This window comes from Bacillus sp. M13(2017), assembly GCF_002218325.1.
Taxonomy (GTDB): Bacteria; Bacillota; Bacilli; order Bacillales; family Bacillaceae_G; genus Bacillus_A; species Bacillus_A thuringiensis_K.
The window spans coordinates 1-230,686 of sequence record NZ_KZ268505.1; the positions used below are offsets into that span (position 1 = coordinate 1).

The window sequence follows — 230,686 nt, forward strand, 5'->3', positions numbered from 1 at the left end:
GCACTGTTAATAGATTTACCGCTAGATAAACGATTCATCGCAGTATTCATTTTGTCTTGGTTTTGTCGCATGTACTCTTGCGTACGCATGCTGTTAATGTTTGTATTAATTCTCATGTTAAGAAACCCCCATTTTTTTATATTGATTTTTCTGTTAATTGTTAAACGTAAATATGCAAAAAAATCAATTTCGAGATTAATTGTAATCCTTGGTATATATCGTGTCAACGAATAATTGTAATTAATGAATATAAAAAAATGATAATTTCCTATTTGTTCATTTTTTTATTACAATATTATCAAAAGGATTATTGCAAACTTTAAAAAAAAACTCTAATATTAGATTATCTTTGTTTACCGAAAAGGTGATATTATGATAGTTGGAAATATAGTAAAAGAAGTGCTTGCATATAAGAAAGGACAAATTCAGCAAAAGCTAAGTAGTCCACAAGCATTTGTTAGTAGTCGTTTTCAAGAAAAGTTGCAGAGTGAACCTGTGAAGGAGACGAAGGCTACTACGCAACCGGCAAAAGTAGAAGATATGAGTCAGCCGGTACAATCTACGAAAATAGAAACGGTTGTTAATAAGCCGGAACAATCTATTAATAAAGTAGATGAAGCGAGTAAGCCCGAAGAAAAGGGTGAAACGAAGAAAGCAGATGAAGTGCAAGTTGCGCAAAAAGAGTTTGAACGACGTTTCCCAGAAACGAAAAATGAGGCTGCTGATACGTGGGGATTAACGAAGAAGTATAATATTCAAAAAATACGTTCTTCCAATGAAGGGAAGTATGAGGATATTATTGATCGAGTAAGTCGTACATATGGAATTCCAAAAACGTTAATTCAAAAAATGATTGAAGTAGAGTCTAATTTTAATCCGAAAACGGTGTCACATGCCGGTGCGATGGGACTTATGCAACTTATGCCAGCGAATGTGAAGGAGATGGGTGTGAAGAATCCCTTTTCACCAGTTGAAAGTATTGAAGGTGGCGTGAAAGAGTTAAGCGGTTATTTAAAGAAAAATAACGGCGACTTAGTATTGGCGCTTGCTTCTTATAATGCTGGCCCTGGGAATGTGAGAAAGTACGGAGGCGTACCGCCATTTAAAGAAACGCAAGGATATATTAAAAAAATATTAAATATCGACGTTTCAAAATAGGGAGTTTCATATATAGAGAGAACATGAAATTTTCGTGAACATGATATGGGAGTTGGCTAGATTTGAAATTACAAGATGATATTCCGTTAACAATTTATTTTGAAATCGGAAATACGAAAAAGAAAATTGAAGATTTGCTTCATATTACGAAAGGTACATTGTATCGTCTTGAAAATTCAACGAAAAATACGGTGCGTCTTATGCTTGAGAATGAAGAGATTGGAACCGGAAAGATTTTGACGAAGAATGGGAAGATGTACGTTGAAATCGTTGAATTGAAAAGGTAGGGAAGGGGATTGTCATGAGTGGCGAAAAATTAAGCCAAGAGCAAATTGATGCCCTGCTGAAGGCGGTAAATGAAGGCGAGGAAATGCCAGCTTTCGCACAAGAAGCAGGAAAGCAAGAGAAATTTCAAGAGTATGATTTTAATAGACCAGAGAAGTTCGGTGTTGAGCATTTACGTAGTTTGCAAGCGATTGCTTCTACGTTTGGAAAACAGACGTCACAGACGTTATCAGCGCGTATGCGTATTCCAATTGAACTAGAGCCTTCAACAGTTGAGCAAGTTCCATTTACGAGTGAGTATGTGGAGAAAATGCCGAAAGATTATTATTTATATTGCGTAATTGATCTCGGTTTACCAGAGCTTGGAGAAATTGTTATTGAGATTGATTTAGCATTTGTTATTTATATTCATGAATGTTGGCTTGGCGGAGATAGTAAGCGTAACTTTACGATGCGCAGACCGTTAACAGCGTTTGAGTTTTTAACGCTTGATAATATATTCTTGCTTCTTTGTAAAAATTTAGAGCAATCATTTGAAAGTGTTGTTGCGATTGAACCGAAATTTGTAACGACGGAAACAGATCCGAATGCACTAAAGATTACGACAGCGAGCGATATCATTTCATTACTTAACGTAAATATGAAAACAGATTTTTGGAATACGACGGTGCGTATCGGAATTCCATTCTTATCTGTTGAAGAAATTATGGATAAGTTAACGTCTGAAAATATTGTCGAACATTCTTCAGATAAACGTAAAAAGTATACGTCTGAAGTGGAAGTGAAAGTAAATCAAGTGTACAAACCTGTTCACGTTGCAATTGGTGAGCAGAAAATGACAATGAGTGAAATTGAACAAATTGAAGAAGGCGATATTATTCCGCTTCATACGAAAGTTTCGGATGAATTACTTGGTTATGTAGATGGAAAGCATAAATTTAATTGTTTTATTGGAAAAGATGGAACGCGTAAGGCGCTCCTATTTAAAAGTTTTGTAGAGTAGGAGGATCCATATGAAGCATGAAGTATCTCCTGTGTCATTAATGGGATTAGAAGATTTTGCAGGAAAGCGAAATGAAGCAGGTAAAGCACATATTGATACTGTCTCAGATATTTCGATTGAACTTGGTGTAAAGCTTGGAAAGTCATCTATTACACTTGGTGATGTAAAGCAGTTAAAAGTGGGCGATGTTCTGGAAGTAGAGAAAAACTTAGGACATAAAGTAGATGTGTATTTAAGTAATATGAAAGTCGGCATCGGTGAAGCAATCGTAATGGACGAGAAATTCGGTATTATCATTTCTGAAATTGAAGCTGATAAGAAACAAGCGGCGCTTATGAAAGCGCAAAGTCAAATGCAAGATAAAGAGTAGAGGAGGAGTCATATGTCGTATATGACGACCTTATTTCAAGTCGTTTTACTGTTTGGTGCGCTCGGCTACGGTGCATATTATATGACGAAAAAGACGCGCAAACAGCAGTTTTTTAAGCAGGGTGAAAATGGCCATATACAAGTAAAAGACGGCGTTTATTTAAATCATCAAACGAGTGCCTTTTTATTTGAAGTGGACGGAAAGCAAGTGTTCACTGTTATTAGTAATAACGGTGTGCAGTCTGTGCAATTAACCGGAACAGGAAATCAGTTTCAACAAGCACTAGAAGACGCGGTGAAGAGTGAAACGAAAAAAGTAGAGGATCCATCATGAGAATAAAGAAACAGTTATCATTATTAGCCGTTATTTTCGTATTTTCTATCGTTTTTTCAATTATTTTTGTAAATCCAGCGTATGCAGCCCCGAACGGTTTTATTAATTTCGAAAATGGAAAAGAGTTTACGAGTAATTCAAGTGTACAACTATTTGCGCTCGTTACCCTTTTATCATTATCTTCTTCTATCGTTCTATTATTTACACATTTTACTTATTTTATGATCGTTCTAGGGATTACACGTCAAGGACTTGGGGTAATGAATTTACCACCAAACCAAGTGCTTGTTGGACTTGCATTATTTTTATCACTCTTTACGATGCAGCCTGTACTTGGGCAACTGAAGAGTGATGTGTGGGATCCGATGACGAAAGAGAAAATAACAGTAAGTCAAGCTGCGGAAACGACAGCTCCTATTATGAAAGAATATATGTCAAAGCATACGTATAAGCATGATTTAAAAATGATGCTGAAAGTACGCGGAGAAGAGTTGCCGAAAGATTTGAAAGATCTTTCACTATTTACGCTCGTACCATCCTTTACGTTAACGCAAATTCAAAAAGGTTTACTAACAGGGATGTTCATTTATTTAGCGTTTGTATTTATAGATTTGATTATTAGTACACTTTTAATGTACCTCGGGATGATGATGGTACCGCCGATGATTTTAAGTTTACCGTTTAAAATACTCGTTTTCGTATATTTAGGTGGATATACAAAAATCGTCGACATTATGTTTAAAACGGTCGCCTGAAGCGTTTGATGCTATGTGATAGGAGTCATATAAATGAATACGTCACCAATTATAGATATTTTTCAAACCTTTTTTTATAAAGGGGTTATGATTTTAATGCCGGTTGCCGGCGTAAGTATGATTGTCGTTATTATCATCGCTGTTATTATGGCGATGATGCAAATTCAAGAGCAAACGCTGACGTTTTTACCGAAAATGGCGAGTATTGTCCTCGTTATTATCATTTTAGGTCCGTGGATGTTCCAAGAGTTAACGACACTTATTTTAGATTTATTTGATAAAATCCCATCGCTATTGCGTTCGTACTAAGATAGGTGAACTGAAATGAATATGGAATTATGGGCGGCAACGTTTTTTGCGTTTTGCCGCATTACTTCATTTTTATATTTTTTACCGTTTTTCTCAGGACGATCTATTCCAGCTATGGCGAAGGTTACATTTGGGCTCGGTCTGTCGATTACAGTTGCCGATCAAGTTGATGTTTCTCATATAAAGACGGTTTGGGATGTAGCTGCTTATGCAGCGACGCAAATTGTCATTGGATTATCTCTTTCAAAAATTGTAGAAATGCTGTGGAACATTCCGAAAATGGCTGGACATATTTTAGACTTTGATATCGGTTTATCACAGGCGAGTTTGTTTGATGTGAATGCAGGATCACAGTCTACTTTACTTTCAACACTTTTTGATATGTTCTTCCTCATTATTTTTATTTCACTTGGCGGCATTAATTATTTCGTTGCCACGATTTTAAAGTCGTTTCAATATACAGAGGCGATTTCAAAATTGCTGACGACTAGTTTTTTAGATAGTCTACTCGCAACGCTATTATTTGCGATCACATCAGCGGTTGAAATTGCTCTTCCGCTTATGGGAAGTTTATTCATCATTAACTTTGTTCTAATTTTAATTGCAAAAAACGCTCCGCAATTAAACGTTTTTATGAATGCATACGTAATTAAAATTACGTGCGGTATTTTGTTTATTGCGATGAGTGTACCGATGCTCGGTTATGTGTTTAAAAATATGACGGATGTATTACTTGAAGAGTATACGAAACTATTTAACTTTTTCTTAACGAAGTAGGGGGACGCGCATGGCAAAGGATAATAAAACAGAAAAGGCCACCCCGCAGAAGCGTAAAAAATCGCGTGAAGAAGGGAATATTGCCCGGAGTAAAGATTTAAATAATTTATTTTCCATTCTCGTATTAGCAGTTGTCGTTTATTTCTTCGGAGATTGGCTAGGGTATGAGATTGCGAATTCCGTAGCGGTGCTGTTTGATCAAATTGGAAAAAATACAGATTCAACCGAGTATTTTTATTTAATGGGGATTTTATTACTGAAAGTATCGGCTCCGATATTAATACTCGTATACGCTTTTCATTTATTCAATTATATGATTCAAGTCGGGTTCCTATTTTCTTCTAAAGTCATTAAACCGAAAGCATCACGTATTAATCCGAAAAACTATTTCACGAGACTGTTTAGTCGTAAAAGTTTAGTAGATATTTTGAAATCACTGTTTTATATGGGATTAATCGGTTACGTCGCTTACGTTCTTTTTAAAAAGAATTTAGAGAAAATCGTGAGCATGATTGGATTTAACTGGACTGCGTCACTTACTGAAATTATTAGGCAAATTAAATTTATTTTCTTAGCAATTTTAATTATTTTAATCGTTCTTTCTATTATTGATTTCATTTATCAAAAATGGGAGTACGAGCAAGATATTAAGATGAAAAAAGAAGAAGTGAAACAAGAGCATAAAGATAATGAAGGGGACCCGCAAGTAAAAGGGAAACGAAAAAACTTTATGCATGCAATCTTGCAAGGAACAATTGCGAAGAAGATGGATGGCGCAACGTTTATTGTAAACAACCCGACTCATATTTCGGTCGTACTTCGTTACAATAAAAACGTTGATGCAGCACCAATTGTCGTTGCAAAAGGGGAAGATGAGCTCGCGTTATATATACGAACGCTTGCCCGTGAACAAGAAATACCAATGGTGGAAAACCGTCCGCTTGCTCGTTCTTTATATTATCAAGTCGAGGAAGATGAGACGATTCCAGAAGATTTATACGTAGCTGTAATTGAAGTTATGCGCTATTTAATTCAGACGAACGAACTTGAAGTATAATAGCGCGTTTGGAGGAGATCTCTTTGTTTAAGATAGAGTCTGCAAGAACCTATTTTTCTATCTTTTTAGCAGCGTCATTCGTAGTGGCGCTCTTAATTCCACTTCCACCATTTATACTTGATATTATTATCGTTTTTCTACTAAGTATGTCAGTGCTTATTTATATGCGAGCGACAAGTATTAACGAGTGGGATGAATTAAAGTCATTTCCAACGATGCTGTTATTAATCGGGATTTTCCGCGTATCGATTAACGTTTCGACGACGCGAGCGATTTTGACAGATGGAAATGCAGGTCATGTTATTGAAGAGTTCGGCCAGTTCGTAATTGGCGGAAACTTATTAATTGGTATCGTTATTTTTACAGTATTAATCATATTCCAGTTTATTGTTGCAAACGGTGCGTCTCGTACAGCTGAAGTAGCAGCTCGTTTTACACTTGATTCTTTACCAGGGAAACAAATGTCTATCGATGCTGATTTAAACCAGCGTATTATTTCAGAAAAAGATGCACAAGCAAAACGAAAAAAATTAAATATGGAAACAGAGTTTTATGGGGCGATGGATGGTGCCGGAAAGTTCATTAAAGGGGACGTTATTTTCGGGATTGTCATTTTATTCGTAAACATTATTTTTGGCTTAATTGTCGGCATGATGCAGCAAGGCATGAGCTTTGCAGATGCGGCTCTTCATTATACACAGTTAACTGTCGGTGACGGAATCGTAAACCAAATTGGATCGCTTATGCTTGCGATTTCAACAGGTATTATCGTAACGCGTGTATTTGACGGCTCACCTGATACAGTAACAGAAGGTATCTTTAAAGAGTTATTAGCGCATGAAGTCGTTGTATATGCACTTGGTGGTTTATTTATCGCAATGGGTATTTTTACTCCGCTACCGTTTCTACCATTCGCACTCGTTGGTGGAACGATTATCTTCTTAGGCATTCGTAATAAAAATCGAATAAAGAAAGAAAAAGAAGACGAGCTTCAAAAAGAATTAGAAATGATTCAAGGCGAAGATGAGCAACTGCAACAAGTGGAAGATTCATTTGGAGTATTTACGGATAAATATCCAATTATAGTAGAACTCGGTTTAGATTTAGCAGCACTTGTAAAGCAAAAAATTAACGGGGAAACAGCGCGTGATAAAGTTGTTCTTATGAGGAAGTCGATTATTACTGACCTTGGTATTAATGTTCCTGGAATCAACTTTAAAGATAATACGAGCTTTAGACCACGCGGACGTTACATTATTCGAATTAAAGGTGCGAAGGCGGCTGAAGGTGTTTTAAAATCAGGTTATTTATTAGCATTGAAAACACCAAACGTAATGGCTGATTTAGATGCAGAGCCAGCGAAAGATCCAATTTTCGGTGAAGATGGATATTGGATTTTAGAGCATATGGTGCAAGATGCACAAATGAAAGGCTATCAAGTGTTAGAGCCACTTAGCATATTAATTACACATTTAGATGTTGTCGTTAGACGTAATCTTCATGAATTAATTCAGCGCCAACATGTAAAAGACTTAATTAACTCGCTTGAAAATGATAATGGCGTTCTATTAGAAGAGATTAAGAAGAAAGAAATTGATTTATCACTCGTTCAAAATGTTATTAAACAACTTCTAAAAGAAGGTATTTCTATTCGTGATTTACCAACAATTATTGAAGGTATTATTGACGGCAAAGAAATTTATCAAAACCACGTTGACGGTGTGACATCATTTGTTCGTGAATGTATTTCAAAAGTTATTTGTGAAAATGCGAAAAATCCGGACGGAAAAATATATGCAGCGCTCTTCTCTGATTCAATTGAGTTAGATGCGGATGTTGTGAATAATTCATATCAAGGTTACTTATTAAACTGGGATTTAGATTTAGAAACACGTGTCGTTGAGCAAGTGCAGCGCGTCTTTAAGCAAGCACGTTTAATGGGAAGAGAACCAGTGTTATTAACACGTAGAAAAGATTTTAGATTTGCGATTGTAAGACTGCTAGAACGTTATCAAGTGGAAGCACAAGTACTTTGTATTAGCGAATTAGCACCAGAAATTGTTGTGGATCAAATTGCCTATATTGAATAGTAGGGGGTGAAGTAATGGAAAGTACAGAAAAGAAAGAAGCGTTAATGCGAATAAAAGCAGCTTCGAAAAATGAATTGTATCGAAAGTTATTTGACCAATATGGTACAGATTATTATTACGTTGTCGATGAAAGTGTAAAACGAAATATACCGTTTTTTTGGAAAAAGGATTATGAAATGTTAGTTGCATTTCCAGAAGAAAAACAGGAAGAAGTGAATGAAGGTACAGCTCAATTTCATGAACAATTAATGGATGTTGTGAATGATCCTTCAGAACAAATTGTGAAGGCGAATGGAATTCAATCAGTACTGCACAATTTAGAAAACGTAACGACTTCTATGTCATACGCGGCGATGCAAACAGGAAATAGTGAAGAATGGGCAAGAAAAAAAGAGAAACTATTAAAGCTGTTTGAAAAAGGAATCGTCGTTGTGAAACCGATGAAGGAAACGGAAGAAACGGAAGAAACGAAAAAGAAAAAAGTTGTGAAACAAGTCGTTCCGGTAAAGAAAGAAGAAGTAGTTCCAAAGAAAGAAAATCAAGAATCTGTACCGTTTATTATTCAAAAAGTAATTCGGATGCTAGAACAAAACGATGTGGAACAATATTTCATTCATGCATATGCTGAAAAGTTAAAAATAAAGTTTGAAAATGCAACGATGATTACGGAAGAAGAAGTTATCAGGTACATATTGGAAGATATGAAATCTCATTTTAATACGGAAAACGTCTTTGAAAAAGAAGTACAAACAATTGCATTAATAGGTCCAACTGGCGTTGGTAAAACGACGACACTTGCGAAAATGGCATGGCAATTTCACGGTAAGAAAAAAACAGTTGGTTTTATAACGACCGATCATTCGCGCATAGGGACAGTGCAGCAATTGCAAGATAACGTAAAGACAATTGGATCTGAAGTAATTGCTGTGCGTGATGAAGCTGCAATGACAAGAGCGCTTACGTATTTTAAAGAAGAAGCACGCGTCGATTATATTTTAATTGATACAGCCGGAAAAAATTATCGTACGTCAGAAACAGTGGAAGAAATGATTGAAACGATGGGACAAGTAGAACCAGATTATATTTGTTTAACGTTATCAGCTTCAATGAAAAGTAAAGATATGATTGAAATTATTACAAACTTTAAAGATATTCATATAGATGGTATTGTGTTTACGAAATTTGATGAAACAGCAAGTAGTGGCGAATTGTTGAAAATTCCAGCAGTATCATCAGCTCCTATTGTATTAATGACAGATGGCCAAGACATAAAGAAAAATATACATATCGCTACAGCTGAACATTTAGCAAAACAAATGTTACAAACATCGTAGAAAAGAGGTGAAGAATAAGGCGCTTGCCTTATTCAAACGAATATGAACGGTCTTTATATAGGTTCTATGGGCATGATGAATTACATGCAGCGCATTAATGTTCATTCGAATAACGTTGCAAATGCTCAAACGACAGGATTTAAAGCAGAAAATATGACGTCTAAAGTATTTGATGTACAAGACACATATCGCCGCGGAGATGGGGCAGTAACAAATATCGGTTCGGTCGATTATGCTGTAGTACCAGCTGCAACGCATGTGAATTTAGTACAAGGAAATATACAAATGACAAATAGCGCTACAGATTTCTTTTTAGATGACGGCGCGGCCGGCACAACATCATTTTTCGTTACTTCTAAAAATGATGAAACGTTTTTAACGAGAGATGGTAGTTTCACATTAAATAGTGATCGTTATTTACAAACGTCATCTGGTGCTTTCGTAATGGGAGAGAATAATGAGCGTATTCGTATTCCAGAAGGAGCAAAGGTTGCTGTACAAGCAGACGGTACATTATATGATGAAGTAACACAAAATAATATTGCTCGTTTGCAAACAAAAACAGTAGATGCAGAAACGAATGCACGTCTCGTACAACGTGAAAATAAAAGCTTTACACTAGCAGAAGGAAACATTGCTAATTTACCGAACGGAACAGGAATAGTAAAAAATCATATGCTAGAAAATTCAAATGTAGATATGACGAAAGAGATGGCCGATCTTATGACAGATCAAAAGATGATTCAAGCATCACAGCGTGTTATGACGTCATTTGATAAAATTTATGAAAAAGAAGCGAATGAAATATTGAGATAGTGGACTCCTAATAAAGGAGTCTTTTATTAATTTTAAATTTCAGAATTATCAATTGACTTTATGGAGCTTCTTTTTTATATTAGTAGGTATAACTATAACTACTAAAGAGGTGAGAGTATGGCAACGGCATTATATTTAGAAGATGCATACAAAACGAGTTGCGAAACAGAAGTGATAAGAGTGGAAGGGAATAAAGTATTTGTAAAAGAAACAATTTTTTATCCAACTGGTGGAGGACAGGAATGTGATACGGGTGTCATTGTACAAGATGGGTCTGTATTTGAAGTTGAAAAAGTAAAGAAGGAGCAAGGAGAAATAGTTCACTATATAAAAGACGAAGCACAAGTAAAGTTAGGTCCAGTTAAATTAGAGATAAATTGGGAAAGACGTCATAATTTAATGCGTCATCACTCTTTACTGCATCTTATCGGAGCTGTTGTTTATGAAAAGTATGGAGCTCTATGCACTGGAAATCAAATTTATCCTGATAAAGCACGTATCGATTTTAATGAGTTACAAGAGTTATCGAGCGTGGAAGTAGAAGAAATTGTTGAGGAAGTGAATAAACTTATTAAGCAAAATAAAGAAATTTCCACTCGTTATATGAGCCGCGAAGAAGCAGAAAATGCTGTAGGAATGATTAAAACAGCAATAAATCTCCTGCCAACTACTATCCAAGAAATCCGCATTGTTACAATTGAAAATTTAGACGAACAAGCTTGTGGAGGCACACATGTGAAAAATACGAGTGAAATAGGAACACTTGTTATTGATAAAGTAAAAAGTAAAGGAAAGCAAAATCGTCGTTTTGAAGTAAGGGCGATTTAGATTGTGAGGGGTTACCGATGGATGAAATTATAAAGGAATTACAAAAGTTAGGATTTTCCCAGTATGAATGTAAAGCGTATATTGGATTGTTAAAACATTCCCCAGTAACAGGCTATGAAGTGAGTAAACAAACAGGAGTACCTCGTTCTATGATTTACGAGGTACTCGGTAAGTTAATGGATAAAGGAGCGGTGCATATTGTACCTTCTGAACCAGTGAAATATGTACCAGTACCAGCTACCGAATTAATGAATCGAATGCGAAAAGACTTTGAAAAGTCCTTTGAATTTTTAGATGAGAAATTAAATGGTTTAGAACAAGAAAGACAGATTGATGTAATTTCGCATATTCGCTCAAATGATCGTGTTTTAAAAGAGATATGCAATATAATTAATAGGGCAAAGAAAGAGTTATGGATTTCTGTATGGAAAGATCAAGTGCATGAAATTGAGCCATACATTCATCAAAAGGAAGAGGAAGGCGTACATATATTTTCAATCTTATTTGGAGCTCCAGAAACAAAAATAGGAGCGACATTTCACCATAATTATATGACGCCCCACGTTGTTGAAAAGAGAATGGGTGGTCATTTAACTGTTATTGCTCGTGATGGAGAGGAAGTATTAATTGCGAACTTCTCAAATGATAGCACTTCATGGGCCGTTACAACGTATGACCCAGCGCTAGTTCTCGTTGCTACAGAGTATGTGCGGCACGATATTATGGTTGAAGAAATTACGAAGGAATTTGGAGCTGATAAGTTAGATACGTTATGGCGTGAAAATATAGATTTAGTTCATGTCGTAACAGGAAAACGAACTTTAGAAGGAATGGAGGATGATAAGGATGAGTAAAGCTCAGGCACATGTAGCTTTGCAGAGCGATGATACATTTCAGCAAGGAGTAAAAGATTGTTTACCAACTGTATTTGGTTACTTGAGCATCGGTATAGCAGCTGGTGTAATTGCAAAAACAGCAGGTTTTTCTATCATTGAAATTGCATTTATGTCCACTTTAATTTATGCAGGTTCTGCACAATTTATATTAGCTGGTATGTATGCAGCCGGTGCTCCTGCTTCCGCAATTATTTTTACTGTATTTTTTGTTAATTTACGCCATTTATTAATGAGTGCTGCCCTCGCACCGTACTTTACGAAACTACCTCTATTAAAAAACGTCATTATCGGTTCTCAAATTACAGATGAAACTTTCGGCGTTGCAGTGCAGCATGCAGCGCAAAAAGGATATTTAGGTGAAAGATGGATGATTGGGCTTAACGTAACAGCGTATTTAAATTGGATTCTTGCTACCATTATTGGCGGGCTATTTGGTGAGTGGATACCAGATCCACATACATACGGGATGGATTATGCATTACCAGCGATGTTTATCGGATTATTTGTACTTCAGCTCATAAGTAGTAAACCAAAGCTAGCAATTCATTTAAGTGTTGCAATTGTAGCGATTATTATCGCATACGTTTCACACCTATTTATGCCAGATAGTATAGCAGTTATTATCGCAACATTACTAGCTGCGACGATTGGAGTGGTGATTGAAAAATGGAAATGAGATTAGATGTATTATTACTTTTACTAGCAGCAGGAGCTGTTACACTCGTGCCACGTATTTTACCTCTACTCGTATTCAGCAAACTACAAATTCCTGATTGGGGTTTAAAATGGTTAAATTACATACCAATTGCAATATTAGCAGCGCTTTTAGCACAAGTTTTATTTATGCATGAGACGATGCAGTGGGATTATCTTATCGCAGCAATTCCAACATTTCTTGTAGCGATATATACTCGTAGTTTATTAGGTACAGTATTAACGGGAGTGGTTGTGATTATTTTGTTACGTTTCTTTTTCTAAAAAGGATTACGCTCATATAATAGCGAAAAGTGTAATAACATGAAAAATATAGGGGTGGTGTTATGATACTTTTAACGATAGGAGCAATTTTGTTAACGTTATTTATTTTCTTTATTATCAGTTTCATTACGTTTATGATGTTTGTTGATAAGGCGACACCTCAAATATATTATACACCTTGTGAATCAGTGACAGTGAAAGCTAAAGGTAAACATAGAAGGAAGAAAAGTTGAATGTTGGCTTTTCTTCCTTCTTCTATTACATCCCGGAAAGAACTAACAACAATAATCCAAATAAAAAACTAGTCAAGGAAAGAAAACAGATACATATTGAGAATACACGATTATTTCCCCATTCGCGCCAGAAAGTTATAAAACCTAAAATACAAAGGAAAAACCAAATGGGTAAGAATATGAACTCACTAATTTTCTCGGGAAGTAACGAATAAAAAGTTGTTACATATAAGATCCAATTAGTAAAAAATAAAAGGCAAACGATAATAGATTGTAAGTAGGGACGTTTGGAAAACTCCCCCTTTTTTACGGTTACGAAAATAATAGTTAGCACTGAGAAAAAGGCAATGAATATGAAAATAAGTAAGAGTAATGTAAGTGTCATTTACATCTCCTTTATAAGAGTGTTTTTTACAAGAAATGAATCTATTACATTATATGCTTGTTTTGTAGAGTGCCCGTTATATTTTTCAGTGTACGGATTTAGAAATCCATGTTCACCGTGTAGTTGTTTTATTTCTAATAAAGGATTCTTTTGTTGCTGCAATGTGTGAATTAAAGAGGATACTGAAAAACTAGATTCTTTTTCAGGGAATATAAGTAATGTAGAGCATGTAGGCTTTATGTGAACATAGTCGCGTATACGAGAACCGTAACATCCGATAATAAAATCTATTTTCGGATTGTTACTACATAGCCATGAGATGGTAGCTCCAACACTAAAGCCGATAAGTCCAATATGTGTATAACTACTAGAAAGATGAGAAATGAATTCTTCAATTTGCTTTTTTCCATCATCAAATCCAATATGATTTACAAAATGTTCATATGCTTTTTCTTCATCACTGTAATGAAATGCATGTTGTAAGTGTAGAAGATTAGGACAGAATACATCTATATGAGATGAAGTAAAGTGCTGGATAACGTGATGCATATGGTCGTTCACACCATATATTTCATGAACAATAACGAGAGCTAATTTTTCCTTCATAGTTATAAAGTACCTCTATGAAACTTAAATTCTTTCTCAACAAGACAAATACGCAGGTGAAAGTTTTCATACCATTGCTCACGACCTCTTTTTTTCGCTTCTTTATGTAAGGTGTTCTTCTTCCAATTTTCAATCGCATCAAGTGATTCCCAATAAGAAATTGTTATTCCGAGTCCAGAATTACCTCGTGCACTTTCTACACCTAAAAATCCAGGTTGTTGCTTTGCAAGTTTCTCCATTTCTTCGGCAACGGTATTATAGTCAGTTGTATTATTTGATAAATTAGAAGTGAATATAACTGCATAATAAGGCTGGTTTTTTTCTAAATTAGATGCCATTATTTTTCCTCCTTAATGTATAGTACGAATAATTAATCCATAGTTTGTATTTTAGCAGGTCACAAAAAGAAAAGAAGTAGAAAATTCTTATTTTTTTAGCTCATGTAAAATAAAGAGTTGAAGAAATTTATAATAAGTAATCTGAAAGAAGAAAAATGCCACTTCAAAAGAGAAGTGGCATTTCTTATATTTCCTCTAAGCTATTAACTGGAACAGTTAATTCGCGTCCTGGGTTTTTTACTTCATATATGCGGGCGGTTTCATTGCTTTCATCGACGTGTTGAATCATAACAGGCATGCCTTGAAAATTGACATTGGCTTGTTCTGCTGACATAGAAAGCTCTATTGCACGTTGTATATTCATTTATATTCCTCCCATCATTATTATCTTTGCTAAAAAAGAGGAATAATATACCATTTAGAGACATTTTTAAAGTTTTTGTATTATTTGTAATGTTTCTTTAATAAATGAAGTGAAGATGGAATCAGGATAACCATCTATCGTTTGAACTGCTTCTTTTGCTTCTTTCAGAGCAGCTGGTTTATCTTGAAGTTCTATATGACACAGGGCACGATATGATCCAGTTGTTAATAACCATGACTGATCAAGTGGATGACTCATATAATCTGGAATATTAGCACGTTTTAATGTTTCCAAAGCTTCCTCGTAACGTTTTAAACCATACAGAGATTTTCCTTTTTCAAGATAATACAATCCATCGTCTTGAAAAATCGGTACATCTTTTAGTTTTTCTCGGAATTGTTCTAAATGTTCTAATGCAATTGTATATTCATTTGTAACGGTATTGTAGTAATAAGCTTTTAATATATCTATATTTGCAGCGGATAAAGTATCTTCTGTAAAAATGGCAAATTGCTCAGATTTTTTTATGTAATATAAATATCGTTCTTTATCAGCTGTAATGACTTTTTGGTAAGATAAAATCCGGTAAAATTCATCTGTTTTATAATACACTTGATGCTTTTTTGAAAATGCAAGTGCATCTAAAATGACTTTTTCACATTTTTCATAATTGCCGTATGCGAGTAAAATAATGGCTTCTTTTAAGTATAGTTGTATATGTGTAATCAGATCCATTTCTAAATTCTTTGCTTTATATTCATCACGAATTGTAGCAATCATCTGTAAACATTCTTTATATTTTTTACGTTTGAAGAGCATATAGTAAAACAGTAGTTTCGTTTCAGTGCTTTCTCGATATAAAGTATATTTTTCAAATATAGAAACAGCAGTTTCAACGTAATATTCAATATGATAATCGTTCATAATAACTGCTCCTGTTAGGAACTGTTTATATAAGCGAGCTGTATTTAAAGTAGAAGGTAGCTCTGTTTGAACGATAGGTAGTAAAGTCTTGTATACTTCATCGCATTTATTTGCTTTTATTAATGGCTCCATTTTTTGAATGAGTTCTACAATTTCTCCTTCATCTTCTTCTAATAAAAAGCTCATTTCACATTCAAGTTTTTCAGCAATATATTGTAATGTTTTCATAGAAGGTGTAGCTTTTCCATTTTCAATTTGACTAAGCATACTTTTTGTCAGTTCCGAACCTGCCAGTGCTGTTTGCGTAAGCTTTTTTTCTTTTCGTAATGCTTTAATTTTTTCACCGAGAGTCGCCATATTATTGCTCCTTTATATTTAAGAAGTTTAATTGTATTTAACTTTTTGTTGTGAAAATTGGAAAGTTGATTATATAATAAGTTTAACACAATTTAACTTTTAAGGGGAGAGAGTCAAAAATGGGAGATATAAGTATAGGACAACATGATTCAAGAATGAAGATTGCAACTAGAAATATCATTTTAATGATGATTGGAAAAATGACGTCTTTATTAGGCTCAGGTATTTATACGTTCGCAATGGGGTTATATGTATTAAAGACTACTGGTTCAGGGATGGGGTTTGCAATTACGCTCGTTTGCGGATCAATTCCAAGGATGATCTGTGGCCCAATTGCTGGTGCTGTAGCAGACCGTGTGAATCGAAAATGGCTTGTCATTGGTACTGATTTATTAAGTAGTTTAACGATGCTTAGTATGTTTATTCTTGCTACTATATTTGGACCATCACTTCTTTTTATTTATATTTCAGCAGCATTATTATCAATTTGTGCAAGTTTTTATTCCGTTGCATTAACTTCGTCTATTCCGAGTTTAGTAGATGAAGGACGTATTCAAAAAGCGAGTGCTTTAAATCAAACGGCGGCTTCTTTATCAAATATTTTAGGGCCGATTATTGGCGGAGTTGTATATGGTTTCTTTTCAATTCAGTCGTTCTTTTTGTTAAATAGTATTACGTTCTTTTTAGCGGTTATTTTGCAATTATTTATCGCATTTGATTTATATAAAAAAGAAGTGGCTGAGAGTACAGAGCATTTCTTGACGAGTATAAAAGAAGGTTTTTTATATGTAAAAAGACAACGTGAAATATATGGTTTAATGAAAATAGCATTGTGGGTAAACTTTTTTGCGTGTGGTCTAACAGTTGCACTTCCATACATTATCGTCCATACATTGCATTTATCTTCAAAGCAACTCGGTACTGTAGAGGGAATGTTAGCAGTTGGGATGTTAATTGGTGCAATTGCGTTATCAGTACGTAAAGAAGTGAATAATCCGTTTCGTTCTATTTATACTGGACTGTTTTTGTTTGCAGGTTTAAGTTTATGTACAGTCTTTCCGTTGTTAGTTATCATTCCAAAAGTAGCAAGTTTTATTTACTATATTGCTTTTATGATGTTAACTGGTATAGCAATTATGATTGTAAACATTCCAATGCAAGTACATATGCAAAAAACGACAGATCCGAGCTACCTAGGGCGTGTGTTTGGCCTACTTGAAACAATTGCGACTGCAATCGCACCACTTGGTATGATTGTATATGGACTACTATTAGATATGTTGCCAACTAGCATTGTTATGATGACAATAGGCGGAGGTTTATTGTTAGTTGTATTAGTTGGAGTAAAGCAACATATGGCGAAAAAACAAGTAGATGTGTCCGCTTAAAAATAAGAAAATAATAAAAATTTGACTTATCATTATAAAAATGACTAAATTAGTATTTTAGTTTTTGAAACTCTTTTTCATGTATGTTAAAGTAAAGTGAGCTTGCAAAGAAAAGGAGACAACAGCATGAAAAAATTAAGTTTTGTTATGCTTTTTCTGTTAGTCGTGATGGCTGGATGTAGCAATTATGACACATATATTGAAACAGGTATGCAATCATTGAAAGATGAAAAATATAGTGATGCAGCAATGTGGTTTGAAAAAGCAGAAAAAGAGAAGTCCGGGAATGAAGCGAAATCATATAAAGAAATGGCCGAGAAAATGGATCACGGAGCAACAGCATTAAAAGACGGTAAGTATTTAGAAGCGAAAGACATTGCAAATGAAGTGTTACAAATGAAAAAAGACGATGCACTTGAAAAAGCTGTAACATCAAATGCAGAGAATATGCTTCAAAAAGCAAAAGATGTGGAAGAGAAAGTAAATGAAAGAGTGGCAAAGCGTAGAAAGGTAGAAGAAGAAGGAATCGATAAAATTATTAAAGCTGTCGATAGTATAGATGAAGTGAAAGAAAAAGAGAAGAAAGTATCAGAAGCATTAGATAAGGCTGAAGAGGCGCAAGCAAAAATTGAGGCAAAGAAAAATAAATAGATTTATAGTTTAAAAGGCTGTCGTGCATAACGACAGCCTTTTAATTTTTTGTTGCAAATGAAGTGATGCTCTGTAGTAAAAAAGAAATGATTTTAGAATTCCATCTGTCCTCATGATGAATCGTATAAATATTACGCTGAAATTCAAATTCAGGGATTGGTATATAGCATAGCTCATTTCGTTGTATTTCTTGTTCGATAGCCAGTTTAGAAATCAAGGCAATTCCATTACCATATTTTAAAATTTGTTTCATCGTTTCTAATGAGTCTAATTCAATTTCTGATTGGAATGTAATGTTGTGCGCTAACGTCCATTGTGTAAGTAAGTCTCTCGTTGTAGATGGATTACGATGCAATAGTATGCGTTCCTTTTTGATATTTTGTAACGATACATTGTCTTTCTTTGAAAAATGATGTTCTTTGGAAAAAGCAAGAACAAGTGTATCGGGCATTATATTCGTTTGTTTTAAAAGTGGTTCATCAAATGGAGCAGCGGAAATTATCCCAAGATCGATTTCGTGATTTTGTAGCATCATTCGAATTTCAGGGGCTGTTTTAACTAGTAGTGTTATTTTTATATTGGGAAATTCACATTGAAATTGATGAACGACTTCTGGCAAAAGATAAGTCGCTGGTACATAACTAGCGCCGATTGTTATAGCACCTTTATGAAAATCTTTAAACTCTTGCGTGACACGTCTAGCTTCTTTCATAAGTGCATCTATTTTACAAGCATAATGGTGCAAAGCCTCACCAGCCTCTGTTAAGAAATACCTTCCAGAACGTAATTCGAATAAAGACACACCGAGTTCTTCTTCTAAGCTTTTTATATGAAATGTAATAGTTGGTTGTTTAACGCCAAGTTTTTCTGCAACGATTGTAAGCTTTTTGTATTTCTTAATAAGTACTACAATTTCTAATTTTAAGAGATTCATTATGAATTGCCGCCTTTTTATTTTAACTATAGAAAAAATCTATAGAAATAAATAGTTTATTAGAAGTTTTTTAATTTAATCTTTACAGTACATTAACATTCAGTATAAATCTTCCATATAGAATGAAAGCAGGTTAAGAATGAGGGGAGAGAGGTGAAACGATGGATATTATAATTAGTGGATTAGAAAAAACATTTGGAAAAACACAAGCGTTAAAGCCATTGCAGATTGTAATGAAACAAGGGGAATTCACTACACTTTTAGGACCTTCAGGATGTGGGAAAACGACTTTACTTAGAATGATAGCAGGACTTGAAGACCCAGATAAGGGAGAAATATATTTTGGAGAGCAGTGCATGTATTCTGCTACAAAAAAGATAAAGACATCTCCTCATGAACGGAATATCGGTATGGTATTTCAAGATTTTGCTTTATGGCCGCACATGACTGTTTTTGAAAATGTTGCATTTGGTTTAAGGGCTACAAAACAAACGAATCATTTACGAGAAAAAGTAGAGGATGCGATAAAGCGAGTTCGCCTGCAAGGTATGGAGAAAAGGTATCCACATGAACTTTCTGGTGGACAGCAACAACGTGTCGCATTCGCTAGAGCAATTGTAACAAAACCTCATTTTATTTTGTTTGATGAACCGCTAAGTGCACTCGATGCAATTTTGCGAGAAGAAATGAGAATAGAGCTTATGGATATCGTTCATTCCATTGGTTTAACTGCACTGTATGTCACTCACGATCAAACAGAAGCAATGTCAATGTCAGACCAAATTATTGTCATGAAACAAGGAGAAGTATTACAAAAAGGAACACCGGAAGATATTTATGTGAAACCGTCTCATGAATTTGTTGCCAAATTTGTTGGTAAGGCGAATTGGCTTGTAGAGGGTGAAAAAATGATTCGTCCAGAGCATGTGAGTTGGACAAAAAATGATGTGTGCGAAATGTATACAGGTGAAATTCAGCACGTTATATATGTAGGAGAACGTTATGAAGTGAAAGTAAATATGGGGACTTTAGGCATCTGGACAGCCTATCACAATAGTAAGCTAAGCATCGGGAAACCAGTATCTTTATATGTGCCAAAAAAATGTATTCATCATATAGGGGGAGAATCGTATGAAGAAATTCAGTTCGCTTAAGTCTTTATTTGTATGTACTTTACTATTTTCTACTGTAGTAACAGGTTGTAGTTCAAAGACAGGTAATGCAGATGCAAAAAGTGAAAATACGAATGAAAAGAAAATTGTTGTATATAGTGCAGGGCCAAAAGGATTAGCAGAAAAAATTCAAAAAGACTTTGAAAAGAAAACTGGTATAAAGGTGGAAATGTTTCAAGGGACAACTGGTAAAATTTTAGCGAGAATGGAAGCTGAAAAGAAAAATCCAGTCGTTGACGTTGTCGTACTCGCTTCCTTACCAGCGATGGAAGGATTAAAGAAAGAAGGTCAAACGTTAGCTTATAAAGAGGCGAAACAAGCTGATAAGCTGCGTTCTGAATGGTCAGATGATAAAGGACATTATTTCGGGTATAGTGCTTCAGCATTAGGGATTGTGTACAATACAAAAAATGTGAAGACGGCGCCTGAAGATTGGAGCGATATAACGAAAGGAGAATGGAAAGGGAAAGTGAATCTTCCAGATCCAGCACTTTCAGGTTCAGCTTTAGACTTTGTAACAGGATACGTGAAAAAGAATGGACAAGATGGATGGAATTTATTTGAGCAGCTTAAGAAAAATGAAGTTACAGTAGCAGGAGCAAACCAGGAAGCGTTAGACCCAGTTGTAACAGGTGCGAAAGATATGGTCATTGCGGGTGTTGATTATATGACGTATAGCGCAAAAGCAAAGGGTGAACCTGTTGATATCGTATATCCAAAAAGCGGAACAGTTATTAGCCCACGTGCAGCGGGGATTATGAAGGATAGTAAAAATGTTGAAGGTGCAAAAGAGTTTATTGATTATTTGTTATCCGATGATGTACAAAAACAAGTTTCTAAAGCGTATTTATTGCCGGGTAGAACAGATATAAAAGCTGAAAATAGACCAAATGTAGAAGAGATTCCAGTATTAAATATTGATTGGAAAACAGTTGAGAAAGAGCAAGATGAAATAGGAAAACAATTTAAGAAAGTATTTCAATAAGATGGTGATTCCATGGTAAATCGATTCGTATCAGTAAGACAATTTGGAATGACGGTAGCGTTATTACTTGTGGCGATGTTAATCGTCATTCCACTTTTTCTTATTTTATTTTCTAGTGTATATGAAAATAGCAGTTGGAATTTTTTAAAGCCTTTTGAAGTGATGCAGAGTGGTGGATTAGCTGGAATTTTTCTAAATTCGATGCTTCTAGGTGTACTCGTTGTAATAGGAGCTACAATATTTGCATTTCCATTGGCATTTATTATGAGCAAAACAGATGTAGGAAAGTATAGTAAGTTAGATATTGTTTTTATGATTCCATTTATGACACCGCCGTATATTGGATCGATGGGCTGGATTTTGTTCATGCAACCTAACGGCTATTTTGAACAATTTTTCCCGATGCTAAAGACAGTTTCATCATCGTTTTTTAGTTTAGGAGGTATGGTATTAATTATGAGTCTGCATTTATTCCCATTCCTTTATTTCATGCTGAAAAACACGTTACTTCAGATTGGGAGTAGTAAAGAAGATGCTGCAGCAGTTCATGGCGGAAGTTTTTTCTATCGCTTAAGAAAAATAATATTGCCGTTATTAGTATCAAGTTATGTAATGGGTGCTTTACTCATTTTCGTAAAGACGATTGCTGAATTTGGAACACCGGCTACATTCGGACGTAGAATAGGATTCCACGTGTTAACATCAGAAATCCATAAATTTATTTCGAGTTGGCCTATTGATTTTAGTAGTGCAACAGCATTATCTTCTTTATTACTTAGTGCTTGTATGCTCATTTGGTATATGCAAAATGTATTGAATCGAAAGTATTCATATGCAATGGTTAGTGGAAAAGGTGTGAAATCTAAAAGATATACTTTGTCTATATTTACGCGCGTTGTAGCATGGATGTATGTAGTTGGTTTATTAATCGTATCAATTGGAATTCCATACTTTTCTATACTTATTGCATCTTTGTCAAAATTAAGAGGCGACGGTTTACATGTAAATAACTTTACAACAAGCCATTATGAGGCATTGTTTACAATGGGATCTCCGGGATTAGAGGCTTTATGGAATAGTTTTCTTTTTTCACTAGTAACAGCGATTATTGCGGTAATGATTGGAGTCTTTTTGGCACTTATGATTCGAAAGGGGAAAAAAAACTCTGAAAAATGGCTTGATATGTGCGGTATGTTACCGAATATGGTACCAGGAATCGTTATGGTTGTAGGTCTTATTCTATTTTGGAATTCACCATATATGCCTATGTCAATTTACAATACACCAATCATGGTTATCGTAACGTATGTTGTTCTGTTTTTACCTTACACGGTGCAATATGTAAAATCATCACTCGGACAAATTGATGATTCTCTCATGCAGGCAGGAAGTGTTTTTTCTGGAAATTATATTTATATTTTTAGAAAAATAATATTGCCTCTTATTATCCCAGGCATTCTTGCTGGATGGGCGATGACATTTACAATTTCGATAAGAGAGTTAGTAGCATCGCTTCTCGTATTACCTCCATCAGTAGAAACGTCAGCAACGTTTATTTTTGCTCAATTTGAACAGGGTGAAGTATCTATAGGCATGGCGATGGCCGTTGTTTCTGTTGGACTTACAACAATGTGCTTATTACTGCTGCAACATATGGAGCAAAAGCGAAAAGGGGTAGCATGATGAGGGTAGAAGTATGGGGAGGAGCAGGAGAGTACGGTCGCTCTTGCTATTTTGTAAAAAATAAAGAGACGAAAATAGTATTTGATTGTGGTATTAATCGATCTTATGAGAATGGTTATCCAAAAATAGAGAGAGAAGCTGTTCCATTTTTAGATGCGGTATTTTTATCACATATTCATGAAGATCATACGATGGGTTTACCTTTATTAGCGAAGTATGGCTATAAGAAAAAAATTTGGACGACTCGTTATACGAAGGAGCAACTGCCGTTATATTATGAAAAATGGAGAAACTATAATGTGATGCAAGGATGGAATTTACCTTATAGCGACCAACATATAAAAGATTTAAATTATGTATGTATTGATGAGATTAGCAATCCAAATGAATGGTTACAAATTACTCCTACATTGCGGTTTCAGTGGGGGTATAGTGGGCATGTATTAGGAGCTGTTTGGTTTTTAGTTGATATGTGTAATACATACGTATTTTATTCAGGCGATTATTCAGCAGAGTCTAATATACTACGAGCTAATTTACCTGAGAAATTGGGCCACAATATAAAAGTTGCAATTGTAGATGCCGCTTATCACACAGATGATGTTTCGCAAAATGAAAGATTAGACGACCTATGTGCAGAAATTGAACGAGTTATGCAAAATGAAGGAATAGCATTATTACCGCTGCCACAACTTGGTAGGGCGCAAGATATAGTATTGTATTTATATGAACGATATAAAGAATTTCCGCTTATAGTAGATAAAGAAATTTTGGCTGGATTTGAAGAGATGTTCATATATAAAGGTTGGATAAAAAATAATGAAGAACTTAAATGGATTATGGAGAGTTTAAAAAGAAACATAATAGTTATGGATAATGACATTAGTATGCAAAATAGTTACGGAATAGTTGTAATGAGTGATGCGAATATGCAAACGAAACGAGCACAGTTATACTATGAACAACTTCGGAATGAAAAACGGAATGCCGTTATTTTTACTGGGCATATTGCGAAAGGGAGTTTTGCAGAAAAAGTTATGAAAGAACATGTAAGGAGTACATGTAGGGTGAAGCGAGTTCCGTATAAAGTTCACCAAAGTATAAGAGACGTTAAAGAGATGTTAAATACATTATTACCAGAACATACGGTGTTAGTGCACGCTTTGAAAGAGGATACGGATCGATTACAACAGAAGCTAAGTACAGCAGGATATGAAAATGTATATTCACTTGCAATGGAACGTATAGAAGTCATTTGAAATGTAAAGGGGATAGGTATATGAAAAAAGTATTTGTATTCGTCAGCATTTTCTTTTGTTGTTTCCTTTATAACGTTAAGGAAGGGTTTGCAGCTAGTCCAATGAAACCTAGTTTTGAAGTAAAGTTATTATTGAAGCCAGAACAAGTATTAGGTGATAACAAAGAGATGAAGCAAGAGGTGCTAGAACATTTCCAGGCTGGTACAAAATATGAAAGAATACAAGTGCAATTTTTAGATACTGCGAATAAAAGTTTAAGCGAGGAAGGTTGGTTTGCTAGAATTCGAAAGAAAGAATTTAGTAAAGATTTTGAATTAACATATAAAAAAAGATATCCTATTCCAAATGGTGTAATTCAAGATGCACTAGAAGTAGCTAAAAAAGAAGGATTCGATAGTAATATGGATAGTTATGAGGCGGAAATAGATTGGGGATTTGAGAAGAAAACATTAAGCATTTCAAATAAGAAAAGTTACAGCGCTAAAGGATATGGGATACTTGATTTACCAAATGAACAAGCTGCTCAAAACATGTTAATAGAAAAATTACCAGGGAAAATGAACAAATGGTTGTATACAAATTGGGGAGAGGAAATGTTAAAGAATTCCCGTATTTACGGTCCTGTATTAATGAAACGATATACAGGAGAGTTTGAAAACATAAAAGCAAATATTGAAATTTGGCCATTAAGTAATACCGGAAAATTAGAAGATGACTTCGTAATAGAAGTGTCATTTAAAACAAATGAAGAAAGTATTGCGACAAAGCAAAGGGAATTATTAATGGCGAGTTTAGAGAAAAAAGGCTGGTTGTTACCGAAAGATAGTTTGAAGACAGAGCTTATTTTTCAGTAAATGAGAAAAAAGGAATCCATATTTCGTGGATTCCTTTTTCTAATATATGAGTATTAAGCTAAGTCAGCTGACACGAACATATCACTATTTTGAAGGTTTTTAGAGCGTAAACTATAAGCAACTACCTTCTTTTTATATTGTTTTACAACATCAACATGCTCTTCATGACTATAAATATAAAATGTGAAATCTTTTTTACCACGTTTTGCATTGATAATTAAAGGAGTACCCTCATTGTGTGGCGGTGCATAATAGCGATCTAAAAATAAACCTTCGTTAAAATCATGAATAATTTTTGATTTCTTTTCGCCTACTAAGTTATTTCCGTTCATTGTAACAGTCACATTCTCTTCTTCCAGTTGTGGATGTGTTTCAAAGCGACTAATAATGGATTCAATAACAGAGTTAGGAAGGCTAGAAACGATAATTTTAAATGCTCCAAATACAACTAACATTACAATAAACCAAGTCGTCATAGTATATCATCCCCTTTATTCTATTTAATAATATAACTCATATGGTAATAGTACATATGGTGAAGTTTTGTATAATTTGTGAAAAATATGCCATTTTTACGAACGAAATATTAGAAAAATCAATTTTGTTACAAAAAGTTGAAATTGAAGTATTTTAAAAGAAAAAGGTTTATAATAAAAATATAACTAATAACCACATTACTAATTATAAGGAAGTGTAACTATGAGTACTGTAGCAATCGTATATGGTATTATTCTTTCCACAATTATTGTTTTGTTTTTCGTTGGGGTTTCACGTTATATTCATAAATGGAAAGAAGGCGTTGCGAAATTAAATCACATTGAAGAAGAACTTAGTGATTTAATGTTACATCATGGTAAGTAAACATTTATTTTTTAACTAAACAATGTGAAGAATATCACAAAACGTGCTTTCCTAATGAAGGCATGTTTTTTTGTTATGTGAAAGTTAGACATATTCATGAGATTTTCCATACAATACAGTGTGAAATAAAATAATGATTCTTTGTGTGTAGGAAGAGTCAATCTGTTTTGTATAATTTTGTAATTTCATTCGGTATAATTATGATATAGAAGGAAATTTGTTAGAGGAGGTATATTGTGAACATATTAAAGATTATAGGAATTGTTGCAGGAGTCATTATAGTAGCCGTTATAGCTTTCTTTGTTATTATGAAGTACTACTTGTCAAAAGAAGATCCGAATTACGTATTAAAGTACATAAAAGAACATAAAAGTGATAAAACATGTTCATTACTGATTAGAAAAAATGGGGAAATACTAACATCTATAAATGAAAATGTAAAATTGCCTTTAGCGAGTACAGCAAAAATCGTAATAGCAGTTGAATTTGCTAAACAAGTATCAGAAGGGAAAATAAGTAAAGATGAACAAATTTCATTGCAGGAGCTAGAAAAATATTATGTTAAAAACACTGATGGTGGAGCACATCCTGACTGGTTAGAAGATGCCAAAGTGAGAGAATTAGTGAAAAACGGAAAAATTTCTTTAGAAGAAGTCGCTAAAGGGATGATTTATTATAGTTCTAATGCAAATACAACATATTTATTAGATAAGCTTGGATTAGAAAGAGTAAATGAAAGTATAAAAGAGTTAGAGCTTACTAGTCATGACAAGTTCTCTTCGTATACTGCTTCACTATATATGAGAGGGTATGTAGAAAATGAGCTTCATGAGCCAGAAAATCAATCATTAGAAATGATACGTAACATGTCAAAGGATGAGTATAATAAACATGTGTTACAAATTCATGAATGGATGAAAGATGAAGAAGCATGGAAGAAACGGGATATCCCATTAAAGGTAGATATGGAATTTCAGCGAATTTGGTCAGATCGATTAGTGGGTGCAAACGCTAAAGATTATATGAGTATAATGGAAAAGATAAATAGTAGAAATTATTTTCCAAAATCAATGCAAGAAGAGATCGAGAACATTTTCAAAGGAACAGTTAAAAATAGTAAGTTCGAATATGCTGGTCAAAAAGGTGGTTCTACCGCATTCGTATTGACAAAAAGCTTGTATACTACAGATAAGAAAGGGAATAAAGTAGAAATTGTCATTATGTTTAACGATATAGAAGATCAAGTTTCATATCAAAAACTGAGAAATAATATAGATTATTTTATTCAAGATGCTATAACAGATGAAGAGTTTAGAAATAAATTATAATGAAATAATTTTATTATGTAAACAAAGGGGCACTTATGAAAAGTGCTCTTTTGTAATACAGGATTTTCCAATCTTATTATTGAATATAGATGGAAAATAAGAAAGGAGGTTAAAAAATGACAACAATATATTTCGTTCGCCATGCCCATTCTACATATACAAAAGAAGAACGGGAACGACCTTTATCTGAAAAAGGGCACTGTGATGCAGAAAATGTAACGCATTTATTAAAAGATAAACATATTGATGTTGTTATTTCTAGTCCTTACAAAAGAGCAATCCAAACTGTACAAGGAATTGCGAATACATATAAATTATCAATACAAACTGAAGAAGATTTGCGTGAAAGATTATTGAGCACAGAGCCAGTATCAAATTTTAATGATGCTATGCAGAATGTGTGGAAAGATTGGAGTTTTGCATACGAAGGCGGAGAATCGAATACTGTAGCACAAAAGCGCGCTGTAATATGTATACAAAATATATTAAGAAAATATGAAGGTAAGAATATTGTAATAGGCACGCATGGAAATATTATGGTATTACTAATGAATTATTTTAATTCGAAATATGATTTGGAGTTTTGGAAAACACTTCATATGCCTGATGTGTATAAATTAAATCTTGATAAAAATCGTTTCATTTCTGCTGAAAGAATAGAGAAAACAGGTCATCGGTTAAATATTTTGTAAAAGTTTATCAAAAAAAGAGGAAAGAGAGAAGTTATTGTAGAAGTATGACTTTGTAACATAAAAAATATATGTTAAAGGAGGCTGTTTACATGTTTGAGAAAGAGAAAGAAGGGCTTATTGAAGTTCACAACGTATATGAAATTGCACCAGCAGATGGAACAATTATTGGTATGGCAACAGAAGAAGAAATGGAAATTGCTGCTGAACTAGAGCTGCAGTACTATGCCCATTCTCGTTTGCTAGAAGCAAATATTCAGTTAGACGGTTCCTCCTATAAAGAGTTACTTCAGGAGTTCCAGGAGTACGAAAGAAAATCAATGAGCTTTTGGCGAGCAATACATAAGCGTTTAGCTGTGCCATGGGCATGGGTATTACGTATTGATGTTGCGAATGGCCCTATTTATGTAAGTAATGGGAATGCGTATTACGAAGAAATCGATGATGAAGAAGATTATGAATAGATAAGTAAGGAAGCAACTTTAGTTGCTTCCTTTTTTTATTTATAGAGATTGAACAGCCTCAATAATAATATCAGGCCGATCAATTTCGATTCCGTGACCAGCATGTTCGGCAAGTATATATTGGCTATGTATGGAGAGTTGTAATTGTTCATGGATCAGTTCTTGCCACATTGATTCAAGTTGTGTCGCTTCCTCTTTTGGCATGCCACCCTCAGTCAACTGAGTAATAGAATAATGAGGATCTCTACCGATAACGATTAATGGTATTTCTAATGTTTTATATAGCTCTTTTAGTGAGAGAGCACAGTTTTTCCACTCTGATAATTCAGAAGCTGTCGCTTTATATAATGGAGGCGAGGTAGAGAATTCAATTTGCTGTTTTGATTGATCGGTGAGAATAGGTTTTAGTTCATTATAAAGTGTGTCTACATCCATTTTGAAATATATATTATATTTTTGAAACCAAACATCATCAGAATCAATTTGATCAGAAATTGGTAAATGAAGTTCATCTAAACAGTGTAAGTTCATCGAAGTAGAATCAACTAAAATAAGTGCTTGCAGCTTATCTTCATGTAACATCGCAAAATGTTGTGCACATAAGCCTCCATAGGAATGACCGATTAGAATAAATGGCTCTTGAATAGCTAGTTTGTTTAGTAACATATGTAGCTCTTTTGTAACTTGCCTTATTGTACGTGGCTGATTTCCTAGCTCACTTTTCCCGTAACCTGGGCGATGGTATGAAACGACTGTAAAGTGCTGTGAAAGCTTTTTTATAATAGGAAGCCAATCATAAAATGAGCAAGTCATTCCGGTTTGAATGACTACAGTTTGTTTACCACCTCCTTTTATATGTACTTCTATATTTTGCCCCATTATTTCTACAAATTTATGAATGTTAATTCCTCCTAAGCTTGAAATAATTTTTGACAAGCAAAAACGATACACCAAACACCTATACCGAGTAGGACAGATGTACTAAGTGTAAATGAATTTTTCAAACCAATATAGACAATAAATAATAGTAGTGCTGATGCGGGGAATCCATATAATACCCCTAAAGCAAATTCACTCAATTCTTGTTTATTCCCGCCTTCAAATGAAATCCAAAATAGACTAAGTAAACTCACGAGAGGAAGGGCAGCAATAAAGCCACCTATCGTACTATAATGTTTGGCGACTTCAGTAATAACGCCGATAATAAGTGCCGAAACGATTACTTTAACGAGGAAATGCATATTTTGCCTCCTTCGCTAATAAGGAAAATGCTTTTTCAATTAATTGTTGTTCTTCTTTTGATAACTGTGATTCTAATATTTTTATCTTTTCTTTATCTAGTAAAGTATGTTTTTCTAATACTTCAATTCCTTCGATTGTTAATGTAAGGTTTACCACTCTTTCATCTTTTTTATTTCTCTCTTTAACGATGAAACCCTTTTGAATAAGGCGCTTTATATGTTCAGATGCTGTGTTATGAGAAAGACTAAGCTCAGTAGCGACTTTTCCAATTGTTATATCTTTCTCACGAGAAACGATTTGTAAAATACGAATTGCTTGGTGGGAAAGGTTGTCCTCGTATTCGTATCGTAAGTGATAATAAATGCTCTCCCAATGTTGATTAATGTTGTTCATAATAATAAATCCCCTTTTTATATCGTATAGTAAGATATATTCGTCATTTTAGAAATAAAATCCTTTTATTTGGATAAAAAATGTTGAAAAAGTTTATTTTTATTGAAATATAAGGTAATCTATGTGTAAAGGTATACATTTAGCAAGAGAGAGGATGATAGCTGTGAATACATTCAAATGGATGAGTCATGAACAGATGTATGTAGATGAAATACATGTTGAAAAATGTGGTCCTCTTTCAGTCGGCGTATATGGGGGAAATCAAGAAAGTGATGCATATGAACGAGGAGATGCGGTGCTTGCTTGGTGGGATCCTGAATTACAATTTGAATTTGTTATGATTTTTGATACACACCACAAAACAAAAAATATTGATTATATAATAGAAGCGATTTCAGAAAGAAAAGAGAAATTAAAAGAGTTATTTTCCTATCCAATACATTTAGCTTTTCATCATACACATATGTACTTATTAGCGTTATTTACAGATGAGTTATTTATTAAAAAGTGTGATCAAGATGATGAGGAACTCGCTTGCTTAATTTGTTTACGAAAAGGCGAATTTTTATATTGGTTATCAGTTGGTGATTGTTTTGCGTATTTATTCCATTCTGAGAAAACAAAAAATGGAAAAGGACGATTAAATAAACGGAAAAATTACGAATATATTGGCAGGAAAAATATTTTTGCAGCAAATACACCTTGCTTTACGTCAGGTGTAAGAGGATTAGAAAAAGGAATGAATCACATTGTAATGGCAACAGATGGCATTTTAGAGTGTGACAAACGAAAGTTTGATGATGATCAATCTTTAGTAGAAGTATTACATGACGGGAATAGCTTACAGATTGAGCCAGTATTAACAAATGTACTGCAGTGGAAAGGTAGAGATTGTGCCACGATTATTGGATGGTCTATTGATACTGATAATAAACAATGTGCTAATTAATATAAAAGGAGTTCAAGGCTTTTATCCTTGAACTCCTTTTTGTTAAGCAATATGGATATGATATGTTTTTAACCATTCATTTACTTGTAGCATATACTCCATGGCACTTCTTGCTTCAAAATTGTTAATCTCTTTATTACTTTGATCAGCAATTGAAAGTAAGATGGAATGGTTAATAAGTGAGAAAATAGGATTGTTTTTATTGTTACACATATCAAGTGTTAAATTACGGATTGTTTGTAAGTAGTGTGGATCTTGTGAAGTTGGATAAGCGCTTTTTCTTCTATTGCGTACATCGTCAGGTAAAGATGGTTGTAGTGCTCTACGTAAAATGCCTTTTTCGATATTATCAATACTTTTTATGTTGAAAGGAACATTCCATAAATATTCAACTAATCGATAATCGCAAAACGGTACACGAACTTCAAATCCTACAGCCATACTCATACGATCTTTACGGTCAAGTAAGAAAGGAAGGAATCTTGTTAAAAATAAATAAAACATTTGACGTTGTTTCGCGGATTTTTTACTTTCGCCTTCAAGAGTAGGTACTTCAAGTATAGCTTCTTGGAATCGTGTATCAATATAGTCTTCTAGATTACATTGGTTACTTACTTCATTTAGTAGAAGAGGAGATGTATTTTTCCAATTTGTTAGCCAAGGAAACTTATCTACATATAGTAGTTCTTCTTGATGAAACCAAGGATATCCACCGAATACTTCATCAGCCGATTCGCCGGATAAAGCTACGGTCGCATCTTTTTTCATTTCGCAAAATAGTAAATATAGTGAAGTTTCCATTTCACCAGCACTCGGTAAATCTTTTGCATGAAGGGGAACGAATAAGTGATTTGCTAATTCTTCAGCATTCACAATGATATCATGATGCGCTGTCCCGACATGTTCAGAAACGCGTTTTACCCAAGGAGCGTCTAAACCAGTGCGAGCAAATGTCAGTTCGAAATCTTTTGCGCTATTTACAAAGTCAACAGAATACGTATGAAGTGTTTTATTTTCAGCAGCAAATTCTTTACCCGCAAGTGCAGTAATACCGCTAGAGTCTAATCCGCCTGATAACATACAAACGAGAGGAACATCGGCAATTAATTGTCTTTTTACTGTATCTTGTAAAATAGATAAAATATGCGAAGATGTATCTTCTATAGAGTCTGTATGGAACTTACTTTCTAAATTCCAATACTTCGTAACTACTTTTTTATGACGTGTAAATGTTATAGAATGTCCAGCACGTACTTCTTGAATATGTTTAAAGACGCCACATCCTGGAGTGCGAAATAAGCCTAATCCAAATATTTCATTTATTCCACCCGCATCAAGTTCAGCAGGGACAGATGGATGAGCTAATAATGCTTTAATTTCAGAGCCAAAAATAATACTGCCATTTCTTTCTGTAAAAAAGAGTGGTTTTACACCTAAATGATCTCGTGCTAAAAACAATTGTTGCTTCTGATCATCCCATAAGGCAAAAGCGAAAATTCCGTTTAAATGTCGTACGCAGTCTTCTTTCCATTCTAAATAAGCATGTAGTAATACTTCTGTATCTGAATGGGTTTCAAATGCATGCCCACATTTTTGAAGCTGCTCTCTAAGTTCACAGAAATTATAAATTTCTCCATTATAAGTAAGAGCATACGTATAATCACCAGCACGAAATGTCTTCGGCTGTGTCCCGCCTTCTGGATCAATTACAATTAAACGCCGGTGTGCAAAGGCCGCATGAGGTGAAAACCAAAATCCTTCAGCATCCGGACCACGATGCTCAATACTATTTGCCATCTTTTTTAAAATAACATGTTGATTTGAAAGGTCTTCTTTCCAATCTACCCAACCTGTAATTCCACACATACACATCTCATCTCCTAATTTTTAAAATAGATTAATGAAATAAAATGTACACTAAATTAAAGAGTGACTATATAAATAGTGTACTACATGAATTAAATTACAGACTTGAGAAAGTTTTCTTTGAATGCATAGTTATGTGAGAAAATGGCTAAGGGAAAGTATTCCATTACATACAAAAAATAAAAAAGATGAGAGAAAAAATTTTCTCAGACGTTATATAGGGTGTAAAAGCTTTTACAAAACAATAAGGGGAATCGCTACATGAAATCAAATGAGAAAAATTTTATAAAAAGATTACAGCGGCAAAAAGAAGACGCGTTAGAATTCGTTGTCGATACATACTTACCACTCATAAAGGGGATCACGCATAAAGTTCTACTTCCCATTCAAAATGATGGACTCATAGAGGAATGTATAAACGATATATTTCTTTCCATTTGGAATAACGCAAATAAATTCCATGGAGAGCCGAGTGATTTTAAAAAGTGGATTGCAGCGATTGCGAAGTTTAAAGCAATTGATTATTACCGGAAATCGACTAAAACAGTAGAAATCATTTCAGATGAGTTTCATATCAATACAGAAAAATCAGCAGAAGACGAATTAATCGTTATGGAAGATAGGGAAGAATTATTGAAGCTCATTAATCAATTAGAACCGCTAGATCAAAAGGTGTTCATTATGAAATATTTACTTGGTATGAAGACAGAGGAAATAGGTGACAAGTTAGGATTAACTCGGGCAGCAATTGATAATCGAGTGTACCGGGGGAAAAAGAAACTACAACAAAATGCTACGAAAATTAGTTTTGGAGGTAGTGCAATATGAAAGACATTTATGAACTATTAAATGATATTGATATAGATGAAAAAGAACTAGAAGAAATTGAGGCTTCTGAAATTGAAAAGGAAAAAGTAAAACGAAATGTAAAACAATCGATACGTACGAAGAAAAAGATGAAAAGTTGGAAGAAGGGTGTCGCTGCTGCATCTATTTTAGTAGGATTATCGGTTGCAACTCTTGGTATCGGTTTTCCTACATATGCCGGGGGATTGCCAATTGTAGGTGACATATTCCGATTTTTAGATAATGGTAGAACGGGGTTATATGAAAATTATAAGGAATTTTCGACTGAGTTGAATATGACAAAAGAGAATAATGGGGTTAAGGTTACAATTAATGATGCTGTATTCGATGGTAGAACAATTACAATTACATATTCTATTGAGAGCGAAAAAGATTTAGGAGAGAAACCGTTCCCATTTGGAAGTCCGCAAGTTATGGGCTTTAATGGCGGAGGAGGTAGTTCGAACGTTACAAAAGTTGGAGAGGGAAAATATGTAGGTATGACTACGATGAGTGGTCATGGTAGTGAAAGGTTAGATGTTGCAAATGTTTGGTGGGATATAGAGGCAATTGAGTTGGATTATGAAGGTAATGTAATAAAGGGAAACTGGAATTTCGCGCTTAGTTTAAAAGCAATGGATAGTAAGGAAGTAAAAGTTAATGGGGTTTCTGAAAATGAATTAATAAAAGTAAATATAGACAAAATGGAAGTAACTCCGATGTCATTTATCGTTTTTTTCAATCAGGAAGAATCTAAGGTATTAAGAAGTATATGGGATAGTGCGGATGTTGAGTTAGAAATAAAAGATGATTTAGGAAATCATTATGCTGGTGAAGGAAATGGCGGAAGTAGTACAGTAGCAGAGCCACATAAAAGTAGTTGGAGTGCCACCTTCCAAAAACTAAACGAAAATGCAACAAAGCTTATCGTTACACCTCGCGTGCACTTGCGAGTACATACACCTGAAAATCATGGTGGAGTAGAGTATGTGAATGGGAAAGAGAAGAAAATAGAAGTGCCGAAAAAAGAAGCGAAGAGCAAAGATATTGTGTTAGATGATATTGTCATTGATTTAAAGAAATAAAAGAGAGACTGCCTAAAATCATTTAGGCAGTCTTTTTTCGTTAAGAACTAGTGACGAATAGTGCATGCGGATGCTGCGTTTTATACTCATCTTTCCACGGAATATTTAGTTGTTCCCACGATTCGCCGCTATCATTGGATTGAAAGACGCCATTGTTATTTAACGTGTAGAACGTATGTGGTTCGGCTTCGTTTGTCGCAAACATCGAAATGACTGTACCGATTGCAGATGGTAGTCCTTGTTGTACTTGCTGGAAAGGAGTATCTTTCGTTTTTCGATAAATATAAGACTCATAAGGGATACGATGATGAGCGAGATCAGCACTTGGCGCGGCAGAAACGAGAATCGTATCACAATCAGCTGGATCAATTGCCATGCTGTATAAATAATGATGTTCAAGTCCTGCACTACATGAGATCCAGCTGTTTCCATTGTTATAACTCTCAAGATAAGCACGATCAGGTCCGCCCATAAATCCGTCACCACATGATGCATAGAGGCGATTTGGTGCTTCAGGGTGCATAAGTAATTGATGAGCATCGATAGGAGCACCGAATTTTTTATCAATCCATGTATGCCCTTTATCGTTACTTTGAATAACAGCACCAGCTTCGATTGAAACGTGTATTGTATTAGGGTTGTTTGGGTCAACTGTAATCCAGCGTACGTGATGGGTAAAAGGTCTAGGCGGAAATGCCCACGTATAAGAAGATAATAATGATTTCATATTTTTAAGTTCAGTCCACGTTTCACCACCATTTTCAGAGCGAAATAAAGCGCTTGGTTCTGTGCCGACATAAACGACACCATATCCGTTAACTTGTTCATTTGAGCTTATTGTTATGGAAGTGATAGAGGAGTGCAAAATACCATCTTCTTTAGGGAAATCAAAGTAACGATAAGAATCTCCAATTGGTCGCCATGAATCCCCACTATCGTCACTTAACCATAGACCTCGTCCAAATGTTCCGCAATATACACGGTTTGGGTGGAACGGATCAACAGCGATACAGGTAGGTTGCATATTTTTTAAGTGATAAGTCGTTTCATAGTTATCATTGTGTTCTTTCACTACAACAAGTTCACGTTCCATACAGAGAAATAAACGTTTCATTTAAGTAACCTCCTTAAAAATTCTTTCATTAGTAAACAATATGAAAATAAAAAAGAAGTAGTCTTGTTTTATTTGAGAAAAAGGGATTGTTTAAAAAATAGCGAAGTGTGTATACAGAGGAAGCGGGCGTTTACAATCAGTCAATTCGGGATAAAGATGGGGAGTTTGTTTCATACTAACATACAGATATTGTACTTAAAGGAGTATAAGTATGGGACATTCGCATGATCATGGTCATTCAAAAAATAAAAAGGCGTTACTAATTGCCTTCCTACTAACAACAAGTTTTATGATTGCAGAAGTTGTTGGTGGATTTGTAACAAATAGCTTAGCACTACTATCTGACGCGGGGCATATGCTAAGTGATGCAGTATCTTTAGCTTTAAGTTTACTTGCGTTTAAAATCGGAGAAAAAACAGCAACAACTGCGAAAACATACGGGTATAAGCGAGTCGAAATGTTAGCAGCATTATGTAACGGTGTCGTTCTTATTGTCATTTCGGTATACATTTTTATTGAAGCAATCCGTCGTTTTAAAGAACCAGTTGAGATTGCTAGTAATGGGATGCTCATTATTGCAGTCCTTGGTCTGCTTATTAATATTTTATCAGCCGGGATATTAATGAGAGGCGGAGATGTGAAAGGTAATTTGAATTTAAGAAGTGCTTTCCTGCACGTACTAGGCGATCTATTGGGTTCCGTCGGAGCGATCATTGCTGCGTTACTTATTAAATTTTTCGGATGGACTGCTGCAGATGCGATTGCTAGTATTCTTGTGTCTATTTTAGTCATTATTAGTGGATGGCGTGTAACACGTGATACGGTTCATATATTAATGGAAGGTGCACCACAGCACATAAATGTTGAAGAGGTAAAAAGTATGTTATTAAGTATTCCGATTGTAAAAGAAGTTCATGATTTGCACATATGGTCTGTCACATCGGATTTTCAAGTATTAACTTGCCACTTGATTATTAAAGGTAATGAAACGCAAAGTGTATTAAAAGAGGCTACGGATGTATTAAAGGAGAAGTTTCATGTAGAACATGTCACCATTCAAGTAGAAATAGATGGTGAATTTCATCACGATGAGACAACTTGCAAAGTATGAAAGAAAAAGTGTCATAACATTTTTCGCACGGCATACATATATATAATGTGGCCACAAATACTTTGCAAGGTAAATATTTCATGAAATTACTTTACTTATAAAGAGTCATCTTTTATAATCAAAAGTGGTAATTGATAAAGATTATCATTTTCAATGATCGTAGAAAGGAGTTTTTTAAAAGATGAGTAGTCAACTCCGTTTTGCTGTTGAAAATCGTAAGAGGCATTTAATTGATGAGTTAATTGGAGCAGGTGTGTTTAAGATTCGCGACCGACAATTATACGAGCTGTCTTTAGAGGAATTGGAAAAAGAGTACGAAGATATGGAAGATTATGCAAATATTCAGGCATAGCTATATAGATTAGTAAAAGGAGAGCTGGTTACGATTTTGTGTAACCAGCTCTCTTTTTATTTCGTAGAAATTATTTTTTGTATTTCTTTCATGGGACGGAGCCAGTTTTGAGTCATTATTTGTTCCATTTGTTTTTCGTCCTGCTTCTGCAATGCTTGAATGATAGAGTGATGTTCTTCAATAGATTGACTTGCTGGAACAAAGTTTTGGAAAAACAAATATTCAAGACGTAAAACGTGAAGTTGCATATTTTCTAGAAAGGGTTCAATATATTGGTTTTTAGCAATAGAAGAAATTGTATTGTGGAATTGTATATCTAATTCTAAAGCTTGTTTTGCGTTTTTTTTCTCTATAGAGTGCTGGAAATGATTATTTATTTCAGAAAGTAGTTGAATATCAGCGTCTGTAATGTTTTGAAGAGCTTGCTTTCCTATAATAGAGTGAAGACCAGCCATCGTTTCATAAATGATAGATACGTCGTCTAACTTAATAGGAGCAATTTTCGTTTTTTGCCCTGGTACCATTTCCACTAATCCAGAAAGCTCTAATATTTGAAGTGCTTCTCTTACAGGTGTTCTGCTTACTCCTAGTGCCCCAGCTAATTCCCCATCATTAATTTTTTCATTGGGCTTCAGTACACCTTCAATAATCCAATCTTGTAGTTGATTTAAAACGAGTGATTTTGCTGAAATTCTTCCTGGTTTTTTATAATTTTGAGGGACAGGCATAGTGAATTCAATCCTTTCATTGTATATTTTCCTTTTTTATATGAACAAGCTTTAATTTTTGTTTCCCTTCATCCGGCTTTTGGCTTAAGATGAGCACCATTACAATGACACAAAAAGCGCCTAATAACTGAAAAGATTGAAATGGCACTTGCAATATAAGTACAGAAGAAATAATAGCTGCGAGTGGTTCTGTGCAACCAAATAATGTTGTTTCTTTCGGAGTCAGGTATCGTATGCTGTCTAAGTATAAATAAAAGGCAATAAGTGTCCCGAAAATGACGACAAATGTGATGAGCGGTAGGGTACTTAGTTTTACATATTTCATAGTTGATAATAAAATGAATTCGTTTGTAGAAATAAAGTGTACAATCGTTACACCAATACCCCCAATAATCATGCCCCATCCAACGATAACGGAGGAAGACCATTTTTCTAACAATTCCTTTGAATATAAACTATAAAAAGCGAGAGATAATCCAGATAAAATCCCCCAAATAATAGCTGGTGTAGAAACAGCCAAGTTATGAACAGACCCGTTTGTTAGTAAGAGAAAAGTACCTACTAATGAAAGGGTAATTGAAATGAAATCAATTTTTGATGGACGAACGTTCCATTTGAAAAGTAAGTATACAGTGATGAATATAGGAGCTAAATATTGTAATAATGTTGCCACGGCAGCATTTCCTTCTTTAATTGAAGCGAAATACGTATACTGTACAGCAAGCATACCGAATAGACCAAACAAAATCATTTTAATAGCATCAGATTTTTGTTTCCAAATGCCAAATATCTCTTTTTTTCTCGTTCCGAATGAGGAAATAATGAGTAAAATAATTCCAGATATAAGTAAACGGATCGTAACTAACCATTCGGTTGAAACATTGTCATATTGAAAAAGTTGTTGTGCAGCTGTTCCAGACAAGCCCCATAAACAAGCACCGATTACAACCATAATGATTCCTTTTAAACGATTCGAATCCATAATGTATAGAGTCCTCCTTTCAAGAAATATATCGTATACAATATGCAATATATCATGAAAAGAATTAAAAATAAACTGAAATTTCTTACTTAATGTAAAGATGTTATTCAAATTAAAGATGTTTGTTAGATCAGAGAACGATAAAATAGAAAGGCTTCCGTTTACAGAAGCCTTTCTATTTTGAATTATGAAGTGTAAGTAAAAGCTGGAATAGGATCAATAAATGTATTCCAGTTTTGTCTCATTTCTTTTTCTGTTAATAGACAATCATCTAATGATTGTTCAATTAACGAACGGTTCATATCAATTCCAATAAATACGAGTTCGGTTATTCGATCTCCATATTGTTTATCCCAGTTTTTCAATACTTCTGGTTCTTCTGCAATCATTTGATTTCTTTCAGTTTCAGGTAATGCGGCTATCCATTCACCGGCTCCTTGAATTGTAATAGAGGAGCCTGCTTGAGATAGAAGCCCTATTATATTATTACGAGATGCCAGCCAGAAGAATCCTTTCGCTCTTACAACATCTAAAGGCCATTTTTCTAGCCAATTCATAAGGCGCTTGGGATGGAAAGGATATTTGCGACGGTAAACAAAGGAATTGATACCGTATTCTTCCGTTTCCGGTGTATGATGGTCACTATTTAATTCTTGTATCCAGCCGGCCGATTGACTGGCTTCTTCATAATTAAATAGATTTGTGTTTAAAATTTCTTGTAATGGTACTTTGCTAAACGAAGATTCAAGAACTTTTGCATTAGGATTTAATTTTTTTAGTAAATGATGAAGCTCTATCACATCTTCTTTTTCTAGCAAATCTATCTTATTAAGAATAATTACGTTTGCAAACTCAATTTGATCTATTAATAAATCAATAACTTCCCGGGTATCATTCTCATCGATTGCTTGTTTTCGGTCTAATAAACTTTCTCCATCTGCAAAATCATCCCAAAATCTATTTGCATCTACAACTGTAACCATCGTATCGAGGCGACAATTTTTCGTTAAATCAATGTTAAGAACTTCGTCTGTATAAGTAAACGTTTGAGCAACTGGAATAGGCTCACTTATACCAGAAGATTCAATAATAATATAGTCAATATCATCATTTTCCACAAGACGATTCACTTCTATCATTAAATCTTCTCGTAGTGTACAACAAATACAGCCATTTTGAATTTCTACTAGTTTTTCCTCTGTACGTGAAAAACCACCCTTTTTTATAAGAGATGCATCAATGTTTACTTCGCTCATATCATTAACGATAACAGCTACTTTTAAGTTATTTTTATTAGTTAAAATGTGATGTAGTAAGGTAGTTTTTCCAGATCCTAAAAAACCACTTAATACAGTGATAGGTACTTTTTTCATGAAATGATCTCTCCTTTAAATCGTAATGATTACGTTTTATATTAAACGATGGGAAAAGAAAAATCAATAATAAATCATAATGATTACGATTTAAGAATAGAAATAGACTATAAAATTCGTGCTGTAGTATGAAGGATTTGGACAAGCACATGTTTACATATAAATAAAATGGAGGCGAGAAGCTTGGTCTTTAATAGAGTTTCAAAAGAATTAGTAGGCATAGCTCTTATCGCTATGTTTCTCTTTTTATTATTTTTTGTAGATTTTACAAGTCTAGTAAATTTGCACAAAAATATACCGCAGGAATGGCTGAATGTGAATACGGTATTTTTAAGTATCATTTTTGAAGCAATACCTTTTATTTTATTAGGGGTAATTGTTTCTTCATTTATTCAAGTGTTTGTGACGGAAGATATGATTCAAAAAGTAATGCCGAAATCTCCAATTGTTGCAATGATTCCAGCAGTATTTGTGGGAGTTCTTTTTCCAATGTGTGAATGTGTCATTATACCAATTGTAAGAAGGCTCATTCAAAAGGGGTTACCACTTCATGTAGGCATTGTTATTTTACTGAGTGCACCCATTATGAATCCAGTTGTTCTTTTATCTACTGTATATGCGTTTCAAAAAAATGATTACGTTGTATATGCACGCTTTGGGATAACAATTCTAGTTGCTCTATTCATAGGTCTAATTGTGTATTATTGCTATCGCGAAAGAAATGTTTTAAAAGACGTAGAGGTTTCAGTTCAAACAAGCAAAAAAAAGAGTTGGAAAGATGTTATGAATCACACTGTAGATGAGTTTTTTGATACTGGTAAGTATTTATTGATAGGTACTTTTTTAGCAAGTGTATTTCAAACGTTTTTTGATCGGAATGTACTGGATGTAGTAGCACATAACGAAGTAATTGCTCCCGTTATTATGATGGGGTTTGGTTATGTTTTATCAATTTGCTCTGCAGCCGATGCTTTTATAGCGGCATCTTTTGGACATGTCTTCTCAGTAAAGGCACTTCTCGCCTTTCTTGTGTTTGGGCCTATGCTTGATATGAAAAATACGTTAATGCTATTTGCATATTTTCAAAAGAAATTTGTATTCTTTTTGATGGGAATTGTCATTGTATCTGTGTATACCATCCTGCAAATCATAATGTTATAGGAGGTGAGAAAGAATGGAGAAAGAGGAGCAGAAGGCATATCATCGCTATATTCGTGGAATTATTTTAATTGGTTTAGCAATGCTCTTATTTAAACTACTTGTAACAGGGAATATTTATAATTTTATCGCTCCAAAAATGATTAAATTTACGTATATAGCTTTTGTAGTGATTTTACTTCTTGGTTCTTTACAAGTTTGGAGAGAAAAAGAGGGTGATTGTAATTGTTGTAAGCACCATACAGCATTAAAATCAGGGATAAAAAGTTTCTTTGTATATGTTTTATTTGTTGTTCCGATAGTTAGTGCTTTTCTCTTTGGAAGTGTAACAATTGATGGAAGTTTAGCAGGAAAAAGGGGTATGAATCAAAGTGTACAGGCGAGAAGTATGGAAGGTAACGAAAAAGAGGGGAAACAGGATGATTTTGATGGGCAAGAGGTATTCGATGATCCAGATGAAACATCAAATTTATCAACGACTTATGAAACGGAAGAGCAAGTAGTAAAAAGTATGTTAGGACAACGAAAAATACAAGTAGAGGATAAGGATTATGTTCAAACAATGAGTATAATTGGTCAAAATGTAAAAGGATTTAAAGGGAAAGAAATTACATTCTCAGGGTTTATGTATAATGATAAGGATGTGACGGGTAATAAAGCGGTAGTGGCTCGATATGGCATAACTTGTTGTATTGCGGATGCATCAGTCTGGGGGATGATTGTTACGGGGAAAAATGTTGAAAATATTCCAGAAGAAACATGGGTGAAAATAACAGGATTATTAGATGAAACGACATATAAAGGAACAGTCTTTTCACTTGTAAAAATAAACAAAATCGAGAAAATTAATAAGCCAACTGACCCATATGTATATGATGTTTTACCTCAATAGAAAAGAATAAATTCTTCATATTTTCATGAAATAGAATCATAATCATGGCGATAAAAAAATAAAGATAAGAGTAATTTGGTTTGTTAAAAATATGTGCAGAAGGAGTTATGCGATGAACTGGGTTACTCATAAACCATCATTTGAATTTGAAACATTTAGTCCTATTATTCGGTCACAATCTGCGTGGAGTGGACATTTAGATTTTGCATATGACTTAGTACGATTTGAAAAACCAGAAACTTTAGTCGAGCTAGGTACACATTTAGGAGCTTCCTTTTTTAGTTTTTGTCAGGGAGTAAAAGATGGAGGGTTATCGACTAAATGCTTTGCAGTAGATACTTGGGCTGGAGATGGGCACACAGGTCCATATGGAGAAGGGGTTTTTCAAATAGTAGAAAAAGTAGTGAGCGATAACTACCTTAATATAGGAAATTTAATTCGATCTACTTTTGATGATGCTGTAGAACGGTTTCAAGATGAAACGATAAATCTTTTGCATATTGATGGATATCATACGTATGAAGCTGTTTCTCACGATTATAACACCTGGCTGCCTAAAGTCGCGAAAAATGGTATTGTATTATTTCATGATATTGAAGTTAGAAGTGGTGATTTCGGCGTATATAAGTTTTGGGATGAGGTAAAAGCGAAGTACCCTCATTTTCAATTTGCGCATTCATATGGACTGGGAGTGTTATTTCCGAAGGGTTGTAGTGATAAGTTTGAGGAAATACTTAAAAATAAAGAAGAAATACAAAATATGTATAAATAAAGGTAGGGCATGCATCATTTTTATGATGTGTGTCCTATTTTTGCGTGGGAAATAATGGTGTGAATTAAAAAGTGAAGATAGTTGTAAAAAGTTTTGTTGCAGCAAATATTAAAAAAGTTAGTATGGGATTTTTCTTTGTAAATAAAGTGAAGCTTTAATACGTTCATGTCAGTCCGGGATGTTACAGTAGTTAATTTCTTACCTAAGTGCTTTGCGCTTACTGAATTTTAAGGCGGAGGTCTTATTGGCCGAAAATATCGGGATAAATAAAAATACAACATTTTTTATATTTTTCATTGCGAAAAACGTAATCTACTTTTACAATAGAAAGGGTTGTGAATATATTATACTGGAAAAATAAATCGAAATAATATGAAAATTTTGTTTTGTCTTCGCTAATTGTATATTACATACATGTAAGACGACATACGTCATGTTATCGACTTGTAAGGAGAGAAAAAAATGAAAAGTGTAAGATTACCATCGATGCTAGAAATCATAGTTCTTTTATTACTATTTCTTGCTGTTGTCTTTTCCTTCCAAACGATTTTTGATCTCCCAATTCAATTAGCGCTATTTATTTCATGGTTTTTAGTAATTGCGCTTGGATTAAGATTAGGATTTCGTTATCAAGAATTGCAAGATGCAATTACGAAAGGGATTTCTAACGGATTAGAAGCAATACTGATTTTAGTTGCAGTAGGTGCTTTAATTGGAACGTGGATTGCTGGTGGGGTAGTACCAACATTAATTTATTATGGATTAGAATTTATTCACCCTAGCATATTCCTATTAGCAACATTAATTATTTGTTCTATAACTTCTATCGCGACAGGAACGTCTTGGGGAACAGTAGGAACAGCAGGTATTGCTATGATGGCGATTGGTGAAGGACTTGGTTTACCACTTCCGCTTGTTGCTGGTGCAGTTCTTTCAGGAGCTTATTTCGGCGACAAATTATCACCACTTTCTGATAGCACAGTTCTTGCAGCTTCTATGGCGAAAGTAGATGTTATTGCTCACGTTCGAGCTATGCTCGTATTAGATGTTCCGGCTTATATTATTACTAGTATTATGTTTACTGTAGCTGGTTGGATGTATGGCGGAGATAATGTTGATTTGAATCGAGTAGAATTTTTAAAAGAAGCTTTATTAAAGCAATTTGATATTAAAATATGGATGCTTGTTCCGGCGATCATTGTTATCGTTCTATTAGCGATGAAGAAACCGTCTATGCCAACAATTGCAATGGGAGCTTTAATTGGTGCAATTTGGGCAACTCTTTTCCAAGGGATGAACTTTGGAGAAGCGATTGGAACAGCTTATAACGGATTCTCAATTCAATCTGGTGTTGAGTTTGTTGACAAGTTATTAAACCGTGGTGGAATTAACGGTATGCTTGGCTCAGTAGCTGTTATTATTTTCGGTTTAGGATTTGGTGGATTACTTGAAAAACTAGGTGTTTTAAAAGTAATCGTATCAAAATTTGAGAAGAAATTAAATTCTGCAGGTAATGTAACGTTGTCTACATTAATCGTGGCATTCTTAGCTAATATATTTGGTTGTGCGATGTATGTATCACTAATTTTAACACCAAAAATTATGGAAGATAGCTATGATAAATTAAAAATAGACCGTCGTGTATTAGCACGTAACTCAGAAGTAGGTGGAACGTTAACTTCAGGTATGGTTCCATGGTCTGATAATGGTATTTTTATGGCTGGTATTTTAGGTGTAGCAACGTTCTCATACGTTCCGTTTATGTGGTTAAGCTTCGTATCGTTAATTTTAGCAGTTATTTATGGATATACAGGCAAATTCATCTGGTATGTAGATGATGCAGATAAAGGAAAGCAAGCATCATAAAATAAAAATCACCTTCTACAATATGTAGAAGGTGATTTTTTTATTTTGTAATAGCATCTGCTGAAGTTATTTCATTCTCATATTTAGCAATTTTTTGTTGTATCTTTTTTAAGTTTTTTTCAGTGTCTTGGATAAGCTGTAAGACATTGGTCTCCTGTTGTTTCATTAATTCCAACCGTTGAAAGATGGTAGATTCTCCTTCTATAGACCAGTCGATAAATTGTTTTATTTTTTGAATAGGCATACCAGTGTTTTTTAAACACAAAATCATTTCTAAATATTTGAGTGCTTCTTCATCAAAAACTCGATCTCCTTTTTCATTTCTTTGCAGAAAAGGGAACAGTCCTTGTTTATCGTAATAACGTATTTGAGAAATAGTTAAGTGTTGCATTTTGGCGACTTGCCCAATTGTATAATACATATCATTCATCCTTTTGTTACCAAGGTATAATGCCATTTTTATTTAGTATTTTACCATTATAGTTTGTTTCACTTAATGCATATTTAATAATAATTTTAGCACTTTCAGTGGTTGTATGGCCACCGGGGGAATTTCCATTAAGATCTGTAGTTGTAAAACCAGGAGTTACCCCAAATACTTCTGGACCGTTAGTAGCAAATTCTTTACTAAAAGCTAATGTTAAAGCATTAATAGCTGTTTTGGAAGAATTATATCCTAGTGTATTGATTGGATGTGTTTCACCATTAGCAAACATTGTTAGTGAGGCCATGTCAGTAGTTATATTTATTATTTTACTGTTTTTTGAATTCTTTAATAATGGTAAAAAGGCTTGTATCATTTGGAAAGTTCCAAAAAAATTAACTTCAAATCCTTGGCGTAAAGTTTTAATATTTAATTCACTAGGTAGTGTATTGAAGTCTATCGCTATGCCTGCGTTATTAATTAATAAATGTAAGTGGTCAGTCGTTTCGTAAATTTTCTTTGTTGCTTCTTGAATGGATTGTGAATTTGAAATATCTACTTGAATATAGGAAACGTTTGAAACATTTAAAGATTCTACGGCTTGTTGTCCAAGTTGTTCATTACGAGCACCTAAAAATACGTGATAATCTTTTTCTGTTAATTGACGAACAAGTTCATATCCAATTCCTTTATTCGCACCTGTTATAAAAGCATATTTTTTCATATTGAATTCCTCCAGTAGTGTTATAGTAGGTTACAATGGAAAGGATACAGCCTAAACTTAAGTTTAGGTCAAGAGGAATTTTTTAAAATACATATAGAATATCTATATATAAGAGTGAGAATTCTTATCATTTAAGAGAAAGTCTGTTATTATAAGAGATGTAGATATTATATTTTCAAGGGGATGAAAACATGGAGTACAGAATTGAAAGAGATACATTAGGAGAAATAAAAGTTCCAGCTGATAAATTATGGGCAGCACAAACACAACGTAGTAAAGAAAACTTTCCAATTGGAACAGAGCAAATGCCGCTTGAAATTGTAAAAGCATTTGCAATTTTAAAGAAGAGTGCAGCGCTTAGCAATCAAAAATTAGGAAAGCTATCACAAGAAAAAGCAGAAGCAATTGTAGAAGCTGCTGATGAAGTGATTGCAGGGAAATGGAATGAACATTTTCCGCTTGTCGTATGGCAAACAGGTAGTGGTACACAGTCAAACATGAATGTGAATGAAGTAATTGCAAATCGTGGGAATCAAATTTTGAAAGAGAAGGGATCTGACGTACATATTCATCCAAATGATGATGTGAACATGTCACAAAGTTCAAATGATACATTTCCAACGGCACTTCATGTAGCTTGTGTAATCGCAGTAGAAAATCACGTATTACCAGCAATTACGAAATTAAAAGAAACTTTAGCAGAAAAAGTAACTGCATTTGAACATATTATAAAAATTGGTCGTACACATTTACAAGATGCAACACCGTTAACTTTAGGACAAGAAATTAGCGGATGGCACCGTATGCTTGAAAAAACAGAGCGTATGATTGCAGAGAGCAATACATATATGAAAGAGTTAGCAATTGGTGGAACTGCGGTTGGAACAGGTATTAATGCTCATCCTAAATTTGGTGAGATGGTATCAGAGGAAATTAGTCAATTTACAGGTAAACAATTTGTTTCTGCACCAAATAAGTTCCATGCATTAACGAGCCATGATGAAGTTGTATATACTCACGGTGCATTAAAAGCATTAGCTGCGGATCTAATGAAGATCGCTAACGATGTACGTTGGCTTGCAAGTGGTCCACGTAGTGGTCTTGGAGAAATTATTATTCCAGCAAATGAACCGGGAAGCTCTATTATGCCAGGTAAAGTAAATCCAACGCAAAGTGAAGCATTAACGATGGTTGTAGCACAAGTGATGGGGAATGATGCAACGATCGGATTTGCTGCGAGCCAAGGTAACTTTGAGTTAAACGTATTTAAACCTGTTATTGCTTATAACTTCTTACAATCAGCCCACTTATTAGCGGATGCAATTGTTTCGTTTAATGACAATTGTGCAGTTGGTATTGAAGCAGATAAAGAAGTAATTAATGAAAATGTGAATCGTTCACTAATGCTTGTAACAGCGCTAAACCCACATATCGGATATGAAAATGCAGCGAAAATTGCGAAGCATGCTCATAAAGAGGGATTAACTTTAAAAGAAGCTGCATTACAATCTGGACTACTAACAGAAGAGAAATTTGATGAAATTGTAGATCCGAAGAAAATGATTGCTCCAAAAGAGTAATAGAAAAAGCCAAGGTTCTTAGTATAGAATCTTGGCTTTTTTGATGTTCATTTTTATGTTTCATCTACTTGCAATACTGCAAGTTTCAAAATATATTATTTGTTAGCAGGCGTATTCATTACTCTCATCTGTGGGCAGTTCTCTTTTAAGAGTGAAATGAATTTTTCTTCTTCTTGTGGTACGAAAGTGGTCACTGAGTCAAATAAATTATAATTAATTTCTAATTGTTGCCTAGTCCATTTTTTTGAACGAAGTTTTTTGCCAGAGTACTTAATATGGCGAATGTCTTTGAATGAGATTTCAGTACGAAGTATGAAACCGTGTTTTACAACAAGAGATGATTCCGTTACGTTGTAGTGAGAGAAATAGAATGAAGAAAGATTCACGATATTTAATAGCATCATGAGAGTGAAAAAAATAGAATTTTCATTTTGGAAGAATAACGAAACGAAAAAAATAATTATAAATAATGTAATGAAAATGACGTGGAATGGATTTTTTTTCGCTTTAAATTTCAAGTCAGTCACCTCGGTATACTTGTTCTTTAACTAAATTAAATCATAATATTGTGATAAAACGTATGAATATGCAGAATTGCATATTCATACGTTTTATTATTCATGTAAAATTTCTTGATGGGATAAATTCAAAAGAAGTTTTGTAATAGTGGAGTGGCATGAAGTGACTTACAAGAATAGAAAGATAGCGTTAGTCATAATTAGTTGTATGATGATTATGAGTAGTTGTGCTAATAAATTTGTTGAAGATAGAAATCGAAAGCATGCATTTGTACGAGCAAGTAAAGTTTTAGTAGAGACTGTAAATAGAATATATAAAAAGTAAAGGATGTTTTCTTATACGAAAACATCCTTTTTGTCGTTAAAATTGAATACTGAAGTTTTGTAATGAGTGAATACAGGTTCCATATTCACTAATCGCATATGTATTCTGTGCAATTTGCTTAACGGTAAACCAAGGGTCTTGAAGAATATTCATATTCTATTTCATATCTTATAAAATGAAATTGTATAAACATATTCGCTTTTCTTTGTATTAAAGAAGTTCGGTAGATGTTTTTATAAAAGTTTATAAAATGGGTAAACGAAAGATTGAAATGTTTGTTTGTGTTGTGATAAGATGGTAAAGTGACAATAAACGTTATGGTAATTTGTTTGGTTTTAAAATAAACATTTTGAAGGAGTGTTTAGTGTGAGTGATATTTCAGAGAAGTTTTGGGATGCGTCAATAGAAGAATTAAAGAAAGGGTATGTGTTTGATGAAGCAAAAGAGGAGTACATTTGCTTAGCTTGTGGTGAAACATTTATTAAAGGTGTTATTTATCAAGATAATCAAGTTTGGTATGAAGCAGAAAAGTTCGTCCAATTGCATATTCAAAATGAGCATACATCTATGTTTGATTATTTATTAAATATGGATAAGAAATTTACTGGTTTAACGGATTTACAAAAGAGAATGGTTCAGTTTTTCCATATGGGACTGAATGATAAACAAATTGTAAAAGAGTTGGATGGCGGAAGTACATCAACAATTCGTAATCATCGATTTACACTGCGAGAGAAAATGAAGCAAGCAAAAGTATTTTTAGCACTAATGGAATTATCAGAAGAAAAATCAAAAGTACAAACGAAATTTGTGCCAATTCATAGAACAGCAACGATGGTGGATGATCGATACAATATTACGGAAGAAGAAAATGACGAAGTATTAAAAGCTCATTTTACAGAAGGGTTAGATGGACCTCTCTCTAAATTTCCGAAGAAACAAAAGCGTAAATTAATTATCTTACGTCATTTAGTAAAGAAGTTTGATAGTAATAAAAAGTATACTGAAAAAGAAGTAAATACAGTGATAGAAAATGTATACCCTGATTTCGTAACTTTAAGAAGATATTTAATCGAATATGGATTTTTAGATCGAACAGCCGATGGAAGTCAATATTGGGTGAAGTTATAATCATGCGGAAGGAAAATGAATAGAAGCACAGTATTATAACAACTATACAAAGAGATAGATATTGAAAACAGATTTTTAATAAAAGGAGAAATGAAATTTGAAACCACCTGCAGATAACAATAAAGAAGGTGCGGAGTCACAAAAGTTGGAAAGTGAGAGTAAACCGATTTGGAAATCGATGTCTCTGTTTTTAGTACCGTTATTATTAAGTAATGTACTACAATCAGTTGGACAATTATTTGGTATGGTAGTAGTAGGAAGATGGCTTGGAGTTAATGATTTAGCGGCTATATCAGCATTCTTCCCATTATTTTTCTTGCTCGTTTCATTTGTAATTGGTATCGGTTCAGGAAGCTCTATTTTAATTGGTCAGGCGTTTGGTGCTAAAAACGAAGATCGTTTAAAAGCTATCGTTGGTACGACGCTGACATTTACCTTTATTATTGGAGTTGTGTTGGCAATAATAGGCAGTATTTTTGCGATGGATATTATGCGTCTAATGGGAACGCCAGAAAATATTATTGAAATAAGTGTACATTATGCACGAATTTTATTTATATCGATGCCAGTATTATTTTTATATTTTGCATATACAACATTTATGAGAGGTACAGGAGATTCTAAAACGCCATTTTACTTTTTAATTGTAAGTACAGCGCTAAATATGATCTTATTACCGATTCTTATTTTTGGGTGGTTAGGAGCTCCGAAATTAGATGTGTATGGAGCGGCCTATGCTTCTGTTATATCTACAGTTATTACGTTTATTGTCATGCTTGTGTATTTAAAGAAGAAAAATCACCCACTACAACTAGATGGCACAGTAAGAAAGTATCTTCGAATGGACTGGGAGTTATTAAAGTTATTGCTAAGGCTCGGTATTCCAGCGAGTATTAATATGATATTAGTTTCATTATCTGAAATTGCCGTAATCGCGTTTGTAAATCGTTACGGTTCGGATGCAACAGCTGCTTACGGCGTTGTGAATCAAGTTGCAAGTTATGTGCAAATGCCAGCAGTTAGCCTTGGTATTACAGTTTCTATTTTTGCGGCGCAATCGATTGGGGGGAATCAATTTGATCGATTGCAGAAAGTTGTGAAGGCCGGAATTATTATGAACTACGTCATCGGTGGTGTGTTAATATCTCTTATTTACTTATTCTCAAGAGACATTTTATCACTATTTTTAACGAGTCAAACTACAATTGAAATTGCTCATAGCTTAGTTATGATTACGTTATGGAGTTATTTAATTTTCGGTCATGCACAAATTATTAGTGCGACAATGCGAGCGAGCGGTACAGTACTTTGGCCAACTGTTATTGGAGTTGTTTCAATTTGGCTTGTAGAAGTCCCCGTAGCATATTATCTTTCTTACCATACAAGTCTTGGAATAGAAGGCATCTGGATCGGGTATCCAGCAGCATTTATTGTCAGCTTAATATTGCAGTATGCATATTATAAGCTTTCATGGCAAAAGAAACGAATTACACGATTAGTTAGTTAAATAGAAAAATGTCCCTAAGTTATTAGACTTAGGGACATTTTTTCGTAAGTGCAGGTTTACAAATAGCTTTTTAAAGTGATATCAAAATGTTGTCTAATGAGTGTTTTATCACTCATATAAAACTCCCACGCTTTTTCTGGTTCACCGATAATCTCAAAGGATTCCTCTGTAATATATAAAGCACAATTATCCTCCAGTGCAATTCCTTCTATATTCCCTTGATGATTTTGTAAAAAGGAATGGAAGGCGTTCATTCTGTTTAATTGATTATAATGTGGACAAAATCTTTTATTAACAATACCCCATCCGTTACTCTCTATATAACCAAAACCTTCATAATCTGATCGGATACTAGACGTGAACCAACACATAGCACCAGCACTATAACCAGCAATAAGTGTTCCTTGCTGCAGAGCCAATAATAATTTTTCATCAAGTCTATATTCTTTCCATTGTGTAAGCATGTGAATATAGTTTCCACCACCTAAATAAATTAAATCGGCTGAATGAATCATCTCGTCTATTTCATACTTAGAAGGTGAATCTGTTGTAATGCGTAAAATTTGTACTTCACAATGTAATTGTTTTTCAAACGTGTCTAAAAATAATTTTATATAGCTTTCATCATCATGACTAGCCGTTGGAATAAACAATATTTTTGGGTACTGTTTATTTGTTAATTCTATAAGGCGTTCATTAATAGGCAAGTGATTTGAATCTTGTAAATCACCGCCACCAATGACAGCTAATTTCATAGTAAAGCACCACCTAATCATTTTTGTTATATAAAAATTCGATAGAAGAGAGTTACATTCCTTCCGTAATGTAATCAATAATTAGAAAATATAGCTTAAGTATATCGGAATAGTAAAGAAACTACTGACTATATATACCAATGCATTAGAAACCATTCATTGATATATAATATTTCATACTAATGTTTCAAAATATGGAAAAAATATGTTTAAATAGATATAATGACGCATTCATTCATATTGAATTTATACTTATATTTTAAAAGGGTATCGGAAATAATAGCGATTTTCTAAAACAGTTTTTACTTTTAATAGGAAGTTTTATTACAATATGGTAAAATTATTTCAATATATTTATTTAATATGAAATACAAAGAAGGAGCGTGAAAAAAAGTGGATTTTCGATTTGAATTTACAACGAAGCTGAAAGAATACTTAGACGATGAGAAGGATGAAAAAATAATAAAAGATGGACATAGAGATGTAATTTTTCACTATTTATATGCGTTAGAGACTGAAATTGGCGTTGTTAAAAATCCTAATTTTACTTTTTTTGCATCAGGAAGACGTTCACATATAGTGTTAGAAAACGTTGAATTTAAAACAGAAGTAAATGTAAAAAGTAATATAATTGAAATTACAAAAATAGTGGATAATGTAGTTATTCCGTTAGATACTATCGTAGCGAAAGATCGGGAATTATTTGCCCTTGGGCGTAATGAGAAGTTTAGTGTACAAATATTAGAGCAGTATCTCTTTGATACATTTGGAGATAAGTTAGGCTTATAATGAATAGAATGAGGTACGTATTTATAGGTAGTGAATTTTAGTTTATATTACTTGCGTTTGACCTCTCATTTAATTTGTACTACAATTCGTAGTGTGAAAGGAGTCATACGATGTTTACGCAAAACTATAGGTTAAATGAGCAAGGATTAAATCATTTCTTTGGACCGCTTGAAGCGAAGATTATGGAGATTATTTGGTCTACTGAAGGTATTACTATTAAAGAAGTCCAGCGGAAGTTAAGTGAAGAATCGCCTGTGAATTTTAATACTGTTATGACAGTTATGAACAGGTTAGTAGAGAAATTACACTTAGAAAAACAGACTGTGAAAAGAAGTGGCATATATCGTGCTATACAAACGAAAGAAGAATTCTTATCTAATCAAACGAAGAAAATGACACAGGAATTAGTGGGGGAATTTGGAGATTTAGTTGTAACACATATGATAGATGAGTTAGAGCAGGCTGATCCGAATTTAATAAAAAAATTAGAAGACAAATTGAATCAGTTAAAAAAAGAGGATCGATGAAATGAAATGGCAAATGCGTAAAATCGTATTGTTAGCGCTCATTGTTAGTACCCTCTTTTTCAGCTTGTTATTGTATTATGTTACATATCCATTTCTCTTTCAAAATAGGGCATTATTCCTTTCAAAGTTTTGCTTGTTTCAGTTAGAAAAACATATAAAAGAACTATCAATGGTTCGTATTATAATAGCGGCGTTATTATTAATTACTGTATTAATTGTGTGTAAAAGAATTTGGCGGCAATTTTTCTATAGTAAAAAAGTACAAAAAGTACTTATCCCATTTATTAGAAAAGGGAAACAAATATATATATTGCCGACTGCGGAAGTTGCAGCGTTTACAATTGGATTATTCCGTCCGAAAGTTGTCATGTCAGAAGGTTTGCTTCAGACGTTTTCAGATGAAGAGATTGATGCGATTATTTTCCATGAAGAATATCATCAAAATAATTGGGATCCGCTAAAATTATTTTGTTTTACGTTATTAGCAGAAGGAATGATGTACATCCCGATATTAAAAGAATTGTTACAACGATATCATACGTATCAAGAGTTAGCAGCAGATAAATATGCGATGCAAAAAATGGAATCTTCATTTGAGTTAGGTAGCGCGTTATTAAAATTAATTAAAATAAAGACAATGGAAAATCGATGTGTTACAGCTTCATTTGCAAAAACAGCAATAAATTTACGAATCGAGCAAGTGTTAAATGAAAAGGTTATTAAGCTTACTATTCCGTTACATACGAATTCGGTATATGTAACAGTAGGTTTATTCTGTATGTCGGTTGTACTTATTGTCGGAGAGTGCATATAGCCTCTTTTTTTAAGGATAAACACTACTCTATGTAGTGTGGATAGAGTAGTGTTGTCATTTATATCATTATACTTTTTATCGCTATATATATCTTGTTTATCATATATTACAGGTATTTTATTGTATACAAATCAAATGACGAAAATTACAGCATTCTTTATTCGTCTATTCGGTGGATTTACAGGTTTTTAAAAATGAGGAGGAAGAAAAGTGAAGAAACTAATTGCTATTATACTAGTAGGTGCTCTCGTTTGGGCGGGGGTTAACTTTTATAATTCAAAGAAAGAAGAAAAGGAAAGAAAAGCAAAGCAAGCAGAGTTACAAGAGAAAGAAGTATTACCACAAGTAGGTTTTAAAGCACCTGGCATCACATTAAAAGGATTAGACGGAAAGTTGCAGTCGTTAAATGATGCCAAGGGAAAACCATATATTATTAATTTTTGGGCATCATGGTGTGGGCCGTGTGAAATGGAGGCACCTGACTTAGTTCATATGTATGATAAATATAAAAAGGATGTTGAAATTTTTGCGGTGAATGCAACTGTTAGTGACCCAGTACAAGAAGCAAGCGCATTTGCTAATCGCTATGGATTTGAGTTTCCGGTTCTACTAGATATGGACGGAGTAGCTGGACTAGATTATAAAGTATTCTCTTTACCGACGACATTTTTTGTTAATAAAGATGGAATTATAGTAGATCATGTACGAGGTGTATTACCACCAGATCAATTAGAAAAGAAATTTAAGAAATTGATTGAGAGTTAAAAGGGGATTTCGTGATGATGGAGTGGATCGTGAGATTACAACCCGTATCTCTTATAATTGGAAGTCTATTTGGATTTATGTTGATGAAACGAAAGATGAGGCATCAAAATGTATCATATGAAAAAATGATGGATGCCGTAACAAATGCGTTTCTTATCATCGTATTTGTATGGAAGTTTGCACCAGCAATTTTAAATCCTGTATGGGCTTTTGAGGCGCCAGTGCAAGCACTATTAGCTGTTGGAAGTATGCAACATATTGTAGTAGGATGCGTAATTGCTAGTGTATACATTGTTTGGAAAAGTAAAAAGGAACAATTTTTGCTTCGTATTTTACTTGATGTACTCCCTTTTGGATTGTGTGTGAGCACTATCTTTTATTTTCTATTACATCATGAAGTAGGTGCACCAACGACACTACCATGGGGAATGAAAATATATGAATCTAAACTATTATATCACCCTATTTTCGTATACGAGATCATCCTTGCTCTTTGTATAATGGGCTTGTTATGGATGAAAAATGAAAGGATCGGAAATGGAAAGAATATAAGTATTTTTCTAATTGTTGAGGGGTTTGCTCAAATCATTATTTCGCTTGTTAGTGAACAAAATTCGGTTCAGTTTGGTCTATCAGCACAGCAAATAATGAGCTTTTGTATTATTAGTTTAGGGATTTTGTTAGTGCCGAAAAAATAAAAGATAGCCATGTACAGAGAGTATCTGTGTATGGCTATCTTTTATAAGCGTATTTCTTCATCATATGCTAAATCATTATATTGTAGAAATCTAAAAACCCCTTTATTAGGGGTTTTTAGGTTTCTATAGGTCTGCATGTGTTTCTTGTTTATCTGTATCCCATTTTGGAAGTTGTTTTGCTTGTTGATTTTCAGTGAAATTATTAAAGCCAAAAGCAAGTATGCATGTAAAGGTTAAAATAGCTAAACTAATCTTTTTCATTATCTTAGTGCCTCCTTAGTTAATAATTTTTGTTTTGCTTCGTAAGTTTTGAAAAAATATTTTTGAGATTTCTCTATTTTATTCACTTTATGAAATTCTACTGCTAATAATTCGTAATATTCTTGTGCATAATCGTATAATTCTTTACTGTTAAAATATGTAGTGCCTGCAATGATTGCGTTTTCTAAGTCGTCTAGAATACCAGTGTGTTGTGTTTTTAAGATAGTGAAATGGTGTTTATATTCTTGATTATTTAATTCATTACAAATTTCTAAGCCTTTTTGAACCCAATCGTTTGCAAGTTCTTTTTCATTTAAACTAAAATGTTCTTTGGCTTGTAGAAAATTGGCTTTTAGGTGTTTAGGTAATTTGTTTGTAACTATTGTAAGATGTCTAATAGCAAGGGTTGATAGATTTTGAGAAGAGTAGAGCCAACCTAAGTTATTTCGAACTTTTAAGATTAGTGTATCGTCTTTCAGCTTTTGTAAAATATTGATTGCTGAATTATAGTTCTCTTCGGCTTGTTCGAATTGTTTTAAATAAACAGAACATGAGCCTAAAATGTTTTCGCATAGAGCTATTTTAATTTCATAACGTGGATATTTTGAGAAAATCTCTTTCGCTTGATTTGCATAATTGATTGCTGTAAGTGGTTTGTTTGTATGGTGATTAAATATAGCAAATTTATATTTATATTCAGCTTCTTCTAGTTCGCCTGGTACATGTTTTAAAAGGGATTCAGCTTTTTCGTATTCTTTTTTTGCTTCATCATAATTTCCAATAATGGTAGCATGTTCAGCTTTAAAAAAGTGATAATAATAAGTAATAAAGTCTTCAGTTATTAGATTGTCAAAACGAACAATTTGACTAAAAGTATCATACTTAATATTTGTCCAATCGGTTAGGACCTTATATTTAAAGTTTAGTAGGGAGTAGTAAAGCGATAGATTTTAATCAGCTTCAATTTTATTAATCTGTTTCTCTATTTTTTCTTTTAATTGTTTCGCTTCAATTAATTGCTCCGCTACCATTACTTGATATAAAATGTTTAATTCGTTGACAATCTGTTCATGCCCTTTTAATAACACACTCATTATATATTCCCCCATCCGATAAAAGTATCCTAATTTAATTATTTCTATAATAGCAAAATAGAAGAAGTATAAGAGTAATTTTACCGTATTTTTCAAGAAAATTCCGAAAAATCAATTAATTTTTACGTATTTCTTATTTTTATGTGAATATTACAAGTGCCTCTGATAGTGGTGGGATGAATCTGATTCATGATACGTTAGCGTCAATGGGAGGGATAGTTTCACTTGTAAATATGTTTTTAGGAGGCTTGTTCAGATTGGGTCCAACTGTTAAGTTTTTAACAAAAATTTCACTTTCTTATTTAATAAAAACAGGATAATCCGCATTTTATAAGAATCATCCTGTTTTTATTTATACATTAAAAAATCGGCGGAGTAACAGAAAACAAAACAATGGCATTTTTTTTAAAATGATTCACCCATTTATGTTTTAAATAAGCAGGTATCTTTACACTGTCGCCAGTTTCTAATACGTATTCTTCCTCATTTAAATATAATGTGATTTTCCCATCTAAGACAAATGCCAATTCTTCCCCTTTATGTTCTAGCACATTTTCTGATGAAGCTGTATTAGGCGGGATAGTCATAATTGCTGTTGCTAAATTTCCAGTGAAATCAGGTGAAAGCATTTCATATGATAAATTATCGATAATCATTTTCTTTCGTTTATGGGAACGTACAATTAAATCGTCTGTATTTGTATCTTCAAGTAAAAAGCTAAATGTTGGCACATCAAGAGCTTTAGCAAGCACTTTTAATGTTTGAATAGAAGGGTTAGCGGACCCGTGCTCAATTTGACTTAACATAGATGGTGTAATATCAGCCATCTTTGCTAGTTCTTTACTAGTTAAACCTTTTTCTTTTCTTTGTTTTTCAATTTTTTTACCGATATCTATATTTTCCATAATGAAAATCTCCTTAATGATTATTAAATTATATTTAAAAAAATTAAATTAAAATTAACTTAATTGAATGATTTGTGTTAAACTATATTAAAATTAATTTAATTATAATTTATTAAATCGTAAGCTACAAGGTGATGAGGAGGAAGAGAAATGAAGGAAATAGAGAAATTAAAAGAGGAATATCCACTATTAAAGAAATTAATCGCAACAGAAGAAGTATTTTGGATAAATCCAAACATAGAAAAGTATGAAACAGCAATAAAAGGTACACCATTGAATGAAGAGAATGTAAAAGATGCGGAAGAGAGATTAAAGCGTTTTGCGCCATATATTGCGAAAGTTTTTCCTGAAACGAAAGGGACGAACGGCATAATCGAATCACCTTTAGTGAAAATACCTTCTATGAAAAAAGCTTTAGAGACAAATTACAAGCAACCTATTTTAGGAGAATTATTATTAAAATGTGATAGTCATCTCCCGATATCAGGATCAATTAAAGCTAGAGGTGGCATTTATGAAGTGTTGAAACATGCTGAGCAACTAGCATTGCAGCACGGAATGTTAACAGAAGAAGATGATTATTCCATTTTAGATAGTGATACATGTAGAGAGTTTTTCTCGAGGTATTCAATTGCGGTAGGTTCTACAGGGAATTTAGGACTTAGCATAGGAATTATGAGTGCGAATCTAGGTTTTAATGTAACCGTTCATATGTCAGCAGACGCAAAAGAATGGAAGAAAAGTTTATTAAGAAGTAAAGGTGTAAACGTTATTGAATATGAAGATGATTATAGCAAAGCAGTAGAAGAAGGAAGACGACAGGCGGATGCGGATCCTAGCTGTTATTTTGTAGACGATGAAAACTCACATGATCTATTTTTAGGATACTCAGTAGCAGCATCACGATTACAAAAGCAATTAGAAGAGTTAGAGGTTGTAGTAGATGAAGATCACCCTTTATTTGTTTACCTTCCGTGCGGAGTAGGAGGAGGACCTGGTGGAGTAGCATTCGGTTTAAAGTTATTGTATAAAGACAACGTTCATTGTTTCTTTGCAGAGCCAACACACTCACCATGTATGTTACTCGGCTTAATGACAGGCCTTCATGACAAAATTGCCGTTCAAGATATCGGAATTGATAATGTAACAGATGCGGATGGACTTGCGGTAGGAAGGCCATCTGGATTTGTCGGTAAAACGATGGAACCATTTTTGAGTGGGAATTACACAGTAAGTGATGAAGAGTTATATAGATTGTTAAAAGAACTAGCTGATACGGAGAATATTGGTTTAGAGCCTTCTGCACTAGCAGGTATGATAGGGCCAGTGAAAGTATGTAAAGAAGATGAGTATTTACAAAAGCAACAGTTAACAGAGAAGGTGAAAAAAGGTACTCATATTGTGTGGGGAACGGGTGGAAGTATGGTTCCAAAAGATGTAATGAATGAATATTATAGGAAAGGTTTGGAGTTAACGGTATAAGAAAAATGAGGCTAATTGTAGCCTCATTTTTTCATGTACATAAAAATCTTTGTTATTTTCACAATAGTTCTTTATAGTATATATAAAGGATAACTAATATTGAATAAATACAACAAAAAAGCTTTATTTTACATAATAAGAGGATGTGTATACGATGTCATTACAGACTAAATATATAGCGGGTATTTCGCTTGGGGTTATGGGTGTCGGCTTTGCGGCTTCTATCCCTTTTCAAGGAACGGTAGCAGGAGAGATTATACAAGGGGGATTTGAAGCTGGATTGGTTGGTGGACTTGCAGATTGGTTTGCGGTTACTGCTTTATTCCGTCATCCGATGGGAATACCAATCCCGCATACAGCTTTGTTACCTAAAAATCGTAAACGGGTAACGAAAGGGCTCATTCATACGTTAGAAAATGAATGGCTGACGAAAGAAAGTATTACGAATAAAGTAAAAGAGATGCAATTAGCACAGATGGTACTGCAAATTGCTGAGAGAGAAATGCAGTCTGATGCTGTGAAAAAGGGGATTGTAACGATTGCAGAGAAAGCAATTGTTACAATAGATACAGAAAAGTTAGCTGTTATTATTGAAAAAGAATTAAAAACATATTTGCATACAATTAATACAAGTAACATTTTACAAGTGCTTGTTGATCAATTAGTTGTGCAAGAATATGATGAAAAGACACTTGATTACATATTAGTGAAGGTAAAAGATTGGACAGCGCAAGATGAAGCTCGTTACCAGCTCGGTAGCTTAGGTATGAAGGCGATGGAAAATATAAAAGTAGATGGATTCTTGCAGTTTACTTTGAAATCATTTATGAATATTGTAGATGAAGATAAAATTGGCGGCATTTTGCAGAAGTTTATCATTAGTAATATTAACAGCTTACAAGAGGCTGATAATACCACAAGACAACTTATATTAGCGAAGATTCGTCAAGAAATTATCAATGTAAAAGAAAATGAAGCCTTACTAAAGGAATTAGAAAATTGGAAAGAAAAGTGGATTGCGAATTGGGATGCTACTGACAAAATAAAAGAGATGCTAGAGCAAGTACAACAAAGAGCAGTTGCTTTTGTAAATAATGAAGAATTTGCTGATAAATATGTTATTCCATTTTTACAAAAACAAATGAATAAAATAAAAGAAGATGAACAGATAGTTCAAAAAATAGAAGATTGGTTACAAAAACAAGTTGTGAGTCTTGTTGAGAAGAACCATTCGAAAATTGGTAAGCTTGTACAAGAAAACCTTGATAAGTTAGATGATAAAACGTTAATCGAAATGATTGAAAATAACGTCGGTAAAGATTTACAGTGGATCCGAGTAAACGGGGCTGTTTGCGGATTTATGATTGGATTAGTGTTAGAAGGAATTAAAGCGATTATATGAGAAAAACCTTCCGCAATTGCGGAAGGTTTTTTATTTTTCGATAACGCTCATATTCAAATTATAAGTTTTCTCAATATTTAACTTGTACGTCCCATTTCCAGTTTTAATCGAATTTTTATACCAATGTTCTTGCTCGTTTAATTCTGGATGTTCTTCTGAAGAATTATTTTCTTTTTTCGTTAAATCTTCTACTTGCTCCCAAGGTGTATTTCCAATAGCTTCTTTTTGGTTTGTTACTGCTGTTAGAGAGATGTCACTTTCTTTTATTAAATGAACAGATACACCTGAGCTTTCTTGTACAAACCAATTGTTTTGTAGTTGACCTGGATAAAGAGAAAGTTCTCGATTAGAAGCACGAATTTCTACATGTTTCGTTTGTGGTAGTACAAGCGTCGGCTTTACGCGTGGTTCATGACCAAATATTCTTTGATGAAACGGTAACGACTTTAATGTTATATACATTGTTTCTCCGGTCGTTTGAACTGAAAGAAAATCTTCTTGTTTTAAATTGGGTTTTTCATTTCCTTTTGTCGTCATTTCGTATGTTCCAAGAAGGTTAACTTCATTTGAGTTCCTTCCATCTATCGTTAGAGGATGGTTGTCTGTACCTGCATCTACTACAATTTTATTGATAGATTCAGGAATGCTAAGTTTACTTTCTGGAATCGTGTTTGTTTGTCTAGTTGTATGAATGGCGTAGCGAACTTCATCTAGTAATCCAGTTGATAATAAACAGTAAAAAGCAATTCCGACGCTTCCTAAAACACCGATAAAGAAAATACTAAAAATATCATATTTAATAAATGATTGTTCCTTCTTAGAAAATAGAAGGTATAGTAAAACTTCAGCTCCAAGTATGATAAGTAAAACTGGCCACCATGCAGTTAGTGTATCTAATACTTGAATTCCTTTTACGACTGAAAATAGTAAAAAGCATCCTAACGATATAATAGAAAGCCCCATTGAGAATGTTCCAACACGCCAAGTCCTCATTCGCTTGTCCCACCTTTGTTTTCTTTATTTCCAAGTAACAATTTAAAGCCGCCGCCAATTAAAAGGAGCGCAACGATAGATGTTTGGAAATAGCGATAATATAGTTCACTAAGATGAATATTAAATATAGTTACAAAATAATCATTCAAAATAGGAAGGACTGTTTGATCTAATAAATAATAAACACCGAGTGTAATTAATCCGATACCAATCCATCTTTGATGATTTATAAAATAATCGATAATGGGTTCGTCTTGTACTCGTTCTTTTCCGTATTTTGCTGTTTGCTGTAAAGCATCAAAAAAGCTATAGAACCAAATGATTGGCACTAAAAATAAAAACGCAGAAAGTCTTAATAAGTCGAGTAAATAAATAGATAGTAAGAAGGCTGCCATAAGCTGAAGACCACGGCGTTGTAAGCCTAAATACATATGACCTGCACCAGGGAACATAGCTAAAATAGAAGCAAATGTTTTACTTTTCTTTCCCTGCTCTCGATGTTCTTCAAAATCTTCGAAAATAGTACGATCATCTAATTGCTCGCCACGTTCTTTTTTCTGGAGTTGCTGAACAACGTCAAAGAAATTGTAAATCCATAAAACAGGTAATGTAATAAGGAAGATAAGAAAACTTTCTTGCGATGTTAAAAGTGCAACGAAAATGATCATACTTCCGATTCCTGTGCAAGCTACTAAAAATGTAAGTCCGCGTTGCATAAGTCCTAATTGAAAATGGCCAAGTCCAGGGATGATGGATAAGAGAATGATATAAAATCGTTCGCTCTCTTTAGAGGATTCTATGAATTCTCCGGCAGCTTGTTTTTTCGATTGATTAATAATAGTGATAACTAAATCTAATAAATTGATTGCCCATAACACGACTAGTAAAAATAGAGAAAGAAAAGCAATATCACGGGCTCCTAATGCTATTGTACAAAATGCTGCAAAGATAAATAGAAATACAGCCCCTCCGCTATATAAAATAAACCGTCCAAATTTCTTTAAATATAAATGTCCAAGCCCAGGAATTAGCCCTAATACAAGTGCTAAAAAGGGATTTTTATTCATGCTTTGAACCTCCGTCCTTTTTCGATGTGTCTACCGATTTGTTTACAATTTGTTGTGAAATAGAAGACTCGTTATGTTTTGAAGATTTCTCTAAATTTGATGTCGCTGTAAAAATATACTGAAATAAACCACTTACCATAAAAATAATTGTAGCCGCAGTCGCAATTATGTAATGAATGATCGTGCGCTTTAGTGAGGTTGTTTTTATATTTTCATTAGACTGTAGTGTTTCAAAATTAATTTGCGTCATAACTTCGTTCGTAAATGAATCATCATTTATCATTGGAAGGTTTTCATGTTGTTCATCAATACTTTCCATATAAAGTGCTAAACAATGATCACATTTATAAAGATGTTCTTCCATAGATTCACGTTCATTGCTTTCTATAAAATCTAATGTATAATTGCGCCAATCTTCTTTTGAATAATGCATCATAGAAACTCTTCCTCCTTCCAATGTTTTTTAATCCATTTTCGTGCTCGATACAGTTTCATTTCGACTGTTTTTACTTCGATGTTTTCCTGTAAAGCAATTTCTTGATAGCTCTTTTCTTCTAAGTAATGTGCGAGAACGACGTCACGGTAATTTTCGGGAAGTTCTCGCAGTTTTTGAGCAATGAGTAATTTCTGCTCTTTCGTCAATAATAAAGCCTCAATATTATGAGAGGACTGTATATTTTCCTCAGCTTCTTTACATAAGGAGAGTTCTTCACTTTCTCTAGCTTTCTTTCTCTTATAATCAATAGCGTGATTGGTAGCAATACGTGCCATCCACGTTTTTAATCCACGAAATTGATAATTTGGGAGAGAGGTGTGAATTTTTACGAATACTTCTTGTGTAACATCTTTCGCATCTTCTTCATGTCTTAAAATAGAAAAGATAACTTGAAAAATATAATGACGATATGTTTGTACAAGGATACGAAAAGCATGCTCGCTTCCTTGCTGTGCTTTTTCAATTAATTGTTTTTCCTCAATCGGTCTCTCCCTCCTTTTTGACGCATTCTATTATATAGACGTAAAGAATGATAAGTCACCCTACACATTTTGTAAAAAAAGAATAATATATTTTTTGCGGGAGAGCTAGATGAAAAAAGGTGTGAAAAAATGGTAAAGAGAAGTATATAATGAGCAAGTAGGAAATGTTATACGGAGAAAGGATGTGAATGTTAGTAGGGAAAGATTCATACTAACAAACATGAAAATTAAAATATTAATAGCAGATGATAACTCTTTTATTAGAGAGGGCATGAAAATTATTTTAAATACATACGAAGAGTTTGAAGTAGTAGATACTGTAAATGATGGGGAAGAAGCTGTAGCGTATTGTAAAAAGCATGAAGTTGATATTGCTCTTTTAGATGTTCGTATGCCAAATATGAACGGTGTAGAGGCGACGAAGTTCATTTGTGAAGAGACGAAAACAAAACCGCTTATTTTAACGACGTTTGATGATGATGAGTATATTTTGGATGCAGTAAAAAACGGAGCGAAAGGTTATTTATTAAAAAATAACGATCCGGAGCGTATTCGTGATGCGATAAAAGGAGTATATAACGGTCAAACTGTTATGCAAGATGTTGTCCTCGATAAAATTAAGTCTAATTTAATGGAAAGTAAAGAGGAAGAATGTAAAATTGATAAGAGCCTTTTCACAGAAAGGGAGCTTAGTATTATCGCATTAATTGCAAAAGGTTTCTCAAATAAAGAAATTTCGAAACAGCTTTTTATATCTGAGGGAACAATTGCAAATTATATTACGTCAGTTTTAGGGAAAACTGGACTTGAACATCGCACACAAATTGCGATTTATTACTTAACAGGGAAAGTAGATTAATGATATGGAATTTTGGTTAACTGTAAGTAAATTAATTGTCTTTATATATATTGTGTTCAGTTACATACATTCAAATGTTACGAACTTACCATGGGTTATATTTGCTTTGCTTTTATATCTTTCTGTAAACGTGCTAATCTCTATATTAAAAAAAGATACGTACAAAAAAATATTGATTTGTATTTCAATTAGTGTAGTTATGTTATTAACATGGAGGGTTCATCCGTTTTTTATTTTGTTTTTACCTTTGAATTTATACGAAATTACATTCCATTACATAGACAAGAATTGGTCACACTTTGTTATTATGATGCTTCCAATTACAATTACAGATGAAAGCATTCGAATGACTTATGGATTAATTGTTGCATTTTCTTTTCTCGTTTTAACTATGGCAGATCGATATATATCACGTGTAGTAAAGCTTGAATCGCAAAATGATAAGATGCGAAAAGATATGCAACGACTTACGAAAAGCTTACATGAAAATAAAGAGTACATAAGACAATCAGAATACACATTTAAGTTAGAAGAGAGAAATCGATTATCACAAGAAATTCATGATAAAATTGGTCACTCGATGACAGGCGCATTGATTCAAATGGAAGCAGCAAAGAGATTAATGGGGATAGATAAAGAAAAATCTGCGGAGTTATTACAAAATGCAATTCACATTTCAAAAGATGGAATTGAAAGTATTCGCATTACATTAAAAAATATGAAGCCACCAACTGAGCAAATTGGCATTCACCGTATGAAATTATTCATAGAGGAGTTTGCTAGTAAGCATGATGTAAACATTCCTTTCGTATATAAGGGAAACTTAGATATGATTTCTCCCATTCAGTGGAAAATTATTGGTGAAAATGTTACAGAGGCATTAACAAATGCGATGAAATATGCTGATGCGACAGTTATTTCTATAGATATTCATGTACTTAACAAGATGGTTAAGGTGCAAGTGAAGGATAACGGAAAAGGCGCAGCCCTTGTTAAGAAAGGTCTCGGTATTATGGGGATGGAGGAGCGAACAGCGTCTGTAAACGGAAAAATTATTGTAGATGGAACAAGTGGTTTTTTAGTGACGATGTTGTTGCCGATATAAGAGAATGGGACGAAGATGAACCATCTCATATGAAAAAAGTGAATAATCTCATGTGAAAAGAATGAACTTCTGCACTGAGCAGGTTCATTCTTTTTGTTTATACTAATAGCAGAGAAACCGAAATAGGGGTGAAATGATGAATACATTAGAAATTAAAAATTTAACGAAAAAATTTGGTGATTTTATCGCAGTTGATAATATGTCTTTATCTATTAAAGAAGGAGAAATATTTGGCTTTTTAGGATCAAATGGTGCTGGTAAGAGTACAACGATAAATATGATTGCTGGTTTGTTAAGAAGTAATGAAGGCGAAATTAGCATACTAGGAAAAAATATAAAGAAACATAATCGATTTGCAAAAATGAATATCGGAATCGTTCCGCAAGATATTGCGATTTATGAAGAGTTAACTGCCTATGAAAATGTGAAATTCTTTGCTGGATTGTATGGGTTAAGAGGGGTTGAACTAAAAGCAAGAGTAGAGGAAGCACTTCAATTTGTGGGGCTTAGCGATAAACATAAGAGTTACCCGAAAAACTTTTCTGGTGGGATGAAACGAAGACTGAATATAGCTTGTGCAATTGCTCATAGACCGAAGTTAATTATTATGGATGAACCGACAGTTGGAATTGATCCGCAGTCAAGAAACTATATCCTTCAGTCTGTTCGGAAATTAAATGAAATGGGAAGCACGATTATTTACACGAGCCACTACATGGAAGAAGTGGAAGAGATTTGTACAAAAATCGCAATTGTCGACCACGGTAAAGTGATTGCAGAAGGTACGAAAGAACAGTTAAAAGCGATTATTACAGATACGAAAGATATTTGGATTGAAGTGAAGTCAGTAGAAAATTTAGATGTAGAAAAGTTAAAAGAGATAAACGGTGTGAAAGCTGTTCAAATTGAAGAGAACGTAATCAAGGTAAACTCGGATGCAGGATTAAATAATTTAAATAAAATTATTCAGCATTTCATTAATCACGATATTGAAATTCGTTCGTTAGAAGAGCAGGCACCGAATTTAGAAACTGTATTTCTTACGTTGACTGGAAGAAACTTACGAGATAAATAAAAAGTAAATGAAGAAAAGGTAAAGGGAGGTTCATCAATTGAACATCTTCAATATTGCAGTTATGCATATTAAAAGAGATTTCAGAGACGTAAGAACTTTAGTTTTTATGTTAGCATTTCCGGTTGTACTTATGCTTGTGTTAGGAACAGCGTTAACGAATGCATTTGATAGCGATAGTCAAGCGATTAAAGATATACAAGTGCTCTACAAAGATGAAGCGAGTAGCACATTTTCTCAATCGTTCGAAGCATTTACGAAAGAAGTCGATAAATCGGGTATTCATTTTAAAAAAGCTTCCGAAGGTATAGATGGGAAAGAAGAAGTGAAGCAAAATAAATATGCTGTTTATGTAGAGTTAAATAAAGATGGTGCAAAATTGTACGGAAGTGACAAAAGTAGTATTGAGGGGAGTATTGTGGAAGGAATGCTTACAACATTTGTTGATAAGTACAATGTAGCGGCCGAAGTTGCAAAAGTAGATCCTACTAAGGTGAGCACAGTTATTTCAAACGGAAATCATAATGATTATATAAAAGAAACATCCTTACAAGCTACGAAAAAACCAGGTTCCATGGATTACTATGCGATTGTAATGACAACGATGATTGCATTATATGCTGCAATGGGAGCGAGTTCTTTAATCCGAGGAGAACGCATACGTAAAACAGGAGATCGTCTCATTGCTGCACCTATAAGTAAAGCTGAAATATTTATTGGAAAAGTACTTGGTAGCCTAGTAGCGAACGCCCTTTGCGTATTACTTGTCATGTTATTTAGTAAATTTGTATTTCAAGCGAATTGGGGCGACCACCTTGGAATCATATTTATTATTTTATTAACACAAGTCTTTCTAGCAATTAGCTTCGGTTTAGGGATCGGGTATATTACGAAAACAGCTGAATCATCGAGAGCAATTATTCTTGTTGTTATACAGTTAGCTTCTATTTTTGGTGGTGCATACTTCGTAGTAGAAGAAAATTTAGTTACGAACTTATCACCATTAACGTGGGCAAACACAGCTGTCATGAAAATTATTTATGCAAACGATGTAGGAGCGACACTGCCAGTAATATGTTTAAATCTTGGGATTTCAGCACTCTTTTTATTAATTGCAATTATTGCATTACGTAGACGGGAGGGGCTATAGTATGAAAGATATTTTATGGCTCATACAAAAAACGCTATCTGTCCTTTTGAAAAATAAAAAAGGGTTATTCATTATTATTAGTTTGCCGATAATCGGAACACTCATCTCTTTTTCGATATACGGAAATGCGGGGCAAGGCACGTTAAATATCGGGATTGTAAATAAGGAAAATGAGCTGATAGTAAATGATACGATAAAGTTCTTAGAAGGATTAAATCATGTGAAAGTGAGTAAGGTTAAGGAGTCAGAAGTAGAAGATAAACTCACTTCCAAAAAACTTGATGGAGTTATTACATTACATTCTGGTTTTTCAAAAAGTGTTCGAGAAGGGAAACCTAATCATATCGAGATTGCATCGATTAAAGGTGATCAAGTAACAGTATTTATAAAATCATATTTATATAACTATATTGATAATGTAGCAGCTATTAGTAAAGTAGCAGGAACAGATCAAAGTACATTTGATACTATGTACGCAGGGTATCAAAAAAGTGCATTTAAGATGAAAACTGAAACGCTAGAAGATACTTCGAAAAATAAAGATATGACAAACCAAACGATGGGTTACCTTATTATGTTTATGCTGTTTTCAGCAGCGAACTTATCAGGTTCTATTTTAAAAGAAAAAGAAAATAGAACGTACTTTAGACTCTTATCAACACCGATAGATGGGAAGAGATTTATATTATCTAATGTCGGAGTAAATATGATGATGCTAACAGTACAAATTCTAATTACAACCCTATTCCTAACGAATGTTTTTCATACGAATATCAATATGCCTTTCATAGTGATGATTGGCGTACTCATGCTATTTGCTTTAATAGCGATTGGAATATCATTAGTTCTTGTTGCTTTTTCGAAAAACTCAGCATCGGCAAATACGATGCAAAATCTGGTCATTGTACCAACTTGTTTACTTGCCGGATGTTATTTTCCATATGACATTATGCCAAAAGCGGTACAAAAAGTAGCTGATTTCCTTCCGCAGCGTTGGTTGCTAGACACGATAGCAAAACTACAGCAAGGAATCCCATTTTCAGAGTTGTATGTAAACATTTTAATCTTATTCGCCTTTGCGGTAGCATTCTTCTTAATTGCTATTTATAAGTTTGGAAGAAATAATGATGCGAGAAACTTTGTTTAATATGAAAAGGGTGTGACGTTAAGTCACATCCTTTTTTGTATGAAGCATGAAATCTGAATTTGAATGCCAAAATAGAAGGGTGGAAAGAAAAATGAGCGGAAGGAAATCAAAATGATTAAAAAAATATTACGAGTTACTTCTATTGTTATTGCTATTTTCGCTTTTATTTTAATTTGTATGCATATTGATGTTACTTTAGGTAGGAAAATGGAAACTGGGAAAAACATGCCAACAGAGTATGCACCTCATTATAGTGATTTTCAATTATATGTAGAAGGAAAGTCATTTTATAAACAGTTATTTACTGATATAAAAGAAGCGAAACAATCTATTTACACTTATTTTTTTATTTTATCGGATGATAAAAGCAGTCATACTTTTTTAAACTTATTAAAAGAAAAGGCAAGAGAAGGAGTAAACGTATATTTATCTGTCGATTTACTTAACGATTTATCATTTGAAAGAAAGATGAAAAAAGAATTACAGAAAAATGGTGTGCATTTTACATATAGTAGAAAACAGGAATTACCATTCGGGTTTTATTCCCTTCATCATCGTAATCATCGCCGAATTACAACAATTGATGGAGAGATTGGTTATACAGGTGGTTTTAATATAGGAGATGAGTACTTAGGGAAAGATAAACACTTTGGGTACTGGAGAGATTATCATGTACGGGTAAAAGGAGAAGGTGCAAAAGATTTAGAGGAACAATTTGCTTTAGATTGGAAACGAGATACGAAAGAAGATATAAAGAGAAGTACGAATAAAGCTAGTAAAGGGAATACATTACATACTATGGTTAGTTATAATGGGCATCACGTCGCTGAAAAATATTTAGATCTTATAAAACAAGCTCAGCACTCCATTGTAATTGCAACGCCGTATTTTATAGCGAAAAATGAAGAATCAATGAATGCTTTAATCGCAGCACAAAAGCGTGGTGTTACAGTAAAAATACTTTGGTCATATAAACCAGATCTACCTCTTATAAAAGAAGCGGCGTATCCATACATACGTCAAGCTGTTAATAATGGGATTACTGTATATGGTTATAAAAAAGGAATGTTCCATGGCAAATTAATGCTTATTGATAATGAATTAACCGTTATTGGCACAACAAACTTTACTTCGCGTAGCTTTAATATAAATGATGAAATGAATTTTTATATTCATGGTGGTCCTATTGTAGCGCAAGTTAATACAGTGTTAACAGAGGATTTTCGTGATTCGAAAGTAATGACGAAAGAGTTTTTTGAGAAGTTATCTTTTTGGGAGCGTTGTAAGGAGAAATTTGCGGGTTTGGTGGATTTTTATTTATAAAGTTTAAAGAAAAGGGGGTCTTTTATAGACACCCCTTTTTTATGAGAACTAATTACTTTTCATGCACAAGCAATGAAGCATCATCATTAATCAACGTCCCTACATGCTCCCCTAAACAAATTCGTTTCATCACTCCAGGCTCATCAAAGTTAAAGACATGTGCTGGTAAATTGTAGTCCCGGGCAAGCAGTAATGCTGCTTGATCCATGACTTGTATATTTTGTCTAACAACATCATTATAGTTTAGTTTGCTGTACATTTTTGCTGATTTATTATGCTTTGGATCACTTGTAAAGACGCCATCGACACCTTGTTTTGCGACTAATATGGCATCGCTATTCATTTCAATAGCTCTTTGTACGCTTGGATAATCTGTCGTCACGAACGGTTGCCCATTTCCGCCTCCAAAGATAACGATATAGCCGTTATCTAAATGGTGGACTGCACGCAAGCGAATGTATGGTTCAGCTACTGCATTGAATGGAATGGACGTCATAACGCGTACTTCTCTATTTGTTTTACTTGTTAAAACACCGCGAAGCATTAAGCTGTTAATGATTGTACCTAGTGTACCGATATTATCAGCTTCTACGCGATCAATTCCCCACTCTTCAGCTAGATGCCCCCTAAAAATGTTACCGCCACCGATGACGATGGATACTTCGATATCCAAATCAACAATGGATAAAATTTCGTTTGCGATATGTTCTAATCGTTTGGAGTTAAAGCTATTTCCAGTTTGATCGGCAAGTGCACCGCCGCTTAATTTAATTAAGACACGTTTATATGACCTCATAACAATTCCCCCTATATAGATCGCAATAAAAAAGGAACAAAGGCGAATGCCTTTGTTCCTTTTTAAGAAAATGAAAAAGAAAAGAAGAAGATAGGACGAATTTTTTCACGTAACTTTTCATACCATCCACTCCTTTTCATTTTAATTTGTTTTAAGTATATATCTTTTTGATTATACGAAACAATCTGATTACTTATCAAGTTTATTTTATCGTTTTTTAACAAAATGGTGTCAATGAAAAAAAGAAGAAAAATATTTGAATTTTTTGTGACGAACTTGTAGGTTTTTGTATGATTTTGTAGGTTCGCTTATAAGATGTATGAGTAGCTTTTATAAATTCAAATTGAAAGCGTTCGCATGAAGGGGATGAACATAAATGAAAAAATTCGGATTGGCAACACAAATTTTTGTCGCGCTTGTTTTAGGGATTGTAGTAGGGGCAGTCTTTTATGGCAATAAAACGGCGATTTCTTATATCACACCAATTGGGGATATATTTATTCACTTAATTAAGATGATTGTAGTACCAATTGTTATTTCAGCATTAATTGTTGCAGTAGCTGGTGTAGGAGATATGAAGAAGCTTGGGAAACTGGGTGGTAAGACAATTCTTTATTTTGAAATTATTACAACGATTGCTATTTTAATGGGATTACTTGCAGCGAATATATTCCAACCAGGTACTGGTGTTGATATGAGTAATTTACAGCAAAGTGATATTTCTTCTTATAAACAAACAGCAGATGCAACAGAGAAGAAAGGTTTTGCTGAGACAATTGTTCACATTGTACCGAAAAACGTATTTGAATCGATTGCACAAGGTGACCTATTACCGATTATATTCTTCTCAGTATTATTCGGTTTAGGAGTTGCGGCAATTGGGGAAAAAGGAAAGCCTGTCTTTAACTTCTTTGAAGGTGTACTCGAAGCGATGTTTTGGGTTACAAATCAAGTCATGAAATTTGCACCATTTGGTGTATTCGCCTTAATTGCGGTTACGGTTGCAAAATTTGGTGTAGCAACACTACTTCCTTTAGGAAAACTAGTGCTAGCTGTATACGTAACTGTTATACTATTCGTTGTGATTGTATTAGGTATTAATGCACGAATGGTTGGCGTAAACATTTTTACATTAATGAAAATTTTAAAAGAAGAACTAATTCTTTCATTTACGACAGCAAGTTCAGAAGCTGTTTTACCTAATATAATGAGAAAAATGGAAGAGTTCGGTTGTCCAAAGGCAGTTGCCTCTTTCGTAATTCCGACAGGTTATACATTTAACTTGACTGGATCGGCTATTTATCAAGCGTTAGCGGCATTGTTTGTTGCACAAATGTACGGTGTACACATGTCACTAACGGAGCAAATAACGTTATTATTCGTTCTCATGTTAACATCCAAAGGTATGGCGGGAGTTCCAGGTGCATCGTTCGTTGTTGTATTAGCAACGTTAGGTTCAATGGGGTTACCACTAGAAGGTATCGCGTTAATTGCGGGAATTGACCGCATTTTAGATATGATTCGCTCATCTGTCAATGTATTAGGAAATGCATTAGCGGCCATTGTTATGTCAAAGTGGGAAGGCGAATTCGATAATGAGAAAGCAAAACAATATGTAGAAACAGTCAAAGAAACAAAAGCAGCATAAGAAATCGTTAAGGAGTGAATAATCATGGCAACATTAACTGAAGTTAAAAATGGTGTTCGAATTGAAAAAGATTTTTTAGGTGAGAAAGAAGTACCAAACTATGCATACTACGGCGTACAAACAATGCGTGCAGTTGAAAACTTCCCAATTACAGGATACAAAATCCATGAAGGTTTAATTAGAGCGTTCGCAATTGTAAAAAAAGCAGCAGCGCTTGCTAATACAGATGTAGGAAGATTGGAATTGAACAAGGGTGGCGTGATCGCAGAAGCTGCTCAAGAAATTCTTGATGGAAAATGGCATGATCATTTCATCGTCGATCCAATTCAAGGCGGAGCAGGTACTTCAATGAATATGAACGCAAATGAAGTCATTGCCAATCGTGCTCTTGAATTATTAGGAATGGAAAAGGGAGACTATCATTATATTAGTCCAAATAGCCATGTAAATATGGCCCAATCAACAAATGATGCATTCCCAACGGCGATTCATATCGCAACGTTAAATGCATTAGAAGGCTTATTACAAACGATGGGTTATATGCATGATGTATTTGAATTAAAAGCAGAACAGTTTGATCATGTTATTAAAATGGGGCGTACACATTTACAAGATGCGGTGCCAATTCGTCTTGGACAAGAGTTTAAAGCATACTCTCGCGTACTTGAGCGTGATATGAAACGAATTCAACAATCGCGTCAACATTTATATGAAGTAAATATGGGGGCAACTGCAGTTGGTACAGGCTTAAATGCAGATCCAGAATATATTGAAGCAGTTGTAAAACATTTAGCTGCAATTAGTGAACTGCCACTTGTTGGTGCAGAAGACTTAGTAGATGCAACGCAAAATACGGATGCATACACAGAAGTATCAGCAGCACTGAAAGTATGTATGATGAATATGTCTAAAATTGCGAACGACCTTCGCTTAATGGCATCAGGTCCACGTGTTGGTTTAGCTGAAATTATGTTACCAGCTCGTCAACCAGGTTCTTCTATTATGCCAGGGAAAGTAAACCCTGTTATGCCAGAAGTTATTAACCAAATTGCGTTCCAAGTAATTGGTAATGACCATACAATTTGCCTTGCTTCAGAAGCAGGACAATTAGAATTAAACGTTATGGAACCAGTACTTGTTTTCAACTTACTTCAATCGATTAGCATTATGAATAACGGTTTCCGTGCCTTTACAGATAATTGCTTAAAAGGAATTGAAGCGAATGAAGATCGCTTAAAAGAGTATGTTGAGAAAAGTGTAGGAATTATTACAGCCGTGAACCCTCATATCGGTTATGAAGCAGCAGCTCGCGTTGCGAAAGAAGCAATTGCAACAGGCCAATCCGTTCGAGAACTTTGTGTGAAAAATGGTGTATTGTCACAAGAAGACTTAGAGTTAATTCTAGATCCATTCGAAATGACACACCCAGGGATTGCAGGAGCAACTCTTTTAAAGAAAAATTAAAAGAAGAGGGGGACAATCCCCTCTTTTTTGTTTACAATATAGAAATGCTATATATGAATAGAGGTAGGGATGTTATGAGCAAGTTTACAGTAGCTTCTAATGGTGCATTAGAAACAACATTAAGAGGAGCAGAAGTATTATCAACACCACTTTTAAATAAAGGGGTAGCTTTCACGCAAGAAGAGAGAGAAGAATTAGGTTTAAAAGGGTTATTACCGCCAGCGGTTTTAACGTTAGAAGAACAGGCACGCCGAGCATACGAACAATTTAGTTCTCAGCCGGATGATTTATTAAAGAATGTATACTTAACTGCGTTACATGATCGAAATGAAGTATTATTTTATCGTATATTAACAGATCATTTACGAGAAATGTTACCGATTGTATATACACCAACTGTCGGTGTAGCAATTCAAAGATATAGTCATGAATATCGTAAACCACGTGGTGTTTATTTATCAATTAACGATCCATCAGGTATCGAAGAAGCATTTACGAATATCGGTGCAACAGCTGAGAACATTGATTTAGTCGTTGTAACAGATGGAGAAGGTATATTAGGAATTGGTGACTGGGGCGTTGGTGGTATTAACATCGCAATCGGAAAATTAGCTGTTTACACTGCTGCAGTTGGAATCGATCCTAGTCGTGTATTACCGGTAATTTTAGATGTAGGTACAAACCGTGAGGAGCTATTAAACAATCCATTTTATATTGGAAATCGTCACCCTCGTATAACAGGTGAAGCTTACGATGAATTTATTGATACGTTTGTACAAGCGGTAAACAAACAATTCCCGAAAGCACTTTTACATTGGGAAGACTTTAGCTCTCGTAACGCACGAAAAATTTTAGATAAATATCGTCATGATGTTTGTACGTTTAATGATGATATTCAAGGTACAGGTGCAGTTTCACTTGCGGCAGTATTATCGGCAGTAAAAGCTTCTGGTGTACCGCTAAGTGAACACCGTGTTGTTGTATTTGGTGCTGGTACGGCTGGAATCGGTATCGCAGATCAAGTTAGAGATGCGATGGTCCGCGTAGGCGTATCTGAAGAAGAATCATATAAGCGTTTCTGGTGTATTGATCGTAACGGGTTAGTTACAAATAATATGGAAGATCTTCTTGATTTCCAAATTCCGTACGCAAGAAAAGAAGCAGAAGTAAGTGAGTGGAAGCAAAATGATGTGATCGGACTTGCTGAAGTTGTGAAATATGTAAAACCGACAATTTTAATTGGTACATCTACTGTTGCAGGTGCATTTAAAGAAGAGATTATTAAAGAAATGGCTTCTCACGTAGAAAGACCAATCATTTTACCAATGTCGAATCCGACGCCACTTGCTGAAGCAAAACCAGCAGATTTAATCGAGTGGACAGAAGGAAGAGCGTTAGTTGCAACAGGAAGTCCATTTGAACCAGTTACATATAACGGTGTAACGTATGTGATTGGACAATCAAATAATGCACTTATTTTCCCAGGGCTTGGTCTTGGAACAATTGTAGTACGAGCAAGCGTCATGACGGATGGAATGTTCGCAGCAGCTGCTGAAGCAGTTGCAAGTATGGTAGATACAAGTCAGCCAGGAGCACCTATTTTACCAGAGGTCGAAGAATTACGTAATATCTCAGAAATGGTTGCAATTGAAGTAGCTAAAGTTGCAGTTGCAGAAGGTGTTGCAAGAGTGAACTTAAGTGATAACGATATTAAGATGGCAGTGAAAGAAGCAATGTGGAAGCCAGAGTATCGCCAAATAAAAGCGGTAGAAAAGGTTAGAATATAGAAAAAAAGCCCGTTTATAACAATAAGCGGGCTTTCGCTTTTACTACTGAAAAAAAGTATAGGAAGTGTCACCTTTGAATTGGAATCAATTATGGAAGAAAGATATGTCCCTTTTAATTATATTAATGGTCGTTGTTCCGATTGCTGGGGAGCTGAACTTTCATCCCTTTAATGATACGTTTCGAGTTAGCTTCGGTACACCGCTATTCTTCTTTTTATTATTATTTTTAAGAAGAGTACCAGCAGGAGTTGCAGGTATTCTTGTTGGTATATCTGTAGTCTTATTCCGAGTATGCCTTGACTGGATTATGCAAGGTTCATTTCATATGACAGAATCATTTTATTTGCGTTATCCTGTGTTCTTCTATTATTTTATTTATGGCAGTCTTTTTTCGCTTTGCAGGGTAAATAAGTTCCATCAGAAACCAATCATTATTGGATGCCTTGGAATTTCAATTGAAATTGTTGCAAGTATGTCAGAACTTGCGTTTTATCACATGTTAGTACTAGGTACAACAATAACGATTTCTGAAGTAAATAAACTCATCATTATTGCTATTTTTCGTAGTTTCTTTGCACTTGGTTTTTTAAATATGATGAATTTATATGAAACGAAATTAAAAGAATCGCAAGTTCGAAAAGAAAATGAAAATATGTTAATGCATCTTTCTAATTTATATGTAGAATCTGTTCATTTGAAAAAGACGTTACAAAATGCGGAGTTAATTACACAAGAAGCATATCAACTATATCGAAATTTACAAGTAAGCGCTGATTCAAGTAGTAAAACAGCATTGAAAATAGCAGGGGAAGTGCATGAAATAAAAAAGGATAATCAAAGGATATTTGCAGGGTTATCTAAACTGTTATTAGATAAAAATGTGGCTGAATATGTAGAAGGACATGAGTTAGCAGAAATGATTGTTAGAATAAACGAGAAGTATGCCGAAATGCTAGAAAAGGATATACGTTTTTCTAAACATATAGAAGGTGAGCATGCTGCATACCACGTGTATACAGTTCTATCAATCTTTAATAACTTAGTTTCGAATGCAGTTGAAGCAATTGAAGATAAAGGTGTCGTTATTATTAAGCTATATAAAAGAGAGCAACATATATTTTTTGAAGTAATTGACGATGGACCTGGTATTGAACAAAAGTATAAGAAATTAGTATTTAAGCCAGGATTTACTTCCAAGTATGATCAAACGGGAACACCGTCAACTGGTATTGGGCTTTCTTACATAAATGAAATGGTAACAGAGCTAGGCGGAGAAGTGAGATTAGAAGACCGAGAAAATAAAAGAGGATGTAAGTTTATCGTTTGTTTACCAGAGGATAGTTTAAAGCGGGAAGGGGAATAGATTTGTTTTATTATATCGTAGACGATGATGAAGTTTTCCGTTCGATGCTTTCGCAAATTATTGAAGATGGAGACCTTGGAGAAGTAATTGGTGAGGCGGATGACGGAGCTTTTATTGAAGCGGATCAACTAAATTTTAAAAAAGTAGATATTTTATTTATTGATTTGTTGATGCCGATGAGGGACGGAATTGAAACAGTTCGTCACATTGCGTCAACTTTCACTGGGAAAATCATTATGATTTCTCAAGTGGAATCGAAGCAGCTTATAGGTGAGGCATATACACTTGGTGTAGAATATTATATTACAAAACCATTAAACAAAATCGAAGTTGTATCTGTTGTACGCAAAGTGATGGAGCGTATTAGATTGGAGCGTTCTATACATGATATTCAAAAATCATTAAATAACGTGTTTCAGTGGGAAAAACCGCAATTGCGTACTGAACCAGTGCAAGAAGGAAAAAAGATAGGAGATTTAGGGCGCTTTTTACTATCAGAACTCGGTATTGCGGGAGAGAATGGAAGTAAAGATTTACTTAGTATGCTGGAATATTTATATGGTCAAGAAAAGGCACAGACATTTGAGTTTGGCTTTCCTGCGTTAAAAGAAATTTTTCATCATATTACGATAAGGAAGCTAGGGGATTTAGCTTTAGATGCGGATATTGATAAAGAGAAAAAAGCGTCTGAACAAAGAGTACGTCGAGCTATTTATCAGTCGTTAAATCATTTGGCTTCTTTAGGATTAACAGACTTTTCAAATCCAAAATTTGAAAGCTATGCTCCAAAATTTTTCGATTTCACCGTAGTTAGAAAACGTATGACAGAAATGACGAAAGATGAACTCGCATCTTCTGGTCATACGCGAATTAATACGAAGAAGTTTATTCAAGTGTTGTATTTTGAGGCGAAGAGGTTGATGGAGATAGAGTGAAGAAGATGCTTATAAATAAGCATCTTTTTTGTTAAATCAACATTTTATATTTTCTCGTGGAGCATGTAAAATGTTAAGTAAGAGAAAATGGTTTTATATTAAGGAAGTGTCAAAGCGATGAGTTTCACATTGAATAAATCGATTATTAAAGAAGTGTGCGGAGAGACCTCATATAAAAGAGGTGAAGCCTATTATAAATCAAATAAAGTGATAATAAATCATTATGATGAAAATAAAGAAATTTGCGAGGCGACAGTAAAAGGGAACGAGGATTTCCATGTTACAGTAGAAAAAGCTAAAAAGGGTGATGTTGTTGCAAAATGTAGTTGTCCTTCATTAGCGTCTTTTCAAACGTACTGTCAACATGTTGCAGCAGTATTAATACAAATAAACTATAATCAACAAACAGGTGGAATGAGTTCCACTAGTAACAGAAATGATCAATTGACAAGTGGTATGTTTCAGCTGTTTGCAGACAAACCACTGAGGCCAAAAAGTAAACAACACCGTTTTGATACACGTGAAATATTAGATATTGAGTTTAGATGTACACCAGTAGCTACGAGAAGTGGAGGGGCTCTTCTTGGAATTCAATTGAAACTTGCCAAAGTGTATTTCATAAATCATATTAGAGAATTTCTTTCTAAGGTGGAGAAAAGAGAGTCTTTTCATTGTTCAAATGAATTTACATATACACCAGATGTACATAGTTTTAAACAAGAAACGGATGCGATTATTCAGCAGCTCATTAAAATGTATCATAACGAAAAAATGTATGAAGATACGCTAGAAGTACATGCGAAACAAGATGAAAGTATGATATTTATACCACCAGCTTCATGGAAAGATATGCTCTCTTCACTTTCTAAAGTTGAATATGTACAGCTGAAACAAAATGAACAACTGTTTCAGGGATTACAAGTTTCAAAAGGATTGTTGCCGTTACACTTTGAATTTACGAAGGGAAATAATGGTGGATTTACACTTCATATAGATGGTCTAAATCGTGTACAAGTTATGGATATGTATAACAATGCACTTTACGATGGGAAATTATATCACTTACATATTGAAGATTGTATGCGACTTATTGAATTACAAAAGATGATGAGTCGTTCAAATAGTAATCAGTTTTATATTCCAGAAAGTAAGATGGAACATTTCGTCTCGAAAGTTGTACCAGGATTAATGAAGCTCGGAACTGTACACATTGATGAAGTAATATCGGATCGTGTTGAAACCCCTTCGCTAAAAGCGAAAATGTATTTAGACCGCGTGAAAAATCGCTTATTAGCAGGTCTTGAATTTCACTATGGGAACGTCATGATTAATCCGCTAGAAGAGGATGGACAGCCGTCTGTTTTTAATCGTGATGAGAAAAAGGAAAAAGAGATTTTAGACATTATGAGTGAAAGTGCTTTTGCAAAAACAGAAGGCGGTTACTTTATGCATAATGAAGAAGCTGAGTATAACTTTTTATATCACGTCGTGCCAACATTAAAAGGTTTAGTTGATATTTATGCGACGACAGCAATCAAATTGCGAATTAGTAAAGGGGATGCAGTTCCTCTTATTACAGTGAGAAGAAAAGAAAGAATTGATTGGTTGTCATTTCGTTTTGATATAAAAGGAATACCAGAAGCAGAAATTAAAGGTGTATTAGCGGCCCTTGAAGAGAAACGTAAATATTATCGATTGGCGAACGGTTCGTTTTTATCCCTAGAGAGTAAAGAGTTTAATGAAATTAATCAGTTTATAAAAGAATCAGGTATTCGGAAAGAATTTTTACATGGAGAAGAGGTAAATGTTCCACTTATTCGGAGTGTAAAATGGATGAATGGACTTCATGAAGGCAATGTTTTAAGTTTAGATGATTCTGTTCAAGAGTTAGTAGAAAACATTCAAAACCCGAAAAAATTAAAATTTGCTGTGCCAAATACTTTAAATGCAGAAATGAGAAAGTATCAAGTATATGGGTTCGAATGGATGAAAACACTTGCTCATTACCGTTTTGGAGGTATTTTAGCAGATGATATGGGACTTGGAAAAACGTTGCAAAGCATTGCTTTTATAGATTCTGTTTTGCCTGAGATTCGAGAAAAGAAACTGCCTATATTAGTCGTTTCACCATCATCTCTTGTTTATAATTGGTTTAGTGAATTGAAAAAATTCGCCCCGCATATTAGAGCAGTTATTGCAGATGGAATTCAAGCAGAGCGCCGGAAAATTTTGAAAGATATAACGGAATTTGATGTCGTAATTACGTCATATCCATTATTGAGAAGAGATATAAGATTGTATGCAAGACCATTTCATACACTATTCCTTGATGAAGCGCAGGCGTTTAAAAACCCTACAACGCAAACGGCAAGAGCTGTGAAAATAATTCAAGCTGAATACCGTTTTGGGCTAACGGGTACACCTGTAGAAAATTCATTAGAAGAGCTATGGTCTATCTTCCATGTCGTCTTCCCGGAATTATTACCAGGAAGAAAAGAGTTCGGTGATTTAAGGCGTGAAGATATAGCGAAGCGAGTGAAACCATTCGTATTAAGACGATTAAAAGGGGACGTATTAAATGAGTTGCCAGAGAAAATAGAGCACTTACAATCATCGGAGTTATTACCCGATCAAAAGAGTCTTTATGCTGCTTATTTAGCGAAGTTAAGGGAAGAAACGTTAAAGCATTTAGACAAAGATACGTTACGTAAAAATAAAATTAGAATTTTAGCTGGTTTAACGAGATTGCGACAAATTTGTTGTCATCCTGCTTTATTTGTTGATGATTACAAAGGAAGTTCAGCTAAATTTGAACAACTGTTAGAGATTTTAGAGGAATGTAGAAGCACAGGAAAGAGAATATTAATTTTTTCTCAATTTACGAAGATGCTTTCCATTATTGGTCGTGAGTTAAATCGCCAAGCAATTCCATACTTTTATTTAGACGGGAGTACACCAGCGCAGGAACGTGTAGAGCTATGCGATCGGTTTAACGAAGGAGAAGGGGATCTATTTCTCATTTCTTTAAAAGCTGGTGGTACCGGACTTAATTTAACTGGTGCAGATACAGTAATATTATACGATTTATGGTGGAATCCAGCTGTTGAACAACAAGCGGCCGATAGAGCGTATCGAATGGGACAAAAAAATACAGTGCAAGTTATAAAGCTAGTAGCCCACGGAACAATTGAGGAGAAAATGCATGAACTGCAAGAAAGTAAGAAAAATTTAATCGCTGAAGTGATTGAGCCGGGAGAAGAGAAATTGTCCTCAATCACAGAGGAAGAAATTCGAGATATTTTAATGATTTAATATAAAAAAGCTATGCCTTCAAATTTATGAGGGCATAGCTTTTTTGTTGTAATAATTATATTTTGTTTTGTATAAAGCAAATAAATCAAATGTTATTTAAATTACTTCTTTGTACCTTTACTTTTGTATGGTTTGGCAGCTGCCTTTTTCTTTGCACTTGATTGCCAACGGTTCCATCCTTTACTTCCTGTACCTTGTCCTACACCTTTTTTCGGTTTTGCTTTCGTTTTACTCATATGATCACTCCGTTATATAAAAATCTTATTTGATAATAGTCAATGATTTAGAAAATACTCTTTATAAATGACTATGATTACTTTAAGTAAAAATAAACTGCTTGAATGCTATAGTATATCATGAAATTGCAAGTAAACTGAAAGGAATTATAAAGAAAATGAAAATAATAAGAAATACTGTGGATTCTATATTCCGAACGATCACATTAATTGTTGTGTATACGTTAGTTTCGATCAGTGAAACATTTTTTGGATTGACGAGGCAGAAAAAGTAAAGATGTTAAATTAACAACAATCAATAAAGCCGTAAAATAAAGAATTGAAAAATATTTTAAAACTTTTTGTTGACTTTCTTTATTTTTTGTATAGAATAATCATTAATAAAATGTTTCAGAGATGTGACAACAAAACGACTATGAAAGGACGAGTAGTAGTAGGACGTAGTTTAAGCGAGTCAGGGGTGGTGTGAGCCTGATACGAAGCCTATTATGAAGAACCTCCTGGAGTTGCTAACCAAAATCCTTTATAGGAAAGTAGACTTAGCCGGGAACTTCGCCGTTACAAGAAGAACAGTATCGAGATATTTCATCTCCGTATTGTATAAGTGAGCAACCTCTGTTGCTAATTTGGGTGGTACCGCGGAACCAAAGCCTTTCGTCCCAGTTTTTTGGGAAAGAAGGGCTTTTTTTGTTGGCTTCTTTTCACAACATCCAAACATTTTAGGAGGAAACCACCATGTATCAATCATTAATGACAGTAAGAGAGACTCAAATCGCAATTAAGGAAGTTAAAACATTTTTCGAGGACCAATTAGCAAAACGTCTTGAACTATTCCGCGTATCTGCACCATTATTCGTAACGAAAAAATCAGGATTAAACGATCACCTAAACGGTGTAGAACGTCCAATTGAATTTGATATGTTACATTCAGGAGAAGAATTAGAAATTGTTCATTCACTAGCGAAATGGAAACGATTTGCATTACATGAATACGGATATGAAGCTGGTGAAGGTTTATATACAAACATGAACGCGATTCGTCGTGATGAAGAACTTGATGCAACGCATTCCATTTACGTTGACCAATGGGATTGGGAAAAAATCGTTCAAAAAGAATGGCGTACTGTCGATTACTTACAAAAAACAGTACAAACAATTTATGGAATATTCAAAGATTTAGAAGATCACTTATTTGAAAAATATCCGTTCCTTGGAAAGTATTTACCGGAAGAAATTGTTTTCGTTACTTCTCAAGAATTAGAAGATAAATATCCAGAATTAACACCGAAAGATCGTGAACATGCAATTGCAAAAGAACATGGTGCAGTTTTCATTATCGGAATTGGTGATGCACTTCGTTCAGGTGAAAAGCACGATGGACGCGCAGCTGATTATGACGATTGGAAATTAAACGGTGACATTTTATTCTGGCACCCAGTACTACAATCTTCATTTGAATTATCATCAATGGGAATTCGTGTTGATAGTAAATCACTTGATGAGCAGTTAACGAAAACTGGTGAAGACTTCAAACGTGAGTATGATTTCCATAAAGGTATACTAGAAGACGTACTACCATTAACAATCGGCGGTGGTATTGGACAATCAAGAATGTGCATGTACTTCTTACGTAAAGCACATATCGGTGAAGTTCAATCTTCTGTATGGCCTGACGATTTACGTGCAGCTTGTAAAAAAGAAAACATTCATCTGTTTTAATAGAAGTGAGGGAATAGCTTAAATATAGAGCTATTCCCTCTTTTTTATAAAACGTCACTTGCTTATTTATTACCGAGTTCTTCCGCTAAACCGATTAAAATTCCTTCGACTCCACGAATGTAGCAGAGACGATACGAGTTCTCGTATTGAACTACTTCGCCAACGAGCTCTGCACCATGCTTAGTGAGTCTGGATACCATTTCGTCAATGTCTTCAACGGTGAACATGACGCGTAGATAACCGAGGGCGTTTACAGGAGTATTTCGGTGATCTGATATAGTAGGTGGGGTGAGAAATCGCGAAAGTTCAATTCGGCTGTGGCCATCTGGAGTGACCATCATAGCAATCTCTACGCACTGAGAGCCGAGTCCAGTTACGCGACCAGCCCATTCACCTTCGACAGTGGCTCGCCCTTCGAGGTTCAAGCCAATCTCCTCGAAGAAAGAGATTGCGTTATCAAGGGATTCTACAACGATGCTGACATTGTCCATTCGTAGTAATTTGTTTTTTGCCATAGTCTTATCTCCTTATGTATAAAAGTTTATTATTTAATCATCCTCATAATTATACTACTAAGTAGTTACAAATTCCTTTCAGTCAAAAACACCTTGTCATAGTATATGAAAAGGTGACAAGGTGTTTTTTTATATGTCATATAGCATCTTGTTAACGAACAGCATTTTATTTAATAGGAAGGAAGTAGATTAATATGATTTTTTTATAAGCGTTACTGAAAATATCAAATTAGCTCATTTGCACTAAAGGCTCAATTTTCGCCATAAATGATTGATGCAACGCCTCAACACCTGTTACTAAATGAAGGCGGTCAATAACGACAGACACTTTAATTTCTGATGTACTTACCATTTTAATATGAATATTTTCTTCTTTTAAAGTAGTGAACATATTTGCAGCGACACCAGGGTTAGATACCATGCCAGATCCTACGATTGATACTTTTGCTAAGTGATTTTCATGTTCTACAGATTCGTAGTGAAGAGTTTCTTGATTTTGTTCCAAAACTTTTAAAGTTTCTCTTAAATCATTCGAGTGAATGGAGAAGGAGAGATGTACAGTTCCTTCATTTGTAATACTTTGAATGATGATATCTACATTAATGTGTGCTGCTGCTAATGTAGAGAAAACTGTTGAAAGCGAGCCTTGTTCTAGTCCTTTAATTGTGACACGTGTAATGTTATCCTCAAATGCAATACCTTTAACGATTGATTGTTGTTCCATGTTACATTCTCCTTTTACAATTGTTCCGTTTTCTTGTTCCATACTTGAGCGAACTTCTAAAACTACGTTATGATTTTTAGCAAACTCAACAGCGCGCGGGTGTAATACGCCAGCACCGAGATTAGCAAGCTCTAACATTTCGTCATAAGAAATTTCATCTAATTTGTAAGCATCTTTTACAACTCGTGGGTCCGTCGTATATACGCCTGTCACATCCGTATAAATATCACATTTTTTTGCTTTAAGTGCAGCGGCTAGTGCGACAGCAGTCGTATCAGAACCACCACGGCCAAGCGTTGTAATTTCATTTGCTACACTTATACCTTGGAAACCAGCTACGATAACAATCGTGCCTTCAGCAAGATAAGATTGAATACGATCTGTATGAATGTCAGTAATCCGTGCACTACTATGTACAGATTCTGTCGTAATACCAGCTTGCCATCCTGTTAATGAAATTGCATGATAGCCTTTTGCTTGCAGTGCCATTGTTAATAATGAAATAGTTACTTGTTCTCCTGTAGATAGAAGCATATCCATTTCACGTTTACTTGGATTTTCTGTAATAGCGTTAGCGAGTGCGACAAGTTGATCCGTACTTTTTCCCATTGCTGAAACGACAGAGACAACGCTATGACCTCGTTCATATTCTTCAATAATTAAATTTGCTACATGTTGAATGCGTTCGACGCTTCCGACAGAAGTGCCACCAAATTTTTGAACAATTGTTTCCATTACAAATTCCTTCTTTCGTCTATTTTTAAGAATAGATTAGGAAATATATAAATCCCAATACTCCTGTAGTTACCAGAAAGACAAACAAAAAACACCATCTCAAATAAGTGAGGATGGTGCTGTTACAGGAAAAGGGAAACAGAAAACGGAGCTAATAAAAAAACCGCCAAAAAAGGAATATCATAAAAAAATGATATCTCTTTTTTGTAGATAGCTCTTCATACGTACACGTCTGTACATATGACAGTTCTGTTTCTATTCGAAAACAGCCCCAATTGATAAATGCAGAGAAATTTATCAATTTCGGCAATACTTCCTTTCATCTAAGTTCATAGACATCTCTGTGTCTCCATTAGAATACTCATAAGTATCGCAACCTCTATCTCACGTTTTAGGCGAGAGTGTTTGATTTATGAAGTTATTGGTAACATTTGTTTTATAATAATTTAAATTTTTCGGGGAATCAAGTGTTTTACATATATTTTAAAAATTCTTTCTTTTTACAGAAAAGTTTGTGAAAAATGTAGCAAAATAAATTCATTGCATGTACATTAAACTTATAGTGCATAGGAGGTGGGAGAATGAAAAGGAAACAGCCTATTTATGTTGCGACAAAAATGAACACGACGATGGAAAAATTATGGAGATATACGCAAGAACCAGATATACATACAGAGTGGGATGCTCGCTTTACTGAAATTTCGTATTTAGAGAAAAAAGAAGGAGAACCACAGAAGTTTTTGTATAAAACAAAGATTGGATTTGGGCTTGAAATAGCTGGAGAAGGGGAATCAATAGGTGAAATAAGAAAAGAAACTGGTGAAAGAATTTCCTCTTTAAAATTTTGGACGGATAATACATTATCTCTTATTCAAATAGGACGTGGTTATTGGAAGTATACGCCGAATAAAGAATACATCCATTTTGAGACACAATATGATTATGATACAAGATTTGGTCGTATAGGAAATGTAATAGATTCCTATATTTTTCGTCCGTTATTAGGTTGGGCGACCGCTTGGAGTTTTGATGCCTTAAAATTATGGTTAGAAAAGGGGCTTCATCCTAGGTTACTAATTAGAAGAACAATGACGTATTGGCTCGTATGCTTTTTATTTGCTTTTGTATGGATATATCAAGGGATAGTGCCGAAACTACTGTTTACTCATTCAGAAGAAGTAAAGATGCTTTCTGTATTAATTGGTTCAAATGAAAGTAGTGTATATATACTTAAAATAATTGGGGTGTTAGAAATAATTTTCGGTGTCGTATGGCTGTTGCCACTAACAAAACGAAAATTATTTATACTGCATATTATTGTATTACTAGTTTTAACGTTAGCGGCAGGATTTACGAATATCGCAAGCTTTACAGGGCCGTTTAATCCGATTACATTAAATGTTCTTCTAATGGGGTTATCAATTGTCGGTTATATAAATAGTTTCGATTTACCAAGCGCGAAAAATTGCAAGAGGGCGAGAAAGGGATAAGTGTATGGCTAATATGTATGAACGATTATTAGGGGATACCTATAAAAATCTTCATCCTGAATTGCAGAAGCGTTATGCCATTACAGAAGAGAATAGTTTTACAGGGGAAGGAAAGATGGATGAAATTTACGGTGGCTCTTTTTTCGTGAAATTTATATTGAAAATTGCATCGAAGTTTCGAATGTTTTTCTCGGAACGAGGAGAGGAAATTCCATTTACGATACAAAACATAGCTGAGCGAGATGAATATGGACAAGAATTAGTAAGGTGGAACCGTACTTTTTATTTTCATAATAAGAAAAGATATTTTAACGCAGTTATGCAATTGGATGAAAACGAAAATGAAATTGTAGATTATTTTGGCGAACCACATTTACTCGTTTCTACACTACATTTTCATATCGATGAGTTAGGGGCAATGCATATTGCTTCAAAGAAACAATGGTTTTATATGTTTGGAAGAAAAATTCCGTTGCCAAAATTCTTGTATGGTGAAGCAAAAATTGTTGAAAGTTATGATGCAACACTACAGTGTTTTCGAATTCATGTACAAGTACGAAACCCGTTAATTGGCTCGCTTTTTTCATATAAGGGAACATTTGTGGAAAGGAAATAAACGATATGAAAAATATAATATTTGGGCTTGCTTGTTATGTTGTTTTTCTATTATGTGAGCGGTCGAATATAAATCCTGTTGAAGCAATTATATTATTATCTGTTTTATTATTTATACCAATGTCACTTTGTATTATTGATAAAAGAAAAAGAGATGGATCGTATTTATTATTTTATAAATTCGTATCGTTTTTATATCCAATTGCAGCAATTTGTGCAATGCTAGCTTTCGTCACAAATCACTATGTATTTGCGCTAGTTTGGTTTGTATATACAGGAATTGTTGCGTTATTTGGTGTAAGTAGATTGCTAGAAAGAGGATGGAAGCCGTTAGAAGAGACCGCCATAGATAGTGCGTTTATTTATTTGTTTTTAGGTGGTTTTTGGTTTTTTGCTTCAGTAGCAAAACTTTCAATTATGCAGTTTAGCTCTGACATTGTTTTACTCACAGCTGCACATTTTCATTATTCGGCGTTTCTATTGCCATTATCAGCTGGTTTAATAGGGAGAAAAAGAGAAAAGAGAAGTAAAGTATATGATGTTATTATGTTTATCATCATGATTTCACCTATGACAGTCGCAATAGGAATTACATACTCGAGAATATTTGAATTTTTTGCAGTGTTTCTATATTTATGTGCGATTTATGGGTATGGATTTTACGTTTGGAGAGCAAAATTTAATGCTATCAGTGCAAAGATTTTTCTAATCGTTTCGTCTAGTACACTCATGGTTACAATTATGTTCTCACTTATATACTCATACGGGAATTTGAAGCATGTAATGACGATTACAATTGCTCAAATGGTTTGGATTCATGGTGTTGTCAATGGAATTGGAGTAGCGTTACCGGCATTTGTCGGCTGGATGATCGAAAAGAGTGTTCCGAATTATAAATACTATGGGAAACCAATGAGTAAATTAAGAGGAAGTGTGGCAATTGGTGAGGCTTTTTTATATAGCGGCAATTTAGTAGGCAGTAAGGAATACAACGGTTTAGTTGATCAAATAACTGATTTTCATAGTGAGTCATTTGACGTGACGAAGGTACCTTTAAGTATTATTCGTTTTTATGAAAATACAACAGAGTATGAGTTGCAATCAAATATTAAATGGGCTCGTTGGTTCCGCCCATTTGCATTTTGTTATGAGAAAATGAGTAAGCGTGTGGGACAAATACATTTAGGAATGGGCGGCAATTGGGAAACGATGCATGGCTCTATCATTAATGTAATAGATGAGAAAGATGGAAGAGAGAATGTAAGGGCTTGGCTAAGGAAAAATGAAGCAGGTGAATCTATTTTTGTAGCTCTTTATTCAAAGCATACAAATAAGAATGAGACATATATGAATATCGCCTTACCTTTACCTTATTCGAATATGACTGGTATTTTGAAAATATATAATGATAGTCATGATTTAATCATTACTAGTAAGTTAAGAGAAAATGGTCAGGGAGATGAGGGGATTTATTTACATACTCGGTTCTTAACAATACGTTTACCATTAGCAGAGACTTTTATTATAAAAGAGCGCACGGATCACATACTAGAAGCTAATCATAGAATGTGGATATTTGGAGTTAAGTTTTTAGAAATTGATTATAAGATTAAGAAAGTAGAGGAGAAGTAAGAAAAGCTTGGAGAGATTTCAAGCTTTTTTACGTATGTGTAATTGTTATAGCAATTTGTTTATCTAGCTCATTATCCCAAACACGTTGAATTTCAAAAGTGCCTGTTTCAAAAAATAATGGGAATCTCTCTTTAAACCAATCTTGCATAGGAAGATGTAGTGCTGTATCGATTGGTATCCATAATAATTCGCCCTCAGAAGGGTTTAAAAGAAGTTCACCTTCAAATGAGTCTGTCCAGTAGTTAAATACCATGTACCGAACATTACTTTTCGGATTTACATATTCATCTAATCCTTTAAAAGTTAAATTCGAAACAAGTAATCCAGTTTCCTCTTTTACTTCTCTTATAGCGGCTTGAACGATACTTTCGGGGAAATCTACTTTGCCGCCAGGAGCGATATAGCCAGGGAAACTTCGATGGCTGGGGCGTTTTATGAGTAAAACTTCATTGTTGCGCTGGATCATACACATTGTATAGATGCGGTGCTCGATGTTATGTGAATTTGAAGGCATTGTAATGTATTCTCCTTTATTTTTCTTGATAATTTTACCATAACATAATAGTTTCTTATATAATTAAAATAGAATATTGTTAATTTTCGGCATTTTATTATGAAGTCTATAATCATTTGAAAAGAGGAGAGAAAGATGCAAGGGGAATTACAAAGAGAAAAAGATTTAGGGTATGTTGGTAAATTATTATCGCCAGTTAAAGAGTCACCACATTTTAAATTTTTATGGATTGGACAATTACTCTCGGCCTTAGGTAGTTCGATAACTATGGTCATACTTCCAGTTGTTGTGTATTCATTAACTGGCTCAACAGTTGTGATGGGGATGACAATGGCAATGTACATGCTACCTAATATTCTCGCTTTACCGTTTGCAGGTTTAATTGTAGACCGAATTGATCGGGTTAAATTAATGTTATTTACGGATATACTCCGCTGTATATTAATGCTATTACTTGCATCGCTTATATTTATGGATTTATTAACAATTACAGTTTTATATATTCTCGTTGCCTTATACGGACTTATGGAAGGGATATTCCAACCAGCATATTCTGCTGTAAGGGCGAAAGTATTCGTTCCTGAAATTCGTAATGCAGCTAACGCACTCACTCAAATGAGTAATCAAGGTATACGATTAATTGGGCCAGCACTTGGTGGGTTAATCGTATCGGTTGCGTCTGCAGGGATAGGTTTCGGCCTAGATGCAGTAACGTACTTATTATCATTTTTATGTTTATTATTTTTAAAAGAAATTAAGTTTAAAAAAGTAAAACCCATTGAAAAGAGTAAGCTTAATTACAAACAAGAGTTTATGGAAGGTGTTTTAGTTTTAAAAAGTCATCCGTGGCTGTGGATTACAATTTTAGTTTTTTCTTTTATAAATATTTGTTATGCCGTCATTATCGTCGTATTAATTCCGTGGTTATTTAATGTTCATCATCATTTTGAAGCTTACGTGTATGGACTTGGCATGGCCTTTTCTGGTGGTGGAGCTGTAATTGCCGCATTAATATTTGGTGGGAAAGAGCGGTGGCATAAGAGAGGATTACTGGCTTATGGAGGTGTTTTAATTAGTGGCATTGCTTTATTAATTATGCCATTCATTTCTTGGGCACCCGCCTTAATATTCTTAATGGTAATTGAAGGATTTGGCATGATGATATTTGGACTCATTTGGGAAACTAGTTTACAGGAACTTGTACCAGAAGAAGCATTCGGAAGAGTGGCAAGCCTTGATATGTTGGGTTCTTTTGCTTTATTGCCATTAGGGTATGTAGTTGTAGGCTGGTTAGCTACTGTCATAGGTGGCGAGATAACTATTATAACACTAGCTAGTTTAGTAATTTTAACAATTGGAATCGCATTGTCTGTACCGAGTATTCGTCGATTTAATTGATTATATGGGAAAAGGGGGTGATATGCATGACTATAGAAAACTTGAAAGATATAGTAACGAGGCAATTAGAGAGTAAATACATTTTGGAAGAAAAGGTCTTTGAAGCGAACAATTTTACAGTCTATATCGCTACCCATATAGAAAATAATCTAGCATATAATCAATTAGTATTAATAAAACATCTTTGTAATGAAAAAACGTCCGTACATATTTGGCACAAGAAAATTAGTATGGAAGCAACAGAATTGGAAATTACAAAAGAAGTGACGGAAGCGATACAAGAGGGTTTCAAAAGAGAAGAATAAGCCCTAAAGAAATTAGGACTTATTCTTCATTAAATACAAATGTTTGTTTCATTTTTTTACCTTCATTTACCGGATGGCCGTTATAAGAGAAATTCTTTTCTTCCCAAGTAATCACAACTTTAAAATTATGACTATTAAAGTCTAATGGGAATACCATGTAGTCAAAGCTTGTATGACTTTTAGAAATATTTTCATTAGGTGTAGTAGGTTTAAAGGTAGCTTTAGAGGTAGGATTGTTATCAAGTATTTCCACAGATACGTTTGATACATCATGACCGATGTTTTTTACGAGTAAACTATACGTATCAAATACACCTTGTTTTGGCTGGATTGCTTGCTTGTTTGAGTTATGAGATTTATCAATTTCGACATACCATTGTTTAGACTTTGACGCAATCGGTAGTGACTGAAATGTGTAAGCACTAGCTTGTATTGGTAGTGCTAAGCATAAAAGTGTAAAGAGAGTTAATATTTTTCGTTTCATTTTTTTAGAGCTCCCATTCTTTAATAGATTTACTTGTTATTATCTTCTCTTTACGAGTAAATATACCATATAATGTAAGGTAGCTATTGTGAGTAGTGAATCAATATTTTATTCACTACTCTTATAGCTGGCATAATTACGTATGTAGTAAGAAAGAATAAATTTGTTTTTTTATATTTAGATTGCTGCCCTTTTTAAAAGAGCTATTTTTACGTTTTAAAAAAAATATACTAAGAGTTCCGTATAAATTATTTATTTTAATGTAGTTAAATGTGCTTGTAGATGTGAAATTAGAGAAGGAAGCTGTGTAGAGATGTTTCTACACAGCTTTTTAGGATATGAAAAAATTACCAAAAATATGTTAAAATAACATTATCATACAACAAGGGGGATTCGTTTTATGGAAAATGGACATCTTGCTAAAGTAGATTTAACGAAAAAAATTGAATCAAAATCTAAGTACAACAAGAAACTCGAAAAATATCAAAGGCGCTTATTAGCATTACAGCAAATTTTGAAAGAAGAAAAAATCGCGGTTATGCTTGTTATGGAAGGATGGGATGCGGCTGGTAAAGGTGGGGTAATTAAGCGGGTGACGGAACATCTTGACCCGCGTGGGTTCCAAGTAAATCCAATTGGAGCGCCTGCACCTCATGAAAAACGTTACCATTATTTGCAACGTTTCTGGCGCAAAATTCCACAGTACGGGCAAATTACCATTTTTGATCGCTCATGGTACGGTCGAGTGTTAGTTGAGCGTGTTGAAGGTTTTGCTACAAAGGAAGAGTGGATGAGAGCATACGATGAGATTAATGGTTTTGAAAAACTACTAACAGATGACCATTACATAATAGGGAAGTTCTTCTACCATATAAGTAAAGAGGAACAGTTAAAGAGATTTAAAGATAGAGAGAAAAATCCTTTGAAAAGATGGAAAATTACAGACGAAGATTGGCGTAATCGTGAAAAATGGGATGAGTATGTTGAAGCGATGGAAGACATGTTTGAAAAAACAAGTAAGCAAAATGCGAAGTGGCATATTATTGAAAGTAACGATAAATTGTATGCCCGTGTGAAAACGTTAAAAATCATTATTTCATTCATAGAGGATTATTTCTTAGAACATGGTATAGAATTGCCTTCTTATTATTATGAAATGAAAGAGGATATTGAAGTTTTGCAAGATGTAGGTGTGAAAGAGTAAATAAGAAAATGGCCCTGTGAATTGGTAAAACCAAATTATGGGGCTTTTTTATTTAGAAACATTTTACAAATAACAAAATAAGGTATATAATCGATAATCATATTAATATTGTTAATATGATTATCGATTATATACTATGTGGGGGTTTTACTTTGAAGGGAAGAGATGTTGTTTTAGGTTTATTAATGGAAAAGGAATTGTCTGGTTACGATATTAAAATTGTGTTTGAAGACGTATTTACTCATTTTTTTGATGGAAGTTTTGGAATGATTTATCCAACGTTACGACAATTGGAGAATGAGGGGAAAATAAAAAAAGAAGTTGTCATGCAAGAGGGAAAACCGAATAAGAAAATGTACTTTATTACAGATGAGGGGCGTGAAGAATTTTATCAATACATGCAGACGCCTGTAGAGAAGGATGTTTTACGTTCGGATTTTTTAATGAGAATGTATTTTGGTAACTATAGTGATGATGTAACAATAAAAAAATGGATTAAAGATGAAATTGAAAGAAAAGAAGCGTACATTGCAGATCTTCGATTGAAATATGAAAAGTGGAGAGTAGGTATTACTTTCGTCGAAGAAATTTCACTAGATGTAGGTATTGCATCGTATAGTGCACAAGTGGAGACTTTGAAGAAAAAATTAGAAGAGTTAGAGGCGAAAGAAAACAATAAAACAGAAGAATGAAAAACGCGTTCACAATAAATAAAGGGGTATATAAAGATGGAGCAAACAAAGGGTATTAAGATTGTCTTTTTAATGTGTCTAGGTATCTTTCTTTGTATGATTGATACGACAATTATGAATATAGCTTTACCGGCAATACAATCGAGTGTAAATACTTCATTAGAAAAGATGTCTTGGGTATTAAATGTTTATACAATGACGATTGCAGTACTCGCCATTCCGTTAGGGCGGATAGCTGATATCTTTGGAAAAGCAAAGATGTATATTCTTGGTTTGGTGATTTTTGGTGGTGGATCGGTACTTTGCGCTTTTGCTAATACAGGTGATTTTCTTATTTTTTCTCGTTTTATACAAAGTATTGGGGCAGCGATTTTATTTCCAACAAGTATGGTAATTGGTGTATCAGCTATGCCATTAGCTAAGAGGCATGTTGCGCTTGCGATTTTAGGAGTAACACAAGGATTGTCAGCTGCTATGGGACCAGTGATAGGTGGAATTATTACGCAAAATTTAGGATGGAGATGGGTGTTCTTCGTTAATGTTCCGGTTTGTATAATAGGAATCGTGTTATGTTGCATCATGCTACAAATAAAAAATGAAGAACGTATTATCTCAAAAATAGATTGGATAGGACTACTATTAAGTAGCACAGCAATTTTTTCATTTACTCTCATATTAGTAAAAGGTAATACATGGGGATGGCAAAGTAATATTGCTTTGTCTTGTTATGCAATTAGCACTATTTCTCTTATTCTATTTGTTTTAGTAGAACGAAAGATTCATAACCCAATGGTGAATTTAAAGTTATTTCAAGATCGAATGTTTGTCGGAGCGTCTATCGTTGTTATATTAAGTAATTTATTTTTAATTGGAGTTACTGTATTGCTTCCAACGTTCTTGACGAAACTACAAGGTCGGACGGAAATTGAAGCGGCTTTTTTAGTGACACCTATTTCAGCAATGATATTTTTAATTTCACCAGTTGCAGCAACTTTAATTAAAAAACTCGGAAAAGTAACTATTATTTTGTCAGGATTTCTTGTTATGGGGCTTTCCTACTATTGGTTGCAAATGATTGATGTTCATTCAACAAATATAGAAATTATTATTCCGTGTATGATATTAGGTGTTGGATATGGTTTAGTAGTGGGGCTAATTACAGTTTTAAGTGCTTCTTCATTTGAAGGAGAACTGTTAACTGCTTCTCAAAGTGTTGTATCAATGTTACGACAAGTTGGAATTGTATTGGCGGTTGCAATATTTGTCTCTAACTTAACTCATAATTTAACTGTAAATAAAGAAAAAGTATATCGTTATGCAGAAGAAAAGGTGCGGAATATTCATGTGAATAGTACTGAGCAAACTGAAATTTTACAAATAACTAAAGAAAAAATAGAGAATCAAAGTTTAGAATCGAATATAAATAAGAAACAAAATGCAATGACAATGGGATTAAGTAAAGAGAAGAAGGAAGAATTGATTCGCGACAAGACGGATGAAATATTAAGAAAAGTTCCAGTAGAATATAGGGATGTAAAAAGAGAAGAAGTTATGAGGCAAGTGACAAAAGAAGTTGAAAAACAAGAGGAAAGTATAAAGAAAGAGGTACTCACATTCTCGAATGATGTGAATCATTATGCCAAGAATCAGATGGCTATGAGTTTTACAGATTTATATAAAGCAAGTGTGCCAATTATATTAATTTGTGCTTTCGTAAGTTTGTTGTTTTGGGAAGGAAGAGCTTTGAGTAAAAAGAGAAGGGGAAGGATAGTAGAAGAAGTGTAAAGGGAAACAGGCTGCTATTAGCCTGTTTTTTCATTGTTTTCTCCTTGCGTATTGTGAATAGTAGTATTTTTAATATAGCATGGGATAAGTCGAGTATGATTAGAAAGTTTTTTAGAATGAAAGGTATGAATGGAAAATGCCATTGAATATGTAACATTATACATAGTACATTAACAAGAGGGATTAATTTTAAAAGGAGGATGGGGAATTGCTAGATAAGGCAGGGGCTTTAATAGATAATCATGTGTACACAGAAGAGGAGCAACAAAAACTATACAAACGAACGTTAATAATCGTCAGCATTTCACAAATGTTTGGCGGTGCAGGACTAGCTGCTGGTATTACAGTGGGAGCACTTCTTGCGCAGCAAATGCTTGGAACAGATGCATTTGCAGGATTACCGACTGCTATGTTTACATTAGGATCGGCATTAGCAGCTTTCATAGTAGGGAAGCTTTCGCAACGATATGGACGCCGGATAGGTCTTGCAACAGGGTTTATAGTAGGCGGATTTGGAGCAATTGGTGTTGTAATGGCAGCTTTAACGAATAGCATTATTCTTTTACTTATTTCTTTACTCATATATGGTGCCGGTACAGCCACGAATCTACAAGCTCGTTATGCAGGTACAGATTTAGCAGATAAGAAGCAGAGAGCAACGGCTGTTAGTATTACGATGGTAATGACGACTTTCGGTGCAGTTGCAGGACCAAATTTAGTAGGAGTAATGGGTAGTTTTGCTCATTCAATTGGAGTTCCTAAACTTGCAGGTCCGTTCATACTATCGGCAGCAGCATTTATACTGGCGGGGCTAGTTCTTTTTGTTATGCTTCGTCCAGATCCTTTAATTATTGCTAACATAATAGAAAGATATAAACAGGAACATACATATAAAGGGCAACCAATAACAGAAGAAGCGAAAGAAAATAAACGAGGTATTACAGTTGGAGCAATCGTAATGATACTTACGCAAATCGTGATGGTTGCGATTATGACGATGACGCCAGTTCATATGGGACACCACGGTCACGGTTTAAGTGCAGTAGGACTTGTGATAGGTTTTCATGTAGGTGCAATGTATCTTCCATCTCTCGTTACAGGAATGTTAATTGATAAAATTGGCCGAACTACAATGAGCATAGCTGGTGGAGTGATTTTACTTGCAGCGGGTGTCATAGCTGCGATAGCGCCAAGTGATTCTTTATTATTATTAATCGTTGCTCTTTCTTTACTTGGGCTAGGATGGAACCTCGGATTGATTAGTGGTACAGCACAAATTGTTGATTCCACAACACCGTATACACGTGCTAAAACACAAGGGAAAATAGATGTTTTTATTGCGCTAGCTGGAGCTTCTGGTGGAGCGATGTCAGGTATGGTAGTAGCGAATTCAAGTTATGCGGCATTGTCATTGGCTGGAGGCGTGTTAGCGTTGTTACTTATTCCTGTTGTGATATGGTCTCGAAAAGGGGTAAGAAATTAAATGAAGAAGAGGTTCTAGTTACTGACTAGAGCCTCTTTTTATACACTTAAATTAAATTCCATTCTAAAATAAGTCCTAAATGCGTAAGTCCGCCACCGAATCCGTATAGTAAAAGTGTGTCTCCATTATTTAACTTTCCTTCTTTTATAGCTAAATCTAGAGCGAGTGGAATGGTGACTGAAGAGGTATTCCCCATATATTCCACGCTCGTTAATGTTTTTTGTATTGGAATTTGAGATTTTTCGCAAATAGATTCGATCATTCGTAAGTTAGCGCTGTGGGGTATGAACCAGTCTATATCATCTACTTGCATATTTGCGGTATGTATTAAATCTTTTATGCCTTTTGGCACTGTACGTGTTGCCCATTTATATACTTCTCTTCCATTTTGAACGATTTTTTCATTTGTTTGCAGTGGTGTGCCATTCATAGTAGTAGATAAGTTTGTTCTATATAGATGAATGCCGCCATCACCGTTTGTTCCCATGTGAGCAGCGATAAAGCTTGGGGTGTCTTCATCTCTTTCTAATAAAATAGCTCCAGCACCATCACCGAATAAAATACAGGTCGTTCTATCGCTATAATCAGTAACTTTAGATAATGTTTCTGTCGCTACGACAAGTACTTTTTCATGTGATCCAGAAGTGATTAAGCTATTACCGACGTGTAGTCCATATGTAAAACCAGCACAAGTTGCATTTAAATCAAAAGCTAGTGTATGAGGTATGTTGAAGTATTGTTGTATTTGGCAAGCAACACTAGGGAAAACGTAATCAGCAGTAGTAGTAGCGACAATGATACAGTCGACATCTTCTAAGTTTTTCTTATATGTTGTACATAAATTTTTAATTGCTTTAATGGCTAAGTTTGAGGAGTATTCTTCTTCGCTAGCGATTCTTCTTTCCCTCATTCCTGTTCTTTGTAAAATCCATTCATCATTCGTATGGACCATCTTTTCTAAATCGTTATTAGACAATATTTGATCTGGAACATAAGTACCAATTGCAGTAATACGAGATTTAGAATGCATAGAAACATCTCCTAACTTTTATTTTTATAACCTGATACTAATATCAGGTTATAAAAATGTCAATAAAGATTTTTGTTGTATTAAAACGATAATACTTAACTTACTATGAAGGAATTTGGCGAGTGCTGTAAAAATAATATACGAGAAGTTTCTAAAATTGATAATTGCTTTTGTTATTTTTGTTGTGAAAAAACTCGCAAAAAATGACGATTAAAGTAAAAATATAACGATTTTCTTTAGTGTGATATAGGTTGTTAAACCTTGTGAAAGCGAATTACTTATGCTACACTTTATGTAACTTAAAATGAACGGAGGGGCTTCCTTTGATCTTAATCAGATTACGTCTCAATACTTTGTGCCAATAATTGAATAGCGCTCAAAGGCTCTGTCTGTGTACAGAGTGAACGGGATTGGTCTGCCTATTTTAAAGGAACCCTTTATTAAGCTTATATGTGAAAAAGAGGGAGGGACGAATACGCCCTCTTTTTGTTTTGCCTTTATAAATAGAATGGGATTGTATAGGTGAACACTTATTGTGGATACGTATACAATCTTGGGACTTTTTGACTATAAAATAGGATGAAAGCATAGCTTTCTTCTATTTCTTTGGTGAACCCTTATCCGTTTACGAAAACACAGGCAGCGACCTGTGTTTTTTATTTTACGTAATCGAAATGGAGGAATAAATATATGGAAGAAGTATTACAAAGAGCAGTTTTAGTTGGAGTAAATGTAGGTAATGAAGATGATTTTGCATATTCGATGGAAGAGTTAACAAATCTTGCGGAAGCTTGTGATGTAGAGGTAATTGGGCAAGTAACGCAAAATTTACAACGAGTAAATCCATCGCATTATATCGGAAAAGGAAAGATTGAAGAAGTTGCAGCGTATGTACAAGAAATAGATGCGAATATGGTTATCTTTAATGATGAATTATCTCCTTCACAAATTCGAAATTTAGAAGAGGATTTAGATTGTAAGGTAATTGATCGTACCATTTTAATTTTAGATATTTTTGCGCAACGTGCGAAAACGAAAGAAGCACAGCTACAAGTAGAAGTAGCCCATCTTCAGTATATGATGCCTCGTTTAATCGGTCTTCGTGAATCGTTAGGAAGACAGAGCGGCGGCGTTGGTACGAAAAATAAAGGTGTCGGTGAAAAGAAGTTAGAGTTAGACCGTCGTAAAATTGAAGAACAAATTTCAGTTTTAAATAAAGATTTAGAAGCGCTCGTTGCCCAGCGTCAAACGCAGCGAAAGCAGCGTAAGAAAAATGAAATACCTGTTGTAGCATTAGTAGGTTATACGAATGCAGGAAAGTCAACGACGATGAATGCAATGCTTGAAATTTATAATGGTACAGAAGAAAAGCAAGTATTTGAAAAAGATATGTTATTCGCGACGTTAGAAACATCTGTACGAAATATTGATTTACCAGATAATAAATCATTCTTATTAACAGATACAGTTGGATTTGTAAGTAAATTACCACATCATCTTGTGAAAGCGTTCCGTTCAACGTTAGAAGAAGTAGCGGAAGCAGATTTACTTATTCACGTCGTAGATTACGCAAATCCAAATTATGAACAATTAATTGATATTACAAATGAAACGTTAAAGAAAATTGGAGTAGAAAATATTCCAACGATCTATGCTTATAATAAATCAGATATGGTAGATGTTGAAATTCCGAAAGTGCAAGAAGATCGTGTTTATTTATCAGCGAAGAAACAAGTTGGAATTGAAGAACTTGTAGAAATGATTCGCTCACACATCTATAAAGAATATACGAAGTGTGAAATGTTAATTCCATATGATCAAGGACAGGTAGTTTCGTATTTCAATAATCATGCGCACGTTTTATCAACGAGTTATGAAAATGAAGGTACGAAACTAGAAGTGGAATGTAAGACGAGCGATTACGAGAAGTATAAGCGTTTTGCAATTTAATGTAAGAGGCAACCCAGTTTGTGATTGGGTTGCCTTTTTCTATAATGTTTTACGGCTGAAAGTTACAAGGATGCAAGTCAATGATGGGAGTTAAGTTATATTTCTGGAAAAAGAAATGAAAGCAGTATAGAATAGAAATGTTTCAAAAGTCAGAATTTATTACACCTACTGTAATAAATATATTTTTTGTACAGAAAGGAGCGATTCACATATGCAGGCAGTTTCGCAAAAAAACACAGTAGAAACACCGACAATATATCGAATATTATTTGCGATTAGCTTTGGACATTTTTTAAATGATTCGATGCAAGCAGTTGTACCGGCGTTGTTTCCTATTTTGGAAAAAACGATGAATTTATCCTATATGCAAGTAGGGTGGATTGCGTTTGCGTTAAATATGACGTCATCGATTATGCAACCGGTGTTTGGTATGTATTCAGATAAGAAGCCGTCACCATTTTTATTACCACTCGGCATGTTTTCAAGTATGCTTGGAATGATTGGACTCGCGTTTGCACCAAACTTTATTATTGTTATTATTTCTGTTTTATTTATTGGTTTAGGTTCCGCAGTCTTTCATCCAGAAGGCGCTCGTGTTGCGTATATGGCGGCAGGTGCAAAACGAGGGTTAGCGCAAGCGATTTATCAAGTTGGGGGAAACACGGGGAATTCTTTAGCTCCTATCTTTACAGCGCTAATTTTCGTTCCACTCGGTCAAATTGGTTCATTAGGTTTTACAGCATTTGCAGCAGTAGGAATTGCATTATTAATTTTCGTATCGAATTGGTACAAAAATGAATTAGCAACCGGCGCTGTAAGAAGGAAGAAGAGAGCTGCGCTTGAGGCGGAAAATGCAATTGTAAGTACACATATTAAATTCGTAATTATACTTCTTGTTTTTCTTACTTTTGTGCGCTCTTGGTACGGTGCAGGTATCGGGAATTTCTATCAATTTTACTTAATTGAGCATTATGGTTTATCTATAAAAAATGCCCAGTATTTCGTATTCGCATTTATGATTGCTGGTGTGTTAGGCACTTTCTTCGGAGGACCGTTAGCAGATCGATTTGGTAAGAAAAACATCATCGTATTTTCAATGTTAGGTTCAGCGCCACTTGCACTGTTATTACCACATGTCTCACTTGTGTGGGTCGTACCTTTATTTTTATGTATCGGTTTTATTAGTTCAAGTAGTTTTAGTGTAATTGTTGTATACGCGCAAGAGCTTGTTCCGGGAAAAGTGGGGATGGTATCAGGTCTAATTGTAGGTCTTGCGTTCGGCCTTGGTGCTCTAGGTGCTGTAGTACTAGGAAAGTTAGCTGATATATATAGCCTTCAGTTCATTATGATATTATGTAGTTGTTTACCGTTAATTGGACTTACTTCATGGTTATTACCAAGTGATAAGAAAACGATAGAATAGGGGATGCACTATGAAATTATGTGAAAACGTAACAGAATTAATAGGAGATACACCTGTCGTCCGATTATCTAAATTTATTCCGGAAGACGCAGCGGACGTGTATGTGAAACTAGAAATGTTTAATCCATCACGTAGTGTGAAAGACCGTGCTGCTTATAATTTACTTCACGTTGCAGAAGAAAATGGTCTCATTAAACCAGGGGATACAATTATTGAACCGACAAGTGGGAATACAGGAATTGGTTTAGCGATGAACGCAGCAGCTAAAGGGTATAAAGCGATTTTAATTATGCCAGACAATATGTCAAAAGAGCGTATTAATTTATTGAAAGCATACGGGGCAGAAGTAGTTTTAACACCAGCAGAACAAAGAATGCCAGGAGCAATTGCGAAGGCGTTAGAACTGCAAAAACAAATACCGAATAGTTTTATCCCGCAACAATTTGAAAATCCAGCTAATCCGAATATTCACCGTTATACGACTGCACTTGAAATTTACGAACAAATGGATGGAGAGCTTGATGCTTTTGTTGCAACGGCAGGAACAGGTGGAACGATTACAGGGACTGGTGAAACGTTAAAAGAGAAATTACCAAACTTATATATTGCAGTAGTGGAACCGAAAGGATCTCCCGTTTTATCAGGTGGTGTACCAGGTCCTCATAAACTAGTAGGAACAAGCCCAGGATTTATTCCGAAAAACTTAAATACAGAAGTGTATAACGAAATTATTCAAATTGCAGACGAAGAGGCTTTAACGACAATGAGAAATTTAGCTAGACAAGAAGGATTATTAGTTGGGCCATCTTCTGGAGCATCTGTTTACGCTGCGATTATGATAGCGAAACGTCTAGGCGTTGGTAAAAAAGTTTTATGTATTGCGCCTGATACAGGTGAACGTTATTTGAGCATGGGGTTATTTGAATAAAAAAGGATAGAAACACCTTAATAGTGAATAGCTGCTATTAAGGTGTTTGGTTTATGGAATGAAGAGGGGGAGAAGAACAATGAAACTATTAAAACCAATCCATGAATATAGTGAGCATATTACGGCGTATAGACAGGCATTTTTACAATCAGGGGAACAACCACATGGAAGTAGTTCTTTACAAAACTTTGATTCTCTTGATGAATGGTTTGAAAAAGTGAGTAAACAAGAACTAGGAGAAAATATACTAGCTAATCGAGTGCCATCTAGCCAGTTTTTAAGTTTTGAAAAAAGGGAACTTATAGGTTTTGTGAATATTAGACATAGATTAAATCCAGAATTATTACGGGAAAGCGGTCATATTGGATATAGTGTCCATCCAAATAAACGTCGCCACGGTTACGCTACGAAACAACTAAAGCTTGCATTAGCTGAAGCACAAAAATTAGGATTACAGAAAGTGTTAATAACTTGCGATAAATCCAATATCGGTTCTGCTAAAACGATTCAAAAGGTTGGCGGTGTGTTAGAAAATGAAGTAGTTTCTTCTCGTACTGGTGAAGTTATTCAGCGCTATTGGATAGAAATATGATGTAGTAGGAATTTGAAAAGGTAATGCAAGCTGTAAAATCGAAATAGATAAATGAAATATAAGGGATTACTGCAATTTTAGGGGGAAATGAAATGGGATTAAAAGAGAAAGCGATAGAGATGTCAGAGATTTATAGGAAAAATCCGAAAGTGGAAGCTATTATTTTAGCGGGTTCAGTAGCTAGAAAACTTGAAGATGAACATTCAGATATAGAATTACATATTTTATGGTCAACACCGCCGGAAGATGAGGATCGTAGGGCCCCTATTTATCATATTGATGGGAAAATATTATCGTATCATCCGTATGAGGAAGAAGAATGGTCGGAAACGTATTTAACGAAAGAGGGAATTAAATTAGAGATTAGTAACTTTTTAACAGAGACAGTAGAGAAAGTGATTTCGGATGTGGTGGATCAATATGATATAAGTTATGAAAAACAATGTATTGTATCATCTGTTCATGATGGTGTTAGTTTGTATGGAGAAGGGAAAGTGAATGAATTAAAAGATAGAGTAGCGGCATATCCAGATGAACTAGCAAAACGGATGATTTCAGAAAATCTATGGTTAAGTAATCGTTGGCACAATCGAAAGGCGCTTTTAAAACGGAAAGATTGGCTTATGCTTTATGATGTTATTTGTGAAGTACAAAGGAATGTATTTGGTGTTTTATTTGGTTTGAATAAAATGTACGTGCATCATCCAGCGTTTAAATGGATGCCTAATAATGTGGAACGAATGACTATTAAACCTGAAAAATTATATAAACGTATGGCAGATACATTAATAGGGAGTCCAGAAAATAGTGTGCAGGAGTTAGAGTTGCTAATAGAAGAAGTATTGCAACAAGTTCATACATACGCGCCAGGAGTAAATGTGGATGAGCAAGAAAAATCTATTTTTTATTTTGTGAAATAGAAAATAGTAATAAGGGGGAAGTTATGGGGTTTTTTAATAGGTTTTTTAAAAAAGTTGAAAAAGTAAATGAGCAAGAGGCCACTCTTCATGAATTAAGTGAAGAATTGTATGTTGAATCACCGGTAGAGGAAGCGACTAGTTACTGGGTATCAATGGCACAAAATATAATTATTAATGCTGTAAAAGCAGCTGACAATGATGTGGAACGTGCCTTCGTATTATTGAATTTGAAGAAAGGTGAGGCTTCATTTGATATTTTTTATCAAATAAACGGACAATTGTATTTCTGGGATCAGCTAGAAAATGAGACGATAAAAAATAGAATTCAGAACGAGTTGTTACCGCAAGCTCCAGAAGTTTCAAATGCAGTAAATGAGCAATTTCGTGAAGCTGATCACCCTATAATTTCGTTCGCACAATTGCAGTTTGAATGGGAAACGAAAGCCTGGTTCTCACATATAATTTGGGAAGATAACCTTGCTGCTCAATTGCCAAAAACTCAAATTTTAAATGAATGGTTTCGTGTAATTAAAGAAGAAACGAAAAATAGACCACTGGATAGTGATGCGGAATTTTCTTGGTATCCATCAAACTCTTAAAAACTAATACAGATAGAGATAGGTTATGTTTCTAGATGATTTTTCTTCTGGAATAAGTATCAATAATACGTAATTCTTTTTCTATTGCCTGTTAGAATTCGTTATGTACTAATCTACTTGTTTTCTAAACTAAAACTTATATTTCGAATTTTTAAATAGATTGTAATACATAAAAATTCAAAATATAAGTTGACACTATTTTTAATGTGTGATAAAAATGATAGTAATCAATTCGGAAAATAATATTTGGGCAATGAAAGGGTATAGTAGTGAATATCTCCCTATTTCAGAGAGCTGATGGTTGGTGTGAATCAGTATATAGATTATTCATGAAGTTCGTCCTGGAGCATCTTTCATAAATCTCGCATTATGAGGAAATGAAAGACGGTAGTTTATACCGTTATCAAATAAAGTGGTGAAGATTTTTTCACAACTAGGGTGGTACCGCGATATTTATCGTCCCTACGTATTTACGTAGGGACGTTTTTTATTTAGGTCCTAACTTTGGTGTGGCTTCATAACTAGGGTGGTACCGCGATATTTTATCGTCCCTACGTTTTTGCGTAGGGGCGTTTTTATTTAGGTGGTTTCTTAGTGTTCTTCACAACTAGGGTGGTACCGCGATATTTTTGTCGTCCCTACGTATTTACGTAGGGGCGTTTTTTTATTATTAGGGAGGAAGTGAACGTATTAGAAAAGAGTATTGATAGAACAATATAAATACCGAATTGTAACAAAAAAGAAGAGATAGAGAGGAGATTAATAAATGAATTCACAGCAATGGACATCGAAATTAGGTTTCGTATTAGCTGCAGCAGGTTCGGCAATTGGTCTTGGGGCGATTTGGAAATTCCCATATATGGCCGGCATTGGAGGAGGCGGAGCATTCTTCCTAATTTTCATCGGTTTCACATTATTAATTGGTTTACCGCTATTATTAGCTGAATTTGTTATTGGAAGAAGTACACAAAAAGAGGCTGTTGATGCATATAGAGAGATTGCTCCTAAAACGTTATGGCCTTGGTTAGGTAAATTAGGAATTGTAACATGTTTCATATTACTTTCTTTCTACAGTGTTGTAGGAGGCTGGATTTTATTATATTTATGGAATGCAATTACAGGTAGACTATGGGAAGGAAATGGAGCATACGAAGCTACGTTTGGTGAAATCATTTCCAATCCATATTTAGCAGTTGGATCACAGCTATTATTCATCCTTATTACTATTTTTATCGTAAGTAAAGGTGTACAAAATGGTGTTGAAAAAGTAAATAAATATTTCATGCCAGCACTATTTGTTTTATTCTTTGTATTAATAGTTCGTGCACTTACGTTAGATGGTGCCGGAGAAGGCGTTCGTTTCTTCTTACAACCTGATTTCTCACATGTAACATCAGAAGTTATTTTATACGCAATGGGGCAATCGTTCTTCTCGTTATCTGTCGGGGTAGCCGTTATGGTAACGTATAGCTCGTATTTACCGAAAGAAGAAAGCTTACCACGTTCAGCATTTTCTATCGTAGCATTAACTCTTGTTATTACATTACTTGCAGGACTTGCAATTTTCCCAGTTGTGTTCGCATTCGGAATGGAACCATCTCAAGGACCGGGACTATTATTTATCGTATTGCCAGCTATTTTCAGTAAAATGGCATTTGGAAAATTATTCTTCATCGTTTTCTTATTACTATTCTTCTTCGCTACGATTACATCAGCAATTTCGATGTTAGAAATTAGTGTTGCGTCGTTAACATCAAAAGGTAAAGGGAAACGTGAAAAAATGGCCTTAATCGTAGGGTTATTAATCTTCGTTGTTGGGGTACCATCAGCATTATCATTCGGTATATTAAGTGATCTGAAGATTTTCGGAAAGACAGTCTTTGATTTAGCGGACTATGCAGTAAGTAACGTATTAATGCCACTAGGTGTATTATTAGTTTCTATCTTTGTTCCTTTGAAAATGAAGAAAGATGTATTAATGAAAGAGCTAGGTGTAAGTAAAAATAAAGGTTATAAACTATTCGTATTATGGTTATTCTTACTTCGGTATATCGCACCAATTGCGATTATTATCGTATTCTTAAATGTACTTGGCATTATATAAAAAGAAAGGTAGCGTATCATACAAAGATACGCTACCTTTTTATTTTGCTCTTTTTTGCAATTCATTTACTGTTACGAACTGATAGCCCTTCTTAGATAAAGAATCTAAAATACCTTCAATCGTTTGTAAATTTTCATTAGACTCATCATACATAGAATGCAATAAAATGATAGAACCTGGTTTTACATTTTTATTAACATATTCAATTTTATCAGCCGTAGATTTATAAAAAGTATCGGGCTCAAGATCCCATATAATCGTTTCGATATTATTTTTATTTAAATAATAGGGTAGTCCAATTAATTTTTTCCCGTTAGGAGGCCTAAAATCAATTTCGTCTGTAAATCCTGTTTGGCGGATTAATGAATTCGTTTTTTCTATTTCACCTTTAATGAAAGAAGGTGTTTTGAAAACCATTCTATTATGAGAATATGTATGGTTTCCAAGTTGGTGCCCAGATTGCGCGATAGCTTCTCCTAACGATAAATTTTTCTCTAATTCATTTCCAATTAAAAAGAAAGTAGCTTTAGCGTTGTATTTATCTAGTAGCGGTAATATTTGTTTTACATTGTTAGTAGGGCCATCATCAAAAGTTAAAGCAATCACTTTTTCATTTGTTTCTACGCGTTGTGTTAAATCTCCAAATAATTGAAAGCTTCTTGCGTTCATCAATTTGTATGTTCCAAATAATGCCGTGATAATAAAGAATAGTGTAACGGTTGTAATGATAATTTTTTTCCTCATAATGTAACCTCACAATGATTTTTGATTCAATTAAAAAGTATTATATCAAATTAAGTAATTTCACGCTTTAAAAAGGATGTGGATGCAAGGGGAAGGGATTTATCATATAATAAAATGCAAAAGGTATATTAGGAGGTGTTTAAATGGCGATTACAATTCAATTGCCAGACACTGCAACGTCTCATGCAAAGCCAAGTATGGAAATGGCGATACTTTGCGTGAGGTAGACAAGTAATATACAATCGCCTAAATGAGCTCGTATCATTTTTTATATTTGGCTTTGCACCTTATTGAAATGAACCATAAAAAATAAGGGGCGAGCAGAAATGAAATACGTTAAAGCCGCGACGGTTTTACCAGAAAGTTTAATTACTGAAATTCAAAAGTATATACAAGGTGAAACAATTTATATTCCGAAACAAGAAACGAAACATTATAAATGGGGTACACGATCTGGCGGAAGAAAACAACTAGATGAAAGAAATAAAGCGATTAAAGAAGCGTTTAAAAGTGGGATTGCTATTCATCAACTTGCAGAAGAATATTTTCTTTCTGGGGAAACGATTAAAAAGATTGTATATTCTAAATGAGCATAAAAGAGTCTAGTTCAAATATTATTTTGAACTAGACTCTTTTTGCTTTGTATGTATTGGATATATAGGGTGTGAATGGGCATGATAATAGAAAAAATGAATCGCAATAGTATTGTATAGAAATGTGAATAGGAATAAAAACTTTATATTTCATATTACAGAAAGGTGAACATATATGAATCATCTTGGACAAATAACGATAGAACTTTTTGTTGGTTTTTTTGTTTTATTAATTGCTACTAAAATATTAGGGAAAACACAAATATCACAGCTAACCCCTTTTGATTTTATTTCTGCGATTGTAATCGGAGAACTAGTTGGAAACACTGTATATGATCCTGAGGTGAGAGTATGGTCTATTTTATACGCTGTTTTTGTATGGGTAATATTAATTTACGCAATAGAAGCAATAACACAAAAATTTAGAAGGACAAGAAAGTTCTTTGAAGGATACCCTTCTATTATCATTCGTAATGGGCATATTGATAGAGAACAATTAAAATCAAATCATTTGGATATTAACCAATTACAACAAATGTTAAGACAACAAAAAGATATATTTTCAATCCGAGAAGTTGAATATATGATATTGGAACCTAATGGAAACATAAGCGTTCTGAAAAAAAGTAAATACGAATCTCCTACTATAAATGATTTAAGTTTAAAACATAAGCCTGTATACTTACCAATTTCATTAATTAGTGATGGGAAAGTAGTTAAGGATAATTTGAGGGAAGCAGGATTTGATGAAGGGTGGCTTTATAAACAAATAAAGCAAAAAGGAATTACTAAATTTGAAGACGTATTATATGCGGAATGGAAAGCAGATGATGGCTTCTTTTGTCAGGAAATGCAGCGGTAGAGAATAAGTGATATATGTAATGTTTGTTTCTAAGTTATCTTTTACATATCAAAAAACGTAATCATTGTATACAATAAAACTAGATCAACAATTTGTATGGAGTGATAAAGATGGAAGCGTTTATTAGAAGTGATCAATATAATTTTATAAAATCACAAGCTTATATTTTAGCAAACGGGCATGCAACCGCAAATGATAGAGGTGTAATTCAAGCGTTAAAATCGCTTGCGATTGAAAAGATAATACATGTATTTGAGAATTTAACGGATGAACAGAAAGAGTTAATTGATACGGTATTAACAGTTCAAAATAGAGAAGATGCAGAATCATTTTTAATGAAAATAAATCCGTATGTAATTCCGTTTCAAGAAGTTACAGCACAAACATTAAAAAAATTGTTTCCTAAAGCGAAAAAGTTAAAACTTCCTGATATGGAAGAAATAGATATGAAAGAAATATCTTATTTAAGCTGGATTGATAAGGGATCAAGCAGGAAATTTATTATAGCGAAAAATGATAAAAATAAATTTGTTGGTCTGCAAGGAACGTTCCAAAGTTTAAATAAAAAAAGCATTTGTTCGTTATGTCATGGACATGAAGAAGTTGGGATGTTTTTAGTTGAAATTAAAGGCGATGTACCAGGAACTTTCGTAAAAAAAGGAAACTATATTTGCAAAGATGGTGTAGCTTGTAATCAGAACATGAAATCACTTGATAAATTACAGGATTTTATTGAGCGATTAAAGAAATAAAATGGAAGACCTCTAGTACTTAAACTGGAGGTTTTTATTTTTTGAAGAAGTAGATTAAAAATTTAACTGTACTATGATTATTAGAGGATAATTAGTTCAATAGATAAACGGAAATCAAAAACGAAACCTTATAACCGTATCTCCCAATCAGTTTTAGAACGATTATTTGAAAAACTGAATCACTTACGTCACAACTTCAATGAAACAAAAACCTATATGTTATTATTTTCCGTAACACTAATGTCATATTATAAGATAAGATTTTCGAACATTTAATAGGGAGGCGTTTCTATTGAAAATCAGTGAGCTGTCTAAAAAGACAGGTGCAAGTATCCGATCCATAAGGCATTATGAGGAAAAAAATCTAATTACCGCTGTACGCCTTGAAAATGGTTATCGCGAGTTCGATAAATCCGCCATCAAACGTATTCGAATTATTCAACTTTATTTAGGTTTGGGGCTGACAACGGGACAAATTGAGGAAATATTGAAATGCGAGGATAATGGTCCGGAAGACTATGAATTTTGTGAAGAAATGCTGGAAACTTATCAAGTGAAGCTGGATCAAATTAACAGACAAATCAGTGTATTGGACGTTGTAAAGCATCGGTTGGAAAAACAAATCATGCAAATGACGGATAAAAGAAGAATGAGAAATGGAAATTCTCTTAGTTGAAACAACGAAATAATTGAAGATCCCAGTCCGCGATTATGGCGGAATCCGGGATCTTTACAGAAGACTATGATGTTATGCAGACGGTTTCTTTAGCAGTTCGGTCAAGCGAGAGAATCCGTCGGTTCCGTAGCCCTCGTTGATGGCCTGCTGGGTTACGGCCATTGCAGCACTCAGAACGCTGACGTCGAGGCCGTGGTGCTGAGCAGCATGGATGATGTGCTCCATTCCTGCCGAGGCCGAGATGATATTGGACTTGTCACCAGGGTAGTGACCCGAGTCTACTTCATTTGCTAAATAAGCCATGATGTCGGGCAAGATGCCTATGATACCCTGGGCATAAACAGCGAACTCCTTTGCCGGAATATTCTCGGCAGTGGCAAGGGCGAGAGCGTGAACGTAACCGCTCATGGATGTCCAAAAGAGATCGAGCAGGGCCACATCATATGCCGCTGCCCGGCCAGGGTCCGCCCCAAGATAAGAAGTAGTGCCACCCAAGCTTGCCAAGGTCGGTTGGTGGGCCTTAAAGATGGATTCTGGTCCACTATACAGGACGGAAGCCGCAGGCGTCCCGATGGTTGGAGTAGGGGTCATAATCGCCCCATCGAGGTAATCGACTCCGTGTTGGGCAGCCCATGTGGCCATTTCACGGGCACGTTTGGGCGAGTCGGCAGTGAGGTTCACCAGTGTCCGTCCCTTCAGGGCATCTCCCGCAGGGGCAAGGACTTCACGGACGATATTGTAGTCCAGAACACAAATGATCACCAGGGGACTTGCAGAGACCGCGGCGATAACTGAATTCGAAAGAATCGCCCCCTGAGAAACAAGATAATCGGCTTTTTCGGCAGTTCGGTTCCATAATGTCGTAGGGTGGCCGTTCATCAGGAATGTACCAGCCAGCGCCTGGCCCATCGGACCCAAGCCAATAACTGTAACAGGTGAACGGTTCGGGTTCTCCATCATAGATACATCTGTATCTGATACTTGACTGATATTTTGTTCTTTCTCACTTTGGTCATTTTTCTTCAATGAAAATGCCTCCTTTCAGATGTTCAAACTTAATTCTAAAGTATGACACCAGTGTCACAGTCAACAAAAATATTTTGGTTATAATATTTCAACAAACCAGTTATAAGTAATCTATTATTCCATTAAAGGGCGAGATTGCGGAAAAAGTAGTGAAAAGTGATACATATTATCGATGACTAATATGTATCACTCTTTATTATTTATGACTTTTTACGATTTAGGTCTTGATAATGAAATAAAGTTTGATAAAAGATATACTTTGAAATAGTTGTTTATTTTGAAGGAGGTAAATATGAATTACATTTCACCGGAAGAAGAAATGTTAAAAGCGAAACGGTGGTCTAAAGATACGATAGCAGCGGGTCGTGGTCATACCGTTGCTCTTAAATTAGATTGGTAGTGGGTAAATAATAAACTTGGTCAATGTGATGTAAGCAGCTGGAAAGATATTATGGCAATAGCAGCTGGTACGAATCATACAATCGGACTTAAATCAGACGGTACCGTGGTGGCAGTCGGGTGGAATGAGTATGGTCAATGTAATGTAAGCGATTGGCGTAATATTGTAGCGATAGCGGCTGGTTGTGCGCATACGGTCGGTCTAAAATTAGATGGCACCGTGGTAGCAGTAGGTGATAATACATACGGTCAATGCGATGTAGGTAGTTGGCGCAACATCCGATTGCCTGGCAAATAGTTAATGTACAACAAATCATTAGTAATATTATTCTATTTTAGGAGTAATTATGGAATAGAACATGTACATAAGAATCCCTTTTCAAAAGGGGGGGTATTCTTTTCTGTAAAATGAAGGTCTAAATGGGATTTTCAAATAAATTTTATTTCAAAGCTACAGCAAAAGAGATAAATAAGACATAGGAGAGCTGAAGAAATACTTAAAAAGTTTTTGCTTTCTTTACCGGATGTTTTACTTGTATGCATTGTTATCTACATAACATACACAACTACTCTTAGTTTTGTACAGATGTTAATAATTTCAATTGCAATCGGAATCATTTGTGGTCTTGTTATAAGGATTGGTAAGGATGTATTTATGTATATAAGGTGGACAATGAAACAGAGGAAATCTTGAATACGTTGTATTGCTATTAGGAGGAGATGAAATGACTAAGAAAAAGAGTAGAGTGAAAAATGAAGTAGCGCTTTGGGCATTAACAGCGGTTGTTCTCATCATTGTATGGTACTTTTATCAAAAATAAAAACGCATCGTACTAAAAAAGCACGATGCGTTTTTATTATTTTTTTTGCCAATTTTCTTTTATAAAGTCTTCACGGCCAGATTCTTTTTGCTCAGTAGCATATTTCTCTGGGTTCTTTTTATAGAAATGTTGATGGTATTCTTCAGCCTCATAAAAAGGTGCAGACGGGCGAATTGCAGTTACGATTGGATCTTTAAACATACCGCTTTCTGCAAGAGATTGTTTTGATTTTTCAGCAAGCTCTTTTTGTGTTTCAGTATGATAAAAAATAGCAGTGCGATAAGATGGACCACGGTCAAAGAATTGTCCGCCATCATCAGTTGGATCGATTTGTGGCCAATATAAGTCTAGTAATTTCTGATAAGGAAAAATAGAAGGATCGAATGTAATTTGAACAACTTCTAAATGTCCAGATGTTCCAGCTTTTACTTGTTCATATGTTGGATTTTCTACATGACCTCCTGCATAGCCAGAAAGTACTTTATGAATACCAGGAAGTTCATCAAATGGTTTTACCATGCACCAAAAGCAACCGCCTGCGAAGGTTGCGAGTTCGTATGTTTTTTCGGACATTGCTGTAATCCTCCTAAATGTATATGTTTTATATAGTATTATATAAATTGTTTTATTGCGCAATAAAAAAGATTTGAAAATATATGTTTTTTATAAACAAGATCCTCCGCTCACATCAATTAATTGTCCAGTAACCCAGCGGCTGTCTGGAGAAGCAAGAAATGCAGCAGTATCGGCAATGTCTTCTACTTCACCTAAGCGATTGAAAGCGGAAATAGTAGTAGCGTACTGCTTCATCATTGGGTCGCTCAAGAGTTCTGCATTCATATCTGTTTTAATAAATCCTGGAAGTATTGCATTCACCGTTATTCCTCGTGCTCCAAGCTGTTTTGCTAGTGTAAAAGTCAGTGTATTAATAGCGCCTTTCGTCATACTATATGCAACAAAATCAGGTAAAGAAATGCGGGTGGCAGCGGATGAAATATTAATAATTCGGCTATTGTCACGTAAACGTGGTAGTGCTAGTTGAATGATAAAGAATGGAGCTTTTGCATTTACTGAAACCATTCTATCAAAAAATTGTTCAGTCGTTTCTTCAATAAAAGCACCAGGACCAATGCCAGCATTGTTTATTAAAATATCAAATTGTGTTTCACCAGTGCACTTTTGTAATTCAGTATCTAAAGCGTTATAAAGGTTTTCTACACCGTGTAAGGATTCTAGATTTGCGCCGATAGAAAAAGCTTGGCCACCATCTGATCGAATTTCATGAACAGTTTCTTCAGCGTCATCTTTTCGATTACCGTAATGAACAGCAACCAATGCACCGTCATTTGCTAAACGTTTAGCGATCGCTCGTCCAATTCCTCGGCTTGCTCCTGTAACTAACGCTACTTTCCCTTTTAACATAGTTTCCTCATCTCCTCATAAACTTTATAAGTTTTTCTTTATGTAGTAATGCAAACATACTTAAGTAATATATGAGTGTATGTAAGTAATGCATTCCAATTTTGATTTGAGAAAAAATAAATAGAATGAATTTTGATTTTTTCGAAAAAACATGTTGACAACGAAAAGAACAACGTCCTATAATACGTGTAACAAATAAAAGTTAATTAAGAATTTTCTAACTTTATATGTTGTATATGCAAAGAAGAGGAAAGTAGATGATTATGATCGTTTCAGAGAGCTACTCCAAGGCTGTGAGGGTAGTAACAATCGAATCATTGAAGATCACCTCGGAGCATCGCTTGCGAAAGGGAAACTGAGTAGAGGGCGGCGGCATCGTCTCCGGTAAAAGGACGGAGGTCTGATTGGACCTACAAAGCTTATATTTCGTGAGAAGTATAAGGAAGCTGAGTGGTAACGCGAAACTCTCGCCTCAGCAATCAAAGCTACTAAATTGTAGTAGTTGATTGCTGAGGCGAGAGTTTTTATTTTTTAAAATAGAAGAAGAGAATGCGTAGAAGAGGAGAGTAAATGATAAAGATTGTTTCAGAGAGCTGCCCCGAGGCTGTGAGGGTGGTAACGATTCACCCATTGAAAATCACCTTGGAGCACTACTTTTGAAAACTAGTAAAAAGTAGCGGGGTTGTTCCCGATAGAAAAACAAAAGTCTAATTGGACTTGCAGAGCTTATATTTCGTGAGAAGTATAAGGAAGCTGAGTGGTACCACGATTCCCTCGTCTCAGCAATGGATCGCTACAAGTATGTATGTAATCGATTGTTGAGACGAGTATATTTTTAAGGTTTATATACTGAATATTCTGTTAAAAATACTCATCTCAGCAATCGATGTAGAAATAGGTTGCAAAAATAGAGAAAAAAGAGGAGCGATGTGAGATGGGAAACCAGTACATTTACATGAATGGGGAATTTGTAGAAAAAGAAAAGGCAGTTGTTTCAGTTTATGATCACGGTTTTTTATACGGAGACGGTGTATTTGAAGGGATTCGTAGTTACGGAGGAAATGTATTTTGTTTAAAAGAACATGTGAAACGATTATATGAATCAGCGAAATCTATTTTACTAACAATTCCAATGACGGTAGAAGAAATGGAAGAAGCGGTTTTACATACACTCCAAAAAAATGAATATGCTGATGCTTACATTCGCTTAATTGTCTCAAGAGGAAAAGGTGACTTAGGGCTCGATCCGAGAAGTTGTGTGAAGCCGAGCGTAATTATTATTGCAGAACAATTAAATTTATTCCCACAAGAATTTTATGATAATGGGTTAAGTGTTGTATCTGTTGCATCAAGACGTAATACGCCAGACGCGTTAGATCCACGTATTAAGTCAATGAATTATTTAAATAACGTACTTGTAAAAATTGAAGCGGCACAAGCAGGAGTGTTAGAGGCTCTTATGTTAAATCAACAAGGATATGTTTGTGAAGGTTCTGGCGATAATGTTTTCGTTGTGAAAGATGGAAAAGTATTAACCCCGCCATCCTATTTAGGAGCATTAGAAGGTATTACGAGAAATAGTGTTATCGAGCTATGTGAACGACTGAGTATTCCGTGTGAGGAAAGACCATTCACTCGCCATGATGTATATGTAGCGGATGAAGTATTTTTAACAGGAACAGCAGCGGAGTTAATTCCAGTTGTAAAAGTTGATTCGAGAGAAATTGGAGATGGGAAACCAGGAAATGTAACGAAACAATTGACTGAAGAATTTAAAAAATTAACGAGAGAAAGAGGAGTACGTGTTCCCGGGCTGACGGAAAGCTTAGCATAAATAAGGAGAGGAGTTAATTGAAATGAAGCAGCAGTATACAGCGTATGAGAAGTTACAGTATGAAGAAATGACAGGCGCTGGGCACGTGATTCAATGTTTAAAGAAATTAGGTGTAACGACCATTTTCGGCTATCCAGGCGGAGCGATTTTACCAGTATACGATGCGTTATACGAAAGTGGTTTGAAACATGTTTTAACTCGTCATGAACAAGCTGCCATTCATGCGGCTGAAGGATATGCGAGAGCTTCTGGAAAAGTCGGGGTAGTCTTTGCTACCTCTGGTCCAGGGGCGACAAATTTAGTTACGGGCTTAGCAGACGCTTATATGGATTCGATTCCTTTAGTTGTCATTACCGGCCAAGTTGCAACGCCTTTAATTGGTAAAGATGGATTTCAAGAAGCGGATGTTGTCGGAATTACAGTACCTGTTACGAAGCATAATTACCAAGTTCGTGATGTAAATCATGTATCACAAGTTATGCAAGAAGCTTTTTACATCGCCAAAAGCGGACGACCGGGACCAGTATTAATCGATATTCCAAAAGATGTTCAAAATGCAAAAGTCACCAGTTTCTTTAATGAAGAAGTTGATATTCCGGGGTACAAACCAGAACTTGTACCAGACAGCATGAAACTTAGAGAGGTGGCTAAAGCAATTTCAAAATCAAAGCGTCCACTTCTTTATATTGGAGGAGGTGTCATTCATTCAGGTGGATCCGATGAACTCTTCGGATTCGCAAGGGAGAACCGTATTCCAGTCGTTTCAACTTTAATGGGACTTGGTGCATATCCACCGGGGGATCCATTGTTTCTAGGGATGCTTGGTATGCATGGGACATACGCTGCTAATATGGCGGTAACAGAATGTGATTTACTACTTGCATTAGGTGTTCGCTTCGATGATCGTGTAACAGGAAAATTAGAACTTTTTTCTCCACACTCGAAAAAAGTACATATTGATATTGATCCTTCTGAGTTTCATAAAAATGTAACTGTAGAGCATCCGATTGTTGGTGATGTAAAAAAAGCGTTACACATGTTGTTACATATGTCTATTTATACACAAACAGACGAATGGCTTCAGAAAGTAAAGACATGGAAAGAAGAATATCCACTTTCTTATAAGCAAAAAGAATCTGAGTTAAAACCACAGCATGTGATCAACTTAGTAAGTGAATTAACGAATGGTGAAGCGATTGTCACAACAGAAGTAGGACAGCATCAAATGTGGGCTGCTCACTTCTATAAAGCAAGAAAACCTCGGACGTTCCTTACTTCTGGAGGATTAGGTACGATGGGGTTTGGGTTTCCAGCAGCAATTGGTGCTCAGCTAGCTAAAAAAGAAGAACTTGTCATTTGTATTGCAGGTGACGCTTCTTTTCAAATGAACATTCAAGAACTACAAACAATTGCTGAAAATAACATCCCTGTAAAAGTATTTATTATAAATAACAAATTTTTAGGGATGGTAAGGCAATGGCAAGAAATGTTTTATGAAAATCGTTTATCAGAATCAAAAATTGGATCGCCAGATTTTGTGAAAGTAGCAGAAGCTTATGGAGTGAAGGGATTAAGAGCAACAAATTCAACCGAGGCGAAACAAGTGATGTTAGAAGCTTTTGCTTATGAAGGTCCTGTCGTAGTTGATTTTTGTGTAGAAGAAGGTGAAAACGTATTTCCGATGGTTCCGCCAAACAAAGGGAATAACGAAATGATTATGAAGAGGTGGGAAGAATGAGTCATACTTTTTCACTCGTTATTCATAACGAGCCAAGTGTCTTATTACGTATAAGTGGGGTTTTTGCTCGGCGTGGTTATTATATTTCTTCTTTACACTTAAATGAAAGAGATACTAGTGGTGTTTCTGAAATGAAACTCACAGCAGTTTGTACTGAAAATGAAGCGACATTACTTGTTAGTCAGTTGAAAAAATTAATTGATGTTCTGCAAGTAAATAAATTATAAGGAGTGTATGGAATATGAAAACGTATTATGAGAAAGATGCAAATGTAGAGTTATTACAAGGGAAAACTGTTGCAGTAGTTGGCTATGGATCACAAGGTCATGCGCAAGCACAAAATTTACGTGATTCTGGTGTAGAAGTTGTAGTTGGTGTTCGTCCTGGTAAGTCGTATGAAGTAGCGAAAGCGGATGGGTTTGAAGTAATGTCTGTTTCAGAAGCGGTTCGAACCGCACAAGTTGTACAAATGTTATTGCCAGATGAACAGCAAGCTCATGTGTATAAAGCAGAGGTAGAAGAGAATCTTCGTGAAGGACAAATGTTACTTTTCTCACATGGATTTAACATTCACTTCGGACAAATTAATCCGCCAAGTTATGTAGATGTAGCGATGGTTGCGCCAAAAAGTCCAGGTCATCTCGTTCGCCGTGTATTTCAAGAAGGAAATGGTGTTCCGGCATTAGTCGCAGTACATCAGGATGCAACGGGAACAGCATTACATGTAGCACTTGCGTATGCAAAAGGTGTAGGGTGTACACGTGCGGGTGTAATTGAAACGACATTCCAAGAAGAAACTGAAACGGATTTATTCGGTGAGCAAGCTGTACTTTGCGGCGGGGTAACTGCACTTGTGAAGGCCGGGTTCGAAACGTTAACGGAAGGTGGATATCGTCCTGAAATTGCATACTTTGAATGTTTGCATGAATTAAAGCTAATTGTTGACTTAATGTACGAAGGTGGATTAACGACTATGCGCCATTCTATTTCAGATACGGCAGAGTTTGGAGATTATGTAACAGGATCGAGAATTGTTACAGATGAAACGAAGAAAGAAATGAAGCGTGTTTTGACAGAAATTCAGCAAGGTGAATTTGCGAAGAAATGGATTTTAGAAAATCAAGCAGGGCGTCCGACGTATAACGCAATGAAAAAAGCAGAACAAAATCATCAATTAGAAAAAGTGGGAGCAGAGCTTCGTGAAATGATGAGCTGGATTCATGCACCGAAAGAATTAGTAAGGAAATAGAGTAAGAGAGTATAAATGAAAAATATGTAAGAGGGGATTTGACAAGATGAGAAGTGACATGATTAAAAAAGGTTTTGATAAAGCGCCGCACCGTAGTTTATTAAAAGCAACTGGTTTGAAAGATGAAGATTTTGATAAACCTTTCATAGCGATTTGTAATTCTTTTATTGAAATTATTCCAGGGCATAAGCACTTGAACGAGTTTGGGAAACTTGTAAAAGAGGCAGTTCGCGCGGCAGGTATGGTACCATTCGAATTCAATACAATTGGAGTTGACGATGGTATTGCGATGGGACATATCGGTATGCGTTATTCTCTTCCGAGTCGTGAAATTATTGCAGATTCAGTAGAAACGGTTGTAAATGCACACTGGTTTGACGGCATGATTTGTATCCCAAACTGTGACAAAATTACACCTGGTATGATGATGGCTGCACTACGTATTAACATTCCGACTGTGTTTGTTTCAGGCGGCCCGATGGCAGCAGGAAAAACATCTAAAGGAGAAGTTGTTGATTTAAGTTCCGTTTTTGAAGGAGTAGGAGCTTATCAATCTGGGAAAATTTCAGAAGAAGAATTAAAAGATATTGAAGATCATGGCTGTCCATCTTGTGGCTCTTGTTCGGGTATGTTTACCGCGAACTCTATGAATTGTTTATGTGAAGTGTTAGGTTTAGCTCTTCCTGGTAACGGGAGTATTTTAGCAATTGATCCAAGACGTGAAGAGTTAATTAAACAAGCAGCAGAGAAATTGAAAATTTTAATTGAAAGAGATATTAAGCCGCGTGATATTGTAACAGAAGAAGCGATTGACGATGCTTTTGCACTTGATATGGCGATGGGTGGATCAACGAATACAGTATTACATACGCTAGCACTCGCACAAGAGGCAGGACTAGATTATGATATGAATCGTATTGATGCAGTTTCAAGACGTGTACCTCATTTATGTAAAGTAAGTCCAGCCTCAAATTGGCATATGGAAGATATTGATCGTGCGGGCGGGATTAGTGCAATTTTGAAAGAGATGAGCCGGAAAGAAGGAGTACTTCATCTTGATCGAATAACTGCTACTGGGCAAACATTAAGAGAAAATATTGCTGAGGCAGAGATTAAAGATAAGGAAGTTATTCACTCTCTTGAAAACCCTCATAGTGAGGAAGGAGGATTGCGTATATTAAAAGGAAACCTTGCGAAAGATGGAGCTGTTATTAAAAGCGGTGCAACAGAGGTAAAGCGTTTTGAAGGACCTTGCGTTATTTTTAATTCACAAGATGAGGCACTTGCTGGCATTATGCTTGGGAAAGTGAAAAAAGGAGATGTAGTTGTCATTCGTTATGAAGGACCAAGAGGTGGCCCTGGTATGCCAGAAATGTTAGCACCAACGTCAGCGATTGCTGGTATGGGATTAGGTGCAGATGTTGCGCTATTAACGGATGGTCGTTTCTCGGGTGCTTCACGTGGTATTTCAGTAGGGCATATTTCACCAGAAGCAGCTGCGGGCGGAACGATTGCGCTTCTTGAACAAGGGGATATCGTTTGTATCGATGTTGAGGAAAGATTGTTAGAAGTAAGAGTGAGTGATGAAGAATTAAATAAGCGTAAAAAAGAGTGGGAAAGACCAGAACCGAAAGTGAAAACTGGCTGGCTTGGACGTTATGCACAAATGGTAACATCGGCGAATACAGGTGCAGTTCTAAAAATCCCGGATTTTGATTGAGCCAATTTAAAAAAGATAAGGATGATATAATAATGGTGCAGAAGGTAAAGGAGAGAGTGAAAATTGAAGAGATCTTAATGGCACATAATTGCATGAAAGATATCATTATTAAAACACCGTTACAACGTGATACAGTTTTATCTGAGAAATATGATTGTGACGTTTATGTAAAACGAGAAGACTTACAATTGATTCGCTCTTTCAAAATTCGTGGTGCGTACAATTTAATTCAAAGTTTATCGGAAGAACAATTACAAAACGGCGTTGTTTGTGCAAGTGCTGGTAATCATGCACAAGGAGTTGCTTATACGTGCAATTTATTGAAGATTCCGTCAAAGATATTTATGCCGACAACGACACCTAAACAAAAAGTATCGCAAGTACAGTTTTTTGGTGGCGATTTTGCGGAAATTGTATTAGTTGGTGATACATTTGATAGTTCGTTCCAAGAAGCACAGCGCTATTGTGAAGAAAATAGGATGACGTTCGTTCATCCATTTGATGATCCGTATGTAGTTGCTGGTCAAGGAACAGTGGCAGTTGAAATTATGCATGATATGGAGAAACCAGTGGATTATATCTTTACAGCAATTGGTGGTGGTGGATTAGCATCAGGTGTTGGTACATATGTAAAAGGTGTTAGTCCTGCTACAAAAGTCATTGGTGTAGAGCCGATGGGAGCTGCCTCTATGAAAGAGGCCTTTCTTCAAAATGAAAATGTTGCATTAGAGAAAATAGATAGTTTTGTTGATGGGGCAGCTGTTAAAAAGGTCGGAAAGTTAACATTTGAAACTTGTAAAGATGTAATTGATGACATTGTTTTAGTACCAGAGGGAAAAGTTTGTACGACGATTTTAGAACTGTATAAGAAAAATGCAATTGTAGCTGAACCGGCTGGTGCCCTATCTATTGCAGCGCTTGATTTATATAGAGATGAAATAAAAGGTAAAACAGTTGTATGTACGCTAAGTGGTGGAAATAACGATATTGATAGAATGCAAGAAATAAAAGAACGTTCGCTCATTTACGAAGGATTAAAACATTACTTCATCATTGAATTCCCGCAGCGTTCAGGTGCGCTAAGAGAATTTCTTGATAAAGGATTAGGACCAGAAGATGATATTACGCGCTTTGAATACATTAAGAAACATAATAAAGAAAATGGTCCAGCGTTAGTCGGCGTAGAGTTGAAACATAAAGAGGATTATGAGCAATTAATTACTCGTTTTAAAGAAAATAACATTCAATTTATGGAGCTTAATAAAAACCCTGTTTTGTTTGATTTACTTATTTAATAGAAGGAAAGAGTTAGCATCCAAATAAAAAAAGTATAGATACAAGCAAGGGAAATGCTGCTTGTTCTATCTTTTTTATAGTTAAACTAATTATTTTCCATATTCAAGAAGGATAAAGCTAGTTAACCAAAAGAGTATCGCAATACGAATGATTACATACATAGTAAATTCAAAGGTAGTAAGTTTTCGCTCGCGTTTTATTTTTTTTAAAAGTCTAACAGAGAAAAATGAACATAAAAGTAGAACGGCTATAGATATTTTATAAATGTTTTCTAACAAACTTACATTTTCTAATAAGTTTTTCAGCATGTTCATCACCTATTCTGTAAAGTATGTTACAGAAAAATAGATCTTGCGTTGTCTAGTTTCGTTTGTTTTTTATGTTCCCTGTATCATCAATTTCTACATCAGTTGAAATCGTTTGTAAATATTGTAGAGCTTTTTTCTTTTCTTCCTTATTTACAGGGGAGATTTGGTTGTTGCGAATGATGTAAGGATTGAATGACATTTGAACATCCTTTCCTTTAAAAGTTAAAGTTAATACGCCAGTTTCGGCGCTTTTCCCGCTCACGTAACTTGGGAATAAAAAGTTACCTAATGAGTAAGCGATAGGAACTTTGTTATAATACTCAAACCCTTGTAACCAATGTGGGTGACTCCCGACAATCGCATCGGCTCCTGCGTCAACCATTTTAGGTACATATTGTTTTTGGTATTCTACCGGACGGTTTGATTTTTCAACGCCCCAATGCATATAGACGATTAAATAGTCTGCATCTTGTTTTTGTTCTTTAATTGTTTTTGTTACAAGATTTAAATCATAGCCATTCGCAACGCCAGGTTTATTCTCACCAGCTACCCAATTAGAATCAGGCATAAATCGAACGAAGGAAAGAAATTTAAACTTTTTCCCTTTTACGGTCATTTCTCGTGCTGTATATGCATCTTTCGCATTTTTTCCGGCTCCAATGTAAGGGAGCTTTAATTTTTCTACGTGAGAAATCGTATCTAATAATCCATCTTGCCCATAATCAAGTGTATGGTTATTCCCAATATTTACGATGTCATATCCAGTGTTTTTTATCGCTTGAAGCGTGGATGGATCACTTTTAATCCAAAACAGTTGTCCAGGAGCTTTCTTTTCTCTCATTGTAAATGCTGACTCTAGATTAACGAAAGAAATATCAGCTTTTGTTATTTCTTCTTTTACATGCTGGAATGGATAATCAGCCCCGTTTTTTTCGATTACAGGACGTAATTGCCAATCGAACATTGTATCACCAGAGAAGGTGAGTGTGATTTCAGGATTTTCTATTTTCTTTTCGCTTTTTGAAGCGGTTTTACTAGATTTGTTTTGTAAATCGGGTTTGTCTTTTGCTTTTGAAATAAAAGAGTAATTGATTAATAAAACAATCGGTGTAATGAAAAAGGCTATTAACAAAAATCGTTTTAGTAAAGTTTTCATATATCCCTTCCCTTTTAATATTATCCCGCAATTAAATTAAAACTGAATCTATATAAAGGTAATTAAAGTTACAAAAAAAATAGCGGGTTATGTAGTGGAAAACATTTGTTAATATTCTCAATATTAAGTTAACATATAGGTAACCTGTAAATCAATGTATAAACCAAAATATAGAAATAAAGAATTCGAAGGGTGAAGAATGAGAAATGGTTATATTAGGAGCAGTTGTAAATGGAATTTGTATTATATTTGGTACTTTACTTGGTAAATTATTTAGTAGGATCCCAGAAAGTATGAAAGGGACGATAATGCACGCAATTGGTTTAGCGGTTACTGTGCTTGGGCTTCAAATGGCATTAAAAAGTGAAAACTTTCTTGTTGTCATACTGAGTTTAGTGATTGGTACGGTAATTGGAGAATGGTTACAATTAGAAGAAAAGTTAAAACATTTAGGGTATTGGCTAGAAAATAAAGTTGGATTGAAGGGAAAAGGCAGCATATCAGAAGGTTTTGTAACAGCTACTTTAATTTTTGCAATTGGTGCGATGGGGATACTTGGTGCACTTGACAGTGGGATTCGCGGAAATCATGATATTTTATTTACAAAGGCGATTATCGATGGATTTATTTCTATTATATTAACGACAACTCTAGGCATTGGCGTAGTATTTTCGGCGACTCCAGTTGTTTTATATGAAGGTGGTATTGCAGTTTTTGCAACACAAATTAATAGTTTTGTCCCGGAAGAATTAATGAACCAATTTATAGTGGAGATGACGGCTACGGGCGGCATTATGATATCTGCTATCGGATTAAATTTACTCGGATTTATTAAAATTAAAGTGGCAAATTTACTTCCAGGTATATTGGTAGTGGGTGTAATTGTTTCAATTATTTATGGTTACAGTTTAATAGTAAAGTAGTAGGGGATGGAAATACATATGGAGGAATTTCAATTTACAAAACGTGTGCATAAAATATTGGAGATTGCAGCAGAAGAGAGTGAGTATAACATAATTCACCCGGTCCACCTGTTTATAGGTATGTGTAAAGAAGGTACAGGAGTTTGCGCTGAGTTATATATGTATTTGTTTCATAAAGTTGGTCGAGATTTTTCAGAAAAACTTTCGTTACGAAAACGATTCGATTTACATAATCAAGAGTATAAAAAAATAGGGCAATATAAGCTATCTTATAAGGCGATAGAAATTTTACAAATAGCGAAGAAACGTATGGAACGCTTTCAGCAAGTAGTAATCAATGAAGGACATATTATGTATGCATTATTTCGTGTAGATACAGATATTGGCGAATTTATACATACACAAATGCAAGAAGATATATTACGTATTACAGCTGCACCAAGAGACTTAGCGGTTGATTTAAATAGTTTTAAACCTACTTATAACACATTATTTTGTCATGTAAGAAGAGCTAGACCTTCTGATTTTGATAAGTTATCACGATTTGTGGCGGATGAATTTGGTGAACGGTGGTTACAGTCGGTTGATTACGGATTTCGGACATATAATGAAAAGTTACCTATCTATATTGCACAGCAGGGGGAAGTGATAATTGGTTTCGCCTGTTACGATGTAGTGAGAGGAAAGAAAGGATTATTTGGTCCAATGGGCGTAGCGAAACAAAATCGTGTGACAGGTGTAGGAAAAGAATTATTGCATCATTGTTTATATAATATGAAACAAAATGGATATGAATATGCGATTATTGGACAAGCGGGTCCCATTGAGTTTTACGAGAGAAATTGTAATGCTAGTTTAATACCGATAGATAATAAGTAACCAACTTCATCTAGGGAAGTTGGTTTTATTATGAAAATGATGTAGAGATGTAGTGATTTTTACTAGAAAATAGCGGGTTTTGTAGTAAATCTTACGAGTAAAGCAGATTACTAAACTTTTTACAAGAAAGGGTGTAGAATGGGTATCTAAAGAAAGAAGGTGTGAAAATGGCCAGCTGGAAACGAAATTTAATGATTTGTTGGCTAGGTTGTTTTACCACTGCAGCCGGTATGAGTTTAGTAATTCCTTTCTTATCTTTTTATATTGAGGAATTAGGAGTAACTGGCACTTCAAGTATTGCACAGTGGTCGGGACTTGCATTTGGTGTAACATTTTTAATGGGTGCGATCGTATCGCCAATATGGGGAAAGCTTGGTGATATACATGGACGGAAATTGATGCTTATTCGTGCTAGCCTCGGTATGGCGGTTATTATGACGCTTATGGGGTTTGTAACGGATGTGTATCAACTAGTCGCACTACGATTTTTAATGGGAGCAGTATCTGGTTTCCTTTCAACAGCGATGACATTTATTGCAGCAGAAACTCCGAAAGAACATTCAGGTTGGGCGATTTCCACAATTTCAACTGGTGGTGTGAGCGGTTCGTTACTTGGCCCGTTACTTGGAGGTTATTTGTCTGAATTAATTGGAATGCGTCATGTCTTTCTTGTTACAGGAGCTTTTTTATTCCTTTCCTTTCTCATCGTTTTTTTCTTCCTGCATGAAGAAAATCACTCTGCTCAAGCAAAAAAAACACAGCCGAAAAAAGTATGGACGATGGTCCCAGCGAAGCATTTAATTATTAGTTTGTTTGTTACAACATTTATTATTCAACTTGCTAATATGTCAGTTCAACCAATTGTTACATTGTACGTGAAAAATTTAGTAGGTCCTCATACTGCACATATTGAGACAATTGCGGGAGCAGTTATGTCAGCAACAGGATTAGCAGTTATTTTAGCAGCACCAAGACTAGGAAGATTATCAGATCATATCGGTCCTCAAAAAACGTTAGTTGTAGCGTTGTTTGCTGCAGGAATTATTTTTATCCCGCAAGCATTTGTAACCTCAGCTTGGCAACTATTAATTCTTCGATTTTTATTAGGTATCGCACAAGCAGGATTATTACCTTCCGTACAAACTCTACTAAAACAACATACACCAACCCATGTTACGGGACGAATATTTGGATATAATCAATCATTTCAGTTTTTAGGAAATATGATTGGTCCAGTGCTCGGGGGACAAATTGCAGCGCATGCAGGTTTCCAATATGTTTTCCTCTCTACATCATCACTATTATTTATTGCATGTATCTGGGTTTATTTTCATAATAAGAACGAAGAGGTATCAGAGAAACGACATTTGGAAGTTAGTTAACTAAGTGAATGAAAAAAGGATGAAGCAATGATTGCTTCATCCTTTTCTTTAAAATTTAAGACATAGATAGCTTAATGTACTAAGCTCATAACTACGGTGAATGACTTCACCGCTGTTCTCGCCACTTCCCATTGCAATAAACAAAGGAACAAAATGCTCTGCTCTTGGTACTGCTAATTGTGCATGAGGAGCATTTTTCTCCCAATTAAACAATGCATCTTTATCGTTATTCTGCATATGTTTAATAATCCAATCATCAAATTCAATTGCCCATTTTTCAGGTGTAGTTTGATTCCATTTCAGTGCTCGTAAATTATGAACGGTAACGCCACTACCGATTACTAAAATATCTTCTTGTCCAAGTCCTTTAAATGCTTCTCCAATTTCAAATTGTTCTTTTGCAGAAAGGAATGGATTTACTGATATTTGCACGACAGGAATATTTGCTTCTGGATACATGCGGTGCAGAAGTGTCCATGAACCATGATCTAAACCTCTCGTCATATTATGATGGACTGGAATACCTTTGTTCTTAAATTTTGTTTCTAACATAGATGCAATGCTAGAAGAGCCTTTCGCACGATATTTGATTTCGTATAACTCAGGGGGAAAACCTCCAAAATCATAAATTGTTTCATACTCGTTATCTGATGAGGAAATCGTTAATACTTCACTTTCCCAGTGAGCAGTGAAAATAACAATTGCTTTCGGTTTATATGTTTCTCCAAGTGTTTTTAAAAATCGTGTATAGTCTGTATCTTGAATAGCGAGCATAGGCGAACCATGTGCTAAAAATAGTGATGGCATCATAATAGAAACCTCCCAAAAATATAATAATTACTTTATGTAAGTAACTATATAATTTTATGGATGGTTCGTCAACATATTAATTTAAGAGCTAATTAGAAAAGTGAGTCATTTGTCATAATGAAGGCAATTGCATATAATACATAGTAAGAATAATGAATGGATATTCATTTTTAAAGATACATAATAGAGTTGGGAGCTGACGAAATGAACGTACAGGAAAGTTTCGTTACGGCATTGGATGGATCGGAAATTTATTTGCGTAAGTGGTTACCAGAAGGTGAACCGAAAGGGATTATTCAAATTGCACATGGTATGACAGAACATGCAGGTGTTTATACAGACTTTATTGATGCTTTATTAGAAGCAGGCTATGGTGTTTATGCACATGATCATAAAGGTCATGGGAAAACGGTGAAGAGAGAAGAAGATTATGGTCATTTTGAACCAAATATAGGGTGGAATCAAGTTGTATCGGATGTTATCTTTGTTTCAGAAAGGATAAAAGAAGAGCAGTCAAGTCCTTTGTTTTTACTAGGACATAGTATGGGTTCTTTTTTATCAAGACGTGCTGTACAACTTAGGGGTGAACTATACGATGGATTTTTGATTTCAGGAACAGGTGGAAATCCAGGGCTTTTAGGAGTTATTGGTCATAAAGTAGCAACAATCGAAATGAAATTGCGTGGGGCAAAAACGAAAAGTCCAATGTTAAACTTTTTATCTTTCGGAAACTTCAATTCGAACTTTAAGCCAAATCGTACAAAATTCGATTGGTTATCTTCAGATAATAATCAAGTTGATAAATATATTGCGGATCCGTTATGTGGTTTCATTTGTACGACGAGTTTTTACCGAGAATTATTTTCTGGTGTATTAGAAGTAAATAAACTAGAAGAATACAAGAAGACGCCAAAGAATCTTCCAATACATATATTCTCTGGTGATCGTGATCCTGTTGGCGATATGGGGAAAGGTGTAAAAGAAGTATATGAAAACTATAAAAAATGTGGTGTGAAAGACGTGACACTACGTTTATATGAAAATGGTAGACATGAAATGTTTCATGAAGTAAATAAGGATGAAGTATTTAAAGATTTAATTTCGTGGTTAAATGCGCATAATAAATGAGAAAGATAAGCCCAAACTGTTTACAGCTTGGGCTTATCTATTTTACAGAAATACGGGCAATAAATTCTTAAATTCACTTTACTTAATAAAAAATAAATCTTATTCTATAGTCGTTAAAAAATAAAGAAATATTGTATGAGAGGAAACCTCAATTTTCTGAAGTGAGGTTTTTTGTAGTAACGAAGTAATAGTGAATAAAACTAATTTTAAAAATAACTTAAAATCAAACTATTTATAAAGAAACAGATGCCTGTTCATAATAGTAGTATAATAGTGAATGAGGTGTTAATAGAATGGAAGATAGAACATTAGGTTTACTACTAGATGTTGTTGGGGAATTATTTTCAGATGAAATTTCAATTGCTGTTTCGAATACGAAAGAATATATTTACTATCGGCCAAGTAAACGAATTGATTTAAAGATTAGTGTCGGGGATCCCATAAAGGAAGGAACGATTGCTTATAAAGCGATGGTGATGAATCAAAAAACCTCTGAGTTTATGAATCGGGATGTTTTTGGTATTCCTTATCATGGAATGGCTGTACCATTTTCCAACAATGGAAAGCTTGAAGGGTGCGTAACGGCAATTTATCCAGCTTTAACGGATGGAAAGTCAGTCGTTACTTTAAAAACAACAGACGGCTGGATTCCGGTTCCTTTTTCAAAGGTTATGTATTTAGAGGCTAAAGATAAAAAGACGTATGTGAATTCAGAAGAGTTATCAGGAACACATAAATACTCTCTGCAAGAATTCGAATACTTGCTTCCTAAAGATTCATTTATTAGATGTCACCGCTCATTTATTGTAAATGTTAATCATATTAAAGCGATTTATCCTGATACCCATTCTACTTTTGTACTTTCGATGGATAATGGTGAGAGAGTACCAGTTAGTCAATCATACGCTAGTTATTTCCGTAAGCTTCTAGGATTCTAAATTTTTCTGCTTTAGAACCTAGATTTGCTGTTCTGTCTGAATTTTCGGCATTGTATACTAAAATCCCTATTTTGATAGTGTTAATGTGTAAAATAATTATGAATATTCAATGAGAGAGGGATTACATATGGAGAATAATTTAGATAGAATCAGAGATCAACGTCTAAAAGAACGGGTAGTTACACCTGAAGAAGCAGCTTCTTGGATTCAAAGTGGAATGACTTTAGGCTTAAGTGGGTTTACACGTGCAGGTGATGTAAAAGCAGTCCCATTTGCGCTTGTAAACCGAGTTAAGAATGATGAATCTTTTAAAGTAAATGTTTATACTGGGGCTTCTTTAGGCTCGGATGTAGACAAATTATTTGCTGAGGCAGGAATTTTAGGGAAAAGATTACCTTTCCAAGCTGACGCGACGATGCGAAAAGGAATTAATAACGGAGACTTTTTATTTGTGGATCAACACTTGTCTCATACAGCAGAGTTACTCCGCGCTGACGTTCTGGATATAGATTTCGCTATTTTGGAAGCGGTTGCGATTACAGAGGACGGAATGATTATTCCAACCACTTCAATTGGAAATTCCTTAGCGTTTTCCTTAAATGCTAAGTTTATTATTATTGAAATGAATATGGCTCAATCCGCGCAATTAGAGGGGCTACATGATCTATATGAACCAGGTAAACAAGGGGAGAGGCTTCCAATTCCGCTTGTGAAAACAGATGACCGAATTGGAACAATCGGTATTCCAATTGATCCTGAAAAAGTAAAGGGGATTGTGTTTACGAATCAATTGGATTCGCCATCGACAATTGTTCCTCCGGATGAAGAAACGGTTATTATGGCACAGCATTTAATAGAATTCCTTCGAGAAGAAGTCAAAGTAGGCCGATTAACAAATCGTTTAGCGCCGTTACAATCAGGAATTGGTTCAGTTGCTAACGCCGTATTGCACGGAGTGTTAGATTCAGAATTTGAAGATTTAGAAGTATATTCCGAGGTTTTACAAGATGCAGTTTTTGATCTTATGGATGCTGGAAAAGTCAATTTTGCTTCTTGTTGTTCTATCACGCTTTCTGAAGAGAAAATGCAACAAGTATTTTCTAACTTTGAAAAATATCGTGACAAATTAATGATGCGTCCACAAGAGATTTCCAATCATCCTGAAATCATTCGTCGCCTTGGATTAATCTCAATTAATACGGCTTTAGAATTAGATATATACGGAAATGTTAACTCTACTCACGTTTTAGGTACAAAAATGATGAATGGTATTGGTGGTTCTGGTGATTTTGCGAGAAATGCACGCCTAGCTATCTTTGTTACGAAATCGATTGCAAAAGGTGGTAACATTTCAAGTATCGTTCCTTTCGTTTCGCATGTAGACCATACTGAACATGATGTAGATGTTATTGTCACTGAACAGGGGTATGCCGACTTAAGGGGACTTGCGCCAAGAGAAAGAGTGGAACTTATTATTGAGAATTGCGCACATCCAATGTATCGTGATCAACTACGTGCTTATTACGAAGAAGCAAAAACAAGAGGTGGACAAACTCCTCATATTTTAGAAAAAGCTTTTTCTTGGCATACGAATTATGCTAAAAATGGAACAATGCTTGAAGCGGTAGTAGAAACTGCATAGAAATATAAGAATGATTCTTAGAATAATATGCTATAAAGATTGAAAGAAAAGAACGCCAATTTTCAGGAATGGCGTTTTTTTCTTTTAAAAAATTATTATCTATTATGAAGAATTATAAAAGTAATCTCTTATTTACGGAAATAAGAGGTTTTTTAAATTAATTTTCGAATCATTTTATAGTGTATATATCGAAGGTGAGGAGAAAGAATCATGAAGATAAGAAAAGCGTTATTAAGTGAAGCAAATGAATTAAGTGAATTCGCACTACAATCAAAAGAAACGTGGGATTATAGTGAAGAATTCATACTTGCTTGTAAGGAAGATTTAACAATTACAGAAGAATACATAAAAAATAATTTTGTATATGTTTTAGAAAACGATAATGCGAAGATTGGTTTTTTCTCATTTTTACGTAATGATAAAGCTCTCGATTTCTTGTACATTCATCCTGATTACAAAGGAAAAGGTTACGGGAAAATACTTTGGGAGTATGTAATAGAAAAAGCCAATGAACTAGGATTAAAAAGTTTTACGATTGATAGTGATCCGAATGCAAAAGGATATTACTTGAAAATGGGAGCACAGTTAATAGGAGAGACGCCATCAACTGTCTTTAAGGATCGTTTACTACCTCTTTTGAAATATGATGTGTAAAACTATTAATAGTAGGGGAAGATTAGAATGGATGATGTAAAGGAAAAAAGAATATATGAAGCACTAATAAAATCGTGGTCGATTGAAACAAGTTCAAAGTGGACAATTGAAAATCCAGCAAAGGGACAGTGTGGTGTAACGGCTCTAGTCGTTCAAGATATATACGGAGGGAAAATTAAAAAGACAAAAATAGGGGGTGTGTGGCATTTTTATAACTTTATAGATGGGCAGAGGTTTGATTTTACAGAGTCTCAATTCAATGAAAACCTGAATTACTTGGGTGTGGAATCAAATCGGGAAGAAGCATTTGCAGATACAAATGAAAAGCAATATAGCATTTTGAAGGGAAAAATAACGAAAGAATTAAAATTATCTTTTGACTCTTAATCTTTAATAAGTTACTATAATGGTGGTAACTTATTAAAGGGAACTTCATAGAGTTGAAAGGGGAAATACTTTTGAAAACAACTTATGTAAACGCTACAATTGTAACGATGAATGAACAAAACGAAGTGATAGAAAATGGATATATCATTGTAGAAAATGATCAAATTATAGATGTAAAGAGCGGAGAATTCGTTAATGATTTTGAAGTAGATGAAGTAATTGACATGAAAGGAAAGTGGGTTTTACCAGGGCTTGTAAATACACATACACACGTTGTAATGAGTCTCTTAAGAGGTATTGGAGATGATATGTTATTACAGCCATGGCTTGAGACGAGAATTTGGCCACTGGAAAGTCAATTTACTCCCCAAATTGCGGTCGCTAGTACGGAATTAGGATTACTTGAGATGGTGAAAAGTGGTACAACATCATTCTCTGACATGTTTAATCCAATTGGAGTAGATCAAGACGCAATTATGGAAACGGTATCAAGGAGCGGGATGCGAGCTGCTGTTTCAAGGACTTTATTTAGCTTCGGAACGAAAGACGATGAAAAGAAAGCGATTGAAGAAGCTGAGAAATATGTGAAGCGTTACTATAACGAAAGTGGCATGTTAACTACGATGGTTGCACCACATAGTCCATATACATGTAGTACAGAATTGTTAGAAGAGTGCGCACGGATTGCAGTAGAGAATCAAACGATGGTTCATATCCACCTTTCTGAAACAGAGCGTGAAGTACGTGATATTGAAGCGCAATATGGAAAACGTCCAGTAGAATATGCAGCAAGTTGTGGATTGTTTAAACGCCCAACAGTTATTGCACACGGTGTAGTATTAAATGAAAATGAACGTGCTTTTTTAGCAGAACATGACGTTCGAGTAGCTCATAACCCGAATAGTAATTTAAAACTAGGTTCTGGTATAGCAAATGTAAAAGCGATGCTAGAAGCAGGAATGAAAGTAGGAATTGCAACAGATAGTGTGGCATCTAACAACAATTTAGATATGTTTGAAGAAATGCGTATAGCAACATTATTACAAAAAGGTATTCATCAAGATGCAACAGCGTTACCAGTTGAAACGGCTCTTACACTTGCGACTAAAGGAGCTGCTGAAGTAATCGGCATGAAACAAACAGGATCACTTGAGGTTGGAAAGTGTGCCGATTTTATTACGATTGACCCATCTAATAAGCCGCATTTACAACCAGCAGATGAAGTGTTATCGCATCTTGTATATGCTGCCAGTGGAAAAGATATTAGCGATGTCATTATTAATGGAAACCGTGTCGTTTGGAATGGCGAATGTAAAACGTTAGATGAAGAGCGTATTATATTTGAAGCAAGTCGTTATAAACGAGGTTTGCAAAGATAGATAATTATGTGGCAGTTGAAAAAAGCTATCCTTTAAAAGGATAGCTTTTTTCTTGAACGAATAAATATTCAAAAGAATGTCGCATCTTTCTGGTAGTATTTCTGCTATAATATATTACGCTTTATAATATTTTATATTTAAGGAGAACAACTCATGAAGCGAAAAAAGAGCCATTTAATGGTAATGGCACTTGTTACATCTTTATTGTTAACAGCTTGTAATAATAAAGGGAATAAAAGTGATACAGAGGTTAAAAAACAAGTGTTAAATGTAACAGTATCAGAAGAAATTCCTTCTCTGGACACTGCTAAAACAATGGATGGTACATCATCACACGTTATGCAGAATATATTTGAAGGGTTATATGTATTAAATGATCAAGATCAGCCTATTCCAGCAGTCGCAAGATCGTTTAAAAGAAGTGAAGATGGTAAGAAATATACATTTGACTTGCGTAAAGATGCAAAATGGTCAAATGGGGATAATGTAACAGCAAATGATTTTATATTTGCATGGAAACGTGCAATTAATCCTGAAACAGCATCTCAATATGCATACATGCTCTTTTATGTGAAAAATGCGAAAGAGATTAATAAGGGAACAATTCCTCTTGATGCACTTGGGGTTAAAGCAATAAATAATTATACGTTAGAAGTTGAACTCGAACAGCCGGTTCCATATTTTTTACAGCTGTTAGCACTACCTATATACTTACCACAGCATGAATCATTTTTGAAAGAACAAGGAAACAATTATGCATTGGAACCTAGTAATCTCATATATAACGGTCCATTTGTATTAGAAAAATGGAAGCATGAACAAGAGTTTCAATTAAAGAAGAATGCTACATATTGGGATCAAAAGAAAGTGAAATTAGACGAAATAAACTTTCATATCGTAAAGGATACAATGACAGCTGTAAATTTATATGAAGCCGGAGATTTGGATCGAGTACCTATTAATTCGCAAATTGTAGACAAGTATAGAGGGAATAAGGAATTACATATGTCGAGTGATCCTGGAATTGCCATGCTTCGTTTTAATGAAAAAAATACCGCGTTAGCAAATAAAAAGGTGCGTCAATCTATTTCATTAGCGTTAAATAAAGATGATTTCGTTGCTCACTTTATTAATAACGGAGCAAAACCTGCAAGTGGACTTGTACCAGTTGGTCATGTAAATGAAGTGACTGGTAAAGATTTTAGAAAAGAAAACGGAGATCTTTCTTCATATGATTTGCAAAATGCGCAAAAGATTTGGAAAGAAGCGAAAAAAGAGCTTGAAGTAGAGCAAGTAAACCTCGAGTTTTTAACGTTTGAACAAGATAATGCAAAACGGATGGCAGAATATATAAAAGGTGATTTAGAAAAGAATTTGCAAGGAATCGCGATACAAATTAAACAACAGCCATTTAAGCAAAAATTACAGTTAGAACAAGCAGGTGATTACGATATAACTATGGCAAACTGGGGACCTGACTATAAAGACCCAATTAGTTATTTAGAGTTATTTACGACAGGGAATCCGAATAATAAAATGAATTATTCTAATGTTCATTACGATGAATTAATAAAGAAAGCGAAAACGGATTTTGTACTAGATACGGAAAACCGATGGGAAGCGTTGCGAGAAGCCGAGCAGGTATTATTAGAAGATGCTGCGGTAGCGCCGCTTTATCATATTGGCTCAGCATATGTACAAAAGGATTATGTAAAAGGAATTGAAAAGCATCAATTTGGTGGTATTTATACTTATAAGAATGCTTATATTGCTAATGAATAAATATAAAAAACCTTACTTTTTAAAAGTAAGGTTTTTTACACATGAATTCTATTAAACCGATTTTAATAAAGCGTAAAAATTCGTATCATATGGGACATCATCTTGATACATATAATTTTTTAGAACGCCTTCTTTTTCAAAGCCTAATTTTAATAGTACTTTATTGGAAGCTTCATTTTCAAGAAATACAATTGCTCCAATCCGCTTTAAATGAATCGTATGGAAACCGTATGATATAACCTCAGAAACAGCTTCAGTCGCATATCCTTTTCCCCAGTGTTCAGGCAAAAAGGCATAACTTATATTGGCTCGTTTATGCTCAGAAGACCAATCATGAAAACCAATGGTACCGATGAGTTCTTTCGTGTCTTTTAATTCGATTCCCCATTTTATACCGCTTCTTGCATTGTAACTCAGCTTAAAGTTATGAATAATTTGTCTCACTTGATCAAGATCCTGTAATGGTTTTTGGCCATAATAACGCAGTACGTCAGTATTAGAAAAGCATTGTAGTATACTCGGTGCATCTTCTTCTTTAAGTTCTCGTAAAATGAGTCGGTCGGTTTTCAATATAGGAAACATGCTTTCACTCCATTTCTTCTGAAACTAGAATGTGTTTTTATTATATAATCTAGTCTGAAAATAAAGATTATTCAAGTGAGAAGTACGGTTTTAATTTATGATAAAATTGATTGTGGAATATATTTCAAAAAGAGGTTTGTATATGGAGAAAAATCCAATTTTAATTGTAGATGATGATCAAGATATTGTTCGATTTGTGAACGTAAATTTAATGCAAGAAGGTTTTAAAGTTTTTAGTGCTCATAATGGAGAAGAGGCTTTAGAAATAATAAATAATAACAGAATTCAACTTGCTATTTTGGATATTATGATGCCACAAATGGATGGAATAGAATTGTGTAGAAGGATTAGAGAGAAACATAGTTTACCAATTATGTTTTTAAGCGCAAAATCATCGGACGTAGATAAGGTAATAGGATTTAGTACTGGAGCAGATGATTATATTGTGAAGCCGTTCAGTACAATTGAATTTATAGCGAGAGTGAAAGCTCAATTAAGAAGGTATACATATTTCAATCAAAATGCTGCCCAAGAAATAGAAAAGAAAATAAACATTAGAGGTTTAGAAATAGATGAAGTGTCTAGAACTGTAATGTTATATGGAGAAACAATCAATCTTACGAGAACTGAATATGATATTTTGTACTTAATGACCGCTGTAAAGAATCGTGTATTTACTATTGAAGAAATATATGAGAGCGTTTGGAAAGAAAGGGCCTATGAAAGTAATAATACAGTAATGGTTCATATTGCAAGATTAAGAAATAAAATTGAAGAGAATCCAAAAGAACCGAAGTTTATACAAAATGTTTGGGGAGTCGGATATAAAATTGAAGATTAGATCTTTACAGGGTATTAGGGCGAAATTTTTTTTAGCTTTCATATGTAGCATCTTGTTAGCGACTGTAAGTATAATAGTGCTTCAAATTTTAGTTGGAAATATATATAGTCATGTTAATGCGTTAGAAGAAAAATATTCATTTTTATACTTTATAGTTTTTTTGATTTTTACTACGACATACTTTGCATGTATGACAAAAACAATGATGAAAAGATTGTCTGAAATTAATAAGAACGTGAAGGAAATAAGTAATGGTAATTTTGAAGTACATATACCTATTTCAAAAAATGACGAGATTGGTGAATTAGCGACGAATGTAAATAGAATGGTCAAAAGTTTAAAAGAGTCTATCGAGAATGAAAAAAAATCACAGGAAATGAAAAATGAAATGATTAGTAATATTTCTCATGATTTACGAACGCCAGTAACATCTTTAATCGGTTATGCGGACCTGTTAGGAAATAAACTCCATTCGAATGGAGAAGAATGTGAACAGTATGTAAGTATATTAAAGCGAAAAAGTTATGAATTAAAACATCAAGTAGATGATTTATTAGAATACTGTCAAATAAATTATAGAGAGATTGAATTACATAAAGATGAAGTAGATATGAAAGCATTAATTGAACAAATCATGATTGGCTTTGTACCACAATTAGATGATGCTAATATGAGCTTTTATATTAAAAGTGATGAAGTGCTGTATGTAGAAGTTGATGTGGCACTTATAGTGAGACTATTTGAAAATATAATAGGTAATAGTATTATGTATGGAAAAGATGGAAAGGAAATTGCAATTGGAATTTCCAATAAAACAATGAATGTTGAAGTAGAAATTAAAAATTTTGGACAATGTATTCCGGAAGAGGACCTTCCTTACGTTTTTGAGAAATTTTATCGTAGTGAAAAATCACGTAGTTCTTATACTGGTGGGAAAGGAATGGGGCTTGCAATTTCAAAAAGTATAGCCGAGCTCCATCAAGGGGATCTAACTGTACGTAGTAACGATAAAGAAACAGTTTTCACTGTGAAATTACCGCAGTATAAAAAAGTAAGAAAGTCGTAAGTATTTCTTTTATATGTCGTAATTTTTACTTTGTATCATTGAAAAAAAGGATATGAGAGTAGGGATGCGACATGTGGAAGAAATTTTTATTAGTGATTATAGTTTCTTTTTTAATTATAAGTTGGATCTTAGTTTATGTAGCTAAAGGCGTTATATCAGTCATTTTTTGGTGGAGTATACAAGCCTTTAGCATAGTATCACTCTTTATTTTAATAGGATCAGTTTTACTATTTGTGTGGAAAGGGATTTTCAGAAAGCGAATAGATAGAGCGCTACTCTTCATCGTTCTTTTCTCTATAATTGGAGCTTGGCCTTTAGGGTGGTTTGCTAACATAGGAGGACTTGCTTATCCAGCAGATGTACATTCTATGAATCCTAAAGCAGTAGTTCGCTTTCCTTTGAATGAACGAGCATTAGTGGGATGGGGTGGTGATCGATTAGAAACGAACTATCATGTTATAAAACCAAATGAACGCTGGGCATATGATGTTCTTATTCCACCTGCTGAAGTGAAAAGTAGTAAGTTAGAGGATTATGGAATATATGGAGCGGAAGTAATGGCACCAGCTTCTGGAACAGTTGTATCTATCAATAATGATGAAAAAGATGTAGTTCCAGGAGAGGATGATTTTCAGTCAATGGCGGGTAATCATATTTATTTACGACTAGATGAATCAGGGACATTTATGGTTCTGGCCCATTTAAAGAAAGGATCAATTAAAGTGAGGGAAGGACAACATGTAAATGAAGGAGAGGTTCTTGCTCAAGTCGGTAACTCAGGAAGTTCAAGTGAGCCGCATTTACATATTCATCATCAAAGGCAAGATCCGTCCAAGGTAAGTATGTTTTTTGCGGAAGGATTGCCACTTTACTTTCGAACTGAAAATGGTATCATGATGCCGGAAAGAGGGACATACATAAGTGGTAACTAGAAGAAAATCATTTCATCCAAAAAGGGTATTCCAAATTAAAATTGGAATACCCTTTTTCATTACCCTACAAAAGTTTGATACAGTAAGAAAATATTTAAAATGATAACAAGTATAGCAATTATCCATGCGATAAATGTTGTTATGCGGTGGTTAACGAGTGCACCCATTATCTTTTTATTACTTGTAAACATAATAAGTGGTACTAATGCAAATGCAATACCGAATGATAAGACGACTTGGCTCATAACGAGAGCGTAAGTTGGATTTACACCTAAAGCGATAATAACTAATGGTGGAATCATTGTAATAAATCGGCGTAAATATAACGGAATATGCATTCGAATGAAACCTTGCATAATAATATCACCCGACATTGTACCGACAGAAGAGCTAGATAGTCCTGCTGATAAAAGTCCAATCCCAAATAATGCAGCCGATACAGGACCTACTAAATTGGTAAATTGAGTGTAAGCAACATCTAAATCTTCAACGTGCAAGCCGTTTTTAAAGAATAGAGCAGCTGCTACAATTAACATACTTGCATTAATTGCTCCAGCAATAACCATTGCAATAATAATATCGATAAACTCGAAGCGGAAAATCTTTTTCTTTTGTTCATCATTTGTTCCGACTACGCGCCGCTGCGTTAAGGCGGAATGTAAATAGATTGCATGCGGCATAACTGTCGCACCTAAAATCCCTGCTGCAAGTAATATACTATCTACACCTTGGAATCTTGGAATAAATAGTCCTGAAAGAAGGGGACTTAATTCTGGTTTTGCATAAAAAACTTGAATTCCAAAAGCGATTACTACAATGAAAATCATTCCTGTAATAATAGCTTCTAGTGGACGAAATCCTCTACGTTGAAACTCAAGAATAATAAATGATCCGGCTGCAGTAATTAAAGCGGCAGGTAGCATCGGGATTCCAAATAGTAAGTAAAGCCCCAAAGCAGCTCCAATAAATTCCGCTAAATCTGTAGCCATAATAACTAGTTCACCTTGTATCCATAAACCGATAGACACAGGCTTTGGAAAGTTTTCACGAGCTATTTCGGGTAAATTGTTTCCTGTAGCAATTCCTAATTTAGCTGATAAAGTTTGGATTAATACAGCCATTAAGTTAGAAGCGAGTATAACCCATAATAGTAAATATCCATATTGTGAACCAGCTGCGATATTTGTAGCAAAGTTGCCAGGGTCAATATAAGCAACGGATGCGATAAAAGCGGGTCCTAAAAATGGTAACAGTCTTTTCCAACCTTTTGTTTCTCCACTTAAAGCTAAGTGAGCTGATTGTACAGTTGTACTTTCAGAAGGGAGATGTTCATCTTTTGTTATATCTTTATTCATAGTAGTTTTCCCCTTTAAAATGTTAACTTGATGAAATTATTGTATGTATTCTTACTCATTATTTCAATACATTTAAATATGTTATGTGATAATTTCATTTGAACACGAAAGTTTCCTTAATGCAAATTATATGCCTTTATGCAATGGATGGTGTGATAATGTAAAATAAATTGGGAGTTTATGGTGTGATGACGTAGGGAAACATAATAAATTAAAGGGTCAATTTTGAAATTTATGTGAACATAAAGCCGATAATCCAGCATATTAATTGATGGAATTGCATTTGTATGATATATAATATATTGGGATTACAACATAACCATAGTGTTTTGATGTGTAATCTTGTTTTTTATTTTTGTTAACTGATAGAAAATAGTATAAAGAAAAGAAAATGGGATTCATTTTCTTATTATATATGTTTTGATATGAACGTTAACTTATACATGATTTTAAAAATTAGATAGGTGGTAGAAATACATTGGCAACTACAAAACCATACAGAGTATTACTATATTACATGTACACAACAATTGAAAACCCAGAAGAATTCGCGGCAGAGCATTTAGCATTTTGTAATTCACTTGAATTAAAAGGAAGAATTCTTGTAGCAAAAGAAGGTATTAACGGAACTTGTTCTGGAACTGTAGAACAAACAGAGAAATACATGGAAGCAATGAACAATGATCCACGTTTTGACGGTATCGTATTTAAAATAGATGAAGCTGATGGTCATGCATTCAAGAAAATGCACGTGCGTCCTCGTCCAGAGTTAGTTACACTTCGTCTAGAAGATGACATTAACCCACACGAAATAACTGGGAAGTATTTAGAGCCAAAAGATTTTTATGAAGCAATGAAACAAGAAGATACAGTTATCATTGATGCACGAAATGATTATGAGTTTGATTTAGGCCACTTCAAAGGTGCGATTAAACCTGATATCGAATCATTCCGTGAATTACCAGATTGGATTCGTGAAAATAAAGAAGTACTTGAAGGTAAAAAGATTTTAACTTATTGTACAGGCGGAATTCGTTGTGAGAAGTTTTCTGGCTGGTTAGTTCGTGAAGGCTATGAAGATGTAAGTCAGCTTCACGGCGGAATTGTAACGTACGGAAAAGATCCAGAGGTACAAGGTGAGCTTTGGGATGGACAATGTTACGTGTTCGATGAGCGTATCGCTGTACCTGTAAACCAAAAAGAACATGTTATCGTTGGTAAAGACCACTTTACAGGTGAACCTTGTGAGCGCTATGTAAACTGTTCAAATCCAGAATGTAATAAGAAAATTTTATGTTCTGAAGAAAACGAAGCGAAATATTTACGTGCATGTTCTCATGAATGTCGTGTAAGTCCACGTAACCGCTACGTAATACAACATGAATTAACGGAAGAGCAAGTAGCTGCTGCATTAGAGCAAATCGAAGCAGGGAAGTAAGAGGAAAAAGGCTAATCTAAATTTTATTTTGGATTAGCCTTTTTCATATTCGATTCTTTTTTGTCGTTTTTTGTCGGTAAGTCGATATGTTTAAATAATCGCTGATATATTTTGATTTGCGTCGATATAATTTGAAAATCGCTGATATATTTCGAGTTGCGCCGATATAATTTGAAAATCGCTGATAAAAATTTCACTTACTGAATTGTACTACGTATTTGTAGTTTAAAAATAATCTTCTTTACTTCTTATCGTCTTTCTCTCTCACAGCAGAAAGTACAGTTTGTTTTACCCAAGCTTTTCTTCGTTTATGTTGTAGACCCCATTGGTATAAACTTTGGGATCCTAAAATAAGTGAAATGACAATACCGCTAATCGCAATTAATAGAGCGAAAAATTCAAGAGGTGACGATATTTTGTTTGAATCGGTGTTTCTTAAAAGGTCAATCATAGTAAACCCTAACATTTGGCCCACTACAGAGTAGAGCGTTAAAATTAATAATAAAAGGCTATCTTTTTTAGAGGCGACGTTTTCTTGATATTTAAACAAACTATCAAGATTTTGTTTCGCGTTCGAGTATAGAACCTCAATATTAAAAAGTTTTCTTAAGCGGAAGAAAATATCTTCACTCTGTGATTGGGATACTAATTCTAAAGAAAAATAATTAGCAGTGAACGAATTGATCGAATAAATTAATTTCTCTATTTCATTAGTATCTTGTTCAATATTTAGCTCAGCATAGGCGTTTGCCATTTTTAATAAAACAATTTTATGGAATAGATTTAATAATAAAGCGTAATAAAATTCCCCATACATTTGACTAGCAAGTTTAGCAATTTCGCGTTCTCCTTCATTTGTTACACATGTAAAAATGTGTTCTTCCATTATGAAATAACGATTTGGAGCCCACCTCTGGTAAGCGTGTTTTTTTAAATAGTCATGAATGTAAGGAAGGTTATTTGCACTCACATATGGCTTACCATCACTTGTTAATCCGGAAAGACTAGAAGTACGATAAACATCCACTTCATTAAGTTCCATACCTTCTTTTAGTGACAATAAAGTTTGAACGTACATTCTTTGGTCTTCAAAGAATGGGAAGGTTTGAAAGTATGAACTTCTTAATCTCTTCTTTTCAAAGAAATCAGTTACGCCATGAAATAAATAACCAAAAATGAATTTTTCAACTTGGGAATACTTTTTTCCGTTACATTCAATACAAATAGTCTCATTTGTATCATTTTTAGTTTCAAGTACACGGAAGCGGGCAGCGAATTCGATTGCTTCAGATAAAGTCATGTTTGGAGCAGTGTTTACTTCTGTTCGAATTGTTAAGAAGCCAAGTTCATAAGGACAAAGTGTTACATCAATAGAGTGTATATTAAATTGGATTGAAGTAAGGTTTGTTGTTAAATGTCCAGTTAAGTTAAGGTCCTTTGAATAACGTTGCAAGCCCTTTTGATGCTCTGAGTGAGGAAAGAGAATTTTATTGGTAAATGAAAGATAGTATGCTTCCATATTTTGATGTGAAACTTTAAACTCCCCATAATATGTATTTTCATCATCGAGATGATCGAGCCGAAAAGGACGAAAATCGTTTTTTTGTAAGAAAGGGAACATCTCTTGTTCATATCCAGCTTTAAACGAAAACGGGAATATAAATTGAAATATAGCTGTTGCTACATCTTTTTCCTCAATTGCTTGTATTGCCTCCATCTACATTGTTTCCTTTCCATATATGCTATAGAAACAACATGCCCAAATTTATTTGAAAATAACCACTGTTTTACACTCGATTGAGAGTGAAAATTCTGCTTATTTAGCAGAGGACATGTATAATGTTATGTATACTAAAAGTTATAAAATTGTATTTTGAAGAGGGGGATGCTGTATGCGGATTTTAGTATTAGGCGCTGGTGGAGTCGGAGGATTTTTTGGTGGCAGATTAGTCGAAAAGGGAGAAGATGTTACATTTCTTGTTCGTAATAAACGAAAAAAACAATTAGAGGAAAGAGGACTTGTAATCCGAAGTGTTAACGGGGATTTTTCCTTTCAACCGAAATTAATAACGAAGGAAGAGAGAACTTCTCCATTTGATGTCATTTTATTTTCAACAAAAGCGTATCACTTAAACGAGGCAATTCAAGATTTGAAGCCGTTTGTTGGCGAAGGTACTGTAATCATTCCATTGTTAAATGGTATCGCTCATTTATCACTATTACAAAAAGAATTCGGCGAAGAAAAAGTAATTGGCGGTTTATGCTTTATCGAGACGACGTTAAACGATCAAGGAGAAATTGTACAAACTAGCGCTGCCAACAGACTTGTGTTTGGAGAAATTAAGTCTCAAAATTCAGAGAGAGTAAAGCATATTTCTAAAGCATTTGCAGGTACGAAATCTAGTTTTGTTTTAAGTGAAAATATTACGCAAGATATGTGGCATAAATATTTATTTATTACTGTAATGTCCGGTGTGACAACGTTAATGCGTGCACCAATTGGACCAATTCGTGAAAGTGAAGGCGGCCGTGATTTTATCCGTAATGTGTTTGAGGAATCTGTACAAATCATGAGAGTATTAGGAGCTCCAATAAAGGTTAATATTGCCCAGGAACATATGAAAACGATTGATAAAATTTCGTATGATATGAAGTCATCGATGCAACGTGATATGGAGAAGGGTTCGTTTATTGAAGGGAAGCACTTGCAAGGATATTTACTGGATGTAGCAGAGCAATTTTCTATAACGGCACCATTATTAAGCACTATATATCAAAATTTAAAGGTGTATGAAGAGATGACCTTTAACAGATCTGTAATAGAATTAGATGTATGAAAAAATAAAAAAGATAGCAATATATAAGTGTATTGCTATCTTTTTTATTTTTTTTATGACAAATTATTTATTTCTTTTCGTTCTATCTGTCAAATTTATTTCCTGTTCACGTTTACCATATAACTGATTAATTTCATTTGCTACTGCATCTAAATATGAATCGGAAAAAATAGGCTTCTTTTCTTTAGACATATGGGTCTCCTTTGCGAATTTTTTAGTATTCATTATGTATATTTCTCAGTGGATTATGCACAATCATTTTAATTTTTTTCTTATTAAAAATTTTTGTTTACTTTTTGAAAATAAAGGAGTATTATAATCCACAGTTTCAATTTTCTAAATCGCTGAAACCGCATGGTACGGGGGACCCGTTTTTACGGATTAGTACATAATCCGATGGGGTGAATCCTTGAAAAAGGTAGGGCTACTCATAGGCCCGAATCCGACAGCTAACCTCGTAAGCGTTATATTGAGAAGGAAGGTGGAGCTTGTGCGACAAAAAAAATAATGTCTACAAGTCTATTTCGCTATGGCTTGTAGACATTTTTTGTTTTCTGAAGAAATAGTTTACTGGCTGTAACAAGCAGAAAAGTTCGTACAAAATTATTGGAGAGTGGACAGCATTGGTTTCATCTATTAAAAGATTTTTAATTGGAAGACCGTTAAAATCAACAGAGCTTGGAGAACAAAAGCTTAATAAAACGAAAGCTTTAGCTATTTTATCTTCTGACGCATTGTCATCAGTTGCTTACGGTCCAGAGCAAATTTTAATTGCTTTAGCAGGTGTTGGAGCGATCGCTTATTGGTATTCCATTCCGATCGCTGTTGGGGTATTAGTACTATTGACAGCCCTTATTTTATCATATCGTCAAATTATTTTTGCTTATCCGCATGGCGGGGGAGCGTATGTTGTATCAAAAGAAAATTTAGGAATGAATCCAGGCTTAATTGCTGGAGGATCTTTATTAGTTGACTATATTTTAACTGTTGCGGTAAGTGTGTCCGCTGGTACAGATGCAATTACGTCTGCGTTTCCTAGCTTACATGCACACAATGTAATTATTGCGGTTATATTTGTTATATTAATTACAATATTAAACTTAAGAGGAGTAACGGAATCAGCTTCCGTTTTAGCATATCCTGTTTATTTATTCGTTTTAGCACTATTTATATTAATTGGTGTAGGCATATATAATATTTTAACTGGTCATGTTTCACCCACTTTACATGCGCCGATTGGTACACCAGTTGCAGGAATTAGTTTGTTTTTATTACTAAGAGCATTTGCATCAGGTAGTTCGGCTTTAACAGGTGTTGAAGCAATTTCAAATGCAATTCCGAACTTTAAAGATCCTGCGCCAAACAATGCTGCAAAAACATTGCTTGCAATGGGTGCATTACTTGCTGTGTTATTTTCAGGAATTGTATTTTTAGCTTATTATTACGGAGTGACTCCGAGTAAAGAAGTAACAGTTGTTTCTCAAATTGCTGAACAAACATTTGGACGTAATTTCATGTACTATTTCATACAAGGTACAACAGCTTTAATATTAATTCTTGCTGCTAATACAGGTTATTCTGCATTTCCTTTATTAGCGGTTAACCTTGCAAAAGATAAATTCATACCGAGAATGTTTACGATTAGAGGAGACCGCCTAGGTTACTCAAACGGTATTATTATACTTGGAGTTGCTTCGATTATTTTAATTGTAGCTTTCCAAGGACAAACAGAACATTTAATTCCACTATATGCAGTAGGTGTATTTATTCCATTTACACTTTCTCAAACAGGGATGGTATTAAAATGGCTTCGCGAAAAGCCTGAAGGATGGGCTTTAAGATTAACGGTTAATTTAATTGGTGCAGTTATTAGTTTTATCGTAATGAGCATGTTCTTTTTAACTAAATTTGCACAAGTTTGGTCGATTCTTATTTTCTTACCAGTTATTATCTTCTTATTCCATCGAATTAAGAAGCATTATGATGCAGTGGGTGATCAATTAAGTTTAAAAACTTGCGAGCCTCTTATTCCAATTGAGGGGAATGTAATTGTCGTTCCTGTAGCAGGTATGACGCATGTAGTAGAAAATTCATTGAACTATGCGAAATCGCTTTCGGCAGATCAAGTTATCGCAGTATATGTTGCTTTTGACAGAGAAGAGGAAAAGAAATTTGAGGAGAAATGGAAGAAGTGGCAACCTGAAGTAAGGCTTGTTACATTACATTCTCATTATAGAAGTATTATTCAGCCGCTAACGAAGTTTATCGATACAGTGCAATATAAGGCAAGTGAATCGAATTACCGTGTTACGGTCGTTATACCACAGTTCATTCCGAAAAAAGGTTGGCATAACATTCTTCATAATCAATCCAGTTTACTTATACGTGCGTATTTACTTTATAAAAGAAATGTTGTTATTACGACAGTTCCATATCATTTGAAAAAATAAGAAAATTTTTTAAGGATAGCTTCGCGAAAATGAAGCTATCCTTTTTGTGTATATGCTATGCATAATTGCATATGGGGTTAAAAATTATACTAATATAACTTCATTGGTTATTTGAAAGTAGTGTTTTCTGTTGTGATATATAGATATTTCAATCGATAAAGTGAATCGGATTATATTTTGAAATAAGGACATGAAAGCTTGAAAATAAAGGGAATGAAAATACTTCTTTACGATATATAAACAGCTGTGTTTAAATGACCTTACAGTACAAAACTTATATGAAAACAAAATAAAATTTCATATTTACGTATGTTGTTTAGTTTAAAATGAATAATATTTTTATGTAATATATTCACTGTGTGAATGTGGGAATTTCGATGAAATAGAAAATTTATACAATATTATTCATACTAAACACATATGAAAAATAATAAAATGTTTTGTGACGATAAGTAAGTACTGTAGCAATACGAGAGAGGTGGTTCATACATAGATCACGTTGAGAACGTTCTCTATTTTAACCATCTCAAATTATGGGCAAGAAAATAGAATAATAAAATGCGATAGTAATAGTTGCTAATACATAGGAGGAGTTAAAGTGAAAAAGACTTTAATTACAGGGTTATTGGTTACAGCAGTATCTACGAGTTGCTTCATTCCTGTAAGCGCTTACGCTAAGGAGGGGCAAACGGAAGTGAAAACAGTATATGCGCAAAATGTAATTGCTCCAAATACATTATCCAATTCAATTAGAATGTTAGGATCACAATCACCGCTTATTCAAGCATACGGATTAATTATTTTGCAACAGCCAGACATTAAGGTAAATGCGATGAGTAGCTTAACGAATCATCAAAAGTTTGCAAAGGCGAATGTACGAGAGTGGATTGATGAATATAATCCGAAGCTAATTGACTTAAATCAAGAGATGATGAGATACAGCACTAGATTCAATAGTTATTATAGTAAGCTCTATGAACTAGCAGGAAATGTAAATGAAGATCAGCAAGCAAAAACAGATTTTATGAGTGCATATGGAAAATTACAATTGCAAGTACAGAGCATCCAAGAGAGTATGGAGCAAGATTTATTAGAGTTAAATCGATTTAAAACAGTATTAGACAAAGATAGTAACAACTTATCAATTAAAGCCGATGAAGCAATAAAAACACTGCAAGGATCAAGTGGAGATATTGTGAAATTAAGAGAAGATATTAAAAGAATTCAAGGGGAAATTCAAGCTGAACTAACTACTATTTTGAATAGACCTCAAGAAATCATTAAAGGTTCTATTAATATCGGTAAACAAGTATTTACAATCACAAATCAAACTGCACAAACGAAAACAATCGATTTTGTTTCTATCGGTACTTTAAGTAATGAAATTGTAAATGCTGCAGATAGTCAAACGAGGGAAGCAGCTCTTCGCATTCAACAAAAGCAAAAAGAGTTATTGCCACTTATTCAAAAGTTATCACAAACTGAAGCAGAAGCGACTCAAATTACATTCGTTGAAGATCAAGTAAATAGCTTTACAGAATTAATTGATCGTCAAATTACAACTTTAGAAACGTTATTAACGGATTGGAAAGTTTTAAATAATAATATGATCCAAATTCAAACAAATGTTGAAGAAGGCACGTATACAGACAGTAGTTTACTTCAAAAACATTTCAATCAAATTAAAAAAGTAAGTGATGAAATGAATAAGCAAACAAATCAATTTGAAGATTACGTTACAAACGTTGAAGTACATTAAACAGAAAAATAATTAGCGATATAGGGAGAGAAGAAAAATGACAAAAAAACCTTATAAAGTAATGGCTCTATCAGCACTGATGGCAGTATTTGCAGCAGGAAATATTATGCCGGCTCATACGTATGCAGCTGAAAGTACAGTGAAACAAGCTCCAGTTCATGCGGTAGCAAAAGCTTATAATGACTATGAAGAATATTCATTAGGACCAGAAGGCTTGAAAGATGCAATGGAAAGAACAGGTTCAAATGCTTTAGTAATGGATCTGTATGCTTTAACAATTATTAAACAAGGTAATGTTAACTTTGGAAATGTATCGACTGTTGATGCAGCTTTAAAAGGAAAAGTGATTCAGCACCAACATACAGCTAGAGGAAATGCGAAGCAATGGTTAGATGTATTAAAGCCACAGCTTATTTCAACGAATCAAAACATCATTAACTACAATACGAAATTTCAAAACTATTATGATACTTTAGTTGCTGCGGTAGATGCAAAAGATAAAGCGACTCTTACGAAAGGCCTAACTAGATTATCAAGTAGTATTAATGAAAATAAAGCGCAAGTGGATCAGTTAGTAGAAGACTTGAAAAAATTCCGAAATAAAATGACGTCGGATACGCAAAACTTCAAGGGTGATGCAAATCAAATTACATCTATATTAGCTAGTCAAGATGCAGGAATTCCGCTTCTGCAAAATCAAATTACAACGTACAATGAAGCAATTAGTAAATATAATGCAATTATTATCGGTTCATCTGTTGCGACAGCTCTAGGACCAATTGCAATTATTGGTGGTGCAGTAGTTATTGCTACGGGCGCAGGAACACCGCTAGGAGTCGCATTAATTGCAGGTGGTGCAGCAGCTGTAGGCGGTGGTACAGCTGGTATCGTATTAGCGAAGAAAGAACTTGACAATGCACAAGCTGAAATTCAAAAAATAACTGGACAAATTACAACTGCTCAATTAGAAGTAGCTGGGTTAACGAACATTAAAACACAAACTGAGTATTTAACAAATACGATTGATACTGCAATTACAGCGTTGCAAAACATTTCAAACCAATGGTATACAATGGGATCAAAATACAATTCTTTACTTCAAAATGTGGATTCAATTAGTCCAAACGATCTTGTTTTCATTAAAGAAGATTTAAACATTGCGAAAGATAGCTGGAAAAACATTAAAGACTATGCAGAAAAGATTTATGCTGAAGATATTAAAGTAGTAGACACGAAAAAAGCATAATTGAATACGAATCGTTAGAGCGTTAAGTGTTGATGAATAATTTGAAGCTCCTGTTCAGTTGTGAGCAGGAGCTTTTGATATCCTTATAAAGGGAATAGGTGAAAAATATGCAGAAACGATTTTATAAAAAATGTCTTTTAGCGGTAATGATTGCTGGGGTGGCAACGAGTAACGCATTTCCTTTACATCCTTTTGCAGCAGAACAAAATGTAACGGTGCTACAAGAAAATGTGAAAAACTATTCTCTTGGACCAGCAGGATTCCAAGATGTAATGGCACAAACGACATCAAGCATATTTGCAATGGATTCATATGCAAAATTAATTCAAAATCAACAAGAGACGGATTTAAGTAAAATAAGTTCGATTAATAGTGAATTTAAAGGGAATATGATTCAGCATCAAAGAGATGCAAAAATTAATGCAGCATATTGGTTAAATAATATGAAGCCTCAAATTATGAAAACAGATCAAAATATTATAAATTACAATAATACTTTTCAATCGTATTATAATGACATGTTAATAGCGATTGATCAAAAGGATAGCGGAAAATTAAAAGCGGATTTAGAAAAGTTGTATGCGGATATTGTAAAGAATCAAAATGAGGTAGATGGATTATTAGGAAATTTGAAAGCTTTTCGCGATAGAATGGCGAAAGATACAAATAGTTTCAAAGAGGATACAAATCAGTTAACAGCGATATTGGCAAGTACGAATGCTGGTATTCCAGCTCTAGAGCAACAAATAAATACATATAACGATTCGATTAAAAAGAGTAATGATATGGTCATTGCTGGTGGCGTACTTTGCGTAGCTCTAATAACATGTCTTGCTGGCGGGCCGATGATTGCGGTTGCGAAAAAAGATATCGCAAATGCAGAAAGAGAAATCGCCAATTTAAAAGATAGAATTTCAGGAGCACAAGCAGAAGTCGTAATTTTGACTGATGTAAAAAATAAAACAACAAACATGACAGAAACAATTGATGCAGCAATTACAGCACTACAAAACATATCAAATCAATGGTATACAGTAGGTGCAAAGTATAATAATTTATTACAAAACGTAAAAGGAATTAGTCCGGAAGAGTTTACGTTTATAAAAGAAGATTTACATACAGCGAAAGATAGCTGGAAAGATGTAAAGGATTATACAGAAAAATTACATGAAGGTGTGGCAAAGTAAACAGTGGACTAGTTCTGCTGTTTATTTTTTATTCCGTTTTTTTTTTGTGAGAGTTGAACTTGTAATTATATATAAGTTTGTCATGTGTTTTATCAATGTGGCTATTGGGTAATATTTAATCAAATTGATACGAATAACCTAAATAAATTTCTGATCAAGTCTTTTATATGTAATGTTTTAATGAAAAAAGCTATACTGTAAGCAAAACTAAAAATTGGAGAGGAAATACTACAACATGGAAAATTATCTATTATTTATCCTTACAGCAATGCTAATCATAATGATGCCTGGTCCTGGTTTTGCACTAGTTACAAAAAATACTATCTCGCATGGTAAAAATGGCGGGATAAAGACTGTTTTAGGAACGATATCTGGAATGATGATTCATACAATAATGGCTACGTTAGGACTTTCTGCTATCTTAATGAAATTTGCTATGTTATTTACATTTATAAAATATGCTGGGGCTGTTTATTTAATTTATTTAGCTGTAAAGTCAATTAAAAGTGCCTTACATAAAAAAGAAGATATGTCAGGTTCAGCAGAAATGGACTCTAAGGATATTGGGGCAATTAAAAGCTTTAGACAAGGATTTACTACGGCAATTTTAAATCCAAAAACCGCTGTATTTTTCCTTAGTTTTTTACCCCAATTTATTGTGAGTAATCAAAATCATTTCCTCCAATTTCTTTTATTAGGAGTCACATTTACGACTTTGACAGCAATATGGTATTTACTTTACATCTCACTCATACGTCAATTAAGAACTTTTTTAAGAAAAGAAAGAGTGAACCGTACAATAGAGGGTATTACAGGCGCCATATTATTAGTATTTGGAGTTAGATTGTTTTTCCAAAAATAAATATGTAGATAAAACGAGAAATAAAAAAGTTGATTATTTCTCGTTTTATTCTTTAAAATCTGCAACAGAACCAGGATCTCCCATCAAAGTATAAATTCCAAGGGAGGAACCGTTTTTTATTTACTTATATACGTACAGCTGTACCACTGACAGCAACCATTAACATTCCATCACGAACAACTTCGTAATCTACGTCAATACCAACGATAGCGTTCGCACCTTTTTCTTTTGCAAGTTCTTTCATTTCGCCCATTGCAATATCACGAGCGTCTTTTAGTTTACTTTCATAAGCACCAACACGGCCACCGACAACATCACGAACGGAAGCGAATACATCGCGGACAATATTTGCACCCATAATAGCTTCACCATTTACAATATCAATATACTCAATAATCTCTTTACCTTGAATTCCAGAAGTTGTTGTTACAATCATGACTGACACTCTCCTAATATCTTATAATTTTTGATTAGCTTTCTTATATCATAGAAAAAGTATTTTTGGCACCAGAAACAAGTCTAGTTTCTTACAGAATGAAACCAAGGCAATTGTTTAACATATGTATCGCTATAACATATGCAATGGATCTTTTAGAAATAAGATAAGCCGCAGTAAGTATCAACGATCCAGGTAAATAAATAGCAATATCCGAAAGTTGGTTCGTATGAAGAAGTGTAAAAATCATAATCGAAATGATAGATGCAATAGCGGTACCAATATGGTAAGAAAAACGATTTATTAATATGTGGCGAAACACAATTTCTTCAAGTATTGGACCCAGAATACCAAATACAAGCAATGTAAATACAAGAGGTACCTCTGCACCCGTTTCAAGGAGCTGCTCTTGGTTCTCTGGTTGACCAGTTGCTAGAAAATACATAACACACTGTTCCACAATTAACGTAAATAAAACTACCATAGGAATACTTACTATTTTCAAAATTGTCTTCTCTTTAAAATAAGTAAAACTTTCAATAATTTCTTTCCTAAAGCAAATGATTCCTACAATAGCAGGTACAGTAAAACCGATGGCACTAAGAACAAATTCTGATTCAACTAAATTGACATTAGCTAAAAGTGATATGCCAAATAGTATGTACAAGCCAATTTGAAATGGTACAAACAGTGTAAAGATTATTGGCATAATGATTTCTTTTTTATTCATTTTTATAAAGTTCACTGTATTGCCCCCATAATTAAATTACCTATAATTTTTGATTTTTCTTTCTGCATAACGATCTCCTTCTAAATATATTTATACAAGATTCTAAACCGGACGGTTCGGTCCGAATCGAAATCTAATGATACTACAAGTTTCTAGTTTTTTAAACCCTTTTTATAAAGTATTAACAAAATCAAAATGGAAAAAAGCAAATATATTTATATTTCAGTTGCTTTGTTACAATTTAATTCCAGTAATCATTAATGGTTAATCTTTTATAGAATGAAGTGAAAGTGGGAGTAGTTCAAACACTTTAGCTAAACATATTGATAAAAATTATATATAATAATCATATGTCTATACATTAAAATTAACTATATATTTTTACACCTACTACGAAGTTAGGTGAAATTAGTTGTATAACATGACTGAATTAAATAATTGGTCATGTTAATTTTGACAGAAAATTCATTTGAATGATATAGATAATACAATTTGATTAATCTCTTTTCAAACTGTATTGTTTGAGGTTCACATAATATAGGGGTTGATAAGATATTTTCGCTCCAAACTTCTTTATACTTACAAAAAAATTCAAGAAAATAGATGGTAAATATCACCTGGAATATTAAGCTCGTTTTTATTAGGAGGATTACAAAGCATGACTAAAGTTGATAAGGTTAAAGAAAAAATTATTGAAACATCTTTATATTTATTTAATACTAATGGGATAACTCGCACATCCATCCAGGATATAATGACAGCTACTGAACTACCTAAAGGATCTATTTATCGTAGATTCAAAAGTAAAGAAGAAATTGTCCTTGCTGCCTACGACAAAAGTGGTGAGATTATGTGGAGTCATTTTCATAAAGCAATGGAAAATAAAAAGACAGCAATCGATAAAATCCTTGCAATTTTCCTTGTATATCAAGATGCAGCTAATAATCCTCCTATTGCTGGAGGCTGTCCATTACTTAATAGCGCAATTGAAAGTACTGGAGTATTTCCAGAATTACAAAAAGCAGCAGCAAAAGGTTATGATGATACAGTAATGTTAATGGCTTCTCTCATAAAAGAAGGAATAGAGAAACAAGAACTTAAAGAAGATATAGAGGTTATATCACTCGCTTCCTTTCTTGCATCTTCAATGGAGGGGGCTATTATGGCAAGTCGAGTATCTAACGATAATATACACCATCATTATTTTATTGAACAAATAAAACATCATCTTTTCTCCTATTCTAAATAAGTGAGAACTTGCAGTGTTTCCATCCAATTTTTATAAAATTAAATTGAATAAATACCCCTTATAAATAGTATCTTCTGATTATAAGGGGTATTTGAATAGACTTTAACAAAGGGAGCTTTTTACACGTTGTTTGGATTATTTCACTAATACGAACTTTAGTTGAAGAGCACGCCATAATGAAAAAGCTGTTTTAATATACTAATTATGTATCATATGTTAAAAAACTTATGTTATTTTGTTTTTCTAAGTTTATAGCTAAGAAGAATATAAGAATTAGAGGAGGGGGAAAATTGAAATTTTTTACGATATTTGCATCAAGGAATGATACAAGTGATATAGAAGGTTTCATTACTCAAGTTTTTCAAAATGGGTTTAAGGTTGAACGCAATAAAAATGAATATACCATTCAATCGAAAAGACTATTTGGCAAAAATAAAATTATTATTCGGGTGGATTCTGAAGAATCATCTCCTGATTATTTTTTCAATAATATTCCTGGAATGATGCACATGTACGATCAAATCGAATTTCAAGAAGAACATCTTAAGAAGATGGTTTTGGCACAGATTTCTGTAATTAATACCATAATCGCTATAGAGACGAAGAAGGATTATAGTGATGAATACGTGGAGCTGTTTCTTAAATTACTTAATGGGGTAAACGGTATTGGTTTTATCCCTGATCGAACTCTCATCGGGAAGGATGGAAAAGTAATTGTATTTCCGGATGGATCCTCTGGTCCTTCAGAATTTACTCCTCAAGTATGTACGAACAAAATAAGGGGACAGAATAGTACTTCTACCGATGGGGAGAAAAGAAAACAGAAATCGATAAGCTATCTGCAAGATAAAGGGATTCCATATATAGAAGGATTGCCTCAATTGCCTCCTTTGACAAGTATTCAGTTAAGAAGCCGAGAAGAGATTACGAAGAGAGCAGTAGCTTTGTTGATTGTCATACAATATGCTTGTGATGTTGCCCAAGAAGGAGATTTGAAAACTTCCAAAGAGTTCGTCATGGAGCTGCTAAATCAATTTGATGTGGTTGAATCATTAACGATGCAGGAAAGGAATTTTCTGAATTCAGAGGAACCTGACGAGAAAGAAGCGATACAGATTGCATGGCAGTATGAAGCTCAATGGGTTTTGCTTTGGTCAATAGGCCTCGTGAATACACTGAAATTCCCAAAAGAAATCTGTGACTGTCATTATGCAATTAAACTTGTTTCTGATTGTAGTTCTTTTAATGAATTTTATCAAAAAACAAAATTGCGAAATGTAGAAGAAATTTTGGACGAGGCCGACCTTATTTATCGGCTTCATTGGGCTTGTGTACATGATAGAATTAATGCGAGAGAAGCAACTGCAGGTATGCATGAAAGTATTGTTATTGAAAGACGAAGAGGCTTGTTTTGGCTAATCAATTATAAAAATGAAGATTGGGATTATATCTCCATGGATACATAATCTATATTCTTTGTTCTGTAGAGCATTTGTATTCTAGATAATCGAATTATTACTTCATCAGTTCAATCCATTATAGAAAAAAGGCCGAAAATGCCATAGATAGGAGAAAAAATAGTCTTTGATATCCTAAGCCTCATATACAACTTGAACGGCCTTGTTATTGTTACTGCAGAAAAAATGTGAATTAAATGTTAATCGATTTACATGTTTCAAGCGTATCTATATTGAGTTTGTAAATCTACACAATAAGTTTTCATTATATATATTAAGTGGAATAGAAGTTCAGTTAGATAAAATTCGGTAGTCGAATTTTTTTGCATAAAGCTGTATAATGCTTGTAACGAAAGGGAAATACAGGAAGGGATTTGTAATGAGTTACTATGGAAAAAGATAAACAACAATTAAGCGTTGAAGTTGCAAGATTATATTATCAATCAGATTATAGTCAGCAAGAAATTGCTAACAAATTAAATATTTCAAGACCGACGATTTCTAGATTGTTAAAGTACGCGAAAGAAAAAGGGTTTGTTCAAATTAGCATCGCTGATCCATTTGCGGATTTAGATAACGTTGGGAATTTACTGAAAGAAAAGTACAACTTGTTAGAGGCACATGTTGTATTTTCTCCAGTGCCGGAATATGCAACGATTACAGAGTATATTAGTAAATATGCTGCTGAGTATATGGAAAAGACGGTTAAAAACGGTGATATTGTTGGTGTGAGCTGGGGAATGACTATGTATGAAATCGCTAGAAAAATCGTACCGCAACATGTAAAAGGGGTAGAGGTTGTCCAGCTAAAAGGTGGTATTAGTCATTCAAGTGTAAATACATATGCGAATGAAACAATAGCTTTATTTGCAGATGCTTTTCAAACGACGCCAAGAAATCTACCTCTTCCAGTTATATTTGATAATGCAGTGACAAAAGAATTAGTAGAGCAGGATCGACATATTCATCACATTATCGAAATGGGGAAGCAAGCGAATATTGCAATTTTTACTGTAGGAACAGTGCGAGACGAAGCGCTATTATTCCGATTAGGTTATTTCGATAAGGAGGAAACAAGTTTACTCAAAAAACAATCGGTCGGTGACATTTGTTCACGTTTCTTTGATGGAGACGGAAATATTAGTAGCGAAGAAATCAATAAGCGTACCATTGGAATTGAGTTAGAGGAACTGAAATTAAAGAAACGCTCTATTTTAGTTGCAGGTGGTAATAGAAAAATAAAAGCAATTGATGGTGCGTTACGTGGCGGGTATGCAAATGTATTAATTATCGATCAGCATACAGCAAAAGAATTGTTACATTATCAAAAAGATTAGAAATAAAAGGCGTTCTCAAAATGTTAATTTTGAGAACGCCTTTTATTTTGTTATGTATGAATGATAGGTGTTCTTTTGAACACAAATTGCCTCTTTAAAAATAATTATGGATATAGAGATACATACTACCATTGTTAATATAAAAGTTTTGATTTTAAATGAGAATTGTTTCTTAGTTAGAATGAGCTTTACTTACTACAAGAAAATTCCTTTTAAAAAAGAATGAACAAAATTTCAAAAGTATATTTACATTTGTTCAACTAAGAGTTAGAATGAAGTTGTTAAAAGATATGAGGAGTGAAGATAATGAACATTGCAAAGTTAATTGACCATACAATTTTAAAAGCTAATACTACTAAAGAAGATGTTATGAAAGTAATCGAAGAAGCAAAGGAATATAAATTCGCTTCTGTTTGTATTAACCCAACATGGGTAAAATTAGCGGCTGATGAACTAGCTGGACATGATGTAGACGTTTGTACTGTAATCGGTTTCCCATTAGGAGCAAGCACGACTGAAACAAAAGCATTTGAAACAAAAGATGCTATCGCAAAAGGTGCAACTGAAGTTGATATGGTAATCAACGTAGGTGCTTTAAAAGATGGCGACAACGAACTTGTTGAAAAAGATATTTATGAAGTAGTACAAGCAGCAAAAGGAAAAGCTCTTGTAAAAGTAATCATTGAAACTTGCCTATTAACAGATGAAGAAAAAGTACGCGCTTGTGAATTATCAGTAAAAGCTGGTGCTGATTTCGTAAAAACTTCAACTGGATTCTCAACTGGTGGAGCAACTGCTGAAGATATCGCATTAATGCGTAAAACAGTAGGACCAAACGTTGGTGTAAAAGCATCTGGCGGTGTTCGTACACGTGAAGATGCAGACAAAATGGTAGCTGCTGGAGCTTCTCGCGTTGGAGCAAGTGCTAGTGTTGCAATCGTATTAAATGATGCAAAAGGTGCTACAGATAACTACTAATTGATAAAAGGTTAAAGCAATAGATATACGTTTAGAGTATATCTATTGCTTTAATAATTGAAAAAAATGTAAGCGGATACGAATGGGAGGAAACGGCTTATGAAATACTTAATCGGTGTTTTTGGCCTCGTATTGATTTTAGGTATCGCTTGGCTTGCTAGTAATGATAGAAAGAAAGTCAAATATCGCCCAATCATAACGATGGTTATATTACAATTCATTTTGGGGTTTTTATTATTAAATACAAGTGTAGGGAATATATTAATTAGCGGAATAGCAGATGGTTTTGGAGAGCTATTAAAATATGCTGCTGACGGTGTGAATTTCGTATTTGGTGGATTAGTAAATCAAAAAGAGTTTTCGTTCTTTTTAAGTGTATTAATGCCAATCGTATTTATATCAGCCTTAATAGGTATTTTGCAACATATTAAAGTATTACCTATTATTGTGAAATCTATCGGTCTAGCATTAAGTAAAGTAAATGGAATGGGGAAACTAGAATCATATAACGCTGTTGCATCTGCGATTTTAGGACAATCTGAAGTATTTATTTCAGTTAAGAAACAACTAGGGTTATTGCCAGAGAAAAGAATGTATACATTATGTGCATCAGCAATGTCTACAGTTTCTATGTCTATCGTTGGATCATATATGGTGTTATTAAAACCACAATATGTTGTAACCGCTTTAGTGCTTAACTTATTCGGTGGCTTCATCATTGCTTCTATCATTAACCCATATGAAGTTACTGAGGAAGAAGATATGTTAGAAGTACAAGAAGAAGAGAAGAAGACCTTCTTTGAAGTATTAGGGGAATACATTATTGATGGATTTAAAGTTGCGATTACAGTAGCAGCTATGTTAATTGGTTTCGTAGCTCTTATCGCATTCATTAATGCAGTATTTAAAGGTATAATCGGTATTTCATTCCAAGAAATTCTTGGTTATGTATTTGCACCATTTGCATTTATTATGGGTGTTCCATGGCATGAAGCAGTTAATGCCGGAAATATTATGGCAACAAAATTAGTATCAAATGAATTTGTTGCTATGACAGATTTAGCACAAGGAAACTTTAATTTCTCAGATAGAACGACAGCGATTATCTCTGTATTCTTAGTTTCATTTGCAAACTTCTCTTCAATTGGGATTATTGCAGGAGCAGTTAAGAGCTTAAATGAAAAGCAAGGGAATGTAGTCGCAAGATTTGGTTTGAAATTACTATTCGGTGCAACGTTAGTAAGTTTCTTATCAGCAACAATCGTTGGCTTATTATTTTAATAGATTTATATAATATAAAAAGGAATGGTGATTGTAATGAGAATGGTAGATATTATTGCAAAAAAGCGTGACGGCAAAGAATTAACGACTGAAGAAATCAAATTCTTTATTAATGGATATACAGACGGAAGTATTCCTGATTATCAAGTGAGTGCGCTTGCAATGGCAATCTTCTTTAAAGATATGACAGATCGCGAACGTGCAGATTTAACGATGGCGATGGTTGAGTCTGGAGAAACGATCGACTTATCAGCAATTGAAGGAATTAAAGTAGACAAACATTCAACTGGCGGTGTTGGTGATACAACAACTTTAGTATTAGGACCATTAGTTGCTGCTTTAGATGTACCAGTAGCAAAAATGTCTGGTCGTGGTTTAGGACATACTGGTGGAACAATTGATAAATTAGAAGCAGTAGAAGGATTCCACGTTGAAATTACGAAAGAACAATTCATCGATATTGTAAATCGTGACAAAGTAGCTGTTATTGGACAAACAGGAAACTTAACACCTGCAGATAAAAAGATTTATGCATTACGTGACGTAACAGGAACTGTTAACTCAATTCCTTTAATCGCAAGTTCAATTATGAGTAAAAAAATTGCAGCTGGTGCTGATGCAATCGTACTTGATGTAAAAACAGGTGCTGGTGCATTTATGAAAACAGAAGAAGATGCAAAAGAATTAGCACATGCAATGGTACGTATCGGAAATAATGTAGAACGTCAAACAATGGCAGTTATTTCAGATATGTCACAACCTCTTGGATTTGCGATTGGTAATGCTCTAGAAGTGAAAGAAGCGATTGATACGTTAAAAGGTGAAGGTCCAGAAGATTTAACAGAATTAGTACTTGTATTAGGAAGTCAAATGGTCGTACTTGCGAAAAAAGCAAATACGTTAGAAGAAGCTCGTGAAATGCTAATTGAAGTGATGAAAAACGGAAAAGCAACTGCGAAATTTAAAGAGTTCTTAAGCAATCAAGGCGGAGATAGCTCAATTGTAGACAATCCAGAAAAAATGCCACAAGCTAAGTATGTAATTGATGTACCTGCAAAAACTTCAGGTGTTATTTCTAACATTGTTGCAGATGAGATTGGTATTGCAGCTATGTTACTTGGTGCAGGTCGTGCAACGAAGGAAGATGAAATCGATTTAGCAGTAGGATTAATGTTACGTAAAAAAGTTGGCGATGCAGTAAAAGAAGGCGAGCCATTTGTAACAATCTACGCAAATCGTGAAAATGTAGAAGATGTAAAAGCAAAAATTTATGAGAACATCTCTATCGCTGAAACAGCAGTGGCTCCTAAATTAGTGCATACAGTTATTACTGACTAATCATCATTTCATTTACTTTGAGGGGGAAATAATATGGATAAGAAAAAATATATTGAAGAAGCAAACAAGATGTTATCGAAAGCGTATATTCCGTATTCTAAATTTCCTGTTGGCGCAGCGTTAGTTACGAAAGAAGGGAAAATCTATACTGGTTGTAATATAGAAAATGCTTCTTACGGTTTATGTAACTGTGCAGAAAGAACAGCAATATTTAAAGCAGTATCAGAAGGTGAGCGCGATTTTAGTTACTTAGTTATTACAGGAGAAACTGATGGCCCGATTTCACCATGTGGTGCGTGTAGACAAGTAATTGCTGAATTCTGTGATCCGAAAATGCCTGTATTATTAACGAATGTAAAAGGTGATGAAAAAGAAGTGACTGTTGAGCAATTACTTCCAGGTGCTTTCACAATAGAAAATCTAAAATAAGTTGAAAAGTGAACTGCACCTCCAGTTGTTAGACACGCATAACAATTGGAGGTGCAGTTTTTTACTTTATATTGAGGTGAATTATTTACTGATATTTCGTCCCCTTTTTCATCAATTTATTATTTTACCACATGTGAAATTTAAAAAATTAAATATTAATGTAGTGTAAGTACAATATAAATTCCCAATTAATATTAAAAGATGATAGGCTATTTTTATAATTGAATTACCTTTCGTACTCTAAAAAACACCCTACCAACAAAGGTTCTCTATCAATATAAAAATCTATACTAATATGGTATAATTTTCATGCTCTATTAAGTATAGAAGGGGTTTATACGATGGGACAATTTCAAAGTAATTTTCAAAGCGCTACACAAATCGCAACGCAAATGAGGGCAGCTTCAGATACAATCCAAAGCGCAACAAATCGTTCTATAAAAAAGGCGACACGTACTACGCTTTCAGTTAATTCAAAAGCACAAGAAGCGAACCAACAAGTTTTAGATTTGACGAAACAATTATCCACCGCCTTTCAACACGCGGTCGATAATATTCATTCGGTAGCCAAAGAGTTTGAGAGAATGGATCACGAGCTTCACAATACTTTCCGCTAATATGACCACCTTCGTAAAGATAAAACTTTAGGAGGAAAAAAATGGATCGAGATATCAAAAACCAAATTAAACAGTTAAATCAAAAATTACGAAGTGTATTTGAAGAACAGGACCGAAATCAATCCGCGCTTCGAACTCAGGAACAAGCGGAAGCTGATTTTCACGAATTGAAAAATCGAAGCAACCGCTTATTTAACCGTATTTTAGAAACTTGGCACAACGATAAAGAGTTATCTCATTTCTTTATAAATATCCGTCAAGAAGCACAACACATTGAGCGAAAACTTACATTTGAATTAGAAAATCAAAAAGAAACATTACTTAAAGAAAGACGAGACCTTAGTGATTCAGAAAACGACCTATCCTACCAGCAACAACAATTAGCAAGGGAGGTCAATGCATGAGTTTAAATATGTATTTGGGAGAAGTACAAAGCCAAACTCAAAGCATGAATGCTGTATGTACAGCTACCATTCAAGGTATGGAACAAGCCATTCAATCGATTGATGCTTTTACAAGTGATACCGTTCTACAAGGGCAAACTTACGATAGTGCAAAAGCATTTTTCGCAGAAACCTTTCGCCCTTTAGCACAAGGAATCATATACTTATGTGAAGAATTAATCCGTCAGAACGATGCATTTCCAAGTCAATTTCAATCACAAGTAGCTCAGGCAGATGTAATTGAACAAGAAATATTAGAACAAATTCGAGAGATTGACCGAATGAAAGCAAGTATGGAAGCCATCACTCAAACTATGCCAATACCAGGTATAGACGCTATGGCAAATCTTTTTACTGTCATGAGGAAAAAACTTCAAGAAAAGTTAGACCATCTACATGAATTTAATCAAACGTCTAGCAATAACTATGCTACAGCAATTCAATTAGCTAATAGTATTGCTACAGGTCTTGCAGAAGTACAAAGTGGAAAAGGTTTTAGTCCTGCAAGTGGTACATTTAGTACACAAGGATTGAATATGGAGTGGACGACTTCTATCCAGGCGATTACAGAAGATAGGAATCGTCAGGCTGATAATTCAATTGAAGAAGGTGCAATGTGCGGTAAAATTTCGCCTAAATCTGACTTCGAGAAGGCTTGGGAAAGAGAGAAAAAGGATCTAAGTGATGCATGGACTGGTATTTCTACAGGTTTTGTAGATGGTGCTGTAGATGCATGGGAAGGATTCGTAGCTTTAGGCGATAAAGAAACGTGGTTAAACATGCGAGATGCAATTATTAATTATAAAGAAACACTTCCTGCTGCATGGAATACTTTATCAGATTCATTCATTAATGATTTCTGGAACGGAGATATGGAAAGTAGAGAGCACTATGCTGCCTATGGTGTAGCATCATTATTAACAGGTTTTATTGGTGATAAAGGTCTTAGTAAAGCAGGACAAGCAGGGAAGTTAGCAATCGCTGGCAACCTAGCAAAAGGAAAGTCGTTTATGACTAATTCTGCTGCATATAGAAATGTATTAACTGATTTTAAGTTGAACACTGGAAACCGTTTGGCTTATGCTGATGTTGGAGGAAGTTCTATAAAATATGAACTTGGTGGGGCATACCAAGAAGCGAAAGACTTATTAAATCAATTTGCGGTTTCAAAAGAGGAATATAAAGATTTAAGGAAGAGAACACCCAATAATAGGATAAGAAAAAGCGTAAATACAGATGTACCCAAAATTGATCCTGTATATGGTTATGAAGTGGAAAAACTTGAAGCTGACCACATTGTTTCAATGAAAGAAATAACGGACATGGAAGGTTTTGACCTATTACCGAGAGAACAACAAATAGAAGTGCTTAATATGGATGTAAACTTTGTTGGACTTGGAAAACCAACAAATGCTTCTAAGAATGCAAAAGATTGGAGTACATGGCCGGGGCACCCTAAATACGGTAAGGTTCCGGAAATTATAAGACTAGAAATGTTAGAACGTGAAGCAGCGGCTAGAGAAGCTTTGAAAAAATCAATAAAAGAGAGGTTACAATCCATTGAAAACAATAGTTAAAAATATAGGTGGTAAAAAGATAATAGCTACAGCAGAAGAACATTTAGGCCCCCAGATAGAAAAGTTATTGTATTTGCTAACTAAAGTAGAAGATAACAAATTAGTTGATAGATTTTCTATGCAAGTTGGTTGGTCTATTTTTGTTCTATCCAAACGTGAAGATGGGTATCATATTATTGCCCCAGATTATACAAAAAATCCATTTAAGGATACTACAGATGATCTAACAATTGCTTTATGGGTGCAATTAGAACAAGTACATTGTTTACGCCAGTTAAATATTGACGGTGAAACAATAAAGTTTAGCGATAAAATAGTGACTTCAAAAAATGTGTTACAACTAGATGAGGTTTATTTACAAAGAGCTAGGGATTGTGACAAAGGTGATTCTGGTTGGTATATCGGTCCTGTCGATGAAACAGAAGAAACTGACGGTGAATTAGAAGCATATTACGCATATCAGCTACTAAAAATTAGACCTTCAATTATTCAAGTTTTAGCCTTACCTTATGAATATCTGGTAGTTTTTGAGAAAGATAAAATCAAAGCCATTTTAGATGATAATGATGTCGATGTTTGGAATGGAGTTACAAACTAAGATTAGTTAAGTTCTAAAATAATTGAGAGGGCTTAACCGCATGAACTCAAAAATCCCGGAAATTCTAGGAATATTAGACGGTTATGAGAAAAGGGTAATTTTAGTAATTATAGAAACTGAAGCAATGGTTTAAATTAAGCTAGAAACTTACAGGATGGAAAATAATCAATAATGAATAAATTATAAAAGAGCATCCCACCATTAAAAACTGAACTGCACCCCAATTGTTAGACACAGTCTAACAATTGGGGTGCAGTTCAGTTTTTCTATGGTTAAATTCACAACTGATGAAAAAATATACATCGTTCAACGTTATTTGAACGGAAATGAAAGTTACCGAGAAATTAGTAAAGCTATTGGTATAAGAGACACCGTAATTTTGAAATGGGTAAACCAATATAAACAAAATGGCTTTTTATTTGAAAATAGGATGTAATATTTTATTCATATTCCGTTCATAAACTTTCCGTAAAATGATTGTAGCGAATATGGAAAGTTTACAATAGGAGGAATAAAATGAAGAATTTATATAATGCATCATTCATTTACTTAATTATCGGTTTACTATCAGGAGTATTTGCAAGAGAGTATTCGAAAGCACAAGGAATTAAAGGATCCACAATGTTGCAATTAGTACATACACATGTACTAGTGCTTGGTTTCTTATTTTTTTTAATTGCTTTCGCTTTATGTAAAGTGTTTCATGTACAAGAAACAAAGAGCTTTCGTGCATGGTTTATTGTTTATAATGTAGGATTAATTTTTAATATTGCAACAATTCTATTTAGAGGTCTATTACAAGTAAACGGAACTGACTTTAACGGTTTAAGCCATATGGCTGGGGTAGGTCACGTTATTATAAGTGTAGGGCTCATTTGGTTTATGATTTTGCTAAAAAAGTCATTTAAATAGATAGGAGTGGAAAGTATGATAGCACTTTTATCAAGTGTCGTAGCAGTTTGTATGGCTGTTGGGGTAATGTTTCTACGTTTTAAAGCAGCGAAAAAGCCGGTAACGAAAAAGAAAATTATATTGCCACCAATTTTTATGAGTACAGGAGCGATGATGTACTTTTTACCAGAGTTTCGATTAACATCGTTAGAAATAGTCGAGGCAATTAGTATAGGGCTTATTTTCTCTATTTTTCTTATTAAAACAACTGAGTTCGAAATAAAAGGCGAACATATATTTATGAAACCTTCAAAAGCATTCATATTCATTTTAGTAGGCTTATTAGCTGTACGCGTGGCATTAAAGTCATATTTAAGCCAATCAATTGATTTGGCAGAGTTAAGCGGAATGTTTTTCTTACTTGCATTTGCGATGATTGTGTCGTGGAGAATTGCGATGTATCGCTCGTTTACTAAATTAGAAAAGACAATAAACAGAGCTGGAATTTCTATATAGCAAATCCAGCTCTGTTTATGTTTTATTGAAATTCTTTAGCGCGGAACTCATTTGCTTAATTTGAAACGTATTTGAGCATCTTGTAATGCGGCTGGTGTAACGTTAAGACCATTCGGATCAACAATTTTTGTATTTAATAAAATAGAATCTAGGCTTCCACGAAATGTTTGTGTATAGTTTTGACGCAACATTTGTTGTTCTTGTTTTTCATCAACTGTTAATCCAGATGCTTTTTCTTTTTTTGATAATTCGTTAATACGGAATAAAATGTTTTTCATTTGTTTCACCTCTAGTTAGATTTAAAAATATTAGTTACTTACTAATGCATAGTTATTATAACGTGTAATTTTAATTATGTCAACACCATCTAAAAACGTTAAAAATTGACGAAAAATTATAACAATAATAGAATGAATTGTATTGATGATTAGTTTCACAAGCATACATAGAACACTAGGAGGATTATTATGAAATCAACATTTTTTGCTCAAAATAGAGAACGATTAGCAAACACATTACCAGAGGGATCTATTACGATTTTATTTGCGGGACAAGCACCGCATATGTCAGCTGATGCACATTATAAATTTGTACCGAATCGTAATTTTTACTACTTAACGGGAATCGATGAACCAAATGTTATTTTTATGCTGAAAAAGGTTGGAAGTAGTGTTGAAGAAACACTTTTCATTGAAAAGTCAGATCCAGTAATGGAAAAATGGGTCGGTAAAACAGTTTCTAACGAAGAAGCAGAGAAAATTTCAGGTATAAAGAAAGTTGTATATTTAGATAGCTTTGAAAAGACAATGTCAAATATACTTTTTACAGAAAATGCGAAGCATCTATATTTAGATATAGAACGTCGTGAGTGGAATGGTACGGAGACAAAAACATTAGCATTTGCTAAACATGTAAGAGAAAAATATCCACACGTAACAATTAGTAATGTATATCCGAACATTTGTGAATTACGAGTATTTAAAACAGAGGAAGAAATTGAAATTATTAAAGAAGCGATTGCTATAACGAAAGACGGTATTTACAACGTACTTAAGCATGCAAAAGCAGACATGATGGAGTATGAATTAGAAGCTCAATTTGATTTTACACTGAAATCATCTGGCATTAAGCATCATGCGTTCAATACAATTTTGGCAAGCGGTAAAAATGCTACAGTTCTTCATTATGAAGATAATGATGCACAAATTCAAAATGGTGACTTAGTATTACTAGATTTAGGTGCTCAAAAAGACTACTATAACGCTGATATTAGTTATACATTCCCGGCAAATGGAATATTCTCTAGTCGTCAAAAACAAATTTATAATATTGTATTAAAAGCATTAAAAGAAACAACAGAGATTATTAAGCCGGGATTAAAGTTCGCTGCATTAAATGAGCATACAAAAAAGGTACTGGCAGAAGAGTGTAAAGCAATTGGTTTAATTCAAGAAGATGAAGAGTTATCAAAATACTATTATCATGGTGTCAGCCATTTCCTTGGTTTAGATACACATGATGTAGGAACATATAAAGATAGAATGTTAGAAGAAGGTATGGTTATAACAATTGAACCTGGTCTTTATATTGAAGAAGAATCAATTGGAATTCGTATTGAAGATGACATTCTTGTAACGAAAGACGGGTATGAAAACTTGTCAAAAGATATCATTAGAGAAGTTGAAGAAATTGAAGAATTTATGAGTGTAAATAATGAACATGTAAAAGGAAACCAAGCTGTAGTTAAATAATAAAAAAGTCATCACTAATTTATTTGAACTTTATCTCGAATCGTGGACAATTAAAAAATCCATGATTCGGGATAGGGTTCTTTTCTTCGAAATACTAATCTTTAATTATTAATCCTAATAAAGTAGCAAACTGAACAGCTTGATATGTTGATACTTTACATCCTCTTAAATCGTTCACTGAAACTGTAAGTGTATCAAAGGTAGAAGAACTAATATCTATCCCCTTCAGTGATGTCTGATCAAAATTAGCTTCATCAAGACTACATAATTGGAATTCAACTTTTTTAAGTTTACAGTCAAAAAAATCTGCATTATTTAATGAAGTTTCATTAAATATAATTTTTTCTAGTTTAGAATTTCCAAATGCCGCTAAATTCAAAATTGAATTCTCAAATTTAACATTTCCTAAGCTAGATTCTGCAAAATTAACCCCGATTAATTTACTGTTTTTAAATTCGACTCTATGAACAGAAGAATTGCTTAAATTAACATTTGATAAATCGCAGTTTTCAAAACAAACATCTGTAATATCAATATTGCTAAAGTCTGTATTAGTGAATTTACAATTCTTTATCACTGCATCATACAATCGCACTCTATCTACAGATTCATTTTCGAAAGTGGAGTCTATAATTTCACACACTTCCAATGTTGGATCTTCTTCATAAAAAATATCTTGAAAATTCTTTGAAGATAACTCTGGTGAAATTTTTGGTCTATCAATTTTCATCGTATATCAATCCTCTTCTATTTGATATATTTGTGTAATTTGAGTCCATTGTCTGTGAGGAACATTAGTTCTTATTATACAAAAATGTAAGTTCTTTTGTGAAGAGCATTTTAGCTACATTTTTCTTATTTAATAATAGCAGTGTTATTGTTTCTTAAGAAATAACGTCAAAACAAATACGAGAACGGCTAATATAGTCGCTACAAGGAAAGTATTTTGTCTTTCTAAAATATTCGCTTCCTGTAAAGTCTCCGCTTTTAGTAATTTTCCAATTAAGTTACGTAAAATCTAATTACATCTCCTTATTTTCTTGAAAATCAACTTCTATAATGATTTTGAAAAATAAGAAGGAGGGATTTTCCATGAAGCGATTTGTATTAACAGCTGTTACGGTCTCTGTAATATTTTTAATTGCTGCATGTTCTTTGGCCACAAATACAACAAATGATCATAAAAATATGAAAGATAAAAAAACACTACAGACTGGAACAGCTACAAAACCATTGAAAGTTGAAAAAGGACCACAAGTTACTTTAATAGCGAAAGAAGAAAAGCAAAAGTTAAGTAACGGTGTTATTGTTCCAGTCTGGACATTTAATGGCTCATCTCCTGGTCCAGAAATTCGGGTGAAAAAAGGTGAAAAGGTGAAAGTGACATTAAAAAATGAATTATCTGCACCAGTATCTATTCATTGGCATGGATATCCTGTCCCAAATAACATGGATGGAATTCCAGGCGTGACACAAGATGCAGTTGAACCAGGAAAAAGTTTCACTTACGAATTTGAAGCGAACGTACCAGGAACGTACTGGTATCACTCGCATCAAGATTCTGTAAATCAATTAGATAGAGGTTTGTATGGAGCGCTCATTGTAGAAGATACAAAGGAAAAATATGATAAAGATTACACATTAATGTTGGATGAATGGGTTACAGATAAAGAAGAAATTAAAAAGCAGTTAAAAGAAATGACAAAAGGGCAAATAGGTAATAAATCTAAAGGTGATGAAAATACGAAAAAGAATGATGATAAGAACGGCATGGATCATTCTGGTATGGACATGGGCAGTGATCAAAAAGACTCTGGCAATATGGCAGGAATGGACCATGGAAATATGAAGATGGAAGGTCATGATATGAGTATGTATGATTTATTCACAATCAATGGAAAAAGCGGTGATTTAGTAGTGCCATTGAAAGTGAATAAGGGAGATAAAGTTCGTCTTCGACTTGTTAATGCTGGTTATCTATCACATGATATACATGTTCACGGTCATGATATAAAAGTAATTGCGACAGATGGTCAACCAATAAACGATCCAAAAGTTATGAAGGATAAAGTAATTTCAATCGCACCGGGTGAACGTTATGATATTGAATTTACTGCTAATAAAACTGGGAAATGGTATGTTGAAGACCATTCGAAAAATAAAGGTGCAAAAGGAATGAAAGCTGTTATTGAATATGATGGCAGTAAAGAGATGAAAGATAAAGCAGACGAAAAAGAAAAATTACCGAAAGTAGATATAATGAAATATGGTACTAAAAAATTAGGAAGTTTCACGTTAAATCAAGAGTATACTGCCACATATAATATGGACTTAAATACGCAAATGAATGAAAATGAAATGGTATATACAATTAACGGAAAGGTATTTCCGGATATTGACCCAATTCAAGTGAAAAAGGGTGATTTAGTAAAAGTGAAGTTGGTAAATCGTTCTAAAATGGATGATCACCCAATGCATTTACACGGGCACTTCTTCCAGGTGTTGAGTAAAGATGGAAAACCGATAAAAGGTTCTCCAATTGTAAAAGATACATTGAACTTAAAACCAGGTGAAGAATATGAAGTAGCCTTTGTAGCAGACAATCCGGGTGAGTGGATGTTCCACTGTCACGACCTACATCATGCTTCAGCAGGGATGGTAACGGAAGTGAACTATACAGATTATAAATCTGACTATGCTCCAAACCAAAACATTCCTAATAAGCCAGAATAATAGGAAGCAGTTATCCTATGGATAGCTGCTTATTTATTTTTGTTGCAAGTACTAATGTATATGTTGATTATGCCCAGGTGAAGGTGAGGGAGTATGATCTGGAAATGTCACGAATACGGCAACGATAATTATTACACTAATTGAAAGGAATAACAAAAAACGCCGTTGGATAAAAGTAGACAAGTTCTCTGATAACAATTGAATTATACATGACATAGTAATCGTTATAGTAAGTAAGAGACTAATGAACAGTATACTATGAGCTTGTTGAGCATTTAACATTTCTGTAATCATTGCTCCCATCATACTTGCCATTAATCCAGAGAACATTCCTTCTAAAGCAGTATATAGGTGAAAACGTAGACCCACTAAAAAACCGATAAAACCACTAATTAAAATAGCAAGTAAAGTAGAATATAGTAATTCCCCCTTAAAGAGAATGCCTAAATAAAAACCAATACTTAAACCGATACTCATACTAAAAGACATAATAAATACCATATACTCCATTAGGGTACCCTTACGTTTAGAAATATTGGATGCAATAAGAATTGAGATACAGCAAAGTGTTAGGGCAGTTAACGTATAAGCAAACATTATGATACCTCCTTGTCCTATCGTTCATTTCATCATATGTGTACTTATGATAATTTATATCTGCATATTATCTGCACAATTTCATAGATGTAGGCAAAGGAACGCTTGATTTTTTAGGGCGTCTTTTTTAATTGTAAGAATGTGAAAGAAATTGTTATATTATGAGTTTCTATTGTGAAGCCATAAAGAATAAGCGTATAATATTATAGGTCTCCCATTTGCGAGACAAACAAACCGCGAATGATAAATAAGATTGTTGTTTTATCATCGCTTCTAAACATATAGACAATGAAAGTAACACTGGAATACAGATAGGGAGTTATAAAATGAAATTAATTATTGCCGAGAAACCAGATCAAGGTTTGGCTCTTGTTTCACAATTTAAATATCGCCGGAAAGATGGGTATTTAGAAGTAGAAGCGAATGAGTTATTTCCAAATGGAGCGTACTGTACATGGGCAATTGGTCATTTGACGCAGTTATGTAATCCAGAGCATTATCACGCAGAGTGGAAAAAATGGTCACTTAATACATTACCGATGATTCCAGAGCGTTTTCAATTTGAAGTAACAAAGTCAAAGTATAAGCAATTTAACGTTGTGAAACAGCTGTTACATAATCCACAGGTAACAGAAATTATTCACGCAGGCGATGCTGGGCGTGAAGGGGAACTAATCGTACGAAATATTATTAATCTTTGTAACGTGCAAAAGCCGATGAAGCGTCTATGGATTTCGTCTTTAACGAAGCAAGCTATTTATCAAGGGTTTAAAAATTTACTTGACGAATCAGATACAATTAATACGTATTACGAAGCATACACAAGATCTTGTGCTGACTGGGTTGTTGGTATGAATGCATCACGTGTGTTTAGTATTTTGCTAAAGAAAAAAGGAATGAATGATGTATTTTCTGCTGGTCGTGTCCAAACACCAACGTTAGCATTGATTGTAAAGCGTGAGAAAGAAATTGAAAACTTTAAGTCAGAGCCTTTCTGGGAAGTGTTTGCAACCTTTAATATAGAAGGAAAGAAATATGACGGGAAATGGGAGAAGGATAATGAATCCCGCTTAAAAGACCCTGATATGGCGAATAAAATTGCGGCATTTTGCCAAGGGAAACCGGCTGTTGTGAAGGAAATGAAAACGGAGCGTAAAGAGTTTCAGCCGCCGCTTTTATTCAACTTATCATCACTGCAAGCAACGGCAAATAAAGCCTTTAAGTTTTCACCGAAAAAGACGCTTGATATAACGCAAGCACTCTATCAAAAAGGGATTGTTTCTTATCCACGTTCAGATTCTAACTATGTTACTCAAGGAGAAGCAGCGACTTTCCCTGATATTTTACAGAAGTTAAGTCAGTTTGATGAATATAAAGGTTTATTACCGGCTCCGGTTGAATCCATTATGAACAATAAGCGTTATGTAAATGAAAAGAAAGTAACAGATCACTACGCGATTATTCCGACAGAGCAAGTTACAAACCCAAGCAGACTATCAGGTGATGAAAAGAAAATATACGATATGATCGTAAGAAGGCTTATTGCAGCTCATTATGAAGTTGCAATCTTTGACTATACTACAATCATTACGCTTGTAGATGAACGCGCTGAATTCATTTCAAAAGGAAAACAGCAAATTCAAGAAGGTTGGCGTAAAGTTATTTTCCAAGACGATAAAGATGACGAAACCATTCTTCCAATTGTAGCTGAAGGTGAAGAAGGAAAAGTTGTAAAGGTGAAAGTGAAAGAAGGAAAAACACAGCCACCGAAGCGTTATACAGAAGGACAACTTATTACGTTAATGAAAACAGCCGGTAAGTATTTAGAGAATGAAGAGCTAGAGAAGGTATTGAAGAAAACAGAAGGTTTAGGTACGGAAGCGACCCGCGCGGGTATTATTACGATGCTGAAAGACCGTAAATATATAGATGTAAAGAAAAACCAAGTGTATGCGACTGATAAAGGAAAAGTATTAATTACCGCAATTGGTGACAAAATACTAGCTTCACCGGAAATGACTGCGAAATGGGAACAACGTCTTGCGGAAATTGGTGAAGGTACAGCTTCACCAGCTACATTTATGGAACAGACGAAAAAGCTATCAGCTAAAATTATTGAAGACGCAGTGGAAATGTCTGAGAAGTGGGATTTCACGGGACTACATGTTGAATCGATTGAACGAAAAGGATCGAAATTTACAACGGGTAAAAAGGTTGGTAGCTGTAAAAAATGTGATGGCGATGTAATTGATAAGTCAACGTTTTACGGTTGTTCTAACTATAATACAACGCAATGTGATTTCACCATTTCAAAGAAGATATTAAGTAAAACAATTTCGCAAAAGAATATGACAAAGCTCTTAAAAGGTGAAAAGACTGATTTAATTAAAGGCTTTAAAAAGGGCGAGAAAACGTTTGATGCGAAATTAGAGTGGAAAGATAATAAGATTAATTTTGTATTTGAGAATTAATTTGTTAAAAGAGCATGACATAAAACTGTCATGCTCTTTTGTTTTTTCTTTTATATAAAATTTAACGATAAAAAAAATCCTTTAAATAATAATTTTTTATTGTAAAACGATAAATTTTGTATTAAAATCAAAATCATAATAAATGAGCGAGGTGCTTTTGTTAAAAGGTAACAACCTTATTTTTAAAATTAGAGGAGGTATAACTATGAACATTAACAATTTGATTGTTAAACATATGGATAATCCCCATGAGTTGGAGAAGATGTATAGAAAAGATCCGAAAGCTTTTAAAAAAGCATTCTCACAAGCATGGGACCAAAACCCTGATTCTCAAATTCTAGGTGCTTGGTATGAAAGGTTGCATTTCAAGGAGAAGGTAAATAAAGAAAAAACATCTTTGTTTCAAAAAGGTTTCTTATTCATGGGCCTTTTAGCTATTCTGGCCGGCATAAGCACTAGAATCATTTTCCACTTTGTTGAGCAGGAAGCAATTGCTCCAATTAATTTGGCTTTTGGTGTAATTCCCTTTATTGCTGCTTATTTTGTTTACAATAATAAGCCGAAAAAAAGTATTATTTATTCCCTTATAGCGTTATTCCTAGTTTCCGGGGTGTATCTTAATACGTTGCCAATAAATTATAAAGACAGTACCATACTTGCGTATTTACATCTTCCTATATTTTTATGGGTCTTAGTAGGGCTTGCGTTTACAGGAAATGAATATTCAAAAGGCGGTACAAGATTAGCCTATATTAAATTTAATTTAGAATATTGTCTTCTCTACGGGAGCATGGCAGTGAGCGGAATGATACTAGCGATATTCACCATGCGTTTATTTAGCTTTGTTGACTTAGATATAGGAGAATTCTATTTTAGTAATGTTGTTTTATTTGGAGCAGCGGCTCTCGCTATTGTGGCTGCATACTTAGTATCAATGAATCTTAAGCTTGCTAAAAATATTACACCATACATATCTAAAATTTTTAGTCCTCTCGTCCTGATCACGTTGCTTATCTATCTTATAACGGTAATTTGGGTCGGGAAAAATCCGTTCTTGGATCGCAATTTCCTAATGGCTTTCAACGGAATACTCCTTGGTGTATTGGCTGTTACCATATTTTCTATCGTTGAAAGTGACTCGGACGAGAAAAAGAACATTTCAGATTATATAAATTTTTCCTTAATTGTTCTGGCACTTATTATTGACACTGTTGCATTGTCAGCCATCGTATTTAGACTTTCATCTTACGGGATTACACCTAATAGACTAGCTGTTTTAGGTGTAAACATATTGATCTGGGCAAATCTAATTTGGATTATGTTTTCCTATATGCGTTTCTTGCAAAACAAATCAGGACCGACAGCTATCCAAGATGCCATTACGAAGTATTTGCCAATCTACGGACTTTGGGCAGCTTTCGTTATATTTACGTTTCCTATCATTTTTAATTAGAAAGGATCTGTTAATGTAACGAAAAGTTAATTCTCTATAACATATAAAATTTTTAGAGCCGATTGATTTATTATAATTGGTATTATTATGTTTGTAGTTTCGGTAATTTCATTTGTATTGATAAATAAGAAATAAGTGTTGTATGTAATCTCTCCATAATAAAAAACGTCTCAAATGGGACGTTTTTTATTATGCGTATTGCCGTTTTCTCTTAATAAGCAACAAAACTTGTGACACACAAGCTAGTACCGGTAACTCAATCAACGGTCCAATAACGAGTGCAAGTGCGATAAGAGGCTCGTCTGGAAAAGCTGTCACAGCGATAGCGAGTGCAACAGGTGAGTTTCTTGCTAACGTTGTTAAGCTTAGACTTACTGTATCTTTGTAAGATAAATGCATCATGCGTCCGATAAATTGTCCTAGTAAAAAATTAATGATGAAGAACAATAGAACAGGAACGAGTAATAATAAAACGACATTCATATTTTTCAGTAAATATTTACCTTGTGATGCAAACATCGCTACTATTGCTAAACTTAAAAATACAATTTGAGCAGAGCTGAAAAACGGAATGAGTTTATTCTCGAGAGTTTCAGCTTTTTTCATTTTATTCATAATGAATTTTGTAGCGTGTGCAAGTATAAATGGTAAGACGATTACGATAACAATACTTTCTACTAAAACAGAAACCGCTACAGTTTTCATGACACCAGCAAATAAAAATAAATAAATTGGAAGGAGTAGTACTTGCAAAATTAAATTTACAGGTAAAATTGCAGTAGAAAGTGCTACATTTCCTTTCGCTATTTCAGTAAAGATTAAGTACCAATCTGTGCATGGAGTAACCATTAACATTATAAATCCAACCCAAAGTGCTGGATGATCTGAAAGAAATAGTGCTCCTAATCCCCAAGCGAGTAAAGGGGTCCATAAGAAGTTAATAGTAAGACTTGTTCCAGCAAATTTTAAATTGCGAAATCCGTTTTTTATTTCTTTTAATGGGATGCTGAGGAATAATCCATATAGCATGAAGAATAAGAAGGGAACAATAAACTTGTCTGAATACGTATGTATCATATTAAATTGTCCGAGTACGATGCCGCATGTAACAGCAAAAAGAATAATAAAAGTTTGAATCTTTTCTATAGTGCTCATGAATAAATCCTTTCTATCTATGAATTTTCCTCTCTAAGTTTATTATACAAGTAATAAAGATGTATTTGGTGTTCAATTGTATTTCACTTAATGTTTTTAAGTTGAGATTTTATTTTTTTATTAAAAGTTGCTTGACTAAAGTTAGTAACTATATTAAAATTACTTACATAAGGTAATTAAATAACAAAAAGTACAATAGTGTAACTTAAGGTATCTATTGGAACTTTTTCTTAGAATAAGAATTTTTATGATGATGAATAATGAATATGAAAAGAAAGATTAGGTGAAGAAAATGGGACTATTTAGCTCATTATTTGGTAAAAAAGAAGAAAATACGACTGTAGAGGGGAATAAAAAAATGTCGAAAGTATTATTTGTAAAAGCAAACGATCGTCCAGCGGAGCAAGCAGTTAGTTCAAAAATGTATGAAACATTTGTAAGTACTTATAAAGAAGCAAATCCAAATACAGAAATTACGGAATTAGATTTATTTGCATTAGATCTTCCTTATTACGGAAATATTGCGATTTCAGGTGGATATAAACGTAGCCAAGGTATGGAGTTAACAGCTGAAGAGGAGAAGGCAGTTGCTACAGTAGATCAATATTTAAATCAGTTTTTAGAAGCTGATAAGGTTGTATTTGCATTCCCATTATGGAACTTTACAGTACCAGCACCATTAATCACATATATTTCATACTTATCTCAAGCTGGAAAAACGTTTAAATATACAGCAAATGGCCCAGAAGGTTTAGTTGGTGGTAAGAAAGTAGTTGTGTTAGGTGCTCGTGGTTCAGATTACTCTTCAGAACAAATGGCTCCTATGGAAATGGCAGTTAATTACGTAACAACTGTACTTGGATTCTGGGGAATTACAAATCCAGAGACAGTTGTAATTGAAGGACACAATCAATATCCAGATCGTTCACAACAAATTGTTGAAGAGGGTCTAGAAAACGTTAAAAAAGTAGCAGCAAAATTTTAATTTATGATAGTAAATGGAAAAACCAACATGGATGACTATGTTGGTTTTTTAGTCTATTTTTCATGTTAAAAAATGTATATTTATAAAATAAAAGAAAAGTTCGAAAATAGTATTGCAAAATATTATATAGCAAACTATAATGAGTTCAAGAATAGTTGATACTTAAATTAAATATTCAGAAAATTCAATTAGTTAAAATTGGAAAATGAGATAAGGAAACTTGAATGGGGGTTATATTATGGCGAATAAAGTACCGTTTTCGTTCATAGTAGTTATTGGTTTAATGTTATTTGCACTATTTTTTGGAGCGGGAAATTTAATTTTCCCAGCGATGCTTGGTCAATCAGCAGGAGAGAATGTATGGATTGCTAACGCTGGATTTTTAGTAACTGGTGTTGGACTACCATTACTAGGTGTACTAGCATTTGGTTTTTCAGGTAAAGATGATTTGCAGTCATTAGCAAGTCGCGCTCACCCAGTGTTCGGGATTGTGTTTACAACAGTTTTATACTTAGCGATCGGTCCGTTATTTGCAATACCGAGAACAGGAAATGTATCTTATGAAATTGGTCTTAAGCCGTTTATGCCAGAGGGAGTAGGTTCTACACCTTTAATTCTTTTCACAATTATATTCTTTAGCATCACTTGTTTTTTTTCGCTAAATCCCGCGAAAATTGTCGATATTGTTGGAAAAATTTTAACGCCAATTAAGTTGACTTTCATCGGTATTTTAGTAATCGTTGCTTTTATACATCCGATTGGAGATATGCAAGCACCAGCGGAAGCTTATACATCACATGCATTCTTTAAAGGATTCCAAGAAGGATACTTAACGATGGATACGCTCGCATCATTCGTATTCGGGATTATCATTATCAATGCTATTAAAGAAAAAGGTGCGAAAACGAAAACACAAATTATGGTCGTTTGTGCAAAAGCGACAATAATTGCAGCATCTATTTTAGCAATTATTTATACAGCTCTTTCTTATATGGGTGCTTCAAGTGTTGCGAAGCTTGGACATTTAGAGAACGGCGGAGAAGTATTAGCGAAAGTTTCTAACTACTATTTCGGATCATATGGCGGAGTATTATTAGGATTAATGATTACAGTAGCTTGTTTAACAACTAGTGTGGGACTTGTATCAGCATGTTCTTCATTCTTCCATAAGTTATTCCCAAATGTTCCTTACAAAGCAATTGCAATTACGCTATGTGTATTTAGTGCAATTGTTGCAAACGTAGGATTAACACAATTGATCGCAGTTTCTGTTCCAGTATTAACAGCAATTTATCCACTAGCAATCGTATTGATTTTCTTAACATTCTTCCATTCATTATTTAAAGGAAGAGCTGAAGTTTATCAAGTAAGCTTAATCGTAACATTTATCATCAGCTTATTTGATGGATTAAGTGCAGCTGGAGTTAACATTGAAGTAGTAAGCCAAGTGTTCACTAAATTCCTTCCGATGCAGGAAGTAGGATTAGGCTGGATCTTCCCAGCGATTATCGGTGGATTTATCGGATATGGCATTAGCATTTTAAAAGTGAAAAATCAAGTTCAACCAGCAACTAGAGCGGATAAGAAAATAGGTTAAATAAAAAAAGTTATAGACTTGTTTCTATAGCTTTTTTTGTTACTATTAATAATGAGAAAAAATAAAGTAGTAGGGGAAATAAAATGAAAAAAACAATTGATCATATCGGAATCGCAGTTCGTGATATAGATAGTACGATACGTTTTTATGAACAGGTTCTATCAGGAGAATTAATAGATCGTTACGTAAGTGAAGCTCCTGGTGTGGAAAGCGAAGTAGCCATTCTTGAAGTGGATGGAGATAGAATTGAATTACTTGCACCGACGAATAATACGACATCTCCAATTGCCCGTTTTATTAAACAAAAAGGTAAAGGTGTTCATCACGTTGCGTATCGTGTCGATGATTTAGATGTGGCTCTAGAAGAGTTAAAAGAACAAGGTATTCGGACATTAGAGCATACACTTCGGATTAATAAGCACGGTAGAAGATTAATATATCTTAACCCAGCGGATACAGAAGGAACGATTATCGAGTATTGTGATTATCCGGAAGAGAAATAGAAGAAGGATATTTTTAAAAAGGTGTTATGTTATTACGTAACACCTTTTTATTTATGCATTTCACATTTTCTTCACAAATGATTCACGATAACTTTTCTTCTTTGATAACTTACATAAATATATTTTATGATATAATAACAATCGGCTTTAAAAATGTAAGTTGTATCTATAGTGATAGTTACTATTGTATTAGAAGTTTAGAGGTGGAAGAGAAATAAGAGTTATACTTTATAGAAGTTTATATTTAATCAGGTTAATATTTCGCCCGAGAATCAAACTTCGGAAGTTAAAGTAATGAAAATAGAGCGATGAGGAAGAAAGAAGTGAAATGAGTGTGAAAGTAATGAGAAGATTAGGGACATGGTTATTACTTGCATGTGTGGTTATCATATTGATACCGAAAAGTGCATCTGCTCATGCGTACGTTGTGAAATCAAACCCTACTGAAAATGAAACATTGAAGAAAGCACCATCTGTTGTGAAAATTGAATTCGATGAGGACATACAAGTTTCAAGTTTTAATACATTGTACGTGAGAGATACATCAGGTAAAAGGGTCGATTTAAAAGATGCTCATATTGATAAAAAAAATAAAAAGCTATTAGAAGCCGGATTAAAAGACAATCTCAAAAATGGTCTTTACTCTATTCAGTGGAAAGTGATTTCAGCTGATGGACATCCAATTCAAGGAGTTATCCCGTTCCGGGTTGGATTAGCGGGAGTGGAAACAGAAACAGACGATATACAAGTGGAAGAGATGGGTTACATCCCACAAATCGATATGATTATGGAACGTGGAATTTTATATACAAGTTTCTCACTATTTATAGGAGTGCTATTCTTTAATCTTATTATGTATAAAGGAAATGCAACCTCGGTTCAATTAAGGAGTAAGAACATAATATGGATTTCTCTATTTGGGATATTGATTAGCTTGTTATTCAATCTACCATTGCAAGCGAAAATAAATGCTGATGTTTCATGGCTAGAAGCATTCAATCCTTTACTATTAAAAGAAACATTACAGCTTTCTGTTTTTGGTTATGTATGGATTACTCAAATGGTTCTCATTAGTACGCTTATAATTGTTACGTATTTTGCGGTGAAGCATGAGAAGTTTTCGTCGTTTAAAGTATGGAGTATTCCAATACTATTGTTTATAGGGTTACTTGTTATGAAGGCCTTTAATAGTCACGCATACGGTTTAAAGTTTAAAGACATTGCTGTCGTTATGGATTTTCTACATTTATTAGCAGCTTCATTATGGGTTGGTGGTTTATCATCTATTATTCTTCTTTTACGTAAAGAGGATAACAAGTGGCATATGTATTGGGATATGATTAAGCGTTTTTCACCGTGGGCAACAGGTGCTGTCATCGTGATTTTAATAACAGGCCTTTTTAACAGTACATTTTTTATTCCAACAATCCACTCATTATTTGATACAAAGTATGGATTGGCTTTATTAGCAAAGATACTATTATTTATTTTCATGGGGATATTGGGAATTGTTCATTATGTGAAAGGGAGAATAAGAGCGCAGCAAGGATTAGGAGCTACGGTGAAAGTAGAGTTTGTCATTGGAATTATCATTTTCGTAATCGTAGCTTTTATGACAAACGTACAGACACCACCGATGCCTCCTACTGGACCATTTACAGAGAGTAAGCAATTAGATAATGGATATGAACTTACGCTAAATGTAAGTCCGAATAAGGTAGGACAAAATAAATTCCATATTAAACTAAAGGATGAAAAGGGACAGCCTGTTACTGATATGGAACAAATGATATTGACGACTCAATCATTAGATATGAACATGGGAAAAGGTTCATTTAAAGTTTCAGTAGTTTCACCGGGAGAATATGAAGCAGAAGGTATGTATATTAACATGACAGGAAACTGGAATATACATGTTCATGGATTAACAAAATCTCTTGATAGTTTCGATACAGATTTTAAATTTATTGTAGGTGGCAGATAAAATTGTACCAATCATGCTGCTAGCGAGCAGCATGATAAACAGATGTTATAGATGAAAAGGAGTAAATAGAAAATGAAACGTATAAAAAAATTAGGAACAACAATGATCGCAACAATTATTGCAATGGGAATGTTTTCGTTACCTGTTAGTGCGCACGTCACTGTAAAACCAGCAACTTCTGACGTTGGTTCTTGGGAGACATATACGATAAAAGTACCAGTTGAAAAAAATGTAGCAACAACAAAAGTTACACTGAAAATACCGTCTGGAGTAGAGTTCCAGCAGTATGAACCAGTGCCAGGATGGAAAGTTGAGGAGCAAAAAGATACAGCTGGAAAAGTTAAAACTGTAGTATGGGAAGCAACAGGAGAAGGGATTTTACCCGGTCAGTTCCAGTGATTTACTTTCGTCGCTAAAAATCCGGATAAAGAACAAAAAATAGCTTGGGATGCATATCAACAATATAAAGACGGAGAAATTGTTGAATGGACAGGCGATGAAAAAGCTGAAAAACCGCATTCACTTACTACAATTGCAAAAGGTACGTCATTAACAGGAGAACATGGTGAAGTTTCTAGTGTAGAAAAGAATGAAGGTACTAGTAATATGCAATTGATAGCAATTGTCTTATCTATTTTTGCGATAGTATCGTCGGTAAGTGCGTGTGTTTTTGTAGTACGTCGTAAAAAGTAAGACGTAAGAAAGAGCCTACAAACAGTAGGCTCTTTCTTACGTTTATTTCAATTCAACTTGCTGCCTTACAGCAAGTGTTTTCGGTTTTATATTTACAAAACAAATACTCACAACAATAAATAATAGTCCGATGAATAAGCTAATGGTAATAGCCTCATGTAAGAAAATTGAACTTACAATAATAGCTATTAGTGGAATGAGGAATGTATAAGCCCCAACTTTACTTGCTTCACCAGCTCCAACAAGTGTGAAGTATGCAAGCCACCCCATTGCAATAACAAAGAATGAAATAAAGAGAAGTACGCTAACAAATGGCATACTCCAAGCGATACTAGACCAGCTTTCAAACTCTGTACCAAATCCAATTAAGCAAAGACCACCAATAATAAGCTGAAGTGTTACCATCCAAATGGCATTAACACGGTGACCAGTCTTCTTAATGAATACTGTGCCAAGTGCCCAGCCAATAGCGCATCCTAACGCGAGAAGGATTCCAATAACAGAAATGTGTCCTGTTAAACTGCTTGAGCTAATAACGCCTACACCAATAAATCCGAGAACAAGCCCGAAAATTTTCAAGCCGTACATTGATTCTTCAAGCCATATCCACGAGAAAATACCGAGTAAAACTGGTTGTAGAAATACAATGGCGGAAAATAACCCAGCAGGCATATATTGAAGGCCGACAGTTTGTAATCCGTAAAATATAATGATGTTAAGTAAGGAAGAAATAACGTATAAATGCCACGTTTCTTTTAAATGTAACTCTTTGTATTTCGGTAATGCGAACAGAAGTAAAATGAATCCTCCAATTAAAGTTCGAACGCCTGCAAATAAAACAGGTGGTGTATAATGCAGGGCAAACTTTGATAAAGGCCAATTGATTCCCCACATGAAAACGAGAAAGGTAAGGATGATGGCCGTCTTAGTTCGAGAAAGCTGTGTCACTGAAAGACCTCCTTGTTGTTATTCATTTCACTATGATATGATATCGACTGTAATAAATAAAATGAATCTTTTTTATGAGGAGTATAAGTGATTAGTTATGACCATTACACAACTGCAAGTATTAATAAAAACTGTTGAGTTAGGTAGTTTTACGAAGGCTGCTAGGGTGTTAAATATGACGCAGCCAGCTGTAAGTCATGCCATTTCAAGTATTGAGTCAGAGTTAGGAGTTACGATTCTTATACGTGATAAACGAAAAGGGCTCCTCGTTACGGATGTAGGAAACAGGATTCTTGTACATATTAGAGAGATTTTGAACGGTGTAGAGAAGATTGAACAAGAAGTTGCGATGGAGAAAGGACACGAAGTTGGAACGATTCGAATTGGTAGTTTTCCGAGTGCTTCTGCACATTTCTTACCCAAAATGATAAACCTTTTTAAGGAGAAGTATCCGAACTTAGAAGTAGTTCTTTGTGAAGGAACGATTAAAGAAGTTGAAGATTGGTTAGTATCGAGGGTTATTGATATAGGGATTGTTATTTTGCCTAATAAAGATATGGAGATTGTTCCATTAACGAAGGGGAAAATGGTTGCTATCTTAAGAGAGGATCATCCTCTCTGTAAGAAGGACGCTCTTACAATTTGTGATTTAGAGAATGAACCGATCATATTATGTAAGGGTGGATATGAACCACCCATTATTGATATGTTTAAACAAGCAAACGTACCACTTCGGGCTGAATATGTAATTTCGACAGTTACTACAGCTTTAAATATGATTCAAGAAGGATTGGGCATTGCAATATTAGCTGAATTATCTTTAACGAATTTACCAAAAAATGTGCAAACGAGAGAATTGGAACCACAAGTATGGAGAGAAATTGCATTAGCTGTTCCTTCATTAAAGGATTCTTCAATCGCTGTGCAGCTATTTATTGAAGAATTTCAATCGCTATTTGCAGAATAAAAAGAGGTGTCTCATATATCATAATGGGACACTTTTTAATTTACTTATAAAAAATCTATGAAAAGGATTGACTTATTTTTAGGTTGTAACTATAATGATTACATCGAGGTGGTGATTACGATGAAAATTAGTAGCCGCTTTTCCATAGCTGTTCATATTTTATCTATTTTGAAAAACAATCCATCTTCACTTTGTACTTCAGACTATATGGCTGAGAGTGTCAATACAAATCCAGTAGTCATTCGTAAAATCATGTCGTACTTGAAACAAGCTGGCTTTGTTTACGTAAATCGTGGACCGGGTGGCGCGGGATTACTAAAGGATTTACATGAAATCACATTGTTAGATGTGTATCATGCAGTGAACGTAGTCGAAGAAGACAAGCTATTTCATATTCACGAGCAACCGAATCCAGATTGTCCAATTGGGGCGAATATTCAAGCGGTGTTAGAAATTATTTTAATTCAAGCACAATCCGCGATGGAAGAAGTTTTGAGAAATATTACGATGGGGCAGTTGTTTGAAACTTTGCAAGAAAAAATGAATGCTTAAATCATATTTATATTTTTTTATCATTAATGTAACTGATTTGATTACAACTATAAAGGGAAGGTGTAAAAGTTATGACTGTAAAAATGAAAGTATACTCAGATTTTATATGTCCGTTTTGTTTTTTAGCAAAAGGTCCATTAGATGAGGTAGCGAAAGAGAAAGATGTAGAGATTGAATGGATGCCATTTGAATTACGTCCAAGTCCATATTCAAAAATAGATCCATGGAATGAACCAGAAAAATTAGGTTCATGGGATGCTTTCATTCTTCCGACAGCGAAGAAGTTAGGAATTGATATGCGCTTGCCACGTGTTTCACCACATCCATATACACATTTAGCTTTCGAAGGATGTCAATTTGCGAAAGAACGTGGACTAGGTAATGAGTATCATCACCGCGTATTCACAGCATTTTTCCAAGAAGAGCAAAACATTGAAGATATTGATGTGTTAACAAAATTAGCGGTAGAAGTAGGACTTCCTGAGGCGGAATTTAAAGATGCTTTAGTAACTCGTAAATATAAAGAAAAGCATCAAGAAGCAATTCAACACGCATATGATGAAGCGAATATTATGGCTGTTCCAACTGTCATGATTGGAGATGAAGTCATTCAAGGGCTTGCTAGTAAAGAAACACTAGAAAGGGTCATTGATAAAGAAATTGAAAAGGATAAAACAAATTCATTTGAAGGTATGCAATGTAATACCGATGGATATTGCTAATTCGCTTGTTATGAAATAACAAAATAAATTATAAAACAAACATTTGGAGGAATTAAAATGTCAGCAACTACAACAAACTTAAAAGAAGCAATCGTGAACCGCCGTTCAATTCGTAAAGTAGCAAAAAACGATGCAATTACGAAAGAAAGAATTGAAGAAGTGTTAAAAACAGCTTTACACGCACCAACATCTTTCAATATGCAAAGTGGTCGTATGGTTGTATTAATGGATGGAGAGCATGAAAATTTTTGGGATATCGTTAAAGAAACACTAAGAGCCCGTGTACCAGCAGAAAACTTTGAAGCGACTGTAGAAAGACTAAAAGGTTTTCATGCAGGTGTAGGAACAGTGCTATTCTTTGAAGATCAAGCAACTGTAGAAAAAATGCAAGAAAATGCACCATTATATAAAGATCAGTTCCCATTCTGGTCTCATCAAGGAAATGCGATGTTACAACATACTGTGTGGATGCTATTATCTGCTGAAGGAATTGGGGCGTCATTACAACATTACAACCCAATCGTAGATGCTGAAGTGAAAGAAACTTGGAACATTCCGGCAGAGTGGAGCTTAGTAGGTCAAATGCCATTTGGTGAACCAAACGAACAACCAGCAGAAAGAACGTTCTTGCCTACTGAAGATGTAGTGAAATTTTATTAAGAAATACAATATGTAACGAGAAGGAAGCTGTACTTAAAAACAGCTTTCTTTTTTGTAGTGGTGTTAATTTATGCGCATTTAGGGAAGAAATATAAGAAATAATACGGTGAGAAGGGAATTAGAAAAATGAATGATGAGAAAAAATATACAGTGGTAGGTACTGATGTTGAGGAAGTAAAGCGTTTAAATAAAAATTCAGGATTAACGTATAATCAAGTGAAAGAAATGTTAGCAAAGCAAATGCAAAAAAAGAAGTAATTAGATTGAAATCTTTCATTTTTTCATTTAGCATTTTGATTGGAGAGAGTTAAGTAAAAGGTAACTCTCTTTTTTGTATAGCTAAGCATCTTATAGAGTGGAGGAAGCAACATGAAGAAATGGGTAAAGGTAACGCTGTCTATCACTGGAGGCATTGTCTTATTAGCGTGTGCCGGTGGATATTACGTGTATAAAAATTATTTTCCAAAGGAACCTGAGCGTATTGTATATGATAAAGAAAGAGTGCTACAACCGATACATAATCAGCTTAAAGGAATCAATATAGAAAATGTAAAGATAAAAGAAAAAGAAGTCGTAAATGCGACTGTAGATGAGCTTCAAAAAATGATTGATGATGGAAAGTTGTCATATGAAGAATTAACGAGTATTTATCTCTTTAGAATACAAGAACATGATCAAAATGGAATAACATTAAATTCTGTTACAGAGATAAATCCTAATGCGATGGAAGAAGCAAGAAAGTTAGATCAAGAGCGGGGTAGAAACAAAAATTCGAATTTATATGGTATTCCTGTCGTTGTAAAAGATAATGTACAGACGGAAAAAGTGATGCCGACTAGTGCAGGAACTTATGTATTAAAAGATTGGATTGCAGATCAAGACGCAACAATTGTGAAGCAGTTGAAAGAAGAAGGAGCATTTGTTTTAGGAAAAGCGAATATGTCTGAGTGGGCGAACTATTTATCTTTTACAATGCCAAGCGGGTATAGCGGGAAGAAAGGACAAAATTTAAACCCGTACGGTCCGATTACATTCGATACTTCAGGATCAAGTTCAGGATCTGCTACAGTAGTTGCAGCAGATTTTGCGCCGCTTGCAATTGGAACAGAAACGACGGGATCGATTGTTGCACCCGCGGCGCAGCAATCAGTAGTTGGGTTACGTCCATCTTTAGGTATGGTAAGCAGAACAGGAATTATTCCGTTAGCTGAAACTCTTGATACAGCAGGGCCTATGGCAAGAACGGTAAAAGATGCAGCAACGTTATTTAATGCAATGATAGGTTATGACGAAAAAGATGTTATGACAGAAAAAATGAAAGATAAAGAAAGAATTGATTATACAAAGGATTTATCGATAGATGGATTAAAAGGGAAAAAGATAGGGCTTCTTTTTTCTGTATACCAACAAGATGAAAATAGAAAAGCAGTAGCAGAAAAAATTAGAAAAGACCTTCAAGATGCAGGTGCGATATTAACTGATAATATCCAGTTAAGTGCTGAGGGTGTAGATAATTTGCAAACATTAGAATATGAGTTCAAGCATAATGTAAACGACTATCTTTCACAGCAAAAGAATGTACCGGTAAAATCGTTAGAAGAGATTATAGCGTTTAATAAAAAGGATAGTAAAGGACGAATAAAATACGGACAAACATTAATTGAAGGGTCTGAAAAATCTGTTATAACGAAAGAAGAGTTTGAAAACGTAGTGCAAACGAGTCAAGAAAATGCAAGAAAAGAGCTAGATAGGTATTTAGTAGAAAAAGGTTTGGATGCTCTAGTTATGATTAATAACGATGAAGTTCTTCTATCAGCTGTAGCTGGTTATCCGGAATTAGCGGTTCCTGCTGGATATGATAAAAATGGAGAACCAATCGGTGTAGTGTTTGTAGGGAAACAGTTTGGTGAAAAAGAGCTTTTCAATATTGGATATGCGTATGAACAGCAGTCTAAAAATAGAAAAGCACCTAAATTGTAAAAGGTTAAACGAAAAAAAGAGCTCAACTGAAGTAAGTAAGCGGGCTAATATAAATAGAATCTAACAATATAAGAATAAAAAAAGGATTCTTCCTAATTAGTAAGAAAGATTGTCTATAGAAGTTCATAAAATGTAATATATTCAATTTCCATCCATTGAAGGGGGAGGTTAAATCTTAATGAATGAAGTGAAAAATTTCTTTCGAAGTAGAGGGTTTCAACGGTTTCTCGTTTTAATAATATTAGCGTTAGTATTATATGGATTAAAAAGTATGATCAACTTAATATTAATTACGTTTATACTGACATTTTTAATGGATCGATTCCAACGTTTTATTTCAAAGAAATTGAAAGTGGACCGGAAAATTGTTATTGCCTGTTTGTATATCATATTAGTTTCCTTTATTGGCACGACATTGTATAAATATTTACCTGTGCTAACGATACAAATTTCACAATTAATTTACCAATTTAAACTATTTTTTCAAAATCCACCTGATAATGAAATCGTTAAATATGCACTTTCGACAATTAATGGGATGGAAGTATCAAAATATATAGAACAAGGTGTAGATGTCATCTATCAATCGATAGCAAATATAGGGAAGGTAAGTTTACAAATATTATTATCTCTAATTTTAAGCTTATTTTTCTTATTAGAAAAAGAGCGTATTATTACATTTACATCTAAGTTTAAAGATAGTAAGTTAAAAATGTTTTATGAGGAAATTGCATATTTTGGTGAAAGATTTGCAAGATCGTTCGGCAAAGTAATTGAAGCACAGTTTTTAATTGCGGTTGTAAATTGTATTCTTACTGTCATTGCATTAATTGTTTTAGGATTTCCGCAGCTTCTTGTATTAGCTGTTATGATTTTTCTACTAGGATTGATTCCTGTTGCAGGTGTGATTATTTCTTTGTTTCCACTTTGTATCATTGCTTACAACGTAGGTGGAGTTATGTACGTAGTATACATACTTGTGTTCATTACAGTCATCCATGCTCTTGAAAGTTATTTTTTAAATCCGAAGTTTATGTCTGCAAAAACAAATTTACCAATCTTTTATACATTTATGATTCTCATCTTCTCAGAGCATTTCCTCGGAATATGGGGGCTTATTATCGGGATACCAATCTTTATCTTTTTATTAGATGTACTTGATATAAATAATGAGGATGAGACTAAAAAATAAGAAATGATAGAAAATCACTAAAAAGTCATAGGAGATAATGAAAATAAAAAGCAATCCAAAATAAATTGGATTGCTTTTTTATTTTCATTAAAGAACCGGAGCCATTGTTTCTTTCAATACTTGAACAGAGTGGTCGAATTTTAATTCTTCATCTTCACTTAATTCAACCTCTAAAATTTCACGAACACCGCCGCGATTTAAAACAGCAGGTACCCCGATATACACATCTTTTTGACCGTATTGACCTTCTAAGTAAGCTGATACAGTTAATACACTATTTTCGTCGTTTAAAATTGCTTTTGTAACACGTAGAAGTGACATACCGATACCATAATAAGTTGCGCCTTTACGCTCAATAATATGGTAAGCTGCATCACGGACGTTTATGAAAATTTTGTCTAAATCTTCTTGATTATACGTGTTGTCTTTTTCAAGCAATGTTTGTAGTTTTTGGATACCAACGGAAACATGGCTCCAAACTGGAAGTTCAGTATCGCCGTGTTCTCCGATAATATAAGCGTGAATGTTGTGTGGACCAATATTGAAGTACTCACCTAACATATAGCGGAAACGAGCAGAATCAAGCGTTGTACCAGAACCGATTACACGTTCTTTCGGTAAACCAGATTCTTTCCAAGTTACGTAAGTTAAAATATCTACAGGGTTTGTTGCGATTAAGAAGATGCCATCAAATCCGCTATCCATAATACTGCGAACGATTTGTTTAAAGATTTTGGCGTTTTTCTCAACTAAATCTAAACGTGTTTCGCCTGGCTTTTGTGGTAATCCAGCTGTAATAACTACAAGGTCAGCATCTTTACAATCTTCGTAGCTGCCTTTCCATACTCTAGTTGGAGCTGGTGCGAATGGAACAGCATGACTTAAATCCATTGCTTCTCCTTCAGCTTTTGCCTCATTTACATCGACTAAAACAAATTCTTCAGCTACGGCTTGGTTAATCATGCAGTAAGCATAACTACATCCAACTGCTCCTGTTCCTACTAATACAACACGGTTAATACCTTTTTTCATTTCAAAATTCCTCGCAATTTCATTGGTTTTGTTATGTAAGATAATACGTCTTACTTCTATAGAGTCATATCTAGTTTATTACATTTTATAAAAGATATTCAAGTATTTGAAAATGTATCCGTGTAGTTTCTTGCATGAAACATAGGAAGTAAGTTAACCGAATATAATGCAATAAAATCCTTTATTGAAGGGGAAAAGACCATGATGCAGCCATTAACGATGGAAAGAATGCTTCATATTATTAATGTGGGGCTCGTTAAAACGAAGAATCCAAAGCAGATTATTATTGTTGGTGCAGGAATTTCAGGTTTAGTTGCAGCATCATTATTGAAAGAAGCAGGGCATAAAGTAACAATTTTAGAAGCGAATAATCGAATAGGCGGAAGAATATATACGATCCGTGAACCGTTTAGCAGAGGTTTATATTTTAATGCAGGACCAATGCGGATTCCTGATACACACAAGTTAACTTTAGCTTACATTCGTAACTTCAAATTGCCGTTAAATCTTTTTATAAATAAAACCGTTTCAGATATTATTTATACGAATAATATTAAAACGAGATTGAGCATATTCGAAAAAAATCCAAGTATACTTAGATATCCTATTTTAGAGAGCGAAAAAAGTAAAACGGCAGAAGAGTTAATGTTAGATGTATTAGAGCCGATTCTAAATTATATTAAGAAAGATCCTAATAAGAATTGGAGTATTGTTGAGAAAAAGTATAAAGCATATTCGCTCGGCACATTTTTAACTGAATATTATTCAGACGGTGCAATAGATATGATCGGTGTACTTCTTGATATGGAAGCGTATATGGGAATGTCTTTAATTGAAGTATTACGAGAAATGGTCTTCTTTACTTCAACGACGAAATATTATGAGATAACGGGCGGGATGGATGCATTACCAAAAGCATTTTTATCGCAGTTAAATGAGAATATATTTATGCGGTATAAGGTTGAAAAAATTATACAAGAAAATAGCAAAGTGATGATGCAAGTAAACCATGAACAAACTATAGAGAGATTCATGGTTACAGGTGATGTTGCAATTGTTACTATCCCATTTTCAGCTTTACGTTTTGTTGAAATTCAGCCTTACAATCTATTTTCTTATTATAAAAGACGAGCAATTCGTGAATTAAATTACATTGCTGCAACGAAAATTGCGATAGAGTTTAAAAGTAGATTTTGGGAGAAAGCGGGACAGTGTGGCGGTAAATCTATTACCGATTTACCGATACGGTTTACATATTATCCGAGTTATGGCATTCAGACACCAGGAGCAGCTACCGTTTTAGCGAGTTATACGTGGGCAGATGAGGCGTTAACATGGGATAGTTTACCGAATAGGGAACGCATTCGTTACGCATTAAAAAATTTAGCAGAAATATACGGTGACATCGTCTATAGTGAGTTTGTCACTGGAACATCTTTTAGCTGGAGTAAAAATCCGTATTCTTGCGGTGCATTTACAGCTTTCGAACCAGGCCAAGAGCTCGAGTTATTTCCGTATATTACACCACCATCTGGAAAAGTACATTTTGCAGGAGAGCATACGACATTAACACATGGATGGATGCAAGGGGCAATTGAGTCTGGAGTAAGAGTTGCATATGAAGTAAATGAACAGTGAATCTCTTATATTTACAAATGGTCATTCTTTTAATAAAATGATAAATATAAATCGTAATTATTACGCTTTAAATACATTTGAAGTAAAGAAATGGATGGTCGGTTGAATGAATAAAGTGGAGATTCATATATTAGGTGGTTTTTTAGGTAGTGGAAAATCAACATTATTACAAAATTTATTGTTAGCAGAGAAAAAGAAGAATAGAAAAGTTGCAGTATTAATGAATGAAATTGGTGAATACTCGGTAGATACAGATATTATTGGAAAAGAGAATGTTTTAAGAGAACTTCTTAAAGGCTGTATTTGTTGTACGTTAAAAGAAGAGCTTGAAATACAATTACATTCGTTATACCAACAAGAAAGACCAGATGTGATTTATATAGAAACGACAGGTGTTGCACATCCAATTGAAGTGTTAGACGCGTGTGTCTCGCCAATTTTAGCTCCTTTTCTGGAAGTGAAATCAATTGTAGTCGTTTTAGATGCAGTAAGGTGGTTAAACCGAAGTATATTAAGTGCAAATGTACAACAGCTATTGCATGAGCAACTGAAATTTGGTAGTCACATTCTTGTTAATAAAGCAGATTTACTAACAGATGAAGATAAGAACACAGTATTTGAAGAAGTAAAGGCAATAAATGATCATGCGAAAATGTATGAGACAAAGTATTGTAATATATCTTTAAAAGATATAGAGAAAGCAGAATTTCCAAATGATGAGGAACATGAGACACTACATGTCAAACAGCATTTACATATACAAACGATGACGTATCAATTTTCGAAACCGATTGATCAAGACAAATTATATGAATGGCTTTCGAATTTACCAGATAGTATTTATCGAGTGAAAGGTTTTGTGAAATTCCATGGAGATAAATACCCTCACCTATTCCAATATTCGTTCGGAGTACCAACTTTATTAGAACAAGACTTCGGTTTCCCGACAAACTTAGTAGTAATAGGAGAAGGACTAGATAAGAAACAATTGGCTGAAGGGTTAGAGAAAGTAGAACTTAACTCTAATTAAGGTGAAAAGACTAACTTAAAAAATAAGTTAGTCTTTTTGTATGATTATTACTGAAATGAAACAGTATTTTCAATTGGATTGCAGAATATATATTGATTGTATGTCCGTTTCCATTACATAGGAAGGTGATTATATATTTGTGCCGAATGTAGAGGGTACTACAAGAGTTTTCCATTATCTATCGAATTAGTTAGTCATGATTACGGACAGGGGATTTTGGCGTGTTTGATTCTATCAGAAAGTAAAGTATGGGGAGGATCACAATGTCGATGAAAAAACGTAAGTGGCTAAAGACAATGTTTACTGGTTGTGTTTTAGGTTCGTTATTAATAACGGCAGCTTGTTCAGGAAAGAAAACAAGTACAGAGGATGAAAAAACGGTTAAGGTAGGAGTCCTTGCTTCTTTAACAGGACCGCTAGAATCGTATGGAAAACAAACAGTGAACGGATTTGAATTAGGGTTAGATTATGCAACTGGTGGAACTGGGAAAGTAGATGGGAAAAAGATTAAGTTTGTTGTAGAAGATACAGAAACGAAAGCGGATGTAGCAGTTAAAAAAGCTACGAAGTTATTAGAAGAAGAGAAAGTTGATTTTTTAGTTGGATCGTCTAGTTCCAGTGATACGTTAGCGGTTTTACCACTGGCCGGGGAATATGAAAAGATTATGGTTGTAGAACCAGCAGTAGCGGATAGTATTACCGGGAAGAACTGGAATAAATATATTTTTAGAACTGGAAGAAGTTCCTCACAAGATGCGATTGCAGGAGCAGCAGCAATTGCGAAAAAAGATGTAAAGATTGCGACATTTGCCCCAGATAACGCTTTTGGTCGTGAAGGGATTGCTGCATTTAAAGCGGGTGCGAAAAAATTAGGTGCGAACATTGTGAATGAGCAATACGCGGATACAAATTCAACAGATTTTACAGCGAATATTCAAAATATCATTAGTTCAAAACCAGATTACTTATTTATCGTTTGGGCAGGGGCAAATTCACCTTGGAAACAGTTGAAAGATATGAATGTGGAAGCGCAAGGTATTAAAATTTCTACAGGTGCGCCAGATATACCAGCATTAAAAACAATGGATGCATTAGTAGGTATGCAAGGTTTTTCTGTATATTATCACACACTTCCAAAAAATAAAGTGAATGATTGGCTAGTTGAAGAGCATAAAAAACGTTTTAATGGTGCAGTGCCAGATTTGTTTACAGCGGGAGGAATGTCAGCAGCAATTTCTATTGTAGAAGCCTTAAAGAAAACAAAAGGTGATACAGATGTAGATACATTGATTAAGAAAATGGAAGGAATGGAATTTGATACACCGAAAGGAAAGATGAAGTTTAGAGAGAAGGACCACCAAGCGATGCAGACGCTGTATTCTGTCACATTGAAAAAGCAAGATGGTGTTGATTATCCGGTGCCAGTATTAGAGCGAGAATTAACGATGAAAGAGACAGAACCACCAGTTCAAAGTAAATAGACTGAATTTTCTGTTGTTTTTGTATAAAGAGGGGGGACCCTCTTTATACATATTTCTTTCATACTCACGGCTTTAAAGGGAGGGATTTCGTGACACATTTGCTAGAGACGAAAAATCTTAGCGTATCTTTTGGTGAACATCATGTTATTAAAGATGTAAATTTAACTGTCCAAAAAGGAAAGCTCATTTCTATTATCGGGCCAAATGGTGCGGGGAAGACAACATTATTTAATTTACTAAGTGGACAGATTTCACCCACAACAGGTGAAGTGTATTTTAAAGGGCAAGATATTACAAAACTATCGATTTCAGATCGAACACGCTTAGGAATCGGTCGCTCTTTTCAGCTTACAAACATATTCCCAGAATTAACGGTACTTGAAAATGTCCGTTTAAGTGTTCAATCATTCGTACAAGATTACTATAGTTTTTTCCCGAGTCCAGCAAAATTAAAGCAACAAGTTGGAGAGGCGAGACGTTTCTTAAAAACAGTATTACTTCACGAGAAAGAGAACGTATTAGCGAAAGATTTGGCACATGGAGAGAAAAGAAAGCTAGAACTTGCGATGTTATTAGCTTTAAAAACGGATGTGTTATTACTTGATGAGCCGACGGCAGGTATTTCGGTTGAGGAGGTCCCTGCTATATTACAAGTGATTGAAAATATTAAGAAACATCCAGAGAGCACAATTGTACTTATCGAACACAAAATGGATATGATACTAGGTTTGTCAGATCATCTTATCGTTTTATTTCATGGAGAGTTATTGGCTGAAGGATTGCCAGAAGAAATTATGAAAGATGAGCGTGTACAAAGTGCTTATTTAGGGGGATTATATAGTGGCACTATTACAAGTGAATAATATAGAAACGTATTTAGATCAGTTTCATATTTTGCAAGGAGTATCTCTTGCTGTTGAGAAAGGGACAATTACTGTACTGTTTGGTAGAAACGGGGCAGGGAAAACAACGACATTACGTTCAGTTATGGGGTTTCACCGCATTGCAGATGGTGAAATTTATTATGATAGTGCAAAAGTAAGTGGATTACCTACACATTTAATTTCAAGGAAAGGAATAGGGTATGTACCAGAAAATCAAGGTATTTTTCATGATTTGACAGTAGAAGAAACATTCGCTCTTGCTAGGGGAAAAGGTGAGGAAGTAGAAGGGAAAATAGAGTGGATGCTGGAACTATTTCCGGATTTAAAGCAGTTTTGGAATAAGAAAAGTGGGCTCTTGAGCGGAGGGCAAAAGCAAATGTTGGCTATTTCAAGAGCGTTTATTAATAGTGATGGATTATTACTTATTGATGAACCGAGCAAAGGGCTATCCCCGATAATGGTGGAGAAATTAATGGTAGCTATTTTGAAGATGAAAGAGAAAACAACAGTTTTACTTGTTGAGCAAAATTTTATGATGGCCAGTCAAATTGGCGATTATTTTTACATTATGGATAACGGACGAATTGTTCATAACGGTTTTATGAATGAATTAAAAAAGGATAAGGAAATGTGTCATAAATATTTAGGAATCTCTTAACATGAATCCGAGGTGAAAAGGGTGGATGTGTTAATCAATTTATTTGTAAATGGGATTTCAACAGGGATGCTCATTTTTTTGTTAGCATCAGGTCTTTCACTTATTTTCGGTCTAATGAGTGTTTTAAACTTTGCACACGGTGGTTTATTTGCATGGGGAGCATTTACAGGTGTTTGGTTATTTAATATGACAGGAAGTTATATATTAGCTTTAGTTGGAGCAGTAGCCATGGGAATGTTCCTAGGATTTATTTTAGAAAGGTTTCTTATTAGACCGGTATATGGAAATCATGTTCGACAGCTGCTCGTTACGCTTGGAGGAATGCTCGTTCTTAGTGAGTGTATTAAAATATTTTGGGGGCCAAACCCTATTAGTGCAAAATTACCGTTATGGTTACAAGGAAGTTTTACATTCGGAGGTATTATATTAATTAAATATCGTCTATTTGTTATTTTGATTGGGATAATTATTTACATTGCACTACTACTATTACTCAAAAAGACGAAGATAGGTCTTATGATCCGTGCAGGTGTAATGGATAAAGAAATGGTTCAAGCGCTTGGTATTAATGTAAAAGCGATATTTTCTTTCGTCTTTTTATTAGGAGCAGGGATGGCAGCTTTGGGAGGATTCTTATTAGCACCGTATTCGGGCGTTATTTTCGCCGAGATGGGCATGCAGTATGCAATTTTAGCTTTTATAGTAGTAATTATCGGTGGATTAGGAAGCGTACAAGGTTCAGCTATTGCTTCTTTAATTGTTGGATTAGCTGGTGCTTTTACAGCGTATTTTATACCAGATTTATCACTTGCAATTAATATGTTAATGTTACTATTTTTCTTAATAGTGAAGCCAACTGGACTTGTTGGTGAAAAGGGGTGAAATGGTGAACAGCACATCGGACCGAATTAAAGTATACTTCGGAGTATGTATGCTCATTTGTTTAAGTGTATTTCCGTTCGTAAATGATTCACGGAGCCTGTTAATTTTGTTCACTCAAATCTTCATCTTTGCTATTTTTGCAATGAGTTTTGATGTATTGCTTGGGTATACAGGAATTGTATCGTTCGGTCATTGTATGTTCTTTGGGATAGGAGCATATGGGGTAGCGCTTTTATTTGATCGACAAGGCGTATCAATAACGAACTTTTTAATTGGAATAGTAGCTGCAATTATCATTTCAGCAATCGTTAGTTATATAATTGGTTTACTTTCTTTACGGCTGAAAAGTCATTTTTATGCGATGTTAACACTTGCTATTTCACAGTTGTTTTTCGTCCTTGCTGAAAAATGGCGTGGGCTCACTCACGGAGGGGATGGTTTTACATTTGGTGTACCAGACGTATTCCGTGATCGTTTTACGTTTTATTATGTAACACTTATATGTTTACTTATCATTTTTGTTCTGTTACGTCTTTTCACCAAATCTTCTATTGGAAAAGTATTAAAGGCAATTTCACAAAATGAGCAACGTGTTGAAGCACTAGGATATAAAGTGCTTCATTATAAAATTATTGCTAGCATTGTTGCAGGAGTAGTAGCTGCGATTAGCGGTGGTTTATTTGTTATCACTTTACGCTTTGTTAATACGACTGTATTTTCAATTGAAATGACATTAAATGCATTATTGATGACAATGATTGGAGGCGTCGGAACGTTAATTGGAGCAATTGCAGGAGCTGGAATTATTGAATCTCTGAAATATTATTTATCAGAACTAGCTACAGAGTATCCGATTTTTGAAAGATGGACGATTATTCTTGGTTTATTGTACATTATCGTATTGCTAGTTTTCCCGAAAGGATTAGTTGGCACGGTTAAGGGACTGAAGAATATGAAACGGAATAAGAAGGGGAAAAGTGCAGAAGTGGAGCAAAATGTGTGAAAAATCAATTGTATAGAATATGAAAATCCCTCTTTTAGATTCATAAAGGAGGGATTTTTTATTAACCAAATAGTTCATCAGGGATTTGTTTGAAAGAGTTTTGATTTGTAAAAAAATGAACAGCTAATTTCTCAACTGGAACATCTTCAATTGGTACCAATTTATCATTTTTAATCGGTAAAAAAGCTATTCCTTTTCCATCATCAATAAACTCTTCCATAAGCGAATAAGAATCCAACTGTTGAAGTTGTTGCTGAGATAGATTGTTTTCTTTTAGAAATTGTATCGTCTTATTTCTAAAAGGGCACTTTTTGTCATTGCTAACGAAGAAAATTTCTTTTGAATAATCAATGGTACATTTTTCTTTCGCTTTTAATAAGCCTACAGAAATTGAGGTCGTGAACACTTTTTTAAACGATGCGTCAGGATAATCCTCATAAGTTATGACCATATCAACTTTTTGTTGCTGAAGTAATTTTTGCAAATGACTACTACTTTCTACATATATTTGATAATTTCTGAAGTTTTCTTCAATACGCTTACTTAAATAATTTGTCAAAATAGATTGTGACGTCGCTATTATATAAGAAGAACCACTCGTTTTAATTTCATCTTTTACTTCTTCTAATAGAGTTAATATTTTATTCGTGTAATCTAATAAAATGTCACCAGCAGGTAACAAGGAAACGCCTTTGTTATCTCTATGTAGTAAAGGCGTTTCTAATTCTTGTTCTAATTTTTTGATTCGCTCAGTTACGTTCGGTTGAACATATCCTAACTCTTTAGCAGCTTTACTAATAGAAGCCTCACTGGCAACAGTTTTGAATATGATAAGATCATTTATTTCCATATATCTCAGCCCCTTATGCACTATCATTATAAATGATACCAAACATAATTTATACCTATTTTACGTTAGTCAATCATCGGTTTATCATTATGTATATAGGATAGAAAGTGAGTGATAAACATAATTGGAATGCAATATAAGGTCATTTTGCCAAAGGATTATAATATAAAGATTATTAGGAATAGGGTAAAGGATAATGGGCATAAAACTGATGGTTTTCAAGACCTGAATTTTAAAGCTTATTTAATTACTGAGGTAGGTAAGGACGGGAATTTCTATAACTGTTATGCACCTTTATATATTTGGAATGGCCATGAAGGAATGAACAAATTTATCTTTGAAGGATATTATGATAATATTTTACAATCTTTTGGATGGCAACAAATAAATATAGGTGTTCCATTAGTTGTTAATCTAAGTGATGGATTTAAGAAAAGTAGATATGTTGTTGAATATGCGGGAAGTATTTCTCAAAGTAAAACGCTGGTTGGGACTCAATTAAACACGATGAATGAAAATGTACAAAACAATGAAAAGTGTTTAGGGGATGTAATCGTTTATAATCCGGATAAATGGAGATATAGTAGGTTTGAGTTTTATGAAGAGAAACCTGATATTGTAGTGAATAAAGGTGTTACAGTATATGAGATTTTACACATTTCACGATGAAATTTTGTTGTATATTAAAAATAAGAAAAGGAATGAAAGTCTATGCCTTTTGTGAAGATTTATTATTCTGAAAACATATTAAATGAAGAAGAGTTGGAAAAAATGGGTGAATGTATCCATCTTTCATTAATTGAACATTTTAACATCCCTGAAAATGATTATTTTCAAATGTTCCTACCTTACCAACAAAACAAATTTTTATATAATCCATATTATTTGTTGGAAAGAGGAGAAAAGAGAACAGAGAATATGATTTATGTTTCTATTACATGTGGACCGGGAAGAACGGTGCAACAGAAAAAAGATTTGTATCAATCCGTATCCTTAAAAATTACGGAATATTCCGATGTTAAAACTTCGGATATTTTTATTACACTAAATGAGACAGCTGCTGAAAACTGGTCATTTGGTCAAGGAATAGCACAAATGGTGAAAATAAAGGGAGAAAAAAATGAAAAACGAACTTATTGAAGTACATATTAAAAAGAAAATGAGAGAAATGTCACCTGCATTTGCTCATTATAGTGAAAAGATATTATTTGAGGAAGTGTGGCGGGATGCCACTTTAACATTAAGAGAAAGAAGCTTGTGTACTGTGTCAGCACTAATCAGTCTCGGTAATACAGAACAATTACAATTTCATCTGAAGCTAGCTAAACAAAATGGGGTTATGGAGAATGAATTGGTTGCATTAATAACACATATGGCTTTTTACGTTGGTTGGCCAAAAGCTATGGCAGCTTTAAATATAGTAATGAATGAAATGAAAAGTTAAGAATAATGATAAGTAAGAATTCATGTTTATATGAATTCTTACTTATCATTATTTATACAATACTCTATCGCTATATTTATTACATTTTCTCTTGCTTTTTTATCACTTGCGTAGTAAAGTGATAGTAAGATTCACGATAGGAAGTGATCAAACATGCGTGATAATACGATAGGATCATTAATATGGTTACGTTTAATACGATTTACGAACCAAAGTAATCAAATGTCAAATGAGTTTTTAAAACGTTTTGATTTAACGACAGCTCAATTTGATGTGCTTTTGCAAATACGTACGTATCAACCACTAACACAAATGGAGTTAGCTGAAAAGGTAACTGTTACACAAGGTGGCATTTCTCGAATGTTAACTCGTCTTGAAAAAGAAGGATATATTGTACGAAAACAAGATTGGAAAACGAAAACAATTAGTCTTACAGAGCAAGGAGAAGCAGCTTTAGAGAGAGCATTGCCAGAGCAACTTGCATTTCAATCTTCGTTTTTTGATGATGTATTAAATGAAGAAGAGCAGAAAATATTATATGAGCTGATGACGAAAGTTCATAAGCATAGTGAGAAAAAAGAATTACCGCAAGAGTAATTTTTTTTACATTATCAATTGACTAATCAAGTGAAGGTGTAGGTGTAGGTAATACGTAGATATACCTGACTTACCAACGTTTTTAGAAAAAAACTAATACTACTTTATTAAAGGGGAGAGTAACTATGGAAAAATACCGTATAGATATAAGAAAAGGAATTGAGTTTGGATTATATTCAATTGGTGATCATGTTTTAAATCCACATAATGGGGAGAAAATTACGCCAGAGAAAAGAATTCACGAACTAATTGATACAGCTAAGTTAGCAGATGAGGCAGGACTTGATGTGTTTGCTGTCGGCGAAAGTCATCAAACACATTTTACAACACAAGCTCATACAGTTATTTTAGGTGCGGTCGCGCAAGCTACGAAAAATATAAAAATTGCAAGTTCAGCAACGATATTAAGTACATCTGACCCAGTTCGAGTATATGAAGATTTCGCTACAATTGACTTGATTTCTAATGGACGTGCAGAAATTGTGGCTGGTCGTGGATCTCGTATTGGGGGATATAGTTTACTTGGTTATGATGTGAATGATTATGAAGAATTATTCGAAGAGAAGATGGATCTTTTATTAAAAATTAATAACGAGGAACATGTCACATGGAATGGACAGTTCAGAGCACCGCTCGCACATGCATCGGTTATTCCGAGAGCGAAAAATAATAACTTACCAATTTGGCGTGCGGTTGGAGGTCCACCAGCTAGTGCAATTAAAGCAGGACGTGCAGGTGTGCCAATGATGATAACAACACTTGGTGGTCCAGCAATTAACTTTAAAGTGTCAGTAGATGCTTACCGCGAGGCGGCTGTACAAAGTGGATTTGATTCAGCTAGTTTACCAGTTGCGACAACGAGTTTATTTTATACGGCAAAAAATTCACAAGATGCACTTAGTGAATATTACCCTCACATTAATGCTGGTATGCTTACACTGCGCGGTGGTGGGTATCCGAAACAGCAATTTACAAATGCAATAGATTACCGTGATGCTTTAATGGTTGGTAGCCCACAACAAATCATTGAGAAAATGCTGTACCAATATGAATTATTTGGCCAACAACGCTTTATGGCACAAATTGATTTTGGCGGTGTACCATTTGATAAAATTGAGAAAAATATTGAATTAATTGCTACTGAAATTTTACCAGCCGTTAGAAAACATACAGCAAAATAAATAAAAAAACTGAGAGTCTAATCGACTTTCAGTTTTTTTATTTGTTCTGGAAAAATGACAAAAAAATGAACTTTTAGTCGAGGAAGAGGGAAGTTATTTTCTATTTTTGAATAACATTATTTCGAGTTTGAATTTTGAAAATACATTTTTCTCTTGACAAAAAACAAGCGTTTATCGAGGGTGGTTTCGAGGACATTTTTTCGGGTGAAAGTCAAGTGTATGAAGAGAAAAACGATTGTTTTATAGATATAAAAGTAAGAAGTATATTGAAAAAACACATTTTGCTAATGAGAAAAATCTGATTCAAAAAAATGACAAAAGACATATTTCAGACAAAATGATGTCAATAATACGTCAAAAATAACCTGAATTTACTATGCAGGTATATTATACAATTCGATTAACGAATAAAACACTACAGAAATAGTGAAAAGGTAAAAAATAGCATTACAATAGTTTGAAAAACTGAAACTTCATATTTTTCGACAATACATACAAAATGTTTTTGTCTTTTCGTATTTCTTAATAATTGAGTTTGATAAGATTGCTCAATTAACTTTTATTATAAAAACTATGAAGGAAGTGATTTTAGTATGGAAACGCTCGAATTGGCACGAATACAGTTCGCATCAACAACGATTTTCCATTACTTTTTTGTTCCGCTGTCAATTGGTTTAGCTTTTATTATTGCGATCATGCAAACGTTGTATGTGGTAAAAGGGCAAGAAGTATATAAGAAGATGGCAAAGTTTTGGACGCAATTATTCCTTATTAACTTTGCAGTAGGTGTAGTAACAGGGATTTTACAAGAATTTCAGTTTGGTATGAACTGGTCAACGTATTCACGTTTTGTAGGTGATGTATTTGGTCCATCACTTGCAATTGAAGGATTACTGGCATTTTTCATTGAGTCTACATTCCTAGGTTTATGGGTATTCGGTGAGGATAAATTACCGAAGCGAATTCACTTAATGTGTATTTGGCTCCTTTCAATTGGAACGATGTTATCAGCATTCTGGATTTTAACCGCAAGTGCATTTATGCAGTCACCTGTCGGGTATGAAATGGCAGCGGATGGTCGTGCGCAAATGAATGATTTCTTAGCCATTATTCAAAACCCACAACTATGGGTACAATTCCCGCATACAATTACAGCGGCAATTGCAACAGGTGCATTCTTTATTGCTGGTGTAAGTGCATGGAAAATTACAAAAGGACAAGAAACTGTAGTATTTAAAAAATCTTTCCGAATTTCTATCATTGTTGGAACAATTACAACGGCGCTTGTATTATTCTTCGGTCATGCACAAGCGCAACAATTAATTAAGACACATCCAATGAAGATGGCGGCAGCTGAAGCGCTATGGAATACAAGTGAGGATCCAGCACCATTTACAGTATTTTCGAAAATTGATACAGAGAAGAAAGAAAATTCGTTTGAAATTCAAATACCTTATATGCTAAGTCTATTATCGTATGATAAGTTTAGCGGTCAAGTTGAAGGGATGAATCAAATTCAAAAACAATATGAAGAAAAATATGGACCTGGAGATTATATTCCACCAGTGCATACAATGTTTTGGAGTTTTAGAGCGATGGTGATGAGTGGAACATTCATGCTTCTTCTAGGAGCTTACGGATGGTTCTTATCAAGAAAAGATCGTTTAGCTGAAAAAACGTGGTATTTAAAATTAATGGTGTATGCAATTTCTCTTCCATTCATTGGTAATACAGTAGGGTGGATTATGACTGAAATGGGTCGTCAACCTTGGGTAGTATTTGGTGTAATGAAAACAGAAGATGCTGTATCACCAAATGTAACATTCGGTGAAGTATTATTCTCACTTATTTCATTCACATCAATGTATTTAATTATGGGTGGAATTTGTGTGTACTTATTTGTTCGTACCATTAAGGGCCACAAGAATAAGAAAACGAAAAAGGATTATCAAAGCCATGATCCATTTGATAAGGAGGAAGAGTATGTTATCTCTTAATGAGTTATGGTTTTTAGTTATTGCAATCTTATTTGTTGGATTCTTCGTACTGGAAGGTTTCGACTTTGGGGTAGGAATGGTTTCGAGGTTTTTAGGAAAGAATGATTTTGAAAAACGAGTTTACTTAAATACAATAGGACCGTTCTGGCACGCGAATGAAGTATGGCTTGTTTGTGCTGGCGGAGCGATGTTTGCAGCATTTCCGCACTGGTATGCAACTTTATTTAGTGGTTTTTATATTCCATTTGTATTTATGCTTCTTGCTTTAATTTTAAGAGGTGTTTCCTTTAAATTTCGTGCGAAAATAGATAATCATAAATGGAAGAGTGCATGGGATTGGGGGATGTTTATTGGAAGTATGTTACCTCCTATCCTTTGGGGAGTTGCGATTGCAAACTTTATGGTAGGTGTACCTATTGATGAGAGTAAAAATGTTGTAGGTGGATTCTTGCAACTACTTCATCCATTTGCGTTACTTGGAGGAGTAATGTTTCTCCTACTATGTATTGTTCACGGATTACAATTTCTTACGATACGTACAACTGGTAAATTGAGAGAACGTGCACGAATTGCTGCAATAAAAATTGCACCATTTTCATTAATTACACTTCTTGTTTTTGCTGGTGTGGGGTTATGGAAAACCGACATTTTCACTGCTCATGGAACAGAATGGATTATGGTGCCAATCGGAGCTTTTGTAGCACTATTAGTGTCCACTTTATTAAATAAAAGAAGAAGAGATGGTTGGGCTTTCTTTATGACGAGTTTAACAATCATTTTACTAAGTGCGAGTGTATTTATCGGTATGTTCCCACGTGTTATGATTAGCTCTTTAGGAGCAATGAATGATTTGACAATTTACAACGCAGCATCAGGAGCTTATGCATTAAAACTTATGACTTACTTTGCGATTGCTATTTTGCCTTTCGTTATCGGAAGTCAAATATGGAGTTATTATGTATTTAGACAACCTGTTAAGTCAGACAACGATTTGGAGTACTAATGAAAAGAAAAAGAGGACTTCCGTCTTATCCCGGTAGCCGTATTTTATATGTAGCGTTAACGATTATTAGTATTTTAGAAGCTTTTAGTATTATTGCGCAAACAATCTTTTTAGCACGAGCTATTACGTTTTTATTTCATGGAGAGACAGTACAAACAATATTAAGTGAAATTGTTTATTTTGGTATCGCGTTTGCAGCGCGTCACATAGTAGTTCGAACATCACAAATATTAGTGGAACGTTTTGCTGAAAAAACAGGGTCGTTACTAAGAAAACAACTAATAGAGGCATATTTCACATTAGGTCCAAGGTATGTTCAAACTGTTGGAACTGGTCATCTGGTTACCTTATCAATTGAAGGGATTGAGAAATTTAAAACATATATTGAATTAACGATTCCTAAAATGATTAGAAGTAGCATCGTTCCAGGTCTAATTGTACTATACGTTTTTACGCTAGATATTGAGTCTGGAATCATTTTAGTTGTAACGATTCCTATCGTGATCATATTTATGATTCTTCTCGGATTAGCAGCGCAAAAAATGGCAGATAGTCAGTACGAGATATATCGTGTACTTTCGAACCATTTTGTAGATACGTTAAAAGGTTTAGAAACATTAAAGTATTTAGGGAAAAGTGAACAGCACGAAGGAAAGATTGAAAAAGTAAGTAAAAGGTATAGAAAAGCAACGATGCGTACTTTGCGAGTTGCTTTTCTTTCTTCTTTTGCATTAGATTTCTTTACGAGTTTATCAATCGCGTTTGTGGCAGTTGGATTAGGGATACGTTTAATAGATGGAACGATTATACTATTACCAGCCCTTACAATTTTGATTTTAGCTCCGGAATATTTTCTGCCGATTAAACAAGTGGGAGCAAATTATCATGCAACATTAGATGGACAAATTGCGATGGAGCAAATAGAAGAGATTTTGCAACAACAAAAAAGAATACAAAAGAAAGATTTAAATGAAGATATAGTATGGAATGCCTCTAGTAGCTTGAAATTACAAGACATCAAAGTTAATAATACTGAATCTGAAAAGGCTATATTAGAAGGAATTAATTTTACTTGGGAAGGTAACGGTGCTATTGGTGTTATTGGTGAAAGTGGTGCAGGCAAATCGACGTTAATCGACGTATTAGCAGGTTTTTTATCTCCTTCGAGTGGAAAGATGTTAGTAAATGGTGTAGAAGTTGATGGATCTACTCGTGAAGATTGGCAAAAAAATATCGCTTATATTCCGCAGCAACCTTATATTTTTCCGCTTTCATTAAAGGATAACATTCGTTTTTATGAAACAAATGCAACAGATGAAGAAGTTGAAAGAGTTATTAATGAAGTCGGCCTTCGTTCACTCGTTACATCACTTCCAAATGGGATGCACGAAAGAATTGGGGAAGGTGGACGTATGCTAAGTGGCGGACAAGAACAGCGTGTTGCTATGGCGCGTGCGCTTTTAAGTAAAAAACCAATCATTTTATTAGATGAGCCTACGGCACATCTTGATATTGAAACCGAATTTGAAATAAAGCAAGCGATGTTACGTCTATTTAATGGAAAGTTAGTATTTTTAGCAACCCACCGTCTACATTGGATGAAACAAATGGACCATATTCTTATTTTAAATAAAGGGGAAATGAAAGACAGTGGGACGTATGAAGAACTTTTAGAGAATGAGACATTACATTTTCATAGGGAAGAGAGGGGAGAGAAATGAGTAACTGGGTTAAACCTTATATAAAACAAAATAAAGGTAGAATGACTTTAACTATTTTCCTTGGTCTTCTTGGAGTTAGTTCAGGAGCGATGTTACTTTTTATTTCAGGTTATTTGATCTCAAAATCTGCCCTTAGACCAGAAAATGTAATGGCTGTATATGTTCCTATTGTTGCAACAAGAGCGTTTAGTATAGGGCAAGCTGTATTTCATTATATAGAGCGCTTAGTTGGACATGATGTCGTACTACGTATATTAGAAAAAATGAGAACGAGGCTATATAGAATAGTAGAACCACAGGCGTTATTTTTCCGTTCTCGATTTCAAACGGGTGATATGTTAGGAGTGTTATCCGAAGATATAGAGCATTTGCAAAACCTATATTTACGTACAATATTTCCTAGCATATTAGCGCTAGTTGTTTATAGTATCTTCGTACTTGTTATCGGTGCATTTGATTTTGTTTTTGCACTTATTGTAGGTTGTATGTTAGCTATTATCGTTTTTCTTCTTCCGTTTGTATCATTACTTTTGATGAAGAAACATCATGTTACTTTAAAGCAAGGAAGAAACCGTTTGTATCAACAACTGACAGATGCTGTTTTTGGATTATCTGATTGGCAAGCAAGTGGTCGTAAAGATGAATTTATTAATGAGTATGTAAAACAAAATGATCAGTTGTTAAAAATTGAAAAGAGAGTGAAACGCTGGTATCATATTCGGGACAGTATCATTCAATTAGTAGTAGGTATTGTAGTTATTTCGATGATCATATGGACTGGGAATGAAGCGGCAAGTGAACAAATTGCTCCTACAGTTATCGCAGCTTTCGTATTAATGACTTTATCTGTAACGAACGCGCTTATTCCTATTGCAGATGCCATCGATCGAATACCGTCGTATGTAGAATCTACCCATCGTCTTAATGGCGTAGAAAGTGATAGTGTTTTACATGATGAAACGGATTTGCATGGAGAGAAAGATTATATTGAACCAAAACATGTAGATATTGAACTGAATCACGTATCGTATAGTTATCCAGATAGTAATGAGATTGTATTAAAAGATGTATCATTACAAATAAAAGCAGGGAAGAAAATTGCTATTTTAGGGAGAAGTGGCACAGGGAAATCTACTTTACTAAAATTGTTAACAGGGGCGTTAAGCCCAGTAAATGGCCAAGTTGTACTAAATGGTGAACGAGCTCATACGAATCTTTTATCTAAATATATTTCTGTATTAAATCAAAAGCCCCATTTGTTTGATACGACAATTGGAAATAATGTACGAATTGGCAAACCAGAGGCGACGGATGAAGAGATATGGAAAGCTTTAGAGAAAGCACAATTAGCTTCACATGTTACTTCTCTTCCAGACAGATTACAAACAAAAATGCATGAAATGGGAAAGCGGTTTTCTGGTGGGGAAAGACAAAGGGTTGCTTTTGCTAGAACTCTTATGCAAGAAACACCAATTATTGTACTTGATGAACCGACTATCGGTTTAGATCCAAAAACAGAATTGTCTTTAATTGAAACAATGTTTTCTGCAACGGAAGAAAAGACGGTTATTTGGATTACGCACCATCTTGTAGGAATAGAACATGTAGACGAAGTTATATTCCTTGATCGTGGCCAAATTGTCATGCAAGGTAGTCATAAACAACTTCTGAAAGAAAATGAAAAGTATCGTAAACTTTATGAGTTAGATAAAGGAATATAATTTGAATAAGCAATAATTGTAAAAATAGCTACGCCTAATGGTGGAGCTATTTTTTTTGTTAGATTGCAGGTGTATATGATTGTTACGAATTAAAAAGGAATTTCATATTATACATATAATGGAGGGGATGTACATGAAGGAGCAATATAAAATCATTGTTTTAAGTGATGAATTATCAGGGGATAGGATTCGAAATACGTTAGACAAAAATAAATGTAAAACAATAGTTCATGTTGTGGACGTTTCAGATGTTGTTCGTATAGAAAGTTCTTTTCAATATATAGTCATTTGGAGAGGGGACGCAGAAAAACTTACAAATGACTTGATAAATAGGGGCGTGCAAAGTTCAAAAATTATTAATTTAACAAAATACATGTATGAATGGAAGGATAAATTAATTTCTATCTATCAAATAAATCCGGATCTTATGTCTTTATACATTTCTATGAAAAAAGCAAAGAGTGATCCGACGTATGAATTGTTTGCTACCGGTTTGTCTTATCCGCATTGTGGCATAAGTACGGAGCTTCTCTCAAAAAAGTCAATAAAATTAACACTTCCATCGCAAGATCTATACTATGATTATTTAATAGCGTCACAACTTTTATCAAACAATCATTCATTTCAATATTGTTTAATAGGAATAGCCTATTTCTCGTTTTACTTTGATATGTCGTTATCCTCCGAATCATATAGAATTCACAAAGTATATTATCCATTGTTTCAAGATGGTCATCATACTGTAGTTCACTCTCCTCTACCCACTGATGGATTCTCCCATCTAAATACTCCGAAACCACTTCTTTCTATTTTTAATTTGCATTTTGAATATATTTTATTAGATGAACTAAAAGATGAATCATTGATACTGCCTTGGATAAATGCTGAATGGAATACTACTCCTCTTCATATTCCTTTTGAAGAACACGGGAAAATAAGAGCAGCTTCACATGCTAAATTGGCGTATCCTCAAACTTTAGTTGAAAATAAAATAATTTTTAAAAAATATTTAGAATTACTGTTAAAAAATGATATAAAACCATTAATTGTTGTATTCCCAGTTACTTCACATTATTTCAATTGTAGTAGTAAGAAATTAAAAGAAGATTTTTATAAAGTTATAAATGATTTTCAAACTCAATATTCTTTTCAAATTATAGATCTATTTGATTCACCATTATTTTGTGATGATGATTTTTATGATAGTGATCATATGAATAAAAAAGGTGCAAATAAAATGTCCGCATTATTAAATATGTTTATTCAGGAACGAAAAGTATGATAATTTGTTTCATGTTTGCATAAAAGTATATAGGCTCCATACAGTTAAAGTAATGTGATTTTTGTGTCGCGTATATAAATAATATGCGAAGAGGTGAGAGAGTTAAAATGAGAACTCGTATTGAAAGAACTGAAGAGGTGGTAGAGCAACTTCCGTTGGTAAGTGTATTAATTCCTACGTATAATCGTCCTCGTTACTTTGAAAAGGCGCTATGTAGTGTGTTAGAACAAACGTACCCTAATATAGAAATTATAGTTGGAGATGACAGCACGAATGATGAAACAGAAAAAGTGTTACAAAAATACTTATGTGATCATTCAAATATTATTTATATAAAAAATAGATCAACTCTCGGACAATTTGAAAATGCGCTAATGTTATTTAATGAAGCGAACGGTGAATATATAAATTTTTTAATGGATGATGATGTATTTCATGTGAATAAAATTGAAAAAATGATGAAGTATTTTTTCGATGATTTAGATAATGAAATTAAGCTTGTAACATCTCATCGTCAAGTCATTGATGATAAAGGGAAAGAGCTACGACATATTTATTCGACTGTCCGTTTATTTGAAGAGGATACCATTATAGCGGGAACAGAATTAGGAAATAAGGTAATTGTGGATCAAAAAAATTATATTGGAGAACCGACAACAGTTTTATTTCGTAAAAATGATTTACAAGAACCGTTTGGGATTTTTGATAAGAGGCGGTATTTATGTAACGTAGATATAGCTTCATGGTTATCTTTATTAAGTAAAGGAAAAGCTGTATATATAGCAGAGACACTTAGTTACTTTCGATTACATCCAGATCAACAGTTAAATGAATCTAATAAAATGATGGATGGGTTAGAAGATTTTTCACACAGTATTATAGCAGGAGAACAATATGGTTTCTTATCCAGTGAAAAAGAGTTAAACAAAGCGATAACTAATTTTCTAGATTATGCAAGAAGGATAGTTCCATCATCAATATTATATACATTAGACTATTACCAAAAAATTAGAGCGAAGAAAATAAACATAGAAAAGAAAAAACAACATATAAATAATAATTCTTCTTTACCGAAAGTAAGTATACTTATTCCTGCGTACAATAGACCTTATTACTTGGAATTAGCACTCAACAGCGCTTTGAATCAAACATATGAAAATATTGAAATTATTATTTCTGACGACAGTACAAATAATGAAGTCAATGCTATGATTCAACCGTACTTACGTGAATATGAGTGTATTACATATGTTAAAAATGAAACGCCGTTAGTTGCCGAAAACTTTAATAAGTGTGTAGAACTTGCGAATGGGGACTATATAAACTTTTTATTAGATGATGATTTATTTCATCATGAAAAGATCGAGAGAATGATGAAATACTTTTTGACGTTAGAAAATATTTCATTTGTGACGTCATATCGTGAACTGATTGATGAGAATGGAGAGATATTACCACCTTCAACATTAAATATGAAAATCGCGAAAGAAACTACACTTTTTGAAGGAAAAGAATTAGGGAATTATATGTTAAAAAACTTGAAAAATGTAGTTGGTGAGCCGACAACTGTTTTATTTAATCGGAATTTGTTTGACGGGAAGTTTGGATATTTTAAAGGAAAGGCTTATTCTGCTATTAATGACATTGCAACTTGGCTAGATATGATGAGGAAAGGAAAAGTAGTTTATATACAAGAACCTCTTAGTTATTTTAGACAACATAGTGGACAAAATCAAAAACAAATGCATTTTATTTTAATGACAATTGAAGAGTGGATTGAATTAATTATAGATGCATATAATAGTGGATTTTTAAGCTCCGAAAGTGAGTATAAAGAGAGTTTATCTTATTGTTTAGAAAATGCGGGATTTATAGTTAAGGATGCAGTAAGAAATGGCGAACTAGATCAAATTTATAATGAAAAGATAAAAAAAGGGTTAAACAAGTTAGTTGCTCATATGTTTGAGAAAGAATGTTGTTATTGTCAATATTGCAATCAACAATTTGAAAAATTTTCACCTTGGCCAGCGCATTATGATTTTCCGAAATATAAATTTGAGATGTGGAATAAAGATACAGGGATATGTCCAGTTTGTAATTCGATGGATCGTGAAAGATTGTATCGTGCGTACATTGAAACGGAAACGGACTTGTTAAATAGAAACTATACAATGCTTCATATTGCACCTGAAGCAAAGTTAAGAGATTGGTTTAACGAGTATAAAAATATTACGTATGTATGTGGTGACTTAGAACCAAAGGATCCATTAATGAAGGAAATTGATGTTACAAGGATTACATATGATAGTAATACTTTTGATGTAATATTATGTAGTCATGTGTTAGAACACGTTCCTGATGATGACAAAGCAATGCGAGAGTTATATAGAGTGTTAAAGCCAAATGGATGGGGAATTATTCAAGTACCAATCGTAATGAATGTAGATTTTATTATAGAGAATGAATTAATTGTAACACCACAATTGAGGAAATTAGCTTTTGGTCAAGAAGATCATGTGAGAATTTATAATCAATCGGGATTTGTTCAACGATTAATGAATGCAGGATTTAAGGTAGAATTATATAACATAGCGGAAAAACAAGGAATGAAAAGTGCTAGGAAATTTGGATTATCTGAAACAGATATGCTCTACATTGTCCGAAAATGATAGGAAGGAATAGATAGATATGGAGAGTATTCCTTTTTTACGTGCTTCAACTGTACCTGTAAGTGAGTATTTGGACGAATTGAAGGAAATTGATACATCTCACATATATACGAATTATGGACCTATAAATCAACGTTTTGAGGAAACAATTATGTCGTCATTTTTTCAAAACAGGGGAGCTGTTACAACAGTAGCAAACGCAACGTTAGGGTTAATGGCGGCTATTCAACTAAAGAAAAGAAGAAAGGGAAAGTATGCTCTCATGCCTAGCTTTACATTCCCTGCGACTGCCTTAGCCGCTATTTGGTGTGGATTGGAACCTTACTTTATTGATATTTCAATAGATGATTGGTATATGGATAAAACCGTACTTTTGCATAAGATAGAAGAATTAAAAGAAGAGGTTGCGATTGTTGTCCCGTACGCCACTTTTGGATCATGGATGAACTTAGAAGAATATGAAGAATTAGAGAAGAAGGGGATTCCGGTTGTCGTAGATGCGGCGCCGGGATTTGGTTTAATGAATGGAGGAATGCATTACGGTCAAGATTTTAGTGGAATGATCGTATATAGCTTTCATGCAACAAAGCCTTTCGGAATTGGTGAAGGAGGGCTCATATATAGTAAAAACGAAGAAGATATACAACGTATTAAAAGAATGGGGAATTTCGGATTTGATAAAAATCGTGAATGCACGATGATGGGGTTTAATTGTAAAATGTCTGAATACGCAGCAGCTATTGGGATTGCGACTATAAAAAAGTGGGATCAAAAATTAAAAGAACGCACTCGTATTTCTGAATGGTATAAACAGTTATTACAAAATACTGGGTTAATGAAAAAAGGGTGGAAAGTCCAAAAGACAGAAGCAGTTATTCACCAATTTATGCCTATCATTTGTCCAGAAGAAGTTCGCAACATACAAGTAATAGAAGAACTGAAAAAACAGAAAATAGAAGCTAGATTATACTTTTCACCATCTTGCCACCAACAAGTTCTTTTTAAAAACTATAAGTCTACAGATTTAACAAAGACGAATAAAATAGCAAAACGAATCGTAAGTTTACCTTTATGGGAAGGAATGACGAAAGAACTAGTAGAGCAAATTGTAATCTGTTTAGAGCAGAAGGTGGTGTCGGTAGATGAATAGTTTTTATAGTCAAGAAGAACTAAAGGAAATTGGATTTTTATCTGTTGGGAAAAATGTATTGGTTAGTAAAAAAGCAAGTATATATAATCCGAGTGCTATATCAGTTGGCAATCATGTAAGAATTGATGATTTTTGCATTTTAAGTGGTAAAATCACAATTGGAAGTTATTCGCACATATCAGCGTATACAGCGTTATATGGAGGGGAAGTTGGGATTGAAATGCATGATTTTGCAAACATCTCAGCTAAAACAATCGTATATGCAGTACTTGATGATTTCAGTGGAAATACATTAATGGGGCCAACCGTCCCGAATCAATATAGGAATGTGAAAGCAGAAAAAGTTATTTTAAAAAAACATGTGATTATTGGTGCCAATTCTATTATTTTTCCAAATGTAATTGTAGGAGAAGGTACGGCAGTCGGCGCGATGAGTATGGTAAAAGAGAGTTTAGATGATTGGTATATTTACGCTGGAGTTCCCGTAAGGAAAGTAAAACCTCGTCAAAAAAAGATGCTAGAGTTAGAAATTGATTTTTTAAAAAGCATTTATTCTTAACAAAAAAGAATGAATGCTTTTTATTTTTATCTCGCTATTCGCCGATAAAGACTCGACTGGTGAGGGTTAATTAAAGTTTCACTTTATGATAGAGCGGAGTGTATCTTAACTTATTATGTTTTAAATTTTGCTGACCAAGGCAATACTGAGCCATAGTGAATGTAAAGTTGGAGGGCGAGCGTATATGTTTGATGAGGATGGGATTGTTTTAATTATGGAACCAGCTGATGAAAGAAACTTGAGGAGATTTATTTTTTCAGTGCCAAAGTCAGTGTATGAAAAGAAGGGGCTTACATTACACTATGGAACAGCTATAGGACAAGGGTATATGGATATAATTGAAGATATTATAAGCGTACATATAGAAATAGATGTTGTAACGATAATAGGGCATGTAAGAGGGTAAATAGCTATTTGAAAAAGGTTATAAACAATTTAGCTAGAAGTTATGTATAGAGAAAATTACAGACAATGATAAAGACGAAGGGAGTCTAAAATGAAAATAAAATCAATTTTATTAGTATTTATAGTTTCAATTGGTTTAATGGGATGTTCAATAGTGGAAGAAGGAAAGAACTCCATAGATTATGCTCAAAAGGCGACAGACTATGTAAATAAAATAAGTGCATTTGCAAATGATGCACCAGCATTAGCAGAAAAGGCCGTCAATGATAGTGAGGCTCGAAAAGAATTAGAAACGAAGCTTAGTGAAATTAAACAAGATATACCCGCATTCAATGAATTAACGCCACCTGATGTAGCAAAGGATCTTCATCAACAAATCGTCGGATATAACGAAAAGTTAAATACGTTAATTGATACGGCGATGACAAAGATAGAAGAAGGGAAAGTGGATGTAGAGCAATTTAAAAACTCTGAGCTTATGCAGACGGTAGATCAAGTTCGAGATTTGAAAGATAAAGTGCAAAATTTAGGTCAATAGTAAAAAGCTCCGTTTGTGATAAACGGAGCTTTTTACTATTGGATACAATAAACGATTACACCAACGATAATAATCATGTTGCCGATGAGTTTACGTTTCGTTATTTTTTCTCCTAGGAAATACCAACCAAAAATTAATATGATGATATAACTTAAGGATTCTAATGCTGATGCTTGTTTTAATGCCATGCCCTTCATGGCGATAACATTTAATCCGGCGTTAATTACAAATAAAGAGTAGCCGATAATAACATAAGGATTCACATATTCTTTTATTCTAGAATCGTATTGTTGCAAAGTAGCTTTTTTTAATAATATTTGTGAGTAATTAGCTAAAATTATCCCGAAAATAAATAATAACATATAACTATTCATCTTTTGTCACCACCACAATTCCGACGATAATAATAGCTGCACCAAGTAGATGATTCCACTGAATCGTATCTCCAAATAGAAATACTGACCAAAGCATTGACCACAGTATAATAATCCCGCGATGTGAATATGCTTTTGAAATTTCGAAATGTTTAATTACTTGTTGCCATAAAATTGCATATCCGAATAAAAGTATAACTAATCCGAAATAAGCAACAAAAAATGAGATGGAAGCAATGGGGAATTTAGCTGCCCATTTCATGTAAACCATAATGATAGAATATATCAAAAAAGCTACATGTAAAAATACGTAATTTTTAATAGTTGGTTTCATTTATTCACTCTCTTTTGCATATAAATATATATTTATACCTAATTTTTCTAATGATATATATTGGAACGTATTTTGTTTAACCTTTCACATTCCAAATTATATAGTATCATGGCTTTTATTGTAAAACAATAGAAGCTATGCATTCATTTTTTCCAAGGTTCTACAATATGTATCGTTTTATTTGTTGCATCCAACTCTACTTGAACACCGATAGGTATGGTAATCATTGGATGTGTATGACAACAATCGAAGTCAGCTAGAAAAGGAATTCTTTGATTTTGAAGTACTTCTAATAGTATTTCAAAAGGTTTTCGATTGGTACCACAATCATCAAATTGCTCGTGTTTTCCAAGAATGATACCTGAAATTTTATCGAATACACCGTTAATTTTAAGTAATGAAAAGCTTCTTTCAATAGTAGCTGCATCTTTTGAACTGTCCTCAATAAAGAGAAGGTCGCCTTCTTGAATATGTGGCATATAGGGGCTACCCAAAATTCCTTGTATCGTGTTTAAATTCCCGCCAATAATACGCCCAGTAGCTTTTCCATCAATTACTGAAATCCAATCGTTTGGTCGAAGTTCTTTCTCCTTCGTCTTTTCTTCCCAATTAATAAATTCATCTGACCAAAATAATGGTTGTTTTATATGATAAGGAAGAGATTGATCATGTAGTAAAGTTTCTGCAAAATATTTGTATGTGCAATTAACAAAAGGTTCAAATTCGCCAAAGGAAGGGATGAGAGCTGGCCCATAAAATGTAGGGATTCCTGTTTTAGCATAAATTCCTAGTAATAAAGCAGTTGCATCTGAATATCCAATCATTATTTTAGGGTTATTTAGAAAAGCATCATAATCAATATAAGGTAATATTGAATTTGAATTCATCCCACCAATTGTTGACATAATACAAGAAACATTAGGATTTCTTATCAAGACATTTAGTTCCTCAGCACGCTCTTGTATACTACCAGAACGATAAAAATCATATCGACCTGTTAATGAACCTTCTAATATATGAAACCCTTTCTGTTGTAAGTAAGATTTTGCTCGTTCAAATCTTTTTGGAGAAGTGTAGGTTACTGGTGAAGAAGGGGAGTAGATCCCAACTGTGTCTCCGTATTTTAATGATTTTGGAAGTAGCATTTGTATGAATCCCTTCTATTAAATAGTTTATCTCGCTATTTGACGGGTAGCCCGATTGGGGGGCTGATTAAAGTTTCGCTTTATTTACGAGATTTTATTATTGAATATTCTTACGTTTCAATATTGTAAGTTTAACATAAATAAATTAAAATAATCATTGCTGTACTATGAATAAATATACCTTTTACCTTGACTGTATAAAGGAATTGTTGTTAAGGTTAAATGTGAGTGTATAAAAGGTTTGCTAAAGGAGTTTTGAAATGAATCGGTTAAAATGGGGAAGGATGACAGTCCTATTAGTTATTATTTTAGGGATATGTTGGTTCTTATTCCAAGGAAATCAAAAGAGCATAGCGAATGTAGAGGGACAACCTTTGCAAGTGGCAGAACTACCTAAAGCAGGATTTACTGAAAAAGTAGTCCCGCCAAAGTACATCCCACCAGAAATTAACGCAAAAGCAGCTATGATTATCGATGCGAGTGATGGAGATATTATTTATCAATATAATGAAAATGAAGCTTTTGCACCGGCTAGTATGTCTAAGATGATGACAGCGTATCTCTTACTAGAGAGTATACATAACGGGAAAGTTCGCTGGGAAGATCCAGTAAAAATGAGTGCGAAGGCGGCACAAACAGAAGGAGCGAGAATCCCAGTACAAGTTAATGACACATTAACTGTTAAAGATTTATATCATGCATTAATGATTGAGTCAGCTAATAATTCGGCTGTGGCTTTAGCAGAACATATGGCAAAATCGGAGAAAGATTTCGTTCAGCTTATGGATGCAAAAGCGAAACAGTTAAAAATGTCGGAACATGCTAAATTTGCAAATGCTTCTGGATTACAAGAGCCGGATGGAAGTGAAACAAAAATGACGGCTGGTGATGTAGCAAAATTGGCGTATCATCTTATAAAAGATTATCCGGAAATATTAGAAGTGACTCACTTACGTCAAAGTCAGCTAGCATTTAATAATATTAATGTTATAAGCACAAACGACATGTTAAACAAAAATAATAAAAGTTTATATATAGAAGGAATGGACGGACTAAAGACTGGATTTACAGATAGCGCAGGATACTGTTTTACTGGGACTGCAAAGCAAGGTGATAATCGAATTATTACAGTGGTCATGGGGACATCAAGTAAAACAAAACGTTTTACAGAGACAAATAAGTTAATGTCGTATGCATTTGGATTAGTTAATTAAGTAAGTAAGTAAGTAAAATACGAATCTAGATCGCTACATAAGTAAGACTGTTTGTTGTTACTAATTTTAGATAACAACAAACAGTCTTTTTATTTTTATTTTAAAAAGGAAAAAGCTTCTAAATATAAGTGTTATTATTTGAGTTTGTTTGTTGCTGTGATATTATAAAGTTATAAGCTTATTAATAATAAGTTTGAGGGGCGTAATATGATATATACATATGAAATAGCCTCAATTGAAAATTGGAGGGAATTATGATGGCAAAAGATTTTTACTCAGCAATTGAAGACAGAAGATCTATTTATGCAATTAGTAAAGAGCAAGTAGTTTCTGATGAGAAAATTCAAGAAGTGATTTATCATGCTGTAAAACATACACCTTCAGCTTTTAATTCTCAAAGTGCTCGCGTTGTTGTTTTATTAGGAGAACAAAATGATAAATTATGGGATATTACGAAAGAAACGTTACGAAAAATTGTACCTGAAAATAACTTTGCACCTACTGAAGAAAAAATGAATGCATTTAAAAGTGGTTATGGAACGGTTTTATATTTTGAAGACAGTGAAGTAGTGGAAAGCCTTCAAGCTAACTTTGCATTATATAAAGATAATTTCCCAACTTGGTCTCAGCAATCATCAGGAATGTTACAATTTGCAATTTGGACAGCTTTAGAAATTGAAGGGTTTGGTGCTACGTTACAGCATTACAATCCGCTAATTGATGAAGAAGTGAGAAAAGAGTGGGATGTTCCAGAGAATTGGAAACTTATTGCGCAAATGCCATTTGGTAAACCGGTAGTACATGCTGGTGAAAAAGAATTCCAACCGCTAGAAGACCGTGTGAAAATTTATAAATAATTTAAAAAGGTGAACAGGAATATAACCTGTTCACCTTTTTTTATACGTAATAAGGGTTTTTTTGTCCGGCATTTTTCATCTGATTTTTTAATTCATTTTTACGTGTTTCAATAGCTGATACTTTTTGTAATGTTATCATTGAAACGAATTGAATAAAAGCATAGTATAGCTCTATGTTTTTTTGTATTGGATCATCTATTATATTTCTCACAAATATGCCTCCTCTTTTTATTCCAATAAAACTCCGTATTAATGAGCAGCCCGAGTGGTGAGGGTTAATAATTAGCGGAGGATGTATAAAACCCTTACTGATTAAAGTTTCATTTTATAAGGGAATGAAACTTTAATCAATTCGCTAAAATTCTTTTTTATTAAGATATGTATATAATACTATAAATATCCTATAAATTCCATTATGGGAAAAAGAGAACAGTTGATATAGTGTGTGTTTTCTTTAAAGGAGAAATGGCTTTTGTGAAATAAATCTTACAATTCGTCAAATTATTTCAAAAATGTAGATAGTATAGAAATTTAGTTTTCTAAAAATATTATACTATTGATAAATAGAGTGATTTTTGTCATGATGAAAGTATACTTCATGTAAGGAGCTTTATAAGGAAATACATAATGTGGTTTGTATTAGGTTAATAGAATTTTTTATAGAAGATAGAAAAGGGATGTTTTATATTGAGATATTAAATGAAATGTCGAATTTTCATGCGATATATGAGAAATTTGAAAAAATCATTGCAAAAACACTATAATTAATGATAAAGTTCACATGAAGTTCACACGGATTTCACTTTGTTCATTTAAAATGAACTCTGTGTGAAAAATAAAACTCTTGCTAAAAAATGGAACTGGATGAATATTTTACTTTGATAATATTGTAAAGTATTAAAGTTTTAAGTTTTTTTTAAGAGGATAGTAGGGAAAGGAAGTAAAGACAACTTATGAAAAAAGTAATTGCAGGTTTAGCAGCAGCTTCTATAGCTGGCGTTGCAGTTCCAGGAATGGATTCTGCTCATGCACAAGTTTCAAATGAAGCGCTAAAAGAAATTAATGGACAAACTCAAACTCAAACGACTGTAACTGAAACAAAAACTGTAGAAACAACTTCTGAATTAAAATACACAGTAACTGCTGATGTATTAAATGTTCGTTCAGGTGCTGGTACAGGACATAACGTTATTTCTAAAGTGAAATCAGGTCAAGTGCTACAAGTAGTTGGACAAGAAAACGGTTGGTTCAAAGTAAACGTAAATGGTCAAACAGGTTATGTAAGTGGTGACTTCGTAACGACTGGTGGCAAAACAGGAACGACTGTTCAACAAGGAACAGGTACTTACACAGTAAACGTTTCTTCACTTAACGTACGTACAGGCCCAAGTACATCTCATACAGTATTAGGTTCTGTAAACAAAGGTAAAACAGTACAAGTTGTAGGTGAAGTACAAGATTGGTTTAAAATCAACTTCAATGGTGGAACTGGATACGTAAGCAAAGACTTCGTAACAAAAGGTGGTTCTGCTGTATCTAACGAAACACAACAACCAACTACAAACAACAATACTACAACAGTTCAAACTGGTGGTTCTTATGTTGTTAACACTGGTGCTTTAAAAGTACGTACAGGCCCAGCTACATACAACGCTGTAATCGGTGGAGTAACAAATGGTAAAGTATTAAACGTTACTGGTGCTGAAAATGGTTGGTACAAAATTAACCATAACGGCCGCACAGGTTATGTAAGTGCAGACTTCGTTAAGTTTGTAAAAGGCGGAGTAAACAACGTTACAAATAACGTTCAACAACCAACAACAGGTGGAGATACATCTTCAATCGCTGGATTCGCTAGATCTTTAGATCGTTCGAAATATGTATTCGGTGGTGAAACTCCTAAAGGAGGTTTCGATTGCAGTGGATTCATTTACTACGTATTAAATCAAACTGGTCATAAAGGTAGCCGTTTAGATGTTGCTGGATACTGGAGTTCGAAAACAAAAACAAGCAATCCACAACCAGGTGATTTAGTATACTTCTCTAATACTTATAAAAAAGGTCTTTCTCACATGGGTATTTATTTAGGAAATGGTCAGTTCATTAGTGCGGAGAATGAAAAAGTTGGTGTAAGAATTAGTTCAATTAATAACTCTTACTGGGCTAAACATCTAACTGGTTACACAAAAGCATACTAAGAAAAAGTAGTTTTATATACTTTTCGTATAGAGAAAAGGCTTTCCAAGGAAACTTGGGAAGCCTTTTTATAGTTGAATAAATTGGAAGTTTAATAGTTTTTATTTTAACTTTCCATTTAAAAATCGATCATATAAGTCATGGAAATAGTTAGGACGAAATAAGTTCGCTGCATGTCCTGCTAACGGTATTTCCTTATATAGAACGTTAGGTAAAATAGATTTTAAATCAAATAGACAAGATTTATAGAGATGATCATGCTCTCCCATTACCCATAGTATAGGGTGAGGAAGTGATTTTAATTTAGATTTTAAATCGAATTCTAACCGATGTCGTAATGACTGGGCAATTATGGATGAATGTAATTGTAATCCGAAACGGTAGTAAATATTTCTTGAAATGACTGCGAACGGATTTGCTTTTAGTATACCACTTGGAAAAATAGTATTTGCGTATTGAGAGAGCCATTTAGAGTATTCATCTCCTCGCTTCTCCCAAAAATTTTGAAATACATTATATAAACGAGAAGGGTTATTGTAATGTCCTCCAATATGACAAATACTTAATACTTTTTCTGGATGCATTTGCGCAAAAATTGTAGAGATGTAACAGCCGTAACTTAGCGCACAAATATGAGCTTTTTTAATACCTTCTTGTTCATATAAGTTTAATAATTGATCTACGAGGCGCTGTAATGAAAAGTCGATTGCTTCACCTTTATCATCACCGTGACCTAATAAGTCATAAGTTATAATGTTGTAGGAGGCGGAAAATCGTTTTTGCTCCTTTTTGAAGGCGCGACGATTGCCAACTAATCCATGAATAAAAATAATTGTTTCCTTTTCAGAATGTATATTTGTTTGCAAAAAGGATACTCCTTTCACTAACTGGAGATTTATATCGTGTTGTAAATTATTTATCTATAATTTACATAGAATAATATTAAGTACCAGGTAATAATATCAGATATTTATATCTGTTGTAAAGATGAGTTTTTATGTATATTTTGTAAAAATAGAAAAAGTGTGTTTACATTCAGTTTACATTTGTATCGTATTCTAATTTTAGAAAGAACAGTTTTGTTTAACACGAGGAGATGAACAGGAATGGAAGTTAGAAATGAAATGAAAAAAAAAGGGAGTTGGAGGCAGTTTTTACGCCTTATTCAAGATACAAATCCTCCGAAAGGAATTTTAGTTTTTGCGTTGTTAATGAGTTTGCTTTCTACGGGAGCGAGTTTATTTATTCCTATGCTGACAAAAGGATTAGTAGATAATTTTTCGCTTTCTTCAATTAGTGCAGGACAAATTGTTGGGTTAGTTGCTTTCTTTGTAATGCAAACTATTGCGGCAGGATTGTCTATATATTTACTAAATTATATTGGGCAGAAGATTGTAGCGGGACTAAGAGAACGTTTGTGGAAAAAGGTACTTATCTTGCCGGTATCTTATTACGATCAAAATAGAACAGGTGATACGATCAGTCGTATGACGAATGATACAGGTGTTGTGAAAACGTTAATTTCTGAGCATTTGTCAAACTTATTAACAGGTGGTATTTCAATTGTTGGATCGTTAATTGTATTATTTGTTTTAGATTGGAAAATGACTGCGTTACTTTTAACGGTTATTCCGTTGTCTGTGTTAATTTTAGTTCCACTTGGACGAAAAATGTATAAGATTTCAAAAGCGCTTCAAGATGAAACTGCATCTTTTACAAGTGTGTTAACGCAAGTGTTATCAGAAATTCGTTTAGTGAAATCTTCAAATACAGAAAAAAGAGAATATGAAACGGGTAATACAGGTATACAAAAGTTATTACAATTTGGTTTGAAAGAAGGAAAAGTGCAAGCATTAATTTCACCAGTTATGTCGTTTGTTTTAATGGCACTACTTGTTATTATCGTAGGATATGGCGGGATGCGAGTTTCTAGCGGTGCATTAACAACCGGTGAACTTGTAGCGTTTATTTTGTATTTAGTTCAAATTGTAATGCCGATGAGTCAATTATCTATGTTCTTTACACAATTCCAAAAGGCAATTGGTGCAACGGAAAGAATTAGTACGATTTTAGAATATGAAGTAGAAGATCATGAAACTGGTGTGAAAGTGACAAATGCTAAGCAACCGATTGTTCTTGAAAATGTACATTTTGAGTATAACGAAGAAGAGCAAGTTTTGAAAAATATTGATTTCACAATTGAATCTGGAAAAGTGACAGCGATTGTAGGACCAAGTGGTAGTGGGAAAACAACGTTATTCTCATTATTGGAACGTTTTTATGAGCCAACTAGTGGTGCCATTAAATTAGGGGAAAAATCAATTACGAGTTATTCATTACAGTCATGGCGACGTCAAATCGGTTACGTATCACAAGATAGTCCGTTAATTGATGGAACAATTCGTGATAATATTTGTTATGGCGTCGAGGGCGAAGTAACGGATGAAGAAATTGAAAAAGTAGCAGCAATGGCATATGTTGATGCATTTATTCATGACTTACCAAACGGTTATGCAACAGAAGTTGGAGAACGTGGTGTGAAGCTTTCTGGGGGACAAAGACAGCGAATTGCCATTGCCCGAGCGTTACTTCGAAATCCGCAAATTCTTATGTTAGATGAGGCGACTTCAAGCTTAGATAGTAAATCTGAGTCTGTCGTTCAAAAAGCGTTAAATAACTTAATGAAAGGCAGAACAACGTTAGTGATTGCGCATAGACTTTCTACTGTTGTAGATGCAGATAAAATTGTCTTTATTGAAAAAGGCAACCTTACAGGAAGTGGTACACATGATGAATTATTACAGACGCATGATATGTATCGTGAGTTTGCAACGCAGCAATTGAAAATTAAAGAGGGTGCATTATAAAGTGAATCATCAGTGGGATTTTACTCCACTGATGATTCATTTTTAAAAAATATATTGATGCTAAGTAGAAAGGAAATGGTTCCTTTGATACCTAAAATTTTAATAGTAGACGACGATCCACACATTAGGGAACTCGTTTCTGTATTTTTAGAACGAGAAGGTTTTCAAACATATGAGGCAATTGATGGAGTAGATGCACTTCGGAAAATGGATGATGTAAAAGTCGATATGGTTATTCTTGATATCATGATGCCAAATATGGATGGGTTTGATGTATGTTTTGAATTAAGAAAATACTATGATATCCCGGTTCTGATGCTAACTGCCAAAGGGGAAACATCACAAAAAGTAAAAGGATTTCACCTTGGGACAGATGATTATCTTGTAAAACCATTTGACCCTATAGAATTAGTAGTGAGAGTAAAGGCATTATTGAAACGTTATCAAATTACAGTTTCCCAATCGATTCAAGTTGGAAATGTATTATTAAATCGTAAAACATTCGAAGTTACGTCTGGAGAACAAACGGTTACATTACCGTTAAAAGAATTTGAGCTGCTCTTTACTTTAGGGTCTAAATCGGGAAGAACTTGTTCGAGAGAGCAATTAATTGAAGAAATATGGGGATATGATTTTGAAGGGAATGAACGTACACTAGACGTTCATATTAATCGGTTACGTGAGAAGTTTCAAGAAGAGCAGTCGAAATTTAGTATTAAAACAATAAGAGGATTAGGGTATCGCTTAGAGGTAAGTAAATGAGAAAAAGAAAACGAATGAGTAAGTTGAAGATGCTGAAAGTATTTGGAGCGGTATTAGCGCTCTTTTCTTTTCTTACTATAATTTGGTCTATCGCATTTTATGTAGCAACTAGTATATTGAATGCTTTTGACGTAAACGTATCGCCGTTTGTTGCCTTTCTAATTAGTGATATGGTCGGTTTTGTATTTATTATTCTTATTTGGACATTGATTGGAATATTAATGAGACCAAAACGAGAGGCGATGATTTGGACTATTATTGAACCGATACAAAAAATTGCAAAAGGAGACTTCTCCGTAAAAATACGAAATGAAGAAAAGTATGATGGAGAAATTGGCGTGCTCGTAAAAAGTATAAATGATATGACAGATGAACTGAATACGATGGAGAAAATGAGACAAGAATTTGTATCGAATGTTTCTCATGAAATACAGTCACCATTAACTTCTATAAAAGGATTTGCTAGAGCACTACAAGAAGATAATTTTTCTGAGGAAAAAAGAAAGCATTATCTTACCATTATTGAAACTGAAACAACGAGATTATCTAAACTAAGTCAAAACTTATTGAAGCTAACTCTTTTAGAATCAGAAGAGTATACACCAGAAAGAGTGAGCTATCGATTAGATCAACAGTTAAAGCAAATTGTGTTAAATAGTGAACCACTCTGGGCTGAAAAAGAAATTGAGTTAGAACTAGATTTAGAAAAAGTACATGTTATTGCTGACCAAGAAAGTATGAGTCAAGTGTGGATTAATTTAATTCATAATAGTATTAAATTTACTCCAAGCGGTGGTACGATTACTATTCAGTTAAAGGAACATGAGACAGTAGTGGAAGTGCGTATCCGTGATTCAGGAATTGGTATATCAGAAGAACAGAAACAACATATTTTTGAGCGTTTTTATAAAGCGGATTCTTCACGAAATCGTGCCTATGGAGGAAGTGGCTTAGGTTTAGCTATTGTAAAGAAAGTACTCGACCTTCATCATGGGGAAATAAAAGTTGAGAGTGAAGAAGGGAATGGAACAGAATTTCTTGTGCGTATTCCTAATTATGAAGAAAAATAGTGTAGTGATAAAGAACCATTTTTTATTTCATACGCAGAAACTCTCTTATGAGGAGGGTGTCTTTATTTTGCATGAATAATGATAAATACGTGCAATGAATGCATAGTAAGTTTCTATAGTTACCTACAAGTAACCTACGCACATGAAAGTGCATCATTGCCTTTTTACATAAACATAGATACAATTTTAATATAATACATAACTGAGATGATTAAGGAGTGTTATACTTGGCAGAATTATTACAAGGTAAAAATGCTTTAATTACAGGAGCAGGTAGAGGGATTGGTCGCGCTGTAGCAATCGCATTAGCGAAAGAAGGCGTAAATGTAGGCTTATTAGCTCGTTCAGAAGAAAACTTAAAAGCTGTAGCGAAAGAAGTAGAAGCAGAAGGTGTAAAAGCTGTTATTGCAACTGCTGATGTTTCTTCATACGAAGAAGTAACAACTGCGATTGAAATGTTAAAAAATGATTTAGGATCTATCGATATTTTAATTAATAACGCTGGTATTTCTAAATTCGGTAAGTTTTTAGAACTAGACGTTGCTGATTGGGAAAAAATCATTCAAGTAAACTTAATGGGTGTATACTATGCAACTCGTGCAGCTTTACCGAGCATGATTGAACAACAATCTGGTGATATCATTAACATTTCATCTACAGCAGGACAAAAAGGTGCACCTGTAACAAGTGCATATAGTGCTTCTAAATTTGGTGTCCTTGGCTTAACAGAATCGTTAGCGATGGAAGTTCGCAAACATAACATTCGTGTAACAGCTTTAACTCCAAGTACAGTAGCAACTGATATGGCTGTAGATTTAGGATTAACTGATGGAAACCCTGATAAAGTAATGCAAGCAGAAGATATTGCAGAATTTATCGTAGCGCAGCTGAAATTAAATAAACGTACATTTATTAAATCTGCTGGACTTTGGTCTACTAATCCATAGGAATTAAATTTAACTTTAAAAGAAGGGATATCTATTCTGTAAGGGGTAGGTGTCCCTTCTTTATTTTTTGTATTCGAGACAGAATTTTCTGTATAATTAAAAGCGAATGGTAGAAAGCATTGGTAAATTGAAAGGAATGGCAGTTGTAAAAGAGTGATGTAAGGAGGGAGAAGGGATGAAAAAGAAGTTTCAAAAATTATAACATGTATCGTGTATAACGAGATTAGCTCGTGGACCTCCAGTATACATAGCATTATATTGTATATTAAAAATTGGAGGCTATAAATAGATGAGAACTGAAAAAGAAATGCTAGACGTAATTATAAATATAGCAAAAGAGGATGAAAGAATTCGAGCAGTTATCATGAATGGATCGCGTGTAAATCCAAATGTGAAAAGAGATTGTTTTCAAGACTATGATATTATGTATGTTGTAAATGATATACAATCTTTTACGTCTAATCATAATTGGATTCATAGATTTGGAGAAATAATGATTGTACAAATGCCAGAAGAAATGTCGTTAGTTCCACCAGATGAAGACGGGAAGTTTCCATATTTAATGCAGTTCATGGATGGGAATCGGATTGATTTAACGCTAGTTCCAGTTGAGTTAATACAAAAGTTCGTTGGACAAGATAGTTTAAGTAAACTGCTTCTTGATAAAGATAATTGTCTGGAAGAATTCCCGTCAGCAAGTGATAAAGATTACTTAGTAAAAAAGCCTACAGAAAAAGAGTTTTTAGATTGTTGTAATGAATTTTGGTGGTGTAGTACGAATATCGCAAAAGGGTTATGGCGAGAGGAACTTTCTTATGCGAAAGGTATGCTCGAAGGACCAGTGCGAGATATGTTCATCGTAATGCTAGAATGGCATATTGGTATGAAAACAGACTTTACAGTTAATACAGGTAAATTTGGAAAGCATTTTGAGCAATATTTTGAAGAAGATATGTGGGAGCAATTTAAAAAGACATTTTCTAATGCAGAATATGAAAACATATGGGATTCATTCTTTGTCATGGGTGATTTATTTAGAGAAGTGGCGAACGAAATCGCTAACACGTATGAATATCAATATCCGCAAGATGATGATGATAAAGTGACGAACTATTTAAAACATGTGAAAGCTTTGCCAAAAGATAGTACATCGATTTATTAATAATATAAAGCAGCAAGACTGTCCTAATTAAGGACAGTCTTATTTTTTGTTTATGAATAACAATTTCTCTAACAAAGTGCAGAGGAATCACATATGAAACTTTAGGGAGGTTTTTATTATGTATTATTTTTATTCGCCACAAATGTTTGCTCCATATCAATGGGGACTAGAACGAGATGTTTCGTGTGCTTATATGCCATATAACTCACTTTATTATGGAGAATATATAAGCGCATTGCCATACGCATATATCCCTCAAAGCTATGAAGTACAAATGAAAGCAGATGATCGTGGATCGTGGACAACATTTTCATGGGTTGAAAAATATGCGTACGCATTTTCAGGACCGTATAATAAAGCGGAAGTAGCTCTTACATTTGATGATGGACCAGATTTAGAATTTACGCCAAAAATATTAGATAAGTTAAAACAACATAATGTAAAAGCTACTTTTTTCTTACTTGGTGAAAACGCAGAAAAATTTCCGAACGTAGTAAAGCGTATTGCAAATGAAGGGCATGTAATTGGTAATCATACGTATAGTCATCCGAACTTAGCGAAAGTAAATGAGGATGAGTACCGTAATCAAATTATAAAAACGGAAGAAATATTAAATCGTTTAGCTGGTTATGCACCGAAGTTTATACGTCCGCCATACGGTGAAATACTTGAAAATCAATTAAAATGGGCCACAGAGCAAAATTTTATGATTGTACAGTGGAGTGTTGATACGGTTGATTGGAAAGGTGTGAGTGCTGATACGATTACAAATAATGTGTTAGGGAATTCATTTCCTGGAAGTGTCATCCTCCAACATTCAACACCAGGTGGGCATTTACAAGGATCTGTAGATGCACTAGACAAAATCATTCCGCAGTTAAAAACGAAAGGGGCACGTTTTGTAACACTTCCGAGTATGTTCCAGACATCAAAAGAGAGAAAGTGAATGTGTTATGAATTGGAAAAAAATAGGGTTTTGTCGTATAATGAAAGTGTAAGTTAGGGGGGATCTAATTGATTTATGCACTAGTAAACATAGGAATAAGCATATTGATTGGTATTATTTTTATACTTGCGGCAATTATCCTGCAAAAAAATCCAACGACCGATATTAATGTGGCATATGGTTATCGTACGAAACGATCTATGAAAAATAAGGAATTATGGGATGCGGGTAATAGGTATAGTGCAGAAGTGATGAAGCAAAACGGATTCATCATGATGTTAATTGGAAGTGTTATTAGTATACTGTTTAGATACTCCCATACAACGTTAGCTATAATGATCTTTATGCTAGTACTAATCATTTGCTTATTCATACGAGTAGAGAAAAGATTGAAGGAACTTGAGCAATAATGAAAAATAGGACTCCACGCAATATAATGCTAGGAGTCCTATTTTATTTATAAACTATTATTTTTTAATAAGTCTTTTCCTTTCTCTATAACAAATTCATAGTATGCAAGATCATACGGGTAAATATCTTCAAATGTTATTGTAATTGGTTTATTGTTTAAAACAGAAATAGCTGTAAAAGATGAAATTTCTCCATTTAATAGTTGTAGAAAAGAAGTTGCATGTACTTTCATCACATCGTCTACTTCTTCACCTGGTGCGAATGGAAGTGGATTGATGACATTGTGGAAATACATATGACAAAACTCGCGATCCGTAAGATTTGAAATTTCATAATCTATTTTAAAAATGCCCTTGTATGCTAAATCAGTCGTTTGGAAAGAAAGCCCTAATTCCTCTTCAATTTCACGAAGACCACCACTTTGTACATCTTCATCATGCATAATATGTCCGGCTGAAGTAATATCCCAAATGTTTGGAGCTTCTTTTTTATTTTTAGAGCGTAATTGGAAATATAAGAATATATCTTTAGCATCTTTTTCTACAAACCAACAATGAAATGTTTCGTGCCAATCACCGTCACGATGCACTTCATCGCGTAATTTCTTCCCAAGTGTATTTCTTTCAGAATCAAATATTGTTAACCACTCTGTCATTTTAATTCCCCTTTCTGCAAATTTTATTATACAATATTCGTATTGAATTTTGGGAAAATAAAGAAAAAGGGGCGATTATAAGTGGAGATAGAGCGTATGGAAATAAAATCGATTATTTCAACAGAGGAAGAGTTACGGAAAATATTGGGGAAACCAAGTGAGCGAGCATTGAAAAAAGTTATTTCATCATTAGACCACCATTGTGTAGATTTCCTTTCTAAATCTCCTTTTCTAGTATTATCTACTGCAAATAAGTTGGGGGAGTGTGACGCCTCGCCGAGAGGAGACGCACCTGGATTTGTATACGTACTCAATAATAATAAAATTATCATTCCAGAAAGGCCAGGAAATCGCCGTATGGACTCCATTTTGAATATTATTTCAAATCCACGTGTAGGACTAATCTTTTTTATTCCAGGTCTTGGGGAGACACTCAGAATAAATGGCCGAGCGTATATTACAAACGACGAAGAAATTTTGAAAGAAATGCAGGCGAATGGACGTAATCCGTTGCTTGGAATTGTTGTTGAAATAGAAGAGTGTTACATTCATTGTGCAAAAGCGTTTATTCGTTCTAAGATGTGGGATCCAGAATCTTGGTTACATAAAAAAGAGTTACCTTCAGCAGCAAAAATGTTGTTAGAGCATGCGAAAGTGAATGCTTCAGAAGAAGATGTTGCACGTTCTTTAGAAGAAAGTTATACAAAAAGATTGTATTAAAAATTTTATTGATATAATTTTGTAAGGTGAGTATGTACGGGTTTTAGAATGGGAATTTATCCCGCATTAACGGGCAGTAACACCCCTACCTCAAAATTCAGCGAAAGCAAAGAAGTTAGGTGGGGATCAACTGCCGGTAAAAGCCCGAATGGTGAAGGCTAATAATCAGTGGGGATGAACAAAATCCCCACTGATTAAAGTTTCACTTTATATATGAACCGTTGATTTATAAACTGGAGAAATGACAAAATAGGTAAATTGAGTGGCAGTTGCATAATGCTATTGTGAAATATAATAAAAAATTATTTTGAAAATAGTTAGTAAAAATAGGCTTGCTTTTTAAAAATTTGATAACTATAATAAATTAACAAATAGACATGAACGAAAAAGTAATGATAAGGACACGAAATCATTTTTACGGTTTACAGAGAGGGAAGCCAAGGGTGTGAGCTTCCT

230 protein-coding genes, 4 pseudogenes, 2 riboswitches and 4 other annotated features (1 of these 240 cut by a window edge) are annotated in these 230,686 nt (G+C 34.2%); of the genes and pseudogenes, 174 read left to right on the plus strand and 60 right to left on the minus strand.

The genetic code is table 11. The features are described 5' to 3' along the window. Positions 1-116: flagellin N-terminal helical domain-containing protein (locus CGQ22_RS31455; RefSeq protein ID WP_002179092.1), on the minus strand; the 116-nt coding region annotated here is incomplete at its 3' end. A 256-nt stretch (positions 117-372) separates the two neighbouring features. On the opposite strand from CGQ22_RS31455, the gene CGQ22_RS15040 reads away from it, so the two are divergent. From CGQ22_RS15040 to CGQ22_RS15120, 17 genes are all read left to right on the plus strand, one after another. After that, positions 373-1,158 carry a lytic transglycosylase domain-containing protein gene (locus CGQ22_RS15040; RefSeq protein WP_089148911.1) on the plus strand — a complete coding sequence of 262 codons (786 nt, stop codon included), beginning with the start codon at positions 373-375 and terminating at the stop codon, positions 1,156-1,158. A 62-nt stretch (positions 1,159-1,220) separates the two neighbouring features. Then, positions 1,221-1,445 carry a flagellar motor switch protein FliN gene (locus tag CGQ22_RS15045; protein ID WP_000775712.1) on the plus strand — a complete coding sequence of 75 codons (225 nt, stop codon included), beginning with the start codon at positions 1,221-1,223 and terminating at the stop codon, positions 1,443-1,445. A gap of 14 nt (positions 1,446-1,459) precedes the next feature. Then, positions 1,460-2,446, plus strand: a complete 987-nt coding sequence (gene fliM, locus CGQ22_RS15050; protein WP_000012360.1) for a flagellar motor switch protein FliM — start codon at positions 1,460-1,462, stop codon at positions 2,444-2,446. Between the two features lie 10 nt (positions 2,447-2,456). Next, positions 2,457-2,816, plus strand: coding sequence for a flagellar motor switch protein FliN (gene fliN / locus CGQ22_RS15055; protein ID WP_000680010.1), 360 nt, complete (start codon positions 2,457-2,459; stop codon positions 2,814-2,816). 12 nt (positions 2,817-2,828) lie between these two features. After that, positions 2,829-3,149, plus strand: coding sequence for a hypothetical protein (locus CGQ22_RS15060; protein ID WP_000121176.1), 321 nt, complete (start codon positions 2,829-2,831; stop codon positions 3,147-3,149). Beyond that, complete coding sequence (locus tag CGQ22_RS15065; protein ID WP_001220582.1) at positions 3,146-3,904, plus strand: flagellar type III secretion system pore protein FliP; 759 nt, start codon at positions 3,146-3,148, stop codon at positions 3,902-3,904. The genes CGQ22_RS15060 and CGQ22_RS15065 overlap by 4 nt, the downstream gene beginning before the upstream one ends. 33 nt (positions 3,905-3,937) lie before the next feature. Continuing rightward, on the plus strand, positions 3,938-4,213 hold the full coding sequence (locus CGQ22_RS15070) for a flagellar biosynthetic protein FliQ (protein ID WP_001098085.1): 276 nt from the start codon (positions 3,938-3,940) through the stop codon (positions 4,211-4,213). A 15-nt stretch (positions 4,214-4,228) separates the two neighbouring features. After that, positions 4,229-4,990 carry a flagellar biosynthetic protein FliR gene (locus CGQ22_RS15075; RefSeq protein WP_001055706.1) on the plus strand — a complete coding sequence of 254 codons (762 nt, stop codon included), beginning with the start codon at positions 4,229-4,231 and terminating at the stop codon, positions 4,988-4,990. A gap of 10 nt (positions 4,991-5,000) precedes the next feature. Next, the gene (gene flhB / locus CGQ22_RS15080; protein WP_089148912.1) at positions 5,001-6,047 is read left to right on the plus strand and encodes a flagellar type III secretion system protein FlhB; all 1,047 of its coding nucleotides are present in this window, start codon (positions 5,001-5,003) and stop codon (positions 6,045-6,047) included. Positions 6,048-6,070: 23 nt separating this feature from the next. Then, positions 6,071-8,137: a flagellar biosynthesis protein FlhA gene (gene flhA, locus CGQ22_RS15085; RefSeq protein WP_000472586.1), complete on the plus strand. Its 2,067-nt coding sequence runs from the start codon at positions 6,071-6,073 to the stop codon at positions 8,135-8,137. A 14-nt stretch (positions 8,138-8,151) separates the two neighbouring features. After that, entirely contained in the window at positions 8,152-9,471 is a 1,320-nt protein-coding gene (gene flhF / locus CGQ22_RS15090; protein ID WP_089148913.1) for a flagellar biosynthesis GTPase FlhF, read from the plus strand. Positions 9,472-9,513: 42 nt separating this feature from the next. Further along, positions 9,514-10,287 (plus strand): flagellar basal-body rod protein FlgG, encoded by a 774-nt coding sequence (locus CGQ22_RS15095; RefSeq protein ID WP_001013934.1) that lies wholly within the window; start codon positions 9,514-9,516, stop codon positions 10,285-10,287. 117 nt (positions 10,288-10,404) lie between these two features. After that, entirely contained in the window at positions 10,405-11,115 is a 711-nt protein-coding gene (locus CGQ22_RS15100; RefSeq protein ID WP_000179557.1) for an alanyl-tRNA editing protein, read from the plus strand. Between the two features lie 17 nt (positions 11,116-11,132). Next, on the plus strand, positions 11,133-11,969 hold the full coding sequence (locus tag CGQ22_RS15105; protein ID WP_089148914.1) for a TrmB family transcriptional regulator: 837 nt from the start codon (positions 11,133-11,135) through the stop codon (positions 11,967-11,969). Next, positions 11,962-12,687, plus strand: a complete 726-nt coding sequence (locus CGQ22_RS15110; RefSeq protein WP_000030489.1) for an AzlC family ABC transporter permease — start codon at positions 11,962-11,964, stop codon at positions 12,685-12,687. Before CGQ22_RS15105 ends, CGQ22_RS15110 begins: the two co-directional genes overlap by 8 nt. Then, positions 12,678-12,989: an AzlD domain-containing protein gene (locus CGQ22_RS15115; RefSeq protein WP_000425944.1), complete on the plus strand. Its 312-nt coding sequence runs from the start codon at positions 12,678-12,680 to the stop codon at positions 12,987-12,989. The genes CGQ22_RS15110 and CGQ22_RS15115 overlap by 10 nt, the downstream gene beginning before the upstream one ends. A gap of 62 nt (positions 12,990-13,051) precedes the next feature. Beyond that, the gene (locus tag CGQ22_RS15120; RefSeq protein ID WP_089148915.1) at positions 13,052-13,222 is read left to right on the plus strand and encodes a DUF3951 domain-containing protein; all 171 of its coding nucleotides are present in this window, start codon (positions 13,052-13,054) and stop codon (positions 13,220-13,222) included. A 25-nt stretch (positions 13,223-13,247) separates the two neighbouring features. Here the strand turns inward: CGQ22_RS15120 and CGQ22_RS15125 are convergent, their stop codons facing one another. From CGQ22_RS15125 to CGQ22_RS15145, 5 genes are all read right to left on the minus strand, one after another. Beyond that, positions 13,248-13,607 carry a hypothetical protein gene (locus tag CGQ22_RS15125; RefSeq protein ID WP_089148916.1) on the minus strand — a complete coding sequence of 120 codons (360 nt, stop codon included), beginning with the start codon at positions 13,605-13,607 and terminating at the stop codon, positions 13,248-13,250. Further along, positions 13,608-14,213 (minus strand): dienelactone hydrolase family protein, encoded by a 606-nt coding sequence (locus CGQ22_RS15130; protein ID WP_089148917.1) that lies wholly within the window; start codon positions 14,211-14,213, stop codon positions 13,608-13,610. A 2-nt stretch (positions 14,214-14,215) separates the two neighbouring features. Then, positions 14,216-14,551: an antibiotic biosynthesis monooxygenase family protein gene (locus CGQ22_RS15135; RefSeq protein ID WP_000157887.1), complete on the minus strand. Its 336-nt coding sequence runs from the start codon at positions 14,549-14,551 to the stop codon at positions 14,216-14,218. Between the two features lie 184 nt (positions 14,552-14,735). After that, positions 14,736-14,915 (minus strand): H-type small acid-soluble spore protein, encoded by a 180-nt coding sequence (locus CGQ22_RS15140; RefSeq protein WP_001025731.1) that lies wholly within the window; start codon positions 14,913-14,915, stop codon positions 14,736-14,738. Positions 14,916-14,981: 66 nt separating this feature from the next. Continuing rightward, complete coding sequence (locus tag CGQ22_RS15145; RefSeq protein WP_089148918.1) at positions 14,982-16,196, minus strand: helix-turn-helix domain-containing protein; 1,215 nt, start codon at positions 16,194-16,196, stop codon at positions 14,982-14,984. A 119-nt stretch (positions 16,197-16,315) separates the two neighbouring features. Between CGQ22_RS15145 and CGQ22_RS15150 the strand changes: the two genes are divergently transcribed. Continuing rightward, positions 16,316-17,584 carry an MFS transporter gene (locus CGQ22_RS15150; protein ID WP_089148919.1) on the plus strand — a complete coding sequence of 423 codons (1,269 nt, stop codon included), beginning with the start codon at positions 16,316-16,318 and terminating at the stop codon, positions 17,582-17,584. A gap of 126 nt (positions 17,585-17,710) precedes the next feature. Beyond that, a complete protein-coding gene (locus CGQ22_RS15155) occupies positions 17,711-18,235 on the plus strand; it encodes a COG3014 family protein (RefSeq protein ID WP_000736424.1) in 525 nt (174 codons plus the stop codon). 40 nt (positions 18,236-18,275) lie between these two features. On the opposite strand, the gene CGQ22_RS15160 is transcribed toward CGQ22_RS15155, so the two are convergent. Beyond that, entirely contained in the window at positions 18,276-19,169 is an 894-nt protein-coding gene (locus CGQ22_RS15160) for a LysR family transcriptional regulator (protein ID WP_001050614.1), read from the minus strand. Between the two features lie 161 nt (positions 19,170-19,330). On the opposite strand from CGQ22_RS15160, the gene CGQ22_RS15165 reads away from it, so the two are divergent. Genes CGQ22_RS15165 through CGQ22_RS15185 form a run of 5 tightly spaced genes read left to right on the plus strand, consistent with a single transcriptional unit; the run spans position 19,331 to position 25,122 of the window. Next, entirely contained in the window at positions 19,331-20,323 is a 993-nt protein-coding gene (locus CGQ22_RS15165) for an ABC transporter ATP-binding protein (RefSeq protein WP_000351365.1), read from the plus strand. Beyond that, positions 20,301-21,326, plus strand: a complete 1,026-nt coding sequence (locus CGQ22_RS15170) for an ABC transporter substrate-binding protein (protein ID WP_000714713.1) — start codon at positions 20,301-20,303, stop codon at positions 21,324-21,326. The genes CGQ22_RS15165 and CGQ22_RS15170 overlap by 23 nt, the downstream gene beginning before the upstream one ends. A 12-nt stretch (positions 21,327-21,338) precedes the next feature. Beyond that, positions 21,339-23,009 carry an ABC transporter permease gene (locus CGQ22_RS15175; RefSeq protein ID WP_089148920.1) on the plus strand — a complete coding sequence of 557 codons (1,671 nt, stop codon included), beginning with the start codon at positions 21,339-21,341 and terminating at the stop codon, positions 23,007-23,009. After that, complete coding sequence (locus tag CGQ22_RS15180; protein WP_033667064.1) at positions 23,006-24,268, plus strand: MBL fold metallo-hydrolase; 1,263 nt, start codon at positions 23,006-23,008, stop codon at positions 24,266-24,268. Before CGQ22_RS15175 ends, CGQ22_RS15180 begins: the two co-directional genes overlap by 4 nt. 20 nt (positions 24,269-24,288) lie before the next feature. Continuing rightward, positions 24,289-25,122: a hypothetical protein gene (locus CGQ22_RS15185; protein ID WP_089148921.1), complete on the plus strand. Its 834-nt coding sequence runs from the start codon at positions 24,289-24,291 to the stop codon at positions 25,120-25,122. Positions 25,123-25,175: 53 nt separating this feature from the next. On the opposite strand, the gene CGQ22_RS15190 is transcribed toward CGQ22_RS15185, so the two are convergent. Beyond that, entirely contained in the window at positions 25,176-25,598 is a 423-nt protein-coding gene (locus tag CGQ22_RS15190; RefSeq protein ID WP_000214579.1) for a YfmQ family protein, read from the minus strand. 41 nt (positions 25,599-25,639) lie between these two features. Between CGQ22_RS15190 and CGQ22_RS15195 the strand changes: the two genes are divergently transcribed. The 5 genes from CGQ22_RS15195 (at position 25,640) to CGQ22_RS15215 (ending at position 28,464) form a co-directional block, all read left to right on the plus strand. Beyond that, positions 25,640-25,756, plus strand: coding sequence for a hypothetical protein (locus CGQ22_RS15195; protein ID WP_002011946.1), 117 nt, complete (start codon positions 25,640-25,642; stop codon positions 25,754-25,756). 65 nt (positions 25,757-25,821) lie between these two features. Next, a complete protein-coding gene (locus CGQ22_RS15200) occupies positions 25,822-25,983 on the plus strand; it encodes a hypothetical protein (RefSeq protein WP_000108701.1) in 162 nt (53 codons plus the stop codon). Positions 25,984-26,219: 236 nt separating this feature from the next. Then, complete coding sequence (locus tag CGQ22_RS15205) at positions 26,220-27,311, plus strand: serine hydrolase (protein WP_089148922.1); 1,092 nt, start codon at positions 26,220-26,222, stop codon at positions 27,309-27,311. Between the two features lie 116 nt (positions 27,312-27,427). Next, complete coding sequence (locus CGQ22_RS15210; protein WP_089148923.1) at positions 27,428-28,003, plus strand: histidine phosphatase family protein; 576 nt, start codon at positions 27,428-27,430, stop codon at positions 28,001-28,003. 89 nt (positions 28,004-28,092) lie between these two features. Further along, positions 28,093-28,464, plus strand: a complete 372-nt coding sequence (locus CGQ22_RS15215) for a hypothetical protein (RefSeq protein ID WP_000461766.1) — start codon at positions 28,093-28,095, stop codon at positions 28,462-28,464. Positions 28,465-28,503: 39 nt separating this feature from the next. Here the strand turns inward: CGQ22_RS15215 and CGQ22_RS15220 are convergent, their stop codons facing one another. From CGQ22_RS15220 to CGQ22_RS15230, 3 genes are read right to left on the minus strand one after another with little or no spacing between them, the layout of a single operon-like run. Next, entirely contained in the window at positions 28,504-29,415 is a 912-nt protein-coding gene (locus CGQ22_RS15220; protein ID WP_139032732.1) for an alpha/beta fold hydrolase, read from the minus strand. Beyond that, positions 29,376-29,705 (minus strand): DUF3147 family protein, encoded by a 330-nt coding sequence (locus tag CGQ22_RS15225; RefSeq protein ID WP_000545629.1) that lies wholly within the window; start codon positions 29,703-29,705, stop codon positions 29,376-29,378. The genes CGQ22_RS15220 and CGQ22_RS15225 overlap by 40 nt, the downstream gene beginning before the upstream one ends. After that, complete coding sequence (locus CGQ22_RS15230; protein WP_001059785.1) at positions 29,689-30,099, minus strand: MarR family winged helix-turn-helix transcriptional regulator; 411 nt, start codon at positions 30,097-30,099, stop codon at positions 29,689-29,691. The genes CGQ22_RS15225 and CGQ22_RS15230 overlap by 17 nt, the downstream gene beginning before the upstream one ends. A gap of 121 nt (positions 30,100-30,220) precedes the next feature. On the opposite strand from CGQ22_RS15230, the gene CGQ22_RS15235 reads away from it, so the two are divergent. Next, positions 30,221-31,048 carry a PP2C family serine/threonine-protein phosphatase gene (locus CGQ22_RS15235; RefSeq protein ID WP_002163920.1) on the plus strand — a complete coding sequence of 276 codons (828 nt, stop codon included), beginning with the start codon at positions 30,221-30,223 and terminating at the stop codon, positions 31,046-31,048. A 42-nt stretch (positions 31,049-31,090) separates the two neighbouring features. On the opposite strand, the gene asnB is transcribed toward CGQ22_RS15235, so the two are convergent. Beyond that, a complete protein-coding gene (asnB, locus tag CGQ22_RS15240; protein ID WP_089148925.1) occupies positions 31,091-32,914 on the minus strand; it encodes an asparagine synthase (glutamine-hydrolyzing) in 1,824 nt (607 codons plus the stop codon). Between the two features lie 261 nt (positions 32,915-33,175). Between asnB and CGQ22_RS15245 the strand changes: the two genes are divergently transcribed. Continuing rightward, the gene (locus CGQ22_RS15245) at positions 33,176-33,742 is read left to right on the plus strand and encodes a sigma-70 family RNA polymerase sigma factor (RefSeq protein WP_089148926.1); all 567 of its coding nucleotides are present in this window, start codon (positions 33,176-33,178) and stop codon (positions 33,740-33,742) included. Continuing rightward, on the plus strand, positions 33,739-34,845 hold the full coding sequence (locus CGQ22_RS15250; RefSeq protein WP_089148927.1) for a DUF4179 domain-containing protein: 1,107 nt from the start codon (positions 33,739-33,741) through the stop codon (positions 34,843-34,845). Before CGQ22_RS15245 ends, CGQ22_RS15250 begins: the two co-directional genes overlap by 4 nt. A 40-nt stretch (positions 34,846-34,885) precedes the next feature. Here CGQ22_RS15250 and CGQ22_RS15255 read toward each other — a convergent pair whose 3' ends face one another. Then, positions 34,886-35,959: a WD40/YVTN/BNR-like repeat-containing protein gene (locus tag CGQ22_RS15255; RefSeq protein WP_089148928.1), complete on the minus strand. Its 1,074-nt coding sequence runs from the start codon at positions 35,957-35,959 to the stop codon at positions 34,886-34,888. Between the two features lie 211 nt (positions 35,960-36,170). Here CGQ22_RS15255 and CGQ22_RS15260 point away from each other — a divergent pair, with 211 nt between their 5' ends. Continuing rightward, positions 36,171-37,070 (plus strand): cation diffusion facilitator family transporter, encoded by a 900-nt coding sequence (locus CGQ22_RS15260; protein WP_089148929.1) that lies wholly within the window; start codon positions 36,171-36,173, stop codon positions 37,068-37,070. A 181-nt stretch (positions 37,071-37,251) separates the two neighbouring features. Then, positions 37,252-37,422 (plus strand): Fur-regulated basic protein FbpA, encoded by a 171-nt coding sequence (gene fbpA, locus CGQ22_RS15265; RefSeq protein WP_000098302.1) that lies wholly within the window; start codon positions 37,252-37,254, stop codon positions 37,420-37,422. Positions 37,423-37,478: 56 nt separating this feature from the next. On the opposite strand, the gene CGQ22_RS15270 is transcribed toward fbpA, so the two are convergent. The 3 genes from CGQ22_RS15270 to CGQ22_RS15280 all read right to left on the minus strand — a co-directional run bounded on the left by CGQ22_RS15270 (position 37,479) and on the right by CGQ22_RS15280 (position 40,505). Then, positions 37,479-38,150: a GntR family transcriptional regulator gene (locus tag CGQ22_RS15270; protein WP_046945474.1), complete on the minus strand. Its 672-nt coding sequence runs from the start codon at positions 38,148-38,150 to the stop codon at positions 37,479-37,481. A 16-nt stretch (positions 38,151-38,166) separates the two neighbouring features. Further along, positions 38,167-39,132, minus strand: coding sequence for a DMT family transporter (locus tag CGQ22_RS15275; RefSeq protein WP_046945473.1), 966 nt, complete (start codon positions 39,130-39,132; stop codon positions 38,167-38,169). Positions 39,133-39,317: 185 nt separating this feature from the next. Beyond that, positions 39,318-40,505 (minus strand): GTP-binding protein, encoded by a 1,188-nt coding sequence (locus CGQ22_RS15280; protein ID WP_046945472.1) that lies wholly within the window; start codon positions 40,503-40,505, stop codon positions 39,318-39,320. Positions 40,506-40,673: 168 nt separating this feature from the next. Between CGQ22_RS15280 and CGQ22_RS15285 the strand changes: the two genes are divergently transcribed. The 4 genes from CGQ22_RS15285 to nhaC all read left to right on the plus strand — a co-directional run bounded on the left by CGQ22_RS15285 (position 40,674) and on the right by nhaC (position 45,193). After that, entirely contained in the window at positions 40,674-41,666 is a 993-nt protein-coding gene (locus CGQ22_RS15285; RefSeq protein WP_175423354.1) for a permease, read from the plus strand. Between the two features lie 13 nt (positions 41,667-41,679). Next, positions 41,680-42,555, plus strand: coding sequence for a TIGR03943 family putative permease subunit (locus tag CGQ22_RS15290; RefSeq protein WP_089148931.1), 876 nt, complete (start codon positions 41,680-41,682; stop codon positions 42,553-42,555). A gap of 112 nt (positions 42,556-42,667) precedes the next feature. Continuing rightward, complete coding sequence (locus tag CGQ22_RS15295; RefSeq protein WP_089148932.1) at positions 42,668-43,327, plus strand: class I SAM-dependent methyltransferase; 660 nt, start codon at positions 42,668-42,670, stop codon at positions 43,325-43,327. 462 nt (positions 43,328-43,789) lie between these two features. Continuing rightward, positions 43,790-45,193: a Na+/H+ antiporter NhaC gene (gene nhaC, locus CGQ22_RS15300; protein WP_000843987.1), complete on the plus strand. Its 1,404-nt coding sequence runs from the start codon at positions 43,790-43,792 to the stop codon at positions 45,191-45,193. Positions 45,194-45,233: 40 nt separating this feature from the next. Here the strand turns inward: nhaC and CGQ22_RS15305 are convergent, their stop codons facing one another. Together CGQ22_RS15305 and CGQ22_RS15310 are read right to left on the minus strand one after the other, a co-directional pair. Next, positions 45,234-45,614, minus strand: coding sequence for a MerR family transcriptional regulator (locus CGQ22_RS15305; protein ID WP_089148933.1), 381 nt, complete (start codon positions 45,612-45,614; stop codon positions 45,234-45,236). 16 nt (positions 45,615-45,630) lie between these two features. Continuing rightward, positions 45,631-46,341, minus strand: a complete 711-nt coding sequence (locus CGQ22_RS15310; RefSeq protein ID WP_089148934.1) for an SDR family NAD(P)-dependent oxidoreductase — start codon at positions 46,339-46,341, stop codon at positions 45,631-45,633. 191 nt (positions 46,342-46,532) lie between these two features. Here CGQ22_RS15310 and fumC point away from each other — a divergent pair, with 191 nt between their 5' ends. Continuing rightward, on the plus strand, positions 46,533-47,921 hold the full coding sequence (gene fumC, locus CGQ22_RS15315; protein WP_000456625.1) for a class II fumarate hydratase: 1,389 nt from the start codon (positions 46,533-46,535) through the stop codon (positions 47,919-47,921). Between the two features lie 95 nt (positions 47,922-48,016). Here the strand turns inward: fumC and CGQ22_RS15320 are convergent, their stop codons facing one another. Next, positions 48,017-48,439: a PH domain-containing protein gene (locus CGQ22_RS15320; RefSeq protein ID WP_000669074.1), complete on the minus strand. Its 423-nt coding sequence runs from the start codon at positions 48,437-48,439 to the stop codon at positions 48,017-48,019. A gap of 163 nt (positions 48,440-48,602) precedes the next feature. Between CGQ22_RS15320 and CGQ22_RS31990 the strand changes: the two genes are divergently transcribed. From CGQ22_RS31990 to CGQ22_RS15330, 3 genes are all read left to right on the plus strand, one after another. Next, positions 48,603-48,764, plus strand: a complete 162-nt coding sequence (locus CGQ22_RS31990) for a hypothetical protein (protein WP_175423355.1) — start codon at positions 48,603-48,605, stop codon at positions 48,762-48,764. Between the two features lie 366 nt (positions 48,765-49,130). Beyond that, positions 49,131-49,895 (plus strand): DUF2087 domain-containing protein, encoded by a 765-nt coding sequence (locus CGQ22_RS15325; RefSeq protein WP_089148935.1) that lies wholly within the window; start codon positions 49,131-49,133, stop codon positions 49,893-49,895. 97 nt (positions 49,896-49,992) lie between these two features. Next, positions 49,993-51,402 (plus strand): MATE family efflux transporter, encoded by a 1,410-nt coding sequence (locus CGQ22_RS15330; RefSeq protein WP_089148936.1) that lies wholly within the window; start codon positions 49,993-49,995, stop codon positions 51,400-51,402. 56 nt (positions 51,403-51,458) lie between these two features. On the opposite strand, the gene CGQ22_RS15335 is transcribed toward CGQ22_RS15330, so the two are convergent. Beyond that, entirely contained in the window at positions 51,459-52,157 is a 699-nt protein-coding gene (locus CGQ22_RS15335) for a peptidase E (RefSeq protein ID WP_000762112.1), read from the minus strand. Between the two features lie 393 nt (positions 52,158-52,550). Here CGQ22_RS15335 and CGQ22_RS15340 point away from each other — a divergent pair, with 393 nt between their 5' ends. From CGQ22_RS15340 to CGQ22_RS15360, 6 genes are all read left to right on the plus strand, one after another. Next, entirely contained in the window at positions 52,551-52,946 is a 396-nt protein-coding gene (locus CGQ22_RS15340) for a DUF3942 family protein (protein ID WP_000347526.1), read from the plus strand. A 110-nt stretch (positions 52,947-53,056) separates the two neighbouring features. After that, a complete protein-coding gene (locus tag CGQ22_RS15345; protein WP_000495078.1) occupies positions 53,057-53,473 on the plus strand; it encodes a BlaI/MecI/CopY family transcriptional regulator in 417 nt (138 codons plus the stop codon). A gap of 1 nt (position 53,474) precedes the next feature. Then, positions 53,475-54,287 (plus strand): M56 family metallopeptidase, encoded by an 813-nt coding sequence (locus CGQ22_RS15350; protein ID WP_089148937.1) that lies wholly within the window; start codon positions 53,475-53,477, stop codon positions 54,285-54,287. 48 nt (positions 54,288-54,335) lie between these two features. Then, on the plus strand, positions 54,336-54,479 hold the full coding sequence (locus CGQ22_RS31995; protein ID WP_175423356.1) for a hypothetical protein: 144 nt from the start codon (positions 54,336-54,338) through the stop codon (positions 54,477-54,479). Positions 54,480-54,497: 18 nt separating this feature from the next. Further along, a complete protein-coding gene (locus CGQ22_RS15355) occupies positions 54,498-55,052 on the plus strand; it encodes a TlpA family protein disulfide reductase (protein ID WP_000733185.1) in 555 nt (184 codons plus the stop codon). A 17-nt stretch (positions 55,053-55,069) separates the two neighbouring features. Beyond that, entirely contained in the window at positions 55,070-55,750 is a 681-nt protein-coding gene (locus tag CGQ22_RS15360) for a prolipoprotein diacylglyceryl transferase family protein (RefSeq protein WP_139032819.1), read from the plus strand. Positions 55,751-55,873: 123 nt separating this feature from the next. Here CGQ22_RS15360 and CGQ22_RS32000 read toward each other — a convergent pair whose 3' ends face one another. The 3 genes and pseudogenes from CGQ22_RS32000 to CGQ22_RS15375 all read right to left on the minus strand — a co-directional run bounded on the left by CGQ22_RS32000 (position 55,874) and on the right by CGQ22_RS15375 (position 58,010). Continuing rightward, positions 55,874-56,011, minus strand: a complete 138-nt coding sequence (locus CGQ22_RS32000; RefSeq protein ID WP_000724010.1) for a hypothetical protein — start codon at positions 56,009-56,011, stop codon at positions 55,874-55,876. Then, positions 56,011-57,105, minus strand: a pseudogene (locus CGQ22_RS32750) (response regulator aspartate phosphatase). The gene CGQ22_RS32000 and the pseudogene CGQ22_RS32750 overlap by 1 nt, the downstream one beginning before the upstream one ends. A 359-nt stretch (positions 57,106-57,464) precedes the next feature. Then, positions 57,465-58,010 carry a helix-turn-helix domain-containing protein gene (locus tag CGQ22_RS15375; protein WP_089148940.1) on the minus strand — a complete coding sequence of 182 codons (546 nt, stop codon included), beginning with the start codon at positions 58,008-58,010 and terminating at the stop codon, positions 57,465-57,467. 150 nt (positions 58,011-58,160) lie between these two features. Between CGQ22_RS15375 and CGQ22_RS15380 the strand changes: the two genes are divergently transcribed. Beyond that, a complete protein-coding gene (locus tag CGQ22_RS15380; RefSeq protein WP_089148941.1) occupies positions 58,161-59,492 on the plus strand; it encodes a D-serine ammonia-lyase in 1,332 nt (443 codons plus the stop codon). 154 nt (positions 59,493-59,646) lie between these two features. Beyond that, positions 59,647-60,894 (plus strand): DUF445 domain-containing protein, encoded by a 1,248-nt coding sequence (locus CGQ22_RS15385; RefSeq protein WP_000058310.1) that lies wholly within the window; start codon positions 59,647-59,649, stop codon positions 60,892-60,894. A 30-nt stretch (positions 60,895-60,924) separates the two neighbouring features. On the opposite strand, the gene exsE is transcribed toward CGQ22_RS15385, so the two are convergent. Genes exsE through CGQ22_RS15405 form a run of 4 tightly spaced genes read right to left on the minus strand, consistent with a single transcriptional unit; the run spans position 60,925 to position 63,932 of the window. Continuing rightward, on the minus strand, positions 60,925-61,887 hold the full coding sequence (gene exsE / locus CGQ22_RS15390) for an exosporium protein ExsE (RefSeq protein ID WP_089148942.1): 963 nt from the start codon (positions 61,885-61,887) through the stop codon (positions 60,925-60,927). Next, positions 61,884-62,954: a hypothetical protein gene (locus tag CGQ22_RS15395; RefSeq protein ID WP_001039097.1), complete on the minus strand. Its 1,071-nt coding sequence runs from the start codon at positions 62,952-62,954 to the stop codon at positions 61,884-61,886. Before CGQ22_RS15395 ends, exsE begins: the two co-directional genes overlap by 4 nt. Then, positions 62,947-63,390, minus strand: coding sequence for a hypothetical protein (locus CGQ22_RS15400; protein WP_000972357.1), 444 nt, complete (start codon positions 63,388-63,390; stop codon positions 62,947-62,949). The genes CGQ22_RS15395 and CGQ22_RS15400 overlap by 8 nt, the downstream gene beginning before the upstream one ends. Beyond that, the gene (locus CGQ22_RS15405) at positions 63,387-63,932 is read right to left on the minus strand and encodes an RNA polymerase sigma factor (protein ID WP_306461541.1); all 546 of its coding nucleotides are present in this window, start codon (positions 63,930-63,932) and stop codon (positions 63,387-63,389) included. Before CGQ22_RS15405 ends, CGQ22_RS15400 begins: the two co-directional genes overlap by 4 nt. 220 nt (positions 63,933-64,152) lie before the next feature. On the opposite strand from CGQ22_RS15405, the gene CGQ22_RS15415 reads away from it, so the two are divergent. From CGQ22_RS15415 to CGQ22_RS15440, 6 genes are all read left to right on the plus strand, one after another. Next, positions 64,153-64,791 carry a response regulator transcription factor gene (locus tag CGQ22_RS15415; protein WP_000694093.1) on the plus strand — a complete coding sequence of 213 codons (639 nt, stop codon included), beginning with the start codon at positions 64,153-64,155 and terminating at the stop codon, positions 64,789-64,791. A gap of 4 nt (positions 64,792-64,795) precedes the next feature. Beyond that, on the plus strand, positions 64,796-65,896 hold the full coding sequence (locus CGQ22_RS15420) for a sensor histidine kinase (RefSeq protein WP_000397657.1): 1,101 nt from the start codon (positions 64,796-64,798) through the stop codon (positions 65,894-65,896). Positions 65,897-66,032: 136 nt separating this feature from the next. Then, complete coding sequence (locus tag CGQ22_RS15425; RefSeq protein WP_001093829.1) at positions 66,033-66,971, plus strand: ABC transporter ATP-binding protein; 939 nt, start codon at positions 66,033-66,035, stop codon at positions 66,969-66,971. A 37-nt stretch (positions 66,972-67,008) separates the two neighbouring features. After that, the gene (locus tag CGQ22_RS15430) at positions 67,009-68,118 is read left to right on the plus strand and encodes an ABC transporter permease (RefSeq protein ID WP_061883988.1); all 1,110 of its coding nucleotides are present in this window, start codon (positions 67,009-67,011) and stop codon (positions 68,116-68,118) included. 1 nt (position 68,119) lies between these two features. Next, positions 68,120-69,265 carry an ABC transporter permease gene (locus CGQ22_RS15435; protein WP_046945425.1) on the plus strand — a complete coding sequence of 382 codons (1,146 nt, stop codon included), beginning with the start codon at positions 68,120-68,122 and terminating at the stop codon, positions 69,263-69,265. Positions 69,266-69,376: 111 nt separating this feature from the next. Continuing rightward, positions 69,377-70,588 (plus strand): phospholipase D-like domain-containing protein, encoded by a 1,212-nt coding sequence (locus CGQ22_RS15440; RefSeq protein WP_139032733.1) that lies wholly within the window; start codon positions 69,377-69,379, stop codon positions 70,586-70,588. Between the two features lie 52 nt (positions 70,589-70,640). Here the strand turns inward: CGQ22_RS15440 and pyrH are convergent, their stop codons facing one another. Then, complete coding sequence (pyrH, locus tag CGQ22_RS15445) at positions 70,641-71,384, minus strand: UMP kinase (protein ID WP_001258266.1); 744 nt, start codon at positions 71,382-71,384, stop codon at positions 70,641-70,643. Positions 71,385-71,760: 376 nt separating this feature from the next. Here pyrH and CGQ22_RS15450 point away from each other — a divergent pair, with 376 nt between their 5' ends. The 6 genes from CGQ22_RS15450 (at position 71,761) to CGQ22_RS15475 (ending at position 81,893) form a co-directional block, all read left to right on the plus strand. Beyond that, positions 71,761-73,032, plus strand: coding sequence for a cation:dicarboxylate symporter family transporter (locus tag CGQ22_RS15450; protein WP_000713293.1), 1,272 nt, complete (start codon positions 71,761-71,763; stop codon positions 73,030-73,032). A 24-nt stretch (positions 73,033-73,056) separates the two neighbouring features. Then, complete coding sequence (gene aspA / locus CGQ22_RS15455; RefSeq protein ID WP_000224200.1) at positions 73,057-74,496, plus strand: aspartate ammonia-lyase; 1,440 nt, start codon at positions 73,057-73,059, stop codon at positions 74,494-74,496. A 74-nt stretch (positions 74,497-74,570) separates the two neighbouring features. Further along, positions 74,571-76,283, plus strand: coding sequence for an oxaloacetate-decarboxylating malate dehydrogenase (gene malS, locus CGQ22_RS15460; RefSeq protein WP_002163923.1), 1,713 nt, complete (start codon positions 74,571-74,573; stop codon positions 76,281-76,283). 64 nt (positions 76,284-76,347) lie between these two features. Then, positions 76,348-77,646 carry a sensor histidine kinase gene (locus CGQ22_RS15465; RefSeq protein WP_074594456.1) on the plus strand — a complete coding sequence of 433 codons (1,299 nt, stop codon included), beginning with the start codon at positions 76,348-76,350 and terminating at the stop codon, positions 77,644-77,646. A 2-nt stretch (positions 77,647-77,648) separates the two neighbouring features. Then, the gene (locus CGQ22_RS15470; protein WP_000500301.1) at positions 77,649-78,581 is read left to right on the plus strand and encodes a response regulator; all 933 of its coding nucleotides are present in this window, start codon (positions 77,649-77,651) and stop codon (positions 78,579-78,581) included. Between the two features lie 117 nt (positions 78,582-78,698). Then, positions 78,699-81,893, plus strand: a complete 3,195-nt coding sequence (locus CGQ22_RS15475; RefSeq protein ID WP_089148944.1) for a DEAD/DEAH box helicase — start codon at positions 78,699-78,701, stop codon at positions 81,891-81,893. Positions 81,894-81,994: 101 nt separating this feature from the next. Here CGQ22_RS15475 and CGQ22_RS15480 read toward each other — a convergent pair whose 3' ends face one another. Beyond that, on the minus strand, positions 81,995-82,129 hold the full coding sequence (locus CGQ22_RS15480; protein ID WP_000047588.1) for a DUF3934 domain-containing protein: 135 nt from the start codon (positions 82,127-82,129) through the stop codon (positions 81,995-81,997). A 406-nt stretch (positions 82,130-82,535) separates the two neighbouring features. Continuing rightward, positions 82,536-82,794: a binding site (T-box leader), on the plus strand. Positions 82,795-82,864: 70 nt separating this feature from the next. On the opposite strand from CGQ22_RS15480, the gene asnA reads away from it, so the two are divergent. Next, positions 82,865-83,848: an aspartate--ammonia ligase gene (gene asnA / locus CGQ22_RS15495; protein ID WP_000284914.1), complete on the plus strand. Its 984-nt coding sequence runs from the start codon at positions 82,865-82,867 to the stop codon at positions 83,846-83,848. A 62-nt stretch (positions 83,849-83,910) separates the two neighbouring features. Here the strand turns inward: asnA and CGQ22_RS15500 are convergent, their stop codons facing one another. Beyond that, positions 83,911-84,363 carry a VOC family protein gene (locus tag CGQ22_RS15500; RefSeq protein ID WP_001107266.1) on the minus strand — a complete coding sequence of 151 codons (453 nt, stop codon included), beginning with the start codon at positions 84,361-84,363 and terminating at the stop codon, positions 83,911-83,913. A gap of 229 nt (positions 84,364-84,592) precedes the next feature. Then, positions 84,593-85,822 (minus strand): aspartate kinase, encoded by a 1,230-nt coding sequence (locus CGQ22_RS15505; RefSeq protein ID WP_000448071.1) that lies wholly within the window; start codon positions 85,820-85,822, stop codon positions 84,593-84,595. A 203-nt stretch (positions 85,823-86,025) separates the two neighbouring features. Beyond that, a riboswitch (Lysine riboswitch) is annotated at positions 86,026-86,212 on the minus strand. Between the two features lie 191 nt (positions 86,213-86,403). On the opposite strand from CGQ22_RS15505, the gene CGQ22_RS15515 reads away from it, so the two are divergent. Genes CGQ22_RS15515 through CGQ22_RS15525 form a run of 3 tightly spaced genes read left to right on the plus strand, consistent with a single transcriptional unit; the run spans position 86,404 to position 89,559 of the window. After that, positions 86,404-87,312 carry a DoxX-like family protein gene (locus tag CGQ22_RS15515; protein WP_000823952.1) on the plus strand — a complete coding sequence of 303 codons (909 nt, stop codon included), beginning with the start codon at positions 86,404-86,406 and terminating at the stop codon, positions 87,310-87,312. A 4-nt stretch (positions 87,313-87,316) separates the two neighbouring features. Further along, positions 87,317-87,928: a DUF4166 domain-containing protein gene (locus CGQ22_RS15520; protein WP_000002648.1), complete on the plus strand. Its 612-nt coding sequence runs from the start codon at positions 87,317-87,319 to the stop codon at positions 87,926-87,928. Positions 87,929-87,933: 5 nt separating this feature from the next. Then, entirely contained in the window at positions 87,934-89,559 is a 1,626-nt protein-coding gene (locus CGQ22_RS15525) for a YndJ family protein (RefSeq protein ID WP_000789393.1), read from the plus strand. 28 nt (positions 89,560-89,587) lie between these two features. Here CGQ22_RS15525 and CGQ22_RS15530 read toward each other — a convergent pair whose 3' ends face one another. Beyond that, entirely contained in the window at positions 89,588-90,073 is a 486-nt protein-coding gene (locus tag CGQ22_RS15530) for an 8-oxo-dGTP diphosphatase (RefSeq protein WP_089148945.1), read from the minus strand. Positions 90,074-90,208: 135 nt separating this feature from the next. Here CGQ22_RS15530 and CGQ22_RS15535 point away from each other — a divergent pair, with 135 nt between their 5' ends. Then, positions 90,209-91,471: an MFS transporter gene (locus tag CGQ22_RS15535; RefSeq protein WP_089148946.1), complete on the plus strand. Its 1,263-nt coding sequence runs from the start codon at positions 90,209-90,211 to the stop codon at positions 91,469-91,471. 26 nt (positions 91,472-91,497) lie between these two features. Further along, a complete protein-coding gene (locus CGQ22_RS15540) occupies positions 91,498-91,776 on the plus strand; it encodes a hypothetical protein (RefSeq protein ID WP_089148947.1) in 279 nt (92 codons plus the stop codon). A 19-nt stretch (positions 91,777-91,795) separates the two neighbouring features. Here CGQ22_RS15540 and CGQ22_RS15545 read toward each other — a convergent pair whose 3' ends face one another. After that, positions 91,796-92,260 carry a hypothetical protein gene (locus CGQ22_RS15545; protein ID WP_000823344.1) on the minus strand — a complete coding sequence of 155 codons (465 nt, stop codon included), beginning with the start codon at positions 92,258-92,260 and terminating at the stop codon, positions 91,796-91,798. A gap of 400 nt (positions 92,261-92,660) precedes the next feature. Here CGQ22_RS15545 and CGQ22_RS15550 point away from each other — a divergent pair, with 400 nt between their 5' ends. The 4 genes from CGQ22_RS15550 to CGQ22_RS15565 all read left to right on the plus strand — a co-directional run bounded on the left by CGQ22_RS15550 (position 92,661) and on the right by CGQ22_RS15565 (position 97,424). Then, positions 92,661-93,464 (plus strand): polyphosphate kinase 2 family protein, encoded by an 804-nt coding sequence (locus tag CGQ22_RS15550; RefSeq protein WP_000427325.1) that lies wholly within the window; start codon positions 92,661-92,663, stop codon positions 93,462-93,464. A gap of 152 nt (positions 93,465-93,616) precedes the next feature. Next, positions 93,617-94,156, plus strand: coding sequence for a PadR family transcriptional regulator (locus tag CGQ22_RS15555; RefSeq protein WP_000678333.1), 540 nt, complete (start codon positions 93,617-93,619; stop codon positions 94,154-94,156). Positions 94,157-94,192: 36 nt separating this feature from the next. Beyond that, positions 94,193-95,941 carry an MFS transporter gene (locus CGQ22_RS15560; RefSeq protein WP_089148948.1) on the plus strand — a complete coding sequence of 583 codons (1,749 nt, stop codon included), beginning with the start codon at positions 94,193-94,195 and terminating at the stop codon, positions 95,939-95,941. Positions 95,942-96,149: 208 nt separating this feature from the next. Next, positions 96,150-97,424: an MFS transporter gene (locus tag CGQ22_RS15565; RefSeq protein ID WP_000884515.1), complete on the plus strand. Its 1,275-nt coding sequence runs from the start codon at positions 96,150-96,152 to the stop codon at positions 97,422-97,424. Positions 97,425-97,470: 46 nt separating this feature from the next. Here CGQ22_RS15565 and CGQ22_RS15570 read toward each other — a convergent pair whose 3' ends face one another. Beyond that, on the minus strand, positions 97,471-98,454 hold the full coding sequence (locus CGQ22_RS15570; protein ID WP_000555746.1) for a ketoacyl-ACP synthase III: 984 nt from the start codon (positions 98,452-98,454) through the stop codon (positions 97,471-97,473). Positions 98,455-99,144: 690 nt separating this feature from the next. Here CGQ22_RS15570 and hflX point away from each other — a divergent pair. The 7 genes from hflX (at position 99,145) to CGQ22_RS15605 (ending at position 106,970) form a co-directional block, all read left to right on the plus strand. Then, a complete protein-coding gene (gene hflX, locus CGQ22_RS15575; RefSeq protein ID WP_000393286.1) occupies positions 99,145-100,404 on the plus strand; it encodes a GTPase HflX in 1,260 nt (419 codons plus the stop codon). A gap of 211 nt (positions 100,405-100,615) precedes the next feature. Continuing rightward, positions 100,616-101,827, plus strand: a complete 1,212-nt coding sequence (locus CGQ22_RS15580) for an MFS transporter (RefSeq protein ID WP_001149411.1) — start codon at positions 100,616-100,618, stop codon at positions 101,825-101,827. A 10-nt stretch (positions 101,828-101,837) separates the two neighbouring features. Then, entirely contained in the window at positions 101,838-102,755 is a 918-nt protein-coding gene (gene cysK / locus CGQ22_RS15585) for a cysteine synthase A (protein WP_000762273.1), read from the plus strand. 79 nt (positions 102,756-102,834) lie between these two features. Next, positions 102,835-103,347: a GNAT family N-acetyltransferase gene (locus tag CGQ22_RS15590; protein WP_000771275.1), complete on the plus strand. Its 513-nt coding sequence runs from the start codon at positions 102,835-102,837 to the stop codon at positions 103,345-103,347. A gap of 92 nt (positions 103,348-103,439) precedes the next feature. Beyond that, positions 103,440-104,267, plus strand: coding sequence for a DUF4037 domain-containing protein (locus CGQ22_RS15595; RefSeq protein WP_089148949.1), 828 nt, complete (start codon positions 103,440-103,442; stop codon positions 104,265-104,267). A 23-nt stretch (positions 104,268-104,290) separates the two neighbouring features. Then, on the plus strand, positions 104,291-104,866 hold the full coding sequence (locus CGQ22_RS15600) for a hypothetical protein (protein ID WP_000505538.1): 576 nt from the start codon (positions 104,291-104,293) through the stop codon (positions 104,864-104,866). A gap of 244 nt (positions 104,867-105,110) precedes the next feature. Further along, positions 105,111-105,333, plus strand: a binding site (T-box leader). 299 nt (positions 105,334-105,632) lie between these two features. Beyond that, positions 105,633-106,970 (plus strand): sodium-dependent transporter, encoded by a 1,338-nt coding sequence (locus tag CGQ22_RS15605; protein ID WP_001088187.1) that lies wholly within the window; start codon positions 105,633-105,635, stop codon positions 106,968-106,970. A gap of 39 nt (positions 106,971-107,009) precedes the next feature. Here CGQ22_RS15605 and CGQ22_RS15610 read toward each other — a convergent pair whose 3' ends face one another. Continuing rightward, positions 107,010-107,714 carry a polysaccharide deacetylase family protein gene (locus tag CGQ22_RS15610; RefSeq protein ID WP_001227583.1) on the minus strand — a complete coding sequence of 235 codons (705 nt, stop codon included), beginning with the start codon at positions 107,712-107,714 and terminating at the stop codon, positions 107,010-107,012. Between the two features lie 326 nt (positions 107,715-108,040). On the opposite strand from CGQ22_RS15610, the gene CGQ22_RS15615 reads away from it, so the two are divergent. The 4 genes from CGQ22_RS15615 (at position 108,041) to CGQ22_RS15635 (ending at position 110,597) form a co-directional block, all read left to right on the plus strand. Beyond that, positions 108,041-108,304 carry a CD3324 family protein gene (locus CGQ22_RS15615; protein WP_000878308.1) on the plus strand — a complete coding sequence of 88 codons (264 nt, stop codon included), beginning with the start codon at positions 108,041-108,043 and terminating at the stop codon, positions 108,302-108,304. 178 nt (positions 108,305-108,482) lie between these two features. Beyond that, a complete protein-coding gene (locus tag CGQ22_RS15620; protein WP_001015963.1) occupies positions 108,483-109,169 on the plus strand; it encodes a DUF421 domain-containing protein in 687 nt (228 codons plus the stop codon). Positions 109,170-109,279: 110 nt separating this feature from the next. After that, positions 109,280-109,921: a FusB/FusC family EF-G-binding protein gene (locus CGQ22_RS15630; protein WP_000387065.1), complete on the plus strand. Its 642-nt coding sequence runs from the start codon at positions 109,280-109,282 to the stop codon at positions 109,919-109,921. A 292-nt stretch (positions 109,922-110,213) separates the two neighbouring features. Continuing rightward, on the plus strand, positions 110,214-110,597 hold the full coding sequence (locus CGQ22_RS15635; RefSeq protein WP_089148950.1) for a MerR family transcriptional regulator: 384 nt from the start codon (positions 110,214-110,216) through the stop codon (positions 110,595-110,597). Positions 110,598-110,669: 72 nt separating this feature from the next. Here CGQ22_RS15635 and CGQ22_RS15640 read toward each other — a convergent pair whose 3' ends face one another. Continuing rightward, complete coding sequence (locus tag CGQ22_RS15640; RefSeq protein ID WP_347361483.1) at positions 110,670-111,554, minus strand: NAD(P)-dependent oxidoreductase; 885 nt, start codon at positions 111,552-111,554, stop codon at positions 110,670-110,672. 475 nt (positions 111,555-112,029) lie between these two features. On the opposite strand from CGQ22_RS15640, the pseudogene CGQ22_RS15645 reads away from it, so the two are divergent. Then, positions 112,030-112,320: pseudogene (locus CGQ22_RS15645) on the plus strand (chromosome condensation regulator); the annotation flags it as partial. A 195-nt stretch (positions 112,321-112,515) separates the two neighbouring features. Continuing rightward, positions 112,516-112,716 carry a hypothetical protein gene (locus tag CGQ22_RS15650; protein ID WP_033672568.1) on the plus strand — a complete coding sequence of 67 codons (201 nt, stop codon included), beginning with the start codon at positions 112,516-112,518 and terminating at the stop codon, positions 112,714-112,716. A gap of 163 nt (positions 112,717-112,879) precedes the next feature. Here the strand turns inward: CGQ22_RS15650 and msrA are convergent, their stop codons facing one another. Continuing rightward, entirely contained in the window at positions 112,880-113,416 is a 537-nt protein-coding gene (gene msrA / locus CGQ22_RS15660; protein ID WP_001291891.1) for a peptide-methionine (S)-S-oxide reductase MsrA, read from the minus strand. A gap of 90 nt (positions 113,417-113,506) precedes the next feature. Then, positions 113,507-114,265, minus strand: coding sequence for an SDR family oxidoreductase (locus CGQ22_RS15665; protein WP_000911806.1), 759 nt, complete (start codon positions 114,263-114,265; stop codon positions 113,507-113,509). Between the two features lie 545 nt (positions 114,266-114,810). Then, positions 114,811-115,050, plus strand: a binding site (T-box leader). Positions 115,051-115,199: 149 nt separating this feature from the next. On the opposite strand from CGQ22_RS15665, the gene ilvE reads away from it, so the two are divergent. The 6 genes from ilvE to ilvA are packed head-to-tail and all read left to right on the plus strand — an operon-like array spanning position 115,200 to position 122,101. Then, entirely contained in the window at positions 115,200-116,099 is a 900-nt protein-coding gene (ilvE, locus tag CGQ22_RS15670; protein ID WP_046945413.1) for a branched-chain-amino-acid transaminase, read from the plus strand. Between the two features lie 22 nt (positions 116,100-116,121). Beyond that, on the plus strand, positions 116,122-117,837 hold the full coding sequence (ilvB, locus tag CGQ22_RS15675) for an acetolactate synthase large subunit (protein ID WP_000813476.1): 1,716 nt from the start codon (positions 116,122-116,124) through the stop codon (positions 117,835-117,837). Beyond that, a complete protein-coding gene (locus CGQ22_RS15680) occupies positions 117,834-118,064 on the plus strand; it encodes an ACT domain-containing protein (protein ID WP_002163928.1) in 231 nt (76 codons plus the stop codon). The genes ilvB and CGQ22_RS15680 overlap by 4 nt, the downstream gene beginning before the upstream one ends. Before the next feature lie 14 nt (positions 118,065-118,078). After that, positions 118,079-119,086, plus strand: coding sequence for a ketol-acid reductoisomerase (ilvC, locus tag CGQ22_RS15685; RefSeq protein WP_000861144.1), 1,008 nt, complete (start codon positions 118,079-118,081; stop codon positions 119,084-119,086). A 46-nt stretch (positions 119,087-119,132) separates the two neighbouring features. Further along, on the plus strand, positions 119,133-120,806 hold the full coding sequence (gene ilvD, locus CGQ22_RS15690) for a dihydroxy-acid dehydratase (RefSeq protein ID WP_089148952.1): 1,674 nt from the start codon (positions 119,133-119,135) through the stop codon (positions 120,804-120,806). 32 nt (positions 120,807-120,838) lie between these two features. Beyond that, positions 120,839-122,101: a threonine ammonia-lyase IlvA gene (gene ilvA, locus CGQ22_RS15695; RefSeq protein WP_000250358.1), complete on the plus strand. Its 1,263-nt coding sequence runs from the start codon at positions 120,839-120,841 to the stop codon at positions 122,099-122,101. A gap of 90 nt (positions 122,102-122,191) precedes the next feature. Here ilvA and CGQ22_RS15700 read toward each other — a convergent pair whose 3' ends face one another. Together CGQ22_RS15700 and CGQ22_RS15705 are read right to left on the minus strand one after the other, a co-directional pair. Further along, on the minus strand, positions 122,192-122,410 hold the full coding sequence (locus CGQ22_RS15700) for a hypothetical protein (RefSeq protein WP_000916801.1): 219 nt from the start codon (positions 122,408-122,410) through the stop codon (positions 122,192-122,194). Between the two features lie 52 nt (positions 122,411-122,462). Further along, positions 122,463-123,566 carry a CapA family protein gene (locus CGQ22_RS15705; protein WP_089148953.1) on the minus strand — a complete coding sequence of 368 codons (1,104 nt, stop codon included), beginning with the start codon at positions 123,564-123,566 and terminating at the stop codon, positions 122,463-122,465. Positions 123,567-123,772: 206 nt separating this feature from the next. On the opposite strand from CGQ22_RS15705, the gene CGQ22_RS15710 reads away from it, so the two are divergent. The 3 genes from CGQ22_RS15710 to CGQ22_RS15720 all read left to right on the plus strand — a co-directional run bounded on the left by CGQ22_RS15710 (position 123,773) and on the right by CGQ22_RS15720 (position 126,750). Continuing rightward, on the plus strand, positions 123,773-124,489 hold the full coding sequence (locus CGQ22_RS15710) for a DUF554 domain-containing protein (protein ID WP_089148954.1): 717 nt from the start codon (positions 123,773-123,775) through the stop codon (positions 124,487-124,489). A gap of 18 nt (positions 124,490-124,507) precedes the next feature. Then, positions 124,508-125,368, plus strand: coding sequence for a GNAT family N-acetyltransferase (locus tag CGQ22_RS15715; protein WP_089148955.1), 861 nt, complete (start codon positions 124,508-124,510; stop codon positions 125,366-125,368). Positions 125,369-125,535: 167 nt separating this feature from the next. Continuing rightward, positions 125,536-126,750, plus strand: coding sequence for a multidrug efflux MFS transporter (locus tag CGQ22_RS15720; protein ID WP_000179321.1), 1,215 nt, complete (start codon positions 125,536-125,538; stop codon positions 126,748-126,750). 48 nt (positions 126,751-126,798) lie between these two features. Here the strand turns inward: CGQ22_RS15720 and CGQ22_RS15725 are convergent, their stop codons facing one another. Continuing rightward, positions 126,799-127,560, minus strand: coding sequence for a DODA-type extradiol aromatic ring-opening family dioxygenase (locus tag CGQ22_RS15725; RefSeq protein ID WP_089148956.1), 762 nt, complete (start codon positions 127,558-127,560; stop codon positions 126,799-126,801). Between the two features lie 204 nt (positions 127,561-127,764). Here CGQ22_RS15725 and CGQ22_RS15730 point away from each other — a divergent pair, with 204 nt between their 5' ends. The 7 genes from CGQ22_RS15730 (at position 127,765) to CGQ22_RS15760 (ending at position 135,470) form a co-directional block, all read left to right on the plus strand. After that, positions 127,765-128,688: an alpha/beta fold hydrolase gene (locus CGQ22_RS15730; RefSeq protein WP_001102594.1), complete on the plus strand. Its 924-nt coding sequence runs from the start codon at positions 127,765-127,767 to the stop codon at positions 128,686-128,688. 293 nt (positions 128,689-128,981) lie between these two features. After that, positions 128,982-129,626 carry a LytTR family DNA-binding domain-containing protein gene (locus CGQ22_RS15735; RefSeq protein ID WP_000390213.1) on the plus strand — a complete coding sequence of 215 codons (645 nt, stop codon included), beginning with the start codon at positions 128,982-128,984 and terminating at the stop codon, positions 129,624-129,626. 127 nt (positions 129,627-129,753) lie between these two features. After that, positions 129,754-131,268, plus strand: a complete 1,515-nt coding sequence (locus CGQ22_RS15740; protein ID WP_089148957.1) for an acetyl-CoA hydrolase/transferase family protein — start codon at positions 129,754-129,756, stop codon at positions 131,266-131,268. 210 nt (positions 131,269-131,478) lie between these two features. Next, positions 131,479-131,922, plus strand: a complete 444-nt coding sequence (locus CGQ22_RS15745) for a GNAT family N-acetyltransferase (RefSeq protein ID WP_089148958.1) — start codon at positions 131,479-131,481, stop codon at positions 131,920-131,922. A 27-nt stretch (positions 131,923-131,949) separates the two neighbouring features. Further along, positions 131,950-132,309, plus strand: coding sequence for a YunG family protein (locus CGQ22_RS15750; protein ID WP_089148959.1), 360 nt, complete (start codon positions 131,950-131,952; stop codon positions 132,307-132,309). A gap of 53 nt (positions 132,310-132,362) precedes the next feature. Next, positions 132,363-133,688 (plus strand): bifunctional S-methyl-5'-thioadenosine deaminase/S-adenosylhomocysteine deaminase, encoded by a 1,326-nt coding sequence (locus tag CGQ22_RS15755; RefSeq protein WP_002163930.1) that lies wholly within the window; start codon positions 132,363-132,365, stop codon positions 133,686-133,688. A 153-nt stretch (positions 133,689-133,841) separates the two neighbouring features. Continuing rightward, positions 133,842-135,470 carry a peptide ABC transporter substrate-binding protein gene (locus CGQ22_RS15760; protein ID WP_089148960.1) on the plus strand — a complete coding sequence of 543 codons (1,629 nt, stop codon included), beginning with the start codon at positions 133,842-133,844 and terminating at the stop codon, positions 135,468-135,470. Between the two features lie 51 nt (positions 135,471-135,521). Here CGQ22_RS15760 and CGQ22_RS15765 read toward each other — a convergent pair whose 3' ends face one another. Further along, a complete protein-coding gene (locus CGQ22_RS15765) occupies positions 135,522-136,052 on the minus strand; it encodes a GNAT family N-acetyltransferase (RefSeq protein ID WP_089148961.1) in 531 nt (176 codons plus the stop codon). A gap of 142 nt (positions 136,053-136,194) precedes the next feature. Here CGQ22_RS15765 and CGQ22_RS15770 point away from each other — a divergent pair, with 142 nt between their 5' ends. The 3 genes from CGQ22_RS15770 (at position 136,195) to CGQ22_RS15780 (ending at position 138,891) form a co-directional block, all read left to right on the plus strand. After that, positions 136,195-136,893: a response regulator transcription factor gene (locus CGQ22_RS15770; RefSeq protein WP_089148962.1), complete on the plus strand. Its 699-nt coding sequence runs from the start codon at positions 136,195-136,197 to the stop codon at positions 136,891-136,893. Further along, on the plus strand, positions 136,859-137,959 hold the full coding sequence (locus CGQ22_RS15775; RefSeq protein ID WP_116777434.1) for a HAMP domain-containing sensor histidine kinase: 1,101 nt from the start codon (positions 136,859-136,861) through the stop codon (positions 137,957-137,959). The genes CGQ22_RS15770 and CGQ22_RS15775 overlap by 35 nt, the downstream gene beginning before the upstream one ends. A 71-nt stretch (positions 137,960-138,030) precedes the next feature. Then, positions 138,031-138,891, plus strand: a complete 861-nt coding sequence (locus CGQ22_RS15780) for a M23 family metallopeptidase (RefSeq protein WP_000265529.1) — start codon at positions 138,031-138,033, stop codon at positions 138,889-138,891. Positions 138,892-138,950: 59 nt separating this feature from the next. Here CGQ22_RS15780 and CGQ22_RS15785 read toward each other — a convergent pair whose 3' ends face one another. Further along, positions 138,951-140,246, minus strand: a complete 1,296-nt coding sequence (locus CGQ22_RS15785) for an Nramp family divalent metal transporter (RefSeq protein WP_001030680.1) — start codon at positions 140,244-140,246, stop codon at positions 138,951-138,953. Between the two features lie 478 nt (positions 140,247-140,724). Here CGQ22_RS15785 and trhO point away from each other — a divergent pair, with 478 nt between their 5' ends. Next, complete coding sequence (trhO, locus tag CGQ22_RS15790) at positions 140,725-141,684, plus strand: oxygen-dependent tRNA uridine(34) hydroxylase TrhO (protein ID WP_000246214.1); 960 nt, start codon at positions 140,725-140,727, stop codon at positions 141,682-141,684. A 241-nt stretch (positions 141,685-141,925) separates the two neighbouring features. Here the strand turns inward: trhO and CGQ22_RS15795 are convergent, their stop codons facing one another. Continuing rightward, complete coding sequence (locus tag CGQ22_RS15795) at positions 141,926-143,401, minus strand: hypothetical protein (RefSeq protein WP_089148963.1); 1,476 nt, start codon at positions 143,399-143,401, stop codon at positions 141,926-141,928. 175 nt (positions 143,402-143,576) lie between these two features. Here CGQ22_RS15795 and panE point away from each other — a divergent pair, with 175 nt between their 5' ends. Further along, the gene (gene panE / locus CGQ22_RS15800) at positions 143,577-144,521 is read left to right on the plus strand and encodes a 2-dehydropantoate 2-reductase (RefSeq protein ID WP_061884003.1); all 945 of its coding nucleotides are present in this window, start codon (positions 143,577-143,579) and stop codon (positions 144,519-144,521) included. A 63-nt stretch (positions 144,522-144,584) separates the two neighbouring features. Here the strand turns inward: panE and CGQ22_RS32495 are convergent, their stop codons facing one another. Further along, the gene (locus CGQ22_RS32495; protein ID WP_000031873.1) at positions 144,585-144,713 is read right to left on the minus strand and encodes a hypothetical protein; all 129 of its coding nucleotides are present in this window, start codon (positions 144,711-144,713) and stop codon (positions 144,585-144,587) included. A 140-nt stretch (positions 144,714-144,853) separates the two neighbouring features. Further along, a riboswitch (cyclic di-AMP (ydaO/yuaA leader) is annotated at positions 144,854-145,000 on the plus strand. A 144-nt stretch (positions 145,001-145,144) separates the two neighbouring features. On the opposite strand from CGQ22_RS32495, the gene CGQ22_RS15805 reads away from it, so the two are divergent. The 5 genes from CGQ22_RS15805 (at position 145,145) to CGQ22_RS15830 (ending at position 152,025) form a co-directional block, all read left to right on the plus strand. Then, a complete protein-coding gene (locus CGQ22_RS15805; RefSeq protein WP_000254887.1) occupies positions 145,145-146,971 on the plus strand; it encodes an APC family permease in 1,827 nt (608 codons plus the stop codon). Between the two features lie 598 nt (positions 146,972-147,569). Continuing rightward, positions 147,570-148,730 (plus strand): non-hemolytic enterotoxin NHE subunit A, encoded by a 1,161-nt coding sequence (nheA, locus tag CGQ22_RS15815; protein ID WP_000751833.1) that lies wholly within the window; start codon positions 147,570-147,572, stop codon positions 148,728-148,730. 37 nt (positions 148,731-148,767) lie between these two features. Further along, positions 148,768-149,976 (plus strand): non-hemolytic enterotoxin NHE subunit B, encoded by a 1,209-nt coding sequence (nheB, locus tag CGQ22_RS15820; protein ID WP_089148964.1) that lies wholly within the window; start codon positions 148,768-148,770, stop codon positions 149,974-149,976. 107 nt (positions 149,977-150,083) lie between these two features. Next, positions 150,084-151,163, plus strand: a complete 1,080-nt coding sequence (nheC, locus tag CGQ22_RS15825; protein ID WP_001171989.1) for a non-hemolytic enterotoxin NHE subunit C — start codon at positions 150,084-150,086, stop codon at positions 151,161-151,163. A gap of 235 nt (positions 151,164-151,398) precedes the next feature. After that, positions 151,399-152,025 carry a LysE family translocator gene (locus tag CGQ22_RS15830; RefSeq protein ID WP_000433000.1) on the plus strand — a complete coding sequence of 209 codons (627 nt, stop codon included), beginning with the start codon at positions 151,399-151,401 and terminating at the stop codon, positions 152,023-152,025. 124 nt (positions 152,026-152,149) lie between these two features. On the opposite strand, the gene CGQ22_RS15835 is transcribed toward CGQ22_RS15830, so the two are convergent. After that, on the minus strand, positions 152,150-152,461 hold the full coding sequence (locus CGQ22_RS15835; RefSeq protein ID WP_000637518.1) for a heavy metal-binding domain-containing protein: 312 nt from the start codon (positions 152,459-152,461) through the stop codon (positions 152,150-152,152). Positions 152,462-152,552: 91 nt separating this feature from the next. After that, a complete protein-coding gene (locus CGQ22_RS15840; RefSeq protein ID WP_089148965.1) occupies positions 152,553-153,206 on the minus strand; it encodes a CPBP family intramembrane glutamic endopeptidase in 654 nt (217 codons plus the stop codon). Between the two features lie 643 nt (positions 153,207-153,849). Here CGQ22_RS15840 and CGQ22_RS15845 point away from each other — a divergent pair. The 14 genes and pseudogenes from CGQ22_RS15845 (at position 153,850) to CGQ22_RS15910 (ending at position 165,902) form a co-directional block, all read left to right on the plus strand. Further along, on the plus strand, positions 153,850-154,440 hold the full coding sequence (locus tag CGQ22_RS15845) for a TetR/AcrR family transcriptional regulator (RefSeq protein ID WP_000169650.1): 591 nt from the start codon (positions 153,850-153,852) through the stop codon (positions 154,438-154,440). Between the two features lie 290 nt (positions 154,441-154,730). Then, the gene (locus CGQ22_RS15850; RefSeq protein WP_089148966.1) at positions 154,731-155,906 is read left to right on the plus strand and encodes a DUF4272 domain-containing protein; all 1,176 of its coding nucleotides are present in this window, start codon (positions 154,731-154,733) and stop codon (positions 155,904-155,906) included. A gap of 380 nt (positions 155,907-156,286) precedes the next feature. After that, positions 156,287-157,234 (plus strand): sugar-binding transcriptional regulator, encoded by a 948-nt coding sequence (locus tag CGQ22_RS15855; protein ID WP_000409784.1) that lies wholly within the window; start codon positions 156,287-156,289, stop codon positions 157,232-157,234. A gap of 306 nt (positions 157,235-157,540) precedes the next feature. Continuing rightward, positions 157,541-158,212: a deoxyribose-phosphate aldolase gene (gene deoC / locus CGQ22_RS15860; protein WP_001017441.1), complete on the plus strand. Its 672-nt coding sequence runs from the start codon at positions 157,541-157,543 to the stop codon at positions 158,210-158,212. 99 nt (positions 158,213-158,311) lie between these two features. Beyond that, positions 158,312-159,493, plus strand: coding sequence for a NupC/NupG family nucleoside CNT transporter (locus CGQ22_RS15865; protein WP_000876185.1), 1,182 nt, complete (start codon positions 158,312-158,314; stop codon positions 159,491-159,493). A gap of 36 nt (positions 159,494-159,529) precedes the next feature. Then, positions 159,530-160,831: a pyrimidine-nucleoside phosphorylase gene (locus CGQ22_RS15870; protein WP_089148967.1), complete on the plus strand. Its 1,302-nt coding sequence runs from the start codon at positions 159,530-159,532 to the stop codon at positions 160,829-160,831. A gap of 33 nt (positions 160,832-160,864) precedes the next feature. Further along, positions 160,865-161,260, plus strand: coding sequence for a cytidine deaminase (locus CGQ22_RS15875; protein ID WP_000358535.1), 396 nt, complete (start codon positions 160,865-160,867; stop codon positions 161,258-161,260). A gap of 341 nt (positions 161,261-161,601) precedes the next feature. Then, entirely contained in the window at positions 161,602-161,877 is a 276-nt protein-coding gene (locus tag CGQ22_RS15880) for a TIGR04197 family type VII secretion effector (RefSeq protein ID WP_074594120.1), read from the plus strand. 41 nt (positions 161,878-161,918) lie between these two features. Further along, positions 161,919-162,281, plus strand: a complete 363-nt coding sequence (locus CGQ22_RS15885) for a DUF3958 family protein (protein ID WP_000373356.1) — start codon at positions 161,919-161,921, stop codon at positions 162,279-162,281. Then, positions 162,278-163,897: a T7SS effector LXG polymorphic toxin gene (locus CGQ22_RS15890; protein WP_089148968.1), complete on the plus strand. Its 1,620-nt coding sequence runs from the start codon at positions 162,278-162,280 to the stop codon at positions 163,895-163,897. The genes CGQ22_RS15885 and CGQ22_RS15890 overlap by 4 nt, the downstream gene beginning before the upstream one ends. After that, positions 163,881-164,495, plus strand: coding sequence for an immunity protein Imm33 domain-containing protein (locus tag CGQ22_RS15895; protein WP_000849724.1), 615 nt, complete (start codon positions 163,881-163,883; stop codon positions 164,493-164,495). The genes CGQ22_RS15890 and CGQ22_RS15895 overlap by 17 nt, the downstream gene beginning before the upstream one ends. Before the next feature lie 268 nt (positions 164,496-164,763). Further along, a pseudogene (locus CGQ22_RS15900) lies at positions 164,764-164,907 on the plus strand (transposase); the annotation flags it as partial. A gap of 104 nt (positions 164,908-165,011) precedes the next feature. Further along, on the plus strand, positions 165,012-165,407 hold the full coding sequence (locus tag CGQ22_RS15905) for a DUF2871 domain-containing protein (RefSeq protein ID WP_089148969.1): 396 nt from the start codon (positions 165,012-165,014) through the stop codon (positions 165,405-165,407). 15 nt (positions 165,408-165,422) lie between these two features. Beyond that, positions 165,423-165,902: a CcdC family protein gene (locus tag CGQ22_RS15910; RefSeq protein ID WP_000561073.1), complete on the plus strand. Its 480-nt coding sequence runs from the start codon at positions 165,423-165,425 to the stop codon at positions 165,900-165,902. A gap of 47 nt (positions 165,903-165,949) precedes the next feature. Here the strand turns inward: CGQ22_RS15910 and CGQ22_RS15915 are convergent, their stop codons facing one another. Next, the gene (locus CGQ22_RS15915; protein WP_089148970.1) at positions 165,950-166,180 is read right to left on the minus strand and encodes a DUF896 domain-containing protein; all 231 of its coding nucleotides are present in this window, start codon (positions 166,178-166,180) and stop codon (positions 165,950-165,952) included. A 189-nt stretch (positions 166,181-166,369) separates the two neighbouring features. Between CGQ22_RS15915 and CGQ22_RS15920 the strand changes: the two genes are divergently transcribed. Next, complete coding sequence (locus CGQ22_RS15920) at positions 166,370-167,653, plus strand: aminopeptidase P family protein (protein WP_000842972.1); 1,284 nt, start codon at positions 166,370-166,372, stop codon at positions 167,651-167,653. 94 nt (positions 167,654-167,747) lie between these two features. On the opposite strand, the gene CGQ22_RS15925 is transcribed toward CGQ22_RS15920, so the two are convergent. Beyond that, positions 167,748-168,383: a pentapeptide repeat-containing protein gene (locus tag CGQ22_RS15925; RefSeq protein WP_000687268.1), complete on the minus strand. Its 636-nt coding sequence runs from the start codon at positions 168,381-168,383 to the stop codon at positions 167,748-167,750. A 362-nt stretch (positions 168,384-168,745) separates the two neighbouring features. Here CGQ22_RS15925 and CGQ22_RS15930 point away from each other — a divergent pair, with 362 nt between their 5' ends. Next, positions 168,746-170,386, plus strand: a complete 1,641-nt coding sequence (locus tag CGQ22_RS15930; protein WP_089148971.1) for a multicopper oxidase family protein — start codon at positions 168,746-168,748, stop codon at positions 170,384-170,386. Between the two features lie 51 nt (positions 170,387-170,437). Here CGQ22_RS15930 and CGQ22_RS15935 read toward each other — a convergent pair whose 3' ends face one another. After that, positions 170,438-170,983, minus strand: a complete 546-nt coding sequence (locus CGQ22_RS15935) for a hypothetical protein (RefSeq protein WP_000458516.1) — start codon at positions 170,981-170,983, stop codon at positions 170,438-170,440. A 326-nt stretch (positions 170,984-171,309) separates the two neighbouring features. Between CGQ22_RS15935 and topB the strand changes: the two genes are divergently transcribed. Together topB and CGQ22_RS15950 are read left to right on the plus strand one after the other, a co-directional pair. Next, complete coding sequence (gene topB, locus CGQ22_RS15945; RefSeq protein WP_000766769.1) at positions 171,310-173,454, plus strand: DNA topoisomerase III; 2,145 nt, start codon at positions 171,310-171,312, stop codon at positions 173,452-173,454. A 205-nt stretch (positions 173,455-173,659) separates the two neighbouring features. Then, positions 173,660-174,907, plus strand: a complete 1,248-nt coding sequence (locus tag CGQ22_RS15950; RefSeq protein ID WP_001024707.1) for a DUF4153 domain-containing protein — start codon at positions 173,660-173,662, stop codon at positions 174,905-174,907. Positions 174,908-175,096: 189 nt separating this feature from the next. On the opposite strand, the gene CGQ22_RS15955 is transcribed toward CGQ22_RS15950, so the two are convergent. Then, positions 175,097-176,062: an arsenic resistance protein gene (locus tag CGQ22_RS15955; protein ID WP_000103815.1), complete on the minus strand. Its 966-nt coding sequence runs from the start codon at positions 176,060-176,062 to the stop codon at positions 175,097-175,099. 292 nt (positions 176,063-176,354) lie between these two features. Between CGQ22_RS15955 and CGQ22_RS15960 the strand changes: the two genes are divergently transcribed. The 5 genes and pseudogenes from CGQ22_RS15960 (at position 176,355) to CGQ22_RS15980 (ending at position 181,824) form a co-directional block, all read left to right on the plus strand. Continuing rightward, a complete protein-coding gene (locus CGQ22_RS15960) occupies positions 176,355-177,047 on the plus strand; it encodes an FMN-dependent NADH-azoreductase (RefSeq protein WP_000522529.1) in 693 nt (230 codons plus the stop codon). 238 nt (positions 177,048-177,285) lie between these two features. Then, complete coding sequence (gene brnQ / locus CGQ22_RS15965; protein WP_046945394.1) at positions 177,286-178,644, plus strand: branched-chain amino acid transport system II carrier protein; 1,359 nt, start codon at positions 177,286-177,288, stop codon at positions 178,642-178,644. Between the two features lie 83 nt (positions 178,645-178,727). Next, positions 178,728-179,147, plus strand: a complete 420-nt coding sequence (locus tag CGQ22_RS15970) for a VOC family protein (RefSeq protein WP_000750855.1) — start codon at positions 178,728-178,730, stop codon at positions 179,145-179,147. Positions 179,148-179,475: 328 nt separating this feature from the next. Then, positions 179,476-181,131 carry a copper resistance CopC/CopD family protein gene (locus tag CGQ22_RS15975; protein ID WP_046945393.1) on the plus strand — a complete coding sequence of 552 codons (1,656 nt, stop codon included), beginning with the start codon at positions 179,476-179,478 and terminating at the stop codon, positions 181,129-181,131. A 72-nt stretch (positions 181,132-181,203) separates the two neighbouring features. After that, positions 181,204-181,824 (plus strand): annotated as a pseudogene (locus CGQ22_RS15980) (YcnI family copper-binding membrane protein). A 42-nt stretch (positions 181,825-181,866) separates the two neighbouring features. Here the strand turns inward: CGQ22_RS15980 and CGQ22_RS15985 are convergent. After that, entirely contained in the window at positions 181,867-182,772 is a 906-nt protein-coding gene (locus CGQ22_RS15985; RefSeq protein ID WP_000192815.1) for a DMT family transporter, read from the minus strand. 97 nt (positions 182,773-182,869) lie between these two features. Here CGQ22_RS15985 and CGQ22_RS15990 point away from each other — a divergent pair, with 97 nt between their 5' ends. From CGQ22_RS15990 to CGQ22_RS16020, 7 genes are all read left to right on the plus strand, one after another. After that, positions 182,870-183,739, plus strand: coding sequence for a LysR family transcriptional regulator (locus CGQ22_RS15990; protein WP_000156773.1), 870 nt, complete (start codon positions 182,870-182,872; stop codon positions 183,737-183,739). Between the two features lie 120 nt (positions 183,740-183,859). After that, complete coding sequence (locus CGQ22_RS15995; RefSeq protein ID WP_000704073.1) at positions 183,860-184,291, plus strand: Rrf2 family transcriptional regulator; 432 nt, start codon at positions 183,860-183,862, stop codon at positions 184,289-184,291. A gap of 71 nt (positions 184,292-184,362) precedes the next feature. Continuing rightward, positions 184,363-185,013 (plus strand): DsbA family oxidoreductase, encoded by a 651-nt coding sequence (locus tag CGQ22_RS16000; protein ID WP_000216673.1) that lies wholly within the window; start codon positions 184,363-184,365, stop codon positions 185,011-185,013. Positions 185,014-185,070: 57 nt separating this feature from the next. Continuing rightward, entirely contained in the window at positions 185,071-185,673 is a 603-nt protein-coding gene (locus tag CGQ22_RS16005) for a nitroreductase family protein (protein ID WP_089148972.1), read from the plus strand. Between the two features lie 126 nt (positions 185,674-185,799). Beyond that, complete coding sequence (locus tag CGQ22_RS32500) at positions 185,800-185,931, plus strand: hypothetical protein (RefSeq protein ID WP_000997344.1); 132 nt, start codon at positions 185,800-185,802, stop codon at positions 185,929-185,931. Between the two features lie 111 nt (positions 185,932-186,042). After that, positions 186,043-187,653, plus strand: a complete 1,611-nt coding sequence (locus tag CGQ22_RS16015; protein WP_046945391.1) for an amidase family protein — start codon at positions 186,043-186,045, stop codon at positions 187,651-187,653. 178 nt (positions 187,654-187,831) lie between these two features. Further along, entirely contained in the window at positions 187,832-188,845 is a 1,014-nt protein-coding gene (locus tag CGQ22_RS16020; RefSeq protein WP_001006571.1) for an AI-2E family transporter, read from the plus strand. An 87-nt stretch (positions 188,846-188,932) separates the two neighbouring features. Here CGQ22_RS16020 and CGQ22_RS16025 read toward each other — a convergent pair whose 3' ends face one another. Next, on the minus strand, positions 188,933-189,877 hold the full coding sequence (locus CGQ22_RS16025) for an L-lactate dehydrogenase (protein ID WP_000715326.1): 945 nt from the start codon (positions 189,875-189,877) through the stop codon (positions 188,933-188,935). Between the two features lie 201 nt (positions 189,878-190,078). Here CGQ22_RS16025 and CGQ22_RS16030 point away from each other — a divergent pair, with 201 nt between their 5' ends. The 7 genes from CGQ22_RS16030 to CGQ22_RS16065 all read left to right on the plus strand — a co-directional run bounded on the left by CGQ22_RS16030 (position 190,079) and on the right by CGQ22_RS16065 (position 197,453). Then, on the plus strand, positions 190,079-191,515 hold the full coding sequence (locus tag CGQ22_RS16030; protein WP_089148973.1) for a flavin monoamine oxidase family protein: 1,437 nt from the start codon (positions 190,079-190,081) through the stop codon (positions 191,513-191,515). Positions 191,516-191,621: 106 nt separating this feature from the next. Next, a complete protein-coding gene (locus CGQ22_RS16040) occupies positions 191,622-192,545 on the plus strand; it encodes a CobW family GTP-binding protein (RefSeq protein WP_001044945.1) in 924 nt (307 codons plus the stop codon). A gap of 263 nt (positions 192,546-192,808) precedes the next feature. Beyond that, entirely contained in the window at positions 192,809-194,026 is a 1,218-nt protein-coding gene (locus CGQ22_RS16045; protein ID WP_046945390.1) for a substrate-binding domain-containing protein, read from the plus strand. A gap of 89 nt (positions 194,027-194,115) precedes the next feature. Beyond that, complete coding sequence (locus CGQ22_RS16050) at positions 194,116-194,889, plus strand: ABC transporter ATP-binding protein (protein WP_000149324.1); 774 nt, start codon at positions 194,116-194,118, stop codon at positions 194,887-194,889. Beyond that, positions 194,867-195,568 (plus strand): ABC transporter ATP-binding protein, encoded by a 702-nt coding sequence (locus CGQ22_RS16055; protein WP_001196696.1) that lies wholly within the window; start codon positions 194,867-194,869, stop codon positions 195,566-195,568. The genes CGQ22_RS16050 and CGQ22_RS16055 overlap by 23 nt, the downstream gene beginning before the upstream one ends. 21 nt (positions 195,569-195,589) lie before the next feature. After that, on the plus strand, positions 195,590-196,450 hold the full coding sequence (locus CGQ22_RS16060) for a branched-chain amino acid ABC transporter permease (RefSeq protein WP_000382787.1): 861 nt from the start codon (positions 195,590-195,592) through the stop codon (positions 196,448-196,450). Between the two features lie 49 nt (positions 196,451-196,499). Further along, entirely contained in the window at positions 196,500-197,453 is a 954-nt protein-coding gene (locus tag CGQ22_RS16065) for a branched-chain amino acid ABC transporter permease (RefSeq protein ID WP_002163942.1), read from the plus strand. Positions 197,454-197,514: 61 nt separating this feature from the next. Here CGQ22_RS16065 and CGQ22_RS16070 read toward each other — a convergent pair whose 3' ends face one another. Next, the gene (locus CGQ22_RS16070; RefSeq protein WP_086392220.1) at positions 197,515-198,303 is read right to left on the minus strand and encodes a LysR family transcriptional regulator; all 789 of its coding nucleotides are present in this window, start codon (positions 198,301-198,303) and stop codon (positions 197,515-197,517) included. Positions 198,304-198,423: 120 nt separating this feature from the next. On the opposite strand from CGQ22_RS16070, the gene CGQ22_RS16075 reads away from it, so the two are divergent. From CGQ22_RS16075 to CGQ22_RS16145, 15 genes are all read left to right on the plus strand, one after another. Then, positions 198,424-198,972 carry a DUF4865 family protein gene (locus CGQ22_RS16075; protein ID WP_044795744.1) on the plus strand — a complete coding sequence of 183 codons (549 nt, stop codon included), beginning with the start codon at positions 198,424-198,426 and terminating at the stop codon, positions 198,970-198,972. 42 nt (positions 198,973-199,014) lie between these two features. Beyond that, entirely contained in the window at positions 199,015-199,443 is a 429-nt protein-coding gene (locus tag CGQ22_RS16080) for a tautomerase family protein (RefSeq protein WP_089148974.1), read from the plus strand. Then, positions 199,424-199,747, plus strand: a complete 324-nt coding sequence (locus tag CGQ22_RS16085; RefSeq protein WP_000787201.1) for a carboxymuconolactone decarboxylase family protein — start codon at positions 199,424-199,426, stop codon at positions 199,745-199,747. Before CGQ22_RS16080 ends, CGQ22_RS16085 begins: the two co-directional genes overlap by 20 nt. 153 nt (positions 199,748-199,900) lie before the next feature. After that, positions 199,901-200,344: a MarR family winged helix-turn-helix transcriptional regulator gene (locus tag CGQ22_RS16090; protein ID WP_001205523.1), complete on the plus strand. Its 444-nt coding sequence runs from the start codon at positions 199,901-199,903 to the stop codon at positions 200,342-200,344. A 125-nt stretch (positions 200,345-200,469) separates the two neighbouring features. After that, a complete protein-coding gene (locus tag CGQ22_RS16095) occupies positions 200,470-201,525 on the plus strand; it encodes an LLM class flavin-dependent oxidoreductase (protein ID WP_089148975.1) in 1,056 nt (351 codons plus the stop codon). A gap of 593 nt (positions 201,526-202,118) precedes the next feature. Continuing rightward, positions 202,119-203,522, plus strand: coding sequence for a cytochrome ubiquinol oxidase subunit I (cydA, locus tag CGQ22_RS16100; protein WP_000448869.1), 1,404 nt, complete (start codon positions 202,119-202,121; stop codon positions 203,520-203,522). Further along, complete coding sequence (gene cydB, locus CGQ22_RS16105; protein WP_000950083.1) at positions 203,509-204,525, plus strand: cytochrome d ubiquinol oxidase subunit II; 1,017 nt, start codon at positions 203,509-203,511, stop codon at positions 204,523-204,525. The genes cydA and cydB overlap by 14 nt, the downstream gene beginning before the upstream one ends. Then, on the plus strand, positions 204,525-206,246 hold the full coding sequence (cydD, locus tag CGQ22_RS16110) for a thiol reductant ABC exporter subunit CydD (RefSeq protein ID WP_074594103.1): 1,722 nt from the start codon (positions 204,525-204,527) through the stop codon (positions 206,244-206,246). Before cydB ends, cydD begins: the two co-directional genes overlap by 1 nt. Beyond that, positions 206,243-207,967, plus strand: a complete 1,725-nt coding sequence (cydC, locus tag CGQ22_RS16115) for a thiol reductant ABC exporter subunit CydC (RefSeq protein WP_074594102.1) — start codon at positions 206,243-206,245, stop codon at positions 207,965-207,967. The genes cydD and cydC overlap by 4 nt, the downstream gene beginning before the upstream one ends. A 133-nt stretch (positions 207,968-208,100) precedes the next feature. Further along, positions 208,101-209,249 (plus strand): hypothetical protein, encoded by a 1,149-nt coding sequence (locus tag CGQ22_RS16120; protein WP_000664247.1) that lies wholly within the window; start codon positions 208,101-208,103, stop codon positions 209,247-209,249. Positions 209,250-209,356: 107 nt separating this feature from the next. After that, positions 209,357-211,918, plus strand: a complete 2,562-nt coding sequence (locus tag CGQ22_RS16125; protein WP_089148976.1) for a glycosyltransferase — start codon at positions 209,357-209,359, stop codon at positions 211,916-211,918. 19 nt (positions 211,919-211,937) lie between these two features. Further along, positions 211,938-213,068, plus strand: a complete 1,131-nt coding sequence (locus tag CGQ22_RS16130; RefSeq protein WP_000443945.1) for a DegT/DnrJ/EryC1/StrS aminotransferase family protein — start codon at positions 211,938-211,940, stop codon at positions 213,066-213,068. After that, positions 213,061-213,627, plus strand: a complete 567-nt coding sequence (locus tag CGQ22_RS16135) for an acyltransferase (RefSeq protein ID WP_001084165.1) — start codon at positions 213,061-213,063, stop codon at positions 213,625-213,627. The genes CGQ22_RS16130 and CGQ22_RS16135 overlap by 8 nt, the downstream gene beginning before the upstream one ends. Positions 213,628-213,811: 184 nt before the next feature. Beyond that, a complete protein-coding gene (locus CGQ22_RS16140; RefSeq protein WP_000459099.1) occupies positions 213,812-214,033 on the plus strand; it encodes a hypothetical protein in 222 nt (73 codons plus the stop codon). A 90-nt stretch (positions 214,034-214,123) separates the two neighbouring features. Continuing rightward, complete coding sequence (locus tag CGQ22_RS16145) at positions 214,124-214,570, plus strand: DUF6376 family protein (protein WP_046945384.1); 447 nt, start codon at positions 214,124-214,126, stop codon at positions 214,568-214,570. A gap of 35 nt (positions 214,571-214,605) precedes the next feature. Here the strand turns inward: CGQ22_RS16145 and CGQ22_RS16150 are convergent, their stop codons facing one another. From CGQ22_RS16150 to CGQ22_RS16160, 3 genes are all read right to left on the minus strand, one after another. After that, positions 214,606-214,944 (minus strand): EamA family transporter, encoded by a 339-nt coding sequence (locus CGQ22_RS16150; RefSeq protein ID WP_001089868.1) that lies wholly within the window; start codon positions 214,942-214,944, stop codon positions 214,606-214,608. Continuing rightward, positions 214,937-215,278, minus strand: a complete 342-nt coding sequence (locus tag CGQ22_RS16155) for an EamA family transporter (RefSeq protein ID WP_000805125.1) — start codon at positions 215,276-215,278, stop codon at positions 214,937-214,939. The genes CGQ22_RS16150 and CGQ22_RS16155 overlap by 8 nt, the downstream gene beginning before the upstream one ends. 143 nt (positions 215,279-215,421) lie before the next feature. Continuing rightward, the gene (locus tag CGQ22_RS16160; protein ID WP_089148977.1) at positions 215,422-216,423 is read right to left on the minus strand and encodes a S66 family peptidase; all 1,002 of its coding nucleotides are present in this window, start codon (positions 216,421-216,423) and stop codon (positions 215,422-215,424) included. Positions 216,424-216,683: 260 nt separating this feature from the next. On the opposite strand from CGQ22_RS16160, the gene CGQ22_RS16165 reads away from it, so the two are divergent. After that, positions 216,684-217,637: a D-alanyl-D-alanine carboxypeptidase family protein gene (locus tag CGQ22_RS16165; protein WP_089148978.1), complete on the plus strand. Its 954-nt coding sequence runs from the start codon at positions 216,684-216,686 to the stop codon at positions 217,635-217,637. A 254-nt stretch (positions 217,638-217,891) separates the two neighbouring features. After that, positions 217,892-218,494, plus strand: a complete 603-nt coding sequence (locus CGQ22_RS16170) for a nitroreductase family protein (protein ID WP_175423357.1) — start codon at positions 217,892-217,894, stop codon at positions 218,492-218,494. A gap of 40 nt (positions 218,495-218,534) precedes the next feature. On the opposite strand, the gene CGQ22_RS16175 is transcribed toward CGQ22_RS16170, so the two are convergent. Continuing rightward, positions 218,535-218,705: a hypothetical protein gene (locus CGQ22_RS16175; RefSeq protein ID WP_001244279.1), complete on the minus strand. Its 171-nt coding sequence runs from the start codon at positions 218,703-218,705 to the stop codon at positions 218,535-218,537. A 742-nt stretch (positions 218,706-219,447) separates the two neighbouring features. On the opposite strand from CGQ22_RS16175, the gene entFM reads away from it, so the two are divergent. Then, positions 219,448-220,692 (plus strand): enterotoxin EntFM, encoded by a 1,245-nt coding sequence (entFM, locus tag CGQ22_RS16180; RefSeq protein WP_089148980.1) that lies wholly within the window; start codon positions 219,448-219,450, stop codon positions 220,690-220,692. Between the two features lie 99 nt (positions 220,693-220,791). On the opposite strand, the gene CGQ22_RS16185 is transcribed toward entFM, so the two are convergent. Further along, positions 220,792-221,556 carry an alpha/beta fold hydrolase gene (locus tag CGQ22_RS16185; protein WP_001194306.1) on the minus strand — a complete coding sequence of 255 codons (765 nt, stop codon included), beginning with the start codon at positions 221,554-221,556 and terminating at the stop codon, positions 220,792-220,794. 240 nt (positions 221,557-221,796) lie between these two features. Here CGQ22_RS16185 and CGQ22_RS16190 point away from each other — a divergent pair, with 240 nt between their 5' ends. The 7 genes from CGQ22_RS16190 (at position 221,797) to CGQ22_RS16220 (ending at position 228,854) form a co-directional block, all read left to right on the plus strand. Then, positions 221,797-223,557 (plus strand): ABC transporter ATP-binding protein, encoded by a 1,761-nt coding sequence (locus CGQ22_RS16190; protein ID WP_089148981.1) that lies wholly within the window; start codon positions 221,797-221,799, stop codon positions 223,555-223,557. Positions 223,558-223,641: 84 nt separating this feature from the next. Continuing rightward, the gene (hitR, locus tag CGQ22_RS16195) at positions 223,642-224,319 is read left to right on the plus strand and encodes an envelope stress response regulator transcription factor HitR (protein ID WP_000612415.1); all 678 of its coding nucleotides are present in this window, start codon (positions 223,642-223,644) and stop codon (positions 224,317-224,319) included. After that, positions 224,316-225,389, plus strand: coding sequence for an envelope stress sensor histidine kinase HitS (gene hitS / locus CGQ22_RS16200; protein ID WP_139032735.1), 1,074 nt, complete (start codon positions 224,316-224,318; stop codon positions 225,387-225,389). The genes hitR and hitS overlap by 4 nt, the downstream gene beginning before the upstream one ends. A 227-nt stretch (positions 225,390-225,616) precedes the next feature. Further along, positions 225,617-226,336 carry a 3-ketoacyl-ACP reductase gene (locus CGQ22_RS16205; RefSeq protein ID WP_061664158.1) on the plus strand — a complete coding sequence of 240 codons (720 nt, stop codon included), beginning with the start codon at positions 225,617-225,619 and terminating at the stop codon, positions 226,334-226,336. Positions 226,337-226,625: 289 nt separating this feature from the next. Continuing rightward, entirely contained in the window at positions 226,626-227,498 is an 873-nt protein-coding gene (locus CGQ22_RS16210) for an aminoglycoside 6-adenylyltransferase (RefSeq protein ID WP_089148982.1), read from the plus strand. 118 nt (positions 227,499-227,616) lie between these two features. After that, positions 227,617-228,444 (plus strand): peptidoglycan-N-acetylglucosamine deacetylase, encoded by an 828-nt coding sequence (locus CGQ22_RS16215; protein ID WP_089148983.1) that lies wholly within the window; start codon positions 227,617-227,619, stop codon positions 228,442-228,444. Between the two features lie 71 nt (positions 228,445-228,515). Further along, complete coding sequence (locus CGQ22_RS16220) at positions 228,516-228,854, plus strand: SdpI family protein (RefSeq protein WP_139032820.1); 339 nt, start codon at positions 228,516-228,518, stop codon at positions 228,852-228,854. Between the two features lie 47 nt (positions 228,855-228,901). On the opposite strand, the gene CGQ22_RS16225 is transcribed toward CGQ22_RS16220, so the two are convergent. Beyond that, positions 228,902-229,510, minus strand: a complete 609-nt coding sequence (locus tag CGQ22_RS16225; RefSeq protein WP_089148985.1) for an NUDIX hydrolase — start codon at positions 229,508-229,510, stop codon at positions 228,902-228,904. Between the two features lie 81 nt (positions 229,511-229,591). On the opposite strand from CGQ22_RS16225, the gene CGQ22_RS16230 reads away from it, so the two are divergent. Further along, positions 229,592-230,230 (plus strand): pyridoxamine 5'-phosphate oxidase family protein, encoded by a 639-nt coding sequence (locus CGQ22_RS16230; protein ID WP_089148986.1) that lies wholly within the window; start codon positions 229,592-229,594, stop codon positions 230,228-230,230. Positions 230,231-230,613: 383 nt separating this feature from the next. Further along, positions 230,614-230,686: a binding site (T-box leader), on the plus strand (it continues 159 nt past the right edge of the window).

Coding starts and splice junctions, on each gene's coding strand:
- CGQ22_RS15610 (WP_001227583.1), bottom strand. CDS start 107,714: ATGAGGAAAAAAATTATCATTACAACCGTTACACTATTCTTTATTATC.
- CGQ22_RS16155 (WP_000805125.1), bottom strand. CDS start 215,278: ATGAAACCAACTATTAAAAATTACGTATTTTTACATGTAGCTTTTTTG.
- CGQ22_RS15200 (WP_000108701.1), top strand. CDS start 25,822: ATGAGTACTGTAGCAATCGTATATGGTATTATTCTTTCCACAATTATT.
- fliM (WP_000012360.1), top strand. CDS start 1,460: ATGAGTGGCGAAAAATTAAGCCAAGAGCAAATTGATGCCCTGCTGAAG.
- CGQ22_RS15905 (WP_089148969.1), top strand. CDS start 165,012: ATGAAGAATTTATATAATGCATCATTCATTTACTTAATTATCGGTTTA.
- CGQ22_RS15280 (WP_046945472.1), bottom strand. CDS start 40,505: ATGAAAAAAGTACCTATCACTGTATTAAGTGGTTTTTTAGGATCTGGA.
- CGQ22_RS16160 (WP_089148977.1), bottom strand. CDS start 216,423: ATGCTACTTCCAAAATCATTAAAATACGGAGACACAGTTGGGATCTAC.
- CGQ22_RS15250 (WP_089148927.1), top strand. CDS start 33,739: ATGAAAGACATTTATGAACTATTAAATGATATTGATATAGATGAAAAA.
- nheC (WP_001171989.1), top strand. CDS start 150,084: ATGCAGAAACGATTTTATAAAAAATGTCTTTTAGCGGTAATGATTGCT.
- CGQ22_RS16070 (WP_086392220.1), bottom strand. CDS start 198,303: ATGGAAATAAATGATCTTATCATATTCAAAACTGTTGCCAGTGAGGCT.
- CGQ22_RS15185 (WP_089148921.1), top strand. CDS start 24,289: ATGAAAAAAGTATTTGTATTCGTCAGCATTTTCTTTTGTTGTTTCCTT.
- CGQ22_RS15620 (WP_001015963.1), top strand. CDS start 108,483: ATGAATCATCTTGGACAAATAACGATAGAACTTTTTGTTGGTTTTTTT.
- CGQ22_RS16145 (WP_046945384.1), top strand. CDS start 214,124: ATGAAAATAAAATCAATTTTATTAGTATTTATAGTTTCAATTGGTTTA.
- CGQ22_RS15570 (WP_000555746.1), bottom strand. CDS start 98,454: ATGCATTCTAAATCTCGTATTACTGCAATTGGTACTTATGTTCCAGAT.
- CGQ22_RS15295 (WP_089148932.1), top strand. CDS start 42,668: ATGAACTGGGTTACTCATAAACCATCATTTGAATTTGAAACATTTAGT.
- CGQ22_RS15890 (WP_089148968.1), top strand. CDS start 162,278: ATGAGTTTAAATATGTATTTGGGAGAAGTACAAAGCCAAACTCAAAGC.
- CGQ22_RS15290 (WP_089148931.1), top strand. CDS start 41,680: ATGGAGAAAGAGGAGCAGAAGGCATATCATCGCTATATTCGTGGAATT.
- pyrH (WP_001258266.1), bottom strand. CDS start 71,384: ATGAGGTCATATAAACGTGTCTTAATTAAATTAAGCGGCGGTGCACTT.
- CGQ22_RS15770 (WP_089148962.1), top strand. CDS start 136,195: ATGGAGAAAAATCCAATTTTAATTGTAGATGATGATCAAGATATTGTT.
- CGQ22_RS32495 (WP_000031873.1), bottom strand. CDS start 144,713: ATGTCTAAAGAAAAGAAGCCTATTTTTTCCGATTCATATTTAGATGCA.
- CGQ22_RS15665 (WP_000911806.1), bottom strand. CDS start 114,265: ATGTTAAAAGGGAAAGTAGCGTTAGTTACAGGAGCAAGCCGAGGAATT.
- CGQ22_RS15285 (WP_175423354.1), top strand. CDS start 40,674: ATGGAGGCGAGAAGCTTGGTCTTTAATAGAGTTTCAAAAGAATTAGTA.
- CGQ22_RS15870 (WP_089148967.1), top strand. CDS start 159,530: ATGAGAATGGTAGATATTATTGCAAAAAAGCGTGACGGCAAAGAATTA.
- ilvB (WP_000813476.1), top strand. CDS start 116,122: ATGAAGCAGCAGTATACAGCGTATGAGAAGTTACAGTATGAAGAAATG.
- CGQ22_RS16130 (WP_000443945.1), top strand. CDS start 211,938: ATGGAGAGTATTCCTTTTTTACGTGCTTCAACTGTACCTGTAAGTGAG.
- CGQ22_RS16095 (WP_089148975.1), top strand. CDS start 200,470: ATGGAAAAATACCGTATAGATATAAGAAAAGGAATTGAGTTTGGATTA.
- CGQ22_RS16020 (WP_001006571.1), top strand. CDS start 187,832: ATGAATGAAGTGAAAAATTTCTTTCGAAGTAGAGGGTTTCAACGGTTT.
- CGQ22_RS15680 (WP_002163928.1), top strand. CDS start 117,834: ATGAGTCATACTTTTTCACTCGTTATTCATAACGAGCCAAGTGTCTTA.
- CGQ22_RS15720 (WP_000179321.1), top strand. CDS start 125,536: ATGGCCAGCTGGAAACGAAATTTAATGATTTGTTGGCTAGGTTGTTTT.
- CGQ22_RS15360 (WP_139032819.1), top strand. CDS start 55,070: ATGGAGTGGATCGTGAGATTACAACCCGTATCTCTTATAATTGGAAGT.
- CGQ22_RS16125 (WP_089148976.1), top strand. CDS start 209,357: ATGAGAACTCGTATTGAAAGAACTGAAGAGGTGGTAGAGCAACTTCCG.
- ilvE (WP_046945413.1), top strand. CDS start 115,200: ATGGGAAACCAGTACATTTACATGAATGGGGAATTTGTAGAAAAAGAA.
- CGQ22_RS15245 (WP_089148926.1), top strand. CDS start 33,176: ATGAAATCAAATGAGAAAAATTTTATAAAAAGATTACAGCGGCAAAAA.
- CGQ22_RS16140 (WP_000459099.1), top strand. CDS start 213,812: ATGTTTGATGAGGATGGGATTGTTTTAATTATGGAACCAGCTGATGAA.
- CGQ22_RS15475 (WP_089148944.1), top strand. CDS start 78,699: ATGAGTTTCACATTGAATAAATCGATTATTAAAGAAGTGTGCGGAGAG.
- CGQ22_RS15425 (WP_001093829.1), top strand. CDS start 66,033: ATGAATACATTAGAAATTAAAAATTTAACGAAAAAATTTGGTGATTTT.
- CGQ22_RS15505 (WP_000448071.1), bottom strand. CDS start 85,822: ATGGAAACAATTGTTCAAAAATTTGGTGGCACTTCTGTCGGAAGCGTC.
- CGQ22_RS15865 (WP_000876185.1), top strand. CDS start 158,312: ATGAAATACTTAATCGGTGTTTTTGGCCTCGTATTGATTTTAGGTATC.
- CGQ22_RS15925 (WP_000687268.1), bottom strand. CDS start 168,383: ATGAAAATTGATAGACCAAAAATTTCACCAGAGTTATCTTCAAAGAAT.
- CGQ22_RS15145 (WP_089148918.1), bottom strand. CDS start 16,196: ATGGCGACTCTCGGTGAAAAAATTAAAGCATTACGAAAAGAAAAAAAG.
- CGQ22_RS15845 (WP_000169650.1), top strand. CDS start 153,850: ATGACTAAAGTTGATAAGGTTAAAGAAAAAATTATTGAAACATCTTTA.
- CGQ22_RS15225 (WP_000545629.1), bottom strand. CDS start 29,705: ATGCATTTCCTCGTTAAAGTAATCGTTTCGGCACTTATTATCGGCGTT.
- CGQ22_RS15335 (WP_000762112.1), bottom strand. CDS start 52,157: ATGAAATTAGCTGTCATTGGTGGCGGTGATTTACAAGATTCAAATCAC.
- CGQ22_RS15520 (WP_000002648.1), top strand. CDS start 87,317: ATGGCTAATATGTATGAACGATTATTAGGGGATACCTATAAAAATCTT.
- CGQ22_RS16190 (WP_089148981.1), top strand. CDS start 221,797: ATGGAAGTTAGAAATGAAATGAAAAAAAAAGGGAGTTGGAGGCAGTTT.
- CGQ22_RS15385 (WP_000058310.1), top strand. CDS start 59,647: ATGTCATTACAGACTAAATATATAGCGGGTATTTCGCTTGGGGTTATG.
- CGQ22_RS16120 (WP_000664247.1), top strand. CDS start 208,101: ATGAAGGAGCAATATAAAATCATTGTTTTAAGTGATGAATTATCAGGG.
- CGQ22_RS15780 (WP_000265529.1), top strand. CDS start 138,031: ATGTGGAAGAAATTTTTATTAGTGATTATAGTTTCTTTTTTAATTATA.
- brnQ (WP_046945394.1), top strand. CDS start 177,286: ATGGCGAATAAAGTACCGTTTTCGTTCATAGTAGTTATTGGTTTAATG.
- CGQ22_RS15935 (WP_000458516.1), bottom strand. CDS start 170,983: ATGTTTGCTTATACGTTAACTGCCCTAACACTTTGCTGTATCTCAATT.
- CGQ22_RS15615 (WP_000878308.1), top strand. CDS start 108,041: ATGAAATACGTTAAAGCCGCGACGGTTTTACCAGAAAGTTTAATTACT.
- CGQ22_RS15735 (WP_000390213.1), top strand. CDS start 128,982: ATGGAAGATAGAACATTAGGTTTACTACTAGATGTTGTTGGGGAATTA.
- CGQ22_RS16045 (WP_046945390.1), top strand. CDS start 192,809: ATGTCGATGAAAAAACGTAAGTGGCTAAAGACAATGTTTACTGGTTGT.
- panE (WP_061884003.1), top strand. CDS start 143,577: ATGCGGATTTTAGTATTAGGCGCTGGTGGAGTCGGAGGATTTTTTGGT.
- CGQ22_RS15605 (WP_001088187.1), top strand. CDS start 105,633: ATGAATTCACAGCAATGGACATCGAAATTAGGTTTCGTATTAGCTGCA.
- CGQ22_RS15110 (WP_000030489.1), top strand. CDS start 11,962: ATGAGTAAAGCTCAGGCACATGTAGCTTTGCAGAGCGATGATACATTT.
- CGQ22_RS15230 (WP_001059785.1), bottom strand. CDS start 30,099: ATGAACAACATTAATCAACATTGGGAGAGCATTTATTATCACTTACGA.
- CGQ22_RS15600 (WP_000505538.1), top strand. CDS start 104,291: ATGGGGTTTTTTAATAGGTTTTTTAAAAAAGTTGAAAAAGTAAATGAG.
- ilvD (WP_089148952.1), top strand. CDS start 119,133: ATGAGAAGTGACATGATTAAAAAAGGTTTTGATAAAGCGCCGCACCGT.
- ilvA (WP_000250358.1), top strand. CDS start 120,839: ATGGTGCAGAAGGTAAAGGAGAGAGTGAAAATTGAAGAGATCTTAATG.
- asnA (WP_000284914.1), top strand. CDS start 82,865: ATGTATCAATCATTAATGACAGTAAGAGAGACTCAAATCGCAATTAAG.
- exsE (WP_089148942.1), bottom strand. CDS start 61,887: ATGAGGACTTGGCGTGTTGGAACATTCTCAATGGGGCTTTCTATTATA.
- CGQ22_RS15530 (WP_089148945.1), bottom strand. CDS start 90,073: ATGCCTTCAAATTCACATAACATCGAGCACCGCATCTATACAATGTGT.
- CGQ22_RS15130 (WP_089148917.1), bottom strand. CDS start 14,213: ATGAAGGAAAAATTAGCTCTCGTTATTGTTCATGAAATATATGGTGTG.
- cydA (WP_000448869.1), top strand. CDS start 202,119: ATGGAAACGCTCGAATTGGCACGAATACAGTTCGCATCAACAACGATT.
- CGQ22_RS16165 (WP_089148978.1), top strand. CDS start 216,684: ATGAATCGGTTAAAATGGGGAAGGATGACAGTCCTATTAGTTATTATT.
- CGQ22_RS15930 (WP_089148971.1), top strand. CDS start 168,746: ATGAAGCGATTTGTATTAACAGCTGTTACGGTCTCTGTAATATTTTTA.
- CGQ22_RS15535 (WP_089148946.1), top strand. CDS start 90,209: ATGCAAGGGGAATTACAAAGAGAAAAAGATTTAGGGTATGTTGGTAAA.
- fliN (WP_000680010.1), top strand. CDS start 2,457: ATGAAGCATGAAGTATCTCCTGTGTCATTAATGGGATTAGAAGATTTT.
- CGQ22_RS15740 (WP_089148957.1), top strand. CDS start 129,754: ATGGAGAATAATTTAGATAGAATCAGAGATCAACGTCTAAAAGAACGG.
- CGQ22_RS15100 (WP_000179557.1), top strand. CDS start 10,405: ATGGCAACGGCATTATATTTAGAAGATGCATACAAAACGAGTTGCGAA.
- CGQ22_RS15215 (WP_000461766.1), top strand. CDS start 28,093: ATGTTTGAGAAAGAGAAAGAAGGGCTTATTGAAGTTCACAACGTATAT.
- flhF (WP_089148913.1), top strand. CDS start 8,152: ATGGAAAGTACAGAAAAGAAAGAAGCGTTAATGCGAATAAAAGCAGCT.
- CGQ22_RS15795 (WP_089148963.1), bottom strand. CDS start 143,401: ATGGAGGCAATACAAGCAATTGAGGAAAAAGATGTAGCAACAGCTATA.
- CGQ22_RS15040 (WP_089148911.1), top strand. CDS start 373: ATGATAGTTGGAAATATAGTAAAAGAAGTGCTTGCATATAAGAAAGGA.
- CGQ22_RS15155 (WP_000736424.1), top strand. CDS start 17,711: ATGAAAAAATTAAGTTTTGTTATGCTTTTTCTGTTAGTCGTGATGGCT.
- cysK (WP_000762273.1), top strand. CDS start 101,838: ATGAAATTATGTGAAAACGTAACAGAATTAATAGGAGATACACCTGTC.
- CGQ22_RS32500 (WP_000997344.1), top strand. CDS start 185,800: ATGAATGATGAGAAAAAATATACAGTGGTAGGTACTGATGTTGAGGAA.
- CGQ22_RS15760 (WP_089148960.1), top strand. CDS start 133,842: ATGAAGCGAAAAAAGAGCCATTTAATGGTAATGGCACTTGTTACATCT.
- CGQ22_RS15855 (WP_000409784.1), top strand. CDS start 156,287: ATGGAAAAAGATAAACAACAATTAAGCGTTGAAGTTGCAAGATTATAT.
- CGQ22_RS15590 (WP_000771275.1), top strand. CDS start 102,835: ATGAAACTATTAAAACCAATCCATGAATATAGTGAGCATATTACGGCG.
- CGQ22_RS15175 (WP_089148920.1), top strand. CDS start 21,339: ATGGTAAATCGATTCGTATCAGTAAGACAATTTGGAATGACGGTAGCG.
- CGQ22_RS15350 (WP_089148937.1), top strand. CDS start 53,475: ATGAAATGGCAAATGCGTAAAATCGTATTGTTAGCGCTCATTGTTAGT.
- CGQ22_RS15305 (WP_089148933.1), bottom strand. CDS start 45,614: ATGTATTATACAATTGGGCAAGTCGCCAAAATGCAACACTTAACTATT.
- CGQ22_RS16015 (WP_046945391.1), top strand. CDS start 186,043: ATGAAGAAATGGGTAAAGGTAACGCTGTCTATCACTGGAGGCATTGTC.
- CGQ22_RS15160 (WP_001050614.1), bottom strand. CDS start 19,169: ATGAATCTCTTAAAATTAGAAATTGTAGTACTTATTAAGAAATACAAA.
- CGQ22_RS16150 (WP_001089868.1), bottom strand. CDS start 214,944: ATGAATAGTTATATGTTATTATTTATTTTCGGGATAATTTTAGCTAAT.
- flhB (WP_089148912.1), top strand. CDS start 5,001: ATGGCAAAGGATAATAAAACAGAAAAGGCCACCCCGCAGAAGCGTAAA.
- CGQ22_RS15595 (WP_089148949.1), top strand. CDS start 103,440: ATGGGATTAAAAGAGAAAGCGATAGAGATGTCAGAGATTTATAGGAAA.
- CGQ22_RS15960 (WP_000522529.1), top strand. CDS start 176,355: ATGGGACTATTTAGCTCATTATTTGGTAAAAAAGAAGAAAATACGACT.
- msrA (WP_001291891.1), bottom strand. CDS start 113,416: ATGTCCGAAAAAACATACGAACTCGCAACCTTCGCAGGCGGTTGCTTT.
- CGQ22_RS15880 (WP_074594120.1), top strand. CDS start 161,602: ATGGGACAATTTCAAAGTAATTTTCAAAGCGCTACACAAATCGCAACG.
- CGQ22_RS15875 (WP_000358535.1), top strand. CDS start 160,865: ATGGATAAGAAAAAATATATTGAAGAAGCAAACAAGATGTTATCGAAA.
- CGQ22_RS15275 (WP_046945473.1), bottom strand. CDS start 39,132: ATGGATTCGAATCGTTTAAAAGGAATCATTATGGTTGTAATCGGTGCT.
- CGQ22_RS15210 (WP_089148923.1), top strand. CDS start 27,428: ATGACAACAATATATTTCGTTCGCCATGCCCATTCTACATATACAAAA.
- CGQ22_RS16225 (WP_089148985.1), bottom strand. CDS start 229,510: ATGACAGAGTGGTTAACAATATTTGATTCTGAAAGAAATACACTTGGG.
- CGQ22_RS15065 (WP_001220582.1), top strand. CDS start 3,146: ATGAGAATAAAGAAACAGTTATCATTATTAGCCGTTATTTTCGTATTT.
- CGQ22_RS16210 (WP_089148982.1), top strand. CDS start 226,626: ATGAGAACTGAAAAAGAAATGCTAGACGTAATTATAAATATAGCAAAA.
- cydC (WP_074594102.1), top strand. CDS start 206,243: ATGAGTAACTGGGTTAAACCTTATATAAAACAAAATAAAGGTAGAATG.
- CGQ22_RS15115 (WP_000425944.1), top strand. CDS start 12,678: ATGGAAATGAGATTAGATGTATTATTACTTTTACTAGCAGCAGGAGCT.
- CGQ22_RS15415 (WP_000694093.1), top strand. CDS start 64,153: ATGAAAATTAAAATATTAATAGCAGATGATAACTCTTTTATTAGAGAG.
- CGQ22_RS15545 (WP_000823344.1), bottom strand. CDS start 92,260: ATGAAACGAAAAATATTAACTCTCTTTACACTTTTATGCTTAGCACTA.
- CGQ22_RS15395 (WP_001039097.1), bottom strand. CDS start 62,954: ATGAATAAAAATCCCTTTTTAGCACTTGTATTAGGGCTAATTCCTGGG.
- CGQ22_RS16065 (WP_002163942.1), top strand. CDS start 196,500: ATGCTCATTTGTTTAAGTGTATTTCCGTTCGTAAATGATTCACGGAGC.
- CGQ22_RS15705 (WP_089148953.1), bottom strand. CDS start 123,566: ATGAAAACTTTACTAAAACGATTTTTGTTAATAGCCTTTTTCATTACA.
- CGQ22_RS15345 (WP_000495078.1), top strand. CDS start 53,057: ATGTTTACGCAAAACTATAGGTTAAATGAGCAAGGATTAAATCATTTC.
- CGQ22_RS15260 (WP_089148929.1), top strand. CDS start 36,171: ATGGGACATTCGCATGATCATGGTCATTCAAAAAATAAAAAGGCGTTA.
- hitS (WP_139032735.1), top strand. CDS start 224,316: ATGAGAAAAAGAAAACGAATGAGTAAGTTGAAGATGCTGAAAGTATTT.
- asnB (WP_089148925.1), bottom strand. CDS start 32,914: ATGTGTGGAATTACAGGTTGGGTAGATTGGAAAGAAGACCTTTCAAAT.
- CGQ22_RS15640 (WP_347361483.1), bottom strand. CDS start 111,554: ATGGAGAACCCGAACCGTTCACCTGTTACAGTTATTGGCTTGGGTCCG.
- CGQ22_RS15170 (WP_000714713.1), top strand. CDS start 20,301: ATGAAGAAATTCAGTTCGCTTAAGTCTTTATTTGTATGTACTTTACTA.
- CGQ22_RS15120 (WP_089148915.1), top strand. CDS start 13,052: ATGATACTTTTAACGATAGGAGCAATTTTGTTAACGTTATTTATTTTC.
- CGQ22_RS15990 (WP_000156773.1), top strand. CDS start 182,870: ATGACCATTACACAACTGCAAGTATTAATAAAAACTGTTGAGTTAGGT.
- CGQ22_RS15725 (WP_089148956.1), bottom strand. CDS start 127,560: ATGATGCCATCACTATTTTTAGCACATGGTTCGCCTATGCTCGCTATT.
- CGQ22_RS16085 (WP_000787201.1), top strand. CDS start 199,424: ATGAAAAACGAACTTATTGAAGTACATATTAAAAAGAAAATGAGAGAA.
- CGQ22_RS16025 (WP_000715326.1), bottom strand. CDS start 189,877: ATGAAAAAAGGTATTAACCGTGTTGTATTAGTAGGAACAGGAGCAGTT.
- CGQ22_RS15910 (WP_000561073.1), top strand. CDS start 165,423: ATGATAGCACTTTTATCAAGTGTCGTAGCAGTTTGTATGGCTGTTGGG.
- CGQ22_RS15140 (WP_001025731.1), bottom strand. CDS start 14,915: ATGAATATACAACGTGCAATAGAGCTTTCTATGTCAGCAGAACAAGCC.
- CGQ22_RS15105 (WP_089148914.1), top strand. CDS start 11,133: ATGGATGAAATTATAAAGGAATTACAAAAGTTAGGATTTTCCCAGTAT.
- CGQ22_RS15950 (WP_001024707.1), top strand. CDS start 173,660: ATGAACATTAACAATTTGATTGTTAAACATATGGATAATCCCCATGAG.
- CGQ22_RS15195 (WP_002011946.1), top strand. CDS start 25,640: ATGGTAATAGTACATATGGTGAAGTTTTGTATAATTTGTGAAAAATAT.
- CGQ22_RS15750 (WP_089148959.1), top strand. CDS start 131,950: ATGGATGATGTAAAGGAAAAAAGAATATATGAAGCACTAATAAAATCG.
- CGQ22_RS15920 (WP_000842972.1), top strand. CDS start 166,370: ATGAAATCAACATTTTTTGCTCAAAATAGAGAACGATTAGCAAACACA.
- CGQ22_RS15310 (WP_089148934.1), bottom strand. CDS start 46,341: ATGAAAAAATATGCTTTTATAACAGGTGCGAATAAAGGAATTGGATAT.
- CGQ22_RS15715 (WP_089148955.1), top strand. CDS start 124,508: ATGGAGGAATTTCAATTTACAAAACGTGTGCATAAAATATTGGAGATT.
- CGQ22_RS15765 (WP_089148961.1), bottom strand. CDS start 136,052: ATGTTTCCTATATTGAAAACCGACCGACTCATTTTACGAGAACTTAAA.
- CGQ22_RS15135 (WP_000157887.1), bottom strand. CDS start 14,551: ATGGCATCTAATTTAGAAAAAAACCAGCCTTATTATGCAGTTATATTC.
- CGQ22_RS16030 (WP_089148973.1), top strand. CDS start 190,079: ATGATGCAGCCATTAACGATGGAAAGAATGCTTCATATTATTAATGTG.
- CGQ22_RS15070 (WP_001098085.1), top strand. CDS start 3,938: ATGAATACGTCACCAATTATAGATATTTTTCAAACCTTTTTTTATAAA.
- CGQ22_RS15420 (WP_000397657.1), top strand. CDS start 64,796: ATGGAATTTTGGTTAACTGTAAGTAAATTAATTGTCTTTATATATATT.
- deoC (WP_001017441.1), top strand. CDS start 157,541: ATGAACATTGCAAAGTTAATTGACCATACAATTTTAAAAGCTAATACT.
- cydD (WP_074594103.1), top strand. CDS start 204,525: ATGAAAAGAAAAAGAGGACTTCCGTCTTATCCCGGTAGCCGTATTTTA.
- CGQ22_RS16005 (WP_089148972.1), top strand. CDS start 185,071: ATGTCAGCAACTACAACAAACTTAAAAGAAGCAATCGTGAACCGCCGT.
- CGQ22_RS16040 (WP_001044945.1), top strand. CDS start 191,622: ATGAATAAAGTGGAGATTCATATATTAGGTGGTTTTTTAGGTAGTGGA.
- CGQ22_RS15150 (WP_089148919.1), top strand. CDS start 16,316: ATGGGAGATATAAGTATAGGACAACATGATTCAAGAATGAAGATTGCA.
- CGQ22_RS32000 (WP_000724010.1), bottom strand. CDS start 56,011: ATGAAAAAGATTAGTTTAGCTATTTTAACCTTTACATGCATACTTGCT.
- CGQ22_RS15915 (WP_089148970.1), bottom strand. CDS start 166,180: ATGAAAAACATTTTATTCCGTATTAACGAATTATCAAAAAAAGAAAAA.
- CGQ22_RS15700 (WP_000916801.1), bottom strand. CDS start 122,410: ATGCTGAAAAACTTATTAGAAAATGTAAGTTTGTTAGAAAACATTTAT.
- CGQ22_RS15540 (WP_089148947.1), top strand. CDS start 91,498: ATGACTATAGAAAACTTGAAAGATATAGTAACGAGGCAATTAGAGAGT.
- CGQ22_RS15515 (WP_000823952.1), top strand. CDS start 86,404: ATGAAAAGGAAACAGCCTATTTATGTTGCGACAAAAATGAACACGACG.
- CGQ22_RS15125 (WP_089148916.1), bottom strand. CDS start 13,607: ATGACACTTACATTACTCTTACTTATTTTCATATTCATTGCCTTTTTC.
- CGQ22_RS15180 (WP_033667064.1), top strand. CDS start 23,006: ATGATGAGGGTAGAAGTATGGGGAGGAGCAGGAGAGTACGGTCGCTCT.
- CGQ22_RS15440 (WP_139032733.1), top strand. CDS start 69,377: ATGATTAAAAAAATATTACGAGTTACTTCTATTGTTATTGCTATTTTC.
- cydB (WP_000950083.1), top strand. CDS start 203,509: ATGTTATCTCTTAATGAGTTATGGTTTTTAGTTATTGCAATCTTATTT.
- CGQ22_RS15270 (WP_046945474.1), bottom strand. CDS start 38,150: ATGCCTGTCCCTCAAAATTATAAAAAACCAGGAAGAATTTCAGCAAAA.
- malS (WP_002163923.1), top strand. CDS start 74,571: ATGAGCAAGTTTACAGTAGCTTCTAATGGTGCATTAGAAACAACATTA.
- CGQ22_RS15785 (WP_001030680.1), bottom strand. CDS start 140,246: ATGAATAAAGATATAACAAAAGATGAACATCTCCCTTCTGAAAGTACA.
- CGQ22_RS15550 (WP_000427325.1), top strand. CDS start 92,661: ATGGAAAATGGACATCTTGCTAAAGTAGATTTAACGAAAAAAATTGAA.
- CGQ22_RS15995 (WP_000704073.1), top strand. CDS start 183,860: ATGAAAATTAGTAGCCGCTTTTCCATAGCTGTTCATATTTTATCTATT.
- CGQ22_RS15500 (WP_001107266.1), bottom strand. CDS start 84,363: ATGGCAAAAAACAAATTACTACGAATGGACAATGTCAGCATCGTTGTA.
- CGQ22_RS15450 (WP_000713293.1), top strand. CDS start 71,761: ATGAAAAAATTCGGATTGGCAACACAAATTTTTGTCGCGCTTGTTTTA.
- CGQ22_RS16080 (WP_089148974.1), top strand. CDS start 199,015: ATGCCTTTTGTGAAGATTTATTATTCTGAAAACATATTAAATGAAGAA.
- nheB (WP_089148964.1), top strand. CDS start 148,768: ATGACAAAAAAACCTTATAAAGTAATGGCTCTATCAGCACTGATGGCA.
- nhaC (WP_000843987.1), top strand. CDS start 43,790: ATGAAAAGTGTAAGATTACCATCGATGCTAGAAATCATAGTTCTTTTA.
- CGQ22_RS15075 (WP_001055706.1), top strand. CDS start 4,229: ATGAATATGGAATTATGGGCGGCAACGTTTTTTGCGTTTTGCCGCATT.
- CGQ22_RS15400 (WP_000972357.1), bottom strand. CDS start 63,390: ATGATGCATTATTCAAAAGAAGATTGGCGCAATTATACATTAGATTTT.
- CGQ22_RS15830 (WP_000433000.1), top strand. CDS start 151,399: ATGGAAAATTATCTATTATTTATCCTTACAGCAATGCTAATCATAATG.
- aspA (WP_000224200.1), top strand. CDS start 73,057: ATGGCAACATTAACTGAAGTTAAAAATGGTGTTCGAATTGAAAAAGAT.
- CGQ22_RS15955 (WP_000103815.1), bottom strand. CDS start 176,062: ATGAGCACTATAGAAAAGATTCAAACTTTTATTATTCTTTTTGCTGTT.
- fbpA (WP_000098302.1), top strand. CDS start 37,252: ATGAGTAGTCAACTCCGTTTTGCTGTTGAAAATCGTAAGAGGCATTTA.
- CGQ22_RS15560 (WP_089148948.1), top strand. CDS start 94,193: ATGGAGCAAACAAAGGGTATTAAGATTGTCTTTTTAATGTGTCTAGGT.
- fumC (WP_000456625.1), top strand. CDS start 46,533: ATGGAGTACAGAATTGAAAGAGATACATTAGGAGAAATAAAAGTTCCA.
- CGQ22_RS15525 (WP_000789393.1), top strand. CDS start 87,934: ATGAAAAATATAATATTTGGGCTTGCTTGTTATGTTGTTTTTCTATTA.
- CGQ22_RS15730 (WP_001102594.1), top strand. CDS start 127,765: ATGAACGTACAGGAAAGTTTCGTTACGGCATTGGATGGATCGGAAATT.
- CGQ22_RS15255 (WP_089148928.1), bottom strand. CDS start 35,959: ATGAAACGTTTATTTCTCTGTATGGAACGTGAACTTGTTGTAGTGAAA.
- CGQ22_RS16215 (WP_089148983.1), top strand. CDS start 227,617: ATGTATTATTTTTATTCGCCACAAATGTTTGCTCCATATCAATGGGGA.
- CGQ22_RS15375 (WP_089148940.1), bottom strand. CDS start 58,010: ATGGAAAATATAGATATCGGTAAAAAAATTGAAAAACAAAGAAAAGAA.
- CGQ22_RS15775 (WP_116777434.1), top strand. CDS start 136,859: ATGTTTGGGGAGTCGGATATAAAATTGAAGATTAGATCTTTACAGGGT.
- CGQ22_RS15835 (WP_000637518.1), bottom strand. CDS start 152,461: ATGATTGTAACAACAACTTCTGGAATTCAAGGTAAAGAGATTATTGAG.
- topB (WP_000766769.1), top strand. CDS start 171,310: ATGAAATTAATTATTGCCGAGAAACCAGATCAAGGTTTGGCTCTTGTT.
- CGQ22_RS15710 (WP_089148954.1), top strand. CDS start 123,773: ATGGTTATATTAGGAGCAGTTGTAAATGGAATTTGTATTATATTTGGT.
- CGQ22_RS15435 (WP_046945425.1), top strand. CDS start 68,120: ATGAAAGATATTTTATGGCTCATACAAAAAACGCTATCTGTCCTTTTG.
- CGQ22_RS16170 (WP_175423357.1), top strand. CDS start 217,892: ATGATGGCAAAAGATTTTTACTCAGCAATTGAAGACAGAAGATCTATT.
- CGQ22_RS15745 (WP_089148958.1), top strand. CDS start 131,479: ATGAAGATAAGAAAAGCGTTATTAAGTGAAGCAAATGAATTAAGTGAA.
- CGQ22_RS15060 (WP_000121176.1), top strand. CDS start 2,829: ATGTCGTATATGACGACCTTATTTCAAGTCGTTTTACTGTTTGGTGCG.
- CGQ22_RS15165 (WP_000351365.1), top strand. CDS start 19,331: ATGGATATTATAATTAGTGGATTAGAAAAAACATTTGGAAAAACACAA.
- CGQ22_RS15480 (WP_000047588.1), bottom strand. CDS start 82,129: ATGAGTAAAACGAAAGCAAAACCGAAAAAAGGTGTAGGACAAGGTACA.
- CGQ22_RS15190 (WP_000214579.1), bottom strand. CDS start 25,598: ATGACGACTTGGTTTATTGTAATGTTAGTTGTATTTGGAGCATTTAAA.
- CGQ22_RS15380 (WP_089148941.1), top strand. CDS start 58,161: ATGAAGGAAATAGAGAAATTAAAAGAGGAATATCCACTATTAAAGAAA.
- CGQ22_RS16135 (WP_001084165.1), top strand. CDS start 213,061: ATGAATAGTTTTTATAGTCAAGAAGAACTAAAGGAAATTGGATTTTTA.
- CGQ22_RS15975 (WP_046945393.1), top strand. CDS start 179,476: ATGAGTGTGAAAGTAATGAGAAGATTAGGGACATGGTTATTACTTGCA.
- CGQ22_RS15970 (WP_000750855.1), top strand. CDS start 178,728: ATGAAAAAAACAATTGATCATATCGGAATCGCAGTTCGTGATATAGAT.
- CGQ22_RS15095 (WP_001013934.1), top strand. CDS start 9,514: ATGAACGGTCTTTATATAGGTTCTATGGGCATGATGAATTACATGCAG.
- CGQ22_RS15580 (WP_001149411.1), top strand. CDS start 100,616: ATGCAGGCAGTTTCGCAAAAAAACACAGTAGAAACACCGACAATATAT.
- CGQ22_RS15885 (WP_000373356.1), top strand. CDS start 161,919: ATGGATCGAGATATCAAAAACCAAATTAAACAGTTAAATCAAAAATTA.
- entFM (WP_089148980.1), top strand. CDS start 219,448: ATGAAAAAAGTAATTGCAGGTTTAGCAGCAGCTTCTATAGCTGGCGTT.
- CGQ22_RS16000 (WP_000216673.1), top strand. CDS start 184,363: ATGACTGTAAAAATGAAAGTATACTCAGATTTTATATGTCCGTTTTGT.
- ilvC (WP_000861144.1), top strand. CDS start 118,079: ATGAAAACGTATTATGAGAAAGATGCAAATGTAGAGTTATTACAAGGG.
- CGQ22_RS16090 (WP_001205523.1), top strand. CDS start 199,901: ATGCGTGATAATACGATAGGATCATTAATATGGTTACGTTTAATACGA.
- CGQ22_RS15630 (WP_000387065.1), top strand. CDS start 109,280: ATGGAAGCGTTTATTAGAAGTGATCAATATAATTTTATAAAATCACAA.
- hflX (WP_000393286.1), top strand. CDS start 99,145: ATGGAAGAAGTATTACAAAGAGCAGTTTTAGTTGGAGTAAATGTAGGT.
- CGQ22_RS15235 (WP_002163920.1), top strand. CDS start 30,221: ATGTGTAAAGGTATACATTTAGCAAGAGAGAGGATGATAGCTGTGAAT.